The sequence below is a fragment of the Citrobacter sp. RHBSTW-01044 genome, assembly GCF_013781945.1.
Lineage (GTDB): Bacteria > Pseudomonadota > Gammaproteobacteria > Enterobacterales > Enterobacteriaceae > Citrobacter > Citrobacter braakii.
The window spans coordinates 2,182,025-2,412,710 of the sequence record NZ_CP056180.1; the positions used below are offsets into that span (position 1 = coordinate 2,182,025).

At 51.8% G+C, this 230,686-nt stretch carries 212 protein-coding genes, 3 pseudogenes and 1 other annotated feature (2 of these 216 cut by a window edge); of the genes and pseudogenes, 115 read left to right on the forward strand and 100 right to left on the reverse strand.

Annotation, left to right across the window (positions count from 1 at the left end; all coding sequences use genetic code 11):
* Positions 1 to 187: the beginning of a cardiolipin synthase gene (gene cls, locus HV352_RS10545; protein ID WP_003020687.1), read on the reverse strand. The gene continues 1,274 nt to the left of window position 1, outside the view; 187 of the gene's 1,461 nt are visible here — the first part of the coding sequence; it begins with the start codon at positions 185 to 187; the stop codon falls past the left edge of the window.
* A 142-nt stretch (positions 188 to 329) separates the two neighbouring features.
* Between cls and HV352_RS10550 the strand changes: the two genes are divergently transcribed.
* On the forward strand, positions 330 to 503 hold the full coding sequence (locus HV352_RS10550; protein WP_016153268.1) for a YciY family protein: 174 nt from the start codon (positions 330 to 332) through the stop codon (positions 501 to 503).
* Between the two features lie 51 nt (positions 504 to 554).
* Here the strand turns inward: HV352_RS10550 and HV352_RS10555 are convergent, their stop codons facing one another.
* A complete protein-coding gene (locus tag HV352_RS10555; RefSeq protein WP_003020675.1) occupies positions 555 to 851 on the reverse strand; it encodes a YciI family protein in 297 nt (98 codons plus the stop codon).
* A gap of 259 nt (positions 852 to 1,110) precedes the next feature.
* Here HV352_RS10555 and HV352_RS10560 point away from each other — a divergent pair, with 259 nt between their 5' ends.
* Complete coding sequence (locus HV352_RS10560; protein ID WP_141895322.1) at positions 1,111 to 2,001, forward strand: hypothetical protein; 891 nt, start codon at positions 1,111 to 1,113, stop codon at positions 1,999 to 2,001.
* 381 nt (positions 2,002 to 2,382) lie between these two features.
* A complete protein-coding gene (locus tag HV352_RS10565; RefSeq protein WP_053090393.1) occupies positions 2,383 to 3,108 on the forward strand; it encodes a hypothetical protein in 726 nt (241 codons plus the stop codon).
* A gap of 351 nt (positions 3,109 to 3,459) precedes the next feature.
* Here the strand turns inward: HV352_RS10565 and HV352_RS10570 are convergent, their stop codons facing one another.
* Complete coding sequence (locus tag HV352_RS10570) at positions 3,460 to 3,783, reverse strand: recombinase family protein (RefSeq protein WP_227021735.1); 324 nt, start codon at positions 3,781 to 3,783, stop codon at positions 3,460 to 3,462.
* A gap of 102 nt (positions 3,784 to 3,885) precedes the next feature.
* Between HV352_RS10570 and tonB the strand changes: the two genes are divergently transcribed.
* Positions 3,886 to 4,602, forward strand: coding sequence for a TonB system transport protein TonB (tonB, locus tag HV352_RS10575; RefSeq protein WP_016156660.1), 717 nt, complete (start codon positions 3,886 to 3,888; stop codon positions 4,600 to 4,602).
* A gap of 75 nt (positions 4,603 to 4,677) precedes the next feature.
* Here tonB and yciA read toward each other — a convergent pair whose 3' ends face one another.
* The 4 genes and pseudogenes from yciA to HV352_RS23675 all read right to left on the reverse strand — a co-directional run.
* Entirely contained in the window at positions 4,678 to 5,079 is a 402-nt protein-coding gene (yciA, locus tag HV352_RS10580) for an acyl-CoA thioester hydrolase YciA (RefSeq protein WP_016153266.1), read from the reverse strand.
* A gap of 165 nt (positions 5,080 to 5,244) precedes the next feature.
* Positions 5,245 to 5,784 carry a septation protein A gene (locus HV352_RS10585; protein ID WP_019076883.1) on the reverse strand — a complete coding sequence of 180 codons (540 nt, stop codon included), beginning with the start codon at positions 5,782 to 5,784 and terminating at the stop codon, positions 5,245 to 5,247.
* A 54-nt stretch (positions 5,785 to 5,838) separates the two neighbouring features.
* Positions 5,839 to 6,582, reverse strand: coding sequence for a YciC family protein (locus tag HV352_RS10590; protein ID WP_016153264.1), 744 nt, complete (start codon positions 6,580 to 6,582; stop codon positions 5,839 to 5,841).
* Positions 6,583 to 6,610: 28 nt separating this feature from the next.
* Positions 6,611 to 6,697, reverse strand: a pseudogene (locus tag HV352_RS23675) (YkgJ family cysteine cluster protein); the annotation flags it as partial.
* Positions 6,698 to 6,980: 283 nt separating this feature from the next.
* Between HV352_RS23675 and ompW the strand changes: the two are divergent.
* The 3 genes from ompW to HV352_RS10605 all read left to right on the forward strand — a co-directional run bounded on the left by ompW (position 6,981) and on the right by HV352_RS10605 (position 9,685).
* Positions 6,981 to 7,619 (forward strand): outer membrane protein OmpW, encoded by a 639-nt coding sequence (ompW, locus tag HV352_RS10595; protein ID WP_016153263.1) that lies wholly within the window; start codon positions 6,981 to 6,983, stop codon positions 7,617 to 7,619.
* Between the two features lie 132 nt (positions 7,620 to 7,751).
* On the forward strand, positions 7,752 to 8,027 hold the full coding sequence (locus HV352_RS10600) for a hypothetical protein (protein WP_016153262.1): 276 nt from the start codon (positions 7,752 to 7,754) through the stop codon (positions 8,025 to 8,027).
* Between the two features lie 185 nt (positions 8,028 to 8,212).
* Positions 8,213 to 9,685, forward strand: coding sequence for a GGDEF domain-containing protein (locus tag HV352_RS10605; protein WP_181635409.1), 1,473 nt, complete (start codon positions 8,213 to 8,215; stop codon positions 9,683 to 9,685).
* Positions 9,686 to 9,717: 32 nt separating this feature from the next.
* Here the strand turns inward: HV352_RS10605 and trpA are convergent, their stop codons facing one another.
* The 5 genes from trpA to HV352_RS10630 are packed head-to-tail and all read right to left on the reverse strand — an operon-like array spanning position 9,718 to position 16,247.
* Positions 9,718 to 10,524, reverse strand: coding sequence for a tryptophan synthase subunit alpha (trpA, locus tag HV352_RS10610; protein WP_016156657.1), 807 nt, complete (start codon positions 10,522 to 10,524; stop codon positions 9,718 to 9,720).
* A complete protein-coding gene (gene trpB / locus HV352_RS10615) occupies positions 10,524 to 11,717 on the reverse strand; it encodes a tryptophan synthase subunit beta (protein ID WP_003020645.1) in 1,194 nt (397 codons plus the stop codon). Before trpB ends, trpA begins: the two co-directional genes overlap by 1 nt.
* Before the next feature lie 10 nt (positions 11,718 to 11,727).
* A complete protein-coding gene (trpCF, locus tag HV352_RS10620; protein WP_016156656.1) occupies positions 11,728 to 13,086 on the reverse strand; it encodes a bifunctional indole-3-glycerol-phosphate synthase TrpC/phosphoribosylanthranilate isomerase TrpF in 1,359 nt (452 codons plus the stop codon).
* 3 nt (positions 13,087 to 13,089) lie between these two features.
* Entirely contained in the window at positions 13,090 to 14,685 is a 1,596-nt protein-coding gene (gene trpD, locus HV352_RS10625; RefSeq protein ID WP_016156655.1) for a bifunctional anthranilate synthase glutamate amidotransferase component TrpG/anthranilate phosphoribosyltransferase TrpD, read from the reverse strand.
* Positions 14,685 to 16,247, reverse strand: coding sequence for an anthranilate synthase component 1 (locus HV352_RS10630; RefSeq protein ID WP_016156654.1), 1,563 nt, complete (start codon positions 16,245 to 16,247; stop codon positions 14,685 to 14,687). Before HV352_RS10630 ends, trpD begins: the two co-directional genes overlap by 1 nt.
* A 23-nt stretch (positions 16,248 to 16,270) precedes the next feature.
* Positions 16,271 to 16,365 (reverse strand) — a sequence feature (Trp leader region).
* 156 nt (positions 16,366 to 16,521) lie between these two features.
* Between HV352_RS10630 and rnm the strand changes: the two genes are divergently transcribed.
* The 3 genes from rnm (at position 16,522) to rluB (ending at position 18,993) form a co-directional block, all read left to right on the forward strand.
* Positions 16,522 to 17,400 (forward strand): RNase AM, encoded by an 879-nt coding sequence (gene rnm, locus HV352_RS10640; RefSeq protein ID WP_029139558.1) that lies wholly within the window; start codon positions 16,522 to 16,524, stop codon positions 17,398 to 17,400.
* Positions 17,397 to 18,017, forward strand: coding sequence for an L-threonylcarbamoyladenylate synthase (locus HV352_RS10645; protein WP_016153256.1), 621 nt, complete (start codon positions 17,397 to 17,399; stop codon positions 18,015 to 18,017). Before rnm ends, HV352_RS10645 begins: the two co-directional genes overlap by 4 nt.
* 100 nt (positions 18,018 to 18,117) lie before the next feature.
* Positions 18,118 to 18,993: a 23S rRNA pseudouridine(2605) synthase RluB gene (rluB, locus tag HV352_RS10650; protein WP_003020625.1), complete on the forward strand. Its 876-nt coding sequence runs from the start codon at positions 18,118 to 18,120 to the stop codon at positions 18,991 to 18,993.
* Between the two features lie 83 nt (positions 18,994 to 19,076).
* Here the strand turns inward: rluB and cobO are convergent, their stop codons facing one another.
* Together cobO and HV352_RS10660 are read right to left on the reverse strand one after the other, a co-directional pair.
* Positions 19,077 to 19,667 (reverse strand): cob(I)yrinic acid a,c-diamide adenosyltransferase, encoded by a 591-nt coding sequence (gene cobO, locus HV352_RS10655; protein ID WP_149381887.1) that lies wholly within the window; start codon positions 19,665 to 19,667, stop codon positions 19,077 to 19,079.
* Complete coding sequence (locus tag HV352_RS10660) at positions 19,664 to 20,425, reverse strand: YciK family oxidoreductase (RefSeq protein WP_181635410.1); 762 nt, start codon at positions 20,423 to 20,425, stop codon at positions 19,664 to 19,666. The genes cobO and HV352_RS10660 overlap by 4 nt, the downstream gene beginning before the upstream one ends.
* Positions 20,426 to 20,635: 210 nt before the next feature.
* Between HV352_RS10660 and sohB the strand changes: the two genes are divergently transcribed.
* Entirely contained in the window at positions 20,636 to 21,682 is a 1,047-nt protein-coding gene (gene sohB, locus HV352_RS10665; RefSeq protein ID WP_016153253.1) for a protease SohB, read from the forward strand.
* A 53-nt stretch (positions 21,683 to 21,735) separates the two neighbouring features.
* Here sohB and HV352_RS10670 read toward each other — a convergent pair whose 3' ends face one another.
* Entirely contained in the window at positions 21,736 to 21,987 is a 252-nt protein-coding gene (locus HV352_RS10670; protein ID WP_003020616.1) for a YciN family protein, read from the reverse strand.
* A gap of 397 nt (positions 21,988 to 22,384) precedes the next feature.
* Here HV352_RS10670 and topA point away from each other — a divergent pair, with 397 nt between their 5' ends.
* The 5 genes from topA (at position 22,385) to acnA (ending at position 29,737) form a co-directional block, all read left to right on the forward strand.
* Positions 22,385 to 24,982 (forward strand): type I DNA topoisomerase, encoded by a 2,598-nt coding sequence (gene topA / locus HV352_RS10675; protein ID WP_016153252.1) that lies wholly within the window; start codon positions 22,385 to 22,387, stop codon positions 24,980 to 24,982.
* A 208-nt stretch (positions 24,983 to 25,190) separates the two neighbouring features.
* Positions 25,191 to 26,165 carry an HTH-type transcriptional regulator CysB gene (gene cysB / locus HV352_RS10680; RefSeq protein WP_016153251.1) on the forward strand — a complete coding sequence of 325 codons (975 nt, stop codon included), beginning with the start codon at positions 25,191 to 25,193 and terminating at the stop codon, positions 26,163 to 26,165.
* Between the two features lie 314 nt (positions 26,166 to 26,479).
* On the forward strand, positions 26,480 to 26,620 hold the full coding sequence (locus tag HV352_RS10685; RefSeq protein WP_213238933.1) for a YmiA family putative membrane protein: 141 nt from the start codon (positions 26,480 to 26,482) through the stop codon (positions 26,618 to 26,620).
* A 3-nt stretch (positions 26,621 to 26,623) separates the two neighbouring features.
* Positions 26,624 to 26,794 (forward strand): hypothetical protein, encoded by a 171-nt coding sequence (locus HV352_RS10690; RefSeq protein ID WP_016153249.1) that lies wholly within the window; start codon positions 26,624 to 26,626, stop codon positions 26,792 to 26,794.
* 267 nt (positions 26,795 to 27,061) lie between these two features.
* A complete protein-coding gene (gene acnA, locus HV352_RS10695) occupies positions 27,062 to 29,737 on the forward strand; it encodes an aconitate hydratase AcnA (RefSeq protein ID WP_181635411.1) in 2,676 nt (891 codons plus the stop codon).
* Between the two features lie 50 nt (positions 29,738 to 29,787).
* On the opposite strand, the gene ribA is transcribed toward acnA, so the two are convergent.
* Complete coding sequence (ribA, locus tag HV352_RS10700) at positions 29,788 to 30,378, reverse strand: GTP cyclohydrolase II (protein WP_016153247.1); 591 nt, start codon at positions 30,376 to 30,378, stop codon at positions 29,788 to 29,790.
* A gap of 202 nt (positions 30,379 to 30,580) precedes the next feature.
* On the opposite strand from ribA, the gene pgpB reads away from it, so the two are divergent.
* The 5 genes from pgpB (at position 30,581) to yciH (ending at position 34,233) form a co-directional block, all read left to right on the forward strand.
* Entirely contained in the window at positions 30,581 to 31,345 is a 765-nt protein-coding gene (gene pgpB, locus HV352_RS10705) for a phosphatidylglycerophosphatase B (RefSeq protein WP_181635412.1), read from the forward strand.
* A gap of 149 nt (positions 31,346 to 31,494) precedes the next feature.
* Complete coding sequence (locus HV352_RS10710; RefSeq protein ID WP_006684318.1) at positions 31,495 to 31,803, forward strand: LapA family protein; 309 nt, start codon at positions 31,495 to 31,497, stop codon at positions 31,801 to 31,803.
* 6 nt (positions 31,804 to 31,809) lie between these two features.
* Entirely contained in the window at positions 31,810 to 32,979 is a 1,170-nt protein-coding gene (lapB, locus tag HV352_RS10715; protein ID WP_047417273.1) for a lipopolysaccharide assembly protein LapB, read from the forward strand.
* A gap of 189 nt (positions 32,980 to 33,168) precedes the next feature.
* Positions 33,169 to 33,906, forward strand: a complete 738-nt coding sequence (pyrF, locus tag HV352_RS10720; RefSeq protein ID WP_181635472.1) for an orotidine-5'-phosphate decarboxylase — start codon at positions 33,169 to 33,171, stop codon at positions 33,904 to 33,906.
* Complete coding sequence (gene yciH / locus HV352_RS10725) at positions 33,907 to 34,233, forward strand: stress response translation initiation inhibitor YciH (protein WP_016153243.1); 327 nt, start codon at positions 33,907 to 33,909, stop codon at positions 34,231 to 34,233.
* 90 nt (positions 34,234 to 34,323) lie between these two features.
* Here yciH and osmB read toward each other — a convergent pair whose 3' ends face one another.
* The 7 genes from osmB to fabI all read right to left on the reverse strand — a co-directional run bounded on the left by osmB (position 34,324) and on the right by fabI (position 42,437).
* Positions 34,324 to 34,542, reverse strand: a complete 219-nt coding sequence (gene osmB, locus HV352_RS10730) for an osmotically-inducible lipoprotein OsmB (protein ID WP_003020583.1) — start codon at positions 34,540 to 34,542, stop codon at positions 34,324 to 34,326.
* A gap of 268 nt (positions 34,543 to 34,810) precedes the next feature.
* Positions 34,811 to 35,563 (reverse strand): DNA-binding transcriptional regulator YciT, encoded by a 753-nt coding sequence (locus tag HV352_RS10735; protein ID WP_016153242.1) that lies wholly within the window; start codon positions 35,561 to 35,563, stop codon positions 34,811 to 34,813.
* A 94-nt stretch (positions 35,564 to 35,657) separates the two neighbouring features.
* Positions 35,658 to 35,849, reverse strand: a complete 192-nt coding sequence (locus HV352_RS10740; protein ID WP_161623181.1) for a hypothetical protein — start codon at positions 35,847 to 35,849, stop codon at positions 35,658 to 35,660.
* A 173-nt stretch (positions 35,850 to 36,022) separates the two neighbouring features.
* A complete protein-coding gene (pdeR, locus tag HV352_RS10745) occupies positions 36,023 to 38,014 on the reverse strand; it encodes a cyclic di-GMP phosphodiesterase (protein ID WP_029139557.1) in 1,992 nt (663 codons plus the stop codon).
* Between the two features lie 265 nt (positions 38,015 to 38,279).
* Positions 38,280 to 40,214, reverse strand: a complete 1,935-nt coding sequence (locus HV352_RS10750) for an exoribonuclease II (RefSeq protein WP_181635413.1) — start codon at positions 40,212 to 40,214, stop codon at positions 38,280 to 38,282.
* 89 nt (positions 40,215 to 40,303) lie between these two features.
* Positions 40,304 to 41,449 (reverse strand): carboxymuconolactone decarboxylase family protein, encoded by a 1,146-nt coding sequence (locus tag HV352_RS10755; protein ID WP_181635414.1) that lies wholly within the window; start codon positions 41,447 to 41,449, stop codon positions 40,304 to 40,306.
* Between the two features lie 199 nt (positions 41,450 to 41,648).
* Positions 41,649 to 42,437 (reverse strand): enoyl-ACP reductase FabI, encoded by a 789-nt coding sequence (fabI, locus tag HV352_RS10760; RefSeq protein ID WP_016156642.1) that lies wholly within the window; start codon positions 42,435 to 42,437, stop codon positions 41,649 to 41,651.
* Positions 42,438 to 42,877: 440 nt separating this feature from the next.
* Between fabI and HV352_RS10765 the strand changes: the two genes are divergently transcribed.
* Positions 42,878 to 43,567 carry an EAL domain-containing protein gene (locus HV352_RS10765; RefSeq protein WP_047500365.1) on the forward strand — a complete coding sequence of 230 codons (690 nt, stop codon included), beginning with the start codon at positions 42,878 to 42,880 and terminating at the stop codon, positions 43,565 to 43,567.
* A 38-nt stretch (positions 43,568 to 43,605) separates the two neighbouring features.
* Here the strand turns inward: HV352_RS10765 and sapF are convergent, their stop codons facing one another.
* Genes sapF through sapA form a run of 5 tightly spaced genes read right to left on the reverse strand, consistent with a single transcriptional unit; the run spans position 43,606 to position 48,888 of the window.
* Positions 43,606 to 44,412 carry a peptide ABC transporter ATP-binding protein SapF gene (gene sapF / locus HV352_RS10770; RefSeq protein ID WP_016153235.1) on the reverse strand — a complete coding sequence of 269 codons (807 nt, stop codon included), beginning with the start codon at positions 44,410 to 44,412 and terminating at the stop codon, positions 43,606 to 43,608.
* Position 44,413: 1 nt separating this feature from the next.
* Positions 44,414 to 45,406: a peptide ABC transporter ATP-binding protein SapD gene (gene sapD, locus HV352_RS10775; protein ID WP_016153234.1), complete on the reverse strand. Its 993-nt coding sequence runs from the start codon at positions 45,404 to 45,406 to the stop codon at positions 44,414 to 44,416.
* Positions 45,406 to 46,296: a peptide ABC transporter permease SapC gene (gene sapC / locus HV352_RS10780; protein WP_016156640.1), complete on the reverse strand. Its 891-nt coding sequence runs from the start codon at positions 46,294 to 46,296 to the stop codon at positions 45,406 to 45,408. The genes sapD and sapC overlap by 1 nt, the downstream gene beginning before the upstream one ends.
* A complete protein-coding gene (gene sapB / locus HV352_RS10785; RefSeq protein WP_003020545.1) occupies positions 46,283 to 47,248 on the reverse strand; it encodes a peptide ABC transporter permease SapB in 966 nt (321 codons plus the stop codon). The genes sapC and sapB overlap by 14 nt, the downstream gene beginning before the upstream one ends.
* Positions 47,245 to 48,888, reverse strand: coding sequence for an ABC transporter substrate-binding protein SapA (sapA, locus tag HV352_RS10790; RefSeq protein WP_016153232.1), 1,644 nt, complete (start codon positions 48,886 to 48,888; stop codon positions 47,245 to 47,247). The genes sapB and sapA overlap by 4 nt, the downstream gene beginning before the upstream one ends.
* A gap of 786 nt (positions 48,889 to 49,674) precedes the next feature.
* Here sapA and HV352_RS10795 point away from each other — a divergent pair.
* A complete protein-coding gene (locus tag HV352_RS10795; RefSeq protein ID WP_049041200.1) occupies positions 49,675 to 50,583 on the forward strand; it encodes an SDR family oxidoreductase in 909 nt (302 codons plus the stop codon).
* A 105-nt stretch (positions 50,584 to 50,688) separates the two neighbouring features.
* Here HV352_RS10795 and pspF read toward each other — a convergent pair whose 3' ends face one another.
* On the reverse strand, positions 50,689 to 51,678 hold the full coding sequence (gene pspF, locus HV352_RS10800; RefSeq protein WP_161800416.1) for a phage shock protein operon transcriptional activator: 990 nt from the start codon (positions 51,676 to 51,678) through the stop codon (positions 50,689 to 50,691).
* Between the two features lie 155 nt (positions 51,679 to 51,833).
* Here pspF and pspA point away from each other — a divergent pair, with 155 nt between their 5' ends.
* From pspA to HV352_RS10875, 15 genes are all read left to right on the forward strand, one after another.
* Complete coding sequence (gene pspA, locus HV352_RS10805) at positions 51,834 to 52,502, forward strand: phage shock protein PspA (protein ID WP_016153228.1); 669 nt, start codon at positions 51,834 to 51,836, stop codon at positions 52,500 to 52,502.
* Between the two features lie 54 nt (positions 52,503 to 52,556).
* A complete protein-coding gene (gene pspB / locus HV352_RS10810; RefSeq protein WP_016153227.1) occupies positions 52,557 to 52,781 on the forward strand; it encodes an envelope stress response membrane protein PspB in 225 nt (74 codons plus the stop codon).
* Positions 52,781 to 53,140: an envelope stress response membrane protein PspC gene (gene pspC / locus HV352_RS10815; RefSeq protein ID WP_003020497.1), complete on the forward strand. Its 360-nt coding sequence runs from the start codon at positions 52,781 to 52,783 to the stop codon at positions 53,138 to 53,140. The genes pspB and pspC overlap by 1 nt, the downstream gene beginning before the upstream one ends.
* 8 nt (positions 53,141 to 53,148) lie before the next feature.
* Positions 53,149 to 53,379: a phage shock protein PspD gene (gene pspD / locus HV352_RS10820; RefSeq protein ID WP_003833267.1), complete on the forward strand. Its 231-nt coding sequence runs from the start codon at positions 53,149 to 53,151 to the stop codon at positions 53,377 to 53,379.
* 164 nt (positions 53,380 to 53,543) lie between these two features.
* Positions 53,544 to 55,250, forward strand: coding sequence for a sugar phosphorylase (locus HV352_RS10825; protein WP_246881054.1), 1,707 nt, complete (start codon positions 53,544 to 53,546; stop codon positions 55,248 to 55,250).
* 16 nt (positions 55,251 to 55,266) lie between these two features.
* The gene (locus HV352_RS10830) at positions 55,267 to 56,559 is read left to right on the forward strand and encodes an ABC transporter substrate-binding protein (RefSeq protein WP_019076863.1); all 1,293 of its coding nucleotides are present in this window, start codon (positions 55,267 to 55,269) and stop codon (positions 56,557 to 56,559) included.
* 20 nt (positions 56,560 to 56,579) lie between these two features.
* The gene (locus HV352_RS10835; RefSeq protein WP_003840754.1) at positions 56,580 to 57,461 is read left to right on the forward strand and encodes a sugar ABC transporter permease; all 882 of its coding nucleotides are present in this window, start codon (positions 56,580 to 56,582) and stop codon (positions 57,459 to 57,461) included.
* Complete coding sequence (locus tag HV352_RS10840; protein WP_003020474.1) at positions 57,448 to 58,290, forward strand: carbohydrate ABC transporter permease; 843 nt, start codon at positions 57,448 to 57,450, stop codon at positions 58,288 to 58,290. Before HV352_RS10835 ends, HV352_RS10840 begins: the two co-directional genes overlap by 14 nt.
* Positions 58,291 to 58,317: 27 nt before the next feature.
* Entirely contained in the window at positions 58,318 to 59,370 is a 1,053-nt protein-coding gene (locus HV352_RS10845) for a zinc-binding alcohol dehydrogenase (RefSeq protein ID WP_103928249.1), read from the forward strand.
* A 16-nt stretch (positions 59,371 to 59,386) separates the two neighbouring features.
* Positions 59,387 to 60,175 (forward strand): sugar phosphate isomerase/epimerase, encoded by a 789-nt coding sequence (locus tag HV352_RS10850; protein WP_137351998.1) that lies wholly within the window; start codon positions 59,387 to 59,389, stop codon positions 60,173 to 60,175.
* A 10-nt stretch (positions 60,176 to 60,185) separates the two neighbouring features.
* Positions 60,186 to 61,241: a Gfo/Idh/MocA family oxidoreductase gene (locus HV352_RS10855; RefSeq protein WP_137351997.1), complete on the forward strand. Its 1,056-nt coding sequence runs from the start codon at positions 60,186 to 60,188 to the stop codon at positions 61,239 to 61,241.
* Entirely contained in the window at positions 61,238 to 63,514 is a 2,277-nt protein-coding gene (locus HV352_RS10860; RefSeq protein WP_181635416.1) for a glycoside hydrolase family 65 protein, read from the forward strand. The genes HV352_RS10855 and HV352_RS10860 overlap by 4 nt, the downstream gene beginning before the upstream one ends.
* Entirely contained in the window at positions 63,511 to 64,179 is a 669-nt protein-coding gene (pgmB, locus tag HV352_RS10865) for a beta-phosphoglucomutase (RefSeq protein ID WP_181635417.1), read from the forward strand. Before HV352_RS10860 ends, pgmB begins: the two co-directional genes overlap by 4 nt.
* A 10-nt stretch (positions 64,180 to 64,189) precedes the next feature.
* Positions 64,190 to 65,272 carry an ABC transporter ATP-binding protein gene (locus tag HV352_RS10870; protein WP_016153219.1) on the forward strand — a complete coding sequence of 361 codons (1,083 nt, stop codon included), beginning with the start codon at positions 64,190 to 64,192 and terminating at the stop codon, positions 65,270 to 65,272.
* 67 nt (positions 65,273 to 65,339) lie between these two features.
* A complete protein-coding gene (locus HV352_RS10875) occupies positions 65,340 to 66,245 on the forward strand; it encodes an OmpG family monomeric porin (protein WP_016156630.1) in 906 nt (301 codons plus the stop codon).
* A gap of 29 nt (positions 66,246 to 66,274) precedes the next feature.
* Here the strand turns inward: HV352_RS10875 and HV352_RS10880 are convergent, their stop codons facing one another.
* Positions 66,275 to 67,285, reverse strand: coding sequence for a LacI family DNA-binding transcriptional regulator (locus tag HV352_RS10880; protein WP_016153217.1), 1,011 nt, complete (start codon positions 67,283 to 67,285; stop codon positions 66,275 to 66,277).
* 228 nt (positions 67,286 to 67,513) lie between these two features.
* Here HV352_RS10880 and pspE point away from each other — a divergent pair, with 228 nt between their 5' ends.
* From pspE to tyrR, 4 genes are all read left to right on the forward strand, one after another.
* Positions 67,514 to 67,831, forward strand: a complete 318-nt coding sequence (gene pspE, locus HV352_RS10885; RefSeq protein WP_103283784.1) for a thiosulfate sulfurtransferase PspE — start codon at positions 67,514 to 67,516, stop codon at positions 67,829 to 67,831.
* A 142-nt stretch (positions 67,832 to 67,973) separates the two neighbouring features.
* Positions 67,974 to 69,371: a YcjX family protein gene (locus HV352_RS10890; protein WP_016153215.1), complete on the forward strand. Its 1,398-nt coding sequence runs from the start codon at positions 67,974 to 67,976 to the stop codon at positions 69,369 to 69,371.
* A complete protein-coding gene (locus HV352_RS10895) occupies positions 69,368 to 70,429 on the forward strand; it encodes a YcjF family protein (RefSeq protein WP_016153214.1) in 1,062 nt (353 codons plus the stop codon). The genes HV352_RS10890 and HV352_RS10895 overlap by 4 nt, the downstream gene beginning before the upstream one ends.
* A 147-nt stretch (positions 70,430 to 70,576) precedes the next feature.
* Entirely contained in the window at positions 70,577 to 72,121 is a 1,545-nt protein-coding gene (tyrR, locus tag HV352_RS10900) for a transcriptional regulator TyrR (RefSeq protein WP_016153213.1), read from the forward strand.
* A 53-nt stretch (positions 72,122 to 72,174) separates the two neighbouring features.
* On the opposite strand, the gene tpx is transcribed toward tyrR, so the two are convergent.
* A complete protein-coding gene (gene tpx, locus HV352_RS10905) occupies positions 72,175 to 72,681 on the reverse strand; it encodes a thiol peroxidase (RefSeq protein WP_016153212.1) in 507 nt (168 codons plus the stop codon).
* A 115-nt stretch (positions 72,682 to 72,796) separates the two neighbouring features.
* On the opposite strand from tpx, the gene ycjG reads away from it, so the two are divergent.
* Positions 72,797 to 73,762: an L-Ala-D/L-Glu epimerase gene (gene ycjG, locus HV352_RS10910; protein ID WP_019076858.1), complete on the forward strand. Its 966-nt coding sequence runs from the start codon at positions 72,797 to 72,799 to the stop codon at positions 73,760 to 73,762.
* Here ycjG and mpaA read toward each other — a convergent pair.
* The gene (mpaA, locus tag HV352_RS10915; RefSeq protein ID WP_016153210.1) at positions 73,737 to 74,465 is read right to left on the reverse strand and encodes a murein tripeptide amidase MpaA; all 729 of its coding nucleotides are present in this window, start codon (positions 74,463 to 74,465) and stop codon (positions 73,737 to 73,739) included. The two genes, ycjG and mpaA, sit on opposite strands and share 26 nt — an antisense overlap.
* 184 nt (positions 74,466 to 74,649) lie before the next feature.
* On the opposite strand from mpaA, the gene mppA reads away from it, so the two are divergent.
* Positions 74,650 to 76,263, forward strand: coding sequence for a murein tripeptide ABC transporter substrate-binding protein MppA (gene mppA, locus HV352_RS10920; RefSeq protein WP_016153209.1), 1,614 nt, complete (start codon positions 74,650 to 74,652; stop codon positions 76,261 to 76,263).
* A 107-nt stretch (positions 76,264 to 76,370) separates the two neighbouring features.
* Here the strand turns inward: mppA and HV352_RS10925 are convergent, their stop codons facing one another.
* A complete protein-coding gene (locus HV352_RS10925) occupies positions 76,371 to 77,141 on the reverse strand; it encodes a DeoR/GlpR family DNA-binding transcription regulator (RefSeq protein WP_016153208.1) in 771 nt (256 codons plus the stop codon).
* Between the two features lie 117 nt (positions 77,142 to 77,258).
* Here HV352_RS10925 and HV352_RS10930 point away from each other — a divergent pair, with 117 nt between their 5' ends.
* Entirely contained in the window at positions 77,259 to 77,642 is a 384-nt protein-coding gene (locus HV352_RS10930) for a VOC family protein (protein WP_047417311.1), read from the forward strand.
* Positions 77,643 to 77,857: 215 nt separating this feature from the next.
* Complete coding sequence (locus tag HV352_RS10935) at positions 77,858 to 78,265, forward strand: cupin domain-containing protein (protein ID WP_029139554.1); 408 nt, start codon at positions 77,858 to 77,860, stop codon at positions 78,263 to 78,265.
* A gap of 201 nt (positions 78,266 to 78,466) precedes the next feature.
* Here HV352_RS10935 and HV352_RS10945 read toward each other — a convergent pair whose 3' ends face one another.
* Positions 78,467 to 79,498, reverse strand: a complete 1,032-nt coding sequence (locus HV352_RS10945; protein WP_016153205.1) for a mechanosensitive ion channel family protein — start codon at positions 79,496 to 79,498, stop codon at positions 78,467 to 78,469.
* A gap of 243 nt (positions 79,499 to 79,741) precedes the next feature.
* On the opposite strand from HV352_RS10945, the gene HV352_RS10950 reads away from it, so the two are divergent.
* Positions 79,742 to 80,002, forward strand: coding sequence for a DUF2534 family protein (locus tag HV352_RS10950; RefSeq protein WP_003020403.1), 261 nt, complete (start codon positions 79,742 to 79,744; stop codon positions 80,000 to 80,002).
* Positions 80,003 to 80,050: 48 nt separating this feature from the next.
* Here the strand turns inward: HV352_RS10950 and uspE are convergent, their stop codons facing one another.
* From uspE to ogt, 3 genes are all read right to left on the reverse strand, one after another.
* Positions 80,051 to 81,001: a universal stress protein UspE gene (uspE, locus tag HV352_RS10955; protein ID WP_016153204.1), complete on the reverse strand. Its 951-nt coding sequence runs from the start codon at positions 80,999 to 81,001 to the stop codon at positions 80,051 to 80,053.
* A 151-nt stretch (positions 81,002 to 81,152) separates the two neighbouring features.
* Positions 81,153 to 81,905: a fumarate/nitrate reduction transcriptional regulator Fnr gene (gene fnr, locus HV352_RS10960; RefSeq protein WP_003020397.1), complete on the reverse strand. Its 753-nt coding sequence runs from the start codon at positions 81,903 to 81,905 to the stop codon at positions 81,153 to 81,155.
* Between the two features lie 194 nt (positions 81,906 to 82,099).
* On the reverse strand, positions 82,100 to 82,615 hold the full coding sequence (ogt, locus tag HV352_RS10965) for a methylated-DNA--[protein]-cysteine S-methyltransferase (RefSeq protein ID WP_103928244.1): 516 nt from the start codon (positions 82,613 to 82,615) through the stop codon (positions 82,100 to 82,102).
* Between the two features lie 213 nt (positions 82,616 to 82,828).
* Between ogt and smrA the strand changes: the two genes are divergently transcribed.
* Complete coding sequence (gene smrA / locus HV352_RS10970) at positions 82,829 to 83,392, forward strand: DNA endonuclease SmrA (RefSeq protein WP_016153202.1); 564 nt, start codon at positions 82,829 to 82,831, stop codon at positions 83,390 to 83,392.
* Between the two features lie 12 nt (positions 83,393 to 83,404).
* Here smrA and HV352_RS10975 read toward each other — a convergent pair whose 3' ends face one another.
* Together HV352_RS10975 and HV352_RS10980 are read right to left on the reverse strand one after the other, a co-directional pair.
* On the reverse strand, positions 83,405 to 84,637 hold the full coding sequence (locus HV352_RS10975) for a sensor domain-containing diguanylate cyclase (protein WP_181635418.1): 1,233 nt from the start codon (positions 84,635 to 84,637) through the stop codon (positions 83,405 to 83,407).
* A 67-nt stretch (positions 84,638 to 84,704) separates the two neighbouring features.
* Positions 84,705 to 86,819: pseudogene (locus HV352_RS10980) on the reverse strand (EAL domain-containing protein).
* Between the two features lie 410 nt (positions 86,820 to 87,229).
* On the opposite strand from HV352_RS10980, the gene HV352_RS10985 reads away from it, so the two are divergent.
* The 4 genes from HV352_RS10985 (at position 87,230) to dbpA (ending at position 91,324) form a co-directional block, all read left to right on the forward strand.
* Positions 87,230 to 88,339, forward strand: coding sequence for a methyl-accepting chemotaxis protein (locus HV352_RS10985; RefSeq protein ID WP_046274554.1), 1,110 nt, complete (start codon positions 87,230 to 87,232; stop codon positions 88,337 to 88,339).
* A gap of 156 nt (positions 88,340 to 88,495) precedes the next feature.
* Positions 88,496 to 89,479, forward strand: a complete 984-nt coding sequence (zntB, locus tag HV352_RS10990; protein ID WP_016153198.1) for a zinc transporter ZntB — start codon at positions 88,496 to 88,498, stop codon at positions 89,477 to 89,479.
* Positions 89,480 to 89,754: 275 nt separating this feature from the next.
* Entirely contained in the window at positions 89,755 to 89,922 is a 168-nt protein-coding gene (locus HV352_RS10995) for a hypothetical protein (RefSeq protein ID WP_016153197.1), read from the forward strand.
* Between the two features lie 28 nt (positions 89,923 to 89,950).
* Positions 89,951 to 91,324, forward strand: coding sequence for an ATP-dependent RNA helicase DbpA (gene dbpA, locus HV352_RS11000; protein WP_181635419.1), 1,374 nt, complete (start codon positions 89,951 to 89,953; stop codon positions 91,322 to 91,324).
* A gap of 49 nt (positions 91,325 to 91,373) precedes the next feature.
* Here the strand turns inward: dbpA and ttcA are convergent, their stop codons facing one another.
* From ttcA to nifJ, 5 genes are all read right to left on the reverse strand, one after another.
* Positions 91,374 to 92,309 carry a tRNA 2-thiocytidine(32) synthetase TtcA gene (gene ttcA, locus HV352_RS11005; RefSeq protein ID WP_016156617.1) on the reverse strand — a complete coding sequence of 312 codons (936 nt, stop codon included), beginning with the start codon at positions 92,307 to 92,309 and terminating at the stop codon, positions 91,374 to 91,376.
* Positions 92,310 to 92,507: 198 nt separating this feature from the next.
* Complete coding sequence (gene uspF, locus HV352_RS11010) at positions 92,508 to 92,942, reverse strand: universal stress protein UspF (RefSeq protein ID WP_016153190.1); 435 nt, start codon at positions 92,940 to 92,942, stop codon at positions 92,508 to 92,510.
* Between the two features lie 81 nt (positions 92,943 to 93,023).
* A complete protein-coding gene (locus HV352_RS11015; RefSeq protein WP_016153189.1) occupies positions 93,024 to 93,236 on the reverse strand; it encodes a KTSC domain-containing protein in 213 nt (70 codons plus the stop codon).
* A gap of 145 nt (positions 93,237 to 93,381) precedes the next feature.
* Positions 93,382 to 94,515, reverse strand: a complete 1,134-nt coding sequence (gene ompC, locus HV352_RS11020; protein WP_016156616.1) for a porin OmpC — start codon at positions 94,513 to 94,515, stop codon at positions 93,382 to 93,384.
* Positions 94,516 to 94,881: 366 nt separating this feature from the next.
* Complete coding sequence (nifJ, locus tag HV352_RS11025) at positions 94,882 to 98,406, reverse strand: pyruvate:ferredoxin (flavodoxin) oxidoreductase (protein WP_181635420.1); 3,525 nt, start codon at positions 98,404 to 98,406, stop codon at positions 94,882 to 94,884.
* Positions 98,407 to 98,680: 274 nt separating this feature from the next.
* Here nifJ and HV352_RS11030 point away from each other — a divergent pair, with 274 nt between their 5' ends.
* Complete coding sequence (locus HV352_RS11030) at positions 98,681 to 98,947, forward strand: DUF333 domain-containing protein (RefSeq protein WP_003020360.1); 267 nt, start codon at positions 98,681 to 98,683, stop codon at positions 98,945 to 98,947.
* Positions 98,948 to 98,960: 13 nt separating this feature from the next.
* Here HV352_RS11030 and hslJ read toward each other — a convergent pair whose 3' ends face one another.
* Both hslJ and HV352_RS11040 read right to left on the reverse strand, forming a co-directional pair.
* Entirely contained in the window at positions 98,961 to 99,380 is a 420-nt protein-coding gene (gene hslJ / locus HV352_RS11035) for a heat shock protein HslJ (protein ID WP_046274558.1), read from the reverse strand.
* Between the two features lie 112 nt (positions 99,381 to 99,492).
* Positions 99,493 to 100,482, reverse strand: coding sequence for a 2-hydroxyacid dehydrogenase (locus tag HV352_RS11040; protein WP_003833196.1), 990 nt, complete (start codon positions 100,480 to 100,482; stop codon positions 99,493 to 99,495).
* A gap of 690 nt (positions 100,483 to 101,172) precedes the next feature.
* Between HV352_RS11040 and HV352_RS11045 the strand changes: the two genes are divergently transcribed.
* The 4 genes from HV352_RS11045 to HV352_RS11060 all read left to right on the forward strand — a co-directional run bounded on the left by HV352_RS11045 (position 101,173) and on the right by HV352_RS11060 (position 104,644).
* The gene (locus HV352_RS11045; protein WP_065554421.1) at positions 101,173 to 103,812 is read left to right on the forward strand and encodes a YdbH family protein; all 2,640 of its coding nucleotides are present in this window, start codon (positions 101,173 to 101,175) and stop codon (positions 103,810 to 103,812) included.
* On the forward strand, positions 103,809 to 104,000 hold the full coding sequence (locus HV352_RS11050) for a YnbE family lipoprotein (protein ID WP_016156612.1): 192 nt from the start codon (positions 103,809 to 103,811) through the stop codon (positions 103,998 to 104,000). Before HV352_RS11045 ends, HV352_RS11050 begins: the two co-directional genes overlap by 4 nt.
* Positions 104,001 to 104,007: 7 nt before the next feature.
* Positions 104,008 to 104,331 (forward strand): YdbL family protein, encoded by a 324-nt coding sequence (locus tag HV352_RS11055; protein WP_016156611.1) that lies wholly within the window; start codon positions 104,008 to 104,010, stop codon positions 104,329 to 104,331.
* 127 nt (positions 104,332 to 104,458) lie between these two features.
* Positions 104,459 to 104,644, forward strand: coding sequence for a hypothetical protein (locus HV352_RS11060; protein ID WP_016153181.1), 186 nt, complete (start codon positions 104,459 to 104,461; stop codon positions 104,642 to 104,644).
* 43 nt (positions 104,645 to 104,687) lie between these two features.
* Here the strand turns inward: HV352_RS11060 and azoR are convergent, their stop codons facing one another.
* Complete coding sequence (gene azoR / locus HV352_RS11065) at positions 104,688 to 105,293, reverse strand: FMN-dependent NADH-azoreductase (protein WP_006684422.1); 606 nt, start codon at positions 105,291 to 105,293, stop codon at positions 104,688 to 104,690.
* A gap of 201 nt (positions 105,294 to 105,494) precedes the next feature.
* Between azoR and hrpA the strand changes: the two genes are divergently transcribed.
* The 10 genes from hrpA to HV352_RS11115 all read left to right on the forward strand — a co-directional run bounded on the left by hrpA (position 105,495) and on the right by HV352_RS11115 (position 119,661).
* Positions 105,495 to 109,397: an ATP-dependent RNA helicase HrpA gene (gene hrpA, locus HV352_RS11070; protein WP_181635421.1), complete on the forward strand. Its 3,903-nt coding sequence runs from the start codon at positions 105,495 to 105,497 to the stop codon at positions 109,395 to 109,397.
* An 85-nt stretch (positions 109,398 to 109,482) separates the two neighbouring features.
* Positions 109,483 to 110,274, forward strand: a complete 792-nt coding sequence (locus HV352_RS11075; protein ID WP_275943214.1) for a YdcF family protein — start codon at positions 109,483 to 109,485, stop codon at positions 110,272 to 110,274.
* 199 nt (positions 110,275 to 110,473) lie between these two features.
* Positions 110,474 to 111,913, forward strand: a complete 1,440-nt coding sequence (gene aldA, locus HV352_RS11080) for an aldehyde dehydrogenase (RefSeq protein WP_016153178.1) — start codon at positions 110,474 to 110,476, stop codon at positions 111,911 to 111,913.
* 149 nt (positions 111,914 to 112,062) lie between these two features.
* Complete coding sequence (gene cybB, locus HV352_RS11085) at positions 112,063 to 112,593, forward strand: cytochrome b561 (RefSeq protein ID WP_019076843.1); 531 nt, start codon at positions 112,063 to 112,065, stop codon at positions 112,591 to 112,593.
* A 171-nt stretch (positions 112,594 to 112,764) separates the two neighbouring features.
* Positions 112,765 to 113,184, forward strand: coding sequence for a translesion error-prone DNA polymerase V autoproteolytic subunit (locus HV352_RS11090; RefSeq protein ID WP_181635423.1), 420 nt, complete (start codon positions 112,765 to 112,767; stop codon positions 113,182 to 113,184).
* A gap of 2 nt (positions 113,185 to 113,186) precedes the next feature.
* The gene (locus tag HV352_RS11095) at positions 113,187 to 114,455 is read left to right on the forward strand and encodes a Y-family DNA polymerase (protein WP_029139549.1); all 1,269 of its coding nucleotides are present in this window, start codon (positions 113,187 to 113,189) and stop codon (positions 114,453 to 114,455) included.
* 278 nt (positions 114,456 to 114,733) lie between these two features.
* Positions 114,734 to 116,035, forward strand: a complete 1,302-nt coding sequence (locus HV352_RS11100) for an AppA family phytase/histidine-type acid phosphatase (RefSeq protein ID WP_181635424.1) — start codon at positions 114,734 to 114,736, stop codon at positions 116,033 to 116,035.
* A 341-nt stretch (positions 116,036 to 116,376) separates the two neighbouring features.
* Entirely contained in the window at positions 116,377 to 116,652 is a 276-nt protein-coding gene (locus tag HV352_RS11105; protein WP_003833178.1) for a metal/formaldehyde-sensitive transcriptional repressor, read from the forward strand.
* Positions 116,653 to 116,684: 32 nt separating this feature from the next.
* Positions 116,685 to 117,803, forward strand: coding sequence for an S-(hydroxymethyl)glutathione dehydrogenase/class III alcohol dehydrogenase (locus HV352_RS11110; protein ID WP_181635425.1), 1,119 nt, complete (start codon positions 116,685 to 116,687; stop codon positions 117,801 to 117,803).
* Between the two features lie 169 nt (positions 117,804 to 117,972).
* Positions 117,973 to 119,661 carry a methyl-accepting chemotaxis protein gene (locus HV352_RS11115; protein ID WP_016156598.1) on the forward strand — a complete coding sequence of 563 codons (1,689 nt, stop codon included), beginning with the start codon at positions 117,973 to 117,975 and terminating at the stop codon, positions 119,659 to 119,661.
* 45 nt (positions 119,662 to 119,706) lie between these two features.
* On the opposite strand, the gene pcaQ is transcribed toward HV352_RS11115, so the two are convergent.
* Complete coding sequence (gene pcaQ, locus HV352_RS11120) at positions 119,707 to 120,630, reverse strand: pca operon transcription factor PcaQ (RefSeq protein ID WP_003020288.1); 924 nt, start codon at positions 120,628 to 120,630, stop codon at positions 119,707 to 119,709.
* 230 nt (positions 120,631 to 120,860) lie between these two features.
* Here pcaQ and HV352_RS11125 point away from each other — a divergent pair, with 230 nt between their 5' ends.
* From HV352_RS11125 to rimL, 5 genes are all read left to right on the forward strand, one after another.
* Positions 120,861 to 121,763 carry a manganese-dependent inorganic pyrophosphatase gene (locus HV352_RS11125; RefSeq protein WP_088582967.1) on the forward strand — a complete coding sequence of 301 codons (903 nt, stop codon included), beginning with the start codon at positions 120,861 to 120,863 and terminating at the stop codon, positions 121,761 to 121,763.
* A 120-nt stretch (positions 121,764 to 121,883) separates the two neighbouring features.
* Positions 121,884 to 123,227, forward strand: a complete 1,344-nt coding sequence (locus tag HV352_RS11130) for a VOC family protein (protein ID WP_016156596.1) — start codon at positions 121,884 to 121,886, stop codon at positions 123,225 to 123,227.
* Positions 123,228 to 123,420: 193 nt separating this feature from the next.
* The gene (locus HV352_RS11135; protein ID WP_029139548.1) at positions 123,421 to 125,076 is read left to right on the forward strand and encodes a glucan biosynthesis protein; all 1,656 of its coding nucleotides are present in this window, start codon (positions 123,421 to 123,423) and stop codon (positions 125,074 to 125,076) included.
* A gap of 167 nt (positions 125,077 to 125,243) precedes the next feature.
* Positions 125,244 to 125,468: a YdcH family protein gene (locus HV352_RS11140; protein ID WP_003833168.1), complete on the forward strand. Its 225-nt coding sequence runs from the start codon at positions 125,244 to 125,246 to the stop codon at positions 125,466 to 125,468.
* A gap of 103 nt (positions 125,469 to 125,571) precedes the next feature.
* A complete protein-coding gene (rimL, locus tag HV352_RS11145) occupies positions 125,572 to 126,117 on the forward strand; it encodes a 50S ribosomal protein L7/L12-serine acetyltransferase (protein WP_181635426.1) in 546 nt (181 codons plus the stop codon).
* Here the strand turns inward: rimL and ydcK are convergent.
* Positions 126,109 to 127,089, reverse strand: a complete 981-nt coding sequence (gene ydcK, locus HV352_RS11150; RefSeq protein WP_131350837.1) for a YdcK family protein — start codon at positions 127,087 to 127,089, stop codon at positions 126,109 to 126,111. The two genes, rimL and ydcK, sit on opposite strands and share 9 nt — an antisense overlap.
* 113 nt (positions 127,090 to 127,202) lie before the next feature.
* Between ydcK and tehA the strand changes: the two genes are divergently transcribed.
* The 3 genes from tehA to HV352_RS11165 all read left to right on the forward strand — a co-directional run bounded on the left by tehA (position 127,203) and on the right by HV352_RS11165 (position 129,630).
* Entirely contained in the window at positions 127,203 to 128,204 is a 1,002-nt protein-coding gene (gene tehA, locus HV352_RS11155) for a dicarboxylate transporter/tellurite-resistance protein TehA (protein WP_104651598.1), read from the forward strand.
* A complete protein-coding gene (tehB, locus tag HV352_RS11160; protein WP_016156592.1) occupies positions 128,204 to 128,800 on the forward strand; it encodes a tellurite resistance methyltransferase TehB in 597 nt (198 codons plus the stop codon). The genes tehA and tehB overlap by 1 nt, the downstream gene beginning before the upstream one ends.
* A gap of 155 nt (positions 128,801 to 128,955) precedes the next feature.
* Positions 128,956 to 129,630 (forward strand): DUF3313 domain-containing protein, encoded by a 675-nt coding sequence (locus HV352_RS11165; RefSeq protein WP_019076834.1) that lies wholly within the window; start codon positions 128,956 to 128,958, stop codon positions 129,628 to 129,630.
* Between the two features lie 35 nt (positions 129,631 to 129,665).
* Here HV352_RS11165 and HV352_RS11170 read toward each other — a convergent pair whose 3' ends face one another.
* Positions 129,666 to 130,574, reverse strand: a complete 909-nt coding sequence (locus tag HV352_RS11170) for a DMT family transporter (RefSeq protein ID WP_016153163.1) — start codon at positions 130,572 to 130,574, stop codon at positions 129,666 to 129,668.
* 184 nt (positions 130,575 to 130,758) lie between these two features.
* Here HV352_RS11170 and HV352_RS11175 point away from each other — a divergent pair, with 184 nt between their 5' ends.
* Positions 130,759 to 131,628, forward strand: a complete 870-nt coding sequence (locus HV352_RS11175; protein ID WP_016153162.1) for a helix-turn-helix domain-containing protein — start codon at positions 130,759 to 130,761, stop codon at positions 131,626 to 131,628.
* On the opposite strand, the gene HV352_RS11180 is transcribed toward HV352_RS11175, so the two are convergent.
* Positions 131,611 to 132,777, reverse strand: a complete 1,167-nt coding sequence (locus HV352_RS11180) for a benzoate/H(+) symporter BenE family transporter (RefSeq protein ID WP_181635427.1) — start codon at positions 132,775 to 132,777, stop codon at positions 131,611 to 131,613. The genes HV352_RS11175 and HV352_RS11180 overlap by 18 nt on opposite strands.
* A 105-nt stretch (positions 132,778 to 132,882) precedes the next feature.
* On the opposite strand from HV352_RS11180, the gene HV352_RS11185 reads away from it, so the two are divergent.
* Together HV352_RS11185 and rlhA are read left to right on the forward strand one after the other, a co-directional pair.
* On the forward strand, positions 132,883 to 133,419 hold the full coding sequence (locus tag HV352_RS11185; RefSeq protein ID WP_016153160.1) for an XRE family transcriptional regulator: 537 nt from the start codon (positions 132,883 to 132,885) through the stop codon (positions 133,417 to 133,419).
* A 79-nt stretch (positions 133,420 to 133,498) separates the two neighbouring features.
* Complete coding sequence (gene rlhA, locus HV352_RS11190) at positions 133,499 to 135,460, forward strand: 23S rRNA 5-hydroxycytidine C2501 synthase (RefSeq protein WP_181635428.1); 1,962 nt, start codon at positions 133,499 to 133,501, stop codon at positions 135,458 to 135,460.
* Positions 135,461 to 135,463: 3 nt separating this feature from the next.
* Here rlhA and HV352_RS11195 read toward each other — a convergent pair whose 3' ends face one another.
* The 4 genes from HV352_RS11195 to HV352_RS11210 all read right to left on the reverse strand — a co-directional run bounded on the left by HV352_RS11195 (position 135,464) and on the right by HV352_RS11210 (position 138,422).
* Positions 135,464 to 135,694: a DUF2554 family protein gene (locus HV352_RS11195; RefSeq protein WP_019076831.1), complete on the reverse strand. Its 231-nt coding sequence runs from the start codon at positions 135,692 to 135,694 to the stop codon at positions 135,464 to 135,466.
* Between the two features lie 189 nt (positions 135,695 to 135,883).
* Complete coding sequence (locus HV352_RS11200; RefSeq protein ID WP_104651600.1) at positions 135,884 to 136,009, reverse strand: DUF2474 domain-containing protein; 126 nt, start codon at positions 136,007 to 136,009, stop codon at positions 135,884 to 135,886.
* Entirely contained in the window at positions 136,009 to 137,019 is a 1,011-nt protein-coding gene (gene cydB / locus HV352_RS11205) for a cytochrome d ubiquinol oxidase subunit II (RefSeq protein ID WP_016153157.1), read from the reverse strand. Before cydB ends, HV352_RS11200 begins: the two co-directional genes overlap by 1 nt.
* Positions 137,019 to 138,422: a cytochrome ubiquinol oxidase subunit I gene (locus tag HV352_RS11210; RefSeq protein WP_016153156.1), complete on the reverse strand. Its 1,404-nt coding sequence runs from the start codon at positions 138,420 to 138,422 to the stop codon at positions 137,019 to 137,021. The genes cydB and HV352_RS11210 overlap by 1 nt, the downstream gene beginning before the upstream one ends.
* Before the next feature lie 263 nt (positions 138,423 to 138,685).
* On the opposite strand from HV352_RS11210, the gene HV352_RS11215 reads away from it, so the two are divergent.
* The 8 genes from HV352_RS11215 (at position 138,686) to patD (ending at position 146,522) form a co-directional block, all read left to right on the forward strand.
* A complete protein-coding gene (locus tag HV352_RS11215; RefSeq protein ID WP_049259794.1) occupies positions 138,686 to 138,874 on the forward strand; it encodes a type II toxin-antitoxin system HicA family toxin in 189 nt (62 codons plus the stop codon).
* 31 nt (positions 138,875 to 138,905) lie between these two features.
* Positions 138,906 to 139,322 carry a type II toxin-antitoxin system HicB family antitoxin gene (locus HV352_RS11220; RefSeq protein ID WP_131382557.1) on the forward strand — a complete coding sequence of 139 codons (417 nt, stop codon included), beginning with the start codon at positions 138,906 to 138,908 and terminating at the stop codon, positions 139,320 to 139,322.
* Between the two features lie 92 nt (positions 139,323 to 139,414).
* The gene (locus HV352_RS11225; RefSeq protein WP_181635429.1) at positions 139,415 to 140,824 is read left to right on the forward strand and encodes a PLP-dependent aminotransferase family protein; all 1,410 of its coding nucleotides are present in this window, start codon (positions 139,415 to 139,417) and stop codon (positions 140,822 to 140,824) included.
* Between the two features lie 329 nt (positions 140,825 to 141,153).
* Complete coding sequence (gene ydcS / locus HV352_RS11230) at positions 141,154 to 142,299, forward strand: putative ABC transporter substrate-binding protein YdcS (RefSeq protein WP_016153154.1); 1,146 nt, start codon at positions 141,154 to 141,156, stop codon at positions 142,297 to 142,299.
* A gap of 16 nt (positions 142,300 to 142,315) precedes the next feature.
* Positions 142,316 to 143,332: an ABC transporter ATP-binding protein gene (locus HV352_RS11235; RefSeq protein WP_016156582.1), complete on the forward strand. Its 1,017-nt coding sequence runs from the start codon at positions 142,316 to 142,318 to the stop codon at positions 143,330 to 143,332.
* Entirely contained in the window at positions 143,333 to 144,277 is a 945-nt protein-coding gene (locus HV352_RS11240) for an ABC transporter permease (protein WP_016153152.1), read from the forward strand.
* Positions 144,267 to 145,073 carry an ABC transporter permease gene (locus HV352_RS11245; protein ID WP_016156581.1) on the forward strand — a complete coding sequence of 269 codons (807 nt, stop codon included), beginning with the start codon at positions 144,267 to 144,269 and terminating at the stop codon, positions 145,071 to 145,073. The genes HV352_RS11240 and HV352_RS11245 overlap by 11 nt, the downstream gene beginning before the upstream one ends.
* 21 nt (positions 145,074 to 145,094) lie before the next feature.
* The gene (gene patD / locus HV352_RS11250) at positions 145,095 to 146,522 is read left to right on the forward strand and encodes an aminobutyraldehyde dehydrogenase (RefSeq protein WP_016156580.1); all 1,428 of its coding nucleotides are present in this window, start codon (positions 145,095 to 145,097) and stop codon (positions 146,520 to 146,522) included.
* A gap of 194 nt (positions 146,523 to 146,716) precedes the next feature.
* Here patD and HV352_RS11255 read toward each other — a convergent pair whose 3' ends face one another.
* A complete protein-coding gene (locus HV352_RS11255; RefSeq protein WP_181635430.1) occupies positions 146,717 to 147,844 on the reverse strand; it encodes a multidrug effflux MFS transporter in 1,128 nt (375 codons plus the stop codon).
* Positions 147,845 to 147,945: 101 nt separating this feature from the next.
* Between HV352_RS11255 and HV352_RS11260 the strand changes: the two genes are divergently transcribed.
* Positions 147,946 to 148,725, forward strand: a complete 780-nt coding sequence (locus tag HV352_RS11260; RefSeq protein WP_046275598.1) for a helix-turn-helix transcriptional regulator — start codon at positions 147,946 to 147,948, stop codon at positions 148,723 to 148,725.
* A gap of 119 nt (positions 148,726 to 148,844) precedes the next feature.
* Here HV352_RS11260 and yncL read toward each other — a convergent pair whose 3' ends face one another.
* Complete coding sequence (gene yncL, locus HV352_RS11265; protein ID WP_071524268.1) at positions 148,845 to 148,940, reverse strand: stress response membrane protein YncL; 96 nt, start codon at positions 148,938 to 148,940, stop codon at positions 148,845 to 148,847.
* A gap of 192 nt (positions 148,941 to 149,132) precedes the next feature.
* Between yncL and HV352_RS11270 the strand changes: the two genes are divergently transcribed.
* A complete protein-coding gene (locus HV352_RS11270; RefSeq protein ID WP_016153148.1) occupies positions 149,133 to 149,306 on the forward strand; it encodes a GhoT/OrtT family toxin in 174 nt (57 codons plus the stop codon).
* Positions 149,307 to 149,325: 19 nt separating this feature from the next.
* On the opposite strand, the gene HV352_RS11275 is transcribed toward HV352_RS11270, so the two are convergent.
* The 3 genes from HV352_RS11275 to HV352_RS11285 are packed head-to-tail and all read right to left on the reverse strand — an operon-like array spanning position 149,326 to position 155,775.
* Positions 149,326 to 151,485, reverse strand: a complete 2,160-nt coding sequence (locus HV352_RS11275; protein ID WP_181635431.1) for a virulence factor SrfC family protein — start codon at positions 151,483 to 151,485, stop codon at positions 149,326 to 149,328.
* Complete coding sequence (locus tag HV352_RS11280) at positions 151,482 to 154,463, reverse strand: virulence factor SrfB (protein ID WP_181635432.1); 2,982 nt, start codon at positions 154,461 to 154,463, stop codon at positions 151,482 to 151,484. The genes HV352_RS11275 and HV352_RS11280 overlap by 4 nt, the downstream gene beginning before the upstream one ends.
* Positions 154,464 to 154,467: 4 nt before the next feature.
* Positions 154,468 to 155,775, reverse strand: coding sequence for an SrfA family protein (locus tag HV352_RS11285; protein ID WP_181635433.1), 1,308 nt, complete (start codon positions 155,773 to 155,775; stop codon positions 154,468 to 154,470).
* Positions 155,776 to 156,057: 282 nt separating this feature from the next.
* Between HV352_RS11285 and HV352_RS11290 the strand changes: the two genes are divergently transcribed.
* Both HV352_RS11290 and HV352_RS11295 read left to right on the forward strand, forming a co-directional pair.
* Complete coding sequence (locus HV352_RS11290) at positions 156,058 to 157,656, forward strand: ABC transporter substrate-binding protein (protein ID WP_181635434.1); 1,599 nt, start codon at positions 156,058 to 156,060, stop codon at positions 157,654 to 157,656.
* A gap of 17 nt (positions 157,657 to 157,673) precedes the next feature.
* The gene (locus tag HV352_RS11295) at positions 157,674 to 157,907 is read left to right on the forward strand and encodes a YdcY family protein (RefSeq protein WP_016153143.1); all 234 of its coding nucleotides are present in this window, start codon (positions 157,674 to 157,676) and stop codon (positions 157,905 to 157,907) included.
* Between the two features lie 66 nt (positions 157,908 to 157,973).
* Here the strand turns inward: HV352_RS11295 and HV352_RS11300 are convergent, their stop codons facing one another.
* Both HV352_RS11300 and mddA read right to left on the reverse strand, forming a co-directional pair.
* Positions 157,974 to 158,423 (reverse strand): DMT family transporter, encoded by a 450-nt coding sequence (locus HV352_RS11300; RefSeq protein ID WP_080858792.1) that lies wholly within the window; start codon positions 158,421 to 158,423, stop codon positions 157,974 to 157,976.
* Positions 158,420 to 158,938, reverse strand: coding sequence for an L-methionine sulfoximine/L-methionine sulfone acetyltransferase (gene mddA, locus HV352_RS11305; protein ID WP_016156571.1), 519 nt, complete (start codon positions 158,936 to 158,938; stop codon positions 158,420 to 158,422). Before mddA ends, HV352_RS11300 begins: the two co-directional genes overlap by 4 nt.
* A gap of 37 nt (positions 158,939 to 158,975) precedes the next feature.
* Between mddA and HV352_RS11310 the strand changes: the two genes are divergently transcribed.
* Together HV352_RS11310 and HV352_RS11315 are read left to right on the forward strand one after the other, a co-directional pair.
* Entirely contained in the window at positions 158,976 to 159,551 is a 576-nt protein-coding gene (locus tag HV352_RS11310) for an XRE family transcriptional regulator (protein WP_046275593.1), read from the forward strand.
* Positions 159,552 to 159,609: 58 nt separating this feature from the next.
* Positions 159,610 to 160,647: an NADP-dependent oxidoreductase gene (locus tag HV352_RS11315; RefSeq protein ID WP_101700642.1), complete on the forward strand. Its 1,038-nt coding sequence runs from the start codon at positions 159,610 to 159,612 to the stop codon at positions 160,645 to 160,647.
* 30 nt (positions 160,648 to 160,677) lie between these two features.
* Here the strand turns inward: HV352_RS11315 and pqqU are convergent, their stop codons facing one another.
* Positions 160,678 to 162,798: a TonB-dependent receptor PqqU gene (gene pqqU / locus HV352_RS11320; protein ID WP_181635435.1), complete on the reverse strand. Its 2,121-nt coding sequence runs from the start codon at positions 162,796 to 162,798 to the stop codon at positions 160,678 to 160,680.
* Between the two features lie 260 nt (positions 162,799 to 163,058).
* Here pqqU and HV352_RS11325 point away from each other — a divergent pair, with 260 nt between their 5' ends.
* Together HV352_RS11325 and HV352_RS11330 are read left to right on the forward strand one after the other, a co-directional pair.
* Positions 163,059 to 164,120: a YncE family protein gene (locus HV352_RS11325; protein WP_046275590.1), complete on the forward strand. Its 1,062-nt coding sequence runs from the start codon at positions 163,059 to 163,061 to the stop codon at positions 164,118 to 164,120.
* Positions 164,121 to 164,256: 136 nt separating this feature from the next.
* On the forward strand, positions 164,257 to 164,478 hold the full coding sequence (locus HV352_RS11330) for a YgdI/YgdR family lipoprotein (protein ID WP_003020157.1): 222 nt from the start codon (positions 164,257 to 164,259) through the stop codon (positions 164,476 to 164,478).
* Positions 164,479 to 164,519: 41 nt separating this feature from the next.
* On the opposite strand, the gene ansP is transcribed toward HV352_RS11330, so the two are convergent.
* A complete protein-coding gene (ansP, locus tag HV352_RS11335) occupies positions 164,520 to 165,962 on the reverse strand; it encodes an L-asparagine permease (RefSeq protein WP_181635436.1) in 1,443 nt (480 codons plus the stop codon).
* A 280-nt stretch (positions 165,963 to 166,242) separates the two neighbouring features.
* A complete protein-coding gene (locus HV352_RS11340; RefSeq protein ID WP_181635437.1) occupies positions 166,243 to 167,784 on the reverse strand; it encodes a PAS domain-containing methyl-accepting chemotaxis protein in 1,542 nt (513 codons plus the stop codon).
* 516 nt (positions 167,785 to 168,300) lie between these two features.
* Between HV352_RS11340 and HV352_RS11345 the strand changes: the two genes are divergently transcribed.
* The 7 genes and pseudogenes from HV352_RS11345 (at position 168,301) to HV352_RS11380 (ending at position 175,618) form a co-directional block, all read left to right on the forward strand.
* On the forward strand, positions 168,301 to 169,299 hold the full coding sequence (locus HV352_RS11345) for an MsnO8 family LLM class oxidoreductase (RefSeq protein WP_181635438.1): 999 nt from the start codon (positions 168,301 to 168,303) through the stop codon (positions 169,297 to 169,299).
* Entirely contained in the window at positions 169,299 to 170,420 is a 1,122-nt protein-coding gene (locus tag HV352_RS11350; RefSeq protein ID WP_181635439.1) for an amidohydrolase, read from the forward strand. Before HV352_RS11345 ends, HV352_RS11350 begins: the two co-directional genes overlap by 1 nt.
* Before the next feature lie 25 nt (positions 170,421 to 170,445).
* A pseudogene (locus tag HV352_RS23680) lies at positions 170,446 to 172,704 on the forward strand (NtaA/DmoA family FMN-dependent monooxygenase).
* 10 nt (positions 172,705 to 172,714) lie between these two features.
* Positions 172,715 to 173,224 (forward strand): GNAT family N-acetyltransferase, encoded by a 510-nt coding sequence (locus tag HV352_RS11365; protein WP_016153131.1) that lies wholly within the window; start codon positions 172,715 to 172,717, stop codon positions 173,222 to 173,224.
* 9 nt (positions 173,225 to 173,233) lie between these two features.
* Entirely contained in the window at positions 173,234 to 174,160 is a 927-nt protein-coding gene (locus HV352_RS11370) for an amino acid ABC transporter permease (RefSeq protein WP_016153130.1), read from the forward strand.
* Positions 174,144 to 174,917, forward strand: a complete 774-nt coding sequence (locus HV352_RS11375) for an amino acid ABC transporter ATP-binding protein (RefSeq protein WP_019076808.1) — start codon at positions 174,144 to 174,146, stop codon at positions 174,915 to 174,917. Before HV352_RS11370 ends, HV352_RS11375 begins: the two co-directional genes overlap by 17 nt.
* Before the next feature lie 83 nt (positions 174,918 to 175,000).
* On the forward strand, positions 175,001 to 175,618 hold the full coding sequence (locus HV352_RS11380) for a glutathione S-transferase family protein (protein WP_016153128.1): 618 nt from the start codon (positions 175,001 to 175,003) through the stop codon (positions 175,616 to 175,618).
* 69 nt (positions 175,619 to 175,687) lie between these two features.
* Here HV352_RS11380 and HV352_RS11385 read toward each other — a convergent pair whose 3' ends face one another.
* Together HV352_RS11385 and HV352_RS11390 are read right to left on the reverse strand one after the other, a co-directional pair.
* Entirely contained in the window at positions 175,688 to 176,998 is a 1,311-nt protein-coding gene (locus HV352_RS11385; protein WP_016156557.1) for an MFS transporter, read from the reverse strand.
* A gap of 73 nt (positions 176,999 to 177,071) precedes the next feature.
* On the reverse strand, positions 177,072 to 178,268 hold the full coding sequence (locus HV352_RS11390) for an L-talarate/galactarate dehydratase (protein ID WP_016153126.1): 1,197 nt from the start codon (positions 178,266 to 178,268) through the stop codon (positions 177,072 to 177,074).
* Positions 178,269 to 178,587: 319 nt separating this feature from the next.
* Between HV352_RS11390 and HV352_RS11395 the strand changes: the two genes are divergently transcribed.
* Both HV352_RS11395 and pptA read left to right on the forward strand, forming a co-directional pair.
* Positions 178,588 to 179,592, forward strand: a complete 1,005-nt coding sequence (locus tag HV352_RS11395; RefSeq protein ID WP_032947100.1) for a LacI family DNA-binding transcriptional regulator — start codon at positions 178,588 to 178,590, stop codon at positions 179,590 to 179,592.
* Between the two features lie 34 nt (positions 179,593 to 179,626).
* Positions 179,627 to 179,854 carry a tautomerase PptA gene (pptA, locus tag HV352_RS11400; RefSeq protein WP_016156554.1) on the forward strand — a complete coding sequence of 76 codons (228 nt, stop codon included), beginning with the start codon at positions 179,627 to 179,629 and terminating at the stop codon, positions 179,852 to 179,854.
* A 39-nt stretch (positions 179,855 to 179,893) separates the two neighbouring features.
* On the opposite strand, the gene HV352_RS11405 is transcribed toward pptA, so the two are convergent.
* Positions 179,894 to 180,466: a flavin reductase family protein gene (locus HV352_RS11405; RefSeq protein ID WP_016156553.1), complete on the reverse strand. Its 573-nt coding sequence runs from the start codon at positions 180,464 to 180,466 to the stop codon at positions 179,894 to 179,896.
* A 157-nt stretch (positions 180,467 to 180,623) separates the two neighbouring features.
* Here HV352_RS11405 and nhoA point away from each other — a divergent pair, with 157 nt between their 5' ends.
* Positions 180,624 to 181,469, forward strand: a complete 846-nt coding sequence (gene nhoA / locus HV352_RS11410; RefSeq protein ID WP_181635440.1) for an N-hydroxyarylamine O-acetyltransferase — start codon at positions 180,624 to 180,626, stop codon at positions 181,467 to 181,469.
* Positions 181,470 to 181,526: 57 nt separating this feature from the next.
* On the opposite strand, the gene HV352_RS11415 is transcribed toward nhoA, so the two are convergent.
* From HV352_RS11415 to HV352_RS11445, 7 genes are all read right to left on the reverse strand, one after another.
* Complete coding sequence (locus HV352_RS11415; protein ID WP_181635441.1) at positions 181,527 to 182,420, reverse strand: PhzF family isomerase; 894 nt, start codon at positions 182,418 to 182,420, stop codon at positions 181,527 to 181,529.
* 135 nt (positions 182,421 to 182,555) lie between these two features.
* Positions 182,556 to 183,236, reverse strand: a complete 681-nt coding sequence (gene narI / locus HV352_RS11420) for a respiratory nitrate reductase subunit gamma (RefSeq protein WP_003833047.1) — start codon at positions 183,234 to 183,236, stop codon at positions 182,556 to 182,558.
* Positions 183,233 to 183,928 carry a nitrate reductase molybdenum cofactor assembly chaperone gene (gene narW / locus HV352_RS11425; protein WP_016153117.1) on the reverse strand — a complete coding sequence of 232 codons (696 nt, stop codon included), beginning with the start codon at positions 183,926 to 183,928 and terminating at the stop codon, positions 183,233 to 183,235. The genes narI and narW overlap by 4 nt, the downstream gene beginning before the upstream one ends.
* Positions 183,928 to 185,472, reverse strand: a complete 1,545-nt coding sequence (narH, locus tag HV352_RS11430; protein WP_016156550.1) for a nitrate reductase subunit beta — start codon at positions 185,470 to 185,472, stop codon at positions 183,928 to 183,930. Before narH ends, narW begins: the two co-directional genes overlap by 1 nt.
* On the reverse strand, positions 185,469 to 189,209 hold the full coding sequence (locus tag HV352_RS11435) for a nitrate reductase subunit alpha (protein WP_181635442.1): 3,741 nt from the start codon (positions 189,207 to 189,209) through the stop codon (positions 185,469 to 185,471). The genes narH and HV352_RS11435 overlap by 4 nt, the downstream gene beginning before the upstream one ends.
* A gap of 113 nt (positions 189,210 to 189,322) precedes the next feature.
* Positions 189,323 to 190,708 carry a NarK family nitrate/nitrite MFS transporter gene (locus tag HV352_RS11440; RefSeq protein WP_047358146.1) on the reverse strand — a complete coding sequence of 462 codons (1,386 nt, stop codon included), beginning with the start codon at positions 190,706 to 190,708 and terminating at the stop codon, positions 189,323 to 189,325.
* A 212-nt stretch (positions 190,709 to 190,920) separates the two neighbouring features.
* Positions 190,921 to 191,499 (reverse strand): TetR family transcriptional regulator, encoded by a 579-nt coding sequence (locus tag HV352_RS11445; protein ID WP_016153113.1) that lies wholly within the window; start codon positions 191,497 to 191,499, stop codon positions 190,921 to 190,923.
* A 117-nt stretch (positions 191,500 to 191,616) separates the two neighbouring features.
* On the opposite strand from HV352_RS11445, the gene HV352_RS11450 reads away from it, so the two are divergent.
* A complete protein-coding gene (locus HV352_RS11450; RefSeq protein WP_019076798.1) occupies positions 191,617 to 193,104 on the forward strand; it encodes an MFS transporter in 1,488 nt (495 codons plus the stop codon).
* Here HV352_RS11450 and HV352_RS11455 read toward each other — a convergent pair whose 3' ends face one another.
* From HV352_RS11455 to yddG, 3 genes are all read right to left on the reverse strand, one after another.
* Positions 193,105 to 193,485, reverse strand: a complete 381-nt coding sequence (locus tag HV352_RS11455) for a GFA family protein (protein WP_087121860.1) — start codon at positions 193,483 to 193,485, stop codon at positions 193,105 to 193,107. It abuts the gene before it with no gap.
* A 143-nt stretch (positions 193,486 to 193,628) separates the two neighbouring features.
* Entirely contained in the window at positions 193,629 to 194,723 is a 1,095-nt protein-coding gene (gene ompD, locus HV352_RS11460) for a porin OmpD (RefSeq protein ID WP_016156547.1), read from the reverse strand.
* A gap of 459 nt (positions 194,724 to 195,182) precedes the next feature.
* Positions 195,183 to 196,064, reverse strand: coding sequence for an aromatic amino acid efflux DMT transporter YddG (gene yddG, locus HV352_RS11465; protein ID WP_016156546.1), 882 nt, complete (start codon positions 196,062 to 196,064; stop codon positions 195,183 to 195,185).
* Between the two features lie 287 nt (positions 196,065 to 196,351).
* On the opposite strand from yddG, the gene fdnG reads away from it, so the two are divergent.
* Genes fdnG through fdnI form a run of 3 tightly spaced genes read left to right on the forward strand, consistent with a single transcriptional unit; the run spans position 196,352 to position 200,946 of the window.
* Positions 196,352 to 199,399, forward strand: a complete 3,048-nt coding sequence (fdnG, locus tag HV352_RS11470) for a formate dehydrogenase-N subunit alpha (protein ID WP_181635443.1) — start codon at positions 196,352 to 196,354, stop codon at positions 199,397 to 199,399.
* Between the two features lie 13 nt (positions 199,400 to 199,412).
* A complete protein-coding gene (gene fdnH, locus HV352_RS11475; protein WP_016156544.1) occupies positions 199,413 to 200,297 on the forward strand; it encodes a formate dehydrogenase N subunit beta in 885 nt (294 codons plus the stop codon).
* The gene (gene fdnI, locus HV352_RS11480) at positions 200,290 to 200,946 is read left to right on the forward strand and encodes a formate dehydrogenase-N subunit gamma (RefSeq protein ID WP_016153106.1); all 657 of its coding nucleotides are present in this window, start codon (positions 200,290 to 200,292) and stop codon (positions 200,944 to 200,946) included. Before fdnH ends, fdnI begins: the two co-directional genes overlap by 8 nt.
* A gap of 139 nt (positions 200,947 to 201,085) precedes the next feature.
* Here fdnI and HV352_RS11485 read toward each other — a convergent pair whose 3' ends face one another.
* The 3 genes from HV352_RS11485 to sra form a co-directional block, all read right to left on the reverse strand.
* On the reverse strand, positions 201,086 to 202,801 hold the full coding sequence (locus HV352_RS11485) for an ABC-F family ATP-binding cassette domain-containing protein (RefSeq protein ID WP_181635444.1): 1,716 nt from the start codon (positions 202,799 to 202,801) through the stop codon (positions 201,086 to 201,088).
* Positions 202,802 to 203,110: 309 nt separating this feature from the next.
* Positions 203,111 to 204,808 (reverse strand): malate dehydrogenase, encoded by a 1,698-nt coding sequence (maeA, locus tag HV352_RS11490; RefSeq protein ID WP_016153104.1) that lies wholly within the window; start codon positions 204,806 to 204,808, stop codon positions 203,111 to 203,113.
* A 179-nt stretch (positions 204,809 to 204,987) separates the two neighbouring features.
* Entirely contained in the window at positions 204,988 to 205,128 is a 141-nt protein-coding gene (gene sra / locus HV352_RS11495) for a stationary-phase-induced ribosome-associated protein (RefSeq protein ID WP_006684530.1), read from the reverse strand.
* Between the two features lie 227 nt (positions 205,129 to 205,355).
* Here sra and HV352_RS11500 point away from each other — a divergent pair, with 227 nt between their 5' ends.
* Positions 205,356 to 205,787: an OsmC family protein gene (locus HV352_RS11500; RefSeq protein WP_019076792.1), complete on the forward strand. Its 432-nt coding sequence runs from the start codon at positions 205,356 to 205,358 to the stop codon at positions 205,785 to 205,787.
* Positions 205,788 to 205,834: 47 nt separating this feature from the next.
* Here the strand turns inward: HV352_RS11500 and HV352_RS11505 are convergent, their stop codons facing one another.
* Genes HV352_RS11505 through HV352_RS11530 form a run of 6 tightly spaced genes read right to left on the reverse strand, consistent with a single transcriptional unit; the run spans position 205,835 to position 211,550 of the window.
* Entirely contained in the window at positions 205,835 to 206,605 is a 771-nt protein-coding gene (locus HV352_RS11505) for a 3-hydroxybutyrate dehydrogenase (RefSeq protein ID WP_046276370.1), read from the reverse strand.
* A gap of 11 nt (positions 206,606 to 206,616) precedes the next feature.
* The gene (locus HV352_RS11510) at positions 206,617 to 208,011 is read right to left on the reverse strand and encodes a GntP family permease (RefSeq protein ID WP_196615732.1); all 1,395 of its coding nucleotides are present in this window, start codon (positions 208,009 to 208,011) and stop codon (positions 206,617 to 206,619) included.
* A gap of 43 nt (positions 208,012 to 208,054) precedes the next feature.
* Entirely contained in the window at positions 208,055 to 208,978 is a 924-nt protein-coding gene (locus HV352_RS11515) for a 3-hydroxyacyl-CoA dehydrogenase family protein (protein ID WP_181635445.1), read from the reverse strand.
* Positions 208,968 to 210,173, reverse strand: coding sequence for an acetyl-CoA C-acetyltransferase (locus HV352_RS11520; protein ID WP_181635446.1), 1,206 nt, complete (start codon positions 210,171 to 210,173; stop codon positions 208,968 to 208,970). Before HV352_RS11520 ends, HV352_RS11515 begins: the two co-directional genes overlap by 11 nt.
* A gap of 10 nt (positions 210,174 to 210,183) precedes the next feature.
* Entirely contained in the window at positions 210,184 to 210,840 is a 657-nt protein-coding gene (locus HV352_RS11525; RefSeq protein ID WP_016153097.1) for a CoA transferase subunit B, read from the reverse strand.
* A 2-nt stretch (positions 210,841 to 210,842) separates the two neighbouring features.
* Positions 210,843 to 211,550: a CoA transferase subunit A gene (locus tag HV352_RS11530; protein WP_046276373.1), complete on the reverse strand. Its 708-nt coding sequence runs from the start codon at positions 211,548 to 211,550 to the stop codon at positions 210,843 to 210,845.
* Between the two features lie 142 nt (positions 211,551 to 211,692).
* Here HV352_RS11530 and HV352_RS11535 point away from each other — a divergent pair, with 142 nt between their 5' ends.
* A complete protein-coding gene (locus HV352_RS11535; RefSeq protein WP_181635447.1) occupies positions 211,693 to 212,583 on the forward strand; it encodes a LysR family transcriptional regulator in 891 nt (296 codons plus the stop codon).
* A 28-nt stretch (positions 212,584 to 212,611) separates the two neighbouring features.
* On the opposite strand, the gene HV352_RS11540 is transcribed toward HV352_RS11535, so the two are convergent.
* Genes HV352_RS11540 through HV352_RS11570 form a run of 7 tightly spaced genes read right to left on the reverse strand, consistent with a single transcriptional unit; the run spans position 212,612 to position 219,529 of the window.
* The gene (locus HV352_RS11540) at positions 212,612 to 213,547 is read right to left on the reverse strand and encodes an ABC transporter ATP-binding protein (protein ID WP_181635448.1); all 936 of its coding nucleotides are present in this window, start codon (positions 213,545 to 213,547) and stop codon (positions 212,612 to 212,614) included.
* On the reverse strand, positions 213,540 to 214,526 hold the full coding sequence (locus tag HV352_RS11545; protein ID WP_016156537.1) for an ABC transporter ATP-binding protein: 987 nt from the start codon (positions 214,524 to 214,526) through the stop codon (positions 213,540 to 213,542). Before HV352_RS11545 ends, HV352_RS11540 begins: the two co-directional genes overlap by 8 nt.
* Positions 214,523 to 215,419 carry a D,D-dipeptide ABC transporter permease gene (ddpC, locus tag HV352_RS11550; protein WP_016153092.1) on the reverse strand — a complete coding sequence of 299 codons (897 nt, stop codon included), beginning with the start codon at positions 215,417 to 215,419 and terminating at the stop codon, positions 214,523 to 214,525. Before ddpC ends, HV352_RS11545 begins: the two co-directional genes overlap by 4 nt.
* Positions 215,416 to 216,438 carry an ABC transporter permease gene (locus HV352_RS11555; RefSeq protein ID WP_016153091.1) on the reverse strand — a complete coding sequence of 341 codons (1,023 nt, stop codon included), beginning with the start codon at positions 216,436 to 216,438 and terminating at the stop codon, positions 215,416 to 215,418. The genes ddpC and HV352_RS11555 overlap by 4 nt, the downstream gene beginning before the upstream one ends.
* Before the next feature lie 44 nt (positions 216,439 to 216,482).
* The gene (locus HV352_RS11560) at positions 216,483 to 218,045 is read right to left on the reverse strand and encodes an ABC transporter substrate-binding protein (RefSeq protein ID WP_181635449.1); all 1,563 of its coding nucleotides are present in this window, start codon (positions 218,043 to 218,045) and stop codon (positions 216,483 to 216,485) included.
* Between the two features lie 15 nt (positions 218,046 to 218,060).
* On the reverse strand, positions 218,061 to 218,648 hold the full coding sequence (ddpX, locus tag HV352_RS11565; protein WP_181635450.1) for a D-alanyl-D-alanine dipeptidase: 588 nt from the start codon (positions 218,646 to 218,648) through the stop codon (positions 218,061 to 218,063).
* A 14-nt stretch (positions 218,649 to 218,662) separates the two neighbouring features.
* A complete protein-coding gene (locus tag HV352_RS11570) occupies positions 218,663 to 219,529 on the reverse strand; it encodes a MurR/RpiR family transcriptional regulator (RefSeq protein WP_016156533.1) in 867 nt (288 codons plus the stop codon).
* A gap of 400 nt (positions 219,530 to 219,929) precedes the next feature.
* Here HV352_RS11570 and hdeB point away from each other — a divergent pair, with 400 nt between their 5' ends.
* Positions 219,930 to 220,259, forward strand: coding sequence for an acid-activated periplasmic chaperone HdeB (gene hdeB / locus HV352_RS11575; protein ID WP_003019999.1), 330 nt, complete (start codon positions 219,930 to 219,932; stop codon positions 220,257 to 220,259).
* 155 nt (positions 220,260 to 220,414) lie between these two features.
* On the forward strand, positions 220,415 to 222,358 hold the full coding sequence (locus HV352_RS11580) for a methyl-accepting chemotaxis protein (protein ID WP_016153087.1): 1,944 nt from the start codon (positions 220,415 to 220,417) through the stop codon (positions 222,356 to 222,358).
* A gap of 65 nt (positions 222,359 to 222,423) precedes the next feature.
* Here HV352_RS11580 and HV352_RS11585 read toward each other — a convergent pair whose 3' ends face one another.
* Both HV352_RS11585 and HV352_RS11590 read right to left on the reverse strand, forming a co-directional pair.
* On the reverse strand, positions 222,424 to 223,791 hold the full coding sequence (locus HV352_RS11585) for a glycoside hydrolase family 10 protein (protein ID WP_181635451.1): 1,368 nt from the start codon (positions 223,789 to 223,791) through the stop codon (positions 222,424 to 222,426).
* Positions 223,792 to 223,803: 12 nt separating this feature from the next.
* On the reverse strand, positions 223,804 to 224,091 hold the full coding sequence (locus HV352_RS11590; protein ID WP_016153085.1) for a VF530 family protein: 288 nt from the start codon (positions 224,089 to 224,091) through the stop codon (positions 223,804 to 223,806).
* Positions 224,092 to 224,546: 455 nt separating this feature from the next.
* On the opposite strand from HV352_RS11590, the gene HV352_RS11595 reads away from it, so the two are divergent.
* The 3 genes from HV352_RS11595 (at position 224,547) to HV352_RS11605 (ending at position 227,288) form a co-directional block, all read left to right on the forward strand.
* Entirely contained in the window at positions 224,547 to 225,263 is a 717-nt protein-coding gene (locus HV352_RS11595) for a YebC/PmpR family DNA-binding transcriptional regulator (RefSeq protein ID WP_016153084.1), read from the forward strand.
* Between the two features lie 778 nt (positions 225,264 to 226,041).
* Positions 226,042 to 226,800 carry a trans-aconitate 2-methyltransferase gene (gene tam / locus HV352_RS11600; protein WP_016157955.1) on the forward strand — a complete coding sequence of 253 codons (759 nt, stop codon included), beginning with the start codon at positions 226,042 to 226,044 and terminating at the stop codon, positions 226,798 to 226,800.
* A gap of 131 nt (positions 226,801 to 226,931) precedes the next feature.
* Positions 226,932 to 227,288, forward strand: a complete 357-nt coding sequence (locus HV352_RS11605) for a GFA family protein (protein WP_181635452.1) — start codon at positions 226,932 to 226,934, stop codon at positions 227,286 to 227,288.
* A 17-nt stretch (positions 227,289 to 227,305) separates the two neighbouring features.
* On the opposite strand, the gene HV352_RS11610 is transcribed toward HV352_RS11605, so the two are convergent.
* From HV352_RS11610 to HV352_RS11625, 4 genes are all read right to left on the reverse strand, one after another.
* Positions 227,306 to 228,220, reverse strand: a complete 915-nt coding sequence (locus tag HV352_RS11610; RefSeq protein ID WP_016153081.1) for a bestrophin family protein — start codon at positions 228,218 to 228,220, stop codon at positions 227,306 to 227,308.
* Between the two features lie 208 nt (positions 228,221 to 228,428).
* Positions 228,429 to 229,880: a tagaturonate reductase gene (locus tag HV352_RS11615; RefSeq protein WP_181635453.1), complete on the reverse strand. Its 1,452-nt coding sequence runs from the start codon at positions 229,878 to 229,880 to the stop codon at positions 228,429 to 228,431.
* A gap of 106 nt (positions 229,881 to 229,986) precedes the next feature.
* Positions 229,987 to 230,514: a GNAT family N-acetyltransferase gene (locus tag HV352_RS11620; protein ID WP_181635454.1), complete on the reverse strand. Its 528-nt coding sequence runs from the start codon at positions 230,512 to 230,514 to the stop codon at positions 229,987 to 229,989.
* An 81-nt stretch (positions 230,515 to 230,595) separates the two neighbouring features.
* On the reverse strand, positions 230,596 to 230,686 hold the final stretch of the coding sequence (locus HV352_RS11625) for a DUF4186 domain-containing protein (RefSeq protein ID WP_047359047.1). Its footprint extends 269 nt past the window's final position; 91 of the gene's 360 nt are visible here — the last part of the coding sequence; its start codon lies beyond the right edge, outside the window — the gene reads right to left on this strand; it ends in the stop codon at positions 230,596 to 230,598.

A 230,686-nucleotide genomic window follows, 5' to 3' on the forward strand; every position in this document is an offset into this window, starting at 1 on the left:
GGTGGAGCTCACCGAAGGAAAGATAAGCAATGATCCCTACCAATGGCAGAATATAGATGATCAAAAGCCAGGCCATTGCGGAGGGCACTGCGCGTCGTTTCATTAGAATGCGTAATGTTACGCCAGCAATGAGTACCCAGTAACCCAGAATGACCAGCCAACTCACCACGGTGTAGAAGGTTGTCATAAATTTAAAAATCCTTTTGAAAGCGTATTGTTAAGAGTTTACGCATCAGGATTAATCTGGCAAATAAAAACACGGGAAAACCACTGGTCTGCATTCGGTGTGGCGTTATAATGGCCGCTCAGTGACTGAAAGAGTAGTAAACATGAAGCGTAGTAGAACGGAAGTGGGACGCTGGCGGATGCTACGTCAGGCTAGCCGCCGTAAAGCACGTTGGCTTGAAGGACAATCGCGCCGTAATATGCGTATCCATACCATCAGAAAGTGTATTCTTAACCATCAACGTAACTCGTTGCTGTTTGCGATCCACAACATCTGATCTCAAAAGGGCACCGCTGTCGGTGCCCAATGTCTGCTTTTCGTTTTGTTTTTAAAATACTTTTTTGTACGGTTTTACTGAAACCTGCGCATAAACACCTGCCGCCACGTAGGGATCGGCTTCCGCCCACGCCTGCGCGGCTTCTAAAGATTCAAATTCTGCGATCACCGTTGAGCCGGTAAAGCCTGCGGCGCCCGGATCGTTACTGTCAACCGCTGGCATGGGACCCGCCGTGAGCAAACGGCCTTCGTCATGAAGGAGTTGCAGACGAGCCAGATGAGCAGGGCGTACGGAAAGACGTTTTTCGAGAGAGTCTGCGATATCTTGAGCGTAAATAACGTACAGCACGGGTAGAGCTCCTTGAACGGTAAAAGGTCATATTTACGTTATTGGAAAGGCCTGGTAACTGCAACGGAAAGATAACTAATATGTTAAGGCCATACTTTGAAAATGGTTTTTTTACTGAAACGATTATGACTTCAATGACTATCGTATGGAGTCTATTCGGTTAGTGTTTCTGATCTTCAAGTATGATAAAAAATCTATGATAACAATAAGATAATCCGTAGTATTATGGGTGAAGTAAATAGTTATGAGGGGCAGTGAAGTGGCAAAATCGCTTGTGCACCAACTTCAGGCTGAGGCAATTGACGATACGAAAAGCCTGAGTAGTCTTCTTATGAAAGCAAAACTGGTTGCATCTAAACTTGCTCTTGAAGACATAGCTGAATGGATTGAGTTTGAGTTAAATGGTTATCCTCGTCGTATGGATGTCCCCGATTATCGACGTTTCAAGTGTCTTCCAGAGGCATGGAATCCTTTTCGTGGATGGATTCCTATAGATTTTGGAAAATTGCCCCCAAAAATACTTTATGAGTTCACCACGGTATACGTCCAAGAATCAATTTCTAACATCGAAAAACACGTTTCTGAGTCTGGGAGGCTGGAATTTCGTATGCCACCAGAATTGTTGGAAATCCTTTATGCCGGAGGTAATGACAGGTTCAAAGTTTCGTGGCGTTTCAGTGCTGCATCTTTGAGTAGTGTTTTGGCAAAGGTGAGAGGGCAAATACTCAACTGGTCATTGGATTTGGAAAAACAAGGAATTTTGGGGGAGGGAATAAACTTTTCCTTTAAAGAGAAGGAGATAGCCAGCATGGTTTTCAAAAATGATTTCAATGGCGCTGTAATTAATAACAATGGTGTGCTCGGATCGTCTACTGGTGATGTTACTCAAGAAAACACAATGTCGGTTGGGTCATTTGACTCGCTCAGGGATGAGTTGAAGAAGATTGGCGTAAGTGATGAAGAAGTTGCTGAATTACGTGAGGCAATCGATAACAGCGAACAGCCACTTACACGTACAGGGTTTAGCCCCAAAATTTCGGAGTGGATCGGTAAAATCTCTGTCAAAGCTATGCAGGGAGGCTTGAAAGTGGGGGGCACGGTCGCTGTAGGTGTTATTGCAAAACTAATTACAACCTATTTGATGGGCTAATTTTTGTGTTTATGTACTGATTTACCATACAAAATTCTGAAAATAACGACATCAAGTGACAAGAAAAATGAGTGATTTTTTAAAATTGAACCGCTGTTCTTTACCAGCTTTTTGCTGTGGTTTTTAATGATTTGCATTATTGGTTACGCTGTGGAGCATAAGTCTAAATACCCCGCTATTGGATTTACAATCAAACTGATTGGAACATTATTGACTTCGTTCTGGTTGATCGTTTTGCTTTGAAAAAGTTAGGTCTCGTCACATATAGCTTTTAATTTTTAGTAACTCGGATTTGAATGAAGATATTTATCCATTAAAATCTCTTCATACGAAGCTGTATAAAAATGATACTTATTACAAAGCGTAAGGAATGTACAAGAAATGAGCGATAGTAGTATCGGGGATTCTATAAAAGAAGCACTTCAGGATAGACTTACAAACCCGCTATGGGGCTACATTATTTTTTCATGGTGCGGCTTCAACTGGCAGAATCTAGCAGTGCTTTTTATGAGCAATGCCTCTGTAGGTACGCGAATTCAGCAGATCACTTCACACGAATGGTTTTATACACATTACCTCTTTGCACCTGTTGTAACTGGTGCTGTATTGGCTGCTGTTGCACCGTACATCAACCTGCTGTTGTCGATTATTCATAAATGGGCGATGGCTAAGCAGCGTGCAGCGGAGAAAGCAAATTTACTTGAAGAGTATGAGTTCAAGAAACTTACCGCAGATAAAAAAGCTGAGGCTGAAAATGCTGATAAAATCGCACTTGCGACACAAGAGTTGATACTGGAGCAGCAGAAGCAGCTAATCGAAAGAGAGAAACTTGATACGAAATCGCTTAGTGATTCTAAAGCCCTTTTGGAAAATGAAGTAGATACACTGGAGTCTGCCGTTAGAAAACAAAAAGTGGAACGAGAAGCACTAACTGAACAAATCGATAAAATACTTGAACAAGTATGTGCTATTGAGGATCTAATCTATGAATCGAGTTCAAATGAACTGAGTCAGTTGGATTTTTCTAATAAGATAAAAGCGTTAGTTCATCCTTCGTTGTTGGAGGATGCTCGTAAGAGACACGTAAACAATAACATTCCTTATTAATTCGGCTCAAAGGAATAATTATTTATTTTCTGTCGGAGGGCGAGTATCGAATTGTTTAGTAATTTTTAGGCGATAGGATCCATGTACTTAATCGTGTTTGAAAAGATTGTCAGGTATTTGGCAAAAGGAAAGGAAATACCTTTGCTCCAAAGTCGGTGGGTACGTTTTTGGTAGGCTGAGGGCGCGAGCCAGTAACCTTATACGTAATCTTCGAGAGAATCACCTGATGGAATGCACCGTTCCGTGATTTCTTCGTCTGTATCGCCGTTGTCGCGGACTGCTTCAATACAATCAGCAATCTTGCGGTAATCTGTTGCTGGTGGTCTGTAAATAGGCCTTGTTTGATGCCAGTCACACAACGTCAATTCCCTTACCTGTAATCAGATCTACAATACTTTCCGTGTCACGCGCTTTCTGACGATTGAGTCTGTCCTCGGATTCGACAGGTAGAACGGTGCTACCAGCAATGTATTTTCCATCCTGAATAATTTGCAGCATTCGACCAAAATCGCCTTTTAGATGTTTTCCGTGATAGGCCGATTGCCCTTCATCCATAAACTTATCTGCAATTGTTGCATCTGGATTGCTTTTTAACCAGCGGTCGAAAAGTTCCTGTTGGCTGCGTATAGAATCCCCGCGTTCTTGTGGCTTACTGCTGAATCGAAGGTATGTTATTACTTAGCGCATGGTGGTACACTCTGACGCAAATGATTATCAATTAGCTAAAAGCCTATTAAATGTATGTCTTATGCTACAATGCCGAATAGCTCAAATTCAATGACCCTTGATTTACCTCGTCGCTTTCCCTGGCCTACGTTACTTTCTGTCGGCATTCATGGTGCTGTAGTGGCAGGTTTGCTGTATACCTCGGTACATCAGGTTATTGAACTGCCTGCGCCAGCGCAGCCGATCTCCGTTACGATGGTTGCGCCTGCCGATCTTGAACCGCCTCAGGCCGTTCAGCCGCCGCCGGAACCCGTCGTCGAGCCTGAACCGGAGCCAGAACCGATCCCCGAACCGCCAAAAGAAGCGCCGGTAGTGATTGAGAAACCGAAGCCCAAGCCTAAACCGAAGCCAAAACCGGTGAAAAAGGTGGAAGAGCAGCCGAAGCGTGATGTTAAACCAGCAGAGCCGCGTCCGACGTCCCCGTTTGAAAATACGGCGCCTGCGCGTCCAACAACCAGTACCGCTCCGGCAACCACTAAACCGGCGGTGAGTGCTCCATCGGGTCCGCGAGCCTTAAGTCGTAATCAGCCTCAATATCCGGCACGTGCACAGGCGTTGCGCATTGAAGGCCGTGTGAAGGTCAAATTTGACGTGACCTCGGATGGCCGGGTTGAAAATGTGGAAGTTCTGTCCGCACAGCCTGCGAATATGTTTGAGCGTGAAGTGAAAAATGCGATGCGCAGATGGCGTTATGAAGCCGGTAAGCCAGGTTCCGGGCTGGTGGTGAATATTGTTTTCCGCCTGAACGGCACAACACAGATCGAGTAAGCATCAGGCCGGATTTGGCGTTACGCCGCCAAAACCGGCAGAATGATTGCCGGATGGCGATGCTTGCGCGTGCTATCAGGCCAGGGAGGGAATCGGCCGCGGTTTACCGTCTTTATCAACGGCAACGTAGATAAACAGGGCTTCGGTAGCTTTATAGCGCTGGCCGATAGGTTCTGAAGCGACTTTCTTCACCCAGACTTCAATATTAATGCTGATCGAGGTCGTCCCGCGTTTCACGCAGCGTGCGTAGCAACAAACCACATCGCCCACGGCAACCGGGCGCAAAAAGCTCATTCCTTCAACCCGCACCGTGACCACGCGACCATGTGCGATCTCTTTGGCCTGAATAGCGCCACCTATATCCATTTGTGACATCAGCCAGCCGCCAAAAATATCACCGTTTGCGTTGGTATCGGCAGGCATAGCCAGAGTGCGTAAAACCAGTTCGCCCTGGGGAGTGTTATTCGTTGTTGTCATTGTAGAACCGACTATAGAGAAAGATTACAGGCGCGATGCTACTAGAATTTACGCGCTGAGAACAGAGGGGATGCGGCCTGCGGGGCGGAAGTAAGCCAGGTTGATGGCAACAAGGAACGCGAAGGGATAAAAATTCGCCAGATCCGGAGATCTGGCGAGCATTTATTACGATTTATCTTCCTGCGGAAGGTGGCGGTAAATATAGACTCCGCTCAGTAACGTAAATAGTAAAGTCAGGGCGGTCAGGCCGAATACTTTAAAGTTGACCCAAATATTCTGCGGTAGCCAAAACGCGATATAGATATTCGCCAGACCGCACAGGATAAAGAAGACGGCCCAGGCGAAGTTAAGTTTTATCCAAACCGGCTGTGGCAAGCTCAGCTCTTTACCTAACATGCGCTGAATCAGCGGCTTTTTCATTACCCATTGGCTAACCAGCAGCGCACCGGCAAACAGCCCGTAAATCACCGTTACTTTCCACTTAATGAATTCATCATTGTGGAAGAAAATGGTCAGGCCACCGAACACGGCTACCAGAACAAAAGTGATCAATGCCATCTTCTCGACCTTGCGATAGCGGACCCAGCTGTAAATCAAAACCACAGCCGTCGCAACAATCAGCGCCGAGGTCGCCGCGTAGATGTCATAGAGCTTATAAAAAGCAAAAAAGACAACCAGCGGTAAAAAATCAAGAAACTGCTTCATTCTTCGATTCCGTCATCAAAAGCACCGGGTACAAGCCCGGAATGCGTTCAGGGTTTATTGGCGAATTAGCATGTACAGGCGGAACAAATAGATCAGCAACACGGCGGAGATCATATTGCTCAGCGTATTCGCCAATACCGCGCCTACATTTGGCGTAAGTACCGCAAAACTTGGCGCAAAAAGCAACAACAACGTTTTTGCCAACAGCCAACCGATCACTGCTGGTGCAACCAGGCGCATATTCGACCACGCCAGACGCATACTGTTGCGCATCGCGGCAAAGACACCCATTTTGTCCTGTACTAACATCACCGGTGCAAGTGCCAGCAGGATAGCCAGCAGAATACCGGGTACCACCACCAGCATAATACCGATTTGCACCAGCAGAGTAGTCAGAAAAATCAGAATAAACAGCTTCGGCAAAACCGGCGCGCTGGCACCGATGGCGCGTAACGCGCTGACCCGATGACCGGCTGAAATCAGCTGAATCATCAGGATAATGCCTCCGGCGAGGATGGCATTACCAATCAGACCGGAAAACGTCGACGCCGCGGAAGCGCGTAGCAAAATTTGCTGTTGCTCCGGGGTCATGTTTTGCACCAGATCGAACAATCCCACGCTGCTGGTTAACTGATCGCCTTCACTAAGTTGCGCAATTTGTGCGTCGGTGGGAGAAAAGGCATGCCCTAACACCACTGTGATAAACGCGCACAACAACGATACCAGCAAGATGGTAATGAATTGATTACGGAAAAAGTTTCCCGTGTCACGGTAAACGGATTTCGCCGTGATAGACATGCACTCTCCTTGAGTTTTGCAGGTGTTCATTTGTGGGCAATTGTACCCTGGATAACTCTACAGTGGCAGCATCGCGCGGTGTATGGAAAAGCATATCTTTGTAAAGCCCCGGTAATTTTTGACTATGACTTCAGCGTCATGCAAGAACGTTGGTTGTTCTCTGCGCATCACGAACAAATAACCATCGCTATTCTGCAACGGAGGCCAGGTACTTGCGTGGCGAAAATATATCAAAATTGATCTGAATTAGGTTAACCAGGATTTTGAATGCAAGTTCTAACTTAATCTGGATCAATAAATGTTAAATTATCAAAGTCAATGTGATCCAGGTTAGATCACTTATTACTCCAATGTGGGTATATTCGTTCCGCTTTTATAACCATAACGATGGAGCGGACATGAAAAAATTAACAGTTGCAGCAGTGGCTTTAACAACTCTTCTCTCTGGTAACGTATTTGCGCATGAGGCCGGAGAATTCTTTATTCGTGCAGGTTCTGCCACCGTCAGACCGACGGAAGGCGCGGGTGGTACGCTGGGAAGCCTGGGTGGCTTTGATGTCAGCAATAACACGCAGTTGGGTCTGACATTTACCTACATGGCAACCGACAATATCGGTGTTGAATTACTGGCAGCCACGCCGTTCCGCCATAAAATTGGCACTGCCACAACAGGTGATATTGCGACCGTTCACCATTTACCGCCGACCTTAATGGCGCAGTGGTATTTCGGCGATTCCAGCAGCAAACTGCGTCCGTACGTTGGTGTCGGTGTGAACTACACCACCTTCTTTGACGAAGGCTTTAACAATAACGGCAAAGAAACCGGTTTATCTGACCTGAGCCTGAAAGACTCCTGGGGCGCAGCAGGGCAAGTGGGTATGGACTATCTGATTAACCGCGACTGGCTGATTAACATGTCAGTCTGGTACATGGATATCGACACCACCGCGAGCTACAAACTGGCTGGCGCGCAGCAGCATGACAGCGTCCGCCTCGATCCGTGGGTGTTTATGTTCTCCGCGGGTTATCGCTTCTAAGTCCGTGATTAAAATACTGAAAAGCTGATCGCTCCACGGTCAGCTTTTTTATTACCAGTTTATTTCTTCCTGCCTTTCTCCCCGTCGATGTAATGCTACTCTTTAAGCAAACTGGCTTTGAGGGCATTGACGATGATGTTGACTCGCCACCTGCTACAACAAAAAATCACACTTTTGGAACCATTCACCGGAGATGAAACGGCAGAGTTCGCCGTGAGTGCCGCGCGTGACTTATTGAATTTTATGGATAAAATTGAAGTGCTGGAGAAACGCATTGCGACTCCGGTTAAACTACCTTATTGCAGCGCCAGTCCTGTTTGTGAGATTGAAGCGGGCTATGCCGCAGGCGTGAGCGATTGTCGTGAGGCCATTCGTCGGGCGGGGTATCCGATTGAGGGTGATGATTAGTTTGCATTTATGTTAACAAAAATGTGCTTTTATTGTATAAGTCTGTAACTTTAGCGCACACAATGGCGGGATTCTAAGGCATCAGCTTAGGGACGGTTAACATTCTCAATCAACATACAGCGCAGTTATGCAACGACAGAAACGGGTAACCGGTTTGGCAATATGTTAACTATCAGGGTGAACTCGTGAAGATTGTGCAGGACAAGCTCAGAAACAGGCAGGCACTGCTGGTATCAGGGCTCATTACGTTGATATTTACGTCGTTGTTTCTGTTTATAATTTATGAGCAGCGGATGGCTGCAGTCAGTGACGGTGTTAACCGCATGCAAGCGCGCATGATGGACATTTTTAACGATAATGAGCTGATCGCTGATGCGATTGGTGAGCGCTATCACCATATTAAATCGGGTGAGCAATGTGGCGATATTTCACAATTTGTTCCCCGCAATGAGATTGAATGGGGAATTAACGCCGACCCAAAGCGTCTGCATTCGGTAACGGGGACAATTATTGCCCAGCAAGCCAGCCACAACGCGCTGTGTATGTATACGGCGGCGGAGTTTATTCGCGGTATGGTTAATGAGCTAAATCCGGGCAGCTTCGATGCACATCGTTATATTATCGCCAAAAATTCAGATTATTTTTACTGGTTTATGGCTTCCGATTCGCGCAACTTCAGTTTCTCAAATTCTGAAATGGCGCGGGATCTCACCAACTTTTTCTATCCGCCGGTCGATTTCTATACCCGACTGTTGCAAAAAAACGTCAAAAACAAAGCCCTTAGTTCAACGAACTTCTATACCGATAAAATTACCGGTGAAAAAGCTTACAGCGTGGTGAGCTATATCTACGATCTGTCTGGCAAAGAGATATCAGACCAAATCGTGGCCTATCTGGTTTATGACCATTCAAAGCCCGAATTGCAGGAAGCGTTGGCTCAAGCATTTGACTACCAGCTCCCACCAGAGCTGAATGTGGAATTGGTAAATTTGACCAACAATGAAAGTCTTTGTTTATCCGGTAAATGTACAGGTCAATCCCGTTTTTTAGTGCGCAATTTTTCGGAGAAATATGCGCTGCACTATTCGCTTTCATTAGGCCGTTTTATGACGCGCGATACCCATGCCGGGATCGTGATCCTGCTGGCGCCGTTCTTTTTCATCATGATTAGTTTCTCGCTAAAATCATGGCTAAACGAAAGCGACCTGAAGGTTTATATAGACACCCTGACCGGTTGCTTTAATCGCCGAATACTCGACATCATCAAGCGCCGTGATTTATCCCACTGTTCGGTGGTGCTACTGGACTGCAATAAGTTCAAGACCGTCAATGATACCTGGGGTCACGCGGCAGGTGATCGTGCGTTGCAAATTATCGCCAACAGGATGTTATCAAACACCCGCACCAGTCACGATATTGTGATTCGTACCGGCGGGGATGAATTTATGATCCTGCTGTTTCGCTCGCAGGCAACTGATGCCATCGCAATCGCTCAACGTATCAGCGGGCAGGTGACCAGCCATGTGTTTGTAGTGGACGGTCATACCGTGCCATTGTCAGTATCGTGGGGGATTGCAGAGGTGAACGGTGAACTGGATGTGGCTATTCAGAATGCAGATAGCGCCATGTATAAAATGAAGCACACGAAAGAAGCGTAAAACCGCCAGAAGTCTCTGGCGGTTGTTTTAGCTTACTGCCGGGTGGCGGCTTTCATCGCGCTGACAAAAGCTTTCAGCTCAGCCAGCATCTGTTCCGGTGCCGCAACATTTTTCTCAATGATTTTCACTATTGCCGAGCCGGAAATTGCGCCGGCAGCGCCAGCGTCAATAGCGCCGGTTACCTGCTCAGGCGCAGAGATACCAAACCCCTGTAAAGAAGGCGGAGCATCATATGCTTTCAACTTTTCGACCAGGTGATGCAGCGGTAACGCCGCTCGATTTTCTGCACCGGTCACGCCCGCACGCGAAAGCAAATAGGTATAGCCGCGGCCATGAGAGGCTATCTGGCGCAGCAGTTCTTCATCAGCGTTCGGTGGGCAGATAAAAATTGGCGCAATGTTGTGGCGGAGCGCCGCAGCTCTGAATGGCGCGGACTCCTCAACGGGAACATCGGCCACTAACACGGAATCCACGCCCACTTTTTCACACTGGGCGTAAAACTCGTCAATGCCCTTGCTAAACACCAGGTTGGCATACATCAGCAAGCCAATGGGAATCGTAGGGTGCTTCTGGCGAATCAACGCCAGCATTTCAAAGCATTGCGACGGCGTGACGCCGGCGGCAAATGCACGCAGGGTAGCTTCCTGAATGGTTGGACCGTCAGCCAGCGGATCGGAGAACGGAATACCGAGCTCAAGGGCATCGGCACCGGCTTCAATCAGCGTATCAATGATTTTCAGTGACTGCTCAACAGACGGATCGCCCAGAGTTACGAAGGGGACAAAAGCACCTTCTTTGCGGTCCTTCAGCTGTGCAAACAGGTTTTCGTAACGTTCCATCAGATTTCCCCTCGCGCTTTCAGAATATCGTGTACGGTGAAAATGTCTTTGTCGCCGCGACCGGAGAGATTAACCACCAGTAACTGCTCTTTTTCCGGGTTTTCACGCATCATTTTCAATGCGTGTGCCAGGGCATGGGAGGACTCCAGCGCCGGAATAATCCCCTCGTGCAGACACAGCGTTTTAAAGGCCTCGAGCGCTTCGTCGTCGGTGATCGAAACATAATCGGCGCGACCAATGCTGTTCAGATACGCATGCTGCGGCCCGACAGACGGGAAATCCAGCCCCGCGGAAATAGAGTAAGACTCTTCAATCTGTCCTTCTTCGGTCTGCATCATCGGGGACTTCATGCCGAAGTAAATCCCGACACGACCATGCTTCAACGGTGCGCCATGTTCCCCTGATTCAATCCCATGGCCGCCAGGCTCGACGCCAATCAGACCGACGCTGGTTTCATTAATAAAGTCCGCGAACATACCGATGGCGTTAGAACCGCCGCCCACGCAGGCGATAACCGCGTCCGGCAGGCGACCTTCTTTTTCAAGGATCTGCGCTTTAGTTTCCTCGCCGATCATGCGCTGAAATTCACGAACAATGGTCGGGAAGGGATGTGGACCCGCCGCCGTACCGAGCATATAGTGCGCGGTATCGTAGCTGCCAGACCAGTCGCGCAGCGCTTCGTTACAGGCATCTTTCAGCGTTGCAGAACCGCTGTGAACCGGGATAACTTCAGCCCCCATCAGACGCATACGGAAAACGTTTGGCGACTGGCGTTCAACGTCTTTTGCACCCATATAAATACGGCATTTCAGCCCCAGCAGTGCGCTGGCGAGAGCTGATGCAACACCGTGCTGGCCCGCGCCGGTTTCGGCGATGATCTCCGTTTTCCCCATACGCTTCGCTAACAACGCCTGGCCCAACACCTGGTTGGTTTTGTGCGCGCCGCCGTGCAGCAAATCTTCACGTTTGAGATACAGCGTAGTGTTGGTGCCTTGAGTAATGTTCTGGCATTTGGTCAGGGCAGTTGGACGACCAGCATAGTTTTTCAGCAGGTCTGTAAACTGCGCCTGAAATTCAGGATCCTTTTGCGCGCTGACAAAAGCTTCTTCCAGCTGGCGCAGGGCAGGCATCAGAATCTGTGGCACATACATACCGCCAAATTCACCAAAATACGGATTGAGTAATGTTGTCATGTCCTTTTCCTTAATATGCGCGCAGCGTCTGAAAGACCGAAGCCAAAAGACGTGCATCCTTGATGCCCGGCTGTGACTCTACGCCAGAATTGAAATCGAGACCGGCACAGCCGGTTTTTGCCGCGTCAACGCAGTTATCAGCGCCGAGTCCGCCAGCCAGTAAAACGTTATCCAGCGATTGTCCGCCTAAAAGTGACCAGTCGAAGCGTTGACCGCTGCCGCCCTGACCATTGTCGAATACGTATTTATCGACGTGCTGATAATCACGAGCTGGCAACGTTTCGCTGACGCTTAACGCCTTCCAGATTTGCACCTGTTCGGGTAGCGCGTCGCGCAGGGCGTCAACATAGGCCTGGTCTTCGCTACCATGCAATTGCACGGCTGTTAGCCCCAGAGCCGCCGCTGTTTCGCGCACGTCGGTGATCTCTGCGTTGCGAAACACCCCGACATATTGCAGCGGTGCGCCGGTCATGACCTCGCGCGCGTGTTCAACGCTGACCGCGCGTGGCGATGTGGACACAAAAATCAACCCGCCGTATATGGCACCCGCTTCGTATGCCGCGTTTGCATCCTGAGGCCGGGTTAAACCGCAGACTTTATTTTCGCCGAGCAGAACGCGACGCACGGCAGCATGCAGATCATCATGCGACATCAACGCAGAGCCAATCAGAAAACCGTTGGCGAAGTGGCTGAGTTCTCGCACTTGACCATAGGTATTGATACCGGACTCGCTGATGACGGTTACGCCATGACCCAGTCGCGGCGCAAGTTGGCGGGTGCGATTCAGATCGATCGACAGGTCGCGTAAATCACGGTTGTTGATACCGACGACTTTGGCGCCCAGTGCGATAGCTCGCTCCAGCTCTTCATCGTTACTGACTTCGGTCAGTACGCCCATTTTCAAACTGTGGGCGACGGCGGCGAGTTGACGATATTGCTCATCATCAAGCACCGACAGCATCAGCAGACAGGCGTCCGCCTGATAGAAGCGCGCCAGGTAAATCTGGTAAGGATCGATAATAAAGTCCTTACACAGAATCGGTTGCGGTGCGATGCGGCTGACGATGGGCAGGAAATCAAAGCTCCCCTGGAAATATTTCTCATCGGTCAGTACGGAAATCGCGGAAGCATATTGTTTATATACGCCCGCAATCTGTGCCGGGTCGAAGTCATCACGGATCACGCCTTTTGACGGAGACGCTTTTTTGCACTCCAGAATAAAGGTGGTGCGTGCACCTTGCAGCGCATCGTAGAAATCACGAGAGCTGGGTTGAACATCATTCTGAAAGCTGGCCAGCGGTTGTTGCTGTTTGCGGGCTTCTACCCAAATCGCCTTGTCTGCGACAATTTTCGCTAAAACGGTTTGCATCATTTACCCTCTTGCTGCCAGTGCAGTGACACGGTCATAGGCCGTACCGCTGCGCAGTACATTAATCACGGTTTGCGCATTGGCTTTTAAATCTTCTTCACCGTGCAGGCGCATTAACATGGCGACATTCGCGGCAACAGCAGCTTCATGAGCGGCTTCACCTTTACCTTGTAACAAGCGACTAAGAATGTCACGGTTTTCTTCCGGCGTGCCGCCAGCCAGCTGTTCCTGGTGGTAAGGTGTCAGGCCAAAGTCTTCCGCCGTCAGTTGATAGCTCTTGATTTCGCCATCATGCAACTCTGCCACAATGGTCGGTGCATGCAGGGAAACTTCATCCATGCCTCCGCTGTGCACCACGGCTGCCCGCTGATACCCCAACACGCGCAGCGTTTCGGCAATCGGCAGCACCAGTTCCGGACTGTAAACGCCGATCAGCGCCAGCGGCGGATGTGCCGGGTTAATCAACGGGCCGAGGACGTTAAACAGCGTACGGGTTTTCAACTGTTGGCGTACCGGCATAGCATGGCGAAAACCGGTGTGGTATTTCGGCGCAAACAAGAAACACACACCGAGGTCGTCAAGTGCCTGACGGGATTTATCGGCGTTCATATCCAGATTGATGCCAAAAGCCGCTAACAGATCCGAAGAACCCGACTTGCTGGAGACGCTGCGGTTGCCGTGTTTGGCGACTTTCAGCCCGCAAGCGGCCGCCACAAAGGCGCTGGCGGTGGAAATATTGATACTGTTGCTGCCATCACCGCCGGTACCGACAATATCGGCAAACAGATAATCAGGTCGCGGGAACGGGGCGGCGTTTTCCAGCAGCGCGGTTGCCGCACCGGCAATTTCATTCGGGTGCTCGCCACGAATTTTCATGCTCACCAGCGCCGCAGCCAGTTGTTCCGGCTTCAGTTCACCGCGTACCACGGCGGAGAACAGCTGGTGGCTTTCCTGCTGAGACAGCGTCTGGGCCTGATACAGTTTCTCCAGAATAGGTTGCAGGGTATTGGTCTGTTCGAGTTTCTGTTGCACCCAGGCCAGCGTTTGCTCCAGCAGACGTGCGCCCTGGGTGGTCAGAATGGATTCTGGATGGAACTGGAAGCCACATACGCGATCGGTATCGTGACGTACCGCCATCACCATGCCGTTAAAGTGGGCGTTGATGGTCAATCCGGCCGGAACGTTGCTGCCAACCAGCGAGTGATAGCGCGCCACCGGCAGCGGATTTGCCAGACCGGCGAACATTGCCTGACCGTCGTGTTCAATGCTGGACGCTTTGCCGTGCAGGATTTCCCCCGCCTGTCCCACGTATCCACCATAGGCCTCGACAATGGCCTGATGCCCCAGACAAATGCCGATGATCGGCAGCTTGCCGCGCAGGCGGGTTAACAGCTCCGGCATGCAGCCCGCTTCGCTTGGCGCACCTGGACCTGGGGAGAGCATCAGCACCGGATTTTTCATGGTCGCTAAGCGGTCTATTAATGTCTGGGCCGGAATATGGTTGCGGTAAATCACCACGTTATGACCGTTAGTACGCAGCTGATCTGCCAGGTTATAGGTAAAAGAGTCGATATTATCGAGCAGCAGAATGTCAGCCATTAGAAGGTCTCCTGTGCGTGGTGTGCGGTGGCGATAGCACGCAGAACCGCACGCGCTTTATTACGGGTTTCATCGGCTTCTGACTGCCCAACGGAATCCAGAACAATTCCGGCGCCAGCCTGTACGGTGGCAATACCGTCTTCCACGAGGGCGGAACGAATCACAATACAGGTATCCAGATCGCCATGGGCCGTGAAGTAACCTACTGCACCGCCATAGCTGCCGCGACGACGGCCTTCGGCCTCGGCGATAAGCTGCATGGCGCGAACTTTCGGTGCTCCGCTTAGCGTACCCATGTTCATACAGGCGCGGTAAGCATGCAGCACATCCAGATCGCTACGCAGCTCGCCGACTACGCGGGAAACCAGGTGCATAACGAAGGAATAACGATCCACTTTGGTGAGGTCAGCAACGTAGCGGCTGCCGGGCGTACAGATGCGTGCCAGGTCGTTACGCGCAAGGTCTACCAGCATCAGGTGCTCGGAAAGCTCTTTATGATCGGTACGCATCTCCAGCTCAATACGGCTGTCGAGATCGCGGTCCAGTGACCCGTCCGCACGACGACCGCGTGGGCGGGTCCCGGCAATCGGGTAGATTTCAATCTGCCGGCTGGTGGCATCGTATTTCAGCGAGCTTTCCGGAGAGGCGCCGAACAGTGTGAAATCGTTGTCCTGCATAAAAAACATGTACGGGCTGGGGTTACTTTTCTTCAGCACATAGTAGGCCGCCAGCGGTGACGGGCAGGGCAGCGAGAAACGACGGGATGGAACCACCTGGAAAATTTCGCCAGCGCGAATGGCTTTTTGCATACCACGAACCACGGCGGCAAACTCTTCATCGCTCTGATTGCATTCGCAGCGCATGTGCGGAACTTCAGTGACGGGCAGCGGCGGCGCAGGTTCGGTAAGCTGCTGGCTCAGTTGCGCCAGACGGGCATTAAGACGCTGTTTTTCTGCATCGCTGGGGGTAAATATGCTGGCCTGAATGCGGGTGCTTTTCTTCTGATGGTCGATGACCATGAGCGTTTCTGCCAGATAGAAGCAGTAGTCAGGGCAACGGTTGCCCGCTTCAAGCTGAGGTAAATCTTCAAAACCGGCAACCAGGTCGTAGGAAAACAGACCGCCGAAGAACATCGCTTCACGTTCTTGCGCAGGAACATTCACCAGCTCCTGCAATAAACGGAAGGCATCAAATACGGACAGGGAACATAAGCGGGCGTCTTCATCCAGCAGCGGGCTAACGGCAGGGAATCGCAGATGGCGACCATTCGGCTGTTGTTTGTTCTCAACACCCGCGGGCAGGGCAGCATCCAGCAGCGGCAGCAGCGATGCGCCGTTAGCGGATAATGCCTGGATGGTGACAGTGTCACCGATGGCGGTAATTCGTAATGCGCTGTCGACCAGCAGCAAGCTCTTCAGATCGTCTTTGCTGTCGATATCGGCAGATTCCAGCAGCAGCGTTGCCGGACGTGCGCCACACACCTGATGAAACAGCGCCGTCGGATTTTCACGGTAGGCGGCATCGCAGGCAAGCAGCTCGAGTGTCGGTTTTTGTGTTTGCATCGTTATTCTCATTAATTTTGTTCAAAAAAAAGCCCGCTCATTTGGCGGGCCGGGTATCTGGTTGCATATTGCAGACGTAAGACACTGCCCGAAATCAGGAAGTGCGCCACCAACCGTGCAGAACATATGTTGCTTTCATCTCAGATACCTTCTTCATGTGAACTTGCGTACTAGTTAACTAGTTCAATGGAATAAAGTCAACACCTGATTTCAGTATATTTGTCTAAACCGCTATGATGGGCGGGTTAAGACATTTAGTGAAACGGGAGCCGCATTGAGCGACACGAATTACGCAGTGATTTATGACCTGCACAGTCATACTACAGCCTCCGATGGGCGATTAACGCCAGAAGCCTTAGTACACCGTGCGGTAGAGATGCGAGTCGGTACACTGGCGATCACCGATCATGACACCACGGCGGGTATTGCGGCGGCAAGAGAAGAAATTTCACGTGCGGGTTTAGCGTTAAATTTGATCCCTGGCGTCGAGATATCAACAGTCTGGGAAAACCATGAGATCCATATCGTGGGTCTGAACATTGATATCGCCCATCCAATGATGTGCGAATTTCTGGCGCAGCAAACGGAACGTCGTCAGCAGCGCGCGCGCCTGATTGCTGAACGACTCGACAAAGCGCATATTCCCGGCGCGTGGGAAGGGGCATTACGCCTGGCTGATGGCGGGGCGATCACTCGGGGGCATTTCGCGCGTTTCCTGGTGGAGTGCGGAAAAGCCACAACCATGGCAGATGTCTTTAAAAAATATCTTGCTCGTGGGAAAACCGGTTACGTTCCGCCACAGTGGTGTACAATAGAACAAGCTATTGATGTCATTCATCATTCTGGCGGTAAGGCAGTTCTGGCTCATCCTGGGCGGTACGATCTTAGCGCTAAGTGGCTGAAAAGACTGGTTGCGCATTTTGCTGAACATCACGGCGACGCGATGGAAGTGGCACAGTGCCAGCAGTCTCCCAATGAACGCACCCATCTGGCGACGCTTGCGCGTCAGCATCAACTGTGGGCATCGCAAGGGTCTGATTTTCATCTACCCTGCCCATGGATTGAGCTGGGTCGTAAACTCTGGTTGCCCGCAGGCGTAGAAGGCGTCTGGCAACTTTGGGAACAGCCCGAGACCACAGAGAGGAAAGTATGAGCCAGTTTTTTTATATTCATCCCGAAAACCCACAGCAGCGCCTGATCAATCAGGCCGTTGAAATCGTGCGTAAAGGAGGGGTGATCGTCTATCCAACTGATTCCGGCTATGCGTTGGGTTGCAAAATTGAAGATAAAGGCGCAATGGAGCGCATTTGTCGCATCCGTCACCTGCCGGACGGGCACAACTTTACGCTGATGTGTCGTGACCTGTCCGAACTGTCGACCTATTCGTTTGTCGACAACGTGGCCTTCCGTTTAATTAAAAACAACACGCCGGGTAACTACACGTTCATCCTGAAGGGGACGAAAGAAGTACCACGTCGACTGTTGCAGGAAAAACGTAAGACCATCGGCTTGCGTGTACCCTCGAATCCGATTGCGCTGGCGCTGCTGGAAGCGCTGGGCGAGCCTATGCTCTCTACATCACTGATGCTGCCGGGCAGCGAATTTACCGAGTCAGATCCGGAAGAAATCAAAGATCGTCTGGAGAAAGTGGTGGATTTGATTATCCACGGTGGATATCTCGGCCAGCAGCCAACCACGGTTATCGATTTAACCGATGATTCCCCGGTGGTATTGCGCGAAGGCGTCGGCGACGTTAAACCTTTCTTATAAGGGCGCGAACCGCTATACTACGCGGCCTTAAAATGGCGCTGACTGGCGCCGTTGATTCTCCTGTTCGACGCCTGTGAAGGCGACATCTAAAGGAAGCTCTATGAGCGAAAAGTTACAAAAAGTGCTGGCGCGCGCTGGCCACGGTTCTCGCCGTGAAATTGAATCCATAATTGCCGCGGGTCGCGTGAGCGTTGATGGCAAAATTGCCACGCTCGGCGATCGCGTTGAAGTTACGCCGGGTCTGAAAATCCGTATCGACGGTCATCTGATTTCGGTGAAAGAATCTGCGGAGCAAATCTGCCGTGTTCTGGCTTATTACAAGCCAGAAGGTGAACTGTGTACCCGTAACGACCCGGAAGGTCGTCCGACCGTGTTTGATCGTCTGCCAAAACTGCGCGATGCGCGCTGGATTGCCGTGGGACGTCTGGACGTGAATACCTGTGGTTTACTGCTGTTTACCACCGATGGCGAACTGGCGAACCGTCTGATGCACCCAAGCCGCGAAGTTGAACGTGAATATGCGGTGCGTGTGTTTGGTCAGGTTGATGACGCAAAACTGCGCGATCTGAGTCGTGGCGTGCAGCTGGAAGATGGTCCGGCCGCATTTAAAACGATCAAGTTCAGCGGCGGTGAAGGGATCAACCAGTGGTATAACGTCACGTTGACCGAAGGGCGTAACCGTGAAGTCCGTCGCCTGTGGGAAGCCGTGGGCGTGCAGGTAAGTCGTCTTATCCGTGTACGTTACGGTGATATCCCGCTGCCGAAAGGCCTGCCGCGTGGCGGCTGGACGGAACTTGACCTCGCGCAGACCAACTATTTGCGTGAACTGGTGGAACTGAAGCCGGAAACCACCTCTAAAGTTGCCGTCGAGAAAGATCGTCGCCGTATGAAGGCAAACCAGATCCGCCGTGCGGTGAAGCGCCACTCTCAGGTTGGCAGCAGCCGTCGTCCGGGCGGTCGCAGCAACAACGGTTAATCATGAGTAGGCCTGATAAGCAACGCGCCATCAGGCGTTAGCGTGGAGCCGGATGCGGCGTAAGCGCCTTATCCGGCCTACTGTTAGTAATCGATCCCCATCTGGGCTTTCACACCCGCTTCAAAGGCGTGCTTAACCGGCCGCAGTTCGCTGACCGTATCCGCTAACTCCAGAATATCGCGATGACATCCACGACCGGTGATAATGACCGTTTGATGGGCAGGGCGCGCGTTTAGGGCATTGATGACCTCGTCGAGCGGCAGATAGTCGTATGCAACCATATAGGTCAGCTCGTCCAGTATCACCATATCCAGCTCAGCGTCGGCCAGCATCCGCTTGCCGTGTTCCCATACGGCCATGCAGGCTGCGGTGTCGGACTCGCGGTTCTGCGTTTCCCAGGTAAATCCTGTCGCCATGACCTGAAACTCAACGCCCTGGGGTTCGAGTAAGTTACGTTCACCGTTTGGCCACGTCCCCTTAATAAATTGCACTACGCCGACTTTTTTACCGTGGCCTACTGCGCGCGTGGCGGTACCGAACGCGGCGGTGGTTTTACCCTTACCATTTCCGGTGAACACAATAATAATCCCGCGCTCGTCTATGGCGGCGGCAACACGGGCGTCAACCCGGTCTTTTACGCGCTGCTGGCGCTGCTGATAGCGTTCTTCACTCATTGGGCGATTCCTGGTTTACGGCCCGGCTGGGCATCGAAAGTCATACCGGTTTTACGGCGGCTGTCATCGCCCATCAGCCACAGGTACAGCGGCATAATATCGGCGGGGGTTTTCAATTTTTGCGGATCTTCCGTCGGGAACGCGCTGGCTCGCATGCCGGTACGTGTTCCACCAGGATTGATACAGTTTACGCGCAGGTGGCGGTGCTGATATTCATCAGCCAGAACCTGCATCATTCCTTCGGTAGCAAATTTGGAGGTGGCGTATGCCCCCCAGTTGGCGCGCCCCTGGCGACCGACGCTGGAGGAGGTAAAGACCAGCGATCCGGCATCGGATTTGAGCAACAACGGCAGCAATGCCTGAGTCAGCATAAAGGTGGCGTTCACGTTTACCTGCATCACGTCCTGCCATACCTGCGGGTTTTGCTCGCTCATCGGGCAAATGTCACCGAGCAATCCGGCATTATGCAGTACGCCATCCAGACGCGGGAAATGCGCGGCAATGCGCTGTGCGAGCTGGTGGCATTCGTCAGACGTACAGGTGAGCAGATCCAGCGTGAACCAGTGTGGTTGCGTACCTTTTTCTTCGGCGATGGAGCGGGCAACCTGACGCAGTTTTTCTTCGTTACGCCCTAACAGAATAACGGTCGCGCCGTAACGCGCGTAGGTCTGTGCGGCTTCACGTCCGATACCATCGCTGGCACCGGTGACCAGAATAATGCGGTCCTGTAGAAGATCTTGTTTCGGTTGATAATGCACGGCTACTCCTCGGCGACGTCCTGGCCATCTCGTTCGCGATAACTTTTGGGCTTTATGCCTTAAACCCTGTTCTTTTTCAATCAGCCAAAGGCAATAACACCGCAAAATGAACGCGTTGTCATGCTTTTTACTGAATGGATGAAGCAAGACGGGTTAACAAGGCTGTTGTACACTGAGCGAAAGTAGCGTTGTTTAACCAAGGTGGGTCACGTGGAATTGTTGTCTGAATATGGGTTGTTTTTGGCAAAAATTGTCACTGTCGTGGTGGCTATTGCGGTGGTAGTTATGCTGATCGTAAACGCGACACAACGCAAACGTCAGCGTGGGGAATTGCGGGTTATTAATCTCAGCGATCAATATAAAGAGATGAAAGAAGACCTGTCGCTGGCCTTATTGGATGGGCATCAGCAAAAATTCTGGCATAAGGCGCAGAAAAAGAAACACAAGCTTGAGGCGAAGGCCGCTAAGGCAAAAGCGAAACTGGGAGACAGTACGTCATCTGATAAACCACGGGTATGGGTACTTGATTTTAAAGGCAGTATGGATGCCCATGAGGTCAGCGCATTACGCGAAGAGGTGACGGCAGTGCTGGCGGTCGTTAAACCCCAGGATCAGGTCGTGGTTCGTCTGGAAAGTCCGGGCGGTGTAGTACACGGCTATGGCCTGGCCGCGTCCCAGTTACAACGTCTGCGCGATAAGCAGATCCCGCTGACCGTTACGGTAGATAAAGTCGCTGCGAGCGGCGGATATATGATGGCTTGCGTGGCGGATAAAATTGTCTCGGCGCCGTTTGCTATTGTCGGCTCTATTGGCGTTGTGGCACAGATCCCGAACTTTCACCGCTTCCTGAAAGGGAAAGATATTGATATCGAACTGCACACCGCCGGACAGTACAAGCGTACGCTGACCTTACTTGGTGAAAACACGGAAGAAGGGCGGCAGAAATTCCGCGAAGACCTGAACGAAACCCATCATCTGTTTAAAGATTTTGTACAGCGCATGCGTCCGGCTCTGGACATTGAGCAGGTTGCCACGGGTGAACACTGGTTTGGTCAACAGGCGCTGGCCAACGGGCTGGTGGATGAGATCAATACCAGTGATGAGGTGATCCTCGGACTGATGGACGGTCGTGACGTATTAAACGTACGTTATCTGCAGCGTAAAAAACTGATGGACCGTTTTACCGGCAGTGCCGCCGAGAGCGCCGATCGTTTACTGATGCGTTGGTGGCAGCGAGGACAAAAACCGCTGATGTAAAATTGTAATTGCCGGATGAGGCGCAGCCGCCATCCGGCAAATCATTTCTCGTGTTAATCGATCAAGTGATACTTTTCAGAAAGTACGTGCGCCAGATGTTTAAACATATTAAACACCGCCGTACTTTTGGGCGTCGGTAGCCCTTGCTCGTCTAAAAAGTAATCTCCGCTGAAAACCAGCACGCCATTTCGCTGCGTTACGCCGGTGGCGACAATCCCCGCCAGCGTGTCCTCATGCTCACGAATGATTTTGTTGGCTTCAATCAGCAGTGTTTCGCGATCGATGGGTTGAGTGTCTTTATGCATTATTTACTCCTTAAACAAGGACATTAGTCTACGCCGAGCCCGGCTTATGGGCAAATATTCCCTGACTTAAATGAAGGTCTTACGACAGTGTTGCAAGTGGCGAGATTTGTTTTTGCATGCTAATAAAGTTGCGTAACGCATTTTATCAGGTACAGTGTGACGCTTTCGTCAATCTGGCAACAGATTTGCTTGACATTCGACCAATACTCCGTCGTGCTATAGCGTTTGTGAGCGAAAAAGCCTGTTAACTCAGTTACATGAGAGTTACATTACAAACGCGAATTAGTTTAAGGGTTGATATCCGCCGACGCAGAGACCATATCGATGTCTCGTCGCCAGTGGAAGGTGAATCAACGTGCGACGCATTCTGGAAGAATCAAATTAGGTAAAGGTGAATATGGGTAAAGCTCTTGTCATCGTTGAGTCCCCGGCAAAAGCCAAAACGATCAACAAGTATCTGGGTAATGACTACGTGGTGAAATCCAGCGTCGGTCATATCCGTGATTTGCCGACCAGTGGCTCAGCAACTAAAAAGAGCGCCGACTCAACCTCCACCAAAACGGCTAAAAAGCCCAAAAAGGATGAACGTGGCGCTCTCGTCAATCGTATGGGTGTTGACCCGTGGCACAACTGGGATGCGCGCTATGAAGTGCTGCCCGGTAAAGAAAAAGTTGTTTCTGAACTGAAGCAACTGGCTGAAAAAGCCGACCACATCTATCTCGCAACCGACCTTGACCGCGAAGGGGAAGCCATTGCGTGGCACCTGCGGGAAGTGATCGGCGGCGACGACACCCGCTACAGTCGCGTGGTGTTTAACGAAATTACCAAAAACGCTATTCGTCAGGCGTTTGAAAAGCCGGGCGAGCTGAACATCGACCGCGTCAATGCGCAACAGGCGCGCCGCTTTATGGACCGTGTTGTGGGCTATATGGTGTCGCCGCTGCTGTGGAAAAAAATTGCGCGAGGCCTGTCAGCAGGCCGCGTACAGTCGGTTGCCGTGCGTCTGGTGGTTGAGCGTGAACGCGAAATCAAAGCATTCGTTCCTGAAGAGTTCTGGGAAATTGATGCTAACACGACGACGCCAGGCGGTGACGCGTTACCGCTTGAGGTGACGCATCAGAATGATAAACCGTTCCGTCCGGTCAACCGGGAACAAACGCTTGCCGCCGTTAGCCTGTTGGAAAAAGCGCGCTACAGCGTTCTGGAACGCGAAGATAAGCCGACCAGCAGCAAGCCGGGTGCGCCGTTCATCACCTCCACGCTACAGCAGGCCGCCAGCACGCGTCTGGGCTTCGGCGTGAAGAAAACCATGATGATGGCGCAGCGCTTGTATGAAGCGGGCTACATCACTTATATGCGTACTGACTCAACCAACCTGAGCCAGGATGCGGTGAACATGGTTCGCGATTACATCAGCGATAATTTCGGCAAAAAGTATCTGCCGGAGAGCGCGAACCAATACGCCAGCAAAGAGAACTCGCAGGAAGCGCACGAAGCTATCCGTCCTTCCGATGTCGCCGTTCAGGCGGAATCGCTGAAAGATATGGAAGCCGATGCGCAAAAACTGTATCAGCTGATCTGGCGCCAGTTTGTTGCCTGTCAGATGACGCCTGCTAAATATGATTCCACCACGCTGACGGTGGGCGCGGGTGATTTCCGTCTGAAGGCGCGTGGTCGTATTCTGCGCTTCGATGGCTGGACGAAAGTGATGCCTGCGCTGCGTAAGGGCGATGAAGACCGCATTTTACCTGCGGTGGATAAAGGCGATACGTTGACGCTCATCGAACTGACACCTGCGCAACACTTTACCAAACCGCCTGCGCGCTTCAGTGAAGCTTCGCTGGTTAAAGAGCTTGAAAAACGTGGGATTGGTCGCCCATCCACGTATGCGTCGATCATTTCTACGATTCAGGATCGCGGTTATGTTCGCGTTGAGAACCGTCGCTTCTACGCTGAAAAAATGGGTGAAATCGTCACCGATCGTCTGGAAGAAAACTTCCGCGAACTGATGAACTACGACTTTACCGCGCAGATGGAAGACAGTCTCGACCAGGTGGCAAATCACGAAGCCGAATGGAAGGGCGTACTCGACAACTTCTTCACTGATTTTACTCAGCAACTGGATAAAGCCGAGAAAGATCCTGAAGAGGGCGGTATGCGTCCGAACCAGATGGTGCTGACCAGCATTGATTGCCCAACCTGCGGACGCAAGATGGGTATTCGTACCGCCAGCACTGGCGTTTTCCTGGGTTGTTCTGGCTATGCGCTTTCCCCGAAAGAGCGTTGCAAAACCACCATTAACCTGGTGCCGGAAAACGAAGTGCTGAACGTGCTGGAAGGCGACGATGCGGAAACCAACGCTTTGCGCGCCAAACGTCGCTGCCAGAAGTGCGGCACGGCGATGGACAGCTACCTTATCGATCCTAAGCGCAAGCTGCATGTATGTGGTAATAACCCTACCTGCGACGGCTATGAGATCGAAGAAGGCGAATTCCGCATCAAGGGTTATGACGGTCCTATTGTTGAGTGCGAGAAATGTGGCTCTGAAATGCACCTGAAAATGGGACGTTTCGGCAAGTACATGGCGTGTACCAACGACGAGTGCAAAAATACCCGTAAGATCCTGCGTAACGGTGAAGTTGCTCCACCGAAAGAGGATCCGGTTCCGTTGCCGGAACTGCCGTGTGAAAAATCTGATGCGTATTTCGTGTTACGTGATGGCGCTGCAGGGATCTTCCTGGCGGCAAATACGTTCCCGAAATCACGTGAGACACGTGCGCCGCTGGTTGAAGAGTTGTACCGCTTCCGCGATCGTCTGCCGGAAAAACTGCGCTATCTGGCAGATGCGCCGCAGACTGACCCGGACGGCAACAAGTCGATGGTTCGTTTCAGCCGTAAAACCAAGCAGCAATACGTTGCTGCGGAGAAAGACGGTAAGGCGACCGGCTGGTCAGCGTTCTTCGTTGACGGTAAATGGGTAGAAGGGAAGAAATAACAGCATTCCGGCTGAATTTCTCCTCAAAGGGTCGCGTAAGCGGCCCTTTTTGTTTCTGGCGTATTATTTTTTGTCATCCCTATACAGCTCACATAGAAATGATATAGTGGTTATAGTTAACACACTTTTTATTATTAAATCGTATTAGCAGCGCCAACGAGCCTGCTCTGAAACGATGATTTGATGGCGAAAATCGGGATGGCTTAACATGAAATTACAGCAGCTTCGCTACATTGTTGAGGTGGTGAACCACAACCTTAATGTCTCCTCAACGGCGGAAGGGCTTTATACCTCGCAGCCAGGTATCAGTAAGCAAGTTCGTATGCTGGAAGATGAACTTGGCATCCAGATTTTTGCCCGTAGCGGTAAGCACCTGACCCAGGTTACGCCAGCGGGGCAGGAAGTCATTCGAATCGCGCGAGAAGTTTTGTCGAAGGTGGATGCCATTAAGTCCGTTGCTGGCGAACATACCTGGCCGGACAAAGGCTCACTGTATATCGCCACCACGCACACTCAGGCGCGTTACGCTTTGCCGAACGTTATTAAAGGCTTTATTGAGCGTTATCCACGCGTCTCATTGCATATGCACCAGGGATCGCCGACGCAAATCGCCGAAGCCGTCTCGAAAGGGAATGCAGATTTTGCTATCGCGACGGAAGCCCTGCACCTGTATGACGATCTGGTGATGCTGCCTTGCTACCACTGGAACCGTTCGATTGTCGTTACGCCGGACCATCCGTTGGCGGGCAAATCCGCCGTATCCATTGAAGAACTGGCGCAGTATCCACTGGTGACCTACACGTTCGGATTTACCGGACGTTCGGAACTGGACACCGCGTTCAACCGTGCGGGGCTTGAGCCGCGTATAGTTTTTACCGCGACCGATGCCGATGTCATTAAGACCTATGTACGCCTGGGCCTTGGCGTGGGGGTAATTGCCAGTATGGCGGTTGATCCTGTCTCCGACCCTGACCTGGTGCGCGTTGATGCCCATGATATCTTCAGCCATAGCACCACCAAGATTGGTTTTCGTCGCAGCACTTTTTTACGCAGTTACATGTATGATTTTATTCAACGTTTCGCGCCGCATCTGACGCGTGATGTGGTGGATACGGCGGTGGCGCTACGTTCCAACGACGATATTGAAGCCATGTTTAAAGATATTAAATTGCCTGAGAAATAATAACGGCTGTTACCTCGTCGGTATCCTCAAACATAAAGCGATACCGACGGCAGAGTCTGAATCTATTCAATATTTTTCCTCTATGTATTAACCATATATTGTTTATGGTAAACACTTGCTAAAGTAGTTTCAAATTAGTAAGGTCGCCAAAAACCCCTCTCAAATATTTATAACCGATCAAATAATTAATTTATTTATCAGGTCGAGTATGAAAATTAACTGGCTTTTTTTGACCTTTTTTATTAGGATTCCTCCTATCTGATGATTAATTGTACCGATTGTTTGGTGCTTAAATGATAAGTGATTTCGATAGTATGAGGTTAGCGATGCCTTCAGGAAACCAGCCAGCACGCCGGGATCCCGTCATGAAACGTAAAGCCTGGTTCGCTGTGTTTCTTGGCTCTGCCGTGTTCTGGATTATTGTCGCGCTCGTGGCCTGGAATGTGTGGGGGTAGGTCATGTCCACACTGGAACAACGCTCCACCGTGATGCCATCTCCGGATGATCATGAACAAGAGAGTCAACGCAGCGCAGAGAATAAGCCGAATATTCCAGCGACCTGGAAACTCTCTCCTGAACAACGGGCGTTTATCGATCTGTTTGCGGATGATGATGAACAGAAACAATAATTGATACGAATTTTATAATTATTATTAGTCTGTTGTCTTGTACTGCAAATATTTTATTCCGGGCAATCGTGATGAGCCATGCTTATCACCGTATTAACCTTGACCGCTTAAACCTTTCTCCTCGCCAGATACTTCAGTTGTCCCTTTTGTAGCCCTCCACTTTTATCAATTTGAGTTGTTATCAAAGCGTTACATTTTGTTTGTGTTATCTTTAATACTAACCCTGAGGAAAATCAGGGGATCCAACCCTGTCATTAAGGAGGAGCTATGTCGTCGACCCTACGAGAAGCCAGTAAGGACACATTGCAGGTTAAAGATAAAACCTACCGTTACTACAGTCTGCCGCTGGCCGCTAAATCACTGGGTGATATCACCCGTTTACCGAAATCGCTAAAAGTTTTGCTGGAAAACCTGCTTCGCTGGCAGGACGGTAATTCCGTTACCGAAGATGATATTCATGTGCTTGCGCATTGGCTGAAGACCGCCCATGCCGATCGAGAAATTGCCTATCGACCTGCTCGTGTTCTGATGCAGGATTTTACCGGCGTGCCGGCGGTGGTCGATCTCGCCGCCATGCGCGAAGCGGTGAAACGTCTGGGTGGGGATACGGCAAAAGTGAATCCGCTTTCGCCAGTGGATCTTGTCATTGACCACTCGGTAACGGTGGATCGTTTCGGTGATGATGATGCTTTCGAAGAAAACGTGCGCCTGGAAATGGAACGTAACCATGAACGTTATGTGTTCCTGAAATGGGGACAGCAGGCATTTAGTCGCTTCAGCGTTGTACCGCCGGGTACGGGGATTTGCCACCAGGTTAACCTTGAATATCTTGGCAAAGCTGTCTGGAGCGAGTTACAGGACGGTGAGTGGGTGGCTTATCCCGATACACTGGTCGGTACCGATTCCCATACCACGATGATTAATGGTCTCGGTGTGCTGGGCTGGGGCGTTGGAGGCATTGAAGCTGAAGCGGCAATGCTAGGTCAACCGGTCTCAATGCTGATCCCGGATGTTGTGGGCTTTAAACTGGTGGGTAAACTGCGGGAAGGCATCACTGCCACCGACCTGGTTCTGACCGTCACCCAGATGCTGCGTAAGCACGGTGTAGTCGGTAAATTCGTTGAATTCTACGGTGATGGGCTGGACACCTTACCTCTGGCCGATCGAGCAACCATTGCGAACATGGCACCGGAATACGGCGCAACCTGCGGTTTCTTCCCGATCGATGACATTACCCTTGAGTATATGCGTCTGAGCGGGCGCAGTGAGGAACAGGTTGAGTTGGTCAATGCCTATGCCAAAGCGCAGGGAATGTGGCGTAACCCAGGGGATGAACCTGTGTTTACCAGTTCGTTGGAGCTGGATATGGGCAGTGTAGAGGCAAGCCTTGCTGGACCGAAGCGTCCGCAGGATCGGGTGGCGCTGGCTGATGTGCCGAAAGCCTTTTCGGCGAGTAATGAACTCGAGGTGAATAGCTCGCTTAAAGACCGCCAGCCAGTGGACTATACCATGAGCGGTCAGCAGTATAAGTTGCCGGACGGCGCGGTGGTGATAGCCGCTATCACCTCTTGTACCAACACCTCAAACCCAAGTGTATTGATGGCGGCTGGGCTGCTGGCGAAAAAAGCCGTAACGCTTGGTTTGAAACGTCAGCCATGGGTGAAAGCCTCGTTGGCGCCAGGATCGAAGGTGGTTTCCGATTATCTGGCAAAGGCTGGGTTTACTCCGTACCTTGATGAGCTGGGATTTAATCTTGTGGGTTATGGCTGTACCACCTGTATTGGCAACTCTGGACCCTTACCCGATCCTATCGAAACAGCCATCAAAAAAGGCGATCTTACGGTTGGGGCAGTGCTTTCTGGAAACCGTAACTTTGAAGGTCGTATCCATCCGCTCGTGAAGACCAACTGGCTGGCGTCTCCGCCGCTGGTGGTAGCCTACGCGCTGGCGGGGAATATGAATATCAACCTGACGAAAGATCCGTTAGGCCATGACAGAAAAGGCGATCCCGTTTATCTGAAAGATATTTGGCCGACAGCCAAGGAAATTGCCCGCGCCGTTGAGCAGGTCTCTACCGCCATGTTCCACAAAGAGTATGCTGAAGTCTTTGAAGGCACGCCAGAATGGAAAGCAATCCAGGTTGATCGCGCTGATACCTATGGCTGGCAGTCTGACTCGACCTATATCCGTTTGTCACCGTTCTTCGATGGTATGCAGGCTACGCCGGATCCGGTTCAGGACATTCACGGTGCGCGTATTCTGGCGATGCTCGGAGATTCTGTTACCACCGACCATATTTCTCCTGCCGGCAGTATTAAACCAGACAGCCCGGCGGGGCGCTATCTGCAAAGCCATGGCGTTGAGCGTAAAGATTTTAACTCTTACGGTTCACGACGCGGGAATCATGAAGTGATGATGCGTGGTACCTTTGCCAATATTCGTATTCGCAATGAGATGGTACCCGGCGTGGAAGGTGGTATGACGCGTCATTTGCCGGGAACCGAAGTGGTAGCTATTTATGATGCGGCCATGCAATACCAGCAGGAGAACGTGCCTCTGGCGGTGATTGCCGGGAAAGAGTATGGATCCGGCTCCAGCCGCGACTGGGCGGCGAAAGGCCCACGTTTGCTGGGAGTTCGCGTGGTTATCGCAGAGTCTTTTGAGCGAATTCACCGTTCTAACCTGATTGGCATGGGCATTTTACCGCTGGAATTCCCGCAGGGCGTCACGCGTAAAACGCTGGGATTAACCGGTGAGGAGGCGATCGATATTACGGACCTACAAAACATTAAACCGGGGGCGACAGTTCCGGTGAGTATGGTACGCGCAGATGGGCGTAAAGAGGTGATTCTATGCCGCTGTCGCATTGATACCGCGACGGAGCTAACGTATTACCAAAACGACGGCATTCTGCACTACGTGATTCGTAATATGTTGAATTAAAATGCAAAAAAGCCTGCGAGAGCAGGCTTTTTGATAGGCGGTGACAACGATTATTTGCCCAGCAAATGTCCCATCTTGGCGGCTTTGGTGTCCAGATAATGTTCATTTTTTGGATTACGGCCCACGATCAGCGGTACGCGTTCAACAATATTGATTCCCGCTTCGGTCAGGATTTCTACTTTCTTCGGGTTATTGGTCAGCAAACGTACCGCATCCACGCCCAGCAGCTTGAACATATCGGCACACAGCGTGAAATCGCGCTCGTCTGCCGCAAATCCCAACTGATGATTCGCTTCAACGGTATCATAACCCTGGTCCTGCAACGCGTAAGCGCGGATTTTGTTGAGCAGGCCAATGTTGCGTCCTTCCTGACGGTGATAAAGCAGAATACCACGCCCTTCTTCTGCAATGTGGGTGAGGGCCGCTTCGAGCTGGAAACCGCAATCGCAACGCAGGCTAAACAGCGCATCACCAGTCAAACATTCGGAGTGGACGCGCGCCAGGACAGGTGTTTGGCCTGTTATATCACCAAAAACCAGTGCGACATGATCGTGTCCGGTTGCCAGTTCTTCAAATCCCACCATCAGGAAATCACCCCAGGGGGTTGGCAGTTTGGCTTCTGCCACACGTTTAAGCTGCATGTAATTCTCCAGATTATGCTGGCACTCGTCGTGCCTTCGCCTGTCGGCTTCTGTTCTGTATTACACTATTTTGCCATAAGGCAACGACGTTCACCTAATCGCGACCACGGATTCGCTTTTGGAATGGCACAAAATTGTCAATTTTCCCGACGTGTGAATTTTTCAGTTATGATTGTGATACTTATCGACGAAAGGAGAGGCAATGCTGTCTATTGCAAAGCGCACCGCAGTGGGGACCGGACTGCTACTTATCATGCCGGTTGCCGTATGGGTATCAGGCTGGAGCTGGCAGCCGGGGCACAATGTCTGGTGGTTAAAATCCTTGTACTGGGTAACGGAAACGGTGACGCAGCCGTGGGGAATTATCACTCACGTTGCGCTTTGTGCATGGTTTCTGTGGTGCCTGCGTTTTCGTCTTAAAGCCGCGATAATGTTGTTTGCTATTCTGGCAGCGGCGATTTTAGTGGGACAGGGCGTGAAGTCCTGGGTAAAAGACAGGGTGCAAGAACCGCGACCTTTTGTCGTGTGGCTGGAAAAAACGCACCATATTCCGGTTGATGAGTTCTACACTTTAAAACGTAAAGATCGTGGGCATTTAGTCAAAGAACAATTGGCCGAACAGCAGGATATTCCAACGTTTTTACGCAAGCACTGGCAAAAAGAAACGGGGTTTGCCTTTCCGTCCGGACATACGATGTTTGCCGCCAGTTGGGCTTTACTGGGCGTAGGGCTGTTATGGCCGCGCAGACGTACGCTGACGATTGTGTTTTTGCTGATCTGGGCGACCGGCGTGATGGGCAGCCGCTTGCTGTTAGGCATGCACTGGCCCCGTGATTTGGTGGTGGCAACGCTGATTTCGTGGCTGCTGGTGACGCTGGCAACCTGGTTTGCACAGCGGGTATGCGGACCATTAACCCCACCAGTGCAGGAGAAAAAAGAAATCGCGCAGCGAGAACAAGAAAGCTAGCGATGATTGATTTTTCAAATTTTGCCCTTAAATCATAAAGTGGAAAGCGCTTTTCCGTTTCGCACTCGTTGTGAAAATGGTAATTTAAAGGGCTCAACGCGGTAAGTTGGACACGATTTATTCGCTCAAACCACATAACGGGAAGTAATGTGAAATATTTACTCATTTTCTTACTGGTGTTGGCGATTTTTGTTATTTCGGTGACATTGGGTGCGCAAAACGATCAACAGGTTACGTTTAATTACCTGCTGGCTCAGGGTGAGTATCGTATCTCTACGCTGCTTGCTGTATTGTTTGCCGCAGGGTTTGCGATTGGTTGGCTAATTTGCGGCCTTTTCTGGCTGAAGGTTCGTGTGTCTCTTGCGCGCGCCGAACGTAAAATCAAACGACTGGAAAACCAGCTTGCGCCTGCGACCGACGTTGCGGTATCTGCCGATTCGTCGGTTGTGAAGGAATAATTATTTATGTTGGAGTTGTTGTTTCTGCTTTTACCTGTAGCCGCTGCCTATGGGTGGTATATGGGTCGCAGAAGTGCGCAACAAACCAAGCAGGATGAAGCTAACCGTCTTTCTCGTGACTATGTCGCCGGGGTTAACTTCCTCCTGAGCAATCAACAAGATAAAGCGGTGGATCTGTTCCTTGATATGCTAAAAGAGGACACAGGCACCGTTGAGGCTCATCTCACCCTCGGAAACCTGTTCCGCTCTCGCGGTGAAGTCGATCGCGCAATCCGCATCCATCAAACGTTAATGGAAAGTGCCTCGCTGACCTACGAGCAGCGTTTGCTGGCCGTGCAACAGCTGGGGCGCGACTACATGGCCGCGGGACTGTACGACCGCGCGGAAGACATGTTCAATCAGCTTACCGATGAAACTGATTTTCGGGTTGGCGCATTACAGCAACTGTTGCAAATTTATCAGGCCACCAGCGAATGGCAAAAAGCCATTGATGTAGCAGAGCGTCTGGTAAAACTCGGCAAAGACAAACAGCGTAATGAGATAGCCCACTTCTACTGCGAACTGGCCTTACAGCAAATGGGTAGCGACGATATGGATCGCGCCATGACGCTGTTGAAAAAAGGCGCGGCGGCAGACAAAAACAGTGCACGGGTATCCATCATGATGGGGCGCGTGTACATGGAAAAAGGTGATTACGCGAAGGCGGTTGAAAGCCTGCAACGGGTCATTTCCCAGGATAAAGAGCTGGTCAGCGAAACGCTGGAAATGCTGCAAAGCTGCTACCAGCATCTGGGGAAAAACGATGAGTGGGCGGAGTTTTTACGTCGGGCCGTTGAGGAAAATACTGGTGCCGCCGCCGAACTGATGCTGGCGGATATTCTTGAGGCGCGTGAGGGGGCTGATACCGCTCAGGTCTATATCACTCGTCAGCTGCAACGTCATCCTACGATGCGCGTGTTCCACAAGCTGATGGATTATCATCTCCACGAAGCCGAAGAAGGGCGTGCCAAAGAGAGCCTGATGGTTCTGCGCGATATGGTCGGAGAGCAGGTACGTAGTAAACCGCGTTACAGCTGCCAGAAGTGCGGTTTTACCGCGTATACGCTTTACTGGCACTGTCCATCCTGCCGTTCATGGTCAACCATTAAGCCCATTCGCGGACTTGATGGGCTGTAATTTTTAAAAAAACCTTATTTTAGTTACAACATACTGTTGGTGTGTAATAGATCCATCCTCAACCTCCGTTGCCGGTTCGCCTGGCAGAAATGTAATCGCGCCTGTTAATTTTCTATTACCGCAGGTAGAATGCACGCCGTTTACCCATTTCGCGCCGCCGTGGGCGCCCATCCTCAAGAAGGTCTGGTCATGACGTTTACTGCTTCATCTTCTTCTCGTGCTGTTACCGATTCTCCTGTCGTTGTCGCTCTCGATTATTCTAATCGTGATAAAGCATTAGCTTTTGTCGACAGAATTGATCCTCGTGATTGCCGTTTGAAAGTGGGCAAAGAGATGTTCACGCTTTTTGGACCTCAGTTGGTTCGCGATCTACAACAGCGTGGTTTTGACATCTTTCTTGATTTGAAATTTCATGATATTCCCAATACCACCGCGCATGCAGTTGCCGCTGCTGCCGAACTTGGCGTCTGGATGGTTAACGTTCACGCTTCTGGCGGGGTGCGTATGATGACTGCAGCCCGTGAAGCCTTAGTGCCTTTTGGCCAGGACGCGCCGCTGCTGATTGCCGTGACGGTTCTGACCAGTATGGAAGCCAGCGACCTCGCCGATCTCGGCGTGACGTTGTCACCTGCAGATTATGCTGAAAGACTGGCGCGCTTAACCCAGAATTGTGGTCTGGACGGTGTCGTATGCTCAGCTCAGGAAGCGGTGCGATTCAAGCAGGCGTTGGGCCAGGCATTTAAGCTGGTGACGCCGGGGATTCGTCCAGAAGGCAGCGAGGCGGGCGATCAGCGTCGTATTATGACACCGGAACAGGCGCAGTTAGCAGGTGTGGATTACATGGTGATTGGTCGTCCGGTCACCCAGTCGGCCGATCCCGCGCAGACGCTGAAGATGATCAATGCTTCCCTGAAACGAGGTGCGTAAATGAACGACTCAAACTCTCGTCTGGTCTACTCTACCGACTCCGGGCGTATTGATGAACCGAAAACAGCGCCTGAGCGTCCAAAAGGCGATGGCATTGTTCGTATCCAGCGCCAGACCAGTGGTCGCAAAGGGAAGGGCGTGTGCCTGATTACCGGTATTGATCAAGACGATGCCGAACTGACCAAATTAGCCGCAGAACTGAAGAAAAAGTGTGGTTGCGGTGGAGCAGTGAAAGATGGCGTGATTGAAATTCAGGGGGATAAACGCGACCTGATTAAATCGCTGCTGGAAGCTAAAGGAATGAAAGTTAAACTGGCTGGCGGTTAATAAAAAAGCCACGGAAAATTTCCGTGGCTTTTTAATAATACAGACCTGAAAAAGTAAACGTATTATTATATCGAGCCGTTTAACCGTAGATTATTTACCCACCTGGTGGCCAATAATACCACCTACTGCAGCACCACCCAGCGTACCCAGCGTGCTACCGTCAGTCAGGACTGCACCACCTATTGCACCTGCACCAGCACCGATTGCGGTGTTACGATCTCGTTTGGACCAGTTAGAGCAGGCACTCAGCGACATTGCCAGAGTAATCGCCAGAATGGCAGCGGTCATTTTTTTGCTCGTTACTAACATAATACTTTCTCCTGAATTATTGATTCACGGAATCCAGTGTTCTTTAAGGATAGCGTCAAATTAAGACTATCGAAGATATTTCCGTGAAACCGTTTAGCGAAGGCATTACAAACACTATCCTGAAGTTGGAGGTTCGTTCCTGTTATATCGCTAACATTAATTTTACGACTTTATCCTGTTAACGACAGGTAAAAAGTCTTAATTGGATTGTCAGATAACTCTCAGAGAGCAGATGATTTGTCTGCTGACAAACCATCTACTGAAGATTTTATGCGTGGGCATCAATGATATTGACGATTAATCCTGAATGTTCGAGCTGCATTTGTACGCTGGCGCTGAGTCTGGAGTCCGTTACTACGCGGCTGAATCGCTCTAATGGACCCAGCGTGTAAGGGTGAATGGCGTCGAATTTTGAGCTGTCGGTCAACACAATAACTTCTGCGCCTTTTTCCAGCACCGCGTTAACCACGTCAGAACGCATCATATCGCGTCCGGTAAAACCGGTATCAGCCTGCCAGCCGTCAATGCCGATAAAGGCCTTACTGAAGTGTACCTGCTGGATAAACTGGCGAGTTAAGGGGCCGACCATGCTCTCACTTTTTTTCTGGTAAATTCCACCGAGAAGTATCACTTCACAGGGCGTTTCTTTAAGCAGATGAGCAATGTAGCTGCTCACGGTGATGATGGTGACATCTTTTTGCTCTGCCAGCGTTCTGGCCAGAAGTGCATTGCTGCTGCCATTCTCAATGAATACGGATTCGCCTGGACTGACCAGAGATGCAGCGAATTCAGCCAGTTCACGTTTCAGAGTGAAATTGGTCATCATGCGCGTTTCAACATCATCGCTGTTCAATGAAACAGCAAAACCGTGGGCTCGGCGTAAGTAACTCTGTTTTTCCAGCGTGTTCAGATCCTGTCGAATCGTCACTTCGGAGACACCGGTGACTTTTGCCAGATCGGCGACGCTCATCTGACCTTTATCGGTCACCATCTGCAAAATAGATTGTTGTCGGGAATTCATAGTATTAATTTTATTGCGATATCGTATCGGAAATTAAACGGAAACTGCATTATCTGCAGTTGCTGATAGCAGCGACATCAAAAGATCACTGTCATCAGATCTCCCATGGCGCCTTCTGCTTTTTCGCCAAAGATTCGGCATCTTCTTTGACCGTGTTTAACAGTTCAGCTTTCAAAATTTCAAGATTGTGGATGGCTGAGTGGTAATCACCTGCAACGAGGATATCCAGCACGGTATCAATACGTTCGGCCAGACGCTGAGCGTCGATATCAGACATGGTCGTCATCCTAATGGCAATAGAGTTTGAATTTCATGATGCAGAATTTCATGGCAAAAGAGAAGGGAAAAATAGTATTAACCTGAACGATTGAAGAATATTATATATTCTGTGATTACATGCGGATAGCGTCGTCAAGTAATGTCCATTTATGGCTATTTATCGCCTTCATTCTCTCTGCATTAGCGCAGTTTTTTACTCAGGTGGCGGCGATACCAACGTTCAAATGCGGCTGCTGGCATTGGTTTGGCGAATAAAAACCCCTGACGCTCATTGACACCATTTTTGGTCAGAAACGCATCCTCTTTCGCGCTTTCCACGCCTTCGGCGATGACCTGCAGGTTGAGCGCCTGCGCTACCGCAACTATGGCCCGTACCAGCGATTGTGAAATGGATTGTTTGTGGATCTCTCTGACAAAGGTCTGATCCAGTTTAATGGCATCTAGCGGGAAGCGGGCCAGTTGAGACAGCGACGAATAACCGGTACCAAAATCATCCAAATGGATTTGCGCTCCTAACTGGCTAAACTGCTGAATGACTGACAACGCCAGTTGCTCATTTTCTATCAAACTGCTTTCCGTTAATTCAACATCGATGGGGCAATACTCAAAGTTGAGCTCGTGAAGTACCTGCTTAAGTGCGGTAAACAGCGTCTGGTCGGCGAGCTGGCGGGCAGAAACGTTTACCGCCACGCGCAGGTTTATTCCCTTGTCGCGCCATTTCGCTACCTGGCGCACAACGTCGAGAATAACCCAACGCCCCAGCGGGACGATGAGCCCCGATTCTTCGGCGTAGGAGATAAACTCCAGCGGTGGAATGAGGCCGCGTTCCGGAGATTGCCAGCGAACCAGCGCCTCCAGGCTGCGCACTTCACCGCGCCAGGTTATCTTTGGCTGATAATGGATAACCAGTTGATCGTTATCCAGCGCCTTACGCAGATTAGTATCCAGCCACAGATATTCAAATACCCGCTGATTCATTTCCGGAGAAAAAACACAAAACTGCCCACGGCCGCCTTCTTTCGCGGTGTACATGGCTGTATCCGCGTTACGAATGACGCTCTCGCAGTCCTGACCATGCTGAGGCGCGAGGGATATACCAATAGAGCATCCGGTATAGACTTCAATCAGACCGATGCGGAAGGGCTGGCGCAGGCGCGTCAGAATGCGTGATGCGGTGGCTTCCAGTGTGCCCTGGGATGTTTCGGTGGCAAGAACAATGAATTCATCGCCGCCAAATCGCGCCAGGATCTGGTTGTCTTCGAGGCAACTGAGGATTGCCAGCGACACGCTTTGTAGTAGCTGATCGCCAAACATATGCCCGTAGGCATCGTTTACCTTTTTGAAGTTATCCAGATCGAGGTACGCAATACCGACCTGCGTATCGCCCGCGTTCTCAATCGCATTGCTGATCAGTTCATGAATTGCGTTGCGGTTTGGTAATCCAGTGATGGAGTCGGTATTCGCCAACACCCGCAGTCGTTCCTGCGCGCGGCGTTCTTCAGTGATATCGGTCCCGGAACAGATCAGAAAAATTTCGTTCTTGCCGCTACCGTTATGCACAAATTTATTGCGAAAAAGAAACAGACGCTGGCCTTTGCAGGTCTTGACCCAGCGTTCAACCTCATACGAGTTACCTTCGCGAAAAAAGACCTCAATATTGCGCCGTGAAGCCGCCGCTTCACGACGGCTCATAAATAATGTGAATACACTTTGACCAATGACTTCACGTTCTTTGAGGCCGGTGTACTCTTCGCACAGGCGATTAAACCGCTGAATGTTGCCCATGCGGTCAAGAATGACAATAACGGAATTGGCTTCGGAAACGACTTGTTCGGCAAAAGAGAGGCCGTGGGCCAGATCGCGGGCGACGGAAGGGGTGTCATCCCAGGCGGATGCACTACCGGCCCATTCGCGCTTATTGATTTTTCGACCGACCAGATGCACGGGAATGTCGTCATCTTCAATGGGCAACGTCATTAACAGACTTGACGTGATCACCGTCATCTCGCGAATGCGATCGGCTTGTTCAGGTAATAATTCGATGGTCTGATCAGCTTCTGACGCTTCGTCGATAGAGAAATGCAGGATGTTGCAATCCTCTGACAAACGCCAGTAGGGGTTATGAGTGCCCACATAGCTATACAACGTAACCAGCTCCCGGACGTCTTTCATCATGTGTACTATCCCGTTTAAAGCGCATAGAGCCTCAAAAGTATGGGTAGCCATGATTCATTCGGGGTGATTATGGCTGAACGTATTGTTTTTTTTATATATTTATGTTTAATCCAGAATCTGTAAAAAGCAAAGCCAGCGGAACTGAAAAAAGTAAAAAAATAAAATTGACCGAATGAAAGAAGTGTAGTGCGGTGGTGGGAATTTGGGCGGAAAAAAGAAACGACCTTTCACAAAATGAGAAAGGTCGCTGGATTGATACGTGTTACGCGGCTGGACGCGCGATAACGCTGCGGGTTTCCATGCGAACTTCGGCGATGGTTACGTCAATCACATCCGTGACTTTGTAAACCACTTCACCTTTAATTTGCACCGTGCCGCTTTCCTGGCTGCATACCAGCTCGTCCCGAACGGCGTGCAGGAATGGGGCAGGAATAAATGCGACTGCGCCATTATCAACTAAACGTACGCGCATACCGCCGCGGCTAACGTCAATTATCTCGGCCGCAAAGCGGGTATCGGTCCCGGCTTTGTCACTCAGGAAACGGGCGTATAACCAGTCGCCCACATCACGCTCAGCCATCCGGTTCAGGCGACGACGTTCCGCCATTTGCACCGTGGTATCATCCCCAGGGCGGGTAATGGTTTCACCTTTGATGACGGCCTTAAGCAGGCGGTGGTTAATCATATCGCCATATTTACGAATAGGAGAGGTCCAGGTGGCATAAGCCTCCAGACCCAGCCCAAAGTGCGGCCCTGGCTCGATACTGATTTCAGCGTAAGACTGGAAGCGGCGAATTCGGCTGTCGAGGAAACCAGAAGGCTGCGCATCCAGCTCGCGGCGCAGTTTGCAGAAACCTTCCAGCGTCAGGACTTCCTCGGCATCAACGTGCATACCATGGGTTTTTAGCAGCGCGGCCAGAGCGTCGGCGTTGGCCGGGTCGAATCCCATATGGACGTTATAAATACCGAAGCCGAGCTTGTCGCGAAGCACGCGGGCGGCGCAAATGTTTGCCGCAATCATGGATTCTTCCACGATTCGGTTTGCGATGCGGCGTGGCTCAGCGACGATGTCCAGGACTTCACCTTTTTCACCAAGAACAAAACGGTAATCCGGGCGATCTTTAAATACCAGAGCATGGTTATGACGCCATTCACCGCGGCTCAGGCAAATACGGTGTAGCAGACGGATTTGTTCAGCAATCGCGTCATTTGCAGGCTGCCAGTCACCGGCACCTTCCAGCCAGTCGGAGACGTTGTCGTAGACCAGCTTCGCTTTCGACTCAATCGTCGCTGCGAAGAAGGTGATGTTGTCTTCAATCGCGCCATCCGCGGCGATGGTCATACGACAAGCCAGAACCGGACGCACTTCGTTCGCGCGTAAAGAGCACAGATCGTCAGACAGTTCGCGTGGTAGCATCGGGATATTGAACCCCGGCAGATAGTTAGTAAACGCGCGAATTTTTGCCGTTTTATCCAGCTTGCTGCCTTCTGCAATCCAGGCCGTAGGGTCAGCAATGGCGACAGTTAATTGCAGTTTGCCGTCGGCCAGCTCTTCAGCATACAGCGCATCGTCCATATCTTCGGTGCTGGCGCTGTCGATGGTGACAAAGTTGAGGGCGGTTAAGTCCTGACGAACCAGACCTTCATCCAGCATCTCAGTTGCCACACCGTCCGGCGCTTCTTTTTCGAGATTATGGCGTGCCAGCGTGACCCACCACGGGACAAAGTGGTCATCAGCAAAAGTGATAAATTGGGTTAACTCGGCATAGAAGGTGCGATCGCCTTTCAGCGGGTGGCGGCGCATTTCAGCGACGGCCCAGTCACCTTCTTTAAAGTCGTGCTCAACGCCGCGGGCGGCACGGCAAGGGATCGCTTCTTTCAGTAACGGATGATCCGGCACAATGGACAGACGATCATTTTTGCCCTGAACTTTACCCACGAAGCGCGTCAGGAAGGGTTCGATCAGTTCTTCCGGCTCGGCAGATTCACGATCTTTTTCTGTATGGATAACCGCAACAATACGGTCGCCATGCATCACTTTTTTCATCTGCGGCGGTGGAATGAAATAGCTTTTTTGTGCATCGACTTCCAGGAAGCCAAAGCCTTTTTCCGTGGCTTTTACCACCCCTTCAGCACGTGGCGTCTGGGAATGCAGTTGCTGTTTAAGCTGCGCTAGCAGCGGGTTGTCCTGAAGCATAATTGTCTATTTTCGTGGCTAAAAGAGCGGCTGACAGTTTTACGCGATTCTCTCAGTTGCGGCAAGCGCTCTTTCAGTAAGTGGATCGGTTAATAAGTCTCGCCCAGCGCGATTTTCAAGCGATTCAACCATCCGCACAATCCGCTCCAGGCCAGCAGGTTAATCGCTTGTTCAGAAGAGATGCCCTGATCGAACAAAGGGGTTAACAGCGCGGCGCTAAAACGGTCGGGCGCTCGGGTTAACCATTGTACCGCCTGCAGGGTGACGCGCTCAACCGGATGTCGCTGTTCCCAACGCTGTAATTCACGTTCCTCCTGGCGAAGCAGGGCGATAACGTTGGCTAATTCATTGGCTGTATGTGCCTGTTCATTAAAGCAGGCCACGCTGCCGTTAATCCGTGACGTCATTAGCGCCGCCAGTGAAAATGCCCGCACCGGCACAGCGCTGCGCCGGGTACTGGAAATCAGTGTCGTGAATAAATCCAAAATGACTGGTGAATGAATCAGTAATGGCACCAACGCTTGCAGTTCATCGGGAAAATGTCTGGCCGTCGTCTCGTCCTGATCAGGATATTTTTCGATTGGGAATGGCGCAGCGTGCCAGGTAGCGTTTGTTGCACTAAATGACGAAGCGTGAGCGAATTGCTGTATATCCAGCACCGGTATTCGGCGTACCGGATGTCCAAACCAGGCCTGAAACAGGGCCACGGTCCGGGCCTGAAAACCGACGAAGCCGATAATTTGATTCATCAAAATACTATCGCTGGTGGTCAGCCCGACCGCATCCAGATGCTGGCGATCGCGTGCGCCTATCACGTCAGGAGAGCTGGCAAGTTGGCGAGCATATTGGGTAATTTGCGCCAGCCGATGGTTACTTTCCCGTGACGAGTCAGGACCAGGAAGCGGTGTTAACCGCGCGGCATAGTGATTGCACAATCGCTGGACGCCATACACCTGAGCGACGGTAAGCGCCGTACTCATCCGTTCATAGGCGCTGAATGTGTGCATCTGATTCAGGTTTACGTGAACCGGGAAGAGAACCTGGGCAAGTTTACGGGCAGGGATTAACCAGGATTGAAAAGGCAAAAGGGCGTCATCAGGTATCGCCAGATCCAGTAAAAAGCAGTCGTCGACATGAGCGGCTTCCGGCACCAGCGGCAGAATATCTTGCGGATGCTTGCTGGATTGCGTCTCATGATACCAGTGGCTTTTGCCTTCAATTCGGCGTTGTTCCATGGGCGGTCCTTGGTCTAAAAAGTGGCGACCCGGACACGTCGTCTACTACTACGCCGGATCGTTTGCGCTGCAATATCCTGACGTAAGCAGAAGAGGGGATGAAAGATTGTTCCGTGATAATAAATATCAGAAAAGCATATATGGCGACGGGCAGAGGAGAGTCATGGGCGGGGCAAGACCGCCCATAGAAGACTTACGATTATTTCAGTTCCAGCTCGTTCATTGCCGCGATACTGAAGCCACCATCGACGTGAACGACTTCACCCGAGATGCCGGCAGCGAGATCGGAACACAAAAATGCTGCGGAGTTACCCACATCTTCAATGGTTACAGTGCGGCGAATCGGCGTAACCGCTTCACAATGCGCCAGCATTTTACGGAAATCTTTAATGCCGGAAGCGGCGAGTGTACGGATAGGACCGGCGGAAATAGCGTTCACACGCACGCCTTCAGGACCCATCGCATTAGCCATATAGCGGACGTTCGCTTCCAGTGAGGCTTTTGCCAGGCCCATCACGTTGTAGTTAGGGATGGCGCGCTCTGCGCCCAGATAGGATAGCGTCAGCAGCGCTGAGCCTGGGTTCAGCATGGAACGGCAGGCTTTTGCCATCGCCACAAAGCTGTAAGCACTGATGTCATGAGCAATTTTGAAGCCTTCGCGGGTGACTGCATTCACATAGTCGCCATCCAGTTGGTCTGCGGGCGCAAAACCAATGGAGTGCACGAAACCGTCGAATTTCGGCCAGGCTTTGCCCAGTTCGGTAAACAGTGCATCAATGCTGGCGTCTTCCGCCACATCACACTGCAGTACGATGCTGGAACCCAGTTGAGCTGCAAATTCTTCGACGCGGCCTTTTAGTTTGTCATTCTGGTAGGTGAACGCCAGTTCAGCCCCTTCGCGATGCATGGCCTGAGCGATACCCCAGGCGATGGACAGTTTGCTGGCAAGACCCGTTACCAGAATGCGCTTACCGGAAAGAAAACCCATAGCTTTAATCCTTATGGTCATTGCTTATTTTTAGCAATCAATGAGTTATGATCACAATTTGAAGGTGGTTCGAAATGGGGCAGCAATTATATCCCACTCTTTGTGCCTTGTAGAATAGTTATCATCCCTTACTGATAATCACTTTTCATTACACATGAGGGTTATAACACTTCGCTGGTTAAGTCTCATTCATTCTGCGAAGCGCGGGGGGATGGAGAAAATACAAGGCTTTAAAGGCATCTCAATGGTATTATTAACTGCTAGCTTATGTTTTAAAACATAGCAATGTAGGAACTTTCTTAAAACAAAAAATATGACCGTATTCAGTTCGTTATGATATATTGTTTTTATCGATCGATATTGATTCATTGATCGATATTATTGATTGATTGTGATTAAAAGTGCATTATCAGGAAGTTATGATCAATTGGAGTGGTCTTATGCACTATCATTTCATCGCGGAACCGATGAGAGACACAACTGATACGTTACTGGGTGTTGAGATGAGCGTCCGGTTTGCTTCAGATACGGTTTCGCCGATACATCCAGAGTTCATCATTTCAGCGTGGAATAGCGAACAAAAACGTAATTTCATGCTCGAGCAAATTCGATTAATTGCCGAAAAGCGTAATTGGTTTGAGAGCCACAACCTTTTCTGTACTCTGAACCTCATTGATGAAATGGCGCTGCTGGCAATTGGCGACCCGAGCGTCAAATCGGCGCTACATGCCATGCCTTTTGTCGCACTAGAACTTTCAGAGCGTTTTCTGACGAATACCGTATGTCTGAATAATCTGCTGATTAATTCACTTTGCGACGGTCCAAACGCATTATGGCTGGGCGATCTGGGCTCCGGCAGCATTGGGGCCAGTCCGCTGGTTTGCGGTCGTTTTGATGTTGTGAAGTTGGATCGTGGTTTTTTCCTGGATCAGGCTGAAAAACCGATGTTCCCGGTGCTAATTAAAAACATCCGCGAATATTGCGACCGCATTGCGGTGGAGGGCGTGGAAACCAAACAGCTTATCGACGAAGTAGGCGCGGCTGGTGTTTGGGTGATGCAGGGATCCCTTTTCCCTTCGGTCGCGTTTAGCGAGGTTGATACACTGCTCTTACCAAATGTTTGTCACTGATTGCAAAATTGCCCTCCGGTTGAGGAGGGCTGCATCTGCTAGCGATCTTTACGCCACGCGTCAGCGGTTAGCGCTTCGCCGAAATGGCCGGCAATCAGGCGACGGGTCAGCTCATGCAACGGCGAGGCCAGAACATCTGCTGTACTGCCGCGTTCAACCACTTCACCCTGGTGCATGACTAATACCTGATCGCTGATGTGCTTCATCATGCCGATGTGCTGAGTCACATAGATATATGAAATCCCCTGTTTTTCCTGTAATTCCAGCATCAGATTGATGAGCTGCGAACGCATCGACATGTCCAGAGAGGCCAGGGCTTCGTCGGCGATAATGACTTTGGGTCGCAAAATGAGCGCTCGGGCAAGGCCCAGACGCTGTTTTTGTCCCGGAGCCAGCATATGCGGGTAATAACTCACATGGTCAGGCAACAGACCGACCATGCGCATGGTCTCGATGATCTGTTTGCGGCGCTGTTCAGGCTCGAGGTCGGTGTTCAGACGTAGCGGAAAATCGAGGATCTGCGAAATACGTTGCCGTGGGTTAAGCGACGTTGACGGATCCTGGAAAATCATACGGATACGCTGACTACGGAATGAATAATCACCATATTTTAACGGGTGATCGTCAATCAGCAGCTCACCGCTGGTAGGCTCAATCATACCGGCCAGCATCTTCGCCAGCGTAGATTTACCGGAACCATTTTCACCTATAACGGCGAGCGTCTGACGCTCGCGCAGGGTAAAGCTCAGGGGTTTAACGGCCTCAACGGTCTGACGGCGGAATAAGCCCGTCCGGTAGCGAAAGGTTTTGCTCAGATTACGAACTTCGAGCAGGGTTTCTACCATCTCACTCTCTCTCCATGTTCAGCGGGAAATGACAGGCGTAGAGATGATTCTTTGCTCCGGTCAGTCTTGGGGTTTCGATACATTCGCGCTGAGCATAAGGGCAGCGCGGCCCCAGACGACAGCCGATAGGTAATTGTTCCAGCAATGGAATGGCTCCTGGCATGGTATTCAGGCGGCTTTTGTGCGGCATTGCGCTACCAAAATCAGGAATGGCGCGAATCAACGCTTGGGTATAAGGATGATGCGGAATAGTCACCAGCTCTTTACTAGGCGCAGTTTCCACCGTTTGCCCACAGTACATCACGTTAATTTTGTCAGCCCACTGGCTGAGCATTTGCAGGTCATGGCTGATCAACAAAATGGTGGTATTGCTGTTTTGGTTCAGCCGGGTCAGCAGGCGGAAAATTTGCGCCTGAGTGGTTGGCTCCATCGCGTTCGTTGGTTCGTCGGCAATCAGTAAACGCGGCTGATTAGCCAGGGCGATTGCGATCATCACCTTCTGGCATTCGCCGTCGGTCAGCTCATACGGGAAGCTGCGCATCGCATCTTTATGATCTTTTATCCCGACGCGGTGCAGGAGTTCAATCGCGCGGCGTTTACGCCAGCCGATACGCTGCCACCAGCGGCCTTTATAAGTCCATGCCGGAATATTTTGCATCAGTTGTCGTCCAATGCGCTCAGACGGATCGAGACACGATTGCGGTTCCTGAAAGATCATGGAAACGTTATGGCCGACCAGCTTGCGTCGTTCACGCGCGGAAAGGCGCAACAGATCGATATCATCAAAGCGCATGCGGTCTGCGGTTACGCGCCAGTTATCTTTAGCGACGCCGCAAATGGCCTTGGCGATCAGGCTCTTGCCCGATCCAGATTCACCAACCAGTCCGCGGATTTCACCTTCATTGAGGGTCATGCTGACGCGGTCAACCGCCTTCACCCAGTCGTCGCCGGTTCTGAATTCAATGGTCAGGTTGCGGATATCCAGTAATGGCATTATTCCACCCCCGCAATAATTGCCCGGCGCACGCCATCTCCCAGCAGGTTAACCAGCAGCACGCTTATCATAATCGCCGCACCTGGCAGCATAACCGTCCAGGGTGCGACATAAATCAGCTCCAGCGCGTCGCCAAGCATGGCTCCCCATTCTGGTGACGGCAACTGTGCGCCAAGGTCGAGAAAACCCAGCGCGGCGATGTCCAGAATCGCCATCGACAGCGCACGGGTGATTTCAGTGATAAGTCCGGCGGTAATATTGGGCAGAACGGCAAACCACAGGATATTGAGCGTGGTTGCGCCGTCCAGGCGAGCGGCGATAACGTACTCTTTTTCCAGCTCGTCATGCACCATGCTGTAGACAGAGCGTACCATGCGCGGCAGCAGCGCCAGCCAGACGGCAAACATCGCGTGTGTCAGATGCGGTCCGGCAAAGGCCACCACAATAATCGCCAACAGCAGCGAAGGGATCGAGAGCAGGGTGTCCAGAATGTGGTTCAGCACCGCGGAGCGCAAACCATGTGTTGCGCCGGCAACCACGCCCAGCAACAGTCCACATAGTGTGGCGGCGAGGGTGACGACAAACGCGCCGCCAACGGTCGGGGCCGCGCCGCTGAGCAGGCGACTTAACACGTCACGCCCGAGATCGTCAGTTCCGAGGAAAAATGAGACTTCGCCATAGCGCGACCATGACGGCGGTAAAAGCTGATAGCCGAGAAATTGCTGGTCGATGCCATAAGGGGCAAACCAACCACCAAAAATACACAGAATCGCCAATCCTGCGCAGCCATACAGACCGATCATCGCAGTCGCATCGCCGTAAAAATTGCGCCATGCGGTGCGCAGCGTACCCGGCGGGCGCTTTTCGCTGTAGACGCTATCGTAAGGCATACCATTCCTTATGTTTCAGAGGGTTAGCCATAGCACCCAAAATATCAGAGATGACGTTAACGATGATAACCAGTGAGCCAATCACCATGACGCCCGCCGAAATTGCCGCGTAATCCTGCTGGCGAATTGCGTTAATCAACCAACGGCCAAGACCTGGCCAGCTAAAGACCATCTCGGTGATCATCGCCAGCGTCAGCATGGTGGAAAACTGTAAACCCAGACGCGGGATCACCGGCGGAAGGGCGTTGTGCAGAACGTGACGGCGCAGAATGGTTAAGCGTGACAGACCGCGCGTGGCGGCCGCCTTAACGTAGTTTTGATCAAAGACCTCAATGGTGCTGATTCGCATCAGGCGAATAACTTCCGTGGTAGGGGCGACGGAAAGCGTCAACACCGGAAGCACCATGTGACGGATTGCGCTGACCAGCATTTCATCGCGCCAGGGCGAGTCGGAGATCCACGCATCAATAATGGCAAATCCGGTAACGGGCTTCACTTCATAGAGAAGATCAAAGCGTCCCGAAACGGGAAGCCAGCCGAGAGTCAGTGAGAAGAGCAATGTCAGCAACAGCGCCAGCCAAAAAACCGGAATGGAAAAGCCCATCAACGCTAAGGCGCTGATGCAGCGGTCCTGCCATTTGTTCCGCGTGATCCCTGCCAGCATACCAACGGGGATCCCAACCATCAGCGCAAAACCAAAGGCCAGAATGCACAGTTCCATCGTCGCCGGGAACACCTCCTTCAACTGTTCTGAAATCAACTGGCCGTTAATACTGGATACACCAAAATCCCAGTGAATGAGGCCATTGAACCAGAATACCCAGGCGTTCCACAGCGATGCACCCTGTAACGGCGCATGAGGCGTGAAGTAGCTCAGGCTGAATCCAATAAAGGTCAGGAAGAAGAGGGTGACCAGCAGCAATAAAAAACGACGCAGGGTGAAGATAATCATGGCTTTTTCACCTCATCTTTCTTTTCCCTGGAAACCCCGGCAAAAGATGCATTGCCGAACGGACTCAGCACCAGTCCTTTGATATCGTAACGATAAGCCTGCAGACGCAGTGAAGAGGCCAGCGGCAGGATCGGTAACTCTTTCGCGAGAATATTTTGCGCTTCGTCATAGGCATCAATTCGCGATGAGAGTTGCTGCGAAGAGAGGGCCTTGCGCAGAACGCTGTCAAATTCCGGATTACACCAGTGGGCGAAGTTAGTCTGCGAGTTGATGGCGGCGCAGCTTAGCAACGGTCGGAAAAAACTGTCAGGATCGTTACTGTCCGTCGCCCAACCGGATAACGTTAGATCATGGTTCATATCCATTAATCGCGCCTCCTGAAAACGACCTTCTACCGGAATGATTTTAACTTTTACACCCACCTGAGCCATGTCAGCCTGAATCAGCTCGGCGGTTTTCAGTGGACTGGGGTTCCAGGCCTGAGAACTGGTGGGTACCCAAAGCTGTAATGTCAGGTTCTCCAGCCCCAATGCTTTTAACTGCTCGCGCGATTTTGCCGGATTGTACTCTGTAATTTTAGCTTCGTTGTCATAAGCCCACGAGGCGCGAGGCAAAATAGATGCTGCGGTTTCCGCCGTCCCGTAGTAGATGGACTGCATCAGCCGTTGGTTATTAATGGCCAGCGCCAGCGCATGCCGCACGGCGGGATTATCCATCGGTGGTTTATTGGTATTGAATGCCAGATAGGCGATGTTCATCCCCGGGCGCAGGGTCAGACGCAGGCGCGGGTCATCACGCAAAATGCTGAGCTGACTGGCGGCAGGCCAGGCCAGAACATCACACTCACCGGTCAGGAGTTTCGATAGACGTCCGGTGCCGCCAGAACCGAGGTCCACAACCACCTGCGGCATCAGAGGAGTACCACGCCAGAATTTTTCATGGCGCTGCAGTCGAACATATTGCCCTGCGCGATTCTCCGAAAGCTGGTACGGTCCGGTGCCGACGGGTTGTCTGTCGAGCAACTCCTGACGATCCTGTTTTGCCAATTTAGCCGCATATTCTGCTGACATCACGGAGGCATAATGCGTGGCGAGGTGCCACATGAAGGAGGCGTCGGGCTGAGTTAAGCGGAACTCAACGGTGTTGTTGTCCAGCTTGCGTACGCTTTGGACGTTATCGGCGAACTGTAGGCTGTCGAAGTAGGGGAAACTGCTACCGTTTACATTGTGCCACGGATGCTGGCGATCAAAGATGCGCTCGAAGGTAAACACCACGTCGTCCGCATTCAGTTTGCGGGTGGGGGTGAACCAGGCCGTCTTCTGAAACTGGACGTCACGACGCAGATGGAAGCGGTAGGTTGCGCCGTTATCCAGCACCTCCCAGCTTTCAGCCAGCTCAGGCACCAGTCGATAGGTGTACGGATCGACATCGAGTAGTCGGTCATACAGCTGGGCTGCTAGGGTGTCGACGATAAGACCGCTGCTCGCTTTTTGCGGGTTAAACGTATTGACCTGCCCGCTAACGCAATAGACAAAGCCGCTGTCACGAATATCAGCATGCGAAGCCTGTTCAGGCGCGGCAGCAGCCTGACCACTCAGAAATCCAGCCATCACGATCAGAGATGATAAAACCAGGCGCATAATTTTAAAGGATTATAAATAAAGAGGCTATCTTACTAATATTTAATGACATTTGCCATTACCGTTTGTGTTTGGGGACCGCACAGGTGATAACCGCGAATTCAACATCGCGACAGGGTCACCCTTCATACCCGCTATCCACTTTGAATTTACTCTGTTAACTATCTTAGCATTTTCATGACCCATCTGACTCGTTAAAACGCGGGATTCGCTGGCTGACAGAAAAATGTGAGGGGGACGTGGGGGAAAGTGACCATGACCGCCAGGAGAGAGCATCAGCAATATCGCGGGGAAAGTGAAATATAAAAATAATCTCATAATGGCGCTATGGATAATTTCATTCGTTCTCCATTTCGATAGGGCTGAGATGTTAAATTTGGTTGCTATTTATTTATGCTGATTGTTGGATAATTCTTAAATGATAACGAGTATTGAATCATAACGTTGGTAAAATATAAGCGAGGCGACGTAGGTAGATGAATACAGGAAAAACAATTGCATAGGACTCTATTAACCTCTCGCTTCTGAGTGGTATCTCGTTACTCAATAAAATTGTCTGGCCTGTTAAGGTTTTATTTATATAGCTCATTGATATATATGGATTTAAGTGCTATGGGTTAAGCAGGGATTAATCTCATAAAATACTCGAAAGCGCGATACGGTGATTAGTGTATCGGTAGAGGTGATATTACGCGAAATATTAAATTGCGGTGAATTACAAAGGTCACGCCACTCATTTTGGTCTACGCTTAATAATCTTTGTGATAAAAAATGAGAGGTATTTAAATGGCTGACTTAAACAATGAAAAAAAGACCATCAATAAAACTCATTCTGCGCGTTTTCCGGCACCGCCTTTTCCACAGCAGAAGCAACCCTTCCCAGGGCTGGCCGGAAAAATGCAACCGCGTCCCGATCATGGAGAGGAGAGCTATCAGGGAAGCGGTCGATTGAATGGGCGCAAGGTATTAATTACCGGGGGGGATTCAGGGATTGGCCGTGCTGTTGCCATCGCTTATGCCCGTGAAGGCGCTGATGTTGCGATCAACTATTTACCTGATGAAGAAGACGATGCGCGTGAAGTGGTCGACTTGATAAAAAAAGCAGGCAGAAATGTCGTGGCTATCCCCGGAGATATTCGAGATGAAACTTTTTGCGGCCAACTGGTTAAACAGGCGGTAATAGGGCTGGGTGGGTTGGATATCCTCGTCAATAATGCGGGTCGTCAGCAATTTTGCGAGTCTATTGAGGCGCTCACCACAGAAGATTTCGATGCCACATTCAAGACTAATGTCTACGCTATGTTTTGGATCACCAAAGCGGCTATCCCCCATCTTTCACGAGACAGCGTGATAATTAATACCTCCTCGGTACAGGCTTATGAGCCTAGTGAAATCCTGCTTGACTATGCTCAGACCAAAGCGGCGATCGTGGCATTTACTAAATCGCTGGCGAAACAGCTGGCACCGAAAGGGATACGGGTTAATGCCGTAGCGCCAGGCCCATACTGGACTGTACTGCAATGCTGTGGCGGTCAGCCACAGGAAAAAGTGGAGAAGTTTGGGGCAAATGCACCGCTGGGTCGTCCGGGTCAACCAGTGGAAATTGCGCCGCTTTATGTCACTTTGGCCGCTGAAGAGAACAGTTATACATCCGGCCAGGTTTGGTGCTCTGATGGGGGGACAGGGACCCTCTGACGTTTATGCTCCGTGAGTCGAAAAGTCAGAGGGGAAAGTGACTTTAATGGACGAGTGCTGACAATAAAGCGTCAAACCCTCCAATATAACGTTGGCAGAGGCGCGCTAAAGCTGGTGTTTCTTAAGCAACGCGCGTAGCTGATGGTAAGTCAGGCCCAGTAATTCAGCGGCTTTTTTCTGATTAAATTTCGCCTGCTGCAAACTGGTTTGTAGAAAGTCTTTCTCTTGTTGCTGCTGGAATTCACGCAGATCCAGCGGTAATGCTACAGATGTCTGCTTTGGTGGTGCTGCCTGTGGCTGAGCAACGTGGCGGCGGAAGGGGTCAATGATGATCTCATCCAGCGGGTAATCGCTGGTACCGTGCCGGTAAACGGAGCGCTCCACGACGTTTTTCAGTTCACGAATATTACCCGGCCAACGGTAATGGAGGAGGGTTTCTCTGGCCTCGGCGCTGAATCCCGGAAAAAGCGGTAACCCGATCTCGCGGCACATCTGAATGGCAAAGTGTTCGGCCATTAACATGATGTCGCTTTGACGCTCGCGTAGTGGGGGAAGTTGCACCACGTCAAAGGCCAGACGATCCAGCAGGTCCGCGCGGAAAGTGCCTTCGCTGACCATACGTGGCAGGTCGGCATTGGTCGCGCAGACCAGACGCACGTTAACCTGCAAGGGCTGGCTGCCGCCGACGCGTTCCAGCTCGCCATACTCAATTACGCGCAGCAGTTTTTCCTGTACCAACATTGGCGCGGTCGCCAGTTCATCAAGAAACAGCGTGCCGCCGTCGGCGCGTTCGAAACGTCCAGGATGGCGTTTTTGTGCACCGGTAAACGCACCGGCTTCGTGACCAAACAGTTCGGAATCAAGTAAGTTCTCGTTGAGGGCCGCGCAGTTAAGCGAAATAAATGGGCCCTGCCAACGGCTGGAGAGGTAGTGCAGGCGGTTGGCAATAAGCTCTTTCCCCGTACCTCGCTCACCGATAACCAGTACAGGTTTATCCAGCGGCGCCAGATGAGAAACCTGTTCCAGCACTTCAATAAAGCTGTTCGCTTCGCCCAGAATATTGTCTTTGTATCCTGCCATGATGAAATTCACCACTTGTTAGTGTTATTCACCAATTTACCCTAATTCTCTCGTCAGGTAAAATTGGATATTTACATTAAAATCAATTAGTTAAAAAGTTGGCACGCCAAGTGCATTACGAAAACAGCAGGGCATAGCCCGATATCAGAACAGTAAGTGAGGATTACATTATGGGTATTTTTTCTCGTTTTGCCGACATCGTGAACGCCAACATTAATGCGTTGCTGGAAAAGGCTGAAGATCCGCAGAAGCTGGTGCGGTTAATGATCCAGGAAATGGAAGATACGCTGGTTGAGGTGCGCTCAAACTCCGCACGCGCTCTGGCAGAAAAGAAACAATTATCTCGCCGTATCGAACTGGCCAGCGCACAACAGGCAGAGTGGCAAGAAAAAGCCGAGCTGGCGCTGCGTAAAGAGAAAGAAGATTTGGCGCGTTCTGCTTTAATCGAAAAACAGAAACTGACTGATCTGATTGCTTCTCTGGAGCATGAGGTGACGCTGGTTGACGATACGCTGGCGCGAATGAAAAAAGAGATCGGTGAGCTGGAAAATAAACTCAGTGAAACCCGTGCTCGTCAGCAGGCATTGATGCTGCGCCATCAGGCTGCGAGCTCTTCGCGTGATGTTCGTCGTCAACTGGACAGCGGTAAGCTGGATGAAGCGATGGCACGCTTTGAATCTTTCGAGCGTCGTATCGATCAGATGGAAGCTGAGGCTGAAAGCCATAACTTCGGTAAACAGCAGTCTCTGGATCAGCAATTTGCTGACCTGAAAGCAGATGATGAAATCAGCGAGCAGCTGGCGCAACTTAAAGCCAAAATGCAGCAAGATAAGCAATAATAACATCTGGCGGCGCCCGAACGCGCCGCCGCTCATCACCTGTAAGGAGTACTCATGAGCGCGCTATTTCTGGCTATCCCATTAACCATCTTTGTGCTGTTCGTTTTACCGATTTGGCTCTGGCTGCATTACAGCAACCGTTCCAGTCGTGGCGAACTGGCGCAAAGTGAACAGCAACGTCTGGTAGAACTCAACGATGACGCACAGCGGATGCGCGAGCGCATTCAGGCGCTGGAAGACATCCTTGATGCTGAACATCCAAACTGGAGGGACCGCTAATGGGAGGCGTTAATCTGAACAAAAAACTGTGGCGTATTCCGCAACAGGGCATGGTGAAGGGGGTTTGCGCAGGTATTGCGCATTACCTCGATGTGCCTGTGAAGCTGGTACGGATCCTGGTGGTGTTGTCCGTCTTTTTTGGTCTGGCCTTTTTCACCTTCGTCGCTTACATCGTGCTGACGTTTGTGTTGGACCCGATGCCGGACAATGTGGTTTCCGGTGAGCAGCAGCCATCAAGCGGCGAGCTGTTGGATGCCGTCGATCGCGAGCTGGCGGCAAGTGAAAAGCGTTTGCGTGAAATGGAGCGTTATGTCACGTCTGATACCTTTTCATTGCGCAGCCGTTTCCGCCAATTGTGAGGATAGAAATGAACAATCGCTGGCAACGTGCCGGGCAAAGGGTTAAGCCGGGCTTTAAAATAGCAGGTAAGCTGGTGCTTTTAACTGCGCTTCGTTACGGCCCGGCGGGGGTAGCAGGGTGGGCGGTGAAGTCCGTCGCTCGACGCCCGCTTAAAATGCTGCTGGCGTTGGTCCTGGAGCCGGTTTTGAGTCGGGCAGCGGCAAAATTATCGAAACGCTATTCAGGTAATCAACCCTGATATCCGAATCAGCAAAAGCAAGCAACAATTAATCAACATTCCCTCTGTTAATTTGCGGCAGCTCACAAATACGATTTTTTGGCTGCCAAAATTCTTTTATTATCCCCCTCCTGGCCACCTCAGCCGATTGACAGCTTATTTCCCGCAGAGTAGTCTCTTGACTCATGGGACCGCTACCACGAGAATTGAAGGTGAACCAAAAAATCCAAAAATGCCTGGCAGAAGTTTATGGTGATACGTTTACTTCATGCCACTATGAAGCGCTGATTGCACGTTTAGAGAAATCACAGGGATTAATTAAAAAAATCCGTAAAGCGCATTGGGACGAGGGCGATGTAGTTCTTATTACCTACGCCGATCAATTCCACGGGGCAGGCAAAAAACCACTGCCGATGTTTAATCAATTTTATAATGAATGGCTTAAGTCGACATTTTCTCATGTGCATCTGTTGCCGTTTTATCCGTGGTCATCGGATGATGGTTTTTCCGTAATTAATTACCATCAGGTTGCTGAAGAAACCGGTGACTGGAATGATATTAAGCAATTGGGTAAATCCAGTCGACTGATGTTTGATTTTGTTTGTAACCATATGTCAGCGAAAAGCGAATGGTTTAATAACTATTTGCAACAGCTTGACGGTTATGAAGATTTCTTTATTGCGATGGATCCTGATACGGACCTGAGCAACGTAACGCGTCCACGCGCATTACCGTTACTGACGCCTTTTACGCTGAAAGATAACACCGTACGCTATTTATGGACGACGTTCAGCGACGACCAGATTGATCTCAACTATGCCAACCCGATAGTGTTACTGGCGATGGTCGATGTGCTATTGAGTTATCTTGAGCAGGGCGCTGATTATGTCCGCCTGGATGCGGTTGGCTTTATGTGGAAAGAGCCAGGAACGACCTGTATTCACCTGGAAAAAACGCATCAGCTTATCAAACTATTTCGCGCTATTGCTGACTGTGCGGCGCCTGGTACGGCGATTATTACTGAAACAAACGTTCCGCATAAGGATAATGTGTCCTACTACGGAAATGGCCGTGATGAAGCGCATATGGTGTACCAGTTCTCGTTACCGCCGCTGGTGCTGCATGCGGTACAACGCCAGGATACCTCAACCTTGTGCCAGTGGGCGCAATCACTGGAACTGCCGTCCAGTGAGACCACCTGGTTTAATTTCCTCGCATCGCATGACGGTATTGGTCTCAACCCATTACGTGGTTTGTTACCTGAAGACGAGATTGTGCGCCTGGTGACGGAATTACAACAGGAAGGCGCGCTGGTTAACTGGAAAAATAATCCTGATGGTAGTCGCAGTCCGTATGAAATTAACGTCACATATATGGACGCACTGACGCCAGGCAATTGTAGTGATGCCGAACGTTTTTCCCGTTTTATTCTCGCACATGCCATTTTGCTGAGTTTTCCGGGTGTACCTGCGGTTTACATTCAAAGCATTCTTGGGTCACGCAATGATTATAAAGGTGTCGAGGCGTTAGGTTATAACCGCGCGATCAACCGCAAAAAATATCAAATAAACCAAATCGAAACGGAGCTGGCAGATGAAACCAGTTTGCGCCACGCTATTTATCATGAATTATCCCGGTTAATTGTAATACGTCGTAGTAATAAAGCATTTCACCCTGATAGTGATTTTCAGATTAGCAGTGTTACACCGGCTGTAATGCAAATTAAACGTACGGCGGAAACAGGCGAAAAAATTACCGGATTATTTAATGTCAGCGGTCATACGCAAACCATTAGTATTGATGTTGAAAATGGATTTGATTTGATTAGCGGTAAAACTATTTCAGGTAAAGAATTAACGTTGAACGCCTGGCAGGTCATGTGGGTTAAGTAATAAAAAGGAACATTTCATGCTTAAAACTAAAATTGTGCTGATTTCAGCACTGGTTTCCTGCGCCCTGGTTTCCGGGTGTAAGGATGATAAAACGTCCTCTGTTGCGATTGAATTTATGCACTCTTCTGTTGAACAGGAGCGGCAGGCGGTTATTGCAAAACTGATTGAGCGTTTTGAAAAAGAGAACCCGGGGATCAGTGTCAAACAGGTTCCTGTAGAAGAAGATGCGTACAACACCAAGGTCATTACCCTGGCGCGGAGCGGTTCACTGCCTGAAGTCATTGAAACCAGCCATGACTACGCGAAAGTTATGGATAAAGAATCACTTATCGATCGTAAAGCCGTTGCGCAGGTCATCAACGCTGTAGGTGAAGGTACTTTTTATGATGGCGTGCTGCGTATTGTGCGCACTGAAGACGGTACCGCCTGGACCGGGGTTCCGGTTAGCGCCTGGATTGGCGGGATCTGGTATCGCAAAGATGTGCTGGCAAAAGCTGGGCTGGAAGAGCCAAAAGACTGGCAACAACTGCTGAGCGTGGCGCAGAAGCTAAACAATCCTGGTAGTAAGAAATATGGTATTGCGCTGCCCACGGCGGAAAGCGTTTTGACCGAACAGTCATTTTCCCAGTTCGCGCTCTCAAACCAGGCCAACGTTTTTGATGCGCAAGGAAAGATAACGCTAAACACACCTGAAATGGCGCAGGCGCTGCAGTATTACCGCCAATTGGCAATGAACACCATGCCGGGCTCAAACGACATCATGGAAGTCAAAGACGCGTTCATGAACGGCACGGCGCCGATGGCGATTTATTCCACCTATATCCTCCCGGCGGTGATTAAAGAGGGCGATCCTAAAAATGTGGGCTTTATGGTGCCGACGGAAAAAAACTCTGCTGTTTACGGCATGCTGACGTCGTTAACCATTACCGCGGGTCAAAAGTCTGAAGAGACAGAAGCGGCAGAGAAATTTGTCACCTTTATGGAGCAGGCCGACAACATCGCGGACTGGGTCATGATGTCGCCAGGGGCGGCGCTGCCGGTCAACAAAGCAGTGGTGAATACCCCGACGTGGAAAGATAACACTGTCATCAAAGCGCTGGGTGAATTACCCGATCAACTGATTGCCGAACTGCCGAATATCCAGGTGTTTGGTGCCGTCGGCGATAAGAACTTCACCCGCATGGGCGACGTCACAGGCTCCGGTGTTGTGAGCTCAATGGTGCACAACGTGACGGTAGGCAAAGCCGACCTCGTCACCACGATTGAAGCGAGCCAGAAAAAACTGGATGACCTCGTTGAACAGCGCTAATGGGGAAATGGAAAGCCGTGATGAATAAGTTCTTTTCAGGTCGATCTGATATGCCATTCGCCATGCTGCTGTTGGCGCCCAGCTTGCTGTTACTGGGCGGTTTAGTGGCGTGGCCGATGATATCTAACATCGAAATCAGCTTTATGCGACTGCCGCTGAATCCGCAAATTGAGTCTACGTTTGTCGGGCTGAGCAACTATATCCGTATCTTATCCGATCCCGGATTTTGGCATTCGCTGTGGATGACGGTCTGGTATACCGCGCTGGTTGTGGCAGGAAGCACGGTACTGGGGCTGGGCGTGGCGATGTTTTTTAACCGTGAGTTTCGTCTGCGGAAAACGGCGCGCTCACTGGTCATCCTCTCTTACGTGACGCCATCAATTTCGCTGGTGTTTGCCTGGAAATACATGTTCAACAACGGCTACGGCATTGTGAACTACCTCGGTGTGGATCTGTTGCATCTCTACGATCAGGCACCGCTGTGGTTCGACAATCCCGGCAGCAGCTTCGCGCTGGTCGTGCTGTTCGCCATCTGGCGCTACTTCCCGTATGCCTTTATCTCGTTTCTGGCGATTTTACAGACGATTGATAAATCGTTGTATGAGGCGGCAGAAATGGACGGCGCGAATGCCTGGCAACGGTTTCGTATCGTCACGCTGCCAGCGATTATGCCGGTGCTGGCAACCGTGGTCACGCTGCGCACGATCTGGATGTTTTACATGTTCGCCGATGTTTATCTGCTGACCACTAAAGTCGATATTCTCGGGGTCTATCTCTATAAAACAGCGTTTGCATTTAACGACTTAGGCAAAGCGGCCGCTATTTCTGTCGTCCTCTTCGTCATTATTTTCGCTGTTATCCTGCTGACCAGAAAACGGGTGAACCTCAATGGCAACAAATAAGCGCACACTTGGCCGCATCGGCTTTTACTGTGGATTAATTGTCTTCCTGGGCATCACGCTATTCCCATTTTTTGTGATGCTGATGACCTCATTTAAAAGCGCCAAAGAGGCGATCTCGCTACATCCGACGCTGTTACCGCAGCAATGGACGCTGGAACATTACATCGACATCTTCAACCCGATGATTTTCCCGTTTGTTGACTACTTCCGTAATAGCCTGGTGGTATCGGTCACTTCTTCGGTGGTGGCGGTATTTCTCGGCGTACTCGGAGCGTATGCGCTTTCCCGCCTGCGTTTTAAGGGGCGAATGACCATCAATGCCAGCTTTTACACGGTGTACATGTTTTCGGGGATTCTGCTGGTGGTGCCGCTATTCAAAATCATTACGGCACTTGGCATCTATGACACCGAAATGGCGTTGATTATCACCATGGTCACCCAGACGCTGCCGACCGCGGTGTTCATGCTGAAAAGCTACTTCGACACCATTCCGGATGAAATAGAAGAAGCCGCGATGATGGATGGATTGAACCGTCTGCAGATCATCTTTCGCATTACCGTGCCGTTGGCGATGTCCGGTCTGGTTTCGGTCTTTGTGTACTGCTTTATGGTGGCGTGGAATGACTATCTGTTTGCCTCGATTTTCCTCTCCAGCGCCAGCAATTTTACCTTACCGGTCGGTCTGAACGCGCTGTTCAGTACGCCTGACTATATCTGGGGACGCATGATGGCGGCATCGTTAGTCACCGCATTGCCGGTCGTCATTATGTATGCGCTTTCCGAACGTTTTATTAAAAGTGGTTTGACCGCAGGCGGCGTGAAAGGCTAAGCGGCCAGTTTAATTAAGGAGTTGTAAATGAAGAAGTTAGTTGCCACAGAACCGCGTGTTGCGGCGCTGGTGGAATATGAAGACAGAGCTGTATCCGCCAATGAAGTGAAAGTTCGCGTTCGCTTTGGTGCGCCAAAACATGGCACGGAAGTGGTCGATTTTCGCGCTGCCAGTCCGTTTATTGACGAAGATTTTAACGGCGAATGGCAAATGTTCATGCCGCGTCCGGAAGGGGCGCCGCGCGGGATTGAATTCGGCAAGTTCCAGCTTGGCAACATGGTGGTGGGCGATGTTATTGAGTGTGGCAGCGATGTGACCGAATACGCCGTTGGCGATTCAGTTTGCGGCTACGGCCCACTGGCAGAAACGGTTTTCTTTAATGCGGTAAACAACTACAAACTGCGCAAAATGCCGGAAGGTAGTTCGTGGAAAAATGCCGTGTGCTATGACCCGGCACAGTTCGCCATGAGTGGCGTGCGCGACGCCAATGTGCGTGTCGGCGACTTTGTTGTCATCGTCGGCTTAGGGGCGATTGGCCAGATTGCCGTCCAACTGGCTAAGAAAGCGGGAGCCTCGGTGGTCATTGGCGTGGATCCGATTACCCATCGTTGCGATATCGCGCGTCGTCATGGCGCGGATTTCTGTCTGAATCCTATTGGCACCGATGTCGGCATGGAAATTAAGAAGCTGACCGGCAAGCAGGGCGCGGATGTGATTATCGAAACCAGCGGCTATGCGGATGCGTTGCAATCGGCGTTACGCGGTCTGGCCTATGGTGGAACCATCTCCTATGTCGCTTTCGCGAAACCTTTTGCTGAAGGCTTCAACCTGGGGCGTGAAGCGCACTTCAACAACGCCAAAATTGTCTTCTCCCGTGCCTGCAGTGAGCCAAATCCAGATTATCCGCGCTGGAGCCGCAAGCGTATTGAGGAGACCTGTTGGGAACTGTTGATGAACGGTTACCTGAACTGTGAAGAACTTATTGACCCGGTAGTGACATTTGCCAGCAGCCCGGAAAGCTATATGCAGTATGTCGATCGCCATCCGGAAAAGAGCATCAAAATGGGCGTGACGTTTTAATTAAGGAATGCAGAAGATGAAAATTGGAACACAGAACCAGGCTTTTTTTCCGGAAAATATTCTCGAGAAATTCCGTTACATCAAAGAGATGGGGTTTGACGGTTTTGAAATTGACGGCAAGCTGCTGGTTAACAACCTGGCAGAAGTGAAAACAGCAATCAAAGAAACAGGCCTGCCCGTCACCACCGCCTGTGGAGGATATGACGGTTGGATCGGTGATTTTATCGAAGAGCGTCGTTTGAATGGCTTACAGCAGATTACCCGCATTCTCGAAGCGCTGGCCGAAGTCGGTGGGCAGGGCATTATTGTACCCGCTGCATGGGGCATGTTTACCTTCCGCTTACCGCCGATGACCTCTCCGCGCAGCCTGGCGGGCGATCGTAAAGCAGTAAGTGATTCATTGATTTATCTCGATAAAGTTGCCGAGCGTACGGGGACGGTGGTGTATCTGGAACCGCTCAATCGCTATCAGGATCATATGATCAACACCCTGGCAGATGCCCGTCGCTATATCGTGGAAAACAACCTGAAGCATGTGCAAATCATTGGTGATTTTTACCATATGAATATCGAAGAAGACGATATGGCTCAGGCGCTGCATGACAATCGCGATCTGCTGGGACACGTCCATATTGCGGATAACCACCGTTATCAGCCGGGGAGCGGTACGCTGGATTTCACTGCGCTGTTTGACCAGTTGCGTGAAGATAATTATCAGGGTTACGTCGTGTACGAAGGGCGTGTACGGGCAGAGAACCTGCCGGAAGCGTACCGTCAGTCACTGGCCTGGCTGCGTACCTGCTAAGAGGATTTCTGTGAAAAGTGCACTGACAAGCTCTCCGCTACGCATCGCCATTATCGGCGCCGGGCAGGTGGCGGATAAAGTTCATGCTTCGTACTACTGCACCCGCAACGATCTGGAACTGGTGGCTGTCTGTGACAGCCGCCTGTCACAGGCGCAGGCGTTGGCAGAGAAATACGGCAATCCGCAGGTTTGGGACGATTCTCAGACGATGCTACGCGAGGCTAAGCCAGATATCGTCAGCATCTGTTCACCCAATCGTTTTCATTATGAACACACCATGTTGGCGCTGAACGCCGGATGCCATGTGATGTGTGAGAAACCTCCGGCGATGACGCCAGCCGAGGCGCTGGAAATGTGTAACACGGCGCGTCGAATGGGGAAAGTTCTGGCTTATGATTTTCATCATCGTTTCGCACTGGATACGCAGCTGCTTCGTGAGCAGGTGATGGCCGGTGTGCTGGGTGAAATCTATGTCACCAATGTCCGCGCTTTGCGCCGCTGCGGCGTGCCCGGCTGGGGGGTATTTACCAACAAAGAACTGCAGGGCGGCGGGCCGCTGATTGATCTCGGCATCCATATGCTTGATGCCGCCATGTATGTGCTGGGGTTTCCGGCAGTAAAGCGTGTTAACGCACACAGTTATCAACGCATTGGCACGCGTAAAAACAGCGGCCAGTTTGGGAAATGGGATCCCGAGACGTATACCGTGGAGGATTCTCTGTTCGGGACGATTGAATTTCATAACGGCGGTATCCTGCGACTGGAAACCTCTTTCGCGCTGAATATCCCGGAACAATCGATTATGAACGTTAATTTCTGCGGCGATCTGGCAGGGGCGACGTTATTCCCGGCCCAGGTTTATACCGATCGTGAGGGTACGCTTGACGTACTGCTTCAGCGTGAAATGGCCGATGACAATCGACATTATCGCAGCATGGAAGCTTTTGTGAATCATGTCCAGGGCGAGCCTGTCACTATTGCTGACGCAGAGCAAGGCGTCGTTATTCAACAACTGGTTGCCGCACTGTATCAATCGGCTGAAACAGGGACCTACGTAGACTTATGACGAGGCCAGTAATGCTAACTGAACCGGCTTTTTGCCCACACAACCTGAATAAATATGCGTCCCTCATGACGACCGGTAACGGTTATATGGGGATTCGCGCCAGCCACGAGGAAGCCTACACCTTACAAACTCGCGGCATGTACCTTGCAGGACTGTATCACCGGGCAGGGAAAGGCGAGATTAATGAACTGGTTAATCTGCCTGATGTGGTTGGGGTGGAGATTTCACTCAATGGTGAGATTTTCTCGCTCACCAGCGGCGTTATCGAAAGCTGGCAACGTGAACTGGATTTTGCCAGTGGGGAATTACGCCGCGCGCTTACCTGGCGTGCGTCTGGCGGGGCGCGTTTTGCCATTGAGAGCCGGCGATTTGTCTCGGCACAAAAACTGCCGCTATTTGCTATGGAAGTTGTCGTCACGCCACTGGATGGCGATGCCAGCATTGGTATCTCGACCGGAATTGACGCCACGATGACCAATCATGGTCGTCAGCATTTGGATGAAACGCAGGTCCGGGTCTTTGGCCAGCATCTTATGCAAGGGATTTACACCACCCAGGACAACCGCAATGATATCGCTATCACCACGTATTGCGATGTAGACGGTGCAGCGCAGCGCTGCTTCACTGCGAAAGAACGTCGGTTGTTACAACACAACAGCGTGCAGGCGAAAGCCGGACAGCGCGTCACGCTGACAAAAATTAGCTGGGTAGACTGGGCGAGCGAACGCAGCCTGTCGCTTGAGACCTGGGGACGCCAGTCGCTGCGCAACCTGGAAGTATGCGCGCAGCAGGGCTATGACGCTCTGCTGGCTGAGTCGGCTGCTAACTGGCATGCCTGGTGGCAAAATCGTCGCGTTCAGGTCACCAGCACTGATGCCAGCGATCAGCGAGCGCTGGACTATGCGCTCTATCATCTGCGTGTGATGACTCCTGACCACGATGAGCGCAGCAGTATTGCGGCCAAAGGTCTGACGGGGGAAGGGTATAAAGGCCACATATTCTGGGATACCGAGGTCTTTCTGTTACCGTTTCATCTCTTTACCGAGCCGAAAACCGCGAGAAGTTTGTTGCGTTATCGCTGGCATAATCTGTCGGGGGCGCGTGAGAAAGCCCGCCGTAACGGTTGGCAGGGAGCGCTTTTCCCGTGGGAAAGCGCTCGCAGCGGTGATGAGGAAACGCCTGAATTTGCGGCGATCAACATCCGTACCGGACTGCGTCAGAAAGTGGCCTCGGCGCAGGCTGAACATCACCTCGTGGCGGATATTGCCTGGGCGGTAATCAATTACTGGCATGCCTCAGGGGATCTAAACTTCATGTCCCGTGAGGGAATGACGCTGCTGCTGGAAACGGCGAAGTTCTGGATCAGCAGGGCGGTCATGGTTAATGATCGTTTAGAGATCCACGATGTGATTGGCCCGGATGAATACACTGAGCATGTGAACAACAACGCGTTCACCAACTACATGGCCTGGTACAACGTGGAACAGGCGCTGGGCTTTGCCCGTCGGTTGGGCTGCGGTGATGAGACGTTTATTCACCGCGCAGAGTATTTTTTACAGCATCTCTGGCGACCGCAAATTCAGCCCGATGGTGTGCTACCTCAGGATGATACCTTCCTGAGCAAACCGGCTATCGATCTGTCACAGTACAAAGCCAACGCGGGCAAGCAGACGATTTTGCTCGATTACTCCCGTGCAGAAGTCAATGAGATGCAAATTCTCAAACAGGCCGATGTGGTGATGCTGACCTACATGTTACCGGAGCAATTTTGCCCGCAAACCTGTCTGGCAAACCTGCGCTTTTACGAGCCACGCACAATTCATGACTCCTCGTTGAGTAAAGCGATCCACGGGATTGTGGCAGCGCGTTGCGGTGATCCGGCACAGGGCTATCGGTTTTGGCGTGAAGGATCGCTTATCGATCTCGGGGAGGACCCACATAGCTGCGATGACGGCATTCATGCAGCGGCAACGGGCGCCATCTGGCTGGGTGCAATCCAGGGTTTTGCCGGCGTGAATATTCGCCACGGGGAGTTACACCTTGCTCCTGCCTTACCAACTCATTGGCAAACGCTGTCTTTCCCGCTGCGCTGGCAGGGCATCGATATGCAGGTAATCATTAATGCGGCTGAAATCCGTATTAACAGCACTGAACAGATTGTCCTTTGGGTCAATGGTGAAAAGGTCTCCGTGCAGGGGGATACCGTAATCCGCAATGACGCCATTATTTCGCCCACTTATGGGACCGCTACCACAGAAAGGGGCGATGAATGATACTCAAACCACAGGCCATCATTTTTGATTTGGATGGCGTGATTACCGATACCGCGCATCTGCATTTTCTGGCCTGGCGGCAGGTAGCCGATGAAATAGGGATTGTGATCGACGAAGCATTTAATGACAGCCTGAAAGGGATTAGTCGCGGCGAATCACTACAGCGTATTTTGCACCATGGTGGGAAGGCGGGGGCGTTTTCTCCCGAGGCCTGCGCACAATTGGCAGAGAGAAAAAACAGACTGTATGTCCATTCTTTGCGCCAGCTGACGGTTAACTCGGTATTACCGGGAATACGTGAGCTGTTGATGACGTTGCGGGAAGAACGGATTCCGGTGGGGTTGGCCTCTGTGTCGCGCAATGCCCCCGCTATTTTACAAGCGCTTAATCTTAGCTCTTGCTTTGATTTTTGTGCGGATGCGGCATTGATAACCCGCTCGAAACCGGATCCGGAAATTTTCCTGGCAGCCTGCACGGGTCTTGGCGTTGACCCGCAACAATGTATTGGCATAGAAGATGCACAAGCGGGAATTGATGCAATCAACGCCTGCGGCATGCTTTCTGTCGGCATCGGTAAAGGGCTGAATGGGGCAGACTTGCTGCTTCCGGCAACCGAATTTCTGACGTGGCCGTGCTTATCGGCTTTCTGGCAACACGACAAGTAAAGGATTCAACATGGCACAGCTTTCGTTGCAACACATTCAAAAAATTTACGACAACCAGGTACACGTCGTTAAAGACTTCAATCTGGAAATTGAAGATAAAGAGTTTATTGTTTTTGTTGGACCTTCCGGCTGCGGGAAGTCAACTACGTTACGCATGATCGCCGGTCTGGAGGAGATCAGCGGCGGCGATCTGCTGATTGACGGTAAACGGATGAACGATGTGCCGGCGAAATCACGCAACATTGCGATGGTTTTTCAGAACTACGCGTTGTACCCACACATGACCGTCTATGACAACATGGCGTTTGGTCTGAAAATGCAGAAAATAGCGCCTGCTGTGATTGAGGAGCGTGTCAACTGGGCGGCGCAGATCCTTGGTCTGCGCGATTATCTGCAGCGTAAACCCGGCGCGTTATCCGGTGGTCAGCGTCAGCGTGTGGCGCTGGGGCGTGCGATTGTACGTGAAGCGGGGGTCTTCCTGATGGATGAACCCTTATCGAATCTCGATGCCAAACTTCGCGTTCAGATGCGGGCTGAAATTAGCAAACTGCATCAGAAACTCAATACCACCATGATCTATGTTACCCACGATCAAACCGAAGCCATGACTATGGCGACGCGTATTGTGATTATGAAAGATGGCATCGTTCAGCAGGTTGGTGCGCCGAAAACGGTTTATAACCACCCGGCTAATATGTTTGTCGCCGGATTTATTGGTTCACCGGCCATGAACTTTATTCGTGGCGCGATTGATGGTGATAAGTTTGTTACTGAAACACTGAAATTAACGATTCCGCAAAATAAATTAGCACAATTAAAAGCGCAGGGTTATGAACATCAGGCGGTCACTCTGGGAATTCGTCCTGAAGATATACACCCGCAGCTTAATAATGAAAATAGTATATCGGCAAAAATTAGCGTTGCAGAATTAACCGGCGCTGAATTTATGCTTTATACCATTGTTGGGGGGCATGAGTTGGTGGTCCGTGCTGGGGCAGTGAATGATTATCATGCAGGAGAAAATATCACTATTCATTTTGATATGGCGAAATGCCATTTCTTTGATGCTGAAACTGAAGTGGCTATTCAATAAAATTCCGGGGGGATAAATCCCCCCAAGCCTTGGGGCATTTTTGCGAGTATTTTAACAAGGAATAATAATGAAAACCCTACTGTCCGCTACTGCGCTGATTATGAGCGCAGGAATGGCCTGCGCGCAGGCTGCTGAAAATAATGACTGGCACTTTAATATTGGTGCTATGTACGAAATAGAAAACGTTGAAGGTCAGGGCGAAGATATGGATGGACTGGCTGAGCCGTCCGTCTATTTCAACGCATCTAATGGGCCATGGAAAATATCGCTGGCCTATTATCAGGAAGGACCGGTTGATTACAGCGAAGGTAAGCGTGGTACCTGGTTTGATCGTCCGGAACTGGAAATTCGCTATCAATTTCTGGAAAGTGAGGATGTTAATTTCGGTTTGACCGGTGGCTTCCGTAATTACGGTTATCACTATGTCAATGAACCAGGAAACGACACCGCTAATATGCAGCGTTGGAAAGTTCAGCCGGACTGGGATGTTAAACTGACCGACGACCTGCGCTTTAGCGGTTGGCTGTCGATGTATCAATTCGTTAATGATTTGAATACTACTGGCTACTCCGATAGTCGTGTCGAAAGCGAGACCGGTCTGAATTACAGGTTTAACGAAACGGTGGGCTTAACGGTCAACTATTACCTTGAGCGCGGCTTTAATCTGGCTGATTCGCGCAATAATGGTGAGTTCTCAACCCAGGAAATTCGTGCATATTTACCGTTGTCTTTAGGCAATACCACCCTGACGCCGTATACCCGTCTGGGGCTTGATCGCTGGTCAAACTGGGACTGGCGAGATGATCCGGAACGTGAAGGCCATAATTTCAATCGTCTCGGTTTACTGTATGCATATGATTTCCAGAATGGTTTATCAATGTCACTGGAGTATGCCTATGAGTGGGAAGATCACGACGAAGGCGAAAGCGACAGATTCCATTATGCTGGTATAGGCGTGAACTACGCATTCTAAAATATACTGGGGCATTTATGCCCCAGTTTTTACACCAGTGAGTCGGCCAGCGATATTTGTGTGCTCACCGTGATATTTTGTAATCCTTTCTCGCCCGCAATCAGGTTAAATAATAAATTACAGCTTTGTTCACCCAACTGCTGGGTAGGCACATCAATTCCCCCAGGAACGGGCGTGAGCATAAAAGACAACAGCTCATTACTGTAGCCCACAACGGCAAGTTGTTGTGGGATGGTTATATTTTTCTCAGCCGCCACGCGATATAAGCTCATTAATTTCAAGCTGTCGGTGGCAAATACGGCGTCGGGTAACGGCTGCTGACTCAGTAATTTTCGTGAAGCAAGCAGGGCTGTTTCATGGGTATAGCCCCCGTCAACAATCCATTCATCGCGCATTTTAATATTATGCGCCTGAAGGCTGGCTTTATATCCGTTAACGCGATCGATAGAAACATGAACATCAAGCGGCGCGTGCAAACAGGCTATATTACGGTGTCCACTCTCAATCAGCGCATCAGTTAGCGTAATGCTGTCACGATAATTATCTGTGTCTACAGAATAGACATTGGCGTAATCGCCTTCAACCTTTCCAATAACCACAACCGGTACGTTGTATTTATCCAGCCTTGCAAAAAAAGATTCATCGGCGGGAGAACTCAGCATAATGATACCTTTGATCAATTTCTGCTTAATTTTGCTCTCACATTTTTGTAAATCATCTTCAGTGCTTCGCGACGTCTGTAATATGACATCAAAACCGACCTCTTCAGCCTTGGCAGTAATAGCATGCAGCACTTCAGAGAAAAACGGATTACCGGCGGTTGTTTTTGCTGAACGGGTAGATATCACCATTATTGCATCAAACCCGGAAGAGGTGAGTGCGCGGGCAAGTTTATTGGGCTGGTACTGTAACTCATCAATAGCACGCAGCACTTTTTCAAGCGCTTCCGGCGAGATATTGGTTTGCTTATTAAGCACGCGCGACACCGTGGATTTTGATACGCCAGCGGCTCGTGCAATATCATAAATGGTAGGAGACATAGATCCCAAGCTCCGTCCGAGAGTCAATGGCGAACATATTATGGAGTTAATTGGCGAATGACAACAATATCGGAATGCGGGCAGAAAAATCTAAAAACTAACCGCAGTATGCGCAACCAGACGAAGTCTCGTCCACGGGTGCAGAGGGTGATAATGCGGTCGCAATATTTTCTTAAGAACTGGCGTATAGTGTGTTGGTTAAATCCAACTCTCAGTCAGGAAGATATTATGTTGAAAAAAGGCGTATTAGCGTTGGTACTGGTCATCGGCATGCCGGTTTTTGCAGCCGAGCACTGGATTGATGTTCGCGTTCCTGAACAGTATCAACAGCAGCATATTCAGGGGGCGGTCAACATTCCATTAAAAGAGATGAAGGCGCGTATCGCTGCTGAAGTTCCTGATAAGACCGACACCGTGAAGCTGTACTGCAACTCCGGGCGTCAATCGGGGCAGGCGAAGGATATGTTGACGGAAATGGGCTACACGCAGGTGACCAACGAAGGTGGCATCAATCAGATAGCGCTTCCTAAAGTAGAGAATCAATAAACCGCTCGCATTCCTTCTGCTCCAGGCGGTAAGAATAATGCCGCCTGTTACAGCTCAGGTAGTTGATAAGTAAGAATTGACCCCTATCTTTACTTCCTGTTTGTTATAATTTCTTCGGTTCCTTCAGCAAAACGGGATGGCGATGAAGCGACTTAAAAATGAACTCAATTCGCTGGTTAATCGCGGCGTAGACCGGCATTTGCGCCTGGCTGTCACCGGACTTAGCCGTAGCGGTAAGACAGCGTTTATTACCGCGATGGTAAACCAGTTACTCAATATTCATGCCGGTGCGCGTCTGCCGTTGCTCAGTTGCGTGCGCGAAGAGCGTCTGCTCGGCGTTAAACGGGTTCCACAACGCGATTTTGGTATTCCGCGCTTTACCTATGATGAGGGACTGGCGCAGCTGTATGGCTCACCGCCGACCTGGCCGACACCTACGCGCGGCGTGAGTGAAATACGCCTCGCGCTGCGCTACAAATCCAATGATTCATTGCTGCGCCACTTTAAAGACACCTCCACGCTGTACCTGGAAATCGTCGATTATCCGGGGGAGTGGCTGCTCGATTTACCGATGCTGGCCCAGGATTATCTCAGCTGGTCGCGGCAAATGACCGGATTATTACAGGGACAGCGGGGCGAATGGTCGGCAAGATGGCGGCAGTTATGCCAGGGGTTGGATCCGCTGGCGCCTGCTGATGAAAACCGTCTGGCGGAAATCGCTGCCGCCTGGACGGAGTATCTGCACCAGTGCAAGCAGCAGGGACTGCATTTTATTCAGCCGGGCCGTTTTGTTCTGCCCGGAGATATGGCGGGCGCTCCTGCGCTGCAGTTCTTCCCGTGGCCGGACGTTGATGCCTGGGGGGAATCGAAGCTGGCGCAGGCAGACAAACACACCAATGCAGGCATGCTGCGCGACAGGTTTAATTATTACTGTGAAAAAGTCGTGAAGGGATTTTATAAGAATCACTTCCTGCGCTTTGACCGTCAGATTGTGCTGGTCGATTGTCTGCAACCGCTCAACAGCGGGCCACAGGCGTTTAATGACATGCGTCTGGCGCTCACCCAACTGATGCAAAGCTTCCATTACGGACAGCGTACGCTGTTTCGTCGGCTGTTTTCTCCGGTGATCGACAAACTGCTGTTTGCCGCCACCAAAGCCGACCATGTAACGGTCGATCAGCACGCCAATATGGTGTCGTTATTGCAGCAGTTGATCCAGGACGCCTGGCAAAACGCTGCGTTCGAAGGTATCAGCATGGATTGTCTGGGACTGGCATCAGTACAGGCAACCACCAGCGGCCTGATCGATGTGAAAGGCGAAAAGATCCCGGCGCTGCGTGGTCATCGTCTGAGCGATGGTGAACCGCTAACCGTTTATCCGGGGGAAGTGCCCGCGCGTTTACCTGGACAAGCATTCTGGGACAGCCAGGGCTTTCAGTTTGAGGCGTTTCGCCCGCAGGTTATGGATGTTGATAAACCCTTACCGCATATTCGTCTTGATGCCGCGATGGAGTTTTTAATAGGAGATAAATTGCGATGAGCGAGCCGTTAAAACCGCGTATCGATTTCTCAGGTCCGCTGGACGTGGAACAAAACGCGGCGTTTAAAGCGCAGCAGATGTTCAACGAAACAGAGGCGCAGACTTTTTCTCCGGCGACAGTGGATGAACCTCTGCAAGACGAAGGTCAGGCTGAGGCCGTCATTGATGCGGCCCTACGCCCCAAACGCAGTTTGTGGCGCAAAATGGTGATGGGCGGGTTGGCGCTGTTTGGCGCGAGCGTTGTCGCTCAGGGCGTACAATGGACCATGAATGCCTGGCAGACTCAGGACTGGGTCGCGCTGGGAGGATGTGCCGCTGGCGCATTGATTATCGGCGCAGGTGTCGGATCGGTTGCGACCGAGTGGCGTCGGCTATGGCGTTTGCGCCAGCGTGCGCACGAGCGCGATGAAGCGCGTGATCTGCTCCACAGCCATGGAACTGGAAAAGGTCGTGCATTTTGTGAAAAGCTGGCGCAGCAGGCGGGTATCGATCAGTCCCATCCGGCGCTACAGCGCTGGTATGCCTCAATTCATGAAACGCAGAACGATCGCGAAGTCGTCAGCCTGTATGCCCATCTTGTGCAGCCGGTGCTGGACGCGCAGGCCCGACGTGAGATTAGCCGTTCAGCGGCGGAGTCCACGCTGATGATTGCCGTCAGTCCGCTGGCATTGGTGGATATGGCGTTTATTGCCTGGCGAAACCTGCGGCTGATTAATCGCATCGCATCGCTGTATGGCATTGAACTCGGTTATTACAGCCGCCTGCGTTTGTTCCGCCTGGTGCTGCTAAATATCGCTTTTGCCGGGGCCAGTGAGCTGGTGCGGGAAGTGGGAATGGACTGGATGTCGCAGGATTTAGCCGCCCGCTTATCGACGCGTGCCGCGCAGGGTATTGGCGCGGGGTTATTAACGGCGCGTCTGGGTATTAAAGCCATGGAACTTTGCCGACCGCTACCGTGGATCGATGACGATAAGCCACGACTGGGCGATTTTCGCCGTCAACTGATTGGTCAGGTGAAAGAAACCTTACAAAAGAACAAATCTCCGCGCGAAAGTTAGCTAAAAATTGGGCGCCAGTCGTTTAACTTTACGTCCCGGCGCCTGATTTTCCAGCGAGCTGTCAATATTTGTTGACAGAGTTCTTCCTGCAAACCCAATACTGTCTTATCATTTAATACATAATCCCTTGTCCAGGTGAAGGTTCCTATGCGTTTGGAAGTCTTTTGTGAAGACCGACTTGGTCTGACCCGCGAATTGCTCGATTTACTGGTGCTGAGAAGCATTGATTTACGCGGTATCGAGATTGACCCCATCGGGCGGATTTACCTCAATTTTGCGGAACTGGAGTTCACCAACTTCAGTAGTCTGATGGCTGAAATCCGCCGTATTTCAGGGGTTACGGATGTGCGTACCGTGCCCTGGATGCCTTCCGAACGAGAACATCTTGCGTTGAGCGCGCTGCTTGAGGCGTTACCAGAACCGGTCCTTTCTCTGGATATGAAAAGCAAAATCGAGATGGCGAACCCTGCGAGCTGTCAGCTTTTCGCGCACACTCAGGATCGGATGCGCAATCATACCGCCGCCCAGTTAATCAATGGGTTTAACTTCCAGCGCTGGCTCGAAAGCAATCCGCAGGATTCTCATAGCGAGCATGTCGTAATTAACGGACAGAACTTCCTGATGGAGATTACGCCTGTCCATTTGCAGGGTGAAAATCAGGAGCAGATGCTGACTGGTGCTGTTGTCATGCTGCGCTCCACCATCCGGATGGGGCGTCAGCTGCAAAATATGACTACGCAGGATCTGAGCGCGTTTAGCCAGATTATTGCCGTCAGCGCCAAAATGAAACACGTAGTGGAACAGGCGCGTAAGTTGGCGACACTGAGTGCGCCGCTGCTGATTACCGGTAATACCGGCACCGGCAAAGATCTCTTTGCCCATGCCTGCCACCTGGCAAGCCCGCGTGCGTCGAAGCCGTATCTGGCGCTGAACTGCGCGTCAATTCCTGAGGATGCGGTCGAAAGTGAGCTGTTTGGCCATGCCCCGGAAGGCAAAAAAGGCTTCTTTGAGCAGGCGAATGGCGGCTCGGTTCTGTTAGATGAAATTGGTGAAATGTCGCCGCGTATGCAGACCAAATTGCTGCGTTTTCTCAATGACGGCACGTTCCGCCGCGTGGGAGAAGATCACGAAGTTCATGTTGATGTCCGCGTGATTTGCGCGACGCAAAAGAACCTTGTGGAAATGGTGCAGAAAGGGCTTTTCCGTGAAGATCTCTATTATCGTCTGAATGTACTGACGCTAAATCTGCCGCCGCTACGCGATTGCCCGCAGGATATTATGCCGCTTACCGAACTGTTTGTGGCACGCTTCGCCGACGAGCAGGGCGTGCCGCGTCCGAAGTTGTCTGCCGATCTCAGCACGGTGTTAACCCGCTACGGTTGGCCGGGCAACGTGCGCCAGCTTAAAAATGCCATCTACCGGGCGCTGACCCAGCTTGAAGGCTATGAGCTGCGGCCGCAGGATATTTTACTGCCGGATTACGATGCGGCAACGGTTGCGGTCGGAGAAGAGGTGATGGAAGGATCGCTGGATGAAATTACCAGCCGCTTTGAACGCTCTGTGCTGACGCAGCTTTATATGAATTATCCCAGCACGCGCAAACTGGCCAAGCGCCTCGGCGTTTCGCACACCGCGATTGCCAACAAATTGCGCGAATACGGCCTGAGCCAGCAGAAAAAAAGCGAAGAGTAACGCGGTAAATGAAAATGCCTCCCTGCGGAGGCATTTTTGTATGCAGACGTGGCTTAAGCTTTCAGTACGTCCAGCGCAGCAGTGTAGTCTGGTTCGTTGGTGATTTCATTGACCAGTTGGCTGAAAACGACGTTGTCATTTTCATCAATAACGACCACGGCACGTGCGGCCAGACCTTTCAGTGGGCCTTCAGCGATTTCTACGCCGTAGTTTTTCAGAAATTCTGCGTTGCGCAGGGTGGACAGCGTGATAACGTTGCTCAGACCTTCCGCGCCGCAAAAACGTGAATGGGCGAATGGCAGGTCGGCCGAAATGCACAGTACGACGGTATTGTCGATTTCTGTCGCCAGTTGGTTAAACTTACGTACCGATGCCGCACAAACGCCGGTATCGATGCTTGGGAAAATATTCAGCACTTTGCGCTTGCCTGCGAACTGGCCCAGCGTAACGTCAGACAGGTCTTTAGCCACAAGGGTAAAAGCCTGAGCTTTGCTTCCAGCCTGAGGAATTGAGCCGGCAACTGTAACCGGGTTGCCCTGGAAATGAACGGTTTGTGACATGGTTATCTTCCTGTTTACATATAGTTAACGTCGAGGCTAGTTTATGCCATCAGCAGTTAACACGGCAAACGCTATTTGCGGATATCCGCTTCAGGGACTGCATTAAGGAAAGCAAATGAGAACAGTTAAGGTGTATGAGGAAGCCTGGCCGCTGCACACTCCCTTTGTTATTGCCCGTGGGAGCAGAACCGAAGCGCATGTGGTGGTGGTTGAAGTGGCAGAAAACGGCGTCACGGGTATCGGCGAGTGCACACCGTACCCGCGCTATGGTGAAAGCGATGCCTCAGTGCTGGCGCAAATTATGAGCATTGCCCCACAACTGGAAAATGGACTGACGCGTGAAGAGCTGCAAAAGCTGCTGCCAGCGGGAGCCGCGCGTAATGCTGTGGACTGCGCGTTATGGGATCTGAGTGCGCGTCAACAGCAACTGTCACTGGCAGAGTTGGTGGGAAGTGAGCTGGCTGAAGTGGTGACGACGGCGCAAACCGTGGTAATTGGCACGCCGGAACAAATGGCGGTGAGTGCGGCTGCACTGTGGGAAAATGGCGCGAAACTGCTAAAAGTTAAACTGGATGCGCGCTTGATTAGCGAGCGGATGGTTGCTATTCGTGCAGCAGTCCCTGATGCCACGATTATTGTCGACGCCAATGAATCCTGGCGGGCAGAAGGTCTGGCGGCACGCTGCCAGCTTCTGGCTGATTTAGGGGTGGCGATGCTTGAGCAGCCGCTGCCAGCGCAGGACGATGCCGCATTGGAAAATTTTGTGCATCCGCTGCCGATCTGCGCAGATGAAAGCTGCCACACCCGCAGCAGCCTGAAAGCGCTGCACGGGCGCTATGAAATGGTCAATATCAAACTGGATAAAACAGGCGGCCTGACGGAGGCGCTGGCGCTGGCAACCGAAGCCCGCGAGCAGGGATTTGCGCTAATGCTGGGCTGCATGTTGTGTACTTCCCGGGCGATTGGGGCGGCGTTACCGCTTACGCCGCAGGTTAACTTTGCCGATCTTGATGGCCCTACCTGGCTTGCCAGCGACGCGGAGCCGGGCCTGCATTTTACGACCGGACAACTTCATCTCTAGGGTGCCAGCGCAGGAGATTGGACATGGCCAGCAGGTATTTCTCGCTCGCTTCATCTGAAGAGATGGGCGGAAATTCGGCGGTTATACAGTGTAAGTTCAGGTCTGCGCACCAGCTTCCAAATGAGCCGGGCGTTTCATAACCTACGCTGGTGACGAGAGGTAATTCAAACGACTGCGCCAGCCACGCGCCTAATTCGCTGCGCCTGGGATCTTCAATACAGGCCAGCGGATCGTGAAAAGAGACCACCCACGCAGGATGAATTCGGTGAATAAGCTGGCACAGCGCCTGGGTTTCTGGTTCTGAGCCCGGATTTTCGCCGGTCAACAACACCACATCGCGTTCTTCTGCGCTGCTGTTCCAGCGATACACCGTTTCACCCGCTTTCCAGTTGGCAGCGGGAAAGTTACGGTTTAGATCCACTCCGTTCGCATTTGCGCGCAGCCCGAGCTGGCAACCGTCAGGGTTAACCGCCAGCACCACATGGTGACGACGTAAGGAAGGGTTAAGCGTACGCAATGCGCAGGAAAGGGTGACGACCGATGCGTTTTCGTCGCCGTGCGTTCCTGCCAGTATCAGACCGCTTTCGCGATCGGCCGCCATTGCGGGAAACCAGATTAGCGGCGCGCCTAATAATGAACGTCCGTAATGTTCGGTTCCAGGTGGGAATGCGCCGCGCTCGGCACGGGGTCGGGTAACGGTCATAGTCATCTCTGAATGCGTGGATTGTTACTCGCAGTGTTGTGCAAAATGTATGGATAATCAAATCGTTTTCACACACTTATCTTTTCAGATGTAATATTATTTCCTTGTCGAAAGTTAATTGCATTTCCTGCTGGCGATACAAATAATTACACATTCACTTAGTAGCCGGAATTGAGGGTATTTTATGCAGCATTCTGTTTCAGTAACCTGTTGTGCGCTATTGGTAAGCAGCATTTCATTATCCTGGGCTGCTGATGTTCCCAGCGGAACGGTACTGGCAGAAAAACAAGAACTGGTGCGTCATATCAAAGACGAACCGGCGTCATTGGATCCGGCAAAGGCCGTCGGGCTTCCTGAAATTCAGGTTATTCGTGATTTATTTGAAGGGCTGGTCAACCAGAATGAGAAGGGCGAGATTGTGCCCGGTGTTGCCACTCAGTGGAAAAGCAACGATAACCGTATCTGGACGTTTACGCTGCGCGATAATGCGCAATGGGCAGATGGTACGCCGGTAACGGCGCAGGATTTTGTCTATAGCTGGCAGCGTCTGGTTGACCCGAAAACGCTGTCGCCGTTTGCCTGGTTTGCTGCGCTGGCGGGTATTAACAACGCACAGGCGATCATCGATGGAAAAGCCTCGCCAGATAAGCTCGGCGTTAGCGCGATCGATGCGCGTACATTGAAGGTCCAACTGGATAAACCGCTGCCCTGGTTTGCTAATCTGACGGCGAGTTTTGCTTTCTATCCGGTACAAAAAGCTAACGTTGAGAGCGGTAAAGATTGGACCAAACCAGGCAATCTAATTGGTAACGGCGCTTATGTGCTCAAAGATCGCGTGGTGAACGAAAAACTGGACGTTGTGCCGAACACGCATTATTGGGACAACGCCAAAACGGTGCTGCAAAAAGTCACCTTCCTGCCTATTAACCAGGAATCGGCAGCGACCAAGCGCTATCTTGCTGGTGATATCGATATTACCGAGTCGTTCCCGAAAAACATGTATCAGAAACTGTTGAAGGACATCCCGGGCCAGGTTTACACCCCGCCGCAGCTTGGCACTTACTACTATGCCTTTAATACCCAGAAGGGACCGACTGCCGACTCACGCGTGCGCCTGGCGCTCAGCATGACTATCGATCGTCGCCTGATGGCGGAGAAAGTTCTGGGTACCGGCGAAAAGCCCGCATGGCATTTTACGCCGGATGTAACGGCAGGGTTTGTGCCGGAACCTTCACCGTTTGAGCAAATGAGTCAGGAAGAGCTGAACGCGCAGGCGAAAACGCTGCTGCGTGCGGCGGGCTATGGTCCACAGAAACCACTTAAACTGACGCTGCTGTATAACACCTCTGAAAATCATCAGAAGATTGCTATTGCTGTCGCGTCTATGTGGAAGAAAAATCTCGGCGTTGACGTGAAACTGCAAAACCAGGAGTGGAAAACTTATATCGATAGCCGCAATACCGGTAATTTTGATGTGATCCGCGCCTCGTGGGTGGGCGATTACAATGAGCCATCTACGTTCCTGTCGCTATTAACATCAACCCATACGGGCAATATCTCCCGCTTTAATAATCCGGCGTACGATAAAGTGTTGACCCAGGCAACCCTGGAGAATACGCAGAAAGCGCGCAATGCTGATTATAACGCCGCGGAGAACATTCTGATGGAACAGGCTCCCATTGCGCCGATTTATCAGTACACCAACGGGCGTTTAATTAAACCGTGGCTGAAAGGGTATCCGATTACTAACCCTGAAGATGTGGCTTATAGTCGTACAATGTATATTGTGAAGCACTGATATCGCTGGCATGTTCGGGACGTTGCATTGGCGATTTCCCGAACAGACAAGGCTGTGGAGAAGGTGGCTCATAAAAGCAATGGAAAAGTATCACCCAATAGAATGGGTTACACTGTATAAATACGAATGTCGTGCGCCTGAAACGCCGTGGCATACTCTTTGCTGATATTTTCCTCGACGACAATTACATCGATATTGCTGCTTTCGGTAACAACATAACGGGCGACGGCCGGGATCTTTTCAGCCGTCAGCGCGACAATAGTTTCATTACACTGTTTGATCACCGCTTTTTTGAACTCACAATCCGCGTAATCAAATCCGGTTAAGCCGGATTCAGGCGACATCGCGCAGCCGCCAATAAAACCCTGATCGAATAAAATGCCCTGCACCTGCGAGATAGCGGTGGCACCCACGCACCCTCCAGAAGATCGTTGCACCGTGCCGCCCAGCATAATGACATCAAACAGTGGTTTTTTTAGTAAAACGGCGGCAATCTCCGGGGAATTTGTTACCACGGTTAACGCCAGCTCGGCGGGTAGGGCTTCAGCCATCGCCAGATTAGTACTGCCCGTGTCGATAAAAATGCAGCTTCCGGATTTGACCATCCGGGCGCATCTCTGCGCGATGTTGCTCTTTTTCGCCACATTAATACTCTTGCGCACGGTGATGTCTTCGGATTCAGGGAGTGCAATGACCGCGCCGCCATAGACTTTTTTACACACGCCATCTTTACTCAGTTCATGCAGGTCGCGGCGGATTGTATGTTCCGAAACGCCTAACCTGCTGGCGAGTTCGGAACAGATGACTCTGCCGTTTTCCTGCAAGATCTGATAGATAAGCGCCTGGCGCTGTTCAGGGAATGCTGCGTAATCGAGCATCAATACTCCAGTGGAATAAACATCGAGCAATAACAAGCATAATTGTGCATTATGGTTCACGATGTCAACATCCCTTTAGGGAACCTATTGTTTGGATACAACAAGAAGAGGTTAGCTATGAAGGTTGCGCATATGGCGTTATGGACACGGGATCTTGAGCAACAAGCTCAATTCTGGGTCACGTTTTTTGACGCAAAGATCAACGAAAAATACTGCAGTAAAACCAATCCAGGATTTGAATCCTATTTTGTCAAAATTGGTGAGGATATCGCGATTGAGTTAATGACTAAGCCTGGACTGACAAAACATGCTCCCAACAATAACACCTCAGGCTGGGTGCATCTCGCCATTTCAGTTGGCGGCAGTGAAAACGTTGATGCCATGGCGATGCGTGCAAAAGAACAGGGGATATTAGTTTCTGACCCGCGCACCACCGGTGATGGCTATTACGAAGCGGTGATACGCGATCCTGACGGCAATTTGATTGAAATTGTGGCCTAAGGCTTCACGCCATCTCCAGTAGAAACGTTGTACCTGTTACCGACTATTGATGAGCATGATTCATAAGGTTGTCCTTCTTTTCACCTCTAATCACCCGCCTGTCGAGTCTCTATAATTTTTATAGTTTTCAGCATCGGTGGCGCGTGCTGCCACCGTTTTGGAGAGTCGAAATGCAAAATCAACGGAATACCGTCTCCAGCGCCGGCGCGGAGATTATGAGTCAACAATTTGATGGTAACAGCGTCTTTCCTCGCGGAGAGAAAAATGAAGCGTATGCGAAATATTTCACTGGCGACAGCTATCTGACCATGCTCTCCATGGAAGGCGTGGTCATTGGTAACGTAGCATTTGAGCCGGGCTGTCGTAACTTCTGGCATATCCATCATCAAGGGGGACAAATCTTGCTGGTGACCGGCGGCAGAGGCTGGTATCAGGCGTGGAATCAACCGGCGCGCGAACTGAAAACTGGTGATGTCGTACACATCCCGGCGGGAATGAAACACTGGCACGGTGCTGCGCGTGATAGCTGGTTTGCCCATATCGCTGTGGAAATCCCGGCAGCTGGCGCATCGAACGAGTGGCTTGAACCGGTAAGCGACACTGAGTACAACCTGCTCCCCTGAGCTGTGCGGGGCACGCGTTCTGCAGGTAAAGAATCCGATGCCCGAAGTGAATCACTTTGAGCTGATTATTGATACAGTCCTGTATCTACATGACCTGAATCCGTATATTCCAACGCTGGCGCTGGTACTGCTTTGTCATTGATATTGCCTCATTGAAATAAGTGCAGAAAAAAGACGCGGATTTCCGCGCCTTTTCTTTTGTTAGTGTGTCGATGGCGATACTTCAGGATTATCCATATACAGCGTCTGGCTGGGGAACGCAAAGTCGGCGTCGTGTGCCTTGACTATCGAAATAATCTTTAAATAAACGTCCTGCTGTACCGCAAGCCATTCCTGCCACACGGTGGTTTTCGTGAAGCAATACACCATGATATTCAGCGATGAGTCGGCGAATTCATTAAAATAAACCAACAGGGTTTGTTTCTGGTCTATTCCCGGATGGTTTTGCAGCATTTCTCTGACCGACTCGACAACGGCACTGACTTTATCAGCATCTTCATATCGTAACCCGATCACCGTTTTGATGCGGCGGTTCGTCATCCTTCCTGGGTTTTCTACGCTGATAGAGGAGAAAATCGAGTTTGGGACATATAACGGACGATGATCGAAGGTGTTTATTTTGGTCATTCGCCAGCCGATTTCCGTAACTGTACCTTCAATATTGCGGTCCGGGGAGCGGATCCAGTCGCCGATGCTAAAGGGTCTGTCGAAGTAGAGCATAATCCCTGAGAAAAAGTTGCTCAGAATGTCTTTGCCTGCCATACCTACAGCGATACCGCCGATGCCGCCGAAGGTTAATAGGCCGGATAAGCTCATACCGAAATGTTCGCCATACAGCAAAATGATGGCAACCACGATGGTAATTTTGATGATGCGCGACAGGATCCTCGCGCTGGTGATATCTCTGCCTTTATTAATCTGCGTCTTTTCAAACTGATTAATTACCAGAAAAAGTTTGATGGTAAGGATCAGCGCAATCAATGAGGTGCAGATAAAGTCGACCACGCTGGAGGAGATAAATTTCAGGCTGTAATTTTCGATAACGTTATTAGCAATACTGCCTAACGTCCCGATGATAATGGCATAGACAAGAAATTGCGCGGCATGAAATATGAATCCTTTGCAGCGACGCTCTCCACGATGATACCAGACGCTCATCAGAACCAGCGCGGCACAGCAGCTGAGAATTACCGTCAAATTAAACGCATTATTTATAAACAGTTCAGCGATCATGATTCTTCCAACAGCTCCGTGGTAGTGAAATATCTTCTGATATCCTAATCCTCGAATATTTTACTCAGTTCTGGCGGTCAGATCATTAATCCATAGGGGAGATATATAATGCAATTAGCGCTATTTTCGGCGAAATAGCGCTGGTATCCACCCTGAAAGCGGTTTATGTAGCAGACAGTCAGTTGATGTCATGGTATTGTTAGCGCAAAGTAACAAGGTTTTCATCTGCAAAAGGACAGTACTATGATCATGGCTAAGCTGAAGACAGCGAAGGGACGGAAGTTTCTGTTGTGCCTGCTTGGGGTGTTTATTATCGCAGCGTCGGTCGTGACGCGAGCGACGATCGGTGGTGTGATTGAACAGTATGACATTCCCCTATCCGACTGGACCGCTTCAATGTACGCCATTCAATCGGCAATGATTTGTGTCTACAGCATGGTGTTTACGATTCTGTTGGCTATCCCGCTGGGAATCTATTTCCTCGGCGGCGAGGAGCAACACTAAGCGTTTGTTATGCCGGATGAGATCGCCATCCGGCATTGAGTTGTGTGGTTAATCGTCTTCTTCATCATCCAGTTCAACTGGCGTCTGATATTCATCCGGCTTGATGACCAGCAGGTCGCAGCGTAGGTGATCGATAACCTGTTCAGCGGTGTTACCAAGGAACGCGGCAGAAATACCGGTACGACCGACGGTACCCAGTACTACAATACCCGCCTGCAAGTGCTCGGCTAAATCAGGAATGACCTCTTCAGGCAATCCTTTTTCAACGTGCGTCACTTTCTCATCGATACTGAATTTCTGGCGCAACGCCTTCATGGCCAGCAGATGCTGTCCACGGATCGCGTCGTTATAAACGCTGGGGTCAAACTCAGGTAGTTCAATTGCGATATTGATTGGCGTAACAGGGTAGGCGCCAACCAGATGCACTTCAGTATGGTTAACCTGTTCTGCTAGTTGCAGCGTCTCTTTGACCAGTTTTTCATTGAGCGCGTTGTGATAAGGCTCTTCACTGGCGAGGTTCACCGCAACCAGCGCTTTACCCTCTTCAGGCCATGGCTGATCTTTAACCATCCATACCGGGCTTGGACATTTGCGCAATAAATGCCAGTCGGTAGGCGTGAAAATTACGGCTTCGAGGCGGTCGTGTTGGTGTGCCATTTTGAGGACCAGGTCATGCTGAGCGCTAATGACTTCCTGGATGATGGCTTCAAAGGGACGGTTATGCCATACCACTTTAATTTCAAGAGGGATCCCTGCTTCGATGTAGTATTTTGCTTGTTCACGGATCCATGCTGTTCGCTGGCTGATGACCCCCTGACGCATTGCCGTACGCTCATCGGGCGACAGCAGGGTAGTCATCTCGTAGGAAAAGTCATAGATTGGCAAAAAGGCTTTAATTTTGCCACCAATCCGTTGATGCAAATAAACAGCTCGCCGTAATGCTGGTTGATCGTCCTGGTTTGGATCGATGACGACCAGCATATTTTTATACATAGCCATACAGGGTCTCCTTACAACTGTCATCGCAGTTTGTAATTAAAAGAGTAACCCAATAATGTGGATTGAAACAGGGGAGAACCTCCTGCCAGATCAATAAATCGGGAAAATTTAGCGATTTGACAGAAGGATAACAGAAATGCTTGCGGAAAGATTACGCAACGTTACGCGTGTGGCCAGCAAGAACTGCCAGCGCGTCGCTATTCTCAATAGTTATGTATTTGCCTTTCACTGCCAGCATACCGCTTTTCTGGAAACGACCCAACAGGCGGCTGATGGTTTCAACCGTCAGACCCAGGTAGTTACCGATGTCGCCGCGGGTCATGGTCAGGCGGAACTCACGAGGCGAGAATCCGCGCTGGGCAAAGCGGCGAGACAAGTTGTAGATAAAGGCCGCCAGGCGCTCTTCTGCATTTTTCTTCGACAACAGCAGGATCATATCCTGGTCGCCTTTGATTTCGCCACTCATCAGACGCATCATCTGCTGACGCAGATTCGGCATTTTTCCGGACAGGTCATCAAGGGTTTCGAAAGGAATTTCGCAAACCATTGAGGTTTCCAGCGCCTGGGCAAAGCTCGGGTGATGTCCGCTGCCAATCGCGTCAAAACCGACCAGATCACCCGCCAGATGGAAGCCGGTAATTTGCTCATCGCCTTGTTCGGTAATGGTATAGCTTTTAATCGTTCCGGAGCGGATAGCGTAGAGTGATTTAAGTTCATCACCTGCTTTAAAGAGCGTTTGCCCCTTTTGGATAGGCTTTTTGCGCTCGATGATGTTATCGAGCTGGTCAAGCTCATGCTCGTTAAGTGTGAACGGGATGCAAAGCTGGCTGATGCTGCAATCCTGGCAATGGATAGCACAACCGCCAGACTGAATGCGCCGTATAATTCGCTTTTCCGGGATCATAGGTCTGCTCAAGCCGTAATTGATATTTGTCAATTTTAACATCTTTTTGGTGAGCACGTAAGCCTGAGCTACTCCCAATAGAGAATAATTCAGGTATAACCGGAATGAATGTTTGTAACTCTTTGATTAACCGCATTAAATTTGTGGTCACATTATGCGAAAGTGTGACGAATAAGGCATTAATTGCCTGGAATCTAGAGTAGCAAATAACCTTCGTGACGCAATAACCACTCTTTTCGCTGCACGCCGCCAGCATATCCAGTCATGGTGCCGTTACGCCCAATGACGCGATGGCAGGGGACCACAATGCTTACCGGGTTGGCGCCATTGGCCGCACCGACGGCTCTTGCTGCACCGGGGCGCCCTAACTGTTCGGCCAGTTGACCATAGTGCATGACTTGCCCACACGGGATAGTGCGTAATACTTGCCAGACTTCACGCTGGAAAGGCGTGCCAGCCGTTGCCGTTTCCAGCGTGTCAATAATGCTGAGATTCCCGGCAAAATACTCCGACAGTTTATCGCTTAATCCGCCAGGGTTTTTGGCTGTAATACGCTGATAACCTTCTGTGCGGTAATGAATATCCAGCAATTGTTCCATGCGATCGCGGTGCTGATCCCATTCCACCGCGCGCAGGCGAAATTGCTCATCACAAATAACCCACAGCGGGCCCAGCGGCGTGTCGATGGTGTCTTCCAGTAAGTTCAGCATCCGTTTCTCTCATTACAGCGTTCAGGCGAGGTTACACATTATCACGGCAGCAACAGTTGCAGCTATACCCCTAAAAACGGATATCTGTATGTCGTGAGTAGATCTTTTCAGCGGAGCGAGCCAGGTGAATTATTGGAAATAATCGTAAACCGTTGTCGGTATAATAGTGCGCGGTTATGATAATGCTCGTCGTAATTCGCTGGAGGAAGAAACATGAATCTTGATGATGCTTCGCTGTTTCTGGATGCTATGGGGGATGTCCAACCACTGAAGGGCTGCGCCGATGTACACTGGCAGCCAACGCGTAATATCCGCACTCCGGCGCGTATCGATACGCTTCAACTGGATAACTTTCTCACGACGGGGTTTCTCGATATTATCCCGTTGAACGAGCCGCTTGAGTTTCGTCGCGAAGGTTTACAGCACGGCGTGACTGACAAACTGCGAACCGGAAAATATCCGCAGCAGGCGAGCCTTAATCTCATCCGCCAGCCCGTAGAAACATGCCGCCAGATGCTATTCAGTTTTATTCTGCAGGCACAGCAAGATGGATTACGTAATGTGCTGGTGATACACGGTAAGGGGCGTGACGATAACGCTCATGCCAATATTGTTCGCAGCTATGTGGCGCGCTGGCTGACAGAATTTGATGACGTCCAGGCCTACTGCGCCGCTTTGCCGCATCACGGCGGCAGCGGGGCATGCTATGTGGCATTACGTAAAACCGCGCAGGCAAAACAGGAAAACTGGGAGCGTCACGCTAAGCGCAGCCGTTGAGCCACGTATTCATCAGGCGGCCAATACTCTGTTCCTGCCTTCGTGCTTGGCTTTGTACAACGCGTCGTCCACGCGTTTGAATAATTCATCAATACTTTCGTTCGTTTCGTGCCGCGCAACGCCAATGCTGACGGTAAAGCGGGGAAGACCAGGGAGAGTAACCTTAGCTACCGTCGCGCGGATCACTTCTGCAAGATTGAGGGCGGCATCCAGCGAGGTTCGCGGCAGCAGCAGCACAAATTCTTCACCACCCCAGCGAAAAATAAGATCGTCTTTTCGTGCACAGGATTCCAGTGTGCGGGCCAGAGCACAAAGCACTTCATCGCCTTTTAAATGACCGAAGAGATCGTTAATGCTTTTAAAACGATCGATGTCGATCAACAACAGACTGTAGTCCTGCGTCAATGATACCGCATGCGTCTGCTCCGGCTCGGTTACCTGATAAAAATGTCGGCGATTAAGTAATCCCGTTAAGGGGTCACGCAGAGCGGCATGCCCAAGCTCCTGTTCCAGCCGTTTTTGTTCGGTAATATCATGAATAATGCACAACATGAGTTTATTACCGTAAATTTCAATCGGTCCGGCGTAGGTTTGCACATGACGTGAGGTGCCGTCTGCCAGTTTATGGACAAAGTGCAAAGGCTTATGGCCGCCGGGCAGATGGGCGATTTCATGCATCACCGGCAATATATGGCGGCCCAGCATGTTGATCTCCCAGGTATGTTTCTGGCACATCACATCAAGGTTGTAACCATAAAAATTCAGGGCACTGAGGTTTGCATCAACGATCAGGCCATCGCGGGACGGATCAATCAGTAACATTGGCGCGGAGTTGGTCTGGAAAAAACGCGCATAAAAGCCCTGTTTTTTTCGTTGATAAGTTGCTGAACGGCTGGCTTTCAGACCTTGCGCAGTAGGCGTTTCAATGCCTTCGAAAAGGATAACATCCCCCACGCCCGGCAGAGATTTAATGGACAGGCGGCTAGCCAACGCGATTTCCTCACCATCGCGGTAAACCGTGAGGATCTCAACAACGTGATGATGATTGCTCAAGTCACTGAGATACATGGTTAAATCATTTTGAGAATGCGTTGAGAATATGCCCTTGCGCAGTGGGGAAAAACAGAGATCCTGCATTAGCTCACGTGCAACGATATTAGCGAACACCAGTTCTTCAGTTTGTGGCGAAACAATCCACACCGGAAAGGTTAACAAATCCAGTGAATGCAGCTCGGTTGTGCTCATCGATAATCCCGTTATCTTTATCTGCTGTGTTGCCCGTTTAATGGCGAATATTTTAGATATTACAGTCTCACAAAGTTATTGATTGTCGGTGAGACAAGGGTTGTACGACTGGCTTTTGTTTGATGCTGTTTTCTGGTTGTATCAGTTCATGAATCTTATGCGCTGGCAGCGGTTTTGCAAACAGGAAACCTTGCAGCATGCTACATCCCATCTGGGTAAGAAGTAATTCCTGCTCCTGGGTTTCTATTCCTTCAGCCACCACGCGCATATTCATGGAGTGAGCTATGTCAATAATGGTAGACACAATTTTTGTATTTTTACTGTTCTCGCTAATATCTTTGACAAATATCCTGTCGATTTTTAATTCCCGTGCCGGAAGTGACTTCAACATCAGTATATTTGAATAACCAGTGCCGAAATCATCAATAGAAACGGTGATCCCCAAAGCAGAGAAAGCATTCAGGATTTCAATACTGCGTTTTAAATTTTTAAGTGCAGTGCTCTCCGTGAGCTCCAGCGTGAGACAGGCAGGTGAAAGTTGGTATTGCGCCAGGGCGTTGCAAACAACATCAATAATATCATGCTGTTCAAACTGGGCGGGGGAGAGGTTAACGGCGAGCGTCCATTCTGTATTCCCTTGTAATGTCCACTGATGCAACTGCAAACATGCCTGTTGGATAACCCATTTGCCGACGGGAATAATCAGGCCCGTTTCTTCCAGCGCAGGCAGAAATTCAGCCGGTAGCAGCATGCCGCGCTCCGGATGATGCCAGCGTAATAATGCTTCAAAACCAGTCAGGGAATGATCTCCGGCGGTATATTTAGGCTGATACCATAGCTCAAACTGGTTGCGTTCAAGCGCTTGTGAAAGTTCCTGTAGAAATGTCGGCGGCGTATCAGCGATAGCTTCCATCTGGGGACTATAAATAGCCCAGCCGTTTCTGCCCGCCTGTTTGACATGATACATCGCCATATCGGCCTTCACTTTTAGCTCATGCAGTGTCGAGCCATGTTCGGGATAAATACTGCTCCCCGCACTTAACGAAACCCGAATGGTATGACCGAATAAGGTAAAGGGGTCACCGATCGCATCTGAAATTTGCGCAAGCAAGGCGGAGATAGCCTGCGGGTTGCAGTCTGGAACCAGCAGGATAAATTAATCTCCCCCCAGTCTTGCCAGCGTCATTGAGTCATCAAGGCAACTGTAGATACGCTGTGTACTGGCAATCAGCAGTTGATCACCGATGTGATGCCCCCAGGTATCGTTAACGACTTTAAAACGATCGAGGTCGATAAATACCAACGCGAAATGCTGTTGATGCAATTTGGAATGCCGCAGGCAGGCCTGTAAGCGGGTATCTATTTGCGTTCGATTAGCAAGTCCCGTCAGCGCGTCGAAGTGGACCTGATGTTCAAGCTGGCAGTTCAACTGATGCAGGTTGTCAGCCAGTCGGGAAGTGCGCAGTTGTGAATCCACCATTGAGACGACCAGCATGATACCCAAAATAATCAGCGTGACGGCGCAGACCCAGACAGAGAGTTCCAGCGTACTGAGCCCATCGTGCGCAGTGTGTCCAAAATGGGTGAACGTTGCCGCTCCCATACCGGTGTAATGCATAGAAGCAATTGCCAGCGCCATAATAAGGGCAGCAATAAGTCGGTTAATCAGCACGCGACGGGTGTTTTGGCGTAAATGGAAGGCCAGCCATAAACCTACGCCAGACGCAACGACGGCAATAATTACAGAGAGCAATATCAGCGAGCGATCCCATGAGATGGCCACATGTTCGATAATGGCATACATGCCAACGTAGTGCATCGTGACAACGCCGGCACTCAATATGCTGGTGGCAATGACCAGTCGTTTTGTTGATAACGTATTACCGGAAATAGCGATATTGATGGCGAGGGTTGCAGAAATGAGCGCAATAAAGAACGAAAACGCGGTGAGTGATAGGTGATAATTGATCGGCATAGTCATTTTCATGGCCAGCATACCGATAAAATGCATCGACCAGATCCCCATACCCAGCGTAGCGCCGCCAGATAGCCGCCAGAAGGTAGATTCACGTTTGCTGGAGATTGCTACCTTACCCGCACTGTCGAGGGCAATAAAGGAGGCAATAAACGCGACAACAAAGGAAATCCCAATCAATACAGGGTCCCACGACACGTGCAACATCTTACTACCTATCGAAAAAAAGCCGTGATGATAAATCTAGCAGGTTTTGTCCAGTTAACCTGATAAAACCAGGAATGTTCTTGTGTTTTTACAATGAGTATTAGAGCGAAGAGCAAGATATTGAAAATGATAAGCCATTACTTATATAACCATTCATAAAAATTATGTTTCTGTGTGTTTTATGCTCGTCACGTGCTCGCCATCACAATAATCTGATGGTGGGGAACATTACCGCCATTGGCGGGATAAAGTGCTGAACTATTATGAATGGATAGTGTAATTTATTGACTTAAGTAAAAGGTCTGCTGGCTCTCATTGAAAGTTCAGCTTTCGTCACAGAGCAATGGAAATCTGTATTGCAGATGCTATAAAAATAACATCCACGTTATTTCTTGGTGCACAGGGTTAAAATGTTAAATGATATTAGCGTCAGAACCTTTATTGTTTTATTTCTGCTCATTACAGCGGTTGCGCTCAATGTTGTTGAAATGATTTTTTCGGCTACCCCAGAAATTATTATTGGCACTAATGCGGTAAGCATTATTTCTATATTATGTTTGTGGTGGTACATGACGAAATATCTGGTCATGCCGATTAATACGGTTAAAAGAAGCATTGAAGAAGTAACATCCGGGAATCTGGCAATCAGTATTCCCGAATTTGGTAATAACTGTGCGGGTAGACTAATTCCTGGCATCAATAGCTTATCAAGTAATATTTCAGCACTCGTTAATGAGATCAGAACATCCTCGCAAACGGCGATGACGCTTTCTGAACAGCTGGCGGAACGCAGCGCTGAGCTTTCAGTGAAAACAGAACAGCAATCCGGAGCATTAATGCAGACGGCTGCCAACATGGATGAAATAGCGGTTAATACGCGGAATAATGCTGATAACACGCAAATAGCCAGCGCCCAGGCAACAATTGCCACGCAATGCGCCCGTCAGGGTGGCGAATTAATGGTGCAGGTTGCGACAAATATGCGTTCAATCACCGAATGCGCACAGCAAATGACAGAAATTATTACGCTGATAGATGGTATTGCATTCCAGACCAATATTCTGGCATTGAATGCTGCTGTGGAAGCTGCAAGGGCCGGTGAACATGGCAAAGGGTTTTCCGTGGTGGCCGGTGAGGTAAGAATGCTTGCACACCGTAGTGCAGATGCTGCTAAGAATATTAAGCAACTGATTGCCCAAACCCATCAAAATGTTCAGCAAGGCGCTGCTATTGTGCGTGAAGCTGAAAAAAACATGCATGATATTGTCGGGGGGGCCGGGCAATTAAACCAACTGATGGGCGAGATATTAACCACTACGCAGGAGCAGGAGAAAGGAATTATCAGAATTACCCACGCTCTGGCCGAACTGGAGAACGTCACCCAAAGTAATGCCATTATGGTTGATGAGCTTTCTGACTCCTCAGGTATCCTGAAAAATCAGGTGATTGACCTTCAATCGCGAACGCATAAATTTCGCTTAAGTCATGCGCTTGAATCAGAGAGACGCCAGCGGGCCTGAGACGGGCATCTCGTAACCAGCGCCGCATTCGTCGGCGCTTTTCTTATTATCAGATACTTTTTATGAATCATTTCAGCACAATGGGACAATGAGATATTGCTTAACATATTCTGACAGCTAGACTAACGAAAAAAGCTGAATGTTTGTGGAGGCGCTGTGGAAGCCATTAAGGGAACGGATGTTAATGTGCCGGATGCCGTGTTTGCCTGGCTGTTGGATGGCCGTGGTGGGGTGAAGCCACTGGAAGATAACGATGTTATCGACAGTCAACATCCCTGCTGGCTGCATCTTAATTATACCCATCCTGAAAGCGCGCAATGGCTGGCGACAACGCCTTTACTTCCCAATAACGTGCGTGATGCGCTGGCGGGTGAAAGCACGCGCCCACGCGTAAGTCGGGTAGGGGAAGGTACGTTGATTACGCTGCGCTGTATTAACGGCAGCACCGACGAGCGACCTGACCAACTGGTTGCGATGCGCTTATATATGGATGAACGTCTGATTGTCTCAACGCGTCAGCGTAAAGTATTGGCGCTGGATGATGTGGTCAGCGATCTCCAGGAAGGCACGGGAGCGGCTGATTGTGGTAGTTGGCTGGTGGATGTTTGCGATGCACTAACCGATCATGCCAGTGAGTTTATCGAACAACTGCACGATAAGATTATCGATCTGGAAGATAACCTGCTCGATCAGCAAATTCCGCCGCGTGGTTTCCTGGCATTGCTGCGTAAGCAGTTAATTGTGATGCGCCGCTATATGGCGCCTCAACGCGATGTCTATTCCCGGCTGGCGAGCGAACGTTTTTCCTGGATGACCGACGACCATCGGCGGCGGATGCAGGATATCGCTGACAGGCTAGGGAGAGGGCTGGATGAAATAGATGCCTGTATTGCCAGGACCGGTATTATGGCGGATGAAATTGCGCAGGTTATGCAGGAGTCTCTGGCTCGCCGAACGTATACAATGTCATTGATGGCAATGGTTTTTCTTCCCAGCACATTTTTAACCGGGCTGTTTGGCGTTAACCTCGGCGGTATCCCTGGCGGTGGCTGGCAGTTTGGCTTCTCACTTTTTTGTATTCTGTTAGTGGTCCTGATTGGTGGTGTTACTTTATGGTTGCATCGTAGTAAATGGTTGTAACAACAACGTTTTTTAGTGACTTTTGCGCATGAAAACGTCCTGGTTTTTGAGCGAAGTCAATAAACCATCTACCTATTCGGGGCAATATCTCTCTCGCAGGTGAATGCAACGTCAAGCGATGGGCGTTGCGCTCCATATTGTCTTACTTCCTTTTTTGAATTACTGCATAGCACAATTGATTCGTACGACGCCGACTTAGATTAGTCGGCTTTTTTTTGCCTGCAGGAAATCAGCGTCTACCCTAAAAGAGCCAACCTGAATAACTGGAGGGGTATATGAACTGTCTGATTGCAACGCCGCACACTGATTCGCTACCGACCGACCCGGTTCCCATTCCCGATCCCATACCTCGTCCGCAGCCAATGCCGGATCCCCCACCGGATGAAGAGCCGATTAAATTGTCGCATCGCGGGCGCAGATCTGCGAGGATACGCGCCTGCTGATTGTGAGTTTTTACCGCGAGATTAAATTGTGACCGCTTTTTCAACCCTGAATGTTTTACCTGCTGCCCAACTCGAGAATCTTAACGAGCTGGGTTATCTTGAAATGACGCCTGTTCAGGCTGCTGCGTTACCGGCAATTCTGGCGGGGAAAGATGTTCGCGTGCAGGCTAAAACCGGCAGTGGCAAAACGGCGGCTTTTGGTCTTGGATTATTACAGCATGTTGATGTCGCGCTGTTTCAGACGCAGTCCCTGGTGCTGTGCCCAACGCGCGAGCTTGCTGACCAGGTGGCGGGTGAGCTGCGTCGCTTAGCGCGCTTTCTGCCTAACACCAAGATCTTAACGTTGTGCGGTGGGCAGCCCTTTGGCGCACAGCGTGACTCCCTGCAGCATGCGCCACATATTATTGTCGCAACGCCGGGGCGTTTACTCGACCATCTGCAAAAAGGCACTGTTTCTCTGGATGCCCTGAATACGCTGGTGATGGATGAAGCCGATCGCATGCTGGATATGGGCTTTAGCGATGCGATTGATGATGTCATTCGCTTTGCGCCGGCTTCGCGTCAGACCTTACTGTTTTCTGCGACCTGGCCGGAAGCCATTGCCGCCATTAGTGGCCGGGTGCAACAAAATCCATTAACGATCGAAATTGATACCGTTAACGCGCTGCCGGCGATTGAGCAGCAGTTTTTCGAAACTTCCAGCCACGGCAAAATTCCGCTGCTGCAAAAATTGCTCAGTCAGCATCAACCTGCATCATGCGTAGTTTTTTGTAATACCAAAAAAGATTGTCAGGCCGTGTGTGACGCACTGAATGCGGCGGGGCAAAGCGCGCTCTCACTGCATGGCGATCTTGAGCAGCGCGATCGCGATCAGACGCTGGTGCGTTTTGCCAACGGCAGCGCGCGCGTTCTGGTTGCTACCGATGTGGCCGCGCGTGGTCTGGATATTAAATCACTTGAGCTGGTGGTTAACTTCGAACTGGCGTGGGATCCGGAAGTCCACGTCCATCGTATCGGACGTACCGCGCGTGCCGGCAACAGTGGTCTGGCGATTAGCTTCTGTGCACCGGAAGAAGCGCAGCGAGCCAATATTCTTTCTGAAATGCTGCAACTGAAGCTGAACTGGCTGCCAGCCCCAGCTAACGGCCCAATCCTGCCGCTGGAAGCTGAGATGGCGACGTTATGCATTGATGGCGGTAAAAAGGCTAAAATGCGTCCCGGCGATGTTCTCGGCGCGCTGACCGGTGATATTGGTCTGGAAGGCGCCGATATCGGCAAAATTGCCGTTCATCCGGCGCATGTCTATGTCGCTGTTCGCCAGACTGTAGCGCATAAGGCATGGAAGCAATTGCAAAACGGTAAGATAAAAGGCAAGACTTGCCGGGTTCGGTTATTGAAATAACCACTCGTCGGAGCGCCTGATGGCGCTCCGCTTATCCGGAACTATCGACTTACTTCACTTCCACGACGTTCAGGCGCAGCTCATCCAGTTGAGCATCGTCTTCTTCTGGCTGCCAGCCCGCAGGCTGCAACGGGATCTCTTCACGATCGAACGCTAAATCACCGCCGTCCACAACCTCTGAACCGTGCCTGATGCCTTTAAAATCGAACAGATTGATATCGCTCAGATGTGAAGGTACAACGTTCTGCATTGCGCTGAACATGGTTTCAATACGCCCTGGATAGCGTTTGTCCCAGTCGCGCAGCATATCGGCAATGACCTGACGCTGCAGGTTAGGCTGTGAGCCGCACAGATTACATGGAATAATCGGGAAACCTTTCGCTTCGGAGAAACGCTCGATATCTTTCTCACGGCAGTAAGCCAGCGGACGGATAACGATATGTTTACCGTCATCGCTCATCAGTTTCGGCGGCATACCTTTCATCTTCCCGCCGTAGAACATGTTTAAAAACAGTGTTTGCAGGATGTCGTCGCGATGGTGGCCGAGCGCAATCTTGGTGGCGCCTAACTCAGTTGCCGTGCGGTACAGAATGCCGCGACGCAGGCGAGAGCAGAGCGAGCAGGTCGTTTTGCCTTCAGGGATTTTATCTTTGACAATCCCGTAGGTGTTTTCTTCGACAATTTTATACTCCACGCCCAGTTGCTCCAGATACTCCGGCAGAATGTGCTCCGGGAAGCCAGGTTGTTTCTGATCGAGGTTAACCGCAACTAAGGAAAAACTGATCGGGGCGCTTTGCTGCAAATTACGCAGGATCTCCAGCATGGTATAGCTGTCTTTCCCCCCGGAAAGGCACACCATAATACGATCGCCGTCTTCGATCATATTGAAGTCGGCAATGGCTTCGCCCACGTTACGGCGCAGACGTTTTTGCAATTTGTTCAGGTTGTATTGTTCTTTCTTGCTAATATCTTGATTTTGCGACATTTAATAGAGGCTCAATTCATAGTGTGGCATCAGAAGAGTATGCATCACGCCGGATAGTCCGGCAAAAGAAGTCTGATATAAAAACTGTGGCGTGTATGGTACGGATAAGCGGGAAAAATGTCAGCACATTTAGGACAGGAATCGTGGGGTATAAGAGGTAGAAACAAAAAGCCCGCAGCGATGTGCGGGCCAGACAGCTTAGCGGACTACCAGTACCGAACACTCCGCATGACGCACCACGGCTGCGGCGTTAGACCCCAGCAGGTAGGTGGTGATGTCAGGTCGATGTGAGGCAATAATGACCATATCAGCCGGTAATTTTTTGGCCATCTCCAGAATCTTATCTTTTGGCGCACCTTCTGTGACATGAACGTGCACTCTGTCCGTTGGGATATTGAACTTCTTGATAATCTCTTCCAGTTGAGATTTTGCTTCGGCTTTCAGATCTTCCATGGCCGGTAACTCTGCCGAGTAGGCCAATCCCAGGGAAGCATAATAGGGCAGTGACGGAATTACGGTCAAAAAATGAACCTGTGCATCGTCAATTTTTGCCTCTGCTTCAACATGGGCAATAACACGTTGAGTTAATTCTGAGTCTGAAATATCGATGGGTACAAGAATCGTTCTGTTCATAAAACCTCCTGTTTAAGTATCCACCCAAAGCTTACCGCGTAATGGCACTTTATGTACAATGACAAAGATCACATTTTGGCATCACTTTATTTTTATTTCAGGAAACTTTCCTTTTATTACTCCATCGTAAAATCGACCTTTAGAAACGACGCTCAGGAAATCACGAAAAATACGAGCAGGGACATGCTGATATTGCAGAGTAGACAACTGGTGAAAGCGAATTTCTAGCGTGCGGGAGGATTCGTCATAGCCGACGGATGCAATACGGGATGATTTTACAGGATGATGATTCATTGCAGGTATCCTCTACTACAGGTCTTAATGCAAGATATCATCTATCAGAGATGTGTTTTAGCGCAACAGATATAATGTTTTGATCTGGATAAAACAGAATTGTTAGAACATAAAGAGAGCCCGCTGTTGCCAGCGGGCTGACGGATTAGAACTGGTAAACCATACCCAGTGCTACTACGTCATCGGTAGAGATGTCGTTTTGGCTGTAGAAGTTTTTATCTTCATCCAGCAGGTTGATTTTGTAATCAACGTAGGTGGAGAAGTTTTTGTTGAAGTAGTAAGTAGCGCCAACGGATGCGTATTTCACCAGATCCTGGTCGCCATCAGATCCGTTTACACCCAGATCCTTACCTTTAGACATCAGGAAAGAAACTTCCGGACGCAGACCGAAGTCGAACTGGTATTGCGCAGTCACTTCAAAGTTCTGAGTTTTGTTGGCAATCGTATTATCACTACCGTTTGAGCCACCATAAGGGGTCATGTTGCGGGTTTCGGAGTACATGGTTGCCAGGTAGATGTTGTTCGCGTCGTATTTCAGACCGACTGTCCACGCGTCAGCTTTATCACCGCCCGCGGTAGAATCGTTAACCTGCTCGTTAGTACGGTCAGAAGAGGTGTATGCTGCACCGAAGCTTACACCCATACCCAAATCGTAGGTCGAGGAGATACCGAAGCCGTCACCGTTGGAGTTCTTCATGTTACGATCGTCGCCACCGTTATTGGTGCCTTCCTGCTCTGGTGACTGATTTTCGTTCGCGCCCTGGTACTGCAACGCCACGTTCAGACCGTCAACCAGACCAAAGAAGTCGGTATTACGGTAGGTCGCCACGCCGTTCGCACGACCGGTCATGAAGTTGTCTGCTTTGGTGTAAGAGTCGCCACCGAATTCCGGCAGCATATCGGTCCAGCCTTCAACGTCGTACATTACGCCGTAGTTACGGCCGTAGTCGAATGAGCCGTAGTCGCCGACTTTAATACCTGCGAATGCCAGACGAGTCCAGGAGTCGCCTTTATCACCTTCGGTGCCGTTAGCCTGAACCTGATATTCCCACTGGCCGTAACCGGTGATCATATCGTTAACCTGAGTTTCGCCTTTGAAGCCCATACGCATATAAGTCTGATCGCCATCACTGTTAGCGTCATCAGAGAAATAATGCAGGCCGTCTACTTTGCCATAGAGATCTAATTTGTTGCCGTCTTTATTATAAACTTCAGCCGCGTGAGCAGCGCCTGCAGCCAGCAGGGCAGGAATTACGAGAGCCAGTACTTTTCTGTTCATTGAAATAATCCTTTAGTTTTTTTATTAACCTGTGACTACCCATGTAGGGAGTAAAAGCATGCTAAAGGAGAAGTTCCGTAAAGGGATAAATATGAATTGTTACGCCTTAAGTAAAACCTTAAAGAAATAATTCTACGGAAATGATGATAATTGTGGTGAATGTATGGATTGTAAATATATAAAATAAAAATTATACAAGTGAAGTGTGTTGGGCTATTCTGCGCCTGTTATATGCCTTTATTGTCACGTTTTATTTTTCGTTGACGTATTGATAGCTATTATTAATTAGCCAGCGAATAAATTGACAAGCCCGAACAACTGTTCGGGCTTTTTTTTGGGTTCCAGGTTAATACTGAGATAAACGCATTACTCGATACCGCTCTTTTCCGCTTTTCCTGCCAACTGCGCAAGGAAGTCGTAGCGTTTTTGCAGATCGGCTGCGGCGTCTTTCCAGAGCTGTTCTGCGACTTCTGGCTGTTGGGCATTCAGGCGACGGAAGCGCTGCTCGTTAAGCAATGTTTCGGCCAGGGCGTCAGACGGTGGGCGAGAGTCCAGCGCCAGCGGCAGCTTACCTTCATCTGCTCGACGTGGATCAAAGCGGTACAGCGGCCAGAACCCGGTTGCCGTGAGCTGACGCATCTGATCATGGCTTAGTGCGAGATCGTAACCATGCTCTTCACATGGGCTATAGGCGATAATCAGCGACGGACCTGGATAGGCCTCCGCTTCCTGGATAGCTTTCACCGTCTGGTTCAACTGCGCGCCCAGAGATATTTGTGCAACATACACGTGCCCGTACATCATCATACTGACGCCAAGATCTTTGCGAGCTTTGCGCTTGCCATGCTCACCAAATTTAGTGACGGCCCCGAGCGGCGTAGCTTTCGACGCTTGTCCGCCTGTATTGGAGTAACACTGGGTATCCAGAACCAGAATATTGACGTTCTCGGTCAGGCTCAGGACGTGATCCAGGCCACCAAAACCAATATCGTAAGCCCAGCCATCACCGCCAATCAGCCAGATAGATTTCTCGACCAGCGCATCGGCATCGGTTAACAACTGCTGTGCGCCGTCGACATCTTTCAGGTGCTGGCGCAGTGCTGCAACTTGCTCACGGCGCACCTCTGGCGTAGCTTCAGCGTGCAGGGCGTCATTCAGTTCAGCCGGAATGTTATCAGCAAACTGTTCCACTAAACGCATGACGCGTACACGGTGCTGATCCACCGTCAGACGGAAGCCCAGCCCAAACTCGGCGTTATCCTCAAACAGGGAGTTTGCCCACGCAGGCCCGCGACCATTGGCGTCGGTGGTATAAGGCGTTGAGGGCAGGTTACCACCATAAATTGATGAACAGCCGGTCGCATTGGCGATCAGCATGCGGTCGCCGTACAACTGCGTAAGCAATTTGATATACGGCGTTTCACCACAGCCAGAGCAGGCCCCAGAGTACTCAAACAGCGGTGTTATCAACTGCGAGGTACGAATATCAATGCGTTCCAGTTTAGTGCGATCGATTTCCGGCAGATTGAGGAAGTAGTCATAGTTAACTTTTTCTTCTTCCACGTGCTCAAGGCGCGACATCATATTGATGGCCTTGATCTCCGGGGTCTGGCGATCTTTCGCCGGGCATACTTCGACGCACAGATTACACCCGGTGCAATCCTCTGGCGCAACCTGCAGGACATATTTCTGACCGCGCATATCGCGTGATTTCACGTCCAGAGAATGCAGGCTGGCAGGGGCATTTTCCATCGCTTCTGGTGAAACCACTTTGGCGCGGATAGCCGAGTGCGGGCAGGCGGCTACGCAGTGGTTGCACTGGGTACACAGCTCTTCTTTCCAGATGGGGATCTCTTCAGCGATATTGCGTTTTTCCCAACGCGTGGTGCCCATCGGCCAGGTGCCGTCTGGCGGCAGCGCTGAAACGGGGAGGGCATCGCCCAGACCGGCGAGCATCGCCGCGGTGACGGTTTTCACGAAATCAGGTGCGGCATCAGAAACCACCGGTGGGCGATTAGCGCTATGTGAGTCAACTGGCTGAAGCGCCACTTCGGCGACGGATTCACGCGCCAGGGCCAGCGCCTGCCAGTTACGTTCAACCAGATCCTGCCCTTTACTGCTATAGCTTTTCGCAATCGCACCCTGCAATTCAGCCAGAGCGCTGTCGCCTGGTAAGATTTGCGTCAGATGGAAGAACGCCATCTGCATAACGGTGTTAATACGTGCAGCCAGACCGCACTCGCGGGCGATTTTGGCCGCATTAATCACGTAGAAACGCGCTTTCTTCTGATTCAGAACAGCCTGAACTTCCTGCGGCAGACGTGTCCAGACTTCATCCACACTGTACGGGGTATTAAGCAGGAATATACCGCCAGGTTTCAGGCGCTCAGCCATCTGATACTTATCGATAAATTGCAACTGGTGACAACCAACAAAATCGGCTTGCGACACCAGATACGCTGAGCGAATAGGTTGTTCACTAACGCGCAGGTGAGAAACCGTCAGACCGCCTGCTTTTTTCGAGTCATAGACGAAATAACCCTGCGCATACCACGGCGTAGAGTTACCGATAATCTTGATGTTGTTTTTGGTGGCCGACACGCTACCGTCACTGCCCAGCCCGTAAAACAGTGCCTCGAGCTTCGCGGTACCGGGCAGGGTGTTTTCCGGTAACGGTAGCGACAGGTTGGTGACATCATCATAGATACCGACCGTAAAGCGAGATTTCGGCTTCACGCTATTCAGCTCATTAAAGACCGCCATGACGCAGTCCGGGCCAAACTCTTTAGAAGAAAGTCCATAACGCCCGCCAATCACGCGCGGCAGCGTTTCTCGTTCGCCGCAGTTAAAGGCTTCCGCCAGCGCGGTCATTACATCCAGATACAACGGTTCAGCTTGCGCGCCGGGCTCTTTGGTGCGATCCAGGACGGCGATGCTCCGTACCGTTTCCGGCAGGGCGCGCAGTAAATGTCTGGCAGAGAATGGGCGGAACAGACGCACTTTCAGAACGCCTACTTTCTCGCCGCGTGCCAGCAGCTCTTCGACGACTTCTTCACTGGTTCCAATCGCCGAGCCCATCAAAATAATGACGCGTTCTGCCTGCGGGTGACCGTAGTATTCAAATGGCTGGTACTGACGGCCCGTCGCAGCAGCGAAATCGTTCATCGCCTGTTCTACGTGATCGTAAACCGCGTTGTACCACGGGTTTGTTGCTTCGCGTGACTGGAAGTAGGTGTCCGGGTTCGCAGACGTACCGCGAATAACCGGATGCTCCGGGTTGAGCGCGCGCGCGCGGTGAGCATCAATTTCTGCCTGTGGCATCAGCCCGAGGATTGTGTCATCGGCCAGCGGCACTATTTTATTAATTTCATGCGATGTGCGAAAACCATCAAAGAAATGAATAAACGGGACCCGGCTTTTCAGGGTGGCCATTTGCGAAATTAGCGCAAAGTCCTGAGCTTCCTGAACGCTGCTGGCGCATAGCATTGCGCATCCCGTCTGGCGCACCGCCATCACGTCGGAATGATCGCCAAAGATGGATAATGCGTGAGTGGCAATCGTACGCGCCGCAACGTGCAGCACAAACGGAGTCAACTGACCGGCCAGTTTGTACAGCGTCGGGATCATTAGCAACAGGCCCTGCGATGAAGTAAACGACGTAGAGAGCGCACCGGTCTGCAACGCGCCGTGAACGGTCGCTATCGCACCGCCTTCCGACTGCATTTCTACGACACGAGGGGTATCCCCCCACACGTTTTTAAGCCCGTTCCCGGCCCAGGCATCCGCCTGTTCAGCCATCGTCGAACTGGGCGTAATCGGGTAGATGGCGATAACCTCGCTGGTACGAAATGCGACCGAAGCAACCGCACCATTACCGTCAATTGTGATCATACTGACACCCTTACATTGCGCAAAAAAAGGGACACGCGTAACAGCGGCGAATCCTGTAGTTATCCTTTTAGTTTAGCAAAAGCGCTAAAGACAGATTTTCGCTTTTGTGTCCCTCGAATAAACAGAATGAATGGTTTGATCAAAGGAGCAGCCAAAAAATTGCCAGAAAATGTAAACAGTGCGCATAAATGCGCATATTGCCTCTCGACGGCGGTGTTTCCGCTGCCTATTATTTATGGCTGTGTCGTTTGGTTAATATTCAGAGGGGAGTAAGATGCGCGCAGCGTTTTGGGTAGGGTGTGCCGCGTTATTATTATCGGCTTGTAGTAGTGAACCTGTTCAGCAGGCAACCGCCGCGCATGTCGCACCGGGGATGAAGGCCGCAATGTCCAGTTCTGGAGAAGCTAATTGCGCCATGATTGGTGGTTCGCTCTCCGTTGCCCGTCAGCTTGATGGTTCAGCTATCGGAATGTGTGCGTTACCCAACGGCAAACGCTGTAGTGAGCAGTCGCTTGCCGCCGGAAGCTGTGGCAACTATTAAGCCACCGCGTTTCCTACATTAAATCCGCGAGTTTATACGTCAGCGTTTGTTCTGCTGTTGCCAGTGTTAACTGGTCAGCAGTCAGATCGACCTGTGCGCCTTGCTTAAACATGTCGCTGACGATCCCGTCGAGCGCGTTAAGCTGCGGATCGGCGCACATCATGCGGGTCATCGCCATATCTTTAACCTTCAACTCGCCGTCGGACAGTTTGCCCTGACCGTGGAATTGATTACACATCTTTCCCGATACCGTCATGTTTTCGCCAAAACTCAATTCGGGTTGGTTATTAGCGACGGTGACGGCTTTACCATTCACGCTCTGCAAAACGAAGCGGTGATGCTGCAACTGTTCGCGATTGACGGAAACTTTTCCATTGCTCACACAGCCAGCCATCAGCATGCTGAGCGCAATCAACGTGACAACTTTTTTCATTCAATTTCTCTACGTTTGTGACGGGAATACATTCAATATAATAATGATACTGAAGATTTTAGCATCGGTGATTATCTGAAAATGCCCCCCTGAATCCAGGGGAGCACGGGGATTAGAAGAGGGCGTTTGGACAGGTTTCGCCTTTGGAGATCTGTGCCAGATTCTGCAGTGTGGTCTCAGAAATGCTGGTCAATGCTTCGGCAGTGAGGAACGCCTGGTGACCTGTGAACAGCACGTTATGACAGGCCGACAGGCGGCGGAACACATCATCCTGAATCACGTCATTGGATTTATCTTCAAAGAACAGGTCGCGTTCGTTTTCATACACGTCCATACCCAGAGAACCAATTTTCTGGTTTTTCAGTGCATCGATAGCGGCTTGTGAATCGATCAACGCCCCGCGGCTGGTGTTAATAACCATCACGCCATTTTTCATTTGCTCAAAGGCTTCGTGATTGAGCAGGTGATAATTCTCCGGCGTTAACGGACAGTGCAGGGAGATGACATCGGACTCCGCGAACAGCGTTTTAAGATCGACATATTCAACGCCTAACTCCAGTGCGGCAGCGCTTGGGTAGGGATCAAACGCCAGCAGGCGCATCCCAAAACCTTTCAGGATCCGCAGTGCCGCAATCCCAATCTTACCGGTACCGATCACCCCAGCCGTTTTGCCATACATGGTAAAGCCGGTCAGCCCCTCAAGAGAGAAGTTGGCATCACGAGTACGCTGATAGGCGCGGTGAATACGGCGATTCAACGTCATCATCATGCCAATCGCATGTTCAGCGACGGCTTCCGGTGAATAGGCTGGCACACGGACGACCTGCAGGCCGAGCTCTTTTGCCGCGTCGAGATCGACGTTATTGAAGCCGGCGCAACGCAGCGCAATATATTTCACGCCATGCTTTTTCAGCTCTTCCAGAACCGGGCGGCTGCCATCGTCGTTGACGAAGATACAGACAGCTTCACAGCCATGGGCTGTTTTGGCTGTTTTCTCCGTCAGCAGAAAGTCAAAGAATTCAAGTTCAAAACCAAAAGCCTCGTTAACCTGCTGCAGATACTTCTTGTCGTACTGTTTTGTACTATAGATGGCGAGTTTCATAAGACTTTCTCCAGTGATTTTGACGTCACATTAATTCAATTCAAATTATTTTACAAAATCTAAAAAGTTATTGATAGTCATAGGCGTAATGAATAATTTCAGCGCATCTGTTGTTAGTGTGGGCAGGTTACTCAATTTCAACAACTGGATATTTTTCCGTCCAACTCAATACCCGTAATCGATGCAGGTAAAAAGCCAGCCGAATCACATCCAGACAGCTACGCTTATACAGGTAGCAAATATCGGGAGGGGTCATGTTAACTCACTCTGAAGCAAAGCGATGGGCCACCTTAATGCTTAAGGCGGCATTATGTGATGGTATGAAACCTGAGGAGATTTCCCGGCAGGTACATCTGGTCTGCGATCATCATGGTAGGGAGTGCCTCGAAGAGCTCATTGAGGAAATTCTGATAGAAGCTGGTCGTTTAGGACCTAAACATAGCGATGGAGAACTGAGGCCTCATTGAGTCTGAGTTCTTTATATTCCCGACGGCACGTGTAACAGCGTGCCATATAAAATTATGCATTATCTTATTGAAATAATTGTTATTTTATTGATTCCCGTTGATTAATAAATAGTGCATATACTTCATGGGAATTTATTCTTAATGTGGGCATATCCTGTTAAACATGCCACAATACTGGCCTAAACCGGCTTAAATTTTCGCTAAATCAGGATATTAACTACCCATGAAGGGTAAATATAAAGCCGCTCTGGCACTTCTCTTATTATTGATTCTCGTGCCGCTGACGTTGGTCATGACGCTTGGCCTGTGGGTTCCTACGCTGGTGGGCGTTTGGTTACCTGTTGGCACGCGCATCGCGCTGGATGAGAGCCCACGGCTGACACGGCATGGGCTGCATATTCCGGAACTCCGTTATCTGGTCGATGATTGCCCGCTAGCGCGCATTACTCAGGCCGATCTTTCCCATCCCAGCCGCTGGTTGCTCAATGTCGGGACTATTGAGCTGGATTCCGCTTGCTTGGCTAAATTACCGCAGACAGAAGCGTCTCCGGCAGCGCCCAAAACGCTGGCTGAATGGCAATCGATGCTGCCCAATACCTGGATTAACATCGACAAAGTTATTCTCTCCCCCTGGCAGGAGTGGCAGGGAAAACTGTCTCTCTCGCTAACGCCATCGACCCAGCAACTGCGCTACCAGGGTGAAAAAGTGAAATTCCAGGGGCGTCTGCACGGGCAAAATCTCACGGTAAATGAGCTGGATATAGCCGCGTTTGAAGGGCAACCGCCGGTAAAACTGGTCGGTGAATTTACCATGCCACTGGTTCCTGATGGACTACCGGTGAGCGGTCATGCGGTTGCTACTCTGAGCTTGCCGCAGGAGCCCTCACTGGTGGACGCCGAACTGGAGTGGCAAGAAAACAGCGGACAACTGATCGTCATGGCGCGGGATAATGCCGATCCGTTGCTCGATCTTCCGTGGGAAATAACCCGTCAGCAATTAACCATCAGCGACGGTCGCTGGAACTGGCCTTATCAGGGATTCCCGCTCAGCGGGCGGTTGGGCATGAAAGTTGAAAACTGGCAGGCCGGGCTGGAAAATGCGGTGGTGAGCGGGCGTCTGAACATACTGACCCAAGGCGATGCAGGTAAAGGAAACGCCGTATTAACGCTGGGGCCGGGTAAGCTGGGTGTGGATAGTAGCGACATGCCGTTACAGTTGATAGGCGAGGCGAAACAGGGTGACCTGATCTTTTACGCCAAATTACCCGCCAGACTCACCGGAAGCCTGAACGACCCGCAGCTGGCTTTCGAGCCAGGAGCGCTGCTGCGTTCGCGTGGACGGGTGATTGACTCGCTGGATATTGACGAAATTCGCTGGCCGCTGGCGGGCGTAAAAGTAACGCAGCGCGGCGTAGATGGCCGTCTGCAGGCTATATTGCGCGCGCATGAAAACCAGATGGGCGGTTTTGAATTGCATCTGGATGGTCTGGCAAATGATTTTCTCCCTGACGCGGGTCGCTGGCAGTGGCGGTACTGGGGAAAAGGCAGCTTTACGCCAATGCATGCGCGTTGGGACGTGGCGGGTAAGGGCGAATGGCATGACAACACCCTGAAGCTTTTTGATCTCTCCACCGGATTTGACCACCTGCAATACGGCACCATGAAGGTAGAAACCCCACGCCTGGTGATGGACGAGCCGATCATCTGGGTACGGGATGCCAACAAACCGACTTTTAGCGGCGCGCTGTCGCTGGACGCAGGGAACACCACTTTTACCGGGGGGAGCGTGTTACCGCCGTCAACCCTGAAGTTCAGCGTGGAAGGCACCGACCCGACGATTTTCCAGTTTAAAGGCCAGCTTCACGCGGGCGCGATAGGTCCAGTACAGGTAAATGGCCGTTGGGACGGGATCCGCCTGCGCGGACAGGCCTGGTGGCCAAAACAATCGCTCACCGTATTCCAACCGCTCATCCCACCAGACTGGAAAATGAAGCTACGTGAAGGTGAACTGTATGCGCAGGTTGCGTTTTCCGCTGCCCCGGAACAGGGCTTTGAAGCGGGCGGCCATGGGGTATTAAAAGGCGGTAGCGCCTGGATGCCCGATAACCAAATTAATGGCGTCGATTTTGTGTTGCCTTTCCGGTTTAGTGAAGGCGCATGGCAACTGGGTACGCGTGGACCTATTTCACTGCGTATTGCGGAAGTGGTGAATCAGGTGACGGTGAAAAATATCGCCGCCGATCTACAGGGGGCGTATCCCTGGAGTGAAGACAATCCGTTACTGTTAAGCGATGTCAGCGCCGAACTGCTAGGGGGCAAAGTCATCATGCAACAACTGCGGATGCCGCAGCACGATCCGGCATTATTACGGGTGCAGAATATCTCTTCCAGCGAGCTTATCAGCGCGGTTAATCCCAAGCAATTCGCTATGTCTGGCCCGGTCAGCGGTGCGTTGCCGTTATGGCTGGATAACGAAAAGTGGATCATTAAAGACGGCTGGCTGACCAATCCGGGGCCTATGACGCTGCGTATTGATAAAGACACGGCGGATGCCGTCGTCAAAGATAATATGGCAGCCGGTGCGGCCATTAACTGGCTGCGTTATATGGAAATAAGCCATTCCTGGACGAAAATAAATTTGGATAATCTCGGTGTCTTAACCATGCAGGCAACCGTAACTGGCAATAGCCGGGTGGATGGCAAAGTGGGGACGGTTAATTTGAATTACACCCATGAGGAAAACGTCTTTACGCTATGGCGTAGTTTGCGTTTTGGCGACAATTTACAGGCATGGCTTGAACAAAATGCAGCGCTGCCAGAATCCCATTGCCCGGAAGGCAAGGAATGTGAGGAACAACAATGAAAACGATAGCTGCCATGCTGGGTCTGCTGGCTTCATCTCTGCTGATCGGGTGCACACCCAGAATCGAAGTGGCTGCGCCTAAAGAGCCGATCACTATTAATATGAACGTCAAAATCGAGCATGAGATCCATATCAAAGTCGATAAAGACGTTGAGAGCTTATTAAAATCGCGCAGCGATTTGTTCTGAGGTCACGATGAAAAAACAGCTTGCAGTGATCCTGGTGGCATTGAGTTTATTCAGTGGCAATGGGTGGGCATTGACCTTGAATGAAGCCAGATCCCAGGGGCGGGTGGGCGAAACGCTTAATGGTTATCTGGTGGCATTGCAAACCGACGCCGAAACGCAGGCGCTGGTGAGTGAGATTAATAAAGCACGCAGCGCCAGCTATCAGCAACTGGCTGAGAGCAATAACATTCCTCCAGATGAAGTGGCGAAAATGGCCGGACAAAAGCTGGTCGCTCGGGCTAAACCAGGGGAGTACGTCCAGGGCATCAATGGTAAGTGGTTGAGAAAATAATAAATCTTCTCTGCACACAACCGGAGAGGCACGACGCTGACTTATTCATCGACATCGCAATAGTTGCCACACGGCATCAAACTGAGGCTGATATAGTTCAACACCGGTCGCGTTGCGGAGTGAAATCATGTGGCTTTTCAAGTGGTATGTCTGGAATCGTTGGATATTCAAGCTGTTAAGCCGGGATGTTGCCGAGCCAGAACAATTTTTGCTGCATTGCTGGGAAGAGAATCTGGCGAAGTGCAGAGATTATGCAACCATCTGGCGCGATATTAACCGCATTCACGGCAAACAGGTGCAGGTAAAGAAGTAAATGCTGGAGAAACCCTCCCACCGGATGGTGAGAGGGTGAAGTATCAGGCAGCGACGACGCTGTCGATAGCGGCTTTCGCATCGGACTGCGCTTTGGACGCCACTTCCGGGCCGTACGCAATGCCTTCAGCAAAGACGACGTTCACGTCGGTGATGCCGATAAAGCCCAGGAATACGTTCAGATACGGCGTGATCAGGTCGGTCGGCGTATCTTTATGGATACCACCACGGCTGGTCAACACGACTGCGCGTTTACCCGTCACCAGACCTTCCGGACCTTTCTCGGTATAACGGAAAGTCACACCTGCGCGGGCAATCAGATCGAAATAGTTTTTCAGCTGGGTTGGGATGTTGAAGTTATACATCGGCGCGGCGATAACAATCACATCATGCGCTTTCAGCTCAGCAATCAGCTCATCGGACAACGCCAGCGCTTCCTGCTGACGCGGTGTCAGCGGTGCATCGCTCGGGCGCAGCGCACCCACCAGTTCGCCATCCAGTACCGGAACAGGATTTGCAGCCAGGTCACGGACGGTGATTTCATCAGCGGAGTGCTTTTCACGCCACTGTTCAACAAAATAATCAGACAACTGACCAGACTGAGAGTACCCTGCCAGAATACTGGATTTAAGAACTAATACCTTGCTCATGGGTGTTTCCTTTTATGTGTTTGAAGGGGGTGTGCCCCGTTGCTTGTTGACACTTTATTCACAATCCTGTCGCAGTGATAGCGCAATATATCGAATCCTATGTTCGAAATTATTGAACAACACATGAAAAGCGCTGATGTGGTACTCTATACCTATCATCTAAAAGAGATTTAACCCGGCAGAGCACTGCCTTTTAACGCTATGACAGAACAACAAAAATTAACCTTCAACATGTTGCAGCAACAGCTGGATTCACTGATGCTGCGTGACAGACAGCGTTTTGCCCGCCGCCTGCAGGGCGTGAAGAAGGTTAAAAATCCTGATGCACAACAGGCCATTTACCAGGAGATGGCAAAAGAGATTGATCACGCTGCAGGTAAAGTTGTGCTGCGCGAAGCCGCGCGTCCGGTCATCAGCTACCCGGAAAACCTGCCCGTCAGTCAGAAAAAACAGGATATTCTGGAAGCGATCCGCGATAACCAGGTGGTGATTGTCGCCGGGGAAACGGGATCAGGGAAAACCACCCAGTTACCCAAAATCTGTATGGAGCTCGGGCGCGGGGTAAAAGGGCTGATCGGCCATACCCAGCCGCGTCGTCTGGCGGCGCGTACCGTGGCGAACCGTATTGCAGAAGAGCTGCAAACCGAGCCGGGCGGTTGTATCGGTTATAAAGTCCGTTTTAGCGATCATGTCAGCGACAACACCATGGTTAAGCTGATGACGGACGGTATCTTGCTGGCGGAAATCCAGCAGGATCGGCTGCTGATGCAGTACGACACCATCATCATCGATGAAGCGCATGAGCGCAGCCTGAATATCGATTTTCTGCTCGGTTATCTGAAAGAGCTCCTGCCGCGCCGTCCGGATCTAAAAATTATCATCACTTCGGCGACCATCGATCCGGAGCGTTTTTCAAAGCATTTCAATAATGCACCGATTATCGAAGTCTCTGGTCGAACCTATCCGGTGGAAGTTCGCTATCGTCCAATTGTTGAAGACGCAGATGACACCGAGCGTGACCAATTGCAGGCAATTTTTGATGCCGTAGATGAGTTAGGCCGTGAAAGTCAGGGCGACATTTTGATCTTCATGAGCGGCGAGCGCGAAATCCGCGATACCGCCGATGCGCTGAATAAGCTGGATTTGCGCCATACCGAAGTGCTACCGCTGTATGCGCGTCTTTCCAACAGCGAGCAGAACCGTGTGTTTCAGTCGCACAGCGGTCGCCGTATCGTGCTGGCGACCAACGTGGCGGAAACCTCGCTGACCGTTCCGGGGATCAAGTATGTGATTGATCCGGGTACTGCGCGTATCAGCCGTTACAGTTACCGCACCAAAGTTCAGCGCTTGCCGATTGAACCGGTGTCGCAGGCCTCTGCCAACCAGCGTAAAGGCCGTTGCGGTCGTGTTTCGGAGGGGATCTGTATTCGTCTGTATTCCGAAGACGATTTCCTGTCGCGCCCGGAGTTTACCGACCCGGAGATCCTGCGTACCAACCTGGCGTCCGTTATTTTGCAGATGACCGCCTTGGGGCTGGGCGATATCGCGGCGTTTCCGTTTGTTGAAGCGCCGGATAAACGTAACATTCAGGACGGTGTACGCCTGCTCGAAGAACTGGGGGCGATAACCACCGACGAACAGGCAACCGCTTACAAACTGACGCCATTGGGCCGTCAGCTCTCGCAACTGCCGGTGGATCCGCGTCTGGCGCGCATGGTGCTGGAAGCGCAAAAACATGGCTGCGTACGTGAGGCGATGATTATCACCTCGGCGCTGTCTATTCAGGATCCGCGCGAGCGCCCGATGGACAAGCAGCAGGCCTCCGACGAGAAGCATCGCCGTTTCCACGACAAAGAGTCTGATTTCCTCGCATTTGTGAATCTGTGGAACTATCTCGGCGAGCAGCAGAAAGCGCTGTCGTCAAACCAGTTCCGTCGTCAGTGCAAACTTGATTTTCTGAACTACCTGCGCGTGCGTGAATGGCAGGATATCTACACGCAACTGCGTCAGGTGGTGAAAGAGTTAGGGATTCCTGTTAACAGCGAACCCGCTGAATACAGAGAGATCCACGTCGCGTTGCTGACCGGTTTACTGTCACATATCGGGATGAAAGATGCCGATAAACAGGAATTTACCGGGGCGCGTAACGCTCGCTTCTCGATCTTCCCAGGCTCTGGTCTATTTAAAAAACCGCCGAAGTGGACGATGGTAGCGGAGTTGGTGGAAACCAGCCGCCTGTGGGGACGTATTGCTGCACGTATCGATCCTGAATGGGTCGAACCGGTTGCCCAGCATCTGATCAAACGTTCATACAGTGAACCGCACTGGGAACGTGCGCAGGGCGCGGTGATGGCAACAGAAAAGGTTACCGTTTACGGTTTACCGATTGTTGCAGCCCGTAAGGTGAACTACAGCCAGATCGATCCCGCGTTGTCGCGTGAACTGTTCATCCGCCATGCTCTGGTGGAAGGCGACTGGCAAACGCGCCATGCGTTTTTCCGTGACAATTTGAAGTTACGCGCTGAGGTGGAAGAGTTAGAGCACAAATCACGCCGTCGCGACATTCTGGTTGATGATGAGACGCTATTTGAGTTTTACGACCAACGCATCAGCCATGATGTGGTCTCCGCGCGTCACTTTGACAGCTGGTGGAAAAAGGTCAGCCGTGAAACGCCGGATCTGCTCAACTTTGAAAAGAGCATGCTCATCAAAGAGGGCGCGGAAAAAATCAGTAAGCTGGATTACCCGAACTTCTGGCATCAGGGCAATCTCAAACTACGGTTAAGTTACCAGTTCGAACCCGGAGCCGATGCGGACGGTGTGACCGTACATATTCCGCTCCCGCTGCTCAATCAGATCGAAGAGAGCGGTTTCGAATGGCAAATTCCGGGGCTGCGCCGTGAACTGGTTATCGCCCTGATTAAGTCTCTGCCGAAACCGGTACGACGCAACTTTGTGCCCGCGCCGAACTATGCGGAAGCGTTTTTAGGCCGCGTCACGCCGCTGGAACTGCCGCTGCTCGACTCGCTGGAGCGTGAACTGCGCCGCATGACCGGCGTGACCGTTGACCGTGAAGACTGGCATTGGGATCAGGTGCCCGATCACCTAAAAATCACCTTCCGGGTAGTGGATGATAAGAACAAAAAGCTGCAGGAAGGACGTTCGCTGCAGGATCTGAAAGACGCACTGAAGGGTAAAGTGCAGGAAACATTGTCTGCGGTGGCGGATGACGGTATCGAACAGAGCGGGTTGCACATCTGGAGCTTCGGTCAGCTTCCGGAGAGTTACGAGCAAAAACGCGGTAACTATAAGGTAAAAGCCTGGCCAGCGCTGGTGGATGAGCGTGACAGCGTTGCCATCAAACTGTTTGATAACCCGCTGGAGCAACAGCAGGAGATGTGGTGCGGTTTACGCCGCCTGTTGTTGCTGAATATTCCTTCACCAATCAAATATTTGCATGAAAAACTGCCCAACAAAGCCAAGCTGGGGCTGTATTTTAACCCGTACGGTAAAGTGCTGGATTTGATTGACGACTGTATATCCTGTGGTGTGGATCAACTGATCGACGCCAACGGTGGTCCGGTGTGGACCGAAGAAGGCTTTGCGGCGCTGCATGAAAAAGTGCGGGCTGAACTGAACGATACGGTGGTGGATATTGCTAAGCAGGTCGAACAGATCCTGACTGCGGTGTTTAATATCAACAAACGTCTGAAAGGGCGCGTGGATATGACCATGGCGCTGGGGCTTGCGGATATCAAATCGCAGATGGGTGGGCTGGTGTACCGTGGATTTGTTACCGGCAATGGTTTCAAGCGTCTGGGCGATACGCTGCGTTATTTGCAGGCTATCGAAAAGCGTCTGGAAAAACTGGCTATCGACCCGCATCGTGACCGTGCGCAGATGCTGAAAGTGGATAGCGTGCAGCAGGCCTGGCAGCAGTGGTTCAATAAACTGCCTCCCGCGCGCCGTGAAGATGACGATGTCAAAGAGATCCGCTGGATGATAGAAGAGCTGCGCGTCAGCTATTTTGCCCAGCAGCTTGGTACGCCGTATCCGATTTCCGATAAACGTATTTTGCAGGCGATGGAGCAGATTTCGGGATAAATCGGTACCAGACAGCATACCGGGTAAGGTGACGTCACCGCCCGGTATGCAACCCGATAAAGTATTAAGATCAGGAGTCATGAGTATGAGCCAGTTTCCGACACTTTCCGCAACCACGCTTGCGGCGATCAATACCGTAGGGCGATGGCTGGCGCAGAATGATTTTACGGGGAATATCACCGTTCAGTCAGATTGCGTGATTCTGGCAGGGAACGCGGTTATTCCGACCATCGATGCCGCCTGCCGGATCGCGAAAGAGCAACAGGTTCCCCTGTTGATTAGCGGTGGCATCGGTCATTCCACACGATTTCTGTATGACGCGATTGCAGAGCATCCTCGTTACAACATCATTCGTACCACCGGGCGCGCGGAAGCGGCGATCCTTGCCGATATCGCACATCAGTTCTGGCAAATCCCGGGTGAGAAGATTTGGGTGGAAGACCAGTCAACAAACTGCGGTGAGAATGCCCGTTTTAGCTGTGCATTATTGAATCAGGCGACGGAAAGTATTCATACCGTCATTGTGGTACAGGATCCCACTATGCAACGTCGCACGATGGCAACCTTTCAGCGCGTAACCCGCGATGAGCCGCATGCGCCGCGCTGGTTGAGTTTCTCTGGATTCATCCCTGAGCTGGCCCAACAGCAAGACGGCGTGGATTTTGTGCCAGCAGCAGAAGGTTTGTGGTCAGTGGATCGCTATCTGTCTCTCATAACCGGTGAACTTCCTCGCCTGCGTGATGATGCCACCGGTTATGGGCCTTGTGGCCGCGATTTTATTGCCCATGTTGATATTCCTCAGAACGTTGAGCAAGCCTGGCAGCAGTTGCAAAATGACATCGTGCTGACTGACTTACTGGAGAGCCGCTCTCTGTAATTCCTGTTGCCCGTTTGTCGGCGTTTTGCGGCAAACGGGCAAAAATCACACCTGTTTTTTCCCTTCATCATCACTTTGCCAGACGCTTTTATGAAGCCGCTCACAGAACAGCCACTCCAGCCATAATACGACCTGCATGATTGATATTAATTAACAATAGTTTTACTTGTTAAAAACAAATCAATCACAGGAGAGCCGCATGTCAGTACCCGTACAACATCCTATGTATATCGATGGGCAGTTTGTGACCTGGCACGATGATGCCTGGATTGATGTCGTCAATCCAGCCACGGAAGAGGTGATCTCGCGTATTCCCGATGGACGTGCCGAGGATGCGTGTAAAGCGATCGATGCTGCACAGCGCGCTCAGCCGCAATGGGAAGCGCTGCCCGCCATTGAACGGGCGAACTGGTTACGCAAAATTTCTGCGGGTATCCGTCAGCGAGCCAGTGAAATCAGCGCCCTGATTGTGGCGGAGGGTGGAAAAATACAGCAACTGGCTGAGGTCGAAGTCTCGTTTACCGCCGACTATATCGATTATATGGCGGAGTGGGCGCGTCGCTATGAAGGCGAGATCCTGCAAAGCGATCGTCCGGGTGAGAATATTCTGCTGTTTAAGCGCGCTTTGGGCGTGACTACGGGCATTCTGCCGTGGAACTTTCCATTTTTCCTGATTGCCCGCAAACTGGCTCCCGCACTGTTGACGGGTAATACCATTGTCATTAAGCCGAGTGAATTTACACCGAATAACGCCATCGCCTTTGCCAAAATTGTTGATGATATTGGCTTGCCGCGCGGCGTATTTAATCTGGTGCTGGGACGTGGTGAAACGGTCGGTCAGGCGCTGGCCGCAAACCCGAAGGTGGCCATGGTGAGCATGACCGGTAGCGTCGGGGCGGGTGAGAAAATTATGGCTGCGGCGGCTAAAAATATCACCAAAGTTTGTCTGGAGTTGGGCGGCAAGGCCCCGGCTATCGTGATGGATGATGCCGATCTTGAACTGGCCGTAAAGGCAATTGTTGACTCGCGGGTGATCAACACCGGACAGGTATGCAACTGTGCCGAGCGCGTGTACGTTCAGAAAGGTATTTATGACCAATTCGTCAATCGTCTGGGTGAGGCGATGAAAGCCGTGCAGTTTGGTAATCCGGCTGAGCGCAATGATATTGCGATGGGGCCGCTGATTAACGCCGCTGCGCTGGAGCGTGTAGAGCAGAAAGTTGCACGAGCGGTGCAGGAAGGCGCCAGAGTGGTGCTGGGCGGTAAGGCTGTTTCCGGCAAAGGGTATTACTATCCACCGACGTTACTGTTAGACGTGCGCCAGGAGATGGCGATTATGCACGAGGAGACGTTTGGTCCGGTGCTACCGGTGGTAGCGTTTGATACGCTGGAACAGGCGCTGACGATGGCCAATGACAGCGATTACGGTCTGACCTCATCGATCTATACGCAGAATCTGAATACGGCGATGAAAGCGATCAAAGGGCTGAAGTTTGGCGAAACCTATATTAATCGTGAAAACTTCGAGGCGATGCAGGGCTTTCATGCTGGCTGGCGCAAGTCCGGGATTGGCGGGGCTGACGGTAAACACGGTCTGAACGAATATCTGCAAACGCAGGTGGTGTATCTGCAGTCCTAATTTTTCGCCGGGTGAGCCAGTACGCCACCCGGCGCAATTCTCACACTTTGCTGGCGATCCATAAGAATAAGCCGGGTGAGCAAAAGTTAATGAATTTTTAACAAAAGCCCGTTATGGTGACGCATTATTGTTTTTATTCAGGAAGTGTTATGGGGAATAAGTATTCTGGCCTGCAAATTGGCATTCACTGGCTGGTCTTTTTGTTGGTCATTGTGGCCTACAGCGCTATGGAGTTTCGCGGATTTTTCCCGCGCAGCTATCGTCCCTTATTTAACATGGTGCACGTATCCTGTGGCATCACTATTTTAACGCTGATGGTGGCGCGTCTGCTGGTCAGGCTAAAATATCCGGCACCGCCGATTGTGCCAAAACCGAAGCCGATGATGACCGGAATGGCGCATCTGGGGCATCTGGTTATCTATCTGCTGTTTATTGTTCTGCCGATTATTGGACTGGTGATGATGTACAACCGGGGTAACCCGTGGATTGCATTCGGCATCGTTATGCCGCATGCGGCAGAGGCCAATTTTGATGTAGTGGATATGCTGAAGTCCTGGCACGTGACGCTGGCAAATCTGGGCTATTTTGTTATTGCTCTGCATGCCGCTGCCGCCCTGATGCACCACTATTTCTGGAAGGACAATACGCTGCTGCGCATGATGCCGCGAAAACGCTCCTGATGTAATGCCCCGCAAATGCGGGGTATTTTTTTAGCCGATTATTTTTCCAGACATCATAAAAACTTACCGGCAAGATGGTTAAACAACGTCCAGTTCATCACACTCGCTACTTGATTGCTGCTCTTATTAAAACTACTGTATATAAATACAGTAAATGAGAGGCAGATTATTATGTTGTTTTTCCAGCCTGCGGAACGCCGCGAAATTAAACACTTTCCGTTATTTAGCGATCTTGTGCCCTGCGGTTTTCCATCTCCTGCACAGGACTACGTTGAGAAACGTATCGACCTCAATGACCTGCTGGTACGGCATCCCAACGCAACCTATTTTGTTAAATCATCTGGCGACTCTATGAGGGGAGCAGGGATCGGCGAGGGTGATTTACTGATTGTCGACAGCGCCAGAAAACCTGCCCATGGAGACATCGTTATTGCCGCCGTTGAGGGCGAATTCACCGTTAAACGCCTGCAATTACATCCGGTTGTGATGCTGAAGCCAGAGAACAGCGCCTACGCGCCGATCATGATTAGCAGCGAGGACACGCTGGATATATTTGGCGTGGTGACATTTATCATTAAAGCAGCGGGCTGATGATGTTTGCACTGGTGGATGTTAACGCGTTTTATGCCAGCTGTGAGTCGGCATTCCGGCCTGATCTGAAAGGGAAGCCCGTTGTCGTTCTTTCAAATAACGATGGCTGCGTTATTGCCAGTAGCGTAGAGGCAAAGGCGCTTGGCGTTAATATGGGCGCTCCGTACTTCAAACAGAAAGATCTGTTCAGGCGCTATGGCGTGTTCTGTTTTAGTTCGAACTACGAACTGTATGCGGATATGAGCAGCAGGGTGATGTCGATTCTGGAGGAGTTGTCGCCACGCGTGGAGATATACAGTATTGATGAAGCCTTTTGTGATTTAACGGGCGTGCGAAACTGCAGGGATCTTACGGATTTTGGTCAGGAAATCAGAGCAACTATTTTGCAGAAAACACGTCTCACGGTTGGGGTCGGCATCGCTCAGACCAAAACCCTGGCCAAACTGGCGAACCATGCGGCCAAAAAGTGGCAGGAACAGACGGGTGGAGTCGTGGATCTCTCAAATATTGAACGCCAGCGTAAGCTGATGGCAGCACTCCCGGTTGATGAAGTCTGGGGCATCGGACGCCGTATCGGCAAAAAACTGGACGTTATGGGTATTAAAACGGTTCTCGACCTGGCGGATACCGATATTCGCTTCATTCGTAAACATTTCAGCGTCGTGCTTGAGCGAACCGTCCGGGAATTGCGCGGTGAGCCTTGTCTGGCGCTGGAAGAGTTTGCGCCGGATAAGCAGGAAATTATCTGCTCAAGATCGTTTGGTGAAAAACTCACGGATTACAACGCCATGAGAGAGGCCATTTGCACCTATGCTTCACGTGCTGCGGAAAAGCTGCGCAGAGAACACCAGTACTGCCGGTTTATCTCTACGTTTATCAAAACCAGTCCGTTTGCGCTGAATGAACCTTATTACGGTAACAGCGCATCGATAAAACTGCTGACGCCAACTCAGGATAGCCGGGACATTATTACAGCAGCCACGCGCAGCCTGGACGCCGTTTGGCGAGAGGGGCTACGTTATCAAAAAGCGGGCGTTATGCTGGGGGATTTTTTTAGCTCTGGCGTTGCACAGTTGAATCTTTTTGATAATAACGCCCCGCGGCGTAACAGCGATAAATTGATGGACCTACTGGATACTCTTAATGCTGAAAAGGGGAAAGGAACGCTCTACTTTGCCGGGCAAGGGATACAGCAGCCGTGGGCGATGAAGCGAGACATGCTTTCACCACGTTATACAACGAGATACAGTGATTTGCTGCGGGTAAATTGATAGCTAAACAAGGCTTCCGCCCACCTTATTTATACCGGATCAATTATCCTTTCAATGACAGGACGTTGTAAATTGCCAACGATTCCATAACCTTGGATACCTTTCCAGCGCGGCTAAATTAGCGCTCCTTTAATACTTCGATAAGATACAAAGTTGATATTCAAAAAGTTGGATTGTTGTGAACTCAGGAGTAGGATTATTTCTATCTGATAGAACCAGTTATCGAACTGGCTTATACGAGTTGTTTGTTTTTCACTTACGAAAAGGTGGTGCTGGTAATGAGTACATTCATCATTCGTTTATTATTTTTTTCTCTCTTATGCGGTTCTTTCTCAATACATGCTGAAGAGCCGAACGGTATGAAACTTGAGCGGGTTGTGATAGTGAGCCGTCATGGAGTAAGAGCACCTACGAAGTTCACTCCAATAATGAAAGATGTCACACCCGATCAATGGCCACAATGGGATGTGCCGTTAGGATGGCTAACGCCTCGTGGGGGAGAACTTGTTTCTGAATTAGGTCAGTATCAACGTTTATGGTTCACGAGCAAAGGTCTGTTGAATAATCAAACGTGCCCATCTCCAGGGCAGGTTGCTGTTATTGCAGACACGGATCAACGCACCCGTAAAACGGGTGAGGCGTTTCTGGCTGGGTTAGCACCAAAATGTCAAATTCAAGTGCATTATCAGAAGGATGAAGAAAAAACTGATCCTCTTTTTAATCCGGTAAAAATGGGGAAATGTTCGTTTAACACATTGAAGGTTAAAAACGCTATTCTGGAACGGGCCGGAGGAAATATTGAACTGTATACCCAACGCTATCAATCTTCATTTCGGACCCTGGAAAATGTTTTAAATTTCTCACAATCGGAGACATGTAAGACTACAGAGAAGTCTACGAAATGCACATTACCAGAGGCTTTACCGTCTGAACTTAAGGTAACTCCTGACAATGTATCATTACCTGGTGCCTGGAGTCTTTCTTCCACGCTGACTGAGATATTTCTGTTGCAAGAGGCCCAGGGAATGCCACAGGTAGCCTGGGGGCGTATTACGGGAGAAAAAGAATGGAGAGATTTGTTAAGTCTGCATAACGCTCAGTTTGATCTTTTGCAAAGAACTCCAGAAGTTGCCCGTAGTAGAGCCACACCATTACTCGATATGATAGACACTGCATTATTGACAAATGGTACAACAGAAAACAGGTATGGCATAAAATTACCCGTATCTCTGTTGTTTATTGCTGGTCATGATACCAATCTTGCAAATTTAAGCGGGGCTTTAGATCTTAACTGGTCGCTGCCCGGTCAACCCGATAATACCCCTCCTGGTGGGGAGCTTGTATTCGAAAAGTGGAAAAGAACCAGTGATAATACGGATTGGGTTCAGGTTTCATTTGTTTATCAGACGCTGAGAGATATGAGGGATATACAACCGTTGTCGTTAGAAAAACCTGCTGGAAAAGTTGATTTAAAATTAATTGCATGTGAAGAGAAAAATATTCAGGGAATGTGTTCTTTAAAAAGTTTTTCCAGGCTCATTAAGGAAATTCGCGTGCCAGAGTGTGCAGTTACGGAATAAGTAACTAATTATTATATATATAGCGTATTAAAAAATAGAAACCCCCGGTTTGTAGTCGGGGGTATTTGTATTGATCATAATTACATGAGTCTTTCAATTGCCTGTTCTTTGCGAGTGACAATCCAGTTACGCTGCTCCAGAAAAAATCCGGACTGTTCAGCGATGCAGAATACATCGACAAAGCGCTCGGTGTTGCGGCTCTAAAACCGCTTTACACGGTGATATGTCCACATATGTCTAAATGTGCTGTTTGTGCAACTCATTAAAGAATAACAAGTTATTTATTTTACAATTAGTTAAAAAGATTGATAGTATACCCCCCTATAGTATTTGGAGGGCGTATGCCGCATTCACCCGAAGATAAAAAACGCATTCTCACCCGTGTACGTCGTATTCGCGGTCAGGTTGATGCGCTTGAGCGCGCGCTGGAGTCCGGCGAGCCGTGTTTGGCTATCCTGCAACAAATTGCCGCCGTGCGCGGCGCATCCAATGGCCTGATGGGCGAAATGGTTGAGATCCACCTGAAAGACGAACTGGTCAGCGGGGAAACAACCCCAGACCAGCGTGCCGTGCGCATGGCTGAAATCGGCCATCTTCTGCGTGCTTATCTAAAATAACACCACCACCTCGCAATAATGGGAAGAGACAAATGAAATCACGTGCAGCAGTTGCATTCGGCCCCGGCCAACCGTTAAAAATTGTCGAAATCGATGTCGCACCGCCAAAGAAAGGTGAAGTGCTGGTTAAAATTACCCACACAGGCGTGTGCCATACTGATGCTTTTACGCTCTCAGGCGACGATCCGGAAGGGGTTTTCCCGGCGGTGCTCGGCCATGAAGGTGGCGGCATTGTGGTTGAAGTGGGTGAAGGCGTTACCAGCCTGAAAGCGGGCGATCATGTGATCCCGCTATACACCGCAGAATGTGGCGAGTGTAAGTTCTGTAAATCGGGTAAAACTAACCTGTGTCAGGCCGTACGTGCGACCCAGGGCAAAGGTCTGATGCCGGATGGCACAACCCGTTTCTCGTATAACGGCGAGCCGATTTATCACTATATGGGCACCAGCACCTTCAGCGAATACACCGTTTGCGCGGAGATCTCTCTGGCGAAGGTTAACCCGCAGGCTCCGCTGGACAAAGTGTGTCTGCTGGGGTGTGGCGTGACCACCGGTATCGGAGCGGTCCATAACACCGCAAAAGTGAAAGAAGGCGATACCGTCGCCGTATTTGGTCTGGGTGGTATTGGCCTGGCGGTGATTCAGGGCGCGGCGCAGGCGAAAGCCGGGCGTATTCTGGCCGTTGATACCAATCCGGAAAAATTTACGCTGGCAGGTGAAATGGGCGCGACCGATTTCATCAATCCGAAGGATTACGACAAACCGATTCAGGATGTGATTGTCGAGCTTACCGATGGCGGCGTGGACTTTAGTTTCGAATGTATCGGTAACGTTAACGTGATGCGCGCGGCGCTGGAATGCTGCCATAAAGGATGGGGCGAAAGCATCATTATTGGCGTGGCAGGAGCCGGACAAGAGATCAAAACGCGCCCGTTCCAGTTAGTTACCGGGCGTGTCTGGCGCGGTTCCGCGTTTGGCGGCGTGAAGGGGCGTACTCAGCTTCCTGGTATGGTTGAAGATGCGATGAGCGGGAAAATTCAGTTGGATCCGTTTATTACCCACCGTTTACCGCTGGAGCAGATTAACGACGCGTTCGATTTAATGCATCAGGGTAAATCCATCCGTACCGTTATCCACTTTGGCGATAACTGATTCATTGGCCAGCGGATTTCTCCGCTGGCACTTTCCTGAATTTTTTAGAATTATGTTGTGAAAGTGTGACGAATCCGGCGCTTTTCACGGTAAGTAAACTTCCCGGATTGCCGATGACTATCTAACGGGCGTGTTTTCACGCATAAACCCTACAAGAGAGTCGACGGTCATGGACAACACTACATCGATGCAAGCCCAGCATAAACTGGGCTTTCTGCATCAAATCCGGCTGGTTCCGCTGTTTTCCTCCATTCTCGGTGGCATCCTTCTGCTGTTCGCCTTAAGTTCCGGGCTGGCAAGCTATTTTCTTATGCAGGCCGATCGCGATCAGCGCGACGTAACCGATGAGATTCAGGTCAGGATGGGGTTATCTAACAGCTCTAACCACTTGCGTACCGCGCGTATCAACATGATCCACGCCGGCGCGGCGAGCCGTATTGCCGAAATGGATGACATGAAGGCCAATATCGCCGAGGCAGAAAAACGGATTAAGCAGTCGCAGGACGGTTTCAATGCTTATATGTCACGCGCGGTAAAAACGTCTGCCGATGAAGCGTTAGACGCTGAACTGAGCGCCAGCTTCAAAGCCTATACCGACGGCTTACAGCCGATGCTGAAGTACGCTAAAAACGGCATGTTTGAGGCGATCATCAACCATGAAAATGAACAGGCCAGACCGCTGGATTCTGCGTACAACAAGGTGCTGTTAAAGGCGATCGACATTCGTACCACCAGGGCGAATCAGTTAAGCGAACAGGCGCATCAGCGTACACAGCTTGGTATGGCTTTTATGCTGGGCGCATTCGTTCTTGCGCTGGCGCTGACCGTGATGACGTTCATTGTTCTGCGCCGTACTGTCATTCACCCTCTGTTGCGTGCCGCCCAGCGTATTGAGCAAATTTCAGCGGGGGATCTCACCATGCCGGAGGAACCGACCGGGCGCAGCGAAATTGGTCGCCTGAGCCGCCATCTGCAAACAATGCAACGTTCGCTGGGGACAACGGTAGGCACGGTGCGTCAGGGCGCGGAAGAGATTTATCGCGGTACCAGTGAGATTTCGGCGGGGAACACCGATCTGTCTTCACGTACCGAACAACAGGCTGCGGCAATTGAACAAACGGCGGCCAGCATGGAAGAGTTGACGGCGACGGTGAAGCAAAACGCCGACAACGCGCATCATGCGAGCAAGCTGGCAGAAGATGCCTCCGGTAAGGCCAGTCGGGGCGGTCAGATGGTTTCTGGCGTGGTCAAAACTATGGGCAATATCTCAACGAGTTCGAAGAAAATCTCCGAAATCACAGCCGTTATTAACAGCATTGCTTTCCAGACCAATATTCTGGCGCTGAACGCAGCGGTTGAAGCGGCGCGGGCTGGAGAGCAGGGCCGTGGATTTGCCGTGGTTGCCAGTGAGGTGCGCACGCTGGCAAGCCGCAGCGCTCAGGCGGCAAAAGAGATTGAAGGGTTGATCAGCGAATCAGTCCGACTGATTGATCAGGGATCCGGAGAAGTGGTCGCCGCGGGCAATACGATGACAGATATTGTCGATGCGGTAAAACGCGTCACCGACATTATGCTGGAAATTGCAGCGGCTTCTGATGAGCAGAGCCGGGGTATCGTCCAGGTGAGTCAGGCAATTTCAGAAATGGATAAGGTAACCCAGCAAAATGCCTCGCTGGTTGAAGAAGCCTCTGCCGCAGCGGCATCGCTGGAAGAGCAGGCGGCGCGCTTAACGGAAGCTGTTGGCACATTCCGTTTAACAGGGACAAGTGCTATTAAACGCGCGCCTGTGACGACAAAGCCTGACCATTCACGCCCGCAGGCGGCAACTGCCAGTGGCGATAACTGGGAAACGTTTTAACAATAAAATCAATTAAGGGACCTGATGGTCCCTTAATTTTTGGCATCAAAACGGTACGGTTTTGCGTATTGCGGCGATCAGGATCTGCGCGGCCTGAGAGAGCTGCACATCGACACGGGTAAGAATGCCGATGGGTTCACCCGCACCGTGGGTGGGTATCGGCAACGACACCAGCGTCGCCTGGCGTAAATCTTCTCTAACCGCGCCTGAAGGGACAAACCACACATAGTCGTAATCGACCGTCAGTTGGCGGGAGAGCGATGCTGACAGCGTTTCAATACAGCCCGGAGGCATTTTGCAGCCCTGACTTTGCAACAACGCCTCTGCGTGCTGGCGAGGGGCGGTTCCTTTTGGTGAAACCACCACCGGCCACTCCATCACCCGACTCAGCGTGATGGTTTCCTGCAACAACGGGTGGTTAGGGCGCACGACCAGTTTGAGCGATTCCAGAAATAACAGCTCGTAGTTCAGACCAACCATCAATTCCGGATCGGCCATACGGCCAATGCCGAGATCAATTTCCCCTGACTTTAAACCCGCCAGGATCATGGGATTACTCATGGTGGCAACCTGCAGCGTGGTCTCCATTTGCTGCTTATGGAACGGGCCAATGACCGCCGGCAGAATGCCCAGGGCCGCGGTGGGTAAGGCGCCAATCCGTACGACATCCGTCTGTGACTCTTCGCGCTGGTTTAAGGCTTGTCCGGCGGTGTTGAGTGCATCCAGCACTCTGACTGCGTGGGTAAGAAACTGTTCTCCGGGCAGCGTTAATTGTGCGCCAAGGCGGCCACGCTCAAAGAGCCGGGTACCGGTCAGTTGCTCCAGTTCATTCAGCGTTTTGGAGAGGGCTGGTTGGCTCAGGTTAAGGGTCTCAGCCGCGCGGCCCAACGTTCCCTGCTGTGCAACGGCGACAAAAGTATGAAGGTGGCGCAAGCGAATGCGCTGATTGAACAGAACATTTTTTTCCATAAGCGATGTTAAAAACAGAGTCGTATCGGTGACAAGTGAAGTTGTTCGATTTTGATAACTTGATAGCAAAATATTATTAACATTTATCCTATTTTACTTACAACTGATTTATTTTGCTTATGTTTTGTACAGCGCAGCCGGGTGGTGGGATCATGGAAGAGAATCCGTCCAGTCGATATACTTTCGTTATTGTTTGCTTTTGAACCATTCTCTTCACAAGGTACTGATTAATGATAGATGTAATAGGGCACCTTAACCCCGATAGCGATGCCATTTGTACCGCCGCCATGACGGCGCGTTGGCTTACTTTACGTGGCCAGCAGGCGACGGCATGGCGTCTGGGCGAACCTAACCGCGAAACGCAATTTATCTTTGAGCATGCGGGACTGACGATGCCCGAACGGCTGACGTTTGAACTGACCGATCGTGATGTGTGGCTGGTCGATTTCACCGAGCCTGCCCAGGGGCCGGCATCGCTGGCAGAAAGTAACGTCGTGGGAATTATCGATCATCACCGACTCGGTGGATTAGTCACTCGTCTGCCACCAGAAGTGTGGGTGAAGCCAGTTGGCAGCAGCGCGACGCTGTTATGGCAACTGATGACGGAAGAGGAGCGCAGCCAGTTGTCTGCCGCTGAGGCCGTTTTATTGCTGGGTGCTGCATTGAGTGACACTGTCACGCTTCGTTCGCCAACGACCACCTCTGACGATCGCCTGGCGGTGGAGGCCCTGGCCCAAAAAACCGGTGTGGATCTCGAGGCGTTTAGTCGCGACCTGCTGTCTGCTAAAACAAGCGTGGAAGGCATGAGCGCTCGCGAGCTTCTGCAGAAAGACATTAAAACCTTCACCATTCATGGACATTCGGTGTGTGTGGCGCAGCTTGAACTGTATGCGCTGCAACAGGTGGATGCGGTGCTGGACGATCTCCGTCTGGAAATGGCGCGCTATGCAGAGGAAAAGAATGCCGCTCTGGTTGTACTGATGCTCACCGATATCAATCTGGGCGACACCAGCCTGTGGTTTGCCGGTCCAGAGCTGTCAGACATCCCGCAGCCCTGTAAGGTGGAGGGGATGCTCAGCCGTAAAAAACAGATGTTGCCCTGGCTGGAAAGTCATTTAAAACCACGCCAGTAGGTTCTGTTCACCGTCTGTAGGGGTGGGAAATTTACGCGGGGTCACACTTTGTAAATTCTTCCCACCGGAGTCAGCGGCGTTTTCTACACTCCAGGTAATATTCACTGGAGGCATGACATTATGGCGAACACCATCACGGCAGATGAGATTCGGGAACAATTTTCGCAGGCAATGTCAGCAATGTACCAGCAGGAAGTCCCGCAATATGGCACGTTGCTGGAACTTGTCGCTGATGTGAATCTGGCGGTACTGGAAAATAATCCTACGCTGCATGAAAAACTGGCGAATGCAGATGAGCTGGCCCGGCTAAACGTTGAGCGCCACGGCGCCATTCGGGTGGGCACTGCGCAGGAGCTTTCTACGCTACGCCGGATGTTTGCCATTATGGGCATGTATCCGGTGAGTTATTACGATCTCTCCCAGGCCGGTGTTCCCGTGCATTCCACCGCGTTTCGTCCCATTGACGATGCGTCGCTTTCGCGCAACCCGTTTCGGGTATTCACCTCGTTATTGCGGCTCGAATTAATCGAAAACGCCGCGCTACGGCAAAAAGCCGCGGAGATCCTCGCGAAACGCGATATTTTCACCCGTCGTTGTCACGAACTGCTGGATGAGTTTGATGTGCAGGGCAGTTTTACGCCTGAGCAGGCGCAGGAGTTTGTGCAAGAAGCGCTGGAAACTTTCCGCTGGCATCAGCATGCCACGGTCGATGAGGCGACCTATCACGCATTGCACAATGAGCACCGGCTGATTGCTGATGTGGTGTGTTTCCCTGGGTGTCATATTAACCATCTGACGCCGCGTACGCTGGATATCGACCGGGTTCAGTCGATGATGCCGGAGTGCGGCATTGAACCCAAAATACTGATTGAAGGGCCGCCGCGCCGCGAGGTGCCCATTTTATTGCGCCAGACCAGTTTTAAAGCGCTGGAAGAGCCGGTGTTATTTGCCGGTGAAATGCGTGGCACTCACACGGCGCGTTTTGGTGAAATCGAACAGCGCGGCGTGGCCCTGACGCCGAAAGGCAGAGCGTTGTACGACGAATTGCTGAATAAAGCGGGAACGGGAAAAGACAACCTGACGCATCAGCTGCATTTGCAGGAGGTGTTCAAAGCATTCCCGGACAGCGAATTTCTGCTGCGCCAGCAGGGGCTTGCCTGGTTCCGCTACCGGCTGACGCCGTCGGGCGAGGCGCATCGACAGGCGATTCGCCCGGACGACGACCCGCAACCGCTCATTGAGCGGGGCTGGCTGGTTGCTCAGCCCATTACCTACGAAGATTTTTTACCGGTGAGCGCCGCGGGGATTTTCCAGTCTAATTTGGGGAATGAAACTCAGGCCCGTAGCCACGGTAATTCCAGCCGCGACGCGTTTGAACAGGCGCTGGGTTGTGCGGTTTATGATGAGTTTGCGTTGTATCAGGAGGCGCAAGATCGCAGTAAACGGCGGTGTGGTTTACTTTAATTGAATTTACATGGGATTCGGTCTGTTCCCATCGACATAAAATATTTTCGATTTTGTACAGATAATCGGCGACCAACAATTGGATTATTAATGAATTTTGTCTAGAGTGAGCGGTCAGAAATGTGCACTCTCTTGCCGCTGATTATGGCCGGCGCGGGACCATTTACACGACCAGAAGGACTTACTTTCAGGCATGAATCGCAGACGATTTATTAAAGGTTCAATGGCAATGGCCGCCGTGTGCGGAACCAGTGGTATTGCATCACTCTTTTCCAGCGCCGCCTTTGCGGCAGAGTCTGACATTGCAGACGGAAAAACCGTACGTTTTGATTTTTCCGTTCTGCAATCGATGGCCCATGACTTAGCACAGAAGCCCTGGGGCGGCGCACCGCGCGCGTTACCTGACACGCTGGCCAAACTGACGCCTCAGGCCTACAACAGCATTCAATATGACGCAGAGCAGTCTCTGTGGAACAATGTTGAAAATCGTCAGCTTGATGCGCAGTTCTTCCACGTGGGAATGGGCTTCCGTCGCCGCGTACGCATGTTCTCGGTTGATGGCAGCACGCATATGGCGCGCGAAATCCACTTCCGTCCGGAACTGTTTAAATACAATGATGCGGGTGTGGATACCAAACAGCTGGAAGGGCAGACTGACCTCGGGTTCGCCGGGTTCCGCGTGTTTAAAGCGCCAGAATTAGCCCGTCGCGATATCGTTTCTTTCCTGGGCGCCAGCTATTTCCGCGCCGTGGATGACACCTATCAGTACGGTTTATCGGCCCGCGGTCTGGCGGTAGATACCTACACCGACAGCAAAGAAGAGTTTCCTGATTTCACCTCTTTCTGGTTTGAAACGGTCAAACCGGGCGCAACCTCCTTTACCGTGTATGCGCTTCTCGACAGCCCCAGCGTAACCGGCGCATTTAAGTTCGTGATCCACTGCGAGAAAACGCAGGTGATCATGGATGTACAAAACCACATCTATGCGCGCAAAGACATCAAGCAGCTCGGTATTGCACCGATGACCAGCATGTTTAGCTGCGGCAACAACGAACGTCGGATGTGTGACACCATTCACCCGCAAATTCATGATTCCGACCGTCTGGCGATGTGGCGGGGCAATGGCGAGTGGATCTGCCGCCCGCTGAATAACCCGCAAAAACTGCAGTTCAACGCCTATACCGATAACAACCCGAAAGGGTTTGGCTTGCTGCAGCTCGATCGCGACTTTTCCCATTACCAGGATATCATGGGCTGGTACAACAAGCGTCCGAGCCTGTGGGTCGAACCGCGTAACCAGTGGGGCAAGGGGACTATCGGCCTGATGGAGATCCCGACGACCGGCGAAACGCTGGATAACGTCGTCTGCTTCTGGCAGCCTGAAAGGTCGATCAAAGCGGGCGATGATCTGGAATTCAAATATCGCCTGTACTGGAGTGCTCAGCCGCCGGTGCGTTCACCGCTGGCTCGCGTGATGGCGACCCGAACAGGCATGGGCGGCTTCCCGGAAGGATGGGCGCCGGGCGAGCACTACCCGGAAAAATGGGCGCGACGTTTTGCTGTTGATTTCGTCGGTGGCGATCTAAAAGCCGCCGCGCCGAAGGGTATTGAACCGGTGATTACGCTCTCCAGCGGTGAAGCGAAACAGATTGAGATCCTTTACGTGGAACCTATCGACGGTTATCGCATTCAGTTTGACTGGTATCCGACCTCTGACTCAACCGATCCGGTAGATATGCGTATGTTCCTGCGTTGTCAGGGCGACGCCATCAGTGAAACTTGGCTGTATCAGTACTTCCCGCCAGCGCCGGATAAACGTCAGTACGTTGACGACCGCGAGATGCGTTAATCACTCCCTTTACGGCTCTCCGAATGGGGAGCCGTATCTGTAATCCTCTTCACAACCATTCTGTACACTATTTACTCGATCCCGTTCGCATTTTTCTATAAGTCAAGTGGGTACTCTGGAGGTGTGTATTTCTTATACACGTCCTTTTCCACTAACAGGGAGAAAGTATGTTTCCAGAATACAGAGACCTTATTTCCCGACTGAAATCCGAGAACCCTCGCTTTCTGTCCTTATTCGAAAAACACAACAGCCTTGATCATGAGATCTCCAGACTGGAAGGTTCGGATGGTCGGGGGTATAGTTTGGACATTGTTCGCCTTAAGAAACAGAAACTCCACCTGAAGGAAGATCTGCTCAAAATATTGCAAAAAGAGAGTGTCAGTGAGAGCTAAGTAAAACGGCACTTGCTGTGTAAAAGGGCTTCCAAAAGGGAGCCCTTCCTGTTTTTATTTGATTGAGCAGGGTGGCCTGCTTAACCATCATAACGGAATGAAAATGTCAGAAGTGATTACCATCAATGACACGCTGGAACTGCGTGCCGTAGAAGAGCAATACGTCACGCCTCTGCATCAGTTGGTGCTTAAAAATAAAAGCTGGCTCCAGCAGTCGCTGAACTGGCCGCAGTTTGTTGCCTCTGAGGAGGACACCCGCAAGAATGTGCAGGGCAATATGATGTTGCACCAGCGCGGTTACGCCAAAATGTTCCTGATTTTTGCGCAAGAAAATGTGGTCGGGGTTATCTCGTTTAACCAGGTAGAACCGCTGAACAAAGCGGCTTATATCGGCTACTGGCTGGATGAGGAGCATCAGGGTAAAGGCATCATGTCCCAGGCGCTACAGGCCTTAATTCATCATTATGCGCAGCGTCAGGAGATTCGCCGCTTCGTGATTAAATGTCGCGTAGAAAACGTTGAGAGTAACCAGGTGGCGCTACGTAATGGCTTCCAACTGGAAGGATGTATGCAACAGGCGGAATTCCTTAATGGTGATTACTATGATGTGAATCTCTACGCCCGCATCATTGATGGCTCTTCAGAATAAACCTGCGATAGGCGTGCGCGTAATGCGCTGTTCACCGTTAATCACTTTCGGTCCGCGTAGGTGAATGGTATCGCCATCAAACGCCTGGATATGCGCCTGACCGGTTATCTCAATGTGATGCTCGATCAGCACTTCGCCCAGCACGCAGACGTGGCCTTCAATCAGGATGTGGTCATCTAACTGGAGCGGTCCACCGCGTAATTGCGCATGACCGCCGACCAACACGTGGTGTTTCAGCACGCAGTTACCTTCAACTACCGCGTGCTCCGCCACCTGCGAGCTGTAGCGTAGGGTAGGTATGGCATCTTCTTCGCTCCCGGCGATGACGCGCGCATATCCATAGACTTTGGCGCAATCGCAAATCCAGACATTGTTCTCTTCATTACCTTCCACCTGTGCGAAATCAAAAACTTCCGCCCGATGTTCAATAAAGGCATAGTTGATTTTCGCATCGCCATAGATCTGCGCCTGATGCACCACTCGTGAGTGGCTGACAAAAGCCCGATCATAAATTTGCAGGAGCTGGTCGTTTTCACGGGTTAGCCCCCTGGCGGCGATGATTTCAGAGTCACACATCACGCGCGCATCACCAAAGAGAAGGCACTCGCCGCGAACCACAGAATCCTGAATGGTGACGTTGTCACGTATTTGCGCGTTATGACTGATTTCAGCCCGGTCAATCCACACGTCATCGCTAATTTGCGCGCCATCTCTGACCACGCTTGCCTGAGTAATGCGGGCGTTTCCTGTAATCGTCGCGCCGGAAAATGCGAGCGCGTTTTCATCGTAAATCCAGCAATCACCGCTTTGTGACAGCACGCTTTCATTGTCGATCCAGCCACCGGGCGTGCCGGCCTGGACATCATTAAAATCAGTGAGCGCAATGATTTGGCGTAGTAATACGCCTTTTTTATTGCCATTATCCTGGTAACTAAAGGATCGAGACTCATCGCTGAGACGATATTTGGTCATAGCTCATTTCCATGTTGCGCACCTTAGTTAAACGTAGCAAAGTTTTCCGCACTGGCTAAATCAGCGGAAATTCCATAAAATGCATTTCAAATATACTTTAAAAAATAAACAAAATGAGTAAGAACAAACAGAGTGAGCGGGTCCTCAATCTTCCGGCCGGTTATTTTGGCATGGTACTGGGCATCATTGGGATGGGGTTTGCGTGGCGTTATGCCAGTCAGGTGTGGCCAGTGAGTCACTTTATTGGCGACGGTTTAGTGATCCTCGCAATGGTCATTTGGGGGCTGCTGACGCTGGCTTTTCTGAGCCGTTTACTGCGTTTTCCGCATAGCGTATTGGCGGAAATTCGTCACCCGGTGATGAGCAGCTTTGTCAGTCTGTTTCCGGCCACAACGATGCTGGTCGCGATTGGTTTTGTCCCGTGGTATCGACCGCTGGCGATTGGGTTGTTCAGCATTGGCGTGGTGATACAGCTGGCCTACGCCGCCTGGCAAACGGCAGGGTTGTGGCGTGGTTCGCATCCAGAGGAAGCCACCACGCCGGGTCTGTATCTGCCGACCGTCGCCAATAACTTTATCAGTGCAATGGCCTGTGGCGCACTGGGTTTCAACGACGCAGGATTGGTGTTTTTAGGCGCCGGGGTTTTTTCCTGGCTCAGTCTGGAGCCGGTGATTCTGCAACGTTTACGTAGCTGCGGTGAGTTGCCTGCGGTGTTACGTACTTCACTTGGCATTCAACTGGCGCCTGCGCTGGTCGCCTGCAGCGCCTGGCTTAGCGTTAACGGCGGCGAGGGCGATACGTTAGCCAAAATGTTGTTCGGCTATGGTCTGCTGCAACTGCTGTTCATGCTACGGCTCATGCCGTGGTATTTGTCACAGCCATTTAATGCGTCTTTCTGGAGCTTCTCGTTTGGCGTGTCGGCTCTGGCAACAACAGGGTTGCATCTGGGCCACGGTAGCGAGTCAGGATTTTTTCATACGCTGTCGATCCCACTGTTTATTTTTACCAATTTTATCATTGCATTATTACTGGTACGTACGTTTGCATTGCTGATGCAGGGGAAACTGCTCATCCGCACGGAGCGTGCTGCATTACTGAAATCTGAGGATAAATAATGACCCTTTGCGACGAAAACTACTTTACTGAGAAATACGATTTAACTCGTACGCATTCCGATGTTGTTGAAGCGGCAAAAATTGTTAAGCCAGGTAAAACGTTAGACCTGGGCTGCGGTAACGGTCGTAACAGCCTGTACCTTGCGGCAAACGGTTATGACGTGACAGCATGGGATAAAAATCCCATGAGCATCGCTAACCTTGAGCGTATCAAAGCGGCGGAAGGGCTGACCAATCTGCACGCGAATGTCGCGGATCTCAACGCATTACGCTTTGACGGCGAATATGATTTTATTCTTTCTACCGTTGTGCTGATGTTCCTTGAAGCCAAAACTATCCCTGGCCTTATTGAAAATATGCAGCGTTGCACTAAACCGGGCGGATATAACTTAATCGTCGCGGCGATGGATACCGATGATTTTCCGTGTACCGTGGGTTTCCCGTTCGCGTTTAAAACCGGAGAATTGCGCAATTATTACAGCGGATGGGATCTGCTGAAATATAACGAAGACGTGGGTGAACTTCATCGTACGGATGAAAACGGTAATCGAATTAAACTGCGCTTTGCCACAATGCTGGCACGCAAAACTGCCTGAACCTCCCGCCTGGGTTAACTCTTTCTGCGCTCAGCATTTTTTGTGCCGGGCGTAGAGAGAGAATTGTGCGGTGTTTACCATTTTTAGTACATCCAAAATGAAACGGTTTTGCTATGCTTTTTAAGCATCATTGCGAAAACTAAAGGGATCGTTTCATGCGTACTCAAACTTTATTTAAAGTTGCAGTGCTTACTGGCTTGTTGGCATTATCCGGCTGTGCGTCAAAAGTGACCGCGCCGGATAAATATTCTGGGTTTTTAAAAAATTACTCTGATTTGAAGGAAACACAATCAGCATCGGGACAAACCGTACTCCGTTGGGTTGATCCGAGCTACAACGAATCCAAATATGACAACATTGTATATAACCCGGTAACGTATTATCCGGTTCCTAAACCTACCACGCAGGTAGGGCAGCAGGTTCTTGATCAACTGCTGACCTACACCAATACCCAGTTGAAATCCGCCATCAGCAAGCGTAAGCCCCTGGTTACTACCCCTGGGCCACGTAGCCTGATTTTCCGCGGAGCGATTACCGGTGTTGCAACGAGCAAAGAAGGACTGCAGTTCTATGAAGTGATCCCGGTTGCGCTACTCGTTGCGGGAACACAAATGGCAACGGGTCACCGTACCATGGATACCAACCTCTATTTCGAGGGTGAGTTGATTGATGCTGCGACCAATAAACCGGTAATTAAAGTTGTACGTAAGGGTGAAGGTAAAGATCTGAGCAACGAAAATACGCCGATGGCGTTCGAAACGTTGAAGAAAGTTATTGATGACATGGCGACGGATGCCACCATGTTTGACGTGAACAAAAAACCACAATAATAATCAACGCACCATCTCAGGATGGTGCGTTTTTTTTATGCCACCCGGCGTCGATAGAATAGTTTACCCATCAGCACTTCTGGTCGGGCAAACATCACCATATTCCCCAGTAAAATCAATACCAATCCGGCAATAGCGTTAACTTGCCAGACGTATCCTTCATACAATGTTGACAGCGTTAGCGCAACCAGCGGGAAAAGCAGGGTACTGTATGCCGCCCTACTGGGACCAATGCGACCTACCAGTGTGAAATAAGCGCCGAAAGCAATCACTGAGCCAAAAATAGCCAGATATAACAGCGCGCTGAGATAGCTGAATGTCCACTGTGGCGTAAAATTGTCCCCGCGCATCAGCGCAATGGCAGCGATCAACAGCGTGCCGTACAGCATGGCCCAACTGTTGGTCGTTAACACTTCCAGCCCTTTTTTCTGGTGACGCATGCTGATCATATTACCCAATGAGAAACCGAAGGTTCCAAGGGCGCTTAAGCCGATACCCAGCAGCAAGGAATGATTGAATCCGCTGTTGAGCAAATCCTGCCAGAACAGAGTCACAATGCCCGTCAGTCCGAGACCGGCTGCGATATAGAAACGCAGCGGTGGTTTTTGCCCAAAAAAGATGAAGCTATTGACCGCATTGAACAGGACGGCCATTGAGAAAATTACCGACTCCAGGCCGGTATTAATCCAGGCCGCAGCCGTATAAAAACACCAGAAGTTGAAGCAAAAAACGCATCCACCCTGTAACAGACAAAACAGATGATCGCGACCAGACAGTTTGCGTAATTTACCGCTAACCAGCAGGATCACTATCATCAGCGAACTGGCAACGGCGAAGCGCCAAAAGATAGAAACCGGCGCAGAAACCGGGCCCTGCTGCAAATAAATCGCAATCCATGTCGTTCCCCAAATTACCACCACCAGGCAGTACAACAGTGCGTTCATACAACTCTCTCTTTTTTGGATTCAGGTTCACACTGTGTCATATCTGGCGGCAGGAGGCTTTCATCGGTTTGCGGCGGACTTGCAAAATCTTGCGCTTTTTTAGCGTAAAAGCGAAAAGGAAGCTGTTAACAATATGTGGCTGTTATAGACTGAAAGCCTGCTAACTTATTTTGAATGTGATGGTATGCCTCAGCCCTACGATGCCTTTGAAAACTTACGCAAACATAATGCCGTGCTGCATGAATCGGTTGCGTTACATTCAGGGATCCAACTGGCGGCCTGGTCAAACAAGCGCGATACCATCACCCAGTATTGCGATCACCATACGCTCAGTTTATATATCGCGGATGGCTACGAGAGTTACCACAAAACGGCGGGGGGCTGGAAGAATGGCGGCGGACCGGACCGTTTTTGCCTGATGCCGAAAGAGAGCGAGTCAAGTTGGGATATCCGCGACGCTCTCTCCTTTGTTCATCTCTATTGTACCGACGAACATCTGCGCGAAGTGGGTGAAAAAGTCTGGGATAAAAGCCCCTATAGCTTCACGCTGGACGAGCACACGTTTGGCAGTGACCCGGGGATCACGGCGGTTTACCGTCAGTTTCTGCTTGATAACGACTGGCAGCAACCGGCCAATCATCTCACGCTCAGCGCGGCATCTTCGCTACTGTTAACGCATCTGATCCAGCATTACAGCAACGTTCAATGGCGACTGCCCACCGTCACCGGGGGACTCGCGCCCGTCACCTTACGTAACGTGCTGGCCTATATTGACGCGCATCTGGCGTACCCAATCACCCTGAACGATCTGGCTAGCGAGGCGGCGCTTAGCGAATTCCATTTTGCCAGAATGTTTCGCCAGTCGATGAATATGGCACCGCATCAGTACGTGATGCAACGTCGTATGGCGCTGGCGCAGCATCTGGTCTGTTACACTTCACGCAGTTTGTCAGATATTGCGATGACCTGCGGATTCAGTTCGGCAAGCCATTTTAGTAACCGGTTTAAACAGGTAACCGGTAAAACGCCAACGCAGCTACGTGCGGCGAAATAACGTCAACACGGCGTAGCAGATACCGCCTACGACCAGCCCCCAGAATGCAGATCCAACCCCCAATAACGTCAGGCCGCTGGCCGTGACCAAAAACGTAACGATGGCTGCATCGCGTTCCGCTTCATTATGCAACGCCTGATACAAACTACCGCTAATTGTCCCGAGCAAGGCCAGACCGGCCAGCATCTGGATCCAGCTTACGGGTAGTGCCGCCATTAGTCCTGTGACTGAACCGCCAAACACCCCTGCCAGAAGATAGAAGACGCCAGCCGCGGCGGCGGCGAGCCAGCGTCGTTTGGCATCAGGATGCGCTTCGGGACTTTGGCAAATTGCGGCGGTTATGGCGGCAATGCAGATGGAGTAGACGCCAAACGGCGAAAACATCAGCGCCAGCAGGCCGGTAAAGATAATGAGCGGTGAAACGGGTAATGAATAGCCCGACGCATTCATAGTGGCAATACCTGGGGCATTTTGCGAAGCCATGGTAACCAGAAACAGCGGTAGCGCAATGCTGATACTGTGGGCAAATGAAAAGTGTGGGGTAATAAACGCAGGCATGACCGGCGACAAAGCCACTCCACTTGTGACAATGTCACCTTTTATTAGCGCGATAGCGACACCCGCCAGCATCGCGGCGATCGTCGCGTACCGTGGGGCTGTGACTTTAAATACCAGCCATGCCACCAGCATACTACCGCACAAAATAAGCTCACTGTTGAGGCTATTAAAGGCCTGCAGACCAAAGCGCAGTAGGATCCCGGCCAGCATGGCTGATGCCAGTGAGTGGGGGATTATTTTCATCAGACGGGCAAACAATCCGGTTATGCCGCACAGCACAATCAACGCGTTAGCTACGATAAAAACGCCGATAGCATCCTGAATCGATACCCCGTGCAGACCCGTAACCAGCAGCGCGGCGCCAGGTGTTGACCAGGCCGTGAGCACAGGAGCGCGATACCATAACGTCAGCGCCAGCGTACTGACGCCCATTGCAATCCCCAGCGCGGTCATCCAGCCCGCGATTTGATCGGTGGTCGCACCTGCGGCCAGGGCCGCTTGCCAGATAATGGCAGCCGAGCTGGCGTAACCGACCAGGACAGCCACAAAACCCGATAATACGGTGGGCAGTGGGATAGAAAATGCGCGCATAGTCACTCCGTGTGCGTTATAACGGTCAATCAATGTAGCACTGTGCGTTATAGCGTACAAGTGCTAAGCTGTAGCCTTGAGAAAGGAGAGTCAGGAAGGCGAAAAATGGAAAACTTAACCCACTATCTGGCCACAACGCTCCGCACGCTACGTCACCAGCGGGAATGGAGCCTGTCACGTTTGGCGGAGGAAACCGGCGTGTCAAAAGCCATGTTGGGGCAGATTGAGCGCAACGAATCCAGCCCAACGGTGGCGACATTGTGGAAAATTGCCACCGGACTGAACGTGCCGTTCTCGACGTTTATTTCACCGCCAGAGTCAGACGGCGCGCCAACATTCGATCCCCAGCAGCAGGCGATGGTCGTCACGCCATTGTTTCCGTGGGACCCACAGCTGTGCTTCGATCATTTTTCGATACAGCTGGCACCCGGCGCACTCAGTGAATCGACTCCGCATGAAACCGGCGTTATAGAGCACGTGGTGGTGATAAATGGGCTGCTGGATATGTGTATTGAGGGGCAGTGGCGCACCATGAAATCCGGCGAGGGGGTGCGTTTTGCGGGAGACAGGGCGCATAGCTACCGTAACAGTAGCGAACAAACGGTTCACTTTCATTCCCTGATCCATTACCCGCGCGGTTAGTCGGGAAAACTATTCCGAAAATCCGCGCTTGTGACTACAATAGCCGCCATTTTTACCACTTGTGGATGGTAACAACTGTATGCGCCAGCAGCCTCATCACCTTGAATTGTTAAGCCCGGCCCGGGATACCGCCATTGCACGTGAAGCCATTTTGCACGGCGCTGACGCCGTTTACATTGGCGGACCGGGTTTTGGCGCGCGTCATAACGCCAGTAACAGCCTGAAAGATATCGCCGAACTGGTGCCGTTTGCGCATCGTTACGGGGCGAAAATCTTTGTGACGCTGAATACAATCTTGCATGATGATGAGCTGGAGCCCGCACAGCGATTAATTACCGATCTGTATCAGACCGGCGTTGATGCCCTGATTGTGCAGGATATGGGGATTCTGGAGCTGGATATTCCTCCCATTGAGCTGCACGCCAGCACCCAATGTGATATTCGCAGCGTCGAGAAGGCGAAGTTTCTTTCTGACGTCGGATTCACCCAAATTGTCCTCGCGCGCGAACTGAGCCTTGAGCAGATACACGCCATTCATCAGGCTACGGATGCAACTATTGAATTTTTCATTCACGGTGCGCTGTGCGTCGCCTATTCAGGCCAGTGTTATATTTCACATGCGCAAACCGGACGTAGCGCTAACCGCGGTGACTGTTCTCAGGCTTGTCGCCTGCCGTATACCCTGAAAGACGATCAGGGGCGCGTGGTGTCCTATGAAAAACATCTGCTGTCGATGAAAGATAACGATCAGACCGCCAACCTCGGCGCGTTGATTGACGCAGGCGTGCGCTCCTTCAAAATTGAAGGGCGCTATAAAGACATGAGCTATGTGAAGAATATTACCGCGCATTATCGTCAGATGCTGGACGCCATTATTGAAGAGCGCGGCGATCTTGCCCGTTCTTCAGCCGGGCGTACCGAACATTTCTTTACTCCATCCACGGAAAAGACCTTCCATCGCGGCAGCACCGATTATTTTGTGAATGCCCGTAAAGGGGATATCGGCGCATTCGACTCACCAAAGTTCATCGGTCTGCCGGTTGGCGAAGTCCTGAAGGTGGCAAAAGATCATCTCGATGTTGAGGTAACAGAACCGCTGGCCAACGGGGATGGTCTGAACGTGTTAATCAAGCGTGAGGTCGTCGGATTTCGCGCCAACACCGTTGAAAAAACGGGGCACAATCGTTATCGGGTGTGGCCGAATGAAATGCCCGCCGATCTGCACAAAGTGCGCGCCAACCATCCGCTGAACCGCAATCTCGATCATAACTGGCAGCAAGCGTTGACCAAAACCTCCAGCGAACGCCGCGTCGCGGTCGATATTGAGCTGGGCGGCTGGCAGGAACAGTTGATCCTGACGCTCACCAGTGAGGAGGGGGTGAGTATCACCCATACGCTGGACGGCCAGTTTGAGGAAGCGAACAATGCAGAAAAAGCGTTGAGCAACCTAAAGGATGGCCTGGCAAAGCTGGGACAAACGCTGTATTACGCCCGTAATATTCAGGTGAATCTGCCGGGAGCATTGTTCGTGCCGAACGGTCAACTGAATCAGCTGCGACGTGAAGCGGTCGACATGCTGGATGCAGCTCGTTTGCAAAACTATCAGCGCGGTCGCCGTAAACCGGTTGCCCAGCCGGCGCCGGTTTACCCGCAAACGCATCTGAGCTTTCTGGCTAACGTCTACAACCATAAAGCGCGAGAGTTTTATCACCGTTATGGCGTGCAGTTGATTGATGCCGCCTATGAGGCGCATGAAGAAAAGGGCGATGTGCCGGTGATGATCACCAAACATTGCCTGCGTTTTGCGTTTAACCTGTGTCCGAAACAGGCGAAAGGAAATATCAAAAGCTGGAAAGCCACGCCGATGCAGCTGGTTAACGGCGATGAGGTCCTGACGCTGAAATTTGATTGCCGACCGTGCGAAATGCACGTGATCGGCAAGATGAAACATCACATTCTGAAGATGCCGTTGCCGGGCAGCGTGGTGGCTTCCGTCAGCCCTGAAGAACTGCTGAAAACGTTGCCAAAGCGTAAAAGCTAACGGTTAGCTCTGATGTGTATCGGGTTTGCGTGATTTTTGCCAGTAATGGTGTTCGCGAAGATCGGCGGCGGATTCTTCCGCCGTCATTCGTAGTTCATCGCTGTCGGCCGTGTGTCGTAATAAGTGATCGGCATCCTGCACCTGAAGATATTCATGTCCCTGATTAGTAACGAGAAGCTGACCGGAAAAAAGCGCGCTGGCCAGCAATAACACCGTTAACCCTTTCTTAAACATCATGCACCCTCTGGTACGTTAGCTGCGGAATTGACGATAATTTCGCCAGGTGACTATTCAATATTTTAATCGGGTTAATGACAATCTCTGTTTTGTCATTTCGATGTTTTTTACATTTTTGTTTAGATAACGTTGGGATTTGTCACAACCGGGCAGTGCAGCGCTGCCCGGTTATTATCAGGGAGAGAATCAGGATTTAAATCCGGCGGCCGTCATCAGGATACGAAAGAACATACCAACGGCGGCCAGGGCCAGCACGCTGCCGCCCCAGAGGATCACCAGCCACATCAGGCGTTTCCAGATTGTTTGTTGCATCAATGATACCCCTCACCATGTTGAACTTTGCCGCGGAAAACGTAGTAGCTCCAGAAGGTGTACACCAGGATTATCGGGATAATCAGCAGCGCGCCAACCAACATAAAGCCCTGACTCTGCGCCGGAGCTGCCGCCTGCCACAGCGTAATGGACGGTGGAATGATGTGGGGCCAGATACTGATCCCCAGCCCGCTGAACCCGAGAAAAATCAGCCCCAGCGTCAATACAAAAGGCAGCGTATGGCTGTTTTGCTGACCCAGCGAGCGCCACAGCCAGAGGCTAATCAGCGCAACCAGGAGCGGAACCGGCATCAGGAACCACAGATTGGGCAGGCTAAACCAACGCTCGGCAATGGCGCTGTGCGCCAGCGGCGTCCACAGGCTGATAATGGCAATGACAACCAGCATCGCCAGCAGCAGTTTTCTTGCCACGCAGCGCATTTTATCCTGCAACGGATTTTCGCTTTTCATCACCAGCCATGTTGCCCCCAACAGGGCGTAGGCTACAACCAGGCCCACGCCGCAGAACAGGGTAAAGGGGGTCAGCCAGTCGAAAGGACCGCCGCTGTAGCTGCGTCCGGTGACGGAAAACCCGTTGAGTACGGCACCGACCACAATACCCTGAGTGAATGTCGCGAGGATTGAACCGCCGAGAAAAGCTTTGTCCCAGAATGGTCGATGCGCCGGCGTGGCTTTGAAGCGAAACTCAAACGCGACGCCGCGAAATATCAGGCCGATGAGCATCAGGGTCAATGGGATCGTCAGCGCATCGACAATCACCGCATAGGCCAGGGGAAAAGCGCCGAATAATCCGGCGCCACCCAACACCAGCCAGGTTTCATTACCGTCCCATACCGGGGCGACGCTGTTGACCATCACATCGCGGTCATCCGCATCCGAAATCGCAGGGAATAAAATACCGATCCCGAGATCAAAACCGTCCATCACGATATACATCAGCGTGGCGAACACGATAATTACAAACCAGATAACTGATAAATCGATACCCATTAGCGGTGTGCCTCCGGTTGAGAATCGAGAACGACAGCAGAAAGCGGCCGCGCCGGCGTGCCTGTTGGTGGAATGGTCGGCTCATCTTCCTGTGGTCCTTTACGGATCAGGCGGATCATGTAGCTGTAACCCACGCCAAACACCGAGCTATACACCACAAAGAAAGACAGTAGGCTGATGCTCATATGTAAATCACCATGTGCGGAAACCGCATCCGCCGTACGTTGCAAACCGTAAACCACCCACGGCTGACGGCCAACTTCGGTGGTCACCCAGCCAGCAAGGATGGCAATCAGACCGGAGGGCCCCATCCACAATGCAAAACGCAGGAAAGGACGTGAGGTGTATAGCCGCTCCTTATAACGCAGCCACAGGGCAAACGCGCCCAGCAGGATCATCAGCATGCCTAACCCTGCCATAATGCGAAACGACCAGAACACGATGGTGGAATTGGGCCTGTCTTCCTTCGGAAATTCTTTTAACGCCGGGACCTGTTTATCCAGACTATGAGTCAGGATCAGGCTGCCCAGCGCCGGGATTTCCAGCCCATAGCGGGTGCGCTCCTGCTCCATATCCGGCCAGCCGAACAACAGCAGCGGGGTCGGTTCACCGGGCGGATTTTCCCAGTGTCCTTCAATCGCCGCAATTTTTGCAGGCTGGTGCTTCAGCGTATTCAACCCGTGCATATCGCCAATTAAGGCCTGCAGCGGAGCGACGATTAACGTCATCCACAGCGCCATTGAAAACATAGCGCGAATTGCTGGCGTGCTATTACCGCGCAATAAATGCCATGCGGCTGATGCCGCGACAAACAGCGCGCTGCTCAGGAAGGCGGCAACGGACATATGCAGCAAACGATAAGGGAATGACGGATTGAAAATCACGGCGAACCAGTCGACGGGAACAACTTGCCCGTTAACAATTTCATAGCCCTGTGGCGTTTGCATCCAGCTGTTGGAGGCGAGGATCCAGAAGGTAGAAATAATAGTACCCAGCGCAACCATACAGGTCGCGAAGAAGTGAAGTCCTGGGCCAACCCGATTCCAGCCAAACAGCATTACCCCAAGGAAGCCCGCTTCGAGGAAGAAGGCGGTTAATACTTCATAGGTCAGCAGCGGCCCGGTGATGCTACCGGCGAACTCAGAAAAACCACTCCAGTTCGTGCCGAACTGATAAGCCATCACCAGCCCGGAAACCACGCCCATACCAAAGTTTACGGCGAATATTTTCGACCAGAAATGGTATAGCGAGCGCCAGGTCGGATTTTTCGTTTTTAACCATAACCCTTCGAGCACCGCCAGATAACTGGCGAGGCCAATGGTAATCGCCGGAAAGATGATGTGAAAGGATACCGTAAACGCGAACTGGATCCTCGCCAGGTGAAACGCGTCAAGACCGAACATGCTTAGCTCCGCAGGCAAAATTGATTTAGCGCAATTCTAAGGCTGCGAAGCAATGGAAGGCAGAAACAGAACAGTTCTTTTTAACCATAACAGTTGTCGTGCTGTTATAGGTTGGCCTGGCTGATATGAAATCTGGAACCTGGATTCCTGTTATTGAATCGCGTCCTCCCCACGCGAGTGATTTTACGCTATCACTAGCGAGGTAATGAAAAGGTAATCATAAATGTTTACTTTGCGCATATAATAGACGACAGGGAGGCGCAGTGAAGCAAAGTGAGTTCAGACGCTGGCTTGAATCTCAGGGAGTGGCTGTTACAAACGGCTCAAATCATCTGAAGTTGAGGTACCAGGGAAGGCGTAGCGTTATGCCCAGGCATCCTGGTGATGAAATAAAAGAAGCCTTGCGAAAATCGATCCTGAAGCAGCTTGGTTTACAGTCATCATCAATATGAGGTTAATTATATGAGAGATTTTGAAAAAATCATGCGTTATCCCGTTAATCTAATCCCCGCCGTGGAAGGTGGATTCGTGGTTTCTTTCCCGGATATTCCTGAAGCATTAACCCAGGGCGAAACCCGTCATGGGGCTTTGCAGGCTGCGCAGTCTGCATTGGTGACCGCTTTTGAATTCTATTTCGACGATAACGAACCGATTCCTTTACCTTCGGCGGTTGGCACTGAAGGTGACTATGTGGAAATCCCCCTGAGCATTGCGTCGAAGGTTCTTTTGTTAAATGCCTTTCTTGAATCAAAAATCACCCAGCAGGAGCTGGCAAACAGGATCGGCAGGCCTAAGCAGGAAATTACCCGTTTGTTCGATTTAAAGCACGCGACAAAAATTGATGCTGTGCAAATAGCTGCACGCGCCTTAGGCAAGGAGCTGTCAGTAACAATGTTGTAAAACTGTTAACTATAACAGTTATAAAAAATGCCCTGATTATGTAAACTGATATATACAGTGCGTGTCACCGACACCGATTATCAGGACGAAAAATGAAAAAATACCAGCGACTGGCTGAGCAAATTCGCGATCAAATCGCGTCTGGCGTATGGCAGCCCGGCGATCGCTTGCCATCCTTGCGCGAGCAGGTGGTCAGCAGCGGCATGAGTTTTATGACCGTCGGACATGCATATCAGTTGCTGGAAAGTCAGGGCCGGATTATCGCCCGGCCGCAGTCGGGTTACTATGTTGCCGCGCGCCCTGAACGTGGGCTGGCAGCGCCGCAGGCGCAGGTGATGCGCGATGAAGCGGTGGATATCAACACCTATATTTTTGATATGCTGCAGGCCAGCCGGGATGCGTCAGTGATGCCATTTGCCTCTGCATTCCCCGATCCGCGTCTGTTTCCCCTCCAGCAGTTGAACCGCTCGCTGGCGCAGGTCAGTAAAACCGCGACCGCCATGAGCGTGATAGAAAACCTGCCGCCGGGAAATGATGAGCTGCGCCATGCCATTGCCCGCCGCTATGCTCAACAGGGGATGACCATTTCACCTGATGAAATTGTCATCACTACCGGTGCGCTGGATGCCCTCAACCTGAGCCTGCAGGCGGTTACCGAACCGGGAGACTGGGTGATTGTCGAAAATCCCTGTTTCTATGGGGCGTTGCAGGCCCTGGAGCGATTACGGCTGAAGGCGCTTTCAATTGCCACCGACGTGAAAGAGGGGATCGATCTTACCGCGCTGGAGCAAGCGTTGCAGGAGTATCCGGTAAAAGCCTGCTGGCTGATGACCAACAGCCAAAATCCGTTGGGCTTTACGCTCAGCCCAGAGAAAAAGGCGCACCTGGTCGCATTGCTGGAAAAATATCATGTAATGCTGATAGAAGATGATGTCTACAGCGAGCTGTACTTTGGTCGCGAAAAACCACTGCCTGCCAAAGCCTGGGATCGCGCCGACAGCGTTTTGCATTGTTCGTCTTTCTCGAAGTGCCTGGTGCCCGGATTTCGCGTGGGCTGGGTGGCGGCCGGGAAGCATGCTCGACGTATTCAGCGACTCCAGCTCATGAGCACGTTATCCACCAGTTCCCCCATGCAGCTTGCGCTCGTGGATTATCTGTCAACCCGGCGCTATGACGCGCATCTGCGCCGCTTACGCCGTCAACTGGCGGAACGCAAACAGCAGGCCTGGCAAACGTTGCTGCGCCATCTTCCGGCGGAAGTCAAAATTCACCATAACGACAGCGGCTATTTTCTGTGGCTGGAACTGCCTGAACCGCTTGATGCAGGCGTGCTCAGCACCCAGGCACTGGCGCACCATATCAGCATTGCACCGGGAAAAATGTTTTCGACCTCGGGGAGCTGGACTCGTTTTTTTCGCTTTAATACCGCATGGCACTGGGGAGAGCGTGAGGAACAGGCAGTGAAACAGCTGGGAAAATTAATTCGCGAGATGATGAAATAAAACGTAACGCGCTATTCAATATAAAAGAATAGCGCGTTCTTATTTTCGAAATAGAGAATACCTAACCCCGATGTTATTTATATCGGGTGCTACCATACAAAAAATCAATAGTTCTTACTATTGCCACCGTTGCACCTAACTCCTTGTCTATACTCCAGAAGATTAAAGCTCCCGATCAGCGTCAGTAGCGTAATGAGCGTTAGCTCACAACCTGATTAAATTTCCTTGCGCCAGCAGGAACGCTTACAACACCCCGACTATTTTTAGGAAAGGACATATATTTACGGCAAGGCTGCCGCTCAATATTTTTTAGACAGGAGTAAGACGTTATGAGCAAGCAGTTTGCCCTCAGTAGCCTGTGCGCACTCAGTATGACGCTGATGACTGCACAGGCAGCCGAACCCCCGACATCCTTAGATAAACCGGAAGGCCGTCTGGATATTATTGCCTGGCCGGGCTACATCGAACGTGGACAGACCGATAAACAATATGATTGGGTCTCGCAGTTTGAGAAAGAGACCGGCTGCGCGGTCAATGTTAAAACAGCGGCCACTTCTGATGAAATGGTCAGCCTGATGGCAAAAGGCGGCTACGACCTGGTTACCGCTTCCGGTGATGCCTCCTTGCGTCTGATTATGGGAAAACGCGTTCAGCCGATTAATACCGCGCTGATCCCTAACTGGAAAAGCATCGATCCGCGCGTGGTAAAAGGCGAGTGGTTTAACGTTGGCGGAAAAGTTTACGGCACACCGTACCAGTGGGGGCCAAACCTGCTGATGTACAACACCAAAATTTTCCCAACGCCGCCGGATAGCTGGAACGTGGTATTTGTTGAGCAAAAACTTGGGGACGGAAAAAGCAATAAAGGGCGCGTTCAAGCCTACGATGGCCCGATCTATATTGCCGATGCTGCATTATTCGTTAAGGCGACTCAGCCGCAACTGGGCATTACCGATCCCTATCAGCTCACCGAACAACAGTATCAGGCGGTGATCAAAGTTCTGAGCGATCAGCACGCGCTGATCCATCGCTATTGGCACGATACCACCGTACAAATGAGCGACTTCAAAAACGAAGGTGTGGTGGCGTCCAGCGCCTGGCCTTATCAGGCGAACGCCCTGAAAGGAGAAGGCCAGCCTATTGCCACGGTCTTCCCAAAAGAAGGGGTTACCGGATGGGCTGATACCACCATGCTGCACAGCGAAGCCAAACACCCGGTGTGCGCTTACAAATGGATGAACTGGTCATTAACCCCGAAAGTTCAGGGCGACGTCGCAGCCTGGTTTGGTTCTCTGCCAGTCGTGCCTGAAGGTTGTAAAGCCAGCCCGCTGCTGGGTGAAAAGGGCTGTGAAACCAACGGCTATAGCTACTTTGACAAAATTGCCTTCTGGAAAACGCCGATCGCAGAAGGTGGCAAATTCGTTCCTTACAGTCGCTGGACGCAGGATTACATCGCCATTATGGGCGGTCGTTAATTCCGCTGGGGGTTTTATGACGTACGCAGTGGAGTTTCATAACGTCTCGCGTCTGTACGGGGATGTTCGTGCAGTTGATGGGGTGAGTATTGCGATTAACGACGGTGAGTTTTTCTCTATGCTGGGGCCATCCGGCTCCGGCAAGACCACTTGTCTGCGCCTTATTGCAGGGTTTGAGCAACTGTCAGGCGGCGCAATCACCATTTTTGGTAAGCAGGCCAGCGAATTGCCGCCCTGGGAACGGGACGTCAATACGGTATTTCAGGATTATGCGCTATTCCCGCATATGTCGATTCTCGACAATGTCGCCTACGGGCTGATGGTCAAAGGTATTGATAAAAAACAGCGTCACGCAAAAGCACGTGAAGCGCTGGATAAGGTTGCGCTCGGTTTTGTTTATGAACGCAAACCATCGCAACTTTCCGGTGGTCAGCGGCAACGCGTGGCGATTGCCCGCGCGCTGGTCAATGAACCGCGGGTCTTGCTGTTGGATGAACCGCTCGGGGCATTGGATCTTAAGCTGCGTGAGCAGATGCAGCTGGAACTGAAAAAGTTACAGCAATCTCTGGGTATCACCTTCATTTTTGTCACCCACGATCAGGGTGAAGCCCTCTCGATGTCAGATCGTGTGGCGGTGTTTAATAATGGCCGCATCGAACAGGTGGATTCTCCGCGTGAACTGTACATGCGTCCGCGCACACCGTTTGTGGCAAGTTTCGTCGGGACGTCAAATGTTTTTGATGAAACGATGTCAGCGAACGTTTGCGGGCTACAGGGTATGTTTTCCCTGCGTCCGGAACACATTCGCTTGAATGATACCAGTGGTGAAGTCCAGGCCCGGGGGGTTATCCAGGCGGTGCAGTACCAGGGCGCGGCGACACGTTTTGAGCTGAAACTTGTCGGCGGTGAAAAATTGCTGGTTAGCCAGGCGAACCTGACGGGAGAAATGCTGCCGACAACGCTGTCGCCGGGTCAACAGGTGATGGCATCGTGGTCACGCGACGTGATGGTACCGCTGGTTGAGGAGAGGTGAATGGCTATGAATGTCTTACATTCGCCTCCACAGTCGACAAGTCTGAACCGGATCTCAGGGTTCTTCTGGCGTAATCCGGGACTGGGGCTGTTTTTGCTGCTCCTCGGACCGCTGATGTGGTTTGGGATCGTCTACTTCGGCTCATTACTGACGCTGTTATGGCAAGGTTTTTATACCTTCGATGATTTCACCATGTCGGTCACGCCCGACCTGACGCTGGCGAATTTGCAGGCGCTGTTTAATCCCGCCAACTACGACATCATTTTGCGTACCCTGACGATGGCGGTGGCGGTCACCATTGCCAGCGCGATTCTGGCGTTTCCGATGGCGTGGTATATGGCGCGATATACCAGTGGCAAAATGAAAGCCTTTTTTTACATTGCTGTGATGTTGCCGATGTGGGCCAGCTACATTGTTAAAGCCTACGCATGGACGTTACTGTTGGCTAAAGACGGGGTGGCGCAGTGGTTTTTAACTCATCTGGGACTGGAGCCGCTGCTGCTTTCGTTCCTGACGCTGCCTGCGGTCGGCGGCAATACGTTATCGACTTCAGGGTTAGGGCGTTTTCTGGTGTTCGTCTACATCTGGCTGCCGTTTATGATCCTGCCGGTACAGGCCGCGCTGGAGAGACTTCCGCCTTCGCTCTTACAGGCCTCCGCTGATTTGGGCGCTCGTCCGCATCAGACTTTCCGCTATGTGGTCCTGCCACTGGCGATACCCGGTATCGCGGCAGGGTCGATCTTTACTTTTTCTCTGACGTTGGGCGATTTTATCGTGCCGCAACTGGTGGGGCCGCCAGGCTATTTCATCGGCAATATGGTGTATTCGCAACAAGGGGCGATCGGCAATATGCCGATGGCGGCGGCATTTACTCTGGTGCCGATTGTGTTAATCGCACTGTATCTGGCGTTCGTGAAGCGTCTGGGAGCTTTCGATGCACTCTGAACGCGCGCCCTGGTTACTCAAACTGGCGGCATGGGGCGGGGTTATTTTCCTGCACTTTCCCATCCTCATCATCGCCACCTATGCTTTTAATACTGAGGAGGCTGCTTTTAGTTTTCCACCGCAGGGGTTAACGCTGAAGTGGTTTAGCGTTGCGGCGCAACGTAGCGATATTCTGGAATCGGTGACGTTGTCACTTAAAATCGCTGCATTGTCGACGGCCATTGCTCTCGTTCTGGGGACGCTGGCCGCTGCCGCACTGTGGCGCAGGGACTTTTTTGGTAAAAGCGCAATATCGCTGTTGCTGCTGTTGCCGATCGCGCTGCCGGGGATTATTACCGGTCTGGCGCTACTGACGGCGTTTAAAACTATCAATCTGGAACCCGGTTTTCTCACCATCGTGGTCGGCCATGCGACGTTTTGCGTGGTGGTGGTGTTTAACAACGTCGTGGCGCGTTTTCGCCGTACCTCATGGAGTCTGGTTGAAGCGTCTATGGATCTTGGCGCCAACGGCTGGCAAACCTTTCGTTATGTCGTGCTGCCAAACCTGGCATCGGCACTGCTGGCGGGAGGGATGCTGGCGTTTGCTTTGTCGTTTGATGAAATCATCGTGACAACGTTCACCGCCGGACATGAAAGAACACTTCCTTTGTGGCTGCTCAATCAACTGGGTCGACCACGAGATGTGCCTGTCACCAACGTTGTGGCATTGCTGGTAATGCTGGTGACAACACTGCCAATTTTAGGGGCCTGGTGGCTAACGCGTGAAGGCGACTCTCTCGCCGGAAACGGTAAATAAACGACGATATGGGAAATTGCTATGCAACATCAATTACTGATTAATGGCGAGCTGGTCAACGGTGAAGGTGAAAAGCAGCCAGTCTATAACCCTGCCACTGGAGAACGCATTCTGGAGATTGCCGAGGCGTCAGCCGGGCAGGTTGATGCGGCGGTACGTGCAGCAGACAGCGCATTTGCCACCTGGGGACAAACCACACCGAAAGTCCGTTCCGAACTGCTGCTGAAACTGGCGGATGCTATCGCCGATAACGCGCAAACCTTCGCTGAGCTGGAATCGCTTAACTGTGGTAAGCCGCTGCACTGTGTCCTTAACGATGAAATTCCGGCAATCGTCGACGTTTTCCGCTTCTTCGCCGGGGCAGCTCGTACCCTGCAAGGACAGGCGGCCGGAGAGTATCTGGAAGGGCATACGTCGATGATTCGTCGGGATCCGCTGGGCGTGGTGGCCTCTATCGCGCCGTGGAACTACCCGCTGATGATGGCGGCGTGGAAGCTGGCACCGGCGCTGGCGGCGGGTAACTGTGTGGTGATTAAACCGTCAGAAATCACCCCGCTAACCGCTCTTAAACTGGCTGAATTTGCCAAAGATATTTATCCGCCTGGCGTTATCAACGTGCTGTTTGGCCGTGGCAAAACGGTGGGTGACCCGCTGACCGGTCATGAAAAAGTCCGGATGGTTTCCCTGACCGGCTCCATTGCGACCGGTGAACACATTATCCAGCACACAGCGCCTTCGATTAAGCGCACACATATGGAGCTGGGCGGCAAAGCCCCGGTCATCATTTTTGATGATGCCGATCTGGATGCAGTGGTGAGCGGCGTGCGAACCTTTGGGTATTACAACGCCGGGCAAGACTGTACCGCCGCTTGTCGAATCTATGCCCAGAAAGGCATTTATGACGCGTTGGTTGAGAAACTCGGTGCCGCGGTTGCCAGCCTGAAAATCGGTGCACCAAATGACGAATCGACGGAGCTGGGGCCGGTAAGCTCGCAGGCGCACCTCGATCGCGTGACTAAAGCGGTCGATGAAGCCAAAGCACTGGGGCATATCAAAGTCATCACCGGTGGTAAAAAAGTGGACGGCGCAGGCTACTACTTTGCTCCGACGCTACTGGCCGGGGCGAAGCAGGAAGATGCTATCGTGCAGCGGGAAGTTTTCGGTCCGGTGGTCAGCGTCACCGTATTTGAGGATGAAGATCAGGTGCTGGCGTGGGCTAACGATTCGAAATACGGCCTGGCATCCTCCGTCTGGACTCGGGATGTGGGGCGCGCGCATCGATTTAGTGCTCGCCTGCAGTATGGTTGCACCTGGGTCAATACCCACTTCACGCTGGTCAGCGAGATGCCGCACGGCGGACAAAAACAGTCTGGTTATGGCAAGGATATGTCGGTTTACGGGCTGGAAGATTACACGATTGTTCGCCATGTCATGATCAAGCATGAGTAATATCTGAAGCGCGAGCGATAAATGCGGCACGGATAGCTAAATACTGGCAAACGTGTGTCTATATTATTCGCGCCACTGGCCTCGTCGCCATCGGACGGCGGTAAGTTGGAAATATCCGCGAGGTCAGGCTATTAATACAACAAAGCCCCGGCTTATTAATGTCAGGGCTTTGTGCTTTCAGGATCGTCATCCGGTTATCCGCGGCGCAAGCTGCAAATCCAGGCGAGTAGCGCACAGACGCTCAGAACCAGCCCCAGTTGTTGCACCATGCCTGCCACCCCCAGCATCATTCCCAGCAACAGGTAATAGCTTAATCCGAACAATGCACCGGCGGCCCCGGCCTGTTCACGATAGTGGCGTAGGGCCTGACTCAGCACATTAGGGATCGCGATGCCATAGGCAATCACCGCGCCGAAAACCGGTATCAGAATCCACGCGGAGTGCTGTAACCACCACGCGGCGAGGCCTGACAATGCTGCCAGCGCACAGGCATAACGTACCCTCTGTTCCGACGTCAGGTCCGTCGTCAATAATCTCCGGTTCAGCAGGCTGCCCGACAGCGAAGCAAACGCAAGTAATCCCCCCGTCCAGCCAAAGGCTCTGGAACTCCATCCCAATTGCCCGAAAAGAAACGGAGCCAGGCTGTAATAGCTAAACAGCATGGTGTTCAGCAGCGCAACCAGCATAGTATTTTTCCACAGCTCGCGGTCACGCATCATGCGGGAGAGCAGTGCAGCAAGGCTGGGTCTGAGCGTATTTTCGGGCCGGGTTTCTGGCAGCATGGTCGCAGTCAGTAGTAGCAGTAGCAGCGCCAGCAGCACAAGGGCAATAAATACACCGGTATGACCATACAGGCTAACCAACCAACCTCCGCTTAGCAGGCCGAAAACGGGACTCAATGCCAGCGCAGCGCCCATCACGGAAAAGACGCGGGATAGTGCAGTTGATTCATAAGTGTCCCGTAGCATGGTCTGTACCACCACTGACCCGGCAGCCGCGCCGATGGCTGAGATCATCCGCGCCAGCAGCAAAACGCTGAAGTCAGTGGCAACCACGGCCAGGGCACAACCTGACCCATAGCAGATAAGTCCTGCCAGCATCGCCCAACGTCGACCGAGGCAGTCGCTCAGCCAACCCCACATCGCCACGCCGATGGCGAAGGCAATAAAATAAACGGAGAGTGTTTGCGCCGCGCGCTCACTGCTTACGTGAAAAGACGTGGCGATTCCTGGCAATGCCGGGCTATAAATGGTTTCCACCAGTTGCGGAAACATAATCAGCAAAGTAAGAAGCCACAGCGGCGGGCGGAGAAGAGTGTTCATAGCAATATCCAGAGAGACAGAAAACTGGCGGGCATTATTGCTGAAAGGGAGGTGTCGCATTACCATTATTAAGACTTTAAATATCAACTATCGGACAGATAATGGAAATTGCCCCGGATGATGATTTCGATGCGGATAGCTTTGATAAACCGGTAATCGGCATTGCCTCCGAGATGGGCGTACACGATTCCGGCCGGCATAGCCATCTTCGTCATCAGCTACTTTTTTCGGCTGCGGGAAGCATTACGATTGAGCTGGAGCATGCCCTGTGTCTGCTACCGCCACGGCGCGCGGTCTGGATCCCGGCTGGTACGGTACATCGCGCCATAATGCGTGGGGTGATGGCTTATCGTTCGTTGTATTTTTCAACTACATTGCCGTTATCTAAATTACCGCTGCAGATAGTCGACGTTAATCCTCTCTTTTTTGAAGTAATAGAACGTATGGCTTTCTGGCCATGGGAAATGCCTGCCGCGCAGCAGGCCAGTCTTATCACCGTTTTCTGTGAGGAAATGCGGGCCGCCCGCAGTGAAAACTGGACGTTGCAGTTTCCCTCAGATCCACGGCTGAACGTGTGGCTTGAAGGAGTACGCATGGGCGAATTGCCACCACGACTAAATCAATTATCCCAACGGGTTGGGGCATGCGAGAGGACGATCAGTCGAATATTTACCAGGGATACCGGGATGAATTATCAGAGCTGGCGGCAGCAATTTAGACTATTAAAAGCCATGGAGATGCTGGCTGACGGGGGGCAGATCAGCCAGGTGGCGCAATATCTGGAATTTGTCAGTGACAGTGCTTTTATCGCTTTTTTCCATCAGCATACCGGCACAACACCGAGCCGTTATGCGGGCAATATAATGCCGCAGAAGGATTAGGGGGATTACATACTAAGGATAATTTACCGGGTGGCAGGAGAGTGGGAAAATCGTGTACTAATGGCAGAGAGAAGAGTCTCTCTGCCAGCGGACGCTGCAATTAATCAAGAAGAACGACATCAAGCAAACCAGCCAAACCTTGCGGAAATCAGACTGAAAAGTCCTACAGCAGCAAATATATTTATCAGCACCACAGTTTTACTGGAAACATTCATTTGTGCCACCTTTCGTTTTAACCCTTATGGGTATAGTACGGGTTATAACTATCCGCAATAGTACGGATTCTGAACATAATGAAAACGGCTTGTTTTACCGGCGTTTCTCTTAAAATAATTAATAAAACTTGATGTGGGTCATGAAAAAGAGCATATTGCGCGCGATTTTACCTTTCGGCCCGGATGCCTGACATGTCTCTGTACCAAAAAATGCTGGTTTTTTATGCGGTGATGGCCGCTATCACGGCAATCATCACCTGGTTTCTTTCCCGCGATAAAAAGCGGATTCGTTTTCTCAGCGCGGTATTAGTCGGGGCGACCTGGCCGATGAGTTTTCCCGTCGCGTTAATGTTTTCTCTCTTCTGATGACGGCGTAAACGCCGTTTCAGGAGGAAAGCAGGGCATCTAATCGTTTTTTGTCGGCTGCGCAAACATCCTGCGGATGCTGATATCCCACGTTTTCATTGGCGCGGGTATACAAAGCAACCAGCCAGTCGTAAACGTAACGGCTTGCGCCATGCGAAGGTTGTTCATCCAGTTTCGTCAACCGTAACATCGGCTGTTGCGCCGGGGCACTAAAAATAGCCGATCCTTTTTGGATCCTGCTGGCCGGACGCTGTTCCTCTGCCACGCTGGCAAATCCAAGCCAGGTAATAAAATCCCCAATATCGGCGTGAAGCTGCGCGGCGCAGACGTTTTCTCGCTGCATAATGCGCTGTAAGCGTTGCGGCATCTCCAGCCGATAGCTGGTGGTGACGAGGATATCGGCAACCTGCCTTAGCGTACGCGGCTCGAGACGTAAACGGCGCGCATTATTTTCATCGCGACACCACTGGCGCACGTGGTTAACCCACATTTTGTGCGCCTGATACCCGGTCTCTTTGCTTTCCGGCGAGTGCGGTGTGTCACGCACCTCGGCAAACAGGTCAATCTCTTCATTAAATAATCCGCTCACCTGTTCCTCGCGCGGCTGCTGAACACGCAGCAGCGACTCAAAGAGGCGCATCGGCGGGAGCAAACCGTCCAGGAGTTCGCCATGCTTTGCCGCCTGGGCCTGGAGTTGGCGGATCACCGACTCATTGCTACCCGATTCGGTTTCAACGGGGTTAATCCAGCCTATCAAGGTTTCGCGTACGCGCTGCTGGTGCTGCTCACGCAGGGAGGTCAATCTCGCCTGGCGTTGCTGGGGCGAGGTTGCCTGTGTCAGCCATTCGACGAGGCGTTGTAAGCTGTGTTTATCCAGCGCCTGCAGCGTGCCCCAGTGCAGTCCGGGTTTGCCCATTAATTGCTGCACAGATTCATCAAGATTTTGCTGAGTGCTAAACCGCGCATCCTGGGGAGTAATGGCCCAGACCACTCCCGGCAATGCGGCGTCATGTACGGGCTGAGTATCGTTAACCCAGCCCAGCAGCTTGCGGGTGATGGCGGGCGTCTGGGAGCGGGTAGAAACCGCATTACAGATTAAAAGTATATCCGGTTGCAGATGCTGGCGATAATGTTCCAGCATCCAGCCTAATTTGGCCTGCCACAATGGATGGGGATGAACATCCGGGGCGAGGGGAATATCCAGCAGATCGACATTCTCCAGTACCGCGTCTTCAACCGTCAGGACCAGCTCGCGCGTGAGCAGCGCCAGCGAAGCCTGAGAAAGGCTGACCGCATTGAGCAACTGATCATTTTCTATTGGATGAACCACCACATCGCTTTGCGCCTCATTCCCGTTCAATGCTACCTGAGTCAGGAAACTCTCGGCAGGTAAACCAAAATGGTCAACCAGCAGGCTCAGCGGAGCCGCGAGTTCTTGCGCGCTTCCGGTTTGTTGCAGCGTATGCGCCAGCGCCAACCACTGTTGCGTCAACTCTGGTTGTTCTCCCCACAGTAACGCCCAGGCGTTTGCCCGGGTAGTCAGATCCAGAGCGGGTAGCAGCGTGGCAAACTGATGCCATAGCGCGTCGTCAAATTGCTGTTGTCTGGCCGGTACGCAGGCGCGCCAGAAACGGCCAATTGCCGCGACATCCTGCGCAGTAATGCCCGGCACCGGATGACGCTGGCGCAACGTTTGCCATTTTTCCAGGCGCGCCTCAATAATCGATTTCTCGACCTGGCGGTTGTCCGCAAGCGCACAGAACTGGGTAATAAATAGCTGTACCAGTTCGGCTTCACTGAGTAGCCGCAGGCGCAACGGCCATTCACCATCGAGCGGATTTTCATCACGCGTAAAGCGGATCGCCATGTTGGTTGGCGCATGACCAGGATTGATATGTGAAAAGTAATCAAAGCTGCGATCCGGGGTAACGATATTCACTTTGCCATTGGCGTTGCTGCACAATGCTGTGAGCAGGTGCGCTTTTGCCGATTGCGAATGTCCGTAAAGCCCAACGCATCCTCGCGATGAAAAGGTCGTCTTCAACGCAGATTCATTAACGGCGGCCAGGGTGAGCTGTGCCAACAGGGCATCCGCTTCATCATCAAGACGCGCCGCACGCTGACGGGTATCAGTTACCCACTCGATGGCGGCCTGCGCGGTGTTTAACATCTTACTCATTTCAGGTACACGCTCCCGCTATCAATCCAGTAATGGCTCCCGCTATGGCGTCGGTCTGCCAGCGTATTCAGTTTTAACGTTAAGGCATTGGCGGCAACGGGAGTGCCATCCTGTAACCACGCATCGCTCAGTACGAAAAATTCCGGGCCGCTTTCTTTGCTACCACCGCGTAGCTGCAGCCGTACATTCAACACGCCATCTCCGGCGATGGTTTTTGCCAGTTCGGCAGAATTTATGCTGAGCGTATACAGCGGTGTGGCAGGCCAACGGCTGTTGGCCAGTTGGCGGAAACCTAATGTTACGTTGCCGCGCAATGGGAAGTGCAGGCGGGCATCCAGTTTCGCGCCGGGCTTATCCAGATCGATATCGTGATACCAGATGTTCTCATCACGCAGCGTATTGACCGTATTATCCAACACGCCGAGATAACGTACGGTCGAGTAAGCGCCGATATCGGCAGCTTTAAAGTTGAAACGCGGCAAGCGTAGATCCAGCGCCAGGCTACACAACATGGCACCAACTGCTGCGGTGGATTTGGGGTTACCAATCCGCCCTTGTTGGCTGAACGGATACCACTCATGTACGCGGTAGTTATCCATCCAGATCATACGATTAACCGGAACGGGCTGCAGATGGCGGATCAACGCCTGTACGCCAGGTAAACAGGCGGGTCTGCCGGTCACTAATAAAATATCGCAGCGATAGTGTGAAATGGCCTCACAGACCGCGTGCAGTGGGGAGGTCAGGGTAAACTGGCCCGCCAGTAACGCTTCTTGTAACTGCCTGAACTGCACCTGTAACGGCACGCTCAACACATCAAACACTGGCGATCCCGCAGGTAACGCATGATCGATAGCCTGCTGGATGTAATTCAGTACGTTGCGCGTTGGTTGCTGGCTCAGGAGTTCGCCAAAGGTGGCATGCAGACCCGCTACCGGATCGTTAATATCACTTTGTTCCCAGGCTGAAAGTACCGCATGACCGAGCGGCATAAAGAGTTGTAACGCCGTTTGTTGACGCAAAATCGCCTGGGTGTCGATGCGCCCGGAATCGCCAAATAGCGTAGCCAGCAATGCGGCGGCGTCGGTCACGCCAGCCTGTTGCAGACGGGTTTGCAGCGCAGGCAACACGCAACGCTGAATCACGTCCAGCAGCATGTCATCGCCCGCAACCTTAAAGCCTTCACGGAACAGCAGATGCGGGGTAATTTTGACGTTTGTACCCACGCCGTCATCAAGCTGGTAGTGGACGACGGCCATATCCGTTGTCCCGCCGCCAATGTCGATCGATGCCACGCGCAGCGCACGACCTTTAGTCTCACCAGGCTCCGGCAAACGGTCCGGGCGGGCAAGGGCGTTAAAGAACGATTCGGTGTGGCCATCGTAGTGAGAGATAGCTTCGTTATACAGCCACACCAGTTGCCCGCAGCTGGCCTCATCCCATTCCATCTGGATCTCAGGTACGGGAACCACGCTCTTTTCCTGCTGTTTACGGGTGGTGAAGTCTTCATCCTGCGGGTGCCAGCCCATTGCTTTCCAGACCAACGCAATAGCTTCAAACATGCGCAGGCGGAAAATCTCGCGCTCCTGTTTGGGCATCGCCGACGGCAGGGTCAGGATCAGCGTACGCAACTGACGAGGAGATGCCGGGAATCCGAGGCGCAAACGCGTCGCCACGCTGTTAATTTGCCCCAGCGCCTGGGCCAGTATTTCGCACAACATATGCGTCATCAGCGTACTGCGGCTGTATTGCGGTGAGAATACCGGCAGACGATCATCCTGAGGCAGGCTGAACAGCGGTTGCCCGTCATCGTTCATCAGGTTCATCAGCGGGAAGGCGGTAGCCAGTGGTTCGCGCTGGGTTTTGCCATTCATCTGGCTAAAGCGCCAGTCATGCAACACCGGCGTTTCGTCCCACAGATAACGGCGCGGGCTGGAGATCCCACTGCTGCCTTCAGTGCCCATGCGCTGCATCGCCAGCTTTCGGGCTTCATCGCCAACGCGGACAATCGACGGCCAGATAAAGGCATCATCACGACCGCTCTCCACGGAAAAGTGCTGCTTACCAAAACGCGCTTCGGAAAACTCCAGTCGGCTGGTGAACAACGGATCGTTGAGAAACTGTGGCTCGCTTAACGAACGCACCTGCAATTCGGCTGTCTGGCGTAGTCCGTCATTGGCATCCCCGTGATCTTCAATCAGGACGCCACAGGTATGGGTGTTACCGATATCCAGGATAAGATCAACGGGAATGGCGGGCGTGCTGAGGGTATGCGTGACCAGTTTCACTTCCGGGACGGAAAGCTGCTCGCCTAACAGGGTCAGCACATTCAGCCAGTGCGCCTGATATTCAAAGTTACGCAGCGCCTGTTGGATCTCTTGTTCTGAGCGGTTCTCATGCTGTGTGACATGATGCATAAAGGATTCGCGCAACCAGCCGTCAATCCAGGTCTGGTCGAGGAAATCGGCAATTTCGTTGTCATGCGAGGCCAGCGCAAATCGCGTACCGTTCAGCAGGTCATTTTCGTTGGGGGTTAACGCCGCAGGGGCATTTTCAGTGAGCTGGCTGTCCAGCGCCACGGTGACGCGGTGGGTGTTGCCCGCGCTGTCAGGTTGCGCCAGCTTTCGCACCTGTACGCGCGCCCAGTTATCCGGGCCTTCAACGAACGTACGCGGCGGATTAAAGCGCAGGAACGGCAGCGGCAGCCAGACACCGTCGAGCACGTCCAGCGAATAATGCAGCTTCTGGGTGCTTTCCGGCTTCACCACTTCGGGCTGACCGCCGGTGCTGCCTGGTAAGGTATAACGTCCGGTTGTCAGATCGAAATCCAGCCGCAGCAGGGGACCGTTTGCCGTTTTGCGCACAAAGCGTCCATGATGCGCAGATTCCTGCGGCGTCAGGCCAAAATCCAGAAATTGCACACCGCTATTGGCGATGAGCGTCACGCTCTGTTTGTAGTCACACAGATTCACCAACATAAAATCAGGCACCTATCTTTTTGATCGTCAGAGGGATTTCCGCGTGAGCGTCATAACGTGCGGTACAGGCGGCGACGTCATTGGTTCCCGCTTTGCAGGTAATTTCCGGCATCGGATAACGTGACCCGTCCGTACAACGGGCATTTCCGCGACTCTTAATCATTAATTCACCTGACTGATGCAAACCGGAGAAAATCTCGGCACGACAAACAATATTGTCGCCATGAACCACGCGCGCCGTGCCTTTATTGGCCTGGATCTGATAGCGCAGCGACGGCGCTTTACCGCTAACCGGATCTTTAACATCAACCATTACGCGCCAGTTACCGTTGAGAAAACGCGTCGTTCCTGCCTTCATTTGGTTGGCATCCATCACCAGCGCATCTTTCGGAATCGCGGCGATCACGACCGGTCCCTCGACAGGTTTTTCTTTTTTGGCGACCGGAACCACTTCAGCCCGATGCAGCGGCAGTGCAGATGTCAGTTCTGGCAGCGGTGCTATATCTGACTTAGCGACGTCTGCAGGGGGAACAGCGGGTACGGGCGGGGTGGGCTGTTGCTTCCACAGCAGCGGCCCAACCATGGCTGCAATGATCACCGCGGCAACGGGCAGGCTCCACAACGGCAGGCGGCGTGCGGGTTTCTTCTGTGCGAGCGGCGGCGAGACTTCCGGTTCGTTAACAACGACCGGGGGTTGTGGTTCAGGTTCAGCCGGTTTAGGTAGCTCAACGACTGGAGTCAACAAAGGCGCCTCGGCCTCGACGAAGGTGATTTGGGCAGTGATTTCTTCTTCCGGCTCAGGCTCCGCTACGGTGACGACCGGAGGAATATCGGCAAGGCGCAGGCAATCGAGCACATCGTCGCGAGGATTTTCATTCAGATTGACGAAACCCCAGAACGTAATAACGGGTTTACCTTCAACCAGAAATACGTGATTCTCACCAGGAAACTGGATGGTTTTTTCCAGCAGTGAGCCAAACAGTTGCAGGGAGGTTTTACCCGATTGCAGACTTTTACGGCTCAGCGCCGCCGCATTTTCCAGCGTGCTTCCCAGATAGCGCAGCGCACGAAAACGGGCCTCTTCATCAGCGGCTTTCCATGCAACGGCTTTCCCTTCAATCGGCGAATACCAGTCAACGCGATCGCCGTTGTCGTTAACTTGTGGGATCGCCAGACAATCCACCATCGCCTGCTGTTTACGCAGGCGAAGCGTTTCACGAATTTGCAATGCTGAATCAAACACGGCCTGACCACCGCCGCCCACGGCCTGATAGTCATCCAAATTGCCGCTGCGCAAGAGAGTTTTTGCCACGTTGTTACCCCTTAGACTTCTTCACGTATCTACTTTACGTTTTATAAAAACGAGCAAACGGTGGAAGAGAGGCAAAAAGGGGCGAATTTTCATGGCATAGAGTGCCGGGAAAAATCTTGACGTTTTGAAAAAGACTTAAGGGAAATTAATTCGCTTAGGGTGATGAATTATTCAGCGAAATACACCGGATTAGAATAACCTGATAGTGATTTGTTATTGGTCAGTTTTTGTCAGCTATGCTCTGATATCCCGGTTAATAATAAAATAAGAAGGCTTATAACCATGATTGCAAGGAAAACGTTACTCGCGCTGGCGCTCAGCGCCGTCTTACCATCAGGCGCGGCGTTCGCGGCCAATACTGACACTCTCATTTACTGCTCAGAAGCGTCGCCAGAGTCATTTAACCCGCAAATCGCCAGTTCCGGTCCATCGTTTGTAGCCAGCTCACAGGTGCTCTACAACCGACTCATCAACTTTGATCCGGTAAAAAATACGCCAGTTCCGTCTCTGGCAACGGACTGGACGATTTCGCCGGACGGTAAGACCTACACTTTTACCCTGCGTCAGGGCGTGAAATTCAACAGTAATAAATTCTTCAAACCAACCCGTGACTTCAACGCTGATGACGTGGTTTTCTCGGTATTACGACAGAAAGATGCCGATCATCCGTACCACAAAATTTCTCAGGGAAGCTACGAATACTTCAACGATGTCGGTCTGGATAAACTGATTAAAGAAGTGAAGAAGGTCGATGATTATCATGTTCAGTTTATCCTTAATGAACCTAACGCCGCGTTTCTTGCCGACTGGGGAATGGATTTTGCCTCCATCCTCTCTGCGGAATATGCCGACGTGATGCTGAAAAAAGGCACTCCGGAAAACGTCGATAACTGGCCAATTGGCACCGGGCCATACGTGTTGCAGCAGTACAAGCAGGATTCGCAAATCCGCTATCTCGCCAACCCGAACTACTGGGACGGCGCCGTCCCCACGAAGCACCTGATCTTCTCAATCACGCCAAACGTTCAGACCCGATTGGCGAAACTGCAAACCAATGAATGCCAGATAATTCCGGCGCCTGCGCCCGTACAGTTTGACGAGATTAAGAAGAATAAAGATTTGACGCTGCATTCGGTTGAAGCGCTGAACGTCGGGTATCTGGCGTTTAATACCGAGAAAAAACCGTTTGATAACGTGCTGGTGCGTCAGGCGCTTAACTACGCGACAGACAAAAAGGCCATTATTAACGCCGTCTTTTTAGGTTCCGGTACGGTGGCAAAATCGCCAATTCCGCCGAATATGTTGGGGTTCAATAAAGATTTGCAGGATTACGCTTATGACCCGCAAAAAGCGAAAGATCTGCTGAAACAGGCGGGACTGGAAAACGGCTTTGAAGCGACGCTGTGGTCAATGCCGGTTCAGCGCCCATACAACCCGAACTCCCGACGGATTGCCGAGATGATCCAAAGCGACTGGGCGAAGGTTGGCGTGAAGGCGAAAATTGTGTCGTACGAGTGGGGCGAATATCTCTCCGAAATGCGTAAAGGTGAGCATGACACCGCGTTGTTCGGTTGGATGTCAGACAACGGCGATCCGGACAACTTCGCCGATGTACTGCTGGGCTGTGACAGCATTAAAACCGGATCTAACGCCGCGCGCTGGTGCGATAAAGAGTATAATTCGCTGGTTCAAAAGGCGAAACTGGTGAGTAAACCGGAAGAACGCGCCGCGCTTTACCAGCAGTCGCAAGAGATTTTCTACCAACAGGCTCCGTGGATTGCGTTGGCAAACGGGAAAACGTTTTACGCGACGCGCAGCAACGTCAGCGGATACAGCGTTAGCCTGATGGGCAGCGATTTTTCAAAAGCAAAATTAAATTAATGAGTTAAGGAGAGGTTATGTCGCATCTGGATGAGGTCAGCGCACGTGTTGATGCCGCCATTGAAGAGAGCGTCATTACGCATATGAATGAATTGCTGATTGAACTCAGCGATGATGTCGTGCTGAGCCGGGAAGAACGTTACACCCAGCAACAGCGTTTGCGTACGGCTATCGCACATCATGGCCGTCAGCATAAAGAGGATATGGAAACCCGTCGCGAACAGTTGACCAAAGGCGGCACAATCCTGTAATTCATTGTGGCCAGATGGCGAGGTAACACCTTATCCGGCCTGCATGTTCAGGCCGGATAAGCGCAATTAAAACGAACGTCTCGCCACCAGCCAGGCCCCAACGACCAGCAGCACCGCGCCGCAGACCGGCCCCACCAACGCCCGCAGCGGTACGCCATGACTGCGCAGAATATCCAGCACCAGTCCGCCGATTAACTGGCTGGCCACCAGCACCGCGATAGTGGTTGCTGCACCCACATTTTGGTATCCACTGATGCTGGCAAAAACAAAGAACGATCCCAGCAAGCCAGGGATTAGCGTCCACCAGCGCACGTTGGAAACCAGTTCCCCAAACCCCGCCATACCTTGCTTAAACCACAGTATGCTGACAAACAGCACGATCCCGACCAGCGAGTTAAGTAACATGGCGATGAGGATCGTCGAGGACGTCTGCGTGATGCGTACCATCAAGGTATTTTGCACCACCAGACCAATACCTGCGGCAATCAGAAAGGAGAGGGTTAGCGTCTGGTTCATCTGCTGGCATCCGGTTCGCGGCGATCGTCTAACTGCAACTGCATAAAAGTCAGATCCAGCCAGCGCCCAAATTTCGTGCCAACCTGTGGCATTTGCGCGGTGGTTTTAAAACCCAGCGTGCTGTGCAGATGCAGCGACGCCTGATTCTGAGACTCAATGCCCGCAACCATCACATGCTTGCCGCACGCGCGGGCTTCTTCTATTAACCTGCTGAGCAGCGCTCGTCCCAGGCCTTTACCCTGATGAGCAGGATGAACATATACCGAATGTTCAACGGTATGACGGAATCCATCAAAGTTACGCCAGTCGCCAAAGGAGGCGTACCCTGTAATCACGCCATTCTCTTCACTCACCAGCACCGGATAGCCCATCAACTGGCGGGCTTGATACCATGAGATACGGTTTTCGGCATCGACCGTTTGATCGTTCCAGATAGCCGCCGTATGCAGTACCGCGTGGTTGTAGATTTCTGCAATGGCGGCACAGTCTTCTTTGCTGGCAAATCGAATGGACATGTTGAACCTCAGGGATTGTTCACTATAGTATTACAATATGAATACTATTGAAGACAGCATAAATCAACGGATCGGTGCAAGAATTCGCATTGAGCGGGAGTCTCGCGGCTGGTCTCTGACGGAACTCGCTGAACGCGCAGGCGTGTCGCGGGCGATGATCCATAAAATAGAGCGCGGTGAGAGCAGCCCTACGGCCACGCTGCTGGGCAGGCTCTCCGGTGCCTTTGGTATCAGCATGTCTATGCTGATGGCGCGGGCCGAAATGCAGGAGGGCAAGCTGCTGCGCTTCGCGGATCAGCCTGTCTGGCACGACCCGCAAAGCCACTATCTGCGCCGCCACGTTTCACCGCGCAGCGATCTGCCTATTGATCTGGTGCAGATAGAATTGCCTGCCGGAAGCGATATCCCGATGCCAGCCTCTTCCTACGTGCAGGCAAGACAACTTATCTGGCTACAGCAGGGGGAATTGGTCTTTGTGGAAGGGGACGTGCGTCATGAAATGCGGGCTGGCGATTGCCTGGAGCTTGGCCCGCCGAATGATTGTCGGTTTATCAATGAAACCGCACACCCCTGCGTTTACCTGGTTGTGCGGTTAAATCATGTCGTCAGCTAACTGGCGGACACAGGCTGCTACTATTGATGGAATCATGCCAAAAGCAGAGGAGCACATCATGGGTCAACAGACTAATCGCAATCGCCGCTGGGTACTGGCTTCCCGCCCGCATGGCGCGCCGGTCCCGGAAAACTTCCGTCTTGAAGACGATGAGGTGGCAACGCCGGGTGAAGGCCAGGTTTTACTGCGCACCATTTTTCTTTCCCTCGATCCCTACATGCGTGGACGCATGAGCGATGAGCCGTCTTACTCCCCGCCGGTAGAGATTGGCGGCGTGATGGTTGGCGGGACCGTGAGTCGCGTGGTGTCATCCAACCATCCTGATTACCAGCCAGGCGAGTGGGTGCTGAGCTACAGCGGCTGGCAGGACTATGACATCTCCGACGGTAACGGGCTGGTGAAGCTTGGCGATAATCCTGAACATCCCTCCTGGGCGCTGGGAGTGATGGGGATGCCAGGATTTACTGCTTATATGGGGCTGCTGGATATCGGTCAGCCAAAAGCAGGGGAAACGCTGGTTGTGGCCGCCGCCACCGGCCCGGTTGGCGCAACGGTAGGGCAGATTGGTAAGCTCAAAGGCTGCCGGGTGATCGGGGTTGCAGGCGGGGCAGAGAAATGCCGACATGCCACCGAGGTATTAGGCTTTGATGTCTGCCTCGATCACCACGCACAAGATTTTGCGCAACAGCTGGCAAAAGCCTGTCCGCAGGGGATCGATATTTACTACGAAAACGTCGGCGGTAAGGTATTTGACGCCGTTCTGCCATTACTCAATACCTCTGCGCGCATTCCGCTGTGCGGACTGGTCAGCGGTTACAACGCCACATCGCTTCCAGGCGGACCCGATAGATTACCTTTGCTGATGGCAACGCTGCTGAAAAAGCGAATTCGGATGCAGGGCTTTATCATTGGTCAGGATTATGGTCACCGCATTCAGGAGTTTCAGCGGGAGATGGGGCGCTGGGTTAAAGAGGGCAAAATCCATTACCGCGAACAAATCACCGACGGTCTGGAAAATGCGCCGCAGGCCTTTATCGGCCTGCTGACCGGCAAAAACTTCGGTAAAGTGGTGATTCGTCTTGCAGACGATGCGTAAAACGGATGGCGGGAGTCATTCCCGCCAGTGCTATTCAAAACGCCAGGCCAGATTAATCCCTACGCCATAGTTTCGTCCTGGCGCCGGTTCGTAATATCGACCATTTGCCTCATTCACTATCACCGAACCGACGTAGGACTTATCAAACAGATTATCCACCCGACCGAACAGGTCGATCATCAGACTGCGGTAATAAAATTTATAGCCGGTATTTAAACCCACTACGGTATAGGACGGGGCTTGCGCCGTATTTTCATCATTGGCCATAATATTGCTCATATAACGAACATCAGTTCCCGCATACCAACCTTCATCAGGCACGTAGCCCAGCGAAGCAAATCCCATGTTTTGCGCAATGCCAGGCAGGCGGTTGCCGTTGCAGTTTTGATCGCCACAGACGTTGCTGCGGTAGGTCGCATCCAGCCAGGTCCATGCAGCTTTTACGCGCCAGCTTGCGGCAAAGCGTTGGTCCCAGGATAACTCACCTCCCTGACGGCGGGTTTTTCCAGCGTTTTTGTAGGTTGTCCGCCCGCCGCTACTGCTGTCAACCACGATCTCGTCATCGGTATCGGTCTGGAATAGCGCTGCGGTAAACAGCCCATCGCCGATACGCGTTTTACTGCCGATTTCCACGGTATCGTTTGTGGAAGGCTGTAGGTCAAAATTCATCCCACTTTGGCCGTCGGAGCGGTAAGACAACTCGTTGATGGTGGGCGTTTCGAACCCACGTCCCGCGGCCAGGTAGACGTTCCAGGCATCGGTGATGGCGTATTTTAACGATCCAGCAGGTAACCACTGGTGATAGCTGGCGTCACCGCTGTCATCTGCGTTACCAGGCGTAATATAGCGATCGTTAGAATCAAACCACACCGAACTGTAGCGAACGCCGGCATCCAGCGAGAGTTTCTGCGTTAATTGCCACTGGGTTTGCAGATAGGGATCGACATTCCACATCAGGTTACGTTCGTTACGTCGTAAGTCGCCTTTCTGACCATATTCTGGCACGCCATCATCAAGGCGAAAGTTGTTGTAGCCTTTACGGTTTTCGCTCATGTTTTCGTAATTCAGACCGGTGGTGAAGGTCACGGGTACGCCCAGCTCGCCACGGTGAGTCCAGCGGTTGTCTATCCCCTGATAATGACGTTGCAGGGTAATAACGCCTCCGGCATGAGAGGGTTTTAACTGCGGGGCCATCGGGATCGACTGATACTGAGTGGTTTCACGCTCCCCCGCATAAGTCATGATGCTGATATCATCCTTCGCGCTAAGCTGGCGTTCATAGCGCAACCCCGCCTGGGTCTGCTTGATGGTTTTTCGCGTGTTGTATTGCTCAGCGCGGGGAGATTGCTGCGGATTGGCCTGCCACTCTGACTCGGTAAGTCCACCAGGATCGTCAGCTTTACTCTCTACGCTATTGAAAATCAGGGTTAGTTTGCTCGTATCGTCCATGCGCACGCCCAGTTTGGCATTGGCCAGATTTTTTTGTGCGCTGCTGCGATCGCGATAACCATGGGTAGTAAACCGGGTTGTTGAAACGGTGTAATCCACATCCCCTTGCTGTGTGCCATCGCCCAATGCGCCCGTTGCTTTTAACCCGTAGCGCCAACTGCCAAAACTGCCGTAATAACTGCTGGCTTCAATGGTTGGCGGCTCATGTCCCGTTTCAGTGCTGACATTTATCACTCCACCAGACGCATTGCCATACAGAGCAGAGAAGGGGCCGCGTAAAACCTCAATATTTTGTACGCTGCTGATATCAATATTGGATGTTTGACCCTGCCCATCCGGCATGGTTGCCGGGATCCCGTCGACATACAAACGAATGCCGCGGATGCCATAAGTGGTTCGCGAACCAAATCCGCGAATCGACAACTGGAGATCCTGGGCGTAGTTCTGCCGATTTTGCACCTGTAGCCCAGGGACGCTGGTCAGGGATTCAGACAGGTTAATTCGCGGCGTTGCCAGACGCATATCTTCTCCGTCAACGACGCTGACGGCGGCAGGGGTGTCCAGTTCAGAAATGGACTGTGGTGTCGCGCTAACGATCAGCGTTTGATCGTTTATCTCACTTTCTGCCACGGCATAAGGCGAGAGGAAGACAGGCAGTAAAGAAACAGGAAGTGCAGTGTAGCGGGATGCAAAAATCGTCATGAACAAGGCCAGTTAATGATGCTTACGCCGTAAAACCGGCGATAAGCGCGTGAATTTTTTTATAAAAGATGAATTTTAGCGCTGCTGAATTGCGCTAATTTTTCGGGCAATGACAACGATTGTAGTCAATATGTGAAGAAGTGCTCCACTTTGAGATGAATAATGATTACTATTCTCATTCTTAAAAAAGGCAAAACCATGATTTTGCTCATTGAAGCTATGTGAAGCAGTAACAAACGAATTTATCAAAGGGAGTCGTCATGTCTTTACGTCATCTGTTTTCGCCGCGTCTGCGTGGTTCTTTACTGTTAGGTTCACTGCTCGTTGCATCATCTTTTACTACGCAGGCTGCAGAAGAACTGCTGCGCAAAGCCGTGGGTAAAGGCGCCTATGAAATGGCATACAGTCAGCAAGAGAACGCGCTGTGGCTGGCGACCTCGCAGAGCCGCAAACTGGATACCGGCGGGGTGGTTTACCGTCTTGACCCGGTCACCCTCGAAGTGACTCAGGTTATTCATAACGATCTCAAACCGTTTGGCGCCACTATCAACAACGCCACGCAAACGCTGTGGTTCGGCAACACGGTAAACAGCGCGGTGACGGCAATGGATGCCAAAACGGGCGCGGTGAAAGGACGTCTGGTGCTGGATGCGCGTAAGCGTTCTGAAGACGTTCGCCCACTGCAGCCGCGTGAGCTGGTCGCTGATGACGCCACCAACACGGTATACATTAGCGGTATTGGTAAAGAGAGCGTGATTTGGGTGGTGGACGGTGATGCCATTACATTGAAGGACACCATTCAAAATACCGGCAAAATGAGCACCGCTCTGGCTGTCGACAGCAAGGCTAAACGCCTGTACACCGCCAATGCGGACGGTGAATTCATCACTATCGATACCACCACCAACAAAATTCTCAGCCGTAAAAAGCTGCTGGATGATGGAAAAGAGCATTTCTTCATCAACCTGAGCCTGGACACGGCGGGCAACCGCGCCTTTGTCACCGACTCTAAAGCGGCGGAAGTGCTGGTAATCGACACCCGTAATGGCAACGTCCTGGCAAAAGTCGCCGCGCCGGAATCCCTGGCCGTGCTGTTTAACCCGGCGCGTAACGAGGCCTACGTGACCCATCGTCAGGCCGGCAAAGTGAGCGTGATCGACGCGAAAAGCTATAAAGTCGTTAAAACGTTCGAGACCCCAACATTCCCGAATAGCCTGGCGCTCTCCGCCGACGGTAAAACCCTGTACGTGAGCGTGAAACAGAAGTCCACCCGCGAGCAGGAAGCCACCCAGCCGGACGATGTTATTCGTATTGCGCTGTAATTAACCGGAGGGGGAAACCCCTCCTGTCACTTCTCTAAATCCCTCGATACGCCTCGTTACACCCCGCCAGTAGCCTGACCTACTTCAGGGACTTACACTACGCCCTCAACGGCTAACTGAATAACACGGGAATACCATGAAAAAGCCATTTATCTGTCTTTGTGCAGGCGTAATGCTGTTTACATTGGCAGGATGCACCACCGATTACGTCATGACGACCAAAAGCGGACAAACCATCACCACCCAGGGTAAGCCAAAACTGGATAAAGACACGGGAATGACCAGTTATACCGATCAGGATGGAAATGCGCGGGAAATTAACAGCAACGACGTAGCGCAGTTGATTGAAGCGAACTAAAAAAGAAGGCCTGAAGGATTAACCTGTCAGGCCTTCTGCCGTTATGGCGCGGTGCGGTGGATCTCTGCAACGCGTTTACGCACGCCGAACCAGCCCGCGACCAGCAGGATGGCAATCAGCGGTAATGACGCGATTGTATAGGTGCCGTTTGGATAGTCAAACGCCATCAATACCAGTACGCTCAGCAGGAACAGCAGCGTTAACCACGAGGTAAACGGTGCGCCCGGCAGTTTAAAGCTGACGTCTGCCGTTTTACCTTCTTTTATGGCCCGGCGCAGACGCATCTGACAGACCATGATAAACCCCCACGACGCAATAATGCCCAGTGACGCGAAGTTCAACACGATCTCAAACACCTGTGACGGCACCAGATAGTTCAGGAATACCCCGACGACATACACGACCAGCGTGGCGAGGATCCCGGCCCAGGGCACCTGTTGACGGCTCATTTTTGCCATGAATTTCGGTGCCGAACCGCCCATCGACATGGAGCGTAAAATACGCCCGGTACAGTACAACCCTGAGTTAAGGCTGGAAAGCGCCGCGGTGAGCACCACAATATTCATGATACTGCCAATGTACGGCACGCCCAGTTTGGAAAAGAAGGTCACAAACGGGCTTTGCCCCGCCTGATAGGCGTTCCAGGGCAGTAGCAGAACCAGCAGCACGACAGAACCCACATAGAACAGACCAATACGCCAGATAACGCTATTGATTGCTTTTGGCACCATCGTTTGCGGATCTTTGCACTCACCGGCGGCGGTACCCACCAGTTCAATAGAGGCAAAGGCGAAAACCACACCCTGTACCAGTACCAGCGCAGGCAACAGGCCATGCGGGAAGAAGCCGCCGTTGTCGGTAATCAGGTGAAAACCCGTGGCGTTACCATCCAGCGGCTTTCCGGTACCTAAAAAAACGGTACCTACCACCAGGAAAATCACAATTGCCAGTACCTTAACCAGCGCAAACCAAAACTCCACCTCCGCGAACCACTTCACGCCGATCATGTTCATGGTGCCGACAATAGCCAGCGCGCCGAGGGCGAACACCCACTGCGGCACGTCGCCAAACGTGCCCCAGTAGTGCATATACAACGCCACCGCGGTGATATCGACAATGCCGGTCATCGCCCAGTTGATGAAGTACATCCAGCCAGCCACATAGGCGGCTTTCTCACCTAAAAATTCACGGGCGTAGGAAACGAAGCTACCGCTGGAAGGGCGATGTAAAACCAGTTCGCCGAGCGCGCGCAGTATAAAGAACGAAAAAATACCGCATACCAGATAGACCAGCGCCAAAGCCGGGCCGGCCATCTGCAGGCGTGCGCCTGCCCCTAAAAACAACCCGGTACCAATTGCGCCGCCAATGGCGATCATTTGTACCTGTCGATTGCCCATCGCTTTGTGATACCCCTCTTCGTGAGCATTCAACCAGCGTCGTTTCGCCGCATGTTGTTCCGCGGCTTGCGTGTTGTTTGTGTTCATTACGATTCCTGTTGACCTGACAAAAATACAACATCCTTTTTGCCGCACCTGCTGCGGCGAAAACAGCCTTACCCTTCATTGTGTTACGGGGGAAAACTGCCGGCCGAGCATCCTACATTCAATTGATTGGTTCCGCAAAGCCCCGGTAACAAGAATTCAGCATTTTTATGCAGCCGGTACTGGCGCGGTGTGGCCTCGATTCAGCCAATAAAAGAGAAGGGCGTTTATACCTGTAGAGGAGTGCGCTTATCGAGACATTCACCCAATAAGCGCCGTAACGTTATGCCGATACGCCAAAGACCTGAACGGCCTGCTGTAAGCGTGATGAACGCAGGGTCAGATCGGCGGTGGCGTCGGTGACGCGCTCCACCATCTCGGCATTATTGTGTGTCATGGTGCCAACGCGTGAAATTGAATCGTTAATCAGATCCAAAGCCTGGGTTTGCTCACGCGTGGCCAGACTAATGTCTTTGATCATCATCGACATCTGCAGTACATCCCCAATCATCCCGGTGAGATGCGTTTCCGTTTGTTCCACCATTTTGACGCCGCTATTAACATTGGCGACGTTCTTCTCAATAAGCTGTTTGATCTCTTTTGCCGCAGACGCCGAGTGTTGGGCCAGATTGCGGACTTCTGCCGCGACAACGGCGAAGCCACGCCCGGATTCCCCGGCTCGCGCGGCTTCAACCGCGGCATTGAGCGCCAGAATATTGGTCTGAAAGGCAATGCTGTCGATCACGCCAATGATGTCAACGATCTGCCCGTTGTCACGCGATATCGCCTGCATCATGGCGATAGTTTGTTTCATGATATCGCCGCCTTCTGCAGCGTTGGCGCTGGTTTTATCGGCCATGGTCATGGTATGTGCCGCCGTCTCAGCGGTTTGCTGTACCGCGCTACCAATTTCTTCAATGGCCGCAGCGGTTTGTTGCAGGTCGGCAGAGGTTTCTTCTGAACGCTGATGCAGCGCCGTACCTTCTTTTGACACCCGCTGACTGATAGCGCGAATACCGGAAATTTGCGTACTGACGTCATCGACCAGAGAATTCAGATTAAGCCCGGACTGATTAACCAGTCGCATTAGCATTCCGATCTCATCCACCCGATTTAAATGACAGTTATCAGGTTTACGTCCGGACACCACTTTCTTCATTTGCGTCAGGAGCGTATTAACTGGCTGACAAATTTGATACTTAAGGTAAATAGCCAGCGCCAGAAATAACACCAGCAAGCCACCCGACTGAATAAAGGGATTAAACGGGGCGAAGATAAATAACAAAGCGAGCAGGGCCGTCACCCCTAAAGAATAATTGACGCGCTGGCTGATATTCAGCCATTTAAACATGGAGGTCCATGCCAATAAGCCGCGACGAATGATAATCCCTTTAAAAAGTCGAAAGCCTTTAAGCTGCTGACTATTCATTTTTTGGTATAAACTTTCGCTGTGAGTTATTTCATCACGCGAAGGAACGGTACGCACTGAGATGTAACCGGTGAGTTTTTCATTGTGCCAGACCGGCGTAACATTGGCGCGAACCCAGTAATGGTCACCATTTTGGCGGCGGTTTTTCACCATACCCGTCCAGCTGTCTCCCTGCTGTAGCGTGTACCACATATCGGCGAATGCAGCGGGAGGCATGTCAGGATGGCGAATAATATTATGCGCTTCGCCCATTAATTGATCTTCGTTAAATCCGCTGGCATCGATAAAAGCAGAGTTAGCGTAGGTAATATGACTTTCTTTATCCGTCGTTGAAAGCAGCGTCGCTTTGTCGTTAAGTGCGTGCTCAATTTGTGTAACGGGCATGTTACTTTTCATAGAGGCCCCATAATGATATGTATAATCCATACAAAAATTCCCGCAATAAAATCGGGAGGAATATTAAAAAGCCGTTTTAAACCGTTTTAATAAGAAACGCTGCATTCTCTACTAATCATCATTTCTGTGGAAGTATTTAAATTAAAAAATCTCTGTGGAATATTCATTCAGGGTCATAAAATTGAAACATTTTATACAACCGCATAACGTTTTAAGTCATTTAACCTGACTTAACGTAAATCGCGTTAAAAAACGTTTTCGCAAAAAGAAAACTGGCATGAAATGATTTGGATGTTATTCCCGTGAGACCAACGACCCTATTATATTTTGTAGGCCATACATTCCGCGTGTTTTCAGTTTCGTGTTCCGACCAGTACAAGGCGATCCGAAATTTAACCCTGACAGCGTCAGGGCTGGTTATCTACTTTTTAGCTGAGCAAATGTGAATTAAATGTTTCTGCATGGTTATCTGATAATTTAATAATAATGACATGTTAACAAGCATAGGCCCGTAACATGTCATATCGCCTGAGTATTCTGGATAAAAGCCCCCTCGGGGAAGGTGAAACCGCCGCGATGGCGCTTGCCCGGACGTTACGGCTGGCGCAGCAGGCAGAAGAGTGGGGATACCATCGTTTCTGGATCGCGGAACACCATAATACGCCACAGCTGGCCAGCCCATCACCGGAGCTGGTGATTGCCTGGATCCTCGGGCAAACCCAGCGTATTCGCGTAGGCTCCGGTGGCGTGATGCTGCAACATTACAGCCCGTACAAAGTGGCGGAAAACTTCAATCTTCTGGCCTCGCTGGCACCCGGGCGTGTCGATCTCGGCGTAGGGAAAGCCCCTGGCGGCTTACCACTGTCGACTCAGGCACTACAGCAAGGAGTGCATCAGGATGAAAAAGGCAGTTTTGCCGACCAACTTTCCCAGCTTAACGACTGGCTGACGCTGAGCGGCACGGAAAGCGGGGAAACGGTATTTCCGACGCCAATCCCACCGTTACCGCCGGAAGGATTTGTCCTGGGAGCCAGTGTGCAAAGCGCACAGTTAGCAGCGCAATTTAATTGGCATTTTATCTTCGCGGCACACCTCAACGGTGACCGCGCGTTATTGCGTGACGTTTTGTCCTTCTGGCAGACCCACAGCGCACGTCCGACGATAGTTGCCGTCCAGGTGATTGTGGCTGACAGTAGCGATACCGCCGCGCAGCTTGCGGAAAACGTGCAAATCTGGGGCGTGGAGCTGGAGAATGGTCAACGTGTCACGGTAGCCAGCGAAGAGCAGGCGCTGGCATTCGCCGCGCAGGCCGGCAGTCCGCCACGCAAAATCGCGCGTCGTGAGCAGGCGTTGTTACACGGCACGGCTCAGGAGGTGATGGCAAAGCTGAATGCCCTGCATACGCAATTTGGCATTGAGGAGTTCATTATCGACACGCCAGTCGCGGAAGGTCACGCGCGTCTGACATCGCTGCGGTTGTTGGCGCAAGCCCATAACGCCGTGGAGGTGCTCTGATGACTCTGGCCTCAACGCTTATCAACTGGCGTCGTGAATTACACCAGCACCCGGAACTTTCCCTGCAAGAGGCGGCAACGACGGCGCGCATTCACGCCTGGCTGCACGCAGCGGACGTCGAGATTTTGCCGTTCGACCTGAAAACCGGTCTGGTCGCGGAAATCGGGCAGGGAGAAGATGTCATCGCGCTGCGAGCGGATATCGATGCGCTACCGATAGAAGAAAGCGCCGATGTGCCGTTTCGCTCCCTCACTCCGGGAGTGATGCATGCCTGCGGGCATGACGTCCACACCAGCGTCATGCTGGGCGCCGCGCTGCTGCTTAAACAACAGGAAACACACTTACCGGGTCGAGTACGTATTTTGTTTCAGCCCGCTGAAGAGAGTTTCGGTGGCGCAAAAACGCTGATCCGCGCCGGTGCGATGCACAACGTTGCGGCTATTTTTGGCATGCACAATGAGCCAGGTTTACCGGTGGGGGAATTTGCCACACGCGGCGGCGCGTTCTACGCCAACGTCGATCGCTTCGTGCTGCGTATTAATGGCAAGGGCGCACATGCGGCGCGTCCGCATGAAGGCAGAGATGCCATCCTGCTCGCCAGCCAACTGGTCACGGTGTTGCAAAGCGTTGCCAGTCGCGACGTTAACACACTGGATTCAGTGGTGCTTAGCGTGACCCGTATTCAGGGAGGAAATACATGGAATGTGTTGCCAGAATCCGTTGAGCTGGAAGGGACGCTCAGAACGCACCGGACTTCGGTGCAACAGCAGGTTAAAGCACGGGTTAATGACATCGCCGCCGGTTTTGCCCACGCCTTTGGCGCACAAATCGACGTTATCTGGCATGCGGGGCCGACCGCGTTGGTAAACGATGCTCGTTGGGCCGATATCGCCACCGCCGTGGCGAAACAATCAGGCTACACCACCCATCATGCCGACCTGCATATGGGCGGCGAGGATTTTGCCGTCTATCTGCAAAATACGCCTGGGGCATTTGTCAGTATTGGCAGCGCCAGTGAATACGGATTACATCACCCGGGCTTTAATCCGGACGAACGTTTAATTGAACCTGCCGCGCATTACTTTGCACAGCTAGCAAAAACGGCATTCGCACATCTTTAAGTTTACCTGTTGGGTAGGGGTTATTATGGCTGAAAATCGGCAACTACGGCTCGGCACTATTCTGCATGGCGCAGCGGGAAATATGTCCGCATGGCGTCATCCGGCGGCACAGGCCGATGCCAGTATTAATTTTGATTTTGTCAAAGAGACGGCGCTTATTGCGGAAAAAGGGAAGCTGGATTTTATTTTTGTCGCCGATGGTCTGTATATTAATGAAAAATCAATCCCACACTTTTTAAATCGCTTTGAGCCGCTGACGGTATTATCTGCTTTGGCCAGCATTACCCAGAATCTGGGATTGGTTGGCACGGTATCCACATCATACAGCGAGCCGTTTACTACCGCACGGCAGTTCGCCAGCCTTGATCATCTCAGCCAGGGGCGAGCCGGATGGAACGTGGTCACATCACCTCTGGAGGGTTCGGCAAAGAACTATTCCCGTGCCCAGCATCCAGAACATGCCTTGCGTTATCGTATCGCCGATGAATATTTACAGGTAGTGAAAGGACTGTGGGATTCCTGGGAAGACGATGCTTTTACCCGTAATAAGGCAAGCGGAGAGTTTTTTAATCCGCAAAAACTGCACACGCTTAACCATCATGGAGATTATTTTCAGGTCGCAGGGCCGTTAAATATTGGGCGCACGCCACAAGGCCGTCCGATTATATTCCAGGCGGGTGCTTCACAGGATGGTAAGAAATTAGCGGCGCAGCATGCCGATGCTATTTTTACCCATCAGGAGTCGCTGGCGGAGGCCAAAGAGTTCTATCAGGATGTAAAAAGCCAGTTGGCCTACGCCGGGCGACATCCCGAACAACTGCATATATTCCAGGGCGTCAGCGTGATTGTTGGCGACAGCGCAGAGGACGTTGAGCAGCAGTATCAGACTACCGCTGCGCTGGTCTCTATTACCGACGCGCTGAACTACCTGGGCCGCTACTTTGAACATCATGATTTCGCCCAATATCCACTGGACGCACCGTTCCCGGAGCTGGGTTCCCTTGGACAAAACAGCTTTCGCAGTACGACTGATGAGATCAAACGCAACGCGCGTGAGCGTGGCTTAACGCTACGCCAGGTTGCTCTGGAAGCGGCCAGTCCACGCCCACGTTTCAGCGGTACGCCGCAACAGGTTGCCGATGGTCTTCAGCAGTGGTTCGACGAAAAAGCCGCAGACGGTTTTATCATCCAGGGGGGAACGCCAGATACCTTCCCGCGTTTTGTCGAACAGGTTGTCCCCGTGCTTCAGGCGCGTGGCCTGTTCCGCCATGAATATCCCGGTACGACCCTGCGCGCAAGCCTGGGACTCGCGACACCTGCAAACCAATTCACACAATAAGAGAAAAACGCTATGCAGAAAAAATCAGTCTTCCTCGCGCTGTCACTGGCTTTCAGCGCTAACGTCTGGGCAAATGATGTGACTATTAACGGTACAGGCGTAAGCCTGGAAGCCAATAAAACGCCAATCAATACGGCAAAAAATCCGCAGGCGATTGCGCAGTTGCCCGCGAATCTGCACCTGGCCGTACCGGGTAAATTCACCGTGGCGATTGCCGGGTTAAGCCAGCCGCCGCTGACCGTCTTTGCCGATGACAATAAGACACTGATCGGCAGCGAGGCGGACATCGCTCGTCTGGTGGCTGATAGTCTGGGGCTGGAACTCAACGTCGTGCCCACGTCATGGGAAGACTGGCCGCTGGGCGTCACGTCCGGCAAATATGATGCCGCGATCAGCAATATTACCGTCACCAAAGCCCGCAAAGAGAAATTCGATTTCGCGACGTATCGTAAGGACTCCCTTGGCTTCTATGTCAAAACCGGCAGTAAGCTGAAGAAAATCGAGCAGGCAGAAGATATCGCCGGTCTGCGCATCATCGTCGGTTCGGGGACAAATCAGGAAGCCATCCTGCTCGCCTGGAACGATGAGAACGTGAAGAAAGGGTTGCAGCCGTTTACGCCGGTGTATACCAAAGATGATGCCGCGCAAACCCTGGCTCTGCAGTCAGGCCGTGCCGATGCTTACTTCGGTCCTAACGTTATCGGCGCGTGGAAAGCTGCACTCAACGGTAAAACGCAACGGGTGGGCAGCGTTGATGGCGGTTGGCCAAAAGCGGCACACATCGCTGTGACGCTGAAAAAGGACAGCGGTCTGGTTCTGCCGGTACAAACCGCCCTCAACGGCGTAATTGGCAACGGCGACTATGACAAGGTGCTGAACCGCTGGGGAGAAGGGGTGGAACGTATTCCGCAATCTGAAATCAACCCGGCCGGTTTAGGCGACTAAGGAGGTCATCGTGAGCGATCAATTTCGCGTGGTCTCACCTGAAGCCAGCGAGCTGCAGCCAATTTTGAACGGTCTGTTCGGTGAATATGCCGCCCGCTATGGCGATTATTTTTCTCGCGACGCTGAAGTGGAGCTGACCGAATGGTATCTGGCACCGCAGGGACTTTTCGTGGTGCTGGAGCGCAGCGGCGAGATTATCGCCACCGGGGCCTACAAACCTTACGACAAAGACACCGCCGAGATTAAGCGCATCTGGACGAAAAGCAGCCTGCGTCAGCAGGGGCTGGCGGCACGCGTGGTGCAGGAGCTGGAACGCAGGGCGCTGCTGGCGGGCTACAGCCGGATTTATCTGACCACGGGATTTCGCCAGCCAGAGGCCGTGCGACTTTATTTAAGCCAGGGCTACGATCCGCAATTTGATACAGCGCGCGATCCCGAAGAGTACAGCCTGCCACCGTTTGATGGCCGGCTGCGCTTTACCAAACTCTTGACCATCGCCGGTCAGGCCAGAATAGCCTGAGGAGAGAAGATGAAAACGACGGAGAGTATTAAAGTCGTACCGGCGCGCTATCCTATGCGCACCGCAGGAGCAGTCATTGCCTTGTTTGTCCTGGCGGTGATTATCCAGTCCGTGGCGTTTAATCCGCGCTGGGAATGGGGCGTGTTTGCCCGTTGGTTCTTTGATCCGGTTATCTTGTCCGGCCTTGGGCAAACTCTGCTACTGACGCTTATCGGTACGCTGTTGAGTATTATCATCGGTGGTCTGCTGGCGCTGGCACGACTTTCATCTTCCTGGTTGCTGAACGGTCTGGCATGGGGATACATCTGGCTGTTTCGTTCGTTACCGCTGATTGTGGTGCTCATCGTTTTGTACAACTTCTCCTATTTGTACGACACGCTGGCGATTGGTATTCCGTTTACTCCCATTCAATGGGGCAGTTTTGAGACCATCAATGTGCTCGGCCAGTTTTCCACCGCGGTGGTTGGCCTGACGCTGGTGCAAAGCGCCTATACCGCTGAAATTATTCGTGGTGGATTTTTAGGGGTTGACCACGGCCAGTACGAGGCAGCGGCAGCGCTGGGCTTACCCGCATGGCGACGTACGCTGCGGATTATTCTGCCGCAGGCGCTGCGCACCATTTTGCCTGCTGGCTTCAATGAAATCATCAGTCTGGCGAAAGGGACGGCGATGGTATACGTGCTGGCAATGCCAGAGCTGTTCTACACCATCCAGATGATCTACAACCGCACGCAGGAAGTGATCCCGCTGCTGATGGTGGGTGCGGTGTGGTATCTGGTGATCACCAGCGTCCTGTCGTTAATTCAGCACCTGGTCGAACGCGCGCTGGCCCGCAGCGAGCGACGTTCAGCAATCAATACCGCCCGGGTGAGCCGTGCAGAAAAACGCAACCGTCAACGTCCGCAGCAGGAGGCCGTCCATGTCCCACTCGCCTGAAGGCCATATTTCCATTACCGGCGTCAGCAAATACTTCGGTCGCCACAAAGCGCTGGATAATGTGTCGCTGGAGATCCCTCCCGGAACGGTAACGGTTATTCTTGGCCCGTCCGGTTCAGGGAAATCCACACTCTTGCGGACGATCAACCATCTGGAGCGCGTCGATGAAGGGTTTATTCAAATCGATGGCGATTACATTGGTTATCGTCGGCAGGGAGACAGGCTGTATGAGCTGAAAGAGGCGGAAATTTTGCGCCAGCGCGTTAACGTCGGCTATGTATTCCAGAATTTTAATCTGTTTCCGCACTTAACGGTGCTGGAGAATTTGATTGAAGCGCCCATTGCGCACGGTCTGGCATCGCGTAAAGCCGCCACCGAGCGGGCATTAACTCTGCTTGATGCCGTTGGCCTGCGTAATAAAGCCGATGCCTGGTCGCGTCATCTCTCCGGCGGTCAGCAGCAGCGTATCGCTATTGCCCGTGCGCTGGCGCTAAATCCACGCGTTATGCTGTTTGATGAACCCACTTCAGCGCTGGATCCTGAACTGGTAGGCGAAGTTCTGGATGTCATCAAAGCACTGGCGCAGTCGGGAACCACGCTGGTTGTGGTGACGCACGAGATTGGGTTCGCCCGGGAAGTGGCGGATCAGGTGGTGTTTATGGTCGATGGCAAAATTGTCGAACAGGGCAGCAGCGAGCAGGTGCTGAATCATCCACGCCACACGCGCACCCAGCAGTTCTTGTCGAAAGTGCTGTGAACTTGCAGGGAAAGATAGGTAGGTCTGCATAGACTGACGAATGCTGCTCTACACTTAGGGTTTTAACTTTGGGGGGTTGCAGCATGATTAAGGTCTATGGGGTGCCGGGCTGGGGATCGGCCATCAGTGAAGTGATGCTCACACTGGCGGAGATCCCTTACAGCTTTATTGATGTGGATGGTTTTGACCGCGACGGGCCTTCGCGGGAGTTGCTTAAAAAAATGAATCCGTTGTGCCAGGTGCCCACACTGATATTGGAAAATGGTAACGTGATGACGGAAACGGCGGCGATCGCCCTGATGATCCTCGATCGTTGTCCTGAACTTGCGCCACCCGTTGGGCACGCTGAGCGCCAGCAGTTTCAGCGTCTGTTGATATGGCTGGTGGCAAATGTCTATCCAACGTTTACCTATGCCGATTATCCACAACGCTGGGTACCAGACGCCGCGGCGCAGTTGAAAAAGAACTGTATTGAGTACCGCAAATCGCTTTATATGTGGCTGAACGACCAGCTAAGCGCTGAGCCGTACGCGTTCGGCGATCAGCTAACACTGCTGGACGTTTATATTGCCGTTATGCGCACCTGGGGGCCGGGGCATGACTGGTTTCAGGACAACACGCCCAATATCAGCGCCATCGCTGACGCGGTTTGCCAGCACCCGCGACTGCGTACTGTACTGAAAAATAATAAGATTATTTGAATAAAAAAACGCTGTTCCGCAGGAGTGCAAATCCCGGAACAGCGGGCGAACTATCGCCATAAGCTTACATTACGCGACGGACGGGCTCAGCGTAATACGATCCAGCGGCCCCACGATAAACAGATAAGAAATCAGGCCAATCAGCCCCATCGAACCGACGTACAGAATGGCGTAATCGAATGACTGGGTATTCGCCAGAATGACGCCAATCACCAGCGGCGTGATAATACTCGCCATATTGCCGCACATATTGAATACGCCGCCAGCAATGCCGAGCACTTCTTTTGGTGAAGTATCGCTAAGTACGCACCATCCCAGATTGCCAAAGCCTTTGGCGAAAAATGCCAGACTCATCGCCGCGATAACCACAAATTCTGACGAGGTGTAGTTAGCGATAACGATGACACAGGAAAGTAACATTCCGCAGATAACGGGTAGCTTACGAGCAACCGTCAGGCTGTAGCCGCGTTTTAATAGCCAGTCTGAAAAAACGCCCCCTAACAATCCACCGATAAAACCGGCAATAGCAGGAATACTGGCGACAAACCCCACTTTAAGGATCGACATTCCTTTAGCCTGATACAGATAGGTAGGAAACCAGGTCAGGAAGAACCAGGTGATTGACGTCACGCAGAACTGCCCGATGTAAACGCCAATCATCATGCGGTTGACGCAGACGCTTTTTATTTGCGCAAAGGTAATCTTCTGTGGCTCTTTTTTATTTCCCAGCGACGGTTCGCCACCGCCTTCCCGGATATAGTCAATTTCCTGCTGGTTTACCTTCGGATGATGCATAGGATCTCTGACTTTTACCAGCCAGAAGATGCCAAGAATAACGCCAATCGCCCCGATGTAATAAAAAACAAAGTGCCAGCTGAGATTATGCAAAATAATCGTCATTAACGGTGTAATTACCCCTAACGAGATATATTGCGCGGCCTGGTAAACTGAGGTGACAAATCCTCGTTCGTTATTAGGAAACCACTGCACGCTTAATCGGCTGTTGGCAGGAAAGGCCGGAGCCTCAATGGCACCCATCAGTAAACGTAAGATTATCAATACCACAAGTGGACTGGCGTACAGATAAATGGTGCCCTGAAACATGGTCACCAGCGACCAGCCAATCAGGGCGCAGCCGTATACCAGACGAGAACCGTAGCGATCAAGTAGCCAGCCGCCAGGCAATTGCATAATGACATAAGAAATACCGAAGGCAGAAAAGGCCAGCCCCATTGCTTCGGGATCAAAACCTAATTCTTTGCTCATAATCGGAGCTACGACAGATAACGTCGCGCGATCGGCGTAATTAAATACGGTGGCAAGAAACAGAAATATCAAAATACCGTAACGCACTTTTGTGCGCTTTATTATTGTGTTCATCACCCACTCCTTTCATAAGGTTGAGAGCGTTTCTGTAGGGAAGAGTGCGGGTATTACTTACCCGCCAAATAAATTAAGGACGTTTACCAAACTCGCAGGTTAATTGCGTCCAGCGACGTGTCTGCTCGCTGATGCTGAACCCCAGGCCGTGACGGTCGGAAACCCACATACGCCCATCGCGCAGTTCAAGCTGTTCATTAAATAACGGGTTCAGCCATTCGAAATGTTCCAGCCATGGCTCAAGCGGGTAAGCGGCGGACAGATGCAGGTGAACTTCCATGGCAAAGTGCGGAGCCAGTTTGCGACCGTGTTTTGCCGCCAGGTCCATAATTTTCAGAAACGGTGAAATTCCCCCCACACGCGGTGCATCGGGCTGCACAAAATCACTGGCATTACCGAGGATCAGCTGTTCATGTTCGCGGAAACTGGTCAGCATTTCACCGGTAGCAATCGGGGTATCAAGCGCGGCGGCCAGTTGGGCGTGACCTTCCACATCGTAGGCATCCAGCGGCTCTTCAATCCAGATCAGATTGAACTGCTCCATTTTTCGTCCCATACGAATGGCGGTTTCTCGATCCCACTGCTGATTGGCATCGACCATCAGCGGGAAGTCATCGCCCAGCGCTTCACGCACCGCGGTTAAGCGGCGAATATCCTCGGCGCAGTTTGGCTGACCAACCTTGAGTTTGATGCCGCCAATGCCGTTTTCACGGGAAATAACGACGTTTTTGAGCACCTGATCCAGCGGCGTATGCAGGAATCCGCCGGAGGTGTTGTAACACTGCACGGAGTCCCGGTGTGCACCCAATAGTTTTGCCAGCGGCAACCCTGCACGCTTGGCCTTCATATCCCACAAGGCAATATCGATAGGGGAGATAGCCTGAACCGCCATGCCACTTCGCCCCACGGAAGCGCCAGCCCACAGCAGCTTGGTGTAGATCTTGTCGATATCGTTTGGATCTTCGCCTAACAGGTTATCGGCAATTTCTTTGGCATGAGCATAGATTCCCTGGCCGCCAGCCCGCTTGGAGTAACTAAATCCAACGCCTTCAAACCCGTCGCGACTGCGGATCTCCGCGATAATAATGGCGACTTCGGTTAGGGGTTTCTGGCGACCGGTCAGCACTTTGGCATCGCTCACGGGTGTTGCCAGAGGAAGGAAAGCCAGGGACAGCTTAACCCACTCGATACGGTCGCCGGTTTCAGCCGCGGTTTTTGCATTGGCTGATTTGGCATACGTTACGGCATCGGAATTCGCACTTAATGACATTTTAATCTCTCCTGGTGATAACAAATGATTGCGCTAACATTTTTAGTGTTAGCGCAATCATTGCGCCAGCGAATTGAATGCGTTTTGAACAATTGCTCACAAATACTGAGACAAAAGGGCAGTAACTTGTAAACAGCATCACATTCCAATACTTTATGGGTAAATGCACAAGTCGTTATGATGGCGCTATCATTTCAGATGGCGCTAATTAACTAAGCTGCTGTTTTCTCAGCGTTATCGTAGAGGGGCGCTGGCAATAGCCGAAATCATGATGAATAATGCCAGGATAAATCAGCGATTTTTGACAAGGGCATCGACAGTGAAAAATCCCAGACCTCCGCGCGCACCCACGCTGGAAGATGTTGCCCGTACCGCGGGATTGTCGCCCATGACGGTGAGCAGGGCGTTGAATACCCCGCAACTGGTGCGCCCGAGAACAGTAGAAAAAGTGATGCAGGCGGTACGCGCCACTGGCTATATTCCCAACGCGCTGGCCGGGGGGCTGGCGTCGCGTCGCAGTAAGCTTATCGCTGTGGTTGTCCCACAAATTAACAACAATATGTTTGTCGATACCATCCAGTCATTAAGCGATGAACTGGCTGAACGCGGATACCACATCTTGCTCTGCGTGTCGGGTTATACGCCGCAAACAGAGGCTGAGCTGGTGGCGACGCTGCTTTCTCGTCGCCCGGATGGTGTAGTGCTCACCGGTATCCATCATACCGCCGAGCTGAAAAAGGTGATTCTTAATGCGGCCATCCCGGTCGTGGAAATTTGGGATTTAACGCCAACGCCCATCGATATGCTGGTGGGGTTTTCGCATGAAAAAGTCGGGCAGGCGGTAGCAGACTATTTGCTGGAAAAAGGGTATCGCCGTCCTGGTTTACTATGGACCGCCGATCGCCGGGCAGGCCAGCGTAAACAAGGACTGTGCGACGCGCTGAGTCGTCATGGTATCGCGGCTGGCGCACAGGTGGATGTCCCGCTTCCTGCCTCTCTGGCATTGGGGCGTAGCGGGTTGGCACAGCTATTGGCTGAACGCGCGTTTGATGTCATCGTCTGTAGCTCAGATACGTTAGCCCAGGGGGCGATCATGGAAGCCGAAAGCCGTGGTCTACGCGTGCCGCAGGAATTAGCGGTAATCGGTTTTGGCGATCTCGACTTTGCCGCCAGTAACCGACCTGCCATCACCACCGTCAGCGTCGACAGACGGGCTATTGGACAACGCGCCGCCTCTCTGCTTGCCGATCGTATCGAACAAATTCCGCGTGAAGACGATATCATTGATGTTGGATTTCACCTGGTGGAACGAGAATCCGCATAAGTTACCTGCATCCCAAAACAATAAGGAATCTGCTATGCCGCACGTCGATATCAAATGTTTTCCTCGCGACCTGAACGACGAACAAAAATCCGCGCTGGCGGCGGATATTACCGACGTCATTATTCGTCATTTGCAAAGCAAAGACAGTTCAGTGAGCGTGGCGCTTAATGAAATTGAGCCCGAGGCGTGGCAGGGCGTGTGGGATGCGGAGATTGCGCCGCAGATGGCAAGGTTGATTAAAAAACCCGGCTACAGCATGTAAGAAAAAACGGGCGGAAAATCCGCCCGTTTTGTCGTGCCATTATTCAGCTGCTGTTATGAGTTTTCCGCTGGAGACAAACGTTCCGGCCCCAAGGTGATGCAGGGTATTGAGCTTGCCATCATCAAACTGCCAGCGTCCTTCCACGAAGGCTCGCTCATCAGCGGCAGCCGAGACCACTTCACCAAACAGCGTGTCATATTTTTCCTGTGCCGCAGTGGCAGGCAACAGGCGACACTCCATCCAGGCCAGACATTTTGCTTCAATCAGCGGTAAACCCAGTACCGGTCCCTGTACCACGGGAATGCCGTAGCAGTTGAATTTATCTTCCACACGACCGGAAACGCTGCCTACGGCCCAGGTCCAGTTGGCGGCGGCAACGCCCGGAATAACGATGCCGAATTTGCCGCTACGTTCAATGAGCTCACGTGACCAGGCGGTCTTGTCGACAACAATCGCGATCCGCGGTGGTTCAAACTCCACGGGCATTGACCACGCGGCAGCCATCACATTTCGCCGCTCGGTATGCTCATCCCGGCTGGTGATTAATATCGTTGGGCCGTGATTTAGCAACCGACTGGCATGTTTTAATTCGATCGGACGAAAATGGCTCATGGATGCTCCTTGGCTGAGAGATAACACACCACAATAAACATAGATATTAACGGTATTAGCGATTTTGTCGCCTCGTCTGGAGGAACAACGCACAAAATCGACGGCGCAAAATTAAAAATGCGTTATAAGTACTGCATTAATCGAACAGGAACTCCGTATGACGCCTTTTTTAACCGCTTATTTTGCCCGTATTGGCTGGTCAGATTTGGCCAGGGTCAACATTGATACCTTACGGGCGCTGCATTTACTGCACAACGCCGCCATACCTTTTGAAAACCTGGATGTATTGCTTCCAAGAGAGATGCAGCTTGACGATTTGTCTTTGGAAGAGAAGCTGGTAACGGCGCGTCGCGGCGGCTATTGTTTTGAACAGAACGGGCTATTTGAGCGAGCGCTACGCGAAATCGGTTTTACCGTACGCAGTCTGCTCGGACGTGTGGTACTGGCGAACCCGTCAAGCCTGCCACCGCGCACGCATCGTCTGTTGCTGGTTGAGTTGCAGGGAGAGCAGTGGATCGCCGACGTTGGCTTCGGCGGGCAAACGCTGACGGCACCGATTCGTCTGCAGGCGAACATTGAGCAGAAGACACCACACGGCGAATATCGGCTGATTCAGGAAGGTGAAGACTGGATCCTGCAGTTCCGTCATCACGAACACTGGCAATCAATGTACCGTTTCGACCTGGTCGTACAGCATCAGAGCGATTATCTGATAGGCAACTTCTGGTCCGCTCACTGGCCGCAATCGCATTTTCGCCATCATCTGTTGATGTGTCGTCATCTGCCCGACGGCGGGAAATTAACGTTAACCAATTTTCATTTCACCCATTATCAGGATGGACACGCGGTAGAACAGATTAATCTACCTGACGTTCCCAGTCTGTATGCCTTGTTGCAGGAGCGGTTTGGCCTGGGCGTGGATGACGTGAAGCATGGGTTTACCCAGGATGAGCTGGCGACGGTAATGGCGGCGTTTGATACGCATCCGGAGGCGGGGAAATAGGGGCATCGGAATTAGTGCCGGATCGGCGTAATCGCCTTATCCGGCCTACGGGAACAATTAAAAATCTATCGTCCATTCTGCGTGAAACAGGATCACCGCCGAACCGGTAATGGTGACTTTTTCTGGCTGGTTATCACGGATAGTCACCGTCACATCAACAATACCGTCGCGCCCGAGCGCACGGCCCTGATGTCCCTGAACACGTAACGTTTTCCCATCATGCGCCATCTGCCCATGGTGAACCAACCACGCGCCCATTGGACCGTTGGCATTGCCGGTAACCGGGTCTTCCACAATCCCAATTGCAGGCGAAAACATGCGGCCATCGGTGGCGTTTTCGCCCGGGCGGATTTGAAAAGGAAAGAAGCCGTTACAGCCAATTTGTTGGCTGATGGCTGTCAGAGCCTGCAAATCAGGGGAAAGGGCGTCGAGGTCCACCTCGGGCTTGAGCGGAATCATCACTTTCGAATGTCCGGTGGTAGCAACCTGAATCGGCAAGCCTGCCAGCATATCGTCTTCGCTCAGGTGTAGGGCCTCGATAATCGCACTACGAATAACCCCTTCCAGCGGAGGTTCAAATCCGGGTACGCCTTGTTCAAGGCTAATACGATAGTCATTCCCGGTAGCTTCGATATCCACCCGATGACGACCAGCCAGCGAGGTTTGCCAGACTGTACTGTTGCCCAAGCCAAGCACGTTTGCCCGCACATAATGTGCAGCGACGGTAGCATGCCCACAGATAGGAACTTCGACCGTCGGCGTGAAATAGCGGATGCGAACATCGCTGTCGTCGCTGGTCAGCAGGAAAGCGGTTTCCGAATGACGCAGCTCGCGAGCAATGAGTTGCATCTGCGCTTCGCTCAGTCCGTCAGCATGCAAAACTACGCCTGCTGAATTGCCGCGAAAGGGTACCGAGGTAAAGGCATCGACGTGGTAAACCTGTGGTTTCATTAACGTTCTCCCTGGAATGGAGAAGCATCATAACGTGCAAAATGCCGGATGGCGACGATCGCTATCTTATCCGGCCTACGGTGCCTGGTTGTAGGCCGGATAAGGCGTGTCGTCACCCGACATTTCAATGCGGATTTATCGGCGTGAACGCACTATTTGATAGCGGCGGGTAAAGTACTCAAACGGCGCGCTCCACACGTGAACCAGGCGCGTGAACGGGAACAGCAGGAAGATAGTCATCCCCAGAACCAGATGCACACGGAAAATCAACGCCACGCCATCCAGATGCGCAGACGCGCCGCCCTGGAAAGTCACTACCGACTGCGCCCAACCTACCAGTTTCAGCATTTCACTGCCGTCAGGATGCTGCGCAGAGAATGGGATGGTGGTTAAGCCGAGGATACACTGAATCAGCAGAACGCAGAGGATCAGGATATCGGCAGTGGAGGAGGTTGCACGAATGCGCGGATTGGTCAAACGACGTACCAGCAAGCCAGCGCCACCGACCAGCGTCAGCACGCCACAGAGCCCACCGGCGATCATCGCCATCTGCTGCTTCACCGCAATCGGCAGGAACCAGGCATACATCCAGTGCGGGGTTAACATGCCAAACAGGTGCCCGAAAAAGATCCCCAGGATGCCGATGTGGAACAGGTTTGACCATAACACCATGCCGCGTTTGTCCAGCATCTGGCTGGAAGAGGCTCGCCAGGTGTATTGCCCGTAGTCATAGCGTAGCCAACTGCCGAGGATAAACACCGTGCCGCACAGGTACGGGTAGATATCGTAAAAAAAGACGTTCAGGTACTGTATCATTTCGGGCCTCCCGCGCTGACGTCGACATACTGAGGTGCCACGTCCTGGCTAAAGCGTCGTTGATAGTTTTGTAACGGTGAACTGTCACAGGCGGTGGCGTTATCCTCGATAAACTTCACCTGTTCCTCTTCCCAGACGGCATCCAGCGCCTGTCGGGTATCGTCGCGGGTTTCCGTGCCAACCTGTTTAGTGACACTGTCACTTGAAAGAGGGCTTCCGGCAAGCAGTAGCAGGGCGTCAAACAGTTGATACCACGGCGTATCACGCTGTTTCAAACGCCCCCCCAGCAGCGCCAGAATCGGTGCGACGTTCTGCAATCCTTCTTTGGCCTCCGCTTCCGGCAACACGCTTAAGTACTCCAGATACAGCGGCAGATGATCCGGCAGTTCGCGGCAGTCGAGCTGCAGTCCGACCTTTTCGTACTGCGCCAACAGATCAACCATCGCCTGGCCCCGATCGCGAGACTCGGCGTGCACGTGCTCAAACAGCAGCAGAGAGGTGGCCCGGCCCCGGTCAAATATCTCACACCATTCGGCTTGTTTATCCAGTAATGGCGCATTGAGCAGCCCCTGGCTAAATTCGGTAAGCATTGGGGCATCGCTGGCCACAAGCGCCAGCGCCTCGTCTTTACACTCCCACAGCAACTCGTCGGGATATTCCATCAGCAGGCCGATAACCTTCAGGATTTGCATTATTCACCCTCCGCTTTATCGCGCACTTCGGTGATGTCGATGGCGTCAATACGACTGCTGTTAAACAGGTTGAATTTGGTATCTGAACCATGGCAGCCGTCGCCAAAGGTAAATCCGCAACCGTTTTTCTCCGGGAACGCATCACGCGCCATTTCACGGTGGCTGGTCGGGATCACGAAGCGGTCTTCATAGTTGGCGATGGCCAGATAGCGATACATCTCTTCAACCTGCTCAACGGTCAGACCCACTTCCTCAATCGCGCGGGTGTCCGTAACGCCTTCTACGGTTTGCGAACGCATATAATGGCGCATGGCCATCATTCGTTTTAGCGCCCGCAGTACCGGACCGGTATCGCCCGCGCTAAGCATGTTGGCAAGGTACTGAACCGGAATTCGCAGTGATTCAACCGCTGGCAGAATGTTGCCATTGTGCGGCAGTCCCCCCGCGTCAGCGACCGACTGAATCGGCGACAACGGCGGTACATACCAGACCATCGGCAGGGTGCGGTATTCCGGGTGCAGCGGCAGCGCCAGCTTCCAGTCCATCGCCATCTTGTAAACGGGCGAACGTTGGGCCGCTTCGATGACGTTGTGCGGAATACCTTGTTTTAACGCCTCTTCAATGACCGCCGGGTCGTGCGGATTGAGGAACACATCGCACTGACGCTCGTAGAGATCGGTCTCATGCTCGGTGCTGGCTGCTTCTTCGATGCGGTCGGCGTCATACAGCAATACGCCAAGATAGCGGATGCGTCCCACGCAGGTTTCCGAACATACCGTCGGCTGGCCGGATTCAATACGCGGGTAGCAGAAAATGCACTTCTCTGATTTACCGCTCTTCCAGTTAAAGTAGATTTTTTTGTACGGACAACCGCTGATGCACAAGCGCCAGCCGCGACATTTATCCTGGTCGATCAACACGATGCCGTCTTCTTCACGCTTATAGATGGCACCGCTCGGGCAGGTGGCGACACAGCTTGGGTTCAGGCAGTGTTCGCACAAGCGCGGTAAATACATCATGAAGGTGTTTTCGAATTGCCCGTACATCTCCTTTTGCATTTTCTCAAAGTTACGGTCGCGGGCACGTTTTGAGAACTCACCGCCGAGCAACTCTTCCCAGTTAGGACCCCAGATAATCTTGTCCATCCGCTTGCCATCTATCAGCGAACGCGGACGTGCGGTAGGCTGATTCTTGCTTTCCGGCGCGCTATGCAGATGCTGATAATCGTAGGTAAAGGGTTCGTAATAATCATCGATTTGCGGGATCACCGGGTTAGCAAAAATTTTGGTGATAACGCCCATCTTGCCGCCCAGGCGCGGCCTTATCTTACCGTTAACATCGCGAACCCAGCCGCCTTGCCACTCTTCCTGATCTTCCCAGTTTTTCGGATAACCAATGCCTGGCTTGGTCTCAACGTTGTTAAACCACGCATATTCCATCCCTTCACGTCCGGTCCAGACGTTTTTACAGGTGACGGAGCAGGTGTGGCAGCCGATGCACTTATCCAGATTAAGAACCATGCCTACCTGTGAGCGTATTTTCATTTTTTCGCCTCCTGTACCTGATCGCGACCTTCATCATCCAGCCAGTTAATATTTTTCATTTTTCTAATCATGATGAACTCATCGCGGTTAGAGCCGACTGTGCCGTAATAGTTGAAGCTGTATGCCAGTTGCGCATAGCCGCCGATCATGTGCGTGGGTTTCGGGCAGACGCGGGTGACTGAGTTGTGGATCCCGCCGCGCATACCAGTGACTTCCGAGCCAGGGATATTCATGATTCGCTCCTGAGCGTGATACATCATGGTCATTCCCGGCGGCACGCGCTGACTCACCACAGCCCGCGCGGTGAGCGCGCCGTTGGCGTTAAAGGCTTCAATCCAGTCGTTATCCTCAATGCCCAGCTCTTTAGCATCGGTCTCACTGATCCAGACAATGGGGCCGCCGCGCGACAGCGTCAGCATCAGCAGGTTTTCGCTGTAGGTAGAGTGGATCCCCCATTTCTGATGCGGAGTCAGGAAGTTGAGCGCTTTTTCCGGGAAGCCGTTAGGCGGAACTTCGCGCATATTGCTGACGCTACGGGTATCGATAGGCGGACGATATGCCACCAGACTTTCACCAAAGGCTCGCATCCACGCGTGATCCTGGTACAACTGTTGGCGACCGGACAGGGTACGCCACGGGATCAGCTCGTGGACGTTGGTATAGCCTGCGTTATAGGAGACATGTTCACTTTCCAGCCCGGACCAGGTGGGGCTGGAGATGATTTTGCGCGGCTGCGCCTGAATATCGCGAAAACGGATTTTCTCGTCTTCTTTGTTCAACGCCAGATGCGTATGGTCGCGTCCGGTCATCGCTCCCAGCGCTTCCCAGGCTTTCACCGCCACCTGACCGTTCGTTTCCGGTGCCAGGGCGAGGATCACCTCAGACGCATCCAGCGCGGTGTCTATCAGTGGTCGGCCTTTCGCCGGGCCTTCGCGTTTGGTGTAGTTCAGCTTGCCGAGGAAATCGACCTCCGCCTGGGTATTCCACGTAATACCTTTCCCGCCGTTACCGAGCTTGTCCATTAGCGGACCGAGCGAAGTGAAGCGTTCGTAGGTGGCGGGATAGTCACGTTCCACGACGGCAATATTGGGCGCCGTTTTCCCCGGGAGGAGATCGCATTCGCCTTTACGCCAGTCCTGAATGTCAAACGGCTGCGCCAGCTCTGCCGGGGAGTCGTGTTGCAGCGGTTGTAATACCACATCCGTTTCTTGCCCAAGGTGCCCGACGCAAACCTCAGAGAAGACTTTGGCGATGCCTTTATAAATTTCCCAGTCGCTCTTCGATTCCCACGCAGGATCGACCGCCGCCGACAGCGGGTGAATAAACGGATGCATATCCGAGGTGTTCATATCGTCTTTTTCATACCAGGTGGCGGTCGGCAAAACGACATCGGAGAACAGGCAGGTACTCGACATACGGAAATCGAGCGTTACCAGCAGATCAAGCTTGCCCTCTATCGCCGCGGACTGCCATTCCACCTCTTCAGGTTTAATACCTTCGCTTGAACCGAGCGCTTCCCCCTGGATCCCGCTTTCGGTACCCAGCAGATACTTGAGCATGTATTCATGCCCTTTACCGGAGGAGCCGAGCAGGTTAGAGCGCCAGACGAAGAGATTACGCGGATGGTTGTTACCACTATCCGGCTGCTCGCAGGCAAAACGAATTTCACCCGATTTCAGCGCCTGTGCAGTGTATTGCGCAGGCGACACTCCCGCTTGTTCTGCCTTTGCTTTGACGCTCAGAGGGTTGAGGTTGAGCTGCGGCGCGGACGGCAGCCAGCCCATTCTTTCTGCCCGCACGTTAAAGTCGATCAAATGTCCGCTAAACTTCGACGCGTCAGCAAGCGGAGAGAGGAGTTCCTGAGCGGTGAGTTTTTCATAACGCCACTGGCTGGAGTGATTGTAGAAAAACGAGGTGCTGTTCATCTGACGCGGCGGGCGGTTCCAGTCCAGCGCAAAGGCCAGCGGCAACCAACCGGTTTGCGGACGCAGTTTCTCCTGACCCACATAGTGCGCCCAGCCGCCGCCGCTTTGTCCCACACAACCGCAGAACACGAGGATGTTAATCATTCCACGGTAGTTCATATCCATGTGATACCAGTGGTTGACGCCAGCCCCGAGGATAATCATCGAACGGCCATGCGTTTTGTGCGCCGTATCGGCAAACTCACGGGCGATTTGTTCGATATGACGACGAGGTACACCGGTAATTTGCTCTCCCCAGGCCGGGGTGTAGGCTTTCACTTCGCCGTAATCTTGCGCGCTATGAGCGTCATCCAGACCACGGTCGAGGCCGTAATTCGCCAGCACCAGATCATAAACGCTTACCACCGGGCAACGGCTGCCATCGGCGAGGGTAAGATGTTTTACCGGCAGTTGACGAATCAGCACGGGTTCCTGTTTCACGCTGCGAAAATGTGGGTTTTCGTTGCCGCCAAAGTAGGGGAATGCCACGCCGGTCACTTCATCATGCTGACCGAGCAACGAGAGGGAAAGTTCTGTTTCAGCGCCAGCCGCCAGTGGCTCCAGGTTCCATTTACCTTTCTCGCCCCAGCGAAAACCGATAGACCCGTTCGGGACCACCAGTTCGCCAGCAGTGTTAAAGGCCACGGTTTTCCACTCCGGATTGTTACTTTCGCCCAGACCATCGATAAGGTCTGAGGCGCGCATCATGCGCCCTGGCACGTAGCTGCCATCTTCCCGGGCATCCAGCAAAACCAGCATCGGCATATCGGTATAGCGACGACAGTAATTGATGAAGTAATCGCTGGGATTGTCGAGGTGGAATTCTTTCAGAATCACGTGGCCCATCGCCATCGCCAACGCGCTGTCTGTCCCTTGCTTGGGGGCCAGCCACTGGTCGCACAGTTTGGCGACTTCCGAGTAATCCGGCGTAATGGCAATCGTCTTGGTGCCTTTGTAGCGTACTTCAGTAAAAAAGTGCGCATCCGGGGTACGGGTCTGCGGCACGTTTGACCCCCAGGCGATGATGTAGCTGGAGTTATACCAGTCGGCGGATTCTGGAACATCGGTCTGTTCGCCCCAGGTCATCGGTGATGCAGGCGGTAAGTCGCAGTACCAGTCATAGAAGCTCAGGCAGGTTCCGCCCAGTAGCGAAAGATAACGTGTGCCTGCGGCATAGGAGACCATCGACATAGCAGGGATCGGGGAGAACCCGGCCACGCGATCCGGGCCATAGGTTTTCACCGTCCAGACGTTGGCGGCAGCAATGAGCTGATTAAGCTCTTTCCAGTTGGAACGGATAAAACCACCGCGCCCGCGTACCTGCTTGTAGCTCTGGCATTTTTGCGGGTCGTTCATAATGGATTCCCAGGCCAGCACCGGATCGGGCTGGCGGGACAGGGCGTCGCGCCACAGTTCGATCAGACGTTTACGCACCAGGGGATATTTCAGACGGTTGGCGCTGTAAAGATACCAGGAGTAGCTGGCACCGCGCGGGCAGCCACGGGGTTCATGATTTGGCAGGTCAGGGCGGGTACGCGGGTAGTCGGTTTGCTGCGTCTCCCAGGTCACCAGTCCGTTTTTGACGTAGATTTTCCAACTGCATGAGCCGGTACAGTTAACGCCGTGGGTAGAACGCACAATTTTGTCGAACTGCCAGCGCTGACGATAGCTGTCTTCCCAGTCCCGGTTGGTGTGCATCACTTGCCCGTGCCCATCGGCAAACGTATCGCCCTTTTGTTTAAAGTAGCGAAAGCGATCGAACAGTTTACTCATGACATAACTCCTGCTTTGAGAATATTGCCGACGGTGAATCGAACGGTAGGCCGGATGGCGGTTAACGCCTTATCCGGCCTAGCGAACTGTCCGATCCTGCGGTATCCATTTTGTTATTTTTTTTGTGATTTACGGCCATAGACCAGCCAGGTCACCAGCACGCAGACGATGTAAAACACGAGGAATATTTTCATTGCACCCACCGGAGAGCCGGTCAGCGCCAGCGATGAACCAAACGCTTTGGGGATGAAAAAGCCCCCCACAGCGCCAATAGCAGAGATGAATCCCAGCGCGGCAGCGGTATCGGTTACCGCCTCACGTTGGGCCTGTTCTTCAGTACCACCGTGCAGCTTGACCCGGTATATGGTGATTTTGCGAAAGATCACAGCGATCATCTGAAAGGTTGAGCCGCTTCCCAGACCCGCAGTCAGGAACAAGCCCATAAACACCAGGTAGAAGGCGACAAAGTTTCCTTCGCCTGACCCTGGCAGGGTGAGAAACAGCAGGGCGCTAAACAGCGCCATAAAGATGAAGTTAATTAACGTGACGCGCACACCACCGAATTTGTCAGAGATCACGCCGCCTGCCGATCGCGCAAGAGCGCCGATGAAGGGGCCGAAGAACGCCAGTTGCAGGATATTCACGTCCGGGAACTGAGTTTTCGCCAGCATGGCAAAGCCTGCCGAAAAGCCGATAAATGAACCGAAAGTGGCGAGATACAGCAGGCTTAATAACCACAGATGAAAACGTTTGAGGACCGGCAACTGGGAAGCAATTGAGGCCTTCGAACTGGCAATATCGTTCATTCCCATGCCTGCTGCTAAGGTGGCTATCAGCAGTAACGGAACCCAAATCCATGCGGCATTGGCCAGCGACAATAACGAGCCGTCGGCTTGCGGTACGCCCTGTACGCCCAAAAAGGTAAAGATAGGCAGAAAGATCACCAGCGGCGCGATCAACTGCATCACGCTGACGCCAAGGTTGCCGAGACCACCGTTAACGCCTAATGCGCTGCCTTGTTTCGCTTTGGGGAAGAAAAAGCTGATATTACCCATGCTGGAGGCAAAGTTTGCGCCAGCAAAACCACACATCAGCGCAATGATAATAAATACGCCAAACGGAGTAGCGTTATTTTGCACGGCAAAACCGAGCCAGACGCAGGGAATAACCAGAATAATCGTGCTAAAAATGGTCCACCGGCGCCCACCAAATATAGGTACCATAAAGGAGTAGGGAACGCGCAATATTGCGCCAGAAAGAGAAGGCAATGCCGTTAATAAAAACAGTTGGTCAGTGGTGAAATTAAAACCAATTTTATTCAGATTGACGGCCACGGCGCTAAACAACATCCAGACGCAGAACGCCAGCAACAGACAACTTACTGATATCCAGAGGTTTCTACGTGCAATATGCTTACCTTTGTTTTCCCAAAAGGCGGGGTTCTCCGGTTTCCAGTCAGTTAAAAGATAACGATTATTTTTCTCATTTGATGCTGACATATTATTCTCCATGCCCATGCCGTTCATGAAAAAGAAATAAACGCACACAGCGCCGCGCGAGTTCTTTTTAGAAACTATTGAAAAGTTTTGGGAATATTGACTGAAAGAATAGATAAAAAAGCGCAATAACGCGGCGTGATGAGGGAATTACATGTTGCTTAAGTGTTACCAATTGTAAAATTAAAAGATGTATTATTAATTCATCTATAACATCAATTAACTAACTCTAACGTAATCATACGATCCAAATGGCGTTCGAATGCAGGGTCGGCCATTTCCTCAATGCCTAAGACATAGATGCCATCCAGGCCGCAAACCAATGCGATTAAGCGCCAGGCCACCTCGGCCGCATCCGGTATTGCTGAGAATTCACCTGCACTCTGTCCTTGAGTGATGATAGCGGCGGTTTCTTCATGCCACATCCGCATGGTTAGCAGGTAGGCGCTTTTGATTTCCGGATCTTTATCCGCCAGGACCTGCGCTTCGCGCCACAGTTTAATGTAGGGTTCGAACCCGCCATCTTCGCTGCCCAACATAGCATGCAGTCGTTCGCGGAAGCTGGCGTTATCACTGACCTGTTCGGCATCCAGAAGGGTCCGTATCAGTTGCACAAACGCGAGGGATTTTAACTCACCCGCAGAGGTAAAGTGATGGTGTACCTGCCCGGTGGACACCTGAGCTTCCGTGGCAATACGCCGCACCGTCATAGCAGTAAATCCTTCCTCAAGCGCGACACGCATGGCCGCTTGCAGAATAACTTCCCGACGTTCGTCCCGATTCAGATAGCTCATCTTTCCTCCTGTACCCGTATAGCACGCAGTCTAACAAAAAGTTGGACATACGTTCAAATTTCCGTAGGATCGCTAAAGCTGGACACGTGTCCAGTTTCAGTTTCGTTAGGGAGTTTTATGTTTCGTCAGTGGTTAACGTTAGTCATTATTGTACTGGTCTACATCCCTGTTGCGATTGATGCAACGGTGCTGCACGTTGCCGCGCCCACGCTGAGTATGACGCTGGGTGCCAGTGGTAACGAGCTGCTGTGGATCATTGATATTTATTCTCTGGTAATGGCCGGAATGGTATTGCCAATGGGCGCGCTGGGCGATCGTATTGGCTTTAAACGTCTGTTGCTGTTAGGGGGCGGATTATTTGGTCTCGCATCGCTGGCCGCTGCCTTTGCCCACAGCGCGGGTTGGCTGATTGCCACCCGGGCTGTATTGGCTATTGGGGCGGCGATGATTGTTCCGGCAACGCTTGCGGGTATTCGCGCCACATTCGCTGAGCAACGGCATCGCAATATGGCGCTCGGTGTCTGGGCTGCCGTGGGTTCCGGCGGTGCGGCATTTGGCCCACTGGTTGGTGGAATGCTGCTGGAGCACTTCTACTGGGGATCCGTGTTCTTAATTAATGTGCCGATTGTCCTGGTGGTAATGGCCTTAACCGCACGCTTAGTGCCGCGCCAGGCCGGACGTCGCGATCAGTCGTTAAATTTCGGTCATGCGATAATGCTGATTGTCGCCATTCTGCTGCTGGTTTACAGCGCTAAAACCGCGCTGAAAGGGCATACGGCGACCGCTGCCATTGCGTTGACGCTGTTAACCGGCGCGTTACTGTTGTGGCAGTTTGTCCGCATTCAGCTCGCTGCTTCCCGCCCGATGATTGATATGCGGCTGTTCACGCATCGTATCATCTTAAGCGGCGTTGTGATGGCGATGACCGCCATGATAACTCTGGTGGGTTTCGAGTTACTGATGGCTCAGGAGCTACAGTTTGTTCATGGTTTAACACCGTATCAGGCGGGACTGTTTATGCTGCCGGTGATGCTGGCAAGCGGCTTCAGCGGCCCCATTGCCGGTATGCTGGTGTCACGCCTGGGATTACGTTGTGTGGCAACGGCGGGTATGGCGCTTAGCGCCGTCAGTTTTTACGGCCTGGCGATGACAGATTTCAGTACTCAGCAGATTCAAGCCTGGATATTAATGGCTTTGCTCGGTTTCAGCGCCGCCAGTGCGCTGCTGGCCTCGACGGCGGCTATCATGGCGGCAGCCCCGGCAGAAAAAGCCGCAGCCGCGGGCGCCATCGAGACAATGGCTTATGAACTGGGGGCCGGGCTTGGGATCGCTATCTTTGGTTTGTTGTTGAGCCGCAGCTTTTCAGCCTCGATTCTGCCGCCTGTCGGACTTAACCCACAGGAGATAGAACGAGCCTCATCGTCAATGGGTGAGGCGGTGCAGCTGGCACATTCGCTCCCGTCGTCGCTGAGTGAGGCGTTGCTGTCGGCTGCTAAAGAAGCTTTTACCTGGTCGCACAGCGTGGCCTTAAGCAGCGCCGGCAGCATGCTTATCGTATTAGCGGTAGGAATGTGGTTCAGTCTGGCAAAGGTACAGCGTCAATAACTAATGGGCTAAATGACAGGGGTAATCCATCTCTTCGACTTCTTTCCCACTCAGTCGAGCGTATTGCCCCGTCAGCCTCCAGAACGCAGGCTGTGTTTCCGTATAGATCTCTGCCGCTAAAACCAGGCGGCGGCGATCCACCTCATTCAGCTCCAGCAGCGTCCACGGCACAAAATAACGATCGCTGCCCGTTAGGGTAAACCACAGCGGGCACCCGCAACCGGAACAGAAAAAACGTTCACCACGATTTGAAGATGGGAAGTGCGAAGGTTCTGCTGAATCTGGCGACATCAGCGGCTGAGCGCTGGCTTCCAGATACATAGCGATGCCACCTGACCACTTCTGGCACAGCGTACAATGACAGGCATAGACATCCAGCATTTCGACGTCGACGGTAAAATGACTCTGCCCGCAAAGACAACGACCAGTGAATGTCTGCACGGCATACTCCTTATGACCGAGTCTACATTAAGAGAAAAAGCCAGCCCTGGAAGGACTGGCTTTGTATTCAGACTACAACAAAATTAGAACTGGTAGTTCAGACCAACAGCAACGATGTTGTCGGTGCTTACACCGGCAGCTTTTGTGAAGTTGTTGTCATCCAGCAGGTTGATTTTGTAATCAACGAAGGTGGACATGTTTTTGTTGAAGTAGTAGGTAGCACCCAGGTCTACGTATTCAACCAGATCCTGGTCGCCGTAACCGTTGATGTCTTTACCTTTAGACTTCAGGTAAGCAACGGACGGACGCAGACCGAAGTCGAACTGGTACTGAGCAACAGCTTCAAAGTTCTGTGCTTTATTTGCAATACCGATGATCTCAGTACCGTTAACAGTACCACCAAAGGTAGTCATGTTACGGGTTTCGGAGTAGGTGGTTGCCAGGTAGATGTTGTTCGCATCGTATTTCAGGCCAGCAGCCCAAACTTCAGCGTTCTTACCGTCAGCTTTGAACTGACCGCTGTGGTTGTTCTGGGAGTCAGTACGGTCAGATTTCGCATAGGCTGCACCTACGCCGAAGCCTTCGTACTCATAGGTAGTAGACAGACCGAAGCCGTCGCCGTTAGCTTCTTTGTCGTCGCTACGATCGTTTTTACCCTGGTACTGCAGGGCAAAGTTCAGACCTTCGACCAGACCGAAGAAGTCGGTGTTACGGTAGGTTGCAACGCCAGTAGTACGGCCAGTCATGAAGACATCACTCTGGGTCCAGGTATCGCCACCGAACTCTGGCAGGACGTCGGTCCATGCGCCGATGTCGTAAGCTACGCCGTAGTTACGACCGTAGTCGAAAGAACCGTATTCAGCGAATTTCAGACCAGCGAATGCCAGACGGGTTTTATCTTTGTCGGAACCCTGATTTTCAGAACGGTTGCCTTTAAATTCATATTCCCACTGACCGAAACCAACCAGTTGGTCGTTGATCTGAGTTTCGCCTTTGAAGCCCAGACGCGCGTAAGTTTTGTCGCCATCGCTGCCGGTATCGTCAGAGAAGTAGTGCTGAGCGTGAACTTTACCGTACAGGTCCAGTTTGTTTGCGTCTTTGTTATATACCTCAGCTGCGTTTACCGCACCTGCCGCCAACAGGCTAGTCACTGCCACTGCAACTAATTTAAGTTTCATTCTAAATAATCCTTATAATTATTTCTTGGTGTGTTTCCTAAACCATTGCTAAACGAAGGGGTTCGTCAATGGCAAACCATTTTTAAATGACGCAGTGGTATAAGTTCAATAATAAGTTTCATAATATTGCGAAATATTTGAAGTTGTGTGATCCAGATCTACATAATATAGCTGATTGTATTAATCTTAATATGTGACAGATCGGAATGGGTATATTTACATGGGGAACTATTGTGCAGGCTATGATTTAAATGGCGTTAGTTTCTCAGGTGTAATATATACATGTGAAGAGATATAGATGACCGAGTAATACTTTCGGGTGTTAATTAATTTCCATATATTTAACATTTAATTAAACAAATATAAACATAAACCGCAGTGGAATGAACAATTATTATTCATTAAATTGTCTAAAGTATAGCCGGATTTTATTTGTTTGTGATAAAACCCGACTTTTTTTCAGGCACGGCGCGTTGCCAGCCAGCAAAGCAGAGACCCCGCGCAGACCATCAGCGCTCCTTGCCAGAAGGATAGTGACAGCGGGGCGCTGAGCAACACTGCGGCCAGCGCAGAGGAGAGCACCGGAGTAAAATAAGACCCGACGGCCATAACGGTCACGTTGCCATGCAAAATGCCAATATTCCACGCGGCATAGGCAAATCCTAACGTTAATGCTGCAGTGAACATTTTAATCGTCACCGAAGTGCTGAAAACCATTTCCGGTTGAGGCGTAATAAAATAGTAAACCCACAAACTTGCCGCCGTTAGTAAAACGAACACGGTGATGCCGTTAAAACCTTTTGCATATTTATTGGTCACCGTGCAATACGTTGCCCAGATAAAAGCGCCGAGAAAGGCGAGGAAATAGCTAAGCGGACTGCTGGCAACATTACTGATAATTTCTCCAGGATTGAGGCCGTTTTCGCCCCCCAACACCCAACAAACCCCGGTCAATGCGATGATTAATCCGGGAATCACCAACCAGGTTGTTTTTTGGCCATTAAATAAGATGGCGAATAATATTGTCAGACTTGGCCAGAGATAATTGACCATACCCACTTCAATAGCCTGGTGACGAGTAGCAGCATAGCCCAGGGCCAGCGCTAAGCATATTTCATAGCTAACAAAAAGCACGCTACCGGCGATTAAATATCGCACAGGAATTTTTCTGATATTTGGGAATCCGACGGTAAATATCAGCAACAGGCCGCTTAATGTAAAAATCATCGCCGCGCCGCCTGCCGGCCCAAGTCCTTCGCTTACCCCACGAATAAGCCCGACCATCGTGCTCCAGAGCACGATGGCAATAAGCCCAATTAACGTTGCTTTTTGTTTTGTCATGCTGATTGTCTGTCCATGGTACTGGCAAAAATTAAGCTGAAATGTATAGCACCTTTACACCGTAGCGCGCTAATTAATTCCCTTTTGTCTACTCCCTTATGGGTACAAAGGTTAAGCGAAGTGCACTATTTAGTAGCGGAACCGTTTCGTTATTGATTTGACGCAAAAAAAATATGGATATAGCTGATAGTTTCGTCGCGAAGTTGTACATGTCATCTTTCAATCATGCCGCGCTGGCGCAATTTGAGAGATTTCCTGTACGAATCCCTGCAAAAAAGAGGAAAGCAATGGACGTCAGCCGCAGACAATTTTTTAAAATCTGCGCGGGCGGTATGGCGGGAACAACAGTAGCCGCTCTGGGTTTTGCACCCAAAATGGCACTGGCTCAGGCGCGAAACTATAAGCTGTTGCGCGCCAAAGAGATCCGAAACACCTGCACATACTGTTCCGTAGGTTGCGGGCTATTAATGTATAGCCTGGGAGATGGAGCAAAAAACGCCAAAGAGTCGATTTACCATATTGAAGGGGATCCGGATCATCCGGTGAGCCGTGGGGCATTATGCCCTAAGGGCGCAGGATTACTGGATTACGTGCACAGTGAAAACCGTCTGCGTTACCCGGAATATCGCGCTCCAGGCTCCGACAAATGGCAGCGTATCAGCTGGGATGAGGCTTTCACCCGTATCGCGAAGCTGATGAAAACTGACCGCGACGCCAACTTTATTGAGAAGAATGAGCAGGGCGTAACGGTAAACCGCTGGCTTTCTACCGGGATGCTGTGTGCATCTGCGGCAAGTAATGAAACCGGCATGCTGACGCAAAAATTTGTGCGCTCACTCGGCATGCTGGCAGTAGACAACCAGGCACGCGTCTGACACGGACCAACGGTAGCAAGTCTTGCTCCAACATTTGGTCGCGGTGCGATGACCAACCACTGGGTTGATATTAAAAACGCCAACGTCGTGATTGTGATGGGCGGTAACGCCGCTGAAGCACATCCGGTGGGATTCCGCTGGGCGATGGAAGCTAAAAACAACAATGATGCCACGCTAATTGTTGTTGACCCCCGTTTTACACGTACAGCCTCGGTAGCGGATATTTACGCGCCAATTCGTTCCGGCACGGACATTACGTTCCTGTCCGGCGTTTTGCTGTATCTGATTGAAAACAACAAAATCAACGCTGAATACGTTAAGCATTACACCAACGCCAGCCTGCTGGTGCGGGATGATTTTGCTTTTGAAGACGGCCTGTTCAGCGGTTACGACGCGAAAAAACGCCAATACGATAAATCGTCCTGGAACTACCAGTTCGATGAAAACGGCTACGCGAAACGCGATGAAACGTTAAGCCATCCCCGCTGTGTCTGGAATCTGCTAAAACAGCACGTTTCCCGCTACACGCCGGATGTGGTGGAAAACATCTGCGGTACGCCAAAAGAAGACTTCCTGAAAGTCTGCGAAGTGCTGGCTTCCACCAGCGCAGCGGATCGCACCACCACGTTCCTGTATGCGCTGGGCTGGACACAGCATACCGTCGGGGCGCAGAACATCCGTACCATGGCCATGATCCAGTTGCTGCTCGGCAACATGGGGATGGCAGGTGGCGGGGTCAACGCTTTACGCGGTCACTCCAACATTCAGGGTTTAACCGACTTAGGGCTGCTCTCTACCAGTCTGCCAGGCTACCTGACGCTGCCGTCAGAGAAACAGGCCGATCTGCAAACCTACCTGGCCGCTAACACGCCAAAAGCGACGTTGGCCGATCAGGTGAACTACTGGGGCAACTACCCGAAATTCTTCGTCAGCCTGATGAAATCTTTCTACGGCAATGCGGCGCAGAAAGAAAACGACTGGGGCTTTGAGTGGCTGCCGAAGTGGGATCAGTCCTACGACGTCATCAAATACTTCAACATGATGGATAGCGGGAAAGTCACCGGCTACATCTGTCAGGGCTTTAACCCGGTCGCGTCCTTCCCGGACAAAAACAAAGTGGTGCAGTGCCTGAGCAAACTGAAGTATCTGGTGGTTATCGATCCGCTGGTGACCGAAACCTCTACGTTCTGGCAGAACCACGGTGAATCAAACGACGTTGATCCGGCTTCTATTCAGACCGAAGTCTTCCGTTTGCCATCCACCTGCTTTGCGGAAGAGGACGGCTCCATCGCCAACTCCGGTCGCTGGCTGCAGTGGCACTGGAAAGGTCAGGATGCCCCGGGTGAAGCCCGCAACGACGGCGAAATTCTGGCCGGTATTTATCACCGTCTGCGCGACATGTATCGCACTGAAGGCGGTAAAGCCGTAGAACCCGTGCTGAAAATGAGCTGGAACTATAAGCAGCCGGATGAACCGCACTCCGAGGAAGTGGCAAAAGAGAACAACGGCTATGCGCTGGAAGACCTCTATGATGCCAACGGTGTGCTGGTTGCGAAGAAGGGCCAGTTACTCAGCAGCTTTGCGCTTCTGCGCGATGATGGATCTACGTCATCGTCCTGCTGGATTTATACCGGTAGCTGGACCGAGCAGGGCAACCAGATGGCCAATCGCGATAACGCCGACCCGTCAGGTCTCGGTAATACGCTGGGCTGGGCCTGGGCATGGCCGTTAAACCGTCGCGTGTTGTATAACCGCGCTTCGGCGGATCCGCAAGGTAAGCCATGGGATCCAAAACGCATGCTGATCCAGTGGAACGGCACGAAGTGGACGGGGAACGATATCCCGGACTTCAACACCGCAGCACCGGGCAGTGGCACCAATCCGTTTATTATGCAGCCGGAAGGGCTGGGTCGTCTGTTCGCTATCGATAAGATGGCGGAAGGTCCGTTCCCGGAACACTACGAGCCGATGGAAACGCCGCTGGGTACGAACCCGCTGCATCCGAACGTGATCTCCAACCCGGCAGCGCGTCTGTACGAAGCGGATAAGTTACGCATGGGCACGAAACAGGACTTCCCGTACGTCGGGACGACCTATCGTCTGACCGAACATTTCCATACCTGGACCAAGCACGCATTGCTGAATGCGATTGCCCAGCCAGAGCAGTTTGTGGAAATCAGCGAAACGCTGGCGGCAGCGAAGGGGATCTCCAACGGCGATCACGTCAAAGTCAGCAGCAAGCGTGGATTTATTCGCGCAGTTGCCGTGGTTACCCGTCGTCTACGTACTCTGCACGTCAACGGTCAGCAGGTTGAAACGGTTGGGATCCCGATCCACTGGGGCTTTGAAGGAGTCGCGCGTAAAGGCTATATCGCCAACACCCTGACGCCGAATGTCGGTGATGCAAACTCGCAAACGCCGGAATACAAAGCGTTTTTAGTTAACATCGAGAAGGCGTAAGGGAGGCGAACATATGTCTATGGAAACGCAGGACATCATCAAACGGTCCGCAACAAACGCCATCACGCCGCCGCCTCAGGCCCGTGATTACAAAGCTGAGGTCGCAAAGCTGATCGACGTTTCCACCTGTATAGGCTGTAAGGCCTGTCAGGTGGCATGCTCAGAGTGGAATGATATCCGCGATGAAGTCGGCCACTGCGTCGGGGTGTATGACAACCCTGCCGATCTTAGCGCCAAGTCCTGGACGGTGATGCGGTTTACCGAAACCGAACAGAACGGCAAGCTCGAGTGGTTGATTCGTAAAGACGGCTGTATGCACTGTGAAGATCCGGGCTGCCTGAAGGCATGCCCGTCTGCCGGGGCTATCATCCAGTACGCCAACGGGATTGTTGATTTTCAGTCAGAGCACTGCATTGGCTGCGGCTACTGTATTGCCGGGTGTCCATTTAATATTCCGCGCCTCAATAAAGAGGATAACCGCGTGTATAAATGTACGCTGTGTGTGGACCGCGTCAGCGTCGGGCAGGAACCTGCCTGCGTGAAGACCTGTCCGACCGGGGCAATCCATTTCGGCACCAAGCAGGAAATGCTGGAAATGGGCGAACAGCGTGTGGCAAAACTGAAAGCACGTGGTTATGAACATGCCGGTGTCTACAACCCGGAAGGTGTGGGTGGCACGCACGTGATGTACGTTCTGCATCATGCCAACCAGCCGGAGCTGTATCACGGCCTGCCGAAAGAACCGCAGATCGATACCTCTATCAATCTGTGGAAAGGGGCGCTGAAACCGCTGGCCGCTGCCGGATTTATCGCCACCTTCGCCGGACTGATTTACCACTACATTGGTATCGGTCCGAATAAGGAAGTGGACGACGACGAGGAGGATCATCATGAGTAAGTCGAAAATGATTGTGCGCACGAAGTTTATCGACCGCGCCTGTCACTGGACGGTGGTGATCTGCTTCTTCCTGGTGGCGTTGTCGGGGATTTCGTTTTTCTTCCCGACTCTGCAATGGCTGACGCAGACCTTCGGTACGCCGCAGATGGGGCGCATTTTGCACCCGTTCTTCGGACTGCTGATCTTCGTGGCGCTGATGTTCATGTTTGTACGCTTCGTTCACCACAACATCCCGGATAAAAAAGATATCCCGTGGCTGAAAAACATTGTGGAAGTGCTGAAAGGCAATGAACACAAAGTGGCGGACGTGGGTAAGTACAATGCCGGACAGAAAATGATGTTCTGGTCGATCATGAGCATGATTTTCGTGCTGCTGATCACCGGCATCATTATCTGGCGTCCGTACTTTGCGCAGTTCTTCCCGATGCAGGTCGTGCGCTATAGCCTGCTTATCCATGCGGCTGCGGGGATTATCCTGATGCACGCCATCCTCATCCACATGTATATGGCATTCTGGGTGAAAGGATCGATTAAAGGCATGGTCGAAGGGAAAGTGAGCCGTCGCTGGGCGAAGAAACATCACCCACGCTGGTATCGCGAAGTTGAACGACAAGAAGCGAAAAAAGAGAGCGAGGAAGGGGTTAACTAACTCCTGACGTGCCCTGATAGTAATGGCGCTACACCTGTAGCGCCATTTTTTTGCCAAAAAAACGTCATGTTTCGATAAGCCGAATGACGGCCCTACACGCGCATTTTGCTGATGTAGGCCTGCCATCCGGCAATACGGTTTACTCCAGTTGTGAGTTCAGGCGCTCAATCTCCTCACGCCATTGCGCCTGTAACAGCGGCTTTTGATGTTTCGGCTTGCGGGCAAGATCGTCAGCCAGACGCTGCTCCAGCTCAAGAAGTTGTTCCAGCAATCCATCGCTGTCACCGCTTATTTCGACTCTCGCAACGACCACCGTTTTGGGAACGGTTATCTCCGAGGATGTTTCCCGAATACGCGCATTGACCGCGTCCAGATCGTGCCATTCACTGAGTTCGCCCTTGTCGATCAACCAAAACCGGTTACAGCTTTGGCTAATAAGCTGACGGTCGTGACTGACCAACAACACGCCGCCGTTATAGCTTTGCAGCGTTTCTGCTAACGCCTCTTTACCTTCCAGATCCAGATGGTTGGTCGGTTCATCGAGCATCAGCAGGCTGTAGCGCGCAAGCGTTAGCCCAACAAACAGCAGCCGGGAGCGCTCACCGCCACTTAGGGAACTGATCCGCTGCGCGTGACGAACCCACGGAAAACCCGCGCTAATCAGCGCCATTTTGCGGATATCAGGCTGCGGAGCAAACGGCTCCAGCGCGTCAAATAACGAATCGTTATCTGCGAGTTGGTGCAGCGTCTGGTCGTAATACCCCAACGTAACGCGCGGGTGCAACACCAGTGAAGGTGATGCCAGTTGTGAGTGAAACTGTTGCCAGATAAGCCTTAACAACGATGATTTCCCGCAACCGTTGCGCCCGACAATCGCCACGCGATCGCCGCTTTTTAACCGGAGACCGGCAATGGAAAACAGCGTATCAGCGTCGGGAGCAGGGGCCACGGACAGATTAGTCATCTCCAGCAAACGATCCGCACGCAGGGCATCTCCCTGCAATGTTAGTGTCCACTGACTTCCTGACGTCACTTCAGTCTGTACCTCTTTCAGGCGCTGTACCTGTTTTTCCATCTGCTTGGCCTTGCGGGAAAGATCTTCGTTGTCGTAGACCCGCCCCCAGGTAGCCAGCCGTTTGGCGCTGGCGGTCACCCGGTCTATCTCCTTTTGCTCAGCCTTATGGCGCAGAGCATCGCTGATGTCTCTTTCTGCCAGAGCTTGACGCGCTGCGCTACAGGGCAGATCGAAGGCATGAAGAGTTCGATCGCGCAGGATCCAGGTTCCGTGAGTCACCGCGTCTAACAGCTGCGGGTCGTGGGAAACCACCACAAAACTGCCAGACCAGTTTTGTAAGAACTGTTCCAGCCACAGTAATGTTGGCAGATCCAGGTGGTTACCCGGCTCATCCAGCAGCAGCAGGTCAGGGTTTCGCATCAGCGCCCGCGCCAATAACAGACGCGTGTGTTGGCCGCCGCTCAGCGTGTGTGCTGTCAGAGATAAATTCTCCGGCGTGAACCCCATTTCGGCGAGCAGTGCTTTAACTCGCCACTGCTGACCTGCGCGTTCATGCTCGGGCAATTGAGCCAGAACGGCTTCCTGCAGCGTGAGCGGCAGTATTTCGTCAGGGAGATGTTGTTCTACACGGGCGAGATGGCAGTGATTTGCCTGCGCGATAACCCCACTGGTCGGCGAAATTGTGCCATCGAGCAGTTTTAACAGCGTGCTTTTGCCGCAGCCGTTGTAACCGATAAGCCCGATGCGGTCGCCTTTTTTCAGGGTAAAGGAAAGATCGTCGAATAGCGTGCCGAATGCCGTATCAACGTGTAAGGATTGTGCGGTTAGTAATGTGCTCATTGTTGCTTACTCAAGAGTTACAGGCGTAAAAACGCCTCGTCAAACATCGCTGACGATAACCCGGTAAGCCCGAGAGAAGAGGATTTAGAAGTTAGCTTCGCTCAAGCAGAAGTTATCGCAGCACGATACCGATAACGCTTGAGCACTGGCGATCGCCAAAAGCATGTGAAACGATAAAACGTTCACAGTACAGCATAAGTATCCTCCTTATTATTTTCCAAATGTTAATCGATGGTGAAAGTGTAATCGTAAGTCACGCAGTCGCGCAAGTTCTGAGCGCCCGGCAGCAACGTGCCGCCGGGCAAACCGTCAGATAGAGGTACGACGGTAGTCGCGGTATTCTGCCTGCCAGAAATTATCGTCAATCGCCTGTTGCAATGCTTCGGCGGAGGTTTTCACCGCCACGCCTTGCTGCTGGGCCATTTTACCGACGGCAAACGCGATGGCGCGGGAAACGGTCTGAATATCTTTCAGCTCAGGTAACACCAGTCCTTCGCCGTTGAGCACCAGCGGTGAATACTGCGCCAGCGTTTCACTGGCCGACATCAGCATTTCATCGGTGATACGCGATGCGCCAGAAGCAATTACCCCCAGACCAATTCCCGGGAAGATATAGGCATTGTTACATTGGGCAATGGGATAGATTTTCTCTTTCCACAGTACCGGTGCGAACGGGCTACCGGTCGCAACCAGCGCGTTACCCTCGGTCCAGGCGATAATATCCTGTGGCGTGGCTTCTACGCGGGAAGTCGGGTTAGACAGCGGCATGACGATCGGACGCGGGCAATGCTTATGCATTTCGCGAATGATCTCTTCGGTAAACAGGCCGGTCTGTCCGGAAACACCAATCAGGATGTCCGGCTTAACGTTGCGTACCACATCGAGTAACGACAGCACATCTTCTTGCGTATCCCAGTGCTGCAGATTTTCGCGTTTTTGCACCAGTTTGGTCTGGAAAGAGAGCAGGTTCGGCATCTTATCGGTTAACAGGCCGAAGCGATCGACCATAAACACGCGTTGACGCGCCGCTTCTTCGCTTAAACCTTCACGCTGGATTTGCGCGATGATCTGCTCGGCAATTCCGCAACCGGCGGAACCTGCCCCGAGGAAGACAATGTTCTGTTCGCTTAACTGGCTACCGGCCGCACGGCTGGCCGCAATCAGCGTGCCAACGGTTACCGCAGCGGTACCCTGAATATCGTCGTTAAACGAGCAAATTTCATCGCGATAGCGGGTCAACAGCGGCATGGCGTTTTTCTGTGCGAAGTCTTCAAACTGCAACAGCACGTCCGGCCAGCGATGCTTCACGGCCTGGATGAATTCATCGACAAATTCGTAGTATTCATCATCGGTGATACGCGGATTACGCCAGCCCATATACAGCGGATCGTTGAGCAGTTGCTGGTTGTTGGTTCCGACGTCCAGTACCACCGGCAGGGTGTAGGCCGGGCTGATCCCACCACACGCGGTATACAGCGACAGTTTACCGATTGGAATACCCATCCCGCCGATCCCCTGATCGCCAAGACCCAAAATACGTTCCCCATCGGTGACAACGATGACCTTGATATTGTGGTTAGGAACGTTTTGCAGGATATCGTCCATATTGTGGCGGTTCTGATAAGAGATAAACACGCCGCGCGCGCGACGATAAATCTCGGAGAAACGCTCACAGGCCGCGCCAACCGTTGGGGTATAGATAACCGGCATCATCTCATCAAGGTGATTATGCACCAGCCGGTAAAACAGGGTTTCGTTGGTGTCCTGGATGTTGCGCAGGTAAATATGTTTATCGATTTCGGTTTTAAATCCCTGATATTGGATCCAGGCGCGTTCAGCCTGTTCTTCAATCGTCTCGACCACTTCCGGCAGTAACCCCAGCAGGTTGAAGTTACGGCGTTCTTCCGCACTGAAAGCACTCCCTTTATTCAGTAAAGGGAATTCCAGCAGAACCGGGCCAGCGTAGGGGATGTAAAGGGAACGCAGTTTTTTAGTTTCGTTTTCCATGTCACTCACTCTTTTTTGAATAACCGTCCCTGGCACTCTTTATGATCGTATGTGGCCTGTCCGCCAGGGAAACGGCCGAAGTATAAAGCATTGTGAATGGGTTAAGGGGTTTTATAAGCAAAAACACCACTGCGGTTGCAATGGTGTTTATCTCGTTATTCAGTCAGACGTGCGAAAGGCTATTTGCCGTCAGCGCGGCGCTTTCTTCCGGTAGGATTATTGACCACGTTGGTTTTGTCACCTTCGGTCACGACTTTGCGTTGATTTGAGATTTTGTGGTCCAGTCCGAGAATATGACGGGCCTGACGGTTCGATTTCATTCTAACTCCTTAATCCTGTTACTGGTTTCAAGGACGAGTCCGTATGAGAACGGACGAAATACAACCTGATAGAAAGCCGATGTTGAAAATAGCGGCTTTCTGGATGGTCGGTCATTTCAGCTGAAAGGTCAATGCTTAAGCGGCAAATGAGAACTATCCCGTATGTACCATGCTTTTTCTCAGCCGTCCTATACTTGTAACTCCAACGACAACACAGGAGAGCGGTAATGACTATCCATAAGAAAGGTCAGGCACACTGGGAAGGCGACATTAAGCGCGGTAAAGGTACCGTATCGACCGAAAGTGGGGTGTTGAATCAGCAACCGTATGGGTTTAACACCCGATTTGAAGGGGCGAAAGGCACCAATCCTGAAGAGTTGATTGGCGCGGCGCATGCAGCCTGCTTCTCAATGGCGCTTTCGCTCATGCTGGGCGAAGCGGGTTTTACCCCAGATGCCATTGATACCACTGCCGATGTTTCTCTGGATAAAGTGGATGCCGGATTTGCTATCACCAAAGTCGCGCTACACAGTCAGGTGAGCGTCCCGGGGATAGATGCCGCCACGTTTGACGGCATCATTCAGAAAGCAAAAGCCGGCTGCCCGGTATCACAGGTACTGAACGCGGAAATCACGCTGGATTATCAGTTAAAATCGTAAAAAAGGTGTGCCGGATGCGACGGAGTCTTATCCGGCACCAGATATCTTTATTGCGCCACCCAGCCGCCATCCATATTCCACGCCACGCCACGCACCTGCGACGCCCCGCCTGAGCACAAAAATAGCGCAAGCTCACCCAACTGTTGCGGCGTGACGAATTCGCGCGACGGCTGTTTTTCCGCCAGCAGGGCGTCACGCGCGGCGTCAGGCTCAGCGCCTTCGGCAATACGTTTATCGATTTGCTGCTGGACCAACGGCGTAAGCACCCAACCGGGGCACAGCGCATTGCAGGTGATACCCGTCTGCGCGGTCTCCAGCGCAATGGTTTTAGTTAATCCCACCACGCCGTGCTTCGCCGCCACATAGGCGGATTTCTCTTTTGAGGCCACCAGGCCATGAACAGAAGCGATATTGATGATGCGTCCCCAGTTACGCGTACGCATGCCGGGAAGCGCCAGGCGCGTGGTGTGAAAGACAGAAGAGAGGTTAATGGCGATAATCGCGTTCCATTTATCAACCGGGAAGGTCTCCACCGGTGAAACATGCTGGATCCCGGCATTGTTGACCAGAATATCCACACCGCCAAATTCGCTATCGGCATAGCGCATCATGTCGGCAATTTGCGCTTCATCGCTCAGGTCCGCGCCATGATAGCCTGGCGTTTTGCCATATTGTGCAATGGCATCTTTGGCGGCTTCCACATCACCAAATCCGTTAAGGATCAGGGTAGCGCCCGCTTGCGCCAGCACCTGTGCGATGCCTAATCCAATACCGCTGGTAGAGCCGGTAACCAGAGCGGTTTTTCCCGTTAAGTTCATGATGATTCTCCTTAAACAATTCCGGTGGTGTAGAAGACGCCGATAACAAACAGCACGGCCAGACTTTTAATTACGGTAATGGCGAATATCCCGCCGTACGCCTGACGATGGCTAAGACCGGTTATGGCCAGCAGGGTAATGACCGCACCGTTATGTGGCAGGGTATCCATACCACCGCTGGCCATTGACGCCACGCGGTGGAAGACCTCGAGGGGAATATTGGCGGCATGGGCGGCGGCAATAAAAGTGTCAGACATGGCGGCGAGGGCAATACTCATCCCGCCAGACGCCGAGCCGGTGATCCCGGCAAGCGTGGTGATGCTGATAGCCTCATTGAGCAGCGGGTCGGGAATGGCCGCCAGCGCTTTTGACAGCACAAGGAAACCTGGCAGGGCGGCGATCACTGCGCCAAAACCGTATTCTGATGCGGTGTTCATGGCCGCGAGGATCGCGCCGCCAACCGCCGTTCGGCTCCCTTCCGCCAGGCGACCTTTAATGTTGCGATAGCCGAAGAGCACCACCAGCAGGATCCCAGAAATCAGCGCCGCTTCTACCGCCCAGATAGCGGTGATTTTACCGACTTCGGTGGTAATCGGTTTGGCAAGGCCCGGAAGTTCCAGTTGATGCGTAGCGCCATACCATTGCGGGATCCAGTGGGTAAATAGTAGGTTAAAAACGCCAACCAGGATCAGCGGAGAGATAGCAATTATCGGGTTCGGCAGGTTAATGTTATCCGGCGTTTCCGGCTCGTTTAACAGTTCAGTGCCGTACCCTTCATTCTTTGCCTGCGCTTTACGACGCTGGCGCTCGAGATAAACCAGACCGACAACGATGATAAACAGAGAGCCGATCAAACCCAGCCAGGGAGCGGCCCAGGCGTTAGTTCCAAAGAAGCTAGTCGGAATAATGTTCTGGATCTGCGGCGTGCCTGGCAGAGCGTCCATGGTGAAGGAAAACGCGCCTAGCGCAACGGTGGCCGGGATCAGGCGCTTCGGAATATTACTCTGACGGAACAGCTCCGCCGCAAACGGATACACCGCAAATGCCACCACGAACAGCGATACGCCGCCGTAGGTCAACAGTGCACACACCAGCACAATCACAGGGATGGCGTGACGACGCCCGAGAATGTTGATGGCGGCGGCAACGATGGAGCGAGAAAAACCCGATAACTCGATTAACTTGCCAAACACAGCGCCCAGTAAGAACACCGGGAAGTAAAGCTTCACAAAACCGACCATTTTTTCCATAAACAGGCCGGTGAAGGCAGGGCCGACGGCGCTGGGTTCGGTGAGCAATACAGCACCTAATGCCGCGATGGGGGCAAACAGGATGACGCTATATCCGCGATAGGCTGCCAGCATCAGCAGGCCCAACGCTGCCAGGGCGATTAATACACTCATCATGACTCCTCAATATCATTGTTATAGTGGGGTACAGAAAGAGAAGTTACGGTTTCAGGGCAAAGCGCAGCTGATGCTCTCTGCGTTGCTGGATATATTCCTTGCGCGAATCATCCCAGCGATAAAATCCCTGACCGCTGCGCAAACCGGTATCACCGTTAGCCACCTTGTCAGCGACCAGAGACATCATGTCGCTCCCGGTTGCCAGCTCCGGTAGCAGATGCCGACAAATGTCCTGTACCGTAGAAAGTCCGGTCATATCCGCCGCCTCCAGCGGACCGACCATCGCATAGCGGCGACCGAGCGAGGCGCGCATTACCTGATCCACCACCTCTGCGCTGGCGATCCCGATTTTTACGATATGCAACGCTTCACGCAGCAGAGCGAACTGCAGGCGATTACCGACAAACCCCGGCGCGGCGCGGTCGAGCACAACGGCTTCCAGCTGCATCGAAAGCAGCAGCTGTTGCAGTTCCTGCAGATATTCCGGCTTCGTGGCCGTGCCGGGTACAATCTCAACCAGTGGAATAAAATGCGGCGGGTGCCAGAAATGGGCGATTAACAACCGCTCAGGATGGGCGAGCTTCTCTGCCAGCGCATCCGGCGGCAGGCCGCTGGTGTTACTGGCAATGACGGCCTCAGGCGCGATCAGTGCTTCCAGTTGTGCATACAACGCGTGCTTGAGTTCGAGTCGTTCCGGGATGGCTTCGATCAGTAACCCGCACGTGGCAATATCGTGCAGCGAGGTAGTACCATGCAGACGACTCACAGCCTGTTCTTTGTCGTTTTTAGGAAACTGTTCGGTGGCAATCAGTTCATCCAGAATACCGCTGGCAACTGCGCCAATGTCTGCAATACGGTTGCTATCGGTGTCGTACAGCCAGACATCGTGACCATAACGGACGAAGTGGGTGGCAATACCGACACCCATTAAACCCGCGCCCAGTACGCAGATATGCTTACTTTTCATGAGATACCTCCTGCGGGCGCTCAACCGCCAGCGCCACCCCCTGACCGCCGCCTACGCACAGCGTAGCCAACCCTTTGGCGGCGTTACAGCGGGCCATTTCGTGCAGCAAAGTCACCAGAATTCGGCAACCTGACGCGCCAATGGGATGGCCCAGCGCAATCGCGCCGCCGTTTACGTTCACCCGATTGCTGTCCCAGTTCAGGGATTCGCCAACCGCCAGCGCTTGCGCGGCAAAGGCTTCGTTGGCTTCAATGAGATCGACATCATTCAACGTCCAGCCAGCTCGCTTCAGGCACTGAAGTGATGCCTCTACCGGCCCAATGCCCATAATCGCAGGGTCGACGCCGGAGACGGCGTAGCCCGCCACTCTGGCAAGAACCGGCAGATTGAGTTCTGCTGCTTTGGCGGCGCTCATCAACATCACTGCGGCGGCGCCATCGTTGATTGAAGAGGCATTCCCGGCGGTCACCGTTCCGTTACCTGGGCGAAACGCTGGTTTGAGCTGCGCCAGCTTTTCAGCCTGCGTATCCGGACGAGGCTGTTCGTCACGATCCACGACACGCGGCGGTTTTTTGCCCTGCGGGACGCTGACTGGCGTGATTTCCGCGCTAAAACGACCGGCTTCAATGGCGGCGGCCGCTTTTTGCTGTGAGCGCAGGGCAAAGGCGTCCTGCTGCTCGCGACCGATCACGAACTTATCCGCCAGATTTTCCGCGGTAATCCCCATGTGATAGTCGTTAAACGCATCCCACAGACCGTCATGCACCACGCTGTCTTTCATGCTGGCATGACCGAGCCGCAGTCCCGCCCGGGCGCCGTCGAGGAAATAGGGCGCATTGCTCATGCTCTCCTGCCCACCGGCAATCACAATTTTCGCATCGCCGCAGCGAATCGCCTGGACCGCCTGATGCACCGCCTTCATGCCCGAGCCGCACACCAGATTAAGGGTTAACGCGGGCGTGGTGACCGGCAGTCCTGCGCGTAACGCTGTTTGCCTGGCAGGGTTCTGGCCGCAGCCAGCCGTCAGAACCTGGCCGAAGATCACTTCATCAATTTGCTCAGGTGCCACGGCGGTTTTTTCCAGCAGCGCACGGATCACCACTGAACCTAGTTCAACCGCGGAAAGCGGCGCCAGCGCGCCATGAAAACTGCCAATTGGGGTGCGCGTTGCCGCGACAATAACAACATCCTGCATGGTCAGCTCCTCAGCTAAAGTGCATTTCGGGGACATTTTCGGGAACGATCAGCTTGCCGGCGGTTCTGGCGACAATCTCATCCACGCTGATGCCCGGCGCTCGCTCGCGCAGAATGAACGCCCCATCGGCAATCTCCAGCAGCGCCAGATCGGTAAGCACGCGTTTAATACAGGCCACGCCGGTCAGCGGCAGGGTGCAGGCGGGAAGCAGTTTCGACTCGCCGCTTTTAGAGGCATGCGTCATCACTACGATGATGTTGTCGGCTCCGGCAACCAAATCCATCGCGCCGCCCATGCCTTTCACCATTTTTCCGGGGATCATCCATGAGGCGATATTGCCGTTAACATCCACTTCAAACGCGCCGAGCACCGTCAGGTCGACGTGACCGCCGCGGATCATGGCGAAGGATTGCGCCGAGTCGAAGATTGCCGCGCCTTTGCGCGCCGTCACGGTCTGTTTCCCGGCGTTGATCATGTCAGCATCAATTTCGTCTTCCGTGGGAAACGGGCCCATACCCAGCAAGCCGTTTTCCGATTGCAGCATTACGTCCATGCCTTCAGGAATGTAGTTCGCCACCAGAGTAGGAATACCAATCCCGAGGTTGACGTAATAACCGTCTCGCAGCTCGCGGGCGACACGCATCGCCATTTGTTCACGCGTTAACATGGTCAGGCTCCTTTCTGGCGCAGGGTGCGTTGTTCAATACGTTTTTCAAACTGCCCCTGGATAATGCGGTTAACGTAAATTCCGGGGGTGTGAATTGCGGCGGGGTCCAGCTCTCCGGGAGGGACAATTTCTTCAACTTCCACGACGGTAATACGCCCAGCGGCAGCCATCAGCGGATTAAAATTTTGTGCGGTGTGGCGATAAATAACGTTGCCGTACCAGTCGGCTTTCCAGCCTTTAACCAACGCAAAATCACCGGTTATCGCCTGCTCTAAGATGTAAGGGCGTCCGGCAAACTCGCGAACCTCTTTCCCTTGCGCGACCGGGGTTCCGTATCCGGTCGCGGTAAAGAATGCCGGGATCCCCGCGCCGCCCGCGCGCAGCTGCTCAGCCAGCGTGCCTTGCGGCGTCAGGATAGCTTCCAGTTCACCGCTGAGAACCTGCTGCTCAAACAGGGCGTTTTCACCTACATAAGATGCGACCACTTTGCGTACCTGGCGCGTTTCCAGCAAAACGCCAAGGCCAAAACCATCCACGCCGCAGTTGTTTGACACAACCGTAAGCCCCTGAACCTCCCGACGGCGTACTTCGGCAATCAGGTTCTCAGGGATCCCACATAAGCCAAAACCGCCCGCCAGCAGCGTCATGTTATCGGTCAGTCCTGCCAGCGCCTCTTGATAGGTGGCAACCCGTTTATCCAGTCCAGCCATATACTTGCCCCTCCTGTTGTCCTTACCGACATCATTGGGGGTGAAAAATGATTTGTTAATTTTAAATTTGTGACTCACTCATTGGGTTTTTTTATCAATTTAATGTTAATTAAAGGTATTCAACAAGTTAAAGGAATGCGAAATGGGAATGAGCATCAAACAGTTACGCGCGTTTTTAGCGGTAGCTCACACTCTGAATTTTGCTCATGCCAGTGAAAGACTGAATATGTCGCAACCCGCTTTAAGCCTGGCGATTAAAGGACTGGAGGATTCACTGGGCGGGGCGTTACTGTTGAGAACCACCCGCAAAGTGACCCTGACGCAGGAGGGAGAAACGCTGCTCAACATGGGGCGACAGCTGCTGGCGGACTGGGAGAATACGGAAGAGGCAATGCGCCAACGCTTTACGCTGCAGCGCGGGAAAATCTCTATTGCCGCCATGCCCTCATTCGCCGCTAACGTCCTGCCATCGGTACTGAAAACGTTTCGTGATTCCTACTCCGGGATCAACGTAACGGTACATGACGTGATTAACGAACACGTGATTGAGATGGTCAGTGAAGGGCGGGTGGAGATGGGCATTGCTTTTGAGCCGGACTCTTCAGGGCATCTGCATTTCACCCCGCTCGGCGTGGATCGTTTTATCGCGATTGTTCCGCCGACATGCAAACTGGCGGGCCGGGATCGTATTGCGTGGCGCGAATTGCTGACGCTGGATTTTATCACCCTGCAACGTCCTTCCGCCGTGCGCCTGATGCTGGAAGAACAGCTGGTGCAAAGTGGGCATACGCTGGAAGTGGCGCTGGAGAGCCATCAACTGGTGACGGTTGGTCGCCTGGTGGCGAGCGGACTGGGCGGCAGCGCCGTGCCCGCATTGTGCCGTACGCAAATGACAGAGCTGGGCGCAACCTGTATCGATCTGGATACGCCGGTGATCCAGCGTCGGATCGGCGTTTTGCGTTCGGCGCATCATAAGTTATCTACCGCTTCTGAAGTGCTGGTGGATTCACTGAAAAAGGCGTATTGCACCTGACTCTCACGCAATACGCCAACCGCTCAGCTCATGCAACCGCCCGCCAGCAGCGAACTTCACCACCGCTATCACTTTTCAGCAATGCCTGTTTCTTCTCACAGCCGCTGGTCGCCAGTGGGCATCTGTCACGGAAAAAACAACCCTGGGGCAGCGTTCGGTTCCCCGGTAGTTCGGTTTTCCGTAACACCAAATCCTCCGCCAGCGGTGCTCCCGTTTTAGGGACCGAATCCAGCAATAACCGCGTGTAGGGATGGGCGGGCTGCGTGAGTACCTGCTGCGCATCGCCCAGCTCAACAATTTGCCCGAGGTACATCACCGCCACGCGGTCGCTCATATGGCGGACCACCGACACGTTGTGCGAGATCAGCACGTAGGTCAGGTTTCTGCGCGCCTGCAATGACACCAGCAGATTGAGAATTTGTGCCTGCACGGAGATATCCAGCGCCGAAGTAGGTTCATCAAGCACAATCACGTCCGGCTCTGATGACAACGCCCGGGCGATGGCAATACGCTGGCGCTGTCCACCGGAAAACGCATGCGGCAGGCGGTCGAGATATTCAGGACGAATTCCCACTTGCCGCGCCAAATCTTCAGCAAGCATACGGCGCTCACGTTCTGCAGGACGTTTTTGGATCCACACCGGTTCGGTGATAATCCGCCATACCGGTAAGCGCGGATCCAGCGATGAAAGGGGATCCTGAAAGACCATTTGCATACCGGTATGCTGCTTGTCACCACAGCGCGCATAGTTGCCCTGACTGGGTTTTAGCATCCCCATCAGCAGTTGCGCCAGCGTACTTTTTCCACAGCCGGACTCGCCAACAATCCCCAGCGTTTCCCCCTGACGGATCTGTAAATCCAGACCATTGAGGGCATGCACCCGTTCCGTTACCTTGCCAAGCCAGTTTTTACGCGCAGGGAAGTTGACATGAACATTCTGCAGCGCCAGTAAAAAATCAGACATGTGTTGTCTCCAGTTGCGGATACCAGCAGGCAGATTGTTGATCCCCGCCTCCCTGACTGCGTAACGCAGGTGTTTCTTCACAACGGGGGCCAGCGGCAAAGCAGCGCTCGCGAAACGCGCATCCCGTCGGTAAGCAGGTTAAGTTCGGCACGGTGCCGGGAATGGCGGGCAGCAATGCGCGCGGCTCGCCGTGTTCCGGCGCGCATTTCAGCAGACCAATGGAATAGGGATGCGTCGGGCGTTGAATAACGGTTTGCGTTGGGCCACTCTCAATCACGCTTCCGGCATACATGACGTACAACCGGTCGCATAACTGTGAAACCACCGCCATATCATGGCTGATAAATAACACGGCTGTCCCGCTGGCTCGCGCTTTTAACTTCAGCAAACGCAGCACCTGCAGTTGCACCGTGACGTCCAGAGCGGTGGTCGGTTCATCGGCAATGATAAGCTCCGGTTCACACGAAAAGGCCAGCGCTATCATTACGCGCTGGCGCATCCCGCCGGAAAGCTCAAACGGGAAACGCTTCATGACTTCCGCCGCATCCGGGATTTGCATCTCCTGGAGTAAAGCGATGGCTTTCTGACGGGCATCCGTGCGGCTTAACGCCTGATGATGGCGGATAACCTCCACCATTTGCTGACCGATGCGTCGGGTCGGATTCAGCGCCGTCATGGGTTCCTGAAAGATCATCGCTACGCGTGCGCCGCGCCATTGGCGCATTTGCTTCTCGCTGGCATTGAGCACATCTTCCCCCAGCAGCGAAACGCGTCCCTGGTGGATATGATAACTGCCTTCCGGCAGCAGACGCATGGTGAGCATGGCCGTCACGGACTTACCGGAACCGGACTCACCAACCACGCCAACGATTTCTCCGCGGTTGATATGCAGCGATACATGGTTAAGCGCATGCACGTCAGCTTTATAGCCGGGAAAACTCAAATGCAAATCTTCGATTTCCAGCACGGGTTGTGTCATGACTGTTTTCCTCCGGCTTTCGGGTCAAGCAGATCGCGAATACCATCGCCAAAGAGATTAAAGCCCACGGCGGTAATCAGAATGGCGGCGCCGGGGAAAGCGCAATACCACCACTGATCAAGCACATAGTTACGGCCTATTGCGACCATCGCTCCCCATTCAGCGCTGGGTTGCTGTGCGCCCAGACCGATAAATCCGAGCGTGGCGGCCATCAGGATCGCACTGCCGATATCCAGCGACGCTTGCACAATTAGCGGGGGCAGAGAGTTACGTAAAATGTGCCAGCTAATCAGATGCCAGCGTGATGCGCCGTAGGTCCGCGCCGCCTGCACATAGGTAAACTGGCGCACTACTAACGTTTGACCGCGTGCGAGGCGCACATAAAACGGAATACGTACGATAGCAATCGCCAGCATGGCGTTAAACAGGCTTGGACCCAACGCGGCGGCCAGCGCCATCGTCAGCACCAGCGAGGGAATGGACAGCATAATGTCCATTATTCGCATAATAATTGCATCGGCGCGTCCGCCCATGACGCCAGACAAACAGCCCAGCAGCGAACCCAATCCCCCGGCGATACCCACCACGACCAGCCCCGCAACGACCGATTGTTGGCTACCCACCAGAACGCGGCTGAACAGATCGCGGCCGACTTCATCGGTACCAAACCAGTGAGCGGCTGACGGGGGCAGCAGGCGTGCACTCAAATTGATGGCATTAGGGTCGTGAGGGGTTATCCACGGCGACAGCACCATCAGCAGCAGTATCATCACAATGATGACCCCGCCAACCAGCGTCAACGGGCTGCTTTTCATCATCCAGAACAGTTTAGCCCAGTCTGTGCGACGGCGTGTTGTCTGAGGCGCGGCTGGCGTTTCTTGTGTGAGCATCATTGTGCATCTCCGCGTCCAATTCGTGGATCGATCCACAAGTAGAGTAAATCCACCACCAGGTTAACCAGCACATAGGCGAAAGAGACCACCACGGCAAATCCCATTACCGCCGGGAAGTCGAGCGCCTGAATCGACGTCACCACCCAGGCGCCCATTCCCGGCCAGGCGAAGACCGTTTCAGTCAGCACCGCACCGTAGAGCAGATCGCCCAATGCCAGGCCGAGAACGGTTATCGAGGGGATAAGCGCATTTGGCAACGCGTAACACAACACGATGTACCAGCCCGGCAACCCACTGGCGCGAGCGGTGCGAATGTAATCTTCACTCAGTTGCTCCAGCATGGCGGAGCGAATCTGACGGGCAACGATCCCCAGGTGCACAAAGGCCAGCGTCAGCGATGGCAGGATCAGGTGCTGAAGCGCATTGAAAAAGACTTCGCCATTGCCTTCCAGCAGTGCATCAATCAGATAGAACCCGGTGACGTGAGTTGGCGGATCCAGCCAGTCATCTAAACGTCCACCGCCGGGTAAAATTTGCAGATGACCATAAAACAGCACAATCACCCCCAGCCCCAGCCAGAATGCTGGTGTGGAGATACCGGTGATCGCCATCAGGCGAACGAGGTGATCAAGCCAGCGGTTGCGCCAGACCGCAGATAAAATGCCTAAAGGAATACCGATAACCAGCGCCAGCAACAAGGAGCAGAAAGCCAGCTCAAGGGTGGCGGGGAAGAAGATGCGCAGCTCATCCAGCACCGGACGTCCGGTGCGAATAGAGGTGCCTAAATCGCCGTGAAAAATGTCGCTGACATAGCGAAAAAACTGGACATACAGCGGCTGGTTCAGCCCCAACTGTTGGCGAATATTTTCGACAATTTCATCACTGGCGCGATCGCCCGCCAATAGCCGCGCGGGGTCGCCAGGTATCAGGTGCGAAATAATAAAAGTGATTACGCAAACACCGATAACCACCAGAATAAGTCCCCAGCATCGCTGGCGTAAAATGCTCCAGAACGTCATTAGCTTCCCCTTGCGGAGCCAGAGCGGCTCCGCATTAACGTGGCTTATTTACTCATGGTGGAGATATTGAAGACCTGTTCCAGCATGGGGTTGAATACAAATCCTTTGACGTCTTTGTTCATCGCCAACTGATAGTTTTTCTGGAATAAATAGACGTAGGCGGCTTCATCAATCACGATAGTTTGCGCCTGCTGGTAGTCATTGGTTCTGGCAACCTGATCGGTCGTGGCCAGCGCGCTACGCAGCAGCTTATCGACCTCACCGTTTTCATAGAACGAACGGTTACCCGGCAAGCCTTTCTTATCTGACTCAAACCAGTAGTTCATAAACATGTACGGATCGGCGAAATCTGGGCTCCAGTTGCCAATGGCAATGTCGTAATCTCCTTTGCCCACGCGGTCACGCATGGTGGCGTTCGCCAGTTTTTCCAGCTTCACCTTAATGCCCAGTTTGCCAAGGCTTGCCTGGGTCGCGAGCGCGATAGGTTCCCAGTTGGGGTCATTATCCGAGTACAGGAAGCTCAGGCTGTCAGGTTTGGTGGCAACTTTCTCCCACGCCGCTTTCGCTTTGGCTTCATCGAAACTGTACTGCATGGCCTTGTCGTCAAAACCCCACATGCCTTCAGGGATCGGACCCCGCATTTGCTTACCGTTGCCGCTCAGGATCCCGTTTACTATGCCTTTATAATCGGTGGCCCACGAGATGGCGCGGCGTAAATCCACCTGATTGAGCGGCGCTTTACTGTTATTCAGATACAGATAGGTCACGCGCAACGAGGGATAATCCGCCACGTTAACTTTGCCTTCCTGTTTTAAGGCGGCAAGCTGGTCAACCGGAAGCGCATCGGCAATGTCGATATCACCCCGCGACAATTGCAGACGGCGAGAGGCGCTTTCACCGATGATTTTTACCGAAACCCGCTTAAACGCCGGTTTTGCACCGGCATAATATGGGTTAGGAACCAGCACCAACTGCTGTCCCTTTTGCCAGCTTTTGAGCATGAAGGGACCGGAGCCTGCCGTGTTCTGCGCCAGGAATCCGCGTGCATCGTCTGCGGCATGATCTTTTAAGACGGCCGGGTTAATAATTGAAGCCCCGTCATTGGCCAGCGTATACAGGAACGGCGCAAATGGCTGGCTGAGGGTAAACTTCACCGTATTGCTATCGATAGCCTCGACCTTCAGATCTTTTGGGAACGCTTCTGCAGGCCCCTGGCCGATTTTGAGCAGGCGTTCAAAAGATTGCTTTACCGCATCAGCCGTCACCGGCGTTCCGTCGGCGAATTTGGCATCGTTTTTCAGGATAAACGTCCACTCTTTCTGGTCGTCAGAGGCCTTCCAGCCGCTGGCCAAATCGCCTTCAACTTCCGTGGAGCCTTTACCGCCATCCGTTTTGTACTGAACCAGCCGCTGATAAGAGGGATAGGTGACCGTCCAGTCGTTGTTATCGATGGTCACGGCGGGATCGAGCGTCTGCGGGTCGGCAGCTTTGCCGATCACCAGCATATCTTTGGGAACGGCGGCCTGCGCAGCGGGCAGGGCAAACGCCAGCGCAACGGCTATCAGAGCGGGGCGAAAAAACGCGTTTAACGCAGGTGTAGTCTTCATAACCAGGCTCCAGAATTAAAGGGAATGTTGTGTTGTTATGGGTGTGACAGTGTAACAATCTATCTGATCGTCAAGCAGCGGATAGCGGGCGGCATCAGGTAATTCAAAATGCCACCACTCGCTGGTGATACCGACAAAACCGCCGCCGAACATAATGGCATTGAGCAGCAGGCGGTTGCGCTGCGCAGCCGGAGGAACAGAAGGGTGACAGGCATGGGAACGGTCGTGCATCTCATCAAAGCCCGCGCCCATATCGAGAAGATTGCCACGATCGTCCATTAGCGTAACGTCAATGGCCGTCCCGCGGCTGTGATTAGATCCTATCGCCACATCAACAACATACTGAGGATCTGGACACGCATTCCACAGCACCGCCTGCGCCTGCTGCGGGCGATACGCGTCGTATACCACAAGTTTCAGGCCCGCCAGTTGCGCAATACTGATGCTTTTCGCCAGCGCAGTGACCGCCTCGGTGTGCAACAGGCAACGAGCTTCCCGGTAGATAGGGGCGCCGGTAATGTTGTCTGCCGTAGCGTATTTAAGATCGATATGTAGCGACGGGAATATCACCGACAGATCGACCAGTTCTGGGGTTTCTGACATAGCACGTTTCCTGTTTATTGTTCGAATTGACCAAATTGTTGTTGTAACTGGCGATTGGTTTGCAGGCGTTCTGCGAGGGAGTCACCCAGTTGTGCCACCACCGCAGAGAGTAATAAGTTGAACAGACAGCTCACCGGAGCCAGTGAGTCCCAGAAATGTCCGGTGTCAGTTTTCACCTGAAGTAAGTCAATGGAATAGTCTCTGGCCCACGGGCACCACACATCGGTGATTAACGCCAGCGGAATGCAGCGTTCTGTGGCAACGCGGCAATATTGTCGCGAGATAGCGGAATAGGCGCGCATATCGGTGATCACCACGTAAGGCTGGGTGAATCCTGAATTCAGCGACTCGACCCAACTGCCGGAAAGCCCTTCGGAGTAGCTGACTTTAGGCCGCAGGTATTCCAAGTGACTGAAAAAGGCGTTAGCGATCCCGCGGGTGGACTGGATCCCAAGGATATACACGGCTTCCGCATGCGCCAGCCGCTGGGCTATGCGTAAAAACGTTTCGCCTTGCGCGAGTTGATAGACATAGGTAATGGCGTCGATTTCCAGTAACAGCGACTGCTGCGCGCGATCTGGCAGGCTTTGTTGCTGGTGCCAGGAGTCCAGCCGCTCGTTCATCCCCCAGGGTTGATAGGCGACGACGGGTAGCTCCCGCAGGCTGGCTTTTGCATCTTCCAGATTGCGAAAGCCCAGTTTACGCAGATAGCGTCCAACGGTAATGCCGCTGGTTCCGGTCGCTTTAGCAATACCATCCGCGGTTTCAAAAGGGATCTGGACAGCATGGGCTAACAGCCACCCGGCCACGCGCTTTTCGCTGGGCGTCAGTTGGCTAAAGGTCTGCTCTATGCGGGTAAATAACTCCGGTTTCGCTGTCATTACCTTCTCGCTGTTAATTGTTTGTCAGAGTACGGTTCACTGTTAGCAAATTAACAATGCAGGACGCGTGCCATGTTGGTAACAGCGGCACGCTGACCATTTTTGTTAAAAATCAGCCCATACCCGTTAACTAATGATCAACATTTGTGCAGCGTAGTTCAGTTTTGGTGCAGCGACAGGGGAAGAGGGGTATGAATCTGCTGATTTCGTCGGAACGATCACATTGTGGCCACGTTTTACGCCCAGACATCAGAATCAGTAATGTGAAATATAAATTTCAGCCATATCAATGGTGGCAATCTTTATTCTTATGACGTTAGGGGTATTATTTTTTGCGAACTACATTAACGGTTTGAAGCGCAAGTGTAGATATTATTTATATTATAAATGGAGTACTACAATGAATAAATTCTCCCTTTCTACAGCAGGTATTCTGGTCGCAGCGCTGTTAACCAGTGTCAGCGTCAATGCAGCAACTGATAACGCTAAAACTGAAGTGACTCCAAAAGGCATGAATTGCCAGGAGTTTATTGATTTGAACCCGCAAACTATGGCCCCAGTGGCTTTCTGGGTGCTCAATGAAGACGAAGATTTCAAGGGTGGCGATTACGTAGACTATAACGAAACCGTGACTACTGCAGTTCCTCTGACCGTTGAACTTTGTAAAAAACATCCGCAGAGCGAATTAAGTAAAATAAAAGACGAAATCAAAAAAGAATTATCCAAATAAGATTAAGTCATTATTAAAACCCAGCCAAAGTGCTGGGTTTTGCTATTTGTGACAATGTCACCTATTTATTTTGTGATACTTAAGAAAACTTTATAAAGATATAAACGCCTGTGCCGATACTGGATAAAAGTTAGCCTTTTGCAGAAGGAGTTTGTATGGCCTGGTATCCTACTCGTATTTCAACGCGTTTAACCATCGGCGGCATTCTGCTGCTTGCAGTCACGACCCTTGTTATTGTGGTGATTATGCTCTGGCGTGGCCAACCGCGCGTCGTTGAAATCAACACCGCCCTGATCGAAGAAACAGGGCAAGGTTTAACCCGCCAGTTGAGTACCGTATTGTCCCGAATTGAAGGTGAGACCGTTAGCTTGTCACGACTGGCTGAGGTGCTGCCAAATGATGAATCTCTTTATCAAAGCGTCGTTCCGCATCTGATTGGTGAAGATAAAGATTCAATTATTACCGGCGGCGGCATCTGGCCAGAACCAGACGCTTTCACCGCAGGTGTGGAGAAAAGAAGCTTTTTCTGGGCGCGTAATGCTGAAGGTAAACTGGTGTATTCCAACGACTATAACGTCGAAGGGTCAAGCGGATACCACAATGAAAACTGGTATCAGCATGCTAAAGGGCATTCACAAAACAGTTGCTTATGGTCTGATGTCTACCAGGACGCCAGTTCAGGCGTCAACATGGTAACGTGCAGCGTACCTTATCAACTGGCGGGCAAGTTTGCCGGTGTCGCCACCACCGATATTCGCCTGGATAACGTCGCCACTTTCATGCAGCAGCAGGGAAACAGCACCGGTGGTTACGCGTTTGTGGTGGACAAGCAGGGACAAATCCTCTATTTCCCGCAGGCCGATCTGGCGAAATATAAAACCATTAACGATCTGGCGCAAAGCGCGCAATGGCTTATCCCGGTGGAAAACGGTCTGAAATCTCTGCGCCCAGCGGACGGGGTGAAAACGATTACGCTTGCAAATGATAACGTCCTGAATTCGGCTTCACGAGTGATGCTGTTCCCGATGGCGGATACCGGTTGGGTTGTTGGTCTTGCGACGCCTGAATCGCGTATCGTCGGCCTTGCCAAAGTGATGATGCAGGACGTGCTGGAAGTGTTGATCCCGATCATGACCCTGTTGCTGGTGGGATCCTGGCTGGTGGTTCGCCGACTGATTTCACGTCTCGATGATACCCGTCAGGCTCTCGATGACATTGCGCAGGGAGAAGGCGATCTTACCCGTCGCCTGGATGTGCGTGGCAAAGATGAGATTTCCGCTATCGCCGAAGCGTTTAACCTGTTCGTCGATAAAATCTCAGCCATTCTGATCACTGTCAGAAGCAGTAGCGTAGTGGTGGCGAATAACGCTGTCAGCCTGGCAGACAGTAATATGGAACTTTCATCTCGCGTGACGCAACAGGCCGCTGCGCTGGAAGAGAGTTCAGCGGCGATGGAACAGTTAAATGCGACCGTTCATCAAAATGCCAGTAATACACAACTGGCGGATGAACTCTCTGATAGCACCGCGCAAACGGCCAACCGCTGCGGCGATGTTATGCAGGGTGTTATCTCTACAATGGATAACGTCAGTGCCTCATCCGGCAGAATGGTGGAAATTGTCGCGGTTATCGACAGCATTGCGTTCCAGACCAATATTCTCGCCCTGAATGCCGCGGTTGAAGCCGCCAGAGCAGGTGATGCCGGGAGAGGGTTTGCCGTTGTGGCCTCCGAAGTGCGCACGCTGGCCCAGCGCAGCGCCACCGCCGCGCAGGAAATAAAGGCGTTGATTGATGAATCCGTTTCTCATGTAGGTAGCGGAAGTCAGCAAATTCACAATGCGGGCGAACGTCTGGGAGAGCTGGTCAGTAATGTACGTCAGGTACGTCAGTTGATGGGGGAAATACGCGTTGCGGGTGAAGAACAACGCAAGGGCGTTTCCGAAGTTACGCTGGCCGTTACCGAAATGGACAGCACCGTTCAGCAAAACGCCTCGTTAATAGATGATGCTGCCGCGCGAACGCAGGCGCTGAAAGAGGAGGCGGAACAGCTGGCGATGCTGGTCTCATCATTCAGATTGCCTGAGCCTTCAGTTGCCTGATGAATCGGTTAAGAGCGTCCGTATAACCGGACGCTCTTGCGTTATAAATCCAATACGGACGACCATTAACGCCCCCAACGACTGCGAATATAGGTCACGGCTTCCTGCGTTTGCGGCTGATTAAGGTAATCTTCGCGAAACAAAATTGTGCCGTTAATGTGCGGTTCAGACTCGTTCAGATCGAGCTGTTTTTTCAGCTCCGGCACACCGCCTTTGACCGTCCAGTCAGGTTCTTTTCGCGACGGCTCACCGACTTTGTACAACGCCACCCCAATATACAGGCGGGTGTTGGTTGATTTGACGACATCTGCCCACCATTTTGCCAACACATCGTAACGCGCCGCGTCGCGGGCAAAAGGCCAATACAACTGCGGGGCGATGTAGTCCAGCAAGCCTTGTTGCACCCAGCGGCGGGTGTCCGCATACGATTCATCATAGGCTGCCGCGCCGCGCGTGTCGGAGCCCGCCGGATCGTGCGAACGGTTGCGCCACACGCCCGCAGGGCTGACGCCAAATTCAACTTCAGGTTTGAGTTTCTTAATGGTTCGTGAAACCTGAGCGATCAGGCGTTGCGTGTTATCGCGCCGCCAGTCAGCTTTGGAGACGAATCCCTGGCCGTATCTTCTGAAGGTCTGGCTGTCGTTGAGCGCAGAGCCGGGAGACTCGGTATAGAAGTAATCATCGAATTGCACGCCGTCAACCGGGTAATTCTCAACCACTTCAGCCACGATGCTGGTTATCCAGTCACGCACTTCGGGAATACCGGGATCTAACACAAAACGCTCGCCCGAGGTACGGATCCAGTCCCGATGCAGGACAAAAACGCTGGAAGGCGTCTGTGACAGCGTGTTGTTTAATTCGGTAACCGTCGCAGGTTTAGTGTTAACGGACACGCGGTAGGGGTTAAACCAGGCATGGACTTTCATTCCGCGTTTATGCGCTTCATCGAGCATAAACCGTAACGGATCGTAACCCGGATCCTGACCAATCTTACCGGTCAGGGTATCTGACCACGGCAAGATTGTAGAATGCCACAACGCAGTGGCATCGGGCTTCACCTGGAAAAAAACGGTGTTAATACCAAGACGTTTCAGGTTATCCAGCTTGTCAGTCAGCGCCTTTTGCTGCTGGCTGATACGAACGGCAGGCGAGCTGATGTTGACGGATGAAATCGGCGGCCAGTCAAGACGCGAAACCGTTGCCAGCCAGATACCACGCACCGGCTCCTTGCTCTGCTGTGGATTGCCCACCGGGGGCAGAGGGGTGATTTTTGAACCGGGCGGCTGTGAAGAACAACTGCCAAGTAGCAACATACTGCCTACGAGCAGCGCAAACCATTTCATGTTGGTTCGCGGCAGCCTGGCTCGGGAACGGGCGAGAATATTCGCCAGTTTTTTCTGATAATTTGCTGAAATAAAACCGGATGCTGACATCAGATTTTGCTCTTAATTCTTCTTGTTGCGGCTGTTAGCCCAGGGATCGAACGCCGGTTCGGTGGTGTTATTTGAGGCCAGGTCATGCAGTGAATCCAGGTACAGCGCTTCAACTTCTGCCCGCGCCCACGGCGTGCGGCGCAGAAACTTCAGACTGGATTTAACGCTCGGCTCATTTTTAAAGCAGTTGATATTAATGCGTTGCGCCAACTCAGCCCAACCATAACGATCAACCAGTGCATTGACCTGCATTTCAAGCGTTACGCCATGTAAAGGGTCTTTAGAAATATGAGCATTCATATGAAGTCCAGTTCAGTGGTTCCAGATTTTGTCAGTAGTGCAACGGGAAGAAGGTTACAAGAAAGCGGGGCGACCAGCAATGGCATCTGTTCCTCAGGCTTTCATGATTAAGAAGTAAACATCAGCCAGACATTGCTGAAGAAAAGATCTGGATTAGATGCGTTCATTAATCTTAAGTGGGTATTTATACCTGGATTGTTACTTCAGCTTCTCTTTATTTATGTATTATTGCTACCATTCAACTATTAAAATTAAAAAACTAAAGATCTAAAAAAAAACGAAAATAACATATCCATAATGTTAACTATTGATAAAATTAAAGTAACATTTAGTAAAACATGGATATTTTGTTTTTCATGGACGAGAGTTTACATATCATGATATAATATTGCGGAAAAATTTGCAGGCTATTAATCTGCATGTAATGTAAATGAATTTCTGAGGAGACTATTCCAGTGGGACGTAAATGGGCAAATATTGTTGCTAAAAAAACTGCTAAAGACGGTGCAACGTCTAATATATATGCAAAATTCGGTGTAGAAATCTATGCTGCTGCCAAACAAGGTGAACCAGACCCAGAATCAAACTCAGCTTTAAAATTCGTTATTGAACGTGCGAAACAAGCACAGGTTCCTAAACACGTTATTGATAAAGCAATTGATAAAGCCAAAGGCGGCAGCGATGAAACGTTCGTGCAAGGGCGTTATGAAGGCTTTGGTCCAAGTGGTTCACTGATTATCGCTGAAACGTTGACGTCAAATGTTAACCGTACGATTGCTAATGTCCGCTCAATTTTCAATAAAAAAGGCGGGAATATCGGAGCGGCAGGTGCTGTCAGCTATATGTTTGACAATACCGGGGTGATTGTATTTGCAGGAACAGATCCTGACCATATTTTTGAAATTTTGCTTAATGCTGATGTAGATGTTCGCGATGTAACCGAAGAAGAGGGAAACATCGTTATTTATACTGAATCTACAGACCTTCATAAAGGAATTGCAGCCCTGAAAGCCGCTGGGATTACTGAATTCTCAACAACAGAATTAGAAATGATTGCTCAATCAGAAGTTGAACTTTCACCAGAAGATTTAGAAATCTTTGCAGGACTCGTTGATGCCCTTGAAGATGACGATGATGTTCAAAAAGTCTATCACAACGTTGCAAACCTCTAATTATAAATAAAGGAATCTGTTATTGCGGCAGATCTTTAACTTATAAAGTTGTTACAAAAATATCTAGCCCGATACATTGATTATAAAAAAAGAAAAATTTACGGTAGAAAATCAAAGTGACTGTCTGCTTTTGCTCAAGGCAGACAGTCATGTCCAGCAGTTTTCAGTCAGGATTAGCAGGGGGAGCTTTTCCAGGAATGAAAAAACCGCTTCCTGGCTTCCTGACTCGAAGGCGACAACAGCTCTGACCTTATCGTTTTTCATCACTGTGTACCAACCGGAACCGCCAAACTGAGAATGGCTAAAGAGGGATCTGCATTCGGGGTCATCTGACGAAAACTTTTTACCGTAGCAGATAAGGGAAGGGTAAGGATTTGATGGAACGGCGTCAGCTAAGGGGTATGAACTAAGCATCCATCAAATGCCAAATTGTATTTAACATAATATACATTATGCGCACTAGCGTTGAGTAAGGTAGAATCTGAAGCTTTATGGTAATCCTTGTGCTGCTCGATAATGATGGCCAAACCTCTTTTCAAATGCCGTTACCAGCGCTAACCATTTTCGACCTGTGCCGCATCACTCACTGAACATCAAAATCGATAACTGTATTTCACGCAGGCAAACCACAGACATGCCAATCTGTCTTCCTGGCATACTTCCTGGCATATTTCTGCCCTTATCCTTCATTATCATATAATCTTCTAAATGAAATGGCTCACCGGCAAGGACTTATGCGGTCCTTTCTGCCTTTTTCTCTCATACTGGAGATTCATTCATGGCTGACTGGAACCCTTCGCTTTATCTGCAATATGAAACTGAACGTTCAAGACCCGCAGCGGAATTACTCAACAGAGTGGCGTTAGAGAGTGTTCGTTCAGTTGTTGATCTTGGCTGTGGTCCGGGAAACAGCACGGCATTACTGCATCAGCGCTGGCCTTCGGCTGTAATAACCGGGGTTGATTCCTCACCCGCCATGCTGAATGAAGCGCGCAACGCATTACCGCAATGCCATTTTATTGAAGCGGATATCAGTCAGTTCCAGCCCGAGCATCCTGTGGATCTGCTTTACGCAAATGCGTCTTTACAATGGGTACCCGATCACTATGAACTATTGCCGAACCTGGTATCGCTGCTGGGTCGCAACGGCGTTCTGGCCGTACAAATGCCGGATAACTGGCTGGAACCCACGCATGTTCTGATGCGCGAAGTGGCTTATGAACAGGGTTTCCCGGACCGGGGTCGTGCGCCACTTCCTGGCGTACATGCCTACTATGATATTTTGACCGAAACTGGCTGTGAGGTGGATATCTGGCGCACCACGTATTATCACATTATGGATTCTCATCAAGCAATTATCGACTGGGTAAGTTCTACAGGCCTGCGCCCCTGGTTACAGGATTTGAGAGAAAGTGAGCAACGTCAGTATCTGGCGCGCTACCACGAACTACTTCAGGAGCAATATCCACTGCAGGAAAATGGCAAAATTTTACTGGCATTTCCCCGATTGTTTATTGTTGCGCGACGCAATAATTAAGCATTTATCATCAGATAGATCACAGGAATAGAGGATCGCCTATGAGCGCCCTCGCCTTTTTAACATAAGGATCTAGTGACAATGCGAGGCATCTGCTAGTGTCTTGCCACGTGTTTCCGACGGGAGTCGTTATGTCTAAAGTCTACATTGGTGGGTGTCTTTGTGGTTCGATCCGCTTCACGGCCAGCAGTCCTAATAATTCCCATACCTGCTCCTGCGATATATGCCGGAAACATACGGGCGCACCGACCGTCGTCTGGATTGAGTTTGATGCAGAAAATGTAGAATGGACGGGAAAAGCCGGAAAACCGACAACCTGGCGCTCATCAGAAACGAGTTGTCGAGCCTTTTGCCCTCAGTGCGGCAGTTCCGTGGGCGCTATTGATGATGCCCCGGTAATTGCACTTTTAGCCGGGGCTTTTGATGACCCTAACGATGAAGACCTGGCGCCAGAGTTTCATTCGTTTTCCGATATGCAGCCAGCCTGATGGCAAAACGAACGTAACTAAGTTAGTTGGTAATGCTTATCAGGCATGTGTTTTGCTGGCACATTTGTTTCATCGTTCATCTGCAGCAAATCGATTTCGATCGCATTGCAAATCGCATCCAGCGGCAGGTCATTGTTCTCTGTGCCAAACGGATCTTCAAGCTCTTCTGCAAGCGTGTCGAGCGAGATAAACGTATAGGAAATAAGCACCGAGATAAACGGTGTCATGTAGTGCAGATCCACCACTAACGCGAATGGCAGCATGATACAAAACAGGTATACCGTGCGATGAAGGATCAAAGTATAAGCAAACGGGACCGGCGTATTCGCAATCCGCTCACAACCAGCCAGTACCGCAGACATATCGTTTAACCTATTGTTTAAACTATGAAATAATATGTCTGACAGTTGACCATTACGCCTGCGCACGGCCAACCACTCTCCCATCAACAACAAAATGCGGTTTGCTGGAGATTGTGAGGCAAATACCGTCTGCAGATCTTTCTCGCTGAGGTACTTCGCCAACGGCTCTGCCTGTGGCTTTCGACGTAAAGTCATGCGTAAACAGTGGGCAAACGCGATTTGCAGACGAACAAACTGCCCTAATTCGGCGTCATCCGGTAAGGTGGTTTTTACCTCACGCAGTAGCGATCGGGAAGCAATCATCAACTGCCCCCACAGGTGTCGGGCCTCAACGTAACGTGAATAACAGGCGTTATTGCGAAAACCTAAAAAGATTGCAATCGCCACGCCGAGAATGCTGAATGGCGCCAGGGTGAATTTGATTCCCAGCATCGTATACCACGGAAGCATGATAATAACGGCGATGGAGAGCAGGAAGTTCAGCAGCAGTCGTGAAAAGATTTTGGATAATACTGACCCATGCCAGACGAATATCAGGCGTAGCCAGTGTTGTTGGGGGCGAACGATCATGGTTTTCTTCGGGAAAATGTGAAATCCATCACATTAGACGCGATCATGATCAATGTTGCAAGTTAATCGCAACATTAACTAAACAACTTTTGCGCTGCCAGAACCACCGCGCACCGGAGTTACAGAACGGTGTAGTCATTAATAAACAATAGTATGTTGTAACTAATGAATGTTCTATAAAAAACCCGGCCTGAGCCGGGTTGTCTTCTTAGCATAATGGCTTAACGGCTTCACGCATGCCTTTTGCCAGAATGGTATCCAGATCGGCTGAAACCTGCTCCACGAGTCCGGAAACCTGAGTCAGATCCTGTTCCCAGTGTTCTTTAACGCCCAGTACCGACTTGACTAACTCTTCGGTGCTTATCTGGCGGTCATGATGCTGGGACCACAGCTGTTGAAAACGTGCCACCCAGTGCGCATCATCCTGGACCGGATAAGCCTCACCGTTACGCTCTCCACGATAGAAAGCAATCAGCGCGGCAAGCGCAAACGTCAGGCGCGCCGGCAGTTTACCGCTGGCCTGTTGCCCTGCCAGCAGCTGCGGCAATATACGGGTACGGAATTTAGTCATGCCGTTCAGGGCTATCGACAGCAACTGATGCTTGATGTACGGATTGCAGAATCGACCGGTCACCGCGCTGGCGAAAGACGCCAGCTCATCGCGGGGTAAATCCAGTACCGGAATGATCTCTTCATAAATCGCTTTTTCAACGAAGGCGCAAATCTCTGCGTCATTCATCGCCTCACCCACGGTGTCCAGCCCTGCCTGCCAGGCAACGGGAACCAGTGCGGTGTGTGCGCCGTTGAGAATCGCCACTTTTCGTTCTTTGTACGGTTTGATGTCATCAACAATCAGGACATTGAGCGGATACTTATCCAGATGCAGTTCTGCAGCTAATGACTTCGGTCCCTGAATAACGAACAGATAGAAGTGTTCTGCAGTGTCGAGGAAGGCATCGTGATAGCCCAACTCAGCTTCCAGTTTCTCCACTTCGTCACGCGGATAACCGGTAACAATGCGGTCCACCAGCGTGGAGCAAAATGCGTTGGCCTGATCCAGCCACTGAATAAATGCCTCCGGCAGCGCCCACTCCTGAGCGTAGCGCAGCACCAGTTCACGCAGCGCATCACCATTGTAATCAATCAGTTCGCAAGGAATGATAATCCAGCCTTTATCCGACGCGCCATTAAAATGGCTGAAGCGTTCGAACAACAGTCGGGTCAGTTTAGCCGGATAACTCACCGCCGGTGCATCCTCAAACTTATCGCCCGCGTGGTAGCTGATGCCCGCTTCAGTCGTGTTGGAGAACACAAAACGCATATCTGGATTATGCGCCAACTTCAGGAACTCATCGTATTCGCTATAGACGCTGATTTCGCGGTTAACCGAACGGATCAAACGGGCATCGCTTACGGCCTCGCCCTTCTCATTCAAACCACGAATGATGGTGGTATAAAGACCATCCTGCGTACTCAGCGATGGCGGGAAGGTACTTTCGATGGGACGAACAATGACTACACCAGCGTTCAGATCGGTATGTTCGTTCAGCAAATCGACTTGCCAGTCAACAAAGGCGCGCAGGAAGTTTCCTTCACCAAACTGAATAATGCGTTCAGGATACTGAGCACCGGGGAAATCGCGACGATTTAGTGTTTGCACAATGGGTTCCCTTTTTAATTAGTCATACAACCTGATTGAATTGGTCCAATAGGTTAGCAAACTTTAATACATTGAAACCCTGTTTTGATCAATCCCCGGCGACAAATTAGAGAGTTTTGTAGAAAAGTGTGGTCCCGGTCAGCTTCCCGTCAGGCATTTTTGCATAGTCCGGTATCACCCCTACTTTTTGCCATCCACAATTGTGGTAGAACAACTCAGCGCTGCTGCCCGTCGCTGTATCAAGCACCAGCAGCGTTTTCCCTTGCTGACGCGCGCAGTTTTCGAGTTCGTTCATCAACGTCCGGGCAACACCACCGCGCCGCGCTGAGGGGTGAACCAGCAGCTTGGCGACATCAGCACGATGAGGTTGGTTTTCGGGTTGATCGATAATGAGCTGGACGGTACCGACAAGCACCCCCTGTGCGTTCTGTGTACCCAGAACAATCCTTTCTCCACGGTCAACGCTTTGCGCGACACTTATCCAGAAAGGCCGTGATTTATCACCACTAAAAGGGAGCATAAAGCTGACAGAGGCGCCATCATTGACGCATGTTTCAAGGATGTCGCTGAATTCATCGATTCTCGACAGAATCTGGGCCGCGCTCAGCACAAAGCAGGGTTTACAGGAAGCCATTTTTTTCTCCTTAGAATGACCCCTTCATACTGCTTTTAACAATTGCACAACACAAGGAGTCATATCATAGGATTATGTTATCTATGGCTTGTTCATCTGGATCACTAGCCAGTGATAGATAACCGTGACAACGTAACGCTGCTGTTCATCGTTTAACGCCACACCCTGAGGG

Coding starts and splice junctions, on each gene's coding strand:
- HV352_RS10750 (WP_181635413.1), bottom strand. CDS start 40,214: ATGCTTCAGGACAACCCGCTGCTAGCGCAGCTTAAACAGCAACTGCAT.
- HV352_RS11275 (WP_181635431.1), bottom strand. CDS start 151,485: ATGAGTAAGATGTTAAACACCGCGCAGGCCGCCATCGAGTGGGTAACT.
- trpB (WP_003020645.1), bottom strand. CDS start 11,717: ATGACAACATTACTCAATCCGTATTTTGGTGAATTTGGCGGTATGTAT.
- cysB (WP_016153251.1), top strand. CDS start 25,191: ATGAAATTACAGCAGCTTCGCTACATTGTTGAGGTGGTGAACCACAAC.
- HV352_RS11105 (WP_003833178.1), top strand. CDS start 116,377: ATGCCGCATTCACCCGAAGATAAAAAACGCATTCTCACCCGTGTACGT.
- pgpB (WP_181635412.1), top strand. CDS start 30,581: ATGCTGTCTATTGCAAAGCGCACCGCAGTGGGGACCGGACTGCTACTT.
- HV352_RS11225 (WP_181635429.1), top strand. CDS start 139,415: ATGAAAAAATACCAGCGACTGGCTGAGCAAATTCGCGATCAAATCGCG.
- narW (WP_016153117.1), bottom strand. CDS start 183,928: ATGCAAATCCTGAAGGTTATCGGCCTGCTGATGGAATATCCCGACGAG.
- pspE (WP_103283784.1), top strand. CDS start 67,514: ATGTTGAAAAAAGGCGTATTAGCGTTGGTACTGGTCATCGGCATGCCG.
- HV352_RS11170 (WP_016153163.1), bottom strand. CDS start 130,574: ATGAACGCACTGTTGTACTGCCTGGTGGTGGTAATTTGGGGAACGACA.
- fnr (WP_003020397.1), bottom strand. CDS start 81,905: ATGATCCCGGAAAAGCGAATTATACGGCGCATTCAGTCTGGCGGTTGT.
- HV352_RS10880 (WP_016153217.1), bottom strand. CDS start 67,285: ATGTCTCCTACCATTTATGATATTGCACGAGCCGCTGGCGTATCAAAA.
- HV352_RS11175 (WP_016153162.1), top strand. CDS start 130,759: ATGCCTCAGCCCTACGATGCCTTTGAAAACTTACGCAAACATAATGCC.
- ydcS (WP_016153154.1), top strand. CDS start 141,154: ATGAGCAAGCAGTTTGCCCTCAGTAGCCTGTGCGCACTCAGTATGACG.
- ompD (WP_016156547.1), bottom strand. CDS start 194,723: ATGAAACTTAAATTAGTTGCAGTGGCAGTGACTAGCCTGTTGGCGGCA.
- ycjG (WP_019076858.1), top strand. CDS start 72,797: ATGAGAACAGTTAAGGTGTATGAGGAAGCCTGGCCGCTGCACACTCCC.
- hslJ (WP_046274558.1), bottom strand. CDS start 99,380: ATGAAAAAAGTTGTCACGTTGATTGCGCTCAGCATGCTGATGGCTGGC.
- HV352_RS11210 (WP_016153156.1), bottom strand. CDS start 138,422: ATGTTCGGTCTTGACGCGTTTCACCTGGCGAGGATCCAGTTCGCGTTT.
- HV352_RS10755 (WP_181635414.1), bottom strand. CDS start 41,449: ATGGAACAACGCCGAATTGAAGGCAAAAGCCACTGGTATCATGAGACG.
- ansP (WP_181635436.1), bottom strand. CDS start 165,962: ATGAACACAAACAACACGCAAGCCGCGGAACAACATGCGGCGAAACGA.
- trpA (WP_016156657.1), bottom strand. CDS start 10,524: ATGGAACGTTACGAAAACCTGTTTGCACAGCTGAAGGACCGCAAAGAA.
- narI (WP_003833047.1), bottom strand. CDS start 183,236: ATGATACAGTACCTGAACGTCTTTTTTTACGATATCTACCCGTACCTG.
- HV352_RS10930 (WP_047417311.1), top strand. CDS start 77,259: ATGAAGGTTGCGCATATGGCGTTATGGACACGGGATCTTGAGCAACAA.
- HV352_RS11505 (WP_046276370.1), bottom strand. CDS start 206,605: ATGAACTTAACGGGAAAAACCGCTCTGGTTACCGGCTCTACCAGCGGT.
- yncL (WP_071524268.1), bottom strand. CDS start 148,940: ATGAATGTTTCCAGTAAAACTGTGGTGCTGATAAATATATTTGCTGCT.
- HV352_RS10870 (WP_016153219.1), top strand. CDS start 64,190: ATGGCACAGCTTTCGTTGCAACACATTCAAAAAATTTACGACAACCAG.
- ddpX (WP_181635450.1), bottom strand. CDS start 218,648: ATGTCAGAAACCCCAGAACTGGTCGATCTGTCGGTGATATTCCCGTCG.
- HV352_RS11130 (WP_016156596.1), top strand. CDS start 121,884: ATGGCGAACACCATCACGGCAGATGAGATTCGGGAACAATTTTCGCAG.
- HV352_RS11060 (WP_016153181.1), top strand. CDS start 104,459: ATGTGGCTTTTCAAGTGGTATGTCTGGAATCGTTGGATATTCAAGCTG.
- cydB (WP_016153157.1), bottom strand. CDS start 137,019: ATGGGTATCGATTTATCAGTTATCTGGTTTGTAATTATCGTGTTCGCC.
- pdeR (WP_029139557.1), bottom strand. CDS start 38,014: ATGAAAGACGTCCGGGAGCTGGTTACGTTGTATAGCTATGTGGGCACT.
- HV352_RS10645 (WP_016153256.1), top strand. CDS start 17,397: ATGAGCCAGTTTTTTTATATTCATCCCGAAAACCCACAGCAGCGCCTG.
- pspC (WP_003020497.1), top strand. CDS start 52,781: ATGGGAGGCGTTAATCTGAACAAAAAACTGTGGCGTATTCCGCAACAG.
- HV352_RS11455 (WP_087121860.1), bottom strand. CDS start 193,485: ATGCTGGATGTCTATGCCTGTCATTGTACGCTGTGCCAGAAGTGGTCA.
- hrpA (WP_181635421.1), top strand. CDS start 105,495: ATGACAGAACAACAAAAATTAACCTTCAACATGTTGCAGCAACAGCTG.
- tonB (WP_016156660.1), top strand. CDS start 3,886: ATGACCCTTGATTTACCTCGTCGCTTTCCCTGGCCTACGTTACTTTCT.
- HV352_RS10795 (WP_049041200.1), top strand. CDS start 49,675: ATGGCTGACTTAAACAATGAAAAAAAGACCATCAATAAAACTCATTCT.
- sapB (WP_003020545.1), bottom strand. CDS start 47,248: ATGATTATCTTCACCCTGCGTCGTTTTTTATTGCTGCTGGTCACCCTC.
- HV352_RS10740 (WP_161623181.1), bottom strand. CDS start 35,849: ATGACGACCATGTCTGATATCGACGCTCAGCGTCTGGCCGAACGTATT.
- nhoA (WP_181635440.1), top strand. CDS start 180,624: ATGACGCCTTTTTTAACCGCTTATTTTGCCCGTATTGGCTGGTCAGAT.
- HV352_RS11530 (WP_046276373.1), bottom strand. CDS start 211,550: ATGGCTGGACTGGATAAACGGGTTGCCACCTATCAAGAGGCGCTGGCA.
- HV352_RS10630 (WP_016156654.1), bottom strand. CDS start 16,247: ATGCAAACACAAAAACCGACACTCGAGCTGCTTGCCTGCGATGCCGCC.
- HV352_RS11095 (WP_029139549.1), top strand. CDS start 113,187: ATGTTTGCACTGGTGGATGTTAACGCGTTTTATGCCAGCTGTGAGTCG.
- HV352_RS11045 (WP_065554421.1), top strand. CDS start 101,173: ATGAAGGGTAAATATAAAGCCGCTCTGGCACTTCTCTTATTATTGATT.
- trpD (WP_016156655.1), bottom strand. CDS start 14,685: ATGGCTGACATTCTGCTGCTCGATAATATCGACTCTTTTACCTATAAC.
- rimL (WP_181635426.1), top strand. CDS start 125,572: ATGTCAGAAGTGATTACCATCAATGACACGCTGGAACTGCGTGCCGTA.
- HV352_RS11040 (WP_003833196.1), bottom strand. CDS start 100,482: ATGAAACTCGCCATCTATAGTACAAAACAGTACGACAAGAAGTATCTG.
- HV352_RS11435 (WP_181635442.1), bottom strand. CDS start 189,209: ATGAGTAAACTGTTCGATCGCTTTCGCTACTTTAAACAAAAGGGCGAT.
- sapA (WP_016153232.1), bottom strand. CDS start 48,888: ATGCGCCTGGTTTTATCATCTCTGATCGTGATGGCTGGATTTCTGAGT.
- ompC (WP_016156616.1), bottom strand. CDS start 94,515: ATGAACAGAAAAGTACTGGCTCTCGTAATTCCTGCCCTGCTGGCTGCA.
- HV352_RS11605 (WP_181635452.1), top strand. CDS start 226,932: ATGTCTAAAGTCTACATTGGTGGGTGTCTTTGTGGTTCGATCCGCTTC.
- sapC (WP_016156640.1), bottom strand. CDS start 46,296: ATGCCTTACGATAGCGTCTACAGCGAAAAGCGCCCGCCGGGTACGCTG.
- tehB (WP_016156592.1), top strand. CDS start 128,204: ATGACCCTTTGCGACGAAAACTACTTTACTGAGAAATACGATTTAACT.
- rluB (WP_003020625.1), top strand. CDS start 18,118: ATGAGCGAAAAGTTACAAAAAGTGCTGGCGCGCGCTGGCCACGGTTCT.
- HV352_RS11445 (WP_016153113.1), bottom strand. CDS start 191,499: ATGAGCTATCTGAATCGGGACGAACGTCGGGAAGTTATTCTGCAAGCG.
- HV352_RS10945 (WP_016153205.1), bottom strand. CDS start 79,498: ATGATCGCTGAACTGTTTATAAATAATGCGTTTAATTTGACGGTAATT.
- HV352_RS11295 (WP_016153143.1), top strand. CDS start 157,674: ATGTCGCATCTGGATGAGGTCAGCGCACGTGTTGATGCCGCCATTGAA.
- HV352_RS11260 (WP_046275598.1), top strand. CDS start 147,946: ATGGAAATTGCCCCGGATGATGATTTCGATGCGGATAGCTTTGATAAA.
- HV352_RS11270 (WP_016153148.1), top strand. CDS start 149,133: ATGTCTCTGTACCAAAAAATGCTGGTTTTTTATGCGGTGATGGCCGCT.
- HV352_RS10835 (WP_003840754.1), top strand. CDS start 56,580: ATGAATAAGTTCTTTTCAGGTCGATCTGATATGCCATTCGCCATGCTG.
- HV352_RS10985 (WP_046274554.1), top strand. CDS start 87,230: ATGTTAAATGATATTAGCGTCAGAACCTTTATTGTTTTATTTCTGCTC.
- HV352_RS11220 (WP_131382557.1), top strand. CDS start 138,906: ATGCGTTATCCCGTTAATCTAATCCCCGCCGTGGAAGGTGGATTCGTG.
- hdeB (WP_003019999.1), top strand. CDS start 219,930: ATGAATAAATTCTCCCTTTCTACAGCAGGTATTCTGGTCGCAGCGCTG.
- tam (WP_016157955.1), top strand. CDS start 226,042: ATGGCTGACTGGAACCCTTCGCTTTATCTGCAATATGAAACTGAACGT.
- HV352_RS11580 (WP_016153087.1), top strand. CDS start 220,415: ATGGCCTGGTATCCTACTCGTATTTCAACGCGTTTAACCATCGGCGGC.
- topA (WP_016153252.1), top strand. CDS start 22,385: ATGGGTAAAGCTCTTGTCATCGTTGAGTCCCCGGCAAAAGCCAAAACG.
- HV352_RS10950 (WP_003020403.1), top strand. CDS start 79,742: ATGATCATGGCTAAGCTGAAGACAGCGAAGGGACGGAAGTTTCTGTTG.
- HV352_RS11255 (WP_181635430.1), bottom strand. CDS start 147,844: ATGAACACTCTTCTCCGCCCGCCGCTGTGGCTTCTTACTTTGCTGATT.
- HV352_RS11245 (WP_016156581.1), top strand. CDS start 144,267: ATGCACTCTGAACGCGCGCCCTGGTTACTCAAACTGGCGGCATGGGGC.
- ddpC (WP_016153092.1), bottom strand. CDS start 215,419: ATGATGCTCACACAAGAAACGCCAGCCGCGCCTCAGACAACACGCCGT.
- pspB (WP_016153227.1), top strand. CDS start 52,557: ATGAGCGCGCTATTTCTGGCTATCCCATTAACCATCTTTGTGCTGTTC.
- HV352_RS11290 (WP_181635434.1), top strand. CDS start 156,058: ATGATTGCAAGGAAAACGTTACTCGCGCTGGCGCTCAGCGCCGTCTTA.
- HV352_RS11090 (WP_181635423.1), top strand. CDS start 112,765: ATGTTGTTTTTCCAGCCTGCGGAACGCCGCGAAATTAAACACTTTCCG.
- HV352_RS11330 (WP_003020157.1), top strand. CDS start 164,257: ATGAAAAAGCCATTTATCTGTCTTTGTGCAGGCGTAATGCTGTTTACA.
- lapB (WP_047417273.1), top strand. CDS start 31,810: ATGTTGGAGTTGTTGTTTCTGCTTTTACCTGTAGCCGCTGCCTATGGG.
- cobO (WP_149381887.1), bottom strand. CDS start 19,667: ATGAGTGAAGAACGCTATCAGCAGCGCCAGCAGCGCGTAAAAGACCGG.
- HV352_RS10890 (WP_016153215.1), top strand. CDS start 67,974: ATGAAGCGACTTAAAAATGAACTCAATTCGCTGGTTAATCGCGGCGTA.
- pptA (WP_016156554.1), top strand. CDS start 179,627: ATGCCGCACGTCGATATCAAATGTTTTCCTCGCGACCTGAACGACGAA.
- HV352_RS11560 (WP_181635449.1), bottom strand. CDS start 218,045: ATGAAGACTACACCTGCGTTAAACGCGTTTTTTCGCCCCGCTCTGATA.
- uspE (WP_016153204.1), bottom strand. CDS start 81,001: ATGGCTATGTATAAAAATATGCTGGTCGTCATCGATCCAAACCAGGAC.
- pyrF (WP_181635472.1), top strand. CDS start 33,169: ATGACGTTTACTGCTTCATCTTCTTCTCGTGCTGTTACCGATTCTCCT.
- HV352_RS11030 (WP_003020360.1), top strand. CDS start 98,681: ATGCGCGCAGCGTTTTGGGTAGGGTGTGCCGCGTTATTATTATCGGCT.
- maeA (WP_016153104.1), bottom strand. CDS start 204,808: ATGGAAAACGAAACTAAAAAACTGCGTTCCCTTTACATCCCCTACGCT.
- HV352_RS11100 (WP_181635424.1), top strand. CDS start 114,734: ATGAGTACATTCATCATTCGTTTATTATTTTTTTCTCTCTTATGCGGT.
- HV352_RS10600 (WP_016153262.1), top strand. CDS start 7,752: ATGATGTTGACTCGCCACCTGCTACAACAAAAAATCACACTTTTGGAA.
- HV352_RS11370 (WP_016153130.1), top strand. CDS start 173,234: ATGAAAACGACGGAGAGTATTAAAGTCGTACCGGCGCGCTATCCTATG.
- HV352_RS11450 (WP_019076798.1), top strand. CDS start 191,617: ATGTTTCGTCAGTGGTTAACGTTAGTCATTATTGTACTGGTCTACATC.
- HV352_RS11115 (WP_016156598.1), top strand. CDS start 117,973: ATGGACAACACTACATCGATGCAAGCCCAGCATAAACTGGGCTTTCTG.
- mppA (WP_016153209.1), top strand. CDS start 74,650: ATGCAGCATTCTGTTTCAGTAACCTGTTGTGCGCTATTGGTAAGCAGC.
- HV352_RS11375 (WP_019076808.1), top strand. CDS start 174,144: ATGTCCCACTCGCCTGAAGGCCATATTTCCATTACCGGCGTCAGCAAA.
- HV352_RS11545 (WP_016156537.1), bottom strand. CDS start 214,526: ATGACACAACCCGTGCTGGAAATCGAAGATTTGCATTTGAGTTTTCCC.
- acnA (WP_181635411.1), top strand. CDS start 27,062: ATGTCGTCGACCCTACGAGAAGCCAGTAAGGACACATTGCAGGTTAAA.
- HV352_RS11050 (WP_016156612.1), top strand. CDS start 103,809: ATGAAAACGATAGCTGCCATGCTGGGTCTGCTGGCTTCATCTCTGCTG.
- trpCF (WP_016156656.1), bottom strand. CDS start 13,086: ATGCAAACCGTTTTAGCGAAAATTGTCGCAGACAAGGCGATTTGGGTA.
- HV352_RS10995 (WP_016153197.1), top strand. CDS start 89,755: ATGAACTGTCTGATTGCAACGCCGCACACTGATTCGCTACCGACCGAC.
- HV352_RS10690 (WP_016153249.1), top strand. CDS start 26,624: ATGTCCACACTGGAACAACGCTCCACCGTGATGCCATCTCCGGATGAT.
- HV352_RS10585 (WP_019076883.1), bottom strand. CDS start 5,784: ATGAAGCAGTTTCTTGATTTTTTACCGCTGGTTGTCTTTTTTGCTTTT.
- HV352_RS11140 (WP_003833168.1), top strand. CDS start 125,244: ATGTTTCCAGAATACAGAGACCTTATTTCCCGACTGAAATCCGAGAAC.
- HV352_RS11110 (WP_181635425.1), top strand. CDS start 116,685: ATGAAATCACGTGCAGCAGTTGCATTCGGCCCCGGCCAACCGTTAAAA.
- HV352_RS11405 (WP_016156553.1), bottom strand. CDS start 180,466: ATGAGCCATTTTCGTCCGATCGAATTAAAACATGCCAGTCGGTTGCTA.
- HV352_RS10850 (WP_137351998.1), top strand. CDS start 59,387: ATGAAAATTGGAACACAGAACCAGGCTTTTTTTCCGGAAAATATTCTC.
- HV352_RS11325 (WP_046275590.1), top strand. CDS start 163,059: ATGTCTTTACGTCATCTGTTTTCGCCGCGTCTGCGTGGTTCTTTACTG.
- HV352_RS10550 (WP_016153268.1), top strand. CDS start 330: ATGAAGCGTAGTAGAACGGAAGTGGGACGCTGGCGGATGCTACGTCAG.
- ttcA (WP_016156617.1), bottom strand. CDS start 92,309: ATGTCGCAAAATCAAGATATTAGCAAGAAAGAACAATACAACCTGAAC.
- HV352_RS10895 (WP_016153214.1), top strand. CDS start 69,368: ATGAGCGAGCCGTTAAAACCGCGTATCGATTTCTCAGGTCCGCTGGAC.
- HV352_RS11300 (WP_080858792.1), bottom strand. CDS start 158,423: ATGAACCAGACGCTAACCCTCTCCTTTCTGATTGCCGCAGGTATTGGT.
- HV352_RS10935 (WP_029139554.1), top strand. CDS start 77,858: ATGAGTCAACAATTTGATGGTAACAGCGTCTTTCCTCGCGGAGAGAAA.
- HV352_RS11055 (WP_016156611.1), top strand. CDS start 104,008: ATGAAAAAACAGCTTGCAGTGATCCTGGTGGCATTGAGTTTATTCAGT.
- HV352_RS10860 (WP_181635416.1), top strand. CDS start 61,238: ATGACGAGGCCAGTAATGCTAACTGAACCGGCTTTTTGCCCACACAAC.
- HV352_RS11570 (WP_016156533.1), bottom strand. CDS start 219,529: ATGACAGCGAAACCGGAGTTATTTACCCGCATAGAGCAGACCTTTAGC.
- tyrR (WP_016153213.1), top strand. CDS start 70,577: ATGCGTTTGGAAGTCTTTTGTGAAGACCGACTTGGTCTGACCCGCGAA.
- HV352_RS11555 (WP_016153091.1), bottom strand. CDS start 216,438: ATGACGTTCTGGAGCATTTTACGCCAGCGATGCTGGGGACTTATTCTG.
- HV352_RS10590 (WP_016153264.1), bottom strand. CDS start 6,582: ATGTCTATCACGGCGAAATCCGTTTACCGTGACACGGGAAACTTTTTC.
- HV352_RS10735 (WP_016153242.1), bottom strand. CDS start 35,563: ATGAATTCCCGACAACAATCTATTTTGCAGATGGTGACCGATAAAGGT.
- HV352_RS11195 (WP_019076831.1), bottom strand. CDS start 135,694: ATGTTTAAGAAAGGGTTAACGGTGTTATTGCTGGCCAGCGCGCTTTTT.
- pgmB (WP_181635417.1), top strand. CDS start 63,511: ATGATACTCAAACCACAGGCCATCATTTTTGATTTGGATGGCGTGATT.
- rlhA (WP_181635428.1), top strand. CDS start 133,499: ATGCGCCAGCAGCCTCATCACCTTGAATTGTTAAGCCCGGCCCGGGAT.
- HV352_RS11525 (WP_016153097.1), bottom strand. CDS start 210,840: ATGTTAACGCGTGAACAAATGGCGATGCGTGTCGCCCGCGAGCTGCGA.
- smrA (WP_016153202.1), top strand. CDS start 82,829: ATGAATCTTGATGATGCTTCGCTGTTTCTGGATGCTATGGGGGATGTC.
- HV352_RS11125 (WP_088582967.1), top strand. CDS start 120,861: ATGATAGATGTAATAGGGCACCTTAACCCCGATAGCGATGCCATTTGT.
- ydcK (WP_131350837.1), bottom strand. CDS start 127,089: ATGACCAAATATCGTCTCAGCGATGAGTCTCGATCCTTTAGTTACCAG.
- pspA (WP_016153228.1), top strand. CDS start 51,834: ATGGGTATTTTTTCTCGTTTTGCCGACATCGTGAACGCCAACATTAAT.
- HV352_RS11415 (WP_181635441.1), bottom strand. CDS start 182,420: ATGAAACCACAGGTTTACCACGTCGATGCCTTTACCTCGGTACCCTTT.
- osmB (WP_003020583.1), bottom strand. CDS start 34,542: ATGTTAGTAACGAGCAAAAAAATGACCGCTGCCATTCTGGCGATTACT.
- HV352_RS11380 (WP_016153128.1), top strand. CDS start 175,001: ATGATTAAGGTCTATGGGGTGCCGGGCTGGGGATCGGCCATCAGTGAA.
- HV352_RS11075 (WP_275943214.1), top strand. CDS start 109,483: ATGAGCCAGTTTCCGACACTTTCCGCAACCACGCTTGCGGCGATCAAT.
- HV352_RS11200 (WP_104651600.1), bottom strand. CDS start 136,009: ATGCAACAAACAATCTGGAAACGCCTGATGTGGCTGGTGATCCTCTGG.
- HV352_RS11180 (WP_181635427.1), bottom strand. CDS start 132,777: ATGCGCGCATTTTCTATCCCACTGCCCACCGTATTATCGGGTTTTGTG.
- yddG (WP_016156546.1), bottom strand. CDS start 196,064: ATGACAAAACAAAAAGCAACGTTAATTGGGCTTATTGCCATCGTGCTC.
- HV352_RS11385 (WP_016156557.1), bottom strand. CDS start 176,998: ATGAACACAATAATAAAGCGCACAAAAGTGCGTTACGGTATTTTGATA.
- HV352_RS11515 (WP_181635445.1), bottom strand. CDS start 208,978: ATGAAAAGTAAGCATATCTGCGTACTGGGCGCGGGTTTAATGGGTGTC.
- sapF (WP_016153235.1), bottom strand. CDS start 44,412: ATGGTAGAAACCCTGCTCGAAGTTCGTAATCTGAGCAAAACCTTTCGC.
- HV352_RS11185 (WP_016153160.1), top strand. CDS start 132,883: ATGGAAAACTTAACCCACTATCTGGCCACAACGCTCCGCACGCTACGT.
- ribA (WP_016153247.1), bottom strand. CDS start 30,378: ATGCAGCTTAAACGTGTGGCAGAAGCCAAACTGCCAACCCCCTGGGGT.
- HV352_RS11440 (WP_047358146.1), bottom strand. CDS start 190,708: ATGTCAGCATCAAATGAGAAAAATAATCGTTATCTTTTAACTGACTGG.
- HV352_RS11510 (WP_196615732.1), bottom strand. CDS start 208,011: ATGATGAGTGTATTAATCGCCCTGGCAGCGTTGGGCCTGCTGATGCTG.
- pqqU (WP_181635435.1), bottom strand. CDS start 162,798: ATGACGATTTTTGCATCCCGCTACACTGCACTTCCTGTTTCTTTACTG.
- HV352_RS11590 (WP_016153085.1), bottom strand. CDS start 224,091: ATGAATGCTCATATTTCTAAAGACCCTTTACATGGCGTAACGCTTGAA.
- cybB (WP_019076843.1), top strand. CDS start 112,063: ATGGGGAATAAGTATTCTGGCCTGCAAATTGGCATTCACTGGCTGGTC.
- tehA (WP_104651598.1), top strand. CDS start 127,203: ATGAGTAAGAACAAACAGAGTGAGCGGGTCCTCAATCTTCCGGCCGGT.
- pcaQ (WP_003020288.1), bottom strand. CDS start 120,630: ATGGAAAAAAATGTTCTGTTCAATCAGCGCATTCGCTTGCGCCACCTT.
- sapD (WP_016153234.1), bottom strand. CDS start 45,406: ATGCCATTACTGGATATCCGCAACCTGACCATTGAATTCAGAACCGGC.
- HV352_RS10685 (WP_213238933.1), top strand. CDS start 26,480: ATGAGGTTAGCGATGCCTTCAGGAAACCAGCCAGCACGCCGGGATCCC.
- mddA (WP_016156571.1), bottom strand. CDS start 158,938: ATGTCCATTCGATTTGCCAGCAAAGAAGACTGTGCCGCCATTGCAGAA.
- HV352_RS11310 (WP_046275593.1), top strand. CDS start 158,976: ATGAATACTATTGAAGACAGCATAAATCAACGGATCGGTGCAAGAATT.
- HV352_RS10825 (WP_246881054.1), top strand. CDS start 53,544: ATGGGACCGCTACCACGAGAATTGAAGGTGAACCAAAAAATCCAAAAA.
- HV352_RS11235 (WP_016156582.1), top strand. CDS start 142,316: ATGACGTACGCAGTGGAGTTTCATAACGTCTCGCGTCTGTACGGGGAT.
- HV352_RS11610 (WP_016153081.1), bottom strand. CDS start 228,220: ATGATCGTTCGCCCCCAACAACACTGGCTACGCCTGATATTCGTCTGG.
- HV352_RS11540 (WP_181635448.1), bottom strand. CDS start 213,547: ATGTCTGATTTTTTACTGGCGCTGCAGAATGTTCATGTCAACTTCCCT.
- HV352_RS10565 (WP_053090393.1), top strand. CDS start 2,383: ATGAGCGATAGTAGTATCGGGGATTCTATAAAAGAAGCACTTCAGGAT.
- pspD (WP_003833267.1), top strand. CDS start 53,149: ATGAACAATCGCTGGCAACGTGCCGGGCAAAGGGTTAAGCCGGGCTTT.
- HV352_RS11485 (WP_181635444.1), bottom strand. CDS start 202,801: ATGAGCACATTACTAACCGCACAATCCTTACACGTTGATACGGCATTC.
- HV352_RS11340 (WP_181635437.1), bottom strand. CDS start 167,784: ATGAAAAGTAACATGCCCGTTACACAAATTGAGCACGCACTTAACGAC.
- HV352_RS10840 (WP_003020474.1), top strand. CDS start 57,448: ATGGCAACAAATAAGCGCACACTTGGCCGCATCGGCTTTTACTGTGGA.
- fabI (WP_016156642.1), bottom strand. CDS start 42,437: ATGGGTTTTCTTTCCGGTAAGCGCATTCTGGTAACGGGTCTTGCCAGC.
- aldA (WP_016153178.1), top strand. CDS start 110,474: ATGTCAGTACCCGTACAACATCCTATGTATATCGATGGGCAGTTTGTG.
- HV352_RS11165 (WP_019076834.1), top strand. CDS start 128,956: ATGCGTACTCAAACTTTATTTAAAGTTGCAGTGCTTACTGGCTTGTTG.
- HV352_RS11345 (WP_181635438.1), top strand. CDS start 168,301: ATGTCATATCGCCTGAGTATTCTGGATAAAAGCCCCCTCGGGGAAGGT.
- ogt (WP_103928244.1), bottom strand. CDS start 82,615: ATGCTGAACTTACTGGAAGACACCATCGACACGCCGCTGGGCCCGCTG.
- uspF (WP_016153190.1), bottom strand. CDS start 92,942: ATGAACAGAACGATTCTTGTACCCATCGATATTTCAGACTCAGAATTA.
- HV352_RS11500 (WP_019076792.1), top strand. CDS start 205,356: ATGACTATCCATAAGAAAGGTCAGGCACACTGGGAAGGCGACATTAAG.
- azoR (WP_006684422.1), bottom strand. CDS start 105,293: ATGAGCAAGGTATTAGTTCTTAAATCCAGTATTCTGGCAGGGTACTCT.
- HV352_RS10845 (WP_103928249.1), top strand. CDS start 58,318: ATGAAGAAGTTAGTTGCCACAGAACCGCGTGTTGCGGCGCTGGTGGAA.
- nifJ (WP_181635420.1), bottom strand. CDS start 98,406: ATGATCACAATTGACGGTAATGGTGCGGTTGCTTCGGTCGCATTTCGT.
- patD (WP_016156580.1), top strand. CDS start 145,095: ATGCAACATCAATTACTGATTAATGGCGAGCTGGTCAACGGTGAAGGT.
- HV352_RS11315 (WP_101700642.1), top strand. CDS start 159,610: ATGGGTCAACAGACTAATCGCAATCGCCGCTGGGTACTGGCTTCCCGC.
- HV352_RS10670 (WP_003020616.1), bottom strand. CDS start 21,987: ATGCATAAAGACACTCAACCCATCGATCGCGAAACACTGCTGATTGAA.
- HV352_RS11620 (WP_181635454.1), bottom strand. CDS start 230,514: ATGGCTTCCTGTAAACCCTGCTTTGTGCTGAGCGCGGCCCAGATTCTG.
- HV352_RS11350 (WP_181635439.1), top strand. CDS start 169,299: ATGACTCTGGCCTCAACGCTTATCAACTGGCGTCGTGAATTACACCAG.
- fdnI (WP_016153106.1), top strand. CDS start 200,290: ATGAGTAAGTCGAAAATGATTGTGCGCACGAAGTTTATCGACCGCGCC.
- narH (WP_016156550.1), bottom strand. CDS start 185,472: ATGAAAATACGCTCACAGGTAGGCATGGTTCTTAATCTGGATAAGTGC.
- sra (WP_006684530.1), bottom strand. CDS start 205,128: ATGAAATCGAACCGTCAGGCCCGTCATATTCTCGGACTGGACCACAAA.
- HV352_RS11280 (WP_181635432.1), bottom strand. CDS start 154,463: ATGTTGGTGAATCTGTGTGACTACAAACAGAGCGTGACGCTCATCGCC.
- tpx (WP_016153212.1), bottom strand. CDS start 72,681: ATGTCACAAACCGTTCATTTCCAGGGCAACCCGGTTACAGTTGCCGGC.
- HV352_RS10830 (WP_019076863.1), top strand. CDS start 55,267: ATGCTTAAAACTAAAATTGTGCTGATTTCAGCACTGGTTTCCTGCGCC.
- HV352_RS11535 (WP_181635447.1), top strand. CDS start 211,693: ATGGGAATGAGCATCAAACAGTTACGCGCGTTTTTAGCGGTAGCTCAC.
- HV352_RS10765 (WP_047500365.1), top strand. CDS start 42,878: ATGCACTATCATTTCATCGCGGAACCGATGAGAGACACAACTGATACG.
- fdnH (WP_016156544.1), top strand. CDS start 199,413: ATGTCTATGGAAACGCAGGACATCATCAAACGGTCCGCAACAAACGCC.
- HV352_RS10875 (WP_016156630.1), top strand. CDS start 65,340: ATGAAAACCCTACTGTCCGCTACTGCGCTGATTATGAGCGCAGGAATG.
- HV352_RS11520 (WP_181635446.1), bottom strand. CDS start 210,173: ATGCAGGATGTTGTTATTGTCGCGGCAACGCGCACCCCAATTGGCAGT.
- ompW (WP_016153263.1), top strand. CDS start 6,981: ATGAAAAAATTAACAGTTGCAGCAGTGGCTTTAACAACTCTTCTCTCT.
- HV352_RS11390 (WP_016153126.1), bottom strand. CDS start 178,268: ATGTCATTAAGTGCGAATTCCGATGCCGTAACGTATGCCAAATCAGCC.
- HV352_RS11015 (WP_016153189.1), bottom strand. CDS start 93,236: ATGAATCATCATCCTGTAAAATCATCCCGTATTGCATCCGTCGGCTAT.
- HV352_RS10975 (WP_181635418.1), bottom strand. CDS start 84,637: ATGAGCACAACCGAGCTGCATTCACTGGATTTGTTAACCTTTCCGGTG.
- HV352_RS11240 (WP_016153152.1), top strand. CDS start 143,333: ATGGCTATGAATGTCTTACATTCGCCTCCACAGTCGACAAGTCTGAAC.
- HV352_RS11585 (WP_181635451.1), bottom strand. CDS start 223,791: ATGTCAGCATCCGGTTTTATTTCAGCAAATTATCAGAAAAAACTGGCG.
- yciA (WP_016153266.1), bottom strand. CDS start 5,079: ATGACAACAACGAATAACACTCCCCAGGGCGAACTGGTTTTACGCACT.
- HV352_RS11135 (WP_029139548.1), top strand. CDS start 123,421: ATGAATCGCAGACGATTTATTAAAGGTTCAATGGCAATGGCCGCCGTG.
- mpaA (WP_016153210.1), bottom strand. CDS start 74,465: ATGACCGTTACCCGACCCCGTGCCGAGCGCGGCGCATTCCCACCTGGA.
- yciH (WP_016153243.1), top strand. CDS start 33,907: ATGAACGACTCAAACTCTCGTCTGGTCTACTCTACCGACTCCGGGCGT.
- HV352_RS10925 (WP_016153208.1), bottom strand. CDS start 77,141: ATGCTCGATTACGCAGCATTCCCTGAACAGCGCCAGGCGCTTATCTAT.